Below are 230686 nucleotides of genomic sequence, written 5' to 3' on the forward strand. Positions count from 1 at the left end.
ATTCGCTTGCAGGCGCGTCGCCACGGCGAGCGAGTGATCATCAGCGTCGAAGACAACGGCGAAGGCATTGCCTACGGCCAGCAAGGGCGAATTTTCGAGCCGTTCGTCCAGGTTGGACGCAAGAAGGGTGGCGCCGGGCTTGGGCTGGCGCTATGCAAGGAAATCGTCCAGCTGCATGGCGGACGGATGGGGGTTTATTCGCGGCCGGGGCAGGGGACTCAGTTCTATATGGCGTTGGCCGTTTAAGCTTCGTCATCCATTCGGCGACCGGCGAGCCGTCGCCCACGGGTGATCAGTTCAATGAACTGTACCGCGCTCAGGGCGTGCGCAAACAGCCAGCCCTGACCGAACTTCACGCCCTCGCTGCTGAGCAATTGGGCTTGTGATTCGAGTTCGATCCCTTCGGCAATCACCTTCAAATCCAGCGCCTGCGCCATATGAATGATGTGTGGCGCGACGCCGCTGCTGGCAGCGTCATGGCCGAGTGCGTCGATGAACGCCTTGTCGATTTTCAGGCAGTCCACCGGCAGTGTTTGCAGGTAGGCGAGGCTGCAATATCCCGTGCCGAAGTCGTCGATCAATACCTGATGGCCGACATCTCGCAATGCTTGCAGGTTTTCCTTCGCCACCACCACATCAATCAGGCCACGTTCGGTGACCTCGAACGCAATCTGCTTGGCCGCCACTCTGTGCAGGGTCAGCAGACGCGCCATGACCTGGCCGATGCGCGGCACCATCACGTCACAGGCAGCGAGGTTGACCGAGATATACAACTGCGGGTTGGCACGCAGCACCGGCCCCAATTGCTCCAGCAAGCGTTGGAGAACGAAGTCGGTCATCTGCCGGATCTGCCCGGTATTTTCTGCCAGTGGAATGAACAGGTCGGGGCTGGTCAGCGTGCCGTCCGGACGGCGCCAGCGCAGCAGGGCCTCGGCACCTACGCAGTTGCGAGTGTCGAGGTCGAAGATCGGTTGATAGAGCACCTGCAATTCGCCACGGCGGATGGCGCCGTGCAGCTCGGCGTCCAATGACTGACGCTGGCGCACCAGTAAAAACACGAAGAAGCCGACGAACGCGCCGAGCAACAGACAGGCCGGAATCATCCACCACCAGATAGCGGGAATGTGCATGCCGGTGCGCGGCGTGATCAGTACCAGTTGGTATTCCGGGGTGGCGGTGGGCATGCGATAGATCAGCCGCGTCTGGGTGACTTGCAAGGCGTCCTGGCTTTTCGGCGGCCAGTGTTCGGTCGGTGGCCATGCCTGCGCCTTGCCCAGCACCGGAATCGCGCGGGTGCCATGATCCAGCACCACTAACAGGCTGCTGCCGGGTGACAGGTCGACCATGTCGGTCAAATGCCCGCGCGAGGTGGCCACGCGAAAATTGCCGCGGCCGAGCATCAGCGCGGCGCGGTTTTCATCGGGTTCGGTGGTGGTGTTCAGCCAATAGCTGTAGGTCGGGCCTCTGATGTCCGGTGCGCGGACCACTGACAAGCCTTCCTGGCGAGGGCGGTTGGAACAGATCCGCGAGGCGTCCATGTAGGCCGCTTCATAGACAAAGCGATAGTTAAAGGTGACCTGCTGCAGCGTGGCGATCATTTCGTCATCGCAACTGCGCAAAGGCTGGGCTTCGAGATCATCAAGACTTTCGCGCAATTGGCCGAACAGCTGCTCGAGACGGGCGAGGAAACGCTCGCCCTGGGCGTTCATTTCCTGGCTTTCACTTTGCTCGACCTGACGCATCGCCAAGAACATCCCGCCGGCGATCAACAGGCTGGTACTGAGGACAGCCGCGATCATCGCCAAAAACCAGGGGCGATAAAACCAGCTACGCAGCGTCTCTCGGGTAGCAACCATCATGGAATATCCGAAGAATTACCAATGAGTTATAGCTGCTGATTGCAATTTCGCCCTGACCGTCGGGCGGGCGTCATTATTTTGTCTGATTGAGTACCAGCAGCAGCGCTGCCGTTTGCGCGTCCGGCGTGCCGTCGAAGCGCGAAGGGCGGAAGTGCATCTGGAAGGCCGCGAGGACGTGGCGCGTTGCGACGTCCAGTTCGCCGGTCTGCGGCGTGTCGTAACCAAGACGCGCCAATTGCCCTTGGAACCAACTGATACTCGGCAGTTCGCTGTTGTTGAACAGCGTTTGCTGGCGTGCCACGGCTTGCTCGTTGGGCCATATGCCCAAGCCTTCGGCGGCGAGACGCTTCCACGGGAACAGCGGGCCCGGATCAAGCTTGCGCAATGGAGCGATGTCGCTGTGACCAATGATGTGCCGTGGGCTGATGCCGTTGCGCTTGCTGATGTCCTTGAGCAGGACGATCAGCGATTGAATCTGCGCCTCGCTGTACGGATACCAAAGGCGCCCGGTCGGGGTGTCCTTGAAGCCGGGGTTGACGATTTCGATGCCGATCGAGCTTGAGTTCAGCCACGTGCGGCCCTGCCACTGGCTTTCACCGGCATGCCAGGCGCGCTGGTTTTCGTACATCAACTTGTAGACGGTAGCGCTCTTGTCGTCGCCGATCAGGTAATGGCTGCTGACTTCACCATGGGTCAACAGTTGCAGCGAACGCTCCAGCGAAGTCGAGGTGTAATGCACGACCACGAACTGGATGCGGCTGTCGTAATTGACTGAAGGATGGCTGGTGTCATAACGCGGACCGCTGGCGCAACCGGCCAGAACAAGAAGAGACGCGAGGAGGGCAAAGAATTTCATGGCAGAAGGCTGTACGCACAAGACAGTAATGCAACAGTGTAACGTACTGCCTTGCGTGAAGACGGTCAGCGGGCGGATTTAAACAAAATGGAACAATTTGCTCAGCCCAGCTCGACGCGATTGCGCCCTGCATTTTTTGCGCGATAAAGCGCCTGATCGGCTCTTTTCAACACCAGATCACTGTGTTCTCCCGATCTGAACGTCGCCAGTCCCATGGAAATCGTGATCGTCACCCGTTCGCCTTTGAAGTGGAACGGGCAGGCTTCGATCGCTGCACGCAGGGTTTCCAGCAGTTTCGCTCCGACCGCTGGCGGGGTCGCCGGTAGCAGCAGGACGAACTCTTCGCCGCCGAAACGGGCAATGAAATCTGACCCGCGCAGGCGTTTGCGCAGCACGGTTGCGATGATCTTCAGCACTTTGTCGCCAGCCAGGTGGCCATAGTTGTCATTGATCCGCTTGAAGTGATCAAGGTCGAGCATCGCCAGGCTCAGGGTGTTGCCGTGTTGCTGCCACTGCTTGATCTCATGCTCAAGCCGTTCGCTCCAGGCCGCGCGGTTTGGCAGGCCGGTGAGCGGGTCGATGAGGGCTTTCTGGCGCTGTTCTTCAAGGTGCTCGCGGAAGCCCTGTGCCTCTTGCTCCATGTGCGCCACGCGTTCGGACAGACCTTTGAGCCGCGCCGCCACTTCCTGCTCACGGGCGTCGCGCTGTTTCTGGTGTTGATCCATGGTGCCGAGCAAGCCTTCCAGATGGTTCTCCAGCACCTGCTTGAGGTCATCCAGATCCGCTGCTTCCTGCACGCTGGTCTGCAAACCGTCGACTTGCTCGCGGATCTGCGTGTCCATCGCCCGCGCTGCCGAGCTGTTGTCGGCATGGCCTTCGCTGGCGGCTTGCAGGTTGCTCTGAAACGCTTCGAGGCGTTCGTTGAGTTGCTGCAAGTAGGCTTCGAATTCGTGCTGGCCGCTGTCGGTGATGGCCAGCATCAATGTTGCGAGATCGTCGAGGATCGGGATCAGTTCGTACCAGTTCAAGCCGTGTTTCAGCCGTTCGCGCATGGCCTCGGCTTGCGGACGGTGGCGTTCTGGCAGCGTCAGGTCGTCGAGCAGACCGATCAGCGTGTCCTCGATGTGTTTGGCCACGGAGCTATAGGACGGCTCCGGGGAATCCGGCAAGGCGAAAAGAATGTCGTGCTCGGCTTGCTCCGGGTCGATGGCAGCCAGTGCCTGAGCAATAGGTTCGGGCAGGGGCAGGCTGTCGAGAATCAGCGGTGCTGGATCGCCAGGATGAATCAACTCGTCGGGGTTGAAGGCGGCGGGTGGTGCTGGAGCCGGAGCCGGAACGGGGGCTGGCGCTTTAACCGCTGGCTCGATGGCTTCTGCTTCCGTCGGAGCGACGACCGATTCGGAGAAGACCTTGGGCGGAACGAAAGCGACCACGTCGGGTTCGGCTTGAAGCGGAGCCGCAGCGGTTGTCGCCTCGATGGCTGCAACGGGCGCAGCTTCCTTGATCGCCGGAGCGACCACTGTTGGCGCAGCGATGGGGGCTGGGGCGGCTTGCACCGGTTCGGATTCAGGTTCAGGCGCGGCGTGCGGTTGCTCGACGGGTGCGGCCTGCTCAGGCGCAGGAGCAACCGGAGTCGTTGCCTCCTCACTTTCACGAGTGCCAAACAGCCGCTGCAACAACCCCGGGCGTCCTGGCTCTGCCGGCGTCTCCAACTGACTCAACGCCTTGCCCTGCAAACCGCTCAGTTCACTCAGCAGTAGCGGCATTTCCCGCGCTTGTCCGACGCGACCATCCAGTTGCTTGGCAAACTTCTTCAGTGGCTGGGCGACCTCCCGCGGCAGTGGCAACGCCTGCAATTGTGCCACCAGCGAAGTCAGCGCAGTGCTGACCTGATCAATGCGGGTCTCGCGGCGCTGCTCGGAATCGAGCACGGCTTTTTCCAGGCGTGGCAACAGGGCGGCGAGGCCGGCGTCCATGTCGTCGGTGCGCACTACGTCGCGCATCTCTTTCATGCATTGATCAACCACTCGGTCGGTGCCTTCGGCCGCCAGCGTGCTGCGCACCAGGCCTCGGCGCAGCAAGTCGAGCCGTGCGGCCCAGCGACGTTCGAGCTTGTCTTGTTGTTCGATGCTTTTGAGGTACTTCTCTTTCCAGCGCTGGGCGTCGTCGCTCATTCAGGGGTTCCGCGAGGGGCAGGGCTCAACGCGGGCAATGCATCGGCCGTGAGCGAACCCGGCAGACGAATCTCTACCGCGACCGGCAGGTGATCGGAAATGGGTTGGGCCAGCACTTCGACCTTTTCCAGGGTCAGGGTCGGGCTGAGCAAAATATGATCAAGGCAGCGCTGAGGGCGCCAGCTGGGGAATGTCGCTTCCACTTGCGGAGCCAGCAAGCCGAGATCGCGTAACGGAGAATGTTGTAGCAGATCGCTGGCATGGGTGTTCATGTCGCCCATCAACACTTGATGTTTATAGCCACTGATCAGGTCACGAATGTAAGCCAGTTGCAGGCTGCGCACGCGTGCGCCGAGGGCCAGGTGCATCATCACCACCACCAGTGCTTCCGGTCCTTCGCCGAAGCGCAGCAGAATTGCCCCGCGACCTTTCGGGCCGGGCAGCGGGTGATCTTCAATCGCCCACGGGCGCAGACGACTGAGCACGCCGTTGCTGTGCTGGGCCAGTCGACCGAGGTTGCGATTGAGTTGTTGATACCAGTAGGGGAAGGCTCCGAGATGAGCCAGGTGTTCGACTTGATTGACATAGCCTGAGCGCAGGCTGCCGCCGTCGGCTTCCTGCAGGGCGACCAGATCGAAGTCGCCGAGCAGGTCGCCAATCTTCTGCAAATTGCCTGAGCGCCCGGTGTGCGGCAGCAAATGCTGCCAGCTACGGGTCAGGTAATGCCGATAACGCTCGGTGCTGATACCGACCTGGATGTTGAAACTGAGCAAGCGCAGACGCTGGTCTGCTGGCAGGCCCGTAGATGCCAAGTGATGCTCGTTGACCTGCGGATCATGCAGGCCAACGGTGCGTTCGGTCTTCCAGCGGCGCATGGCGGTTGCCGCGCTTAGTTGGCAGCAGCCTTGTTGGTCGCGCGCTCTTTGGCGACCAGTTGGTCGGCCAGTTTCAGAGCCTGTTCGGCACCGCCGGCGGAGCCGATATCGAAGCGGTACTTGCCGTTGACGATCATGGTTGGAACGCCAGTGATTTCATACTTCTTGGCCAGTTCTTTGGCTTTTGCGATCTTGCCTTTGATGGCGAAAGAGTTGAACGTGGCCAGGAACTTGTCCTTGTCGACGCCTTGGGTGGCGAGGAAGTCAGCCATCTCTTCTGGAGTAATCAGCTTTTTGTGTTGTTTCTGGATGGCTTCGAACACAGCAGCGTGAACCTTGTGCTCCACACCCATCGCTTCCAGCGTCAGGAACATCTGGCCGTGAGCGTCCCAAGGGCCGCCGAACATGGCAGGAATGCGCACGAAATTCACATCTTTAGGCAGTTTTTCGACCCATGGGTTGATCACCGGCTCAAAGGCGTAGCAGTGCGGGCAGCCGTACCAGAACAGCTCGACCACTTCGATTTTGCCAGGCTCTGCCACTGGCACCGGGTTAGCCAGTTCAACATAAGGTGCGGCAGGGGCTTCAGCGGCCTGGGCGGTCACGCCGAACAGGCTGGCAGCGACGAGGGCGGCGCTGATGATCAGATTACGCATGCTTTACTCCTGGACAATTTTGGTCGCCTCGCGCGACCTGTTTTCAGACAGGTCCTGGCGGGCATGAGTTCTGTAGTGTAACGGCAGCGGCCACAAAAAAGGGCAGCCAAAGCCACCCTTTTTATACTTGCTGCGACGGATTAATCGAGCGTTAACGTTGCAGGAGATGTCCATCGCCTGAAACGCTTGATCCGGGGCCCTTAGTGCAGACCTTGAATGTAGCTGGAGACCGCTGCAATGTCTTCGTCGCTCAGGCGTTTGGCGATGGTCTGCATGGTCATGGTGTCGCCGTCGTTGGTGCGGCCGCCTTCTTCCTTGCGGAAATCGGTCAGCTGTTTGGCGATGTATTGAGCGTGTTGGCCACCCAGATGCGGGAAACCGGCGGCGGCGTTGCCGGTACCGTTCGGCGAATGGCAACCGGTACAGGCTGGCAGGCCCTTGGTCAGGTTGCCGCCCCGGAACAGCGCTTCACCGCGCGCGACCAGCTTCGGATCGGCGGCGCCGACGCTGCCTTTCTGGCTGGCGAAGTACGCGGCCATGTCGGCCAGATCCTGATCGCTCAGGTTGGTCAACAACCCGGTCATTTCCAGAACGACGCGTTTGCCCGACTTGATATCGTGCAGTTGCTTGGTCAGGTAGCGTTCACCCTGGCCGGCCAGTTTTGGAAAATTTGGCGCCATGCTGTTCCCGTCCGGGCCATGACAGGCTCCGCATACGGCAACTTTTGCCTGGCCGGCTGCTGCATCACCTGCAGCATGGGCGAAACCTGAGATTCCCACGGTCAACAGCAGACTCACGATCAATTTGTTCATCAGCTAATCCAACTACGGCTAAGGGTTAAGAGTTATGGACCGGGCTTACTCGCGCTCATCCAAAGGATGATGGCCTGGTAATCCTCGGCACTGCAGTCCATGCACAAACCACGCGGCGGCATCGCCTTGAAACCCTGGGTCACGTGTCGTACCAGCGTCCCCATACCCTTCGCCAACCTCGGCGTCCAGGCTGCCTCATCGCCTCTTTCGGGCGCCATGGGCAGTTGGCCGGAATGACAGGCACTACAAACACGGTTGTACATGGCTTCCGGATCCTGTGTAGCCTGTGCGCTGTAAAGCGGCATCAAGACTCCGGTAGCCAGCAGCCATTGAAACGACCTTTTCAGGGTTGAGAGCGTTTTGCGTTCTAATGCGCAATCAAGGTCTGTCGCTCTCGTGTACTTCATCCTTCGCTGGGACAAAGCACACACAAAATCTGCGGCATTATATACTGGCGTCACTGAAACGGAAGCGACACCGCGTTCCGCGCCCATTCCCGGCGCCGCCCACATCGGAAATCCCATGCAGCTCAAAAATCCCATCCTCGGCCTGTGCCAACAGTCCACGTTTATGCTCAGTGCGGCCAAAGTCGATCAGTGTCCCGACGACGAAGGCTTTGAAGTGGCCTTCGCCGGTCGTTCCAACGCCGGCAAATCCAGCGCCCTGAACACCCTGACTCACGCCAGCCTGGCGCGGACCTCGAAAACCCCGGGTCGCACACAGCTGTTGAACTTCTTCAAGCTAGACGATGATCGTCGTCTGGTCGACCTGCCGGGCTACGGTTATGCAAAAGTACCGATCCCGCTGAAGATGCACTGGCAGCGTCACCTTGAGGCTTACCTCGGTGGCCGCGAGAGTTTGAAGGGGTTGATTCTGATGATGGACATCCGTCATCCAATGACCGACTTCGACCTGCTGATGCTCGACTGGGCCGTTGCGGCCGGCATGCCGATGCACATCCTGCTGACCAAAGCGGACAAGCTGACTTATGGCGCAGCCAAGAACACGCTGCTCAAAGTGCAGTCGGAAATTCGCAAGGGGTGGGGTGATCTGGTGACGATCCAGCTGTTCTCCGCGCCGAAACGCATGGGGCTGGAAGACGCCTACACTGTATTGGCAGGCTGGATGGAACTGGCTGACAAGGGCTCAGAATTGCCTGGAGAGCTGCCTGCTGAGTAAATCGCAGGCAAAAAAAGCCCCGGACTTCATATGGGGAGGGAGAAGTTCCGGGGTTCAAGTTCCGAACCGCTAGGGCGGGGTTCAGATATCTGCCAACACTTAACACAACATAGGAGCATCGAAGGGCTTCACCAGCCATTCAGTAACTCTGAGTAGTGGTCTGCAAGATTAGTTCAGATTTTTTTCAAAAAGCTTTGGAATAACCCCAAGAGCTTTTCTGACTAAGCGCTTTTCGAGGTTTTTGCCGCGACGCCACGCCGCGGCAAAACCGCCTTCAAATGGCTCAGTGAGCCTCATCCCAGTTGTTGCCCACGCCGACTTCCACCAGCAGCGGCACATCCAGCTTGGCTGCTTCGCTCATGTGCTGACGAATCTCGACGCTGACCTGCTCGACCAGATCCTCGCGAACCTCCAGCACCAGTTCATCGTGCACCTGCAGGATGACTTTGGCGTCCAGCCCGGACGTCGCCAGCCAGTTATCCACCGCCACCATGGCTTTCTTGATGATGTCTGCTGCGGTGCCCTGCATCGGCGCGTTGATCGCCGTGCGTTCGGCGGCGGCGCGTTCCTGCGGCTTGTTGGAGTTGATCTCCGGCAGGTACAGGCGACGACCGAAGAACGTTTCTACGTAGCCCTGATCCGCCGCCTGGGCGCGGGTGCGATCCATGTACTCGCGCACGCCCGGGTAACGAGCGAAGTAGGTATCGATGTAGGCCTTGGCCGTTTTGGTGTCGACGCCGATGTCCTTGCCGAGCTTCTGCGCGCCCATGCCATAGATCAGGCCGAAGTTGATCGCCTTGGCGCCACGGCGCTGGTCGGAGGTCACCTCGTTGAGTTCGACCTTGAACACTTCAGCGGCGGTCGCGGTGTGTACATCCAGATTGTTGCGGAAGGCATTCATCAGGCCTTCGTCCTTGGACAGGTGCGCCATGATCCGCAGTTCGATCTGCGAATAGTCCGCCGCCAGCAGTTTGTAACCCTTTGGCGCGACGAAGGCCTGACGGATGCGCCGACCTTCAGCGGTACGCACCGGAATGTTCTGCAGGTTTGGATCGCTGGAGGACAAGCGACCAGTCGATGCCACGGCCTGATGGTACGAGGTGTGAATGCGCCCGGTACGCGGGTTGATCTGCTCCGGCAGGCGATCGGTGTAAGTGCTTTTCAGCTTGCTCATCGACCGGTGCTCCATCAGCACTTTCGGCAAGCGATGATCGTCTTCGGCCAGTTTCGCCAGCACTTCTTCGGCGGTGGACGGCTGGCCCTTGGCAGTTTTTTTCAAAACCGGCAGGCCGAGTTTCTCGTAGAGAATCACGCCCAGTTGCTTGGGCGAGCCAAGGTTGAATTCTTCGCCGGCGATCTCGAACGCTTCGCGCTCCAGTGCCACCATCTTGTTGCCCAGTTCGATGCTCTGGATGCCCAGCAGCTCGGCGTCGACGAACGCGCCCTGACGCTCTATCCGCGCCAGCACTGGCACCAGCGGGATTTCGATGTCGGTGAGCACGCTGGCCAGGCTCGGGATCGCGCTGAGTTTTTCGAACAGGGTTTGATGCAGACGCAAAGTGATGTCGGCATCTTCAGCGGCATATGGCCCGGCCTGTTCCAGAGCGATCTGGTCGAAAGTCAGCTGCTTGGCGCCTTTGCCGGCAATGTCCTGGAAACTCACGGTGGTGTGATCCAGGTACTTCTGCGCGAGGCTGTCCATGTCGTGGCGGGTGGCGGTGGAGTTGAGCACGTAGGACTCAAGCATGGTGTCGAAAGCGATGCCGCGCACGGTGATGCCTTCGTTCTGATCGCCGCCGATGGCGCAGTTGGCCAGAATGTTCATGTCGAACTTGGCGTGCTGGCCGACCTTGAGCTTGGTCGGGTCTTCCAGAATCGGCTTGAGCGCGCGCAGCACGGTGTCGCGATCCAGTTGCTCCGGCACGCCGATGTAGGAGTGAGTCAGCGGAATGTAGGCTGCTTCGTTGGCCTGCACGGCGAACGACAGACCGACCAGTTGCGCCTGCTGCGCGTCGATGCCGGTGGTTTCGGTGTCGAAGGCGAACAACTTGGCGTTCTTGAGCTTTTCCAGCCAGACGTCGAAGCGGGCCTGATCGAGGATGGTTTCATAGGCGGCTTCAGCGGGGGCGGCTGGCGCTTCGGCTTCTGGCGCGCTGAACAGGTCGCCTGCTGGTGCAGGCGCGGCGGCAGCGCTCAGTTCCAGGCGCTTGGCATCGCGATCCAGATCATTGATCCAGCTTTTGAATTCCAGCAGGGTGTACAACTCGTAGAGCTTGGCCGGGTCTTCCGCGCCCATTTGCAGATCGTCGAGTTCTACGTCGAGCGGCACGTCGACCTTGATGGTCGCCAATTGGTAGGAGAGGAACGCCATCTCCTTGTGCTCTTCGAGCTTGGCCGGCAGGGTCTTGGCGCCGCGAATCGGCAGGGTCGGGACGATGTCGAGATTCGCGTACAGCTCGGTCAGGCCGCCGTTGACGCCGACCAACAGGCCGGACGCGGTCTTCGGGCCGATGCCGGGAACGCCCGGGATGTTGTCGGAAGAGTCGCCCATCAGGGCCAGATAATCGATGATCTGCTCGGGTGCGACGCCGAATTTCTCCTTCACGCCCTCCACGTCCATCGAGCTACCGGACATGGTGTTGACCAAGGTAATGTGGCCGTCGACCAGTTGCGCCATGTCCTTGTCGCCGGTGGAGATGATCACCGGGCGATCAGCCGCCGCGCTGCTGCGCGCCAGTGTGCCGATCACATCGTCGGCCTCGACGCCTTCCACGCACAGCAGCGGGAAGCCGAGGGCGATCACGCTCTGGTGCAGCGGCTCGATCTGCACGCGCATGTCGTCGGGCATGCTGGGGCGGTTGGCCTTGTATTCGGCGTACATCTCATCGCGAAATGTCCCGCCCTTGGCGTCGAAAACCACGGCGAACGGGCTGTCCGGGTACTGCTTGCGCAGACTCTTGAGCATGTTCAGCACGCCCTTGACCGCGCCGGTCGGCAGGCCTTTGGAGGTGGTCAAAGGAGGCAGGGCGTGGAAAGCGCGGTACAGGTAAGACGAACCGTCCACCAGGACGAGGGGGGCTTGGCTCATGAGCAGAATCAACCTTTTCGGCGGGCCCGGCGCTAGAATAGCGGGACCGTTGACGACAAAGGGACAAGGTTATCATGCGTACGTTAAATCGCTTGCTGCTGGTCAGTTTGATTGCTGCCTCACCATTGGCCGCGATGGCGGCGGATGATGCGCCAACGGGGGATCCGGAAGTCACCATTCGCACGGAAGGCGACAAGACGATTCAGGAGTACCGGCAAAACGGTTTCCTGTATGCGATCAAGGTCACGGTAAAGGGCGCGCCGCCTTATTTTCTGGTGCGTGCCGACGGGACGGATGCCAATTTCATCCGTTCGGATCAGCCAGATATGCTGATTCCGTCGTGGAAGATTTTCGAATGGAAGTAGTCTCTTAATTTTAATCGGCGCCGCTTTTATAGCGGCGCCCGAACTGAGCAGTTTTTAACCATGTCTGTGTTCACTCCCCTGGCTCGGCCCGAGCTGGAAACCTTTCTCGCCCCTTATGGGCTTGGCCGTCTGCTTGATTTCCAGGGGATCGCCGCCGGCAGCGAAAACACCAATTTCTTTATCAGTCTGGAGCAGGGCGAGTTTGTCCTGACCCTGGTCGAACGCGGCCCGGTGCAGGAAATGCCGTTCTTCATCGATCTGCTCGACGTCTTGCACGAGGCTGATCTGCCGGTGCCCTACGCGCTTCGCACCACCGACGGCGTGGCGTTGCGTGAACTGAAAGGCAAACCGGCGCTGCTGCAGCCGCGTCTGGCCGGCAAGCACATCAAGGTCGCTAACGCCCAGCATTGCGCGCAGGTTGGCGAGTTGCAGGCGCATTTGCATCTGGCGACCCAGGGCGAGCACATGATCAAGCGCAAGACCGATCGTGGCCTGGACTGGATGCTGGAGGAGGGCACGGAGTTTCTCTCGCACCTGAGCGATGAGCCGCGCGGGTTGCTGCAAAAAGCGCTGGATGAAATCACCCGGCAGAAAGAGAAAATTCTCGCGCTGCCACGGGCCAACATCCACGCCGACCTGTTCCGCGACAACGCGATGTTCGAAGGTACGCACCTGACCGGGCTGATCGACTTCTACAACGCCTGCTCGGGGCCGATGCTGTATGACGTGGCGATTGCCTTGAACGACTGGTGCTCGGACGATGACGGCTTGATCGACGGCCCGCGTGCCCGGGCATTCCTCGGTGCCTATGCGGCGCTGCGTCCGTTCACGGCGGTAGAAGCAGAGTTGTGGCCGACCATGCTGCGCGTGGCTTGTGTGCGGTTCTGGCTGTCGCGGTTGATCGCGGCTGAGCAGTTTGCCGGGCAGGACGTGCTGATTCACGAACCGAAGGAGTTTGAGCAGCGGTTGGCGCAGCGGCAGAGCGTTAGCATCCATCTACCGTTCGCCCTTTAAGAGCAAAAGATCGCAGCCTTCGGCAGCTCCTACACAGTGATCCCCCGTAGGAGCTGCCGAAGGCTGCGATCTTTTTTTGGGGGCTACAACGACTCCAGGCACCCCGCCAGATCGTTACCCAGCTTTTCCAGCACTTGTTCATAACCCTGAGCGGTCGCCGGGGTGTAGCCGCCCAGCGCATCCAGCTCTGCCAATTTCACTGGCAACCCGGCCACCAGGGTTTCCGCCAGACGCGGGCGCAGCGGCGGTTCGCTGAACACGCAGGTCTTGCCCACTTCCTGCAAACGCTTACGCATCGCCGCCACATGCTGCGCGCCCGGTTGCACTTCTGCGGCCACGCTGAACACTCCGGTGTGGTTCAGGCCGTAAGCCTCTTCGAAGTAATCGAAAGCCTCGTGAAACACGAAGTACGGTTTGCCTTCGACACTGGTCAGTCGTTTCTTCAGGCGCAGATCCAACGCATCCAGGCGTTCGTCGAAAGCCTTGGCGTTGCTCTGGTAGCGCTCGGCATTCGCTGGGTCGGCGGCGCTCAGGTCAGCGGCCATTTTGTCGGCAATTACCCGCGCGTTGACCGGCGATAGCCACAGATGTGCGTCCAGCGTGCCCGGACGGTGATCGTGGTCATGATCGTCGGTCTCTTCCGCATGGGAATGGCTGTCTTCTGCGAAGTGGCGCAACTTCAGGCCCGGCAGATCCTGCACGGCGACGCTCGGCAGCGTACGACCCTTCAGCACGCGCGGCAGGAAACCTTCCATGTCCGGACCGATCCAGTAGAGCAGATCAACCGATTGCACCTTCCGTACGTCGGATGGGCGCAGCGCGTAGTTATGCGGTGAGGCACCCGGCGGCAGCAGCACTTCGGGAATCGCTACGCCGTCCTGCACGGCAGCAGCAATAAGCTGTAGCGGTTTGATGCTGGTGAGGACTTTGACCTCGGCCTGGACTGAACCGATCAGCAGAAAACTGGCGACAAAAGCCACAAAAACAGAAAAAAGTCGGGACACGATGACCACTCAAGGAGGCGAGAACGGGTAACATAATAACGTCTCTATCAAAACTCGTCGCCGCCCATGCCTATTACACCGATTGCCAGCCGTCCCCACGACCACTCTCATTGCGTACACAGCGCTTTGTCCGAGGCCGATACCTTGTGCGCCCAGAAAGGTTTGCGCCTGACCGCGTTGCGCCGCCGGGTGCTGGAACTGGTGTGGCAGAGCCACAAGCCGCTGGGTGCCTACGACATCCTCGCCGTACTCAGCGAGCAGGACGGTCGCCGCGCCGCGCCGCCTACCGTGTACCGCGCGCTGGATTTCCTCCTGGAAAACGGCCTGGTGCATCGCATCTCCTCGCTCAACGCCTTCGTCGGCTGTGTTCATCCGGAACACGCACATCAAGGCCAGTTCCTGATCTGCCGCGATTGCCATGCTGCCATTGAGCTTGAACAAAAAGTGATCAGTGACGCGATCATCAACAGCGCCAAAGACGTGGGTTTCATCGTTGAGGCGCAGACCGTCGAAGTGGTCGGCCTCTGCTCTGGTTGCCAGGGGGCTTGATGAGCAACGCGCTGATCCGTCTGGAGCAGGTCGCCGTCACGTTTGCCGGACAGACCGTGCTGGACAACATCGAGCTGAGCGTCGAGCCGGGGCAGATCGTCACCCTGATCGGCCCCAACGGCGCGGGCAAGACCACGCTGGTGCGCGCCGTACTTGGGCTGTTGAAACCGGACAGCGGCAGCGTCTGGCGCAAACCGAAACTGCGCGTCGGCTACATGCCGCAAAAACTTCATGTTGATCCGACCTTGCCGCTCTCGGTGCTGCGCTTTCTGCGGCTGGTGCCGGGCGTTGATCGTCCGCGTGCCTTGGCTGCGCTAAGGGAAGTCGGTGCCGAGCACGTCATCGACAGCCCGGTGCAGAGCGTTTCCGGTGGGGAAATGCAGCGCGTGCTGCTGGCCCGGGCGCTGCTGCGCGAACCGGAATTGCTGGTGCTCGATGAGCCGGTACAGGGTGTCGACGTGGCCGGCCAAGCCGAGTTGTACAGCCTGATCACCCGTCTGCGCGACCGCCACGGTTGCGGCGTGTTGATGGTCTCTCACGATCTGCATCTGGTGATGAGCACTACCGATCAGGTGGTCTGTCTCAATCGCCACGTTTGCTGCTCCGGGCATCCCGAGCAAGTCAGCGGAGACCCGGCGTTCGTCGAACTGTTCGGCAAGAACGCCCAGAGTCTGGCGATTTATCACCACCATCATGACCACGCCCACGACCTGCACGGTTCGGTGGTCAAAGGCCCTGTTGCGGGCCAACACCATGTTCATGGAGACAACTGCAAGCATGGCTGATTTTCTGTTGTATGCCCTGCTTGCAGGTTTGGCGCTGGCGGTGGTTGCAGGGCCGCTCGGCTCGTTTGTGGTCTGGCGGCGCATGGCCTATTTCGGCGATACCTTGTCTCACGCCGCATTGCTCGGTGTGGCGCTGGGTTTTCTGCTGGATGTCAGTCCTACGGTCGCGGTCACGGTCGGCTGTCTGCTGCTGGCGGTGCTGCTGGTGACCTTGCAACAGCGTCAGCCGCTAGCGTCTGACACGCTTTTGGGAATTCTCGCACCGAGCACCCTCTCTCTCGGACTTGTAGTACTAAGCTTCATGCATGAAGTGCGGATAGACCTGATGGCCTATCTGTTCGGCGACCTGCTGGCGATCAGCCCGACTGATCTGGCGTGGATCCTCGGCGGCAGCTCGGCGGTGCTGGTGTTGCTGGTGACGCTGTGGCGGCCATTGCTGGCGATCACCGTGCATGAAGAGCTGGCCAAGGTCGAAGGCCTGCCGGTCGCCGGTCTGCGCATGGCGCTGATGCTGTTGATTGCAGTGGTGATCGCCGTGGCGATGAAAATCGTCGGTGTGTTGCTGATTACGTCGCTGTTGATCATCCCGGCGGCTGCGGCACAGCGTCACGCCCGGTCGCCGGAGCAGATGGCACTGGGCGCGAGCCTGCTGGGCATGCTCGCCGTGTGTGGCGGACTGGCGTTGTCGTGGTTCAAGGACACCCCGGCCGGGCCGTCAATCGTTGTGACGGCGGCCGCACTGTTTCTGCTGAGTTTTGTTCTGCCCCGTCGAGGGGTGTAGACTTGCTCGCTTTTTGCGCAATTAGAGAGTCGCAGGAATGAAGCCGTTCGCCTCCCGTTATCTGCTCCTTGTCGCATTTTCAGTGCTGCTGGGCGCCTGCCAAAGCACGCCGCCGGTGGCCGAAGTCCCCGATGCGCGGGCTACGGCCATCGCACAGCTGGAGCAAAGCCTGGCCAGCAGCGAACTGGCCACGGCCGAAGATCAATTGGCCGCCTTGCAGGCCGAAACCCCCAACGATCAATCCCTTGAGCAATATCAGCGGCAATTGGCTGAGGCGTATTTGCGCCGCAGCCAGATCGTCCTGCAGAAGGGTGATGTAAACGCTGCTGCCACCGCGTTGAGCCGTGCGCGCGTGTTGATGCCAAAGGCCCCGGCGCTGACCGGTGGTGTGAATGGTGCCATTACCGAAGCGCGCAAGGCTGAGCTTGAGAAGGCCGAAGCCGCACTGCTGGCGGCAGAAGCCAAGCCAAAAGCCAAGGTGATCGATCCGACCGCCGAAAGCACCACCGTTGCGTTGAACATCACCGATAGCCATAAACTTCGTCGGCAACTGGATGCGATCGCCGCTGATGTAGTGAATTACGAGTGTGCGGTGAGCATCCAGGCACCCCGCACCGATGATTACCCATGGCTGGCCAATTTGCTGACCAAGCGGGTGAAGAAATTGAATCCGGATTTTGATCTGAAGATCGAGAAGCAGATTTTGCGCACTGTGCCGGCGCAGATGGTTTTGAGTCCGCGTAAACCCTAAAATATTCGCGAGCAGGCTCACTCCCACAGGTACAGCGTGAACTTGTGGGAGTCAGCCTGCTCGCGAAAGCGTCCTTTAGGCCGGAACGGCTTTCGCCTTAGGCTCTCGCGCCCAAACCCGATGCTGCCCGATCGCGGCAAAGAACGGCTTGGTCAGCGCCGTGACATCCTTGCCCTCCAGCAACCCGGCATCCGCCTCCAGCTTCAACACATCCAGCATTTGCTTCGCTTCACCCTGCAAGGCAATCGCCTTCAGATGCTTGTACGCCTCCAGCAGGTAATGCAACGCCACGCCGTCACCGCTCAACGCCTTGATCGACGCCGTGCCACCCGGCACGAACACCGCATCGAAGATCACCGAAGGCATGCCTTCCATCGACGCATCTACCGGCAGACTTTTGCCATCGGCGGTCTTCACTGGTGCCGACGTCGGGCCGAGCAATTTGGCGTGCGCCCCTTCAGCGGCCAAAGCTTTCTTCATCGCGTCAATCGCCGCACCATCGACGCCGTTGGCAGCAAGAATCGCGACTTTTCGCGTCTTGATGTTTTCCGGCAACAGATTGGCCTGACTCAGCGACGGCGAATGATCAAAGGACGTTTTGCGTACCTCGACCGTGCCTTTGGTGGGCGCCGGCAGGCCCAGGTTGTCCGCCACGCGTTTGGCCAGTTCCAGATCGATATTGGCCAGAATCTCGTTCACTTCCCGCGCGCGGATGAACTCTCGTTCTACCTTGCCCAGCTCAAAGCTGTAGGCGGCGATGATGTGTTCTTTCTCGTGCGCGCTCATGCTGTTGAAGAACAGCCGTGCCTGGGAGAAGTGGTCACTGAACGACTCGCTGCGCTGGCGAATCTTGGCGGCGTCGATGCGTTCCGGGTACGTCTCGAAACCGCCGTCCTGCGCGGCCGGCGGGGTTTCTTTCGGCCAGCCGCCATCAATCGAGTTCGGCTCGTAGGACGCACGGCCCTTGTTGATCACCGTACGGTGCTGAGCATCGCGCTGGCCGTTATGGAACGGCGCGACCGGGCGGTTGATTGGCAACTCATGGAAGTTCGGCCCGCCGAGTCGGCTGATTTGCGTATCGGTGTAGGAAAACAGTCGACCTTGCAGCAATGGGTCATTGGAGAAGTCGATCCCCGGGACGATATGGCCCGGGCAGAACGCAACCTGTTCAGTCTCGGCAAAGTAATTGTCGGGATTGCGGTTCAGGGTCATTTTGCCCAGCGGCGTGATCGGCACGATTTCTTCGGGGATCAGCTTGGTCGGGTCGAGGATATCGAAATCGAAGTCGTGCTCGTTTTCTTCTTCGATGATTTGCACACCCAACTCCCATTCCGGGTAGTCGCCCATCTCGATGGCTTCCCAGAGATCGCGACGGTGGTAATCCGTGTCTTTACCAGCGAGTTTCTGTGCCTCGTCCCACACCAGCGAGCAAGTGCCGGCGGTAGGGCGCCAGTGGAATTTGACGAAGCGCGATTTACCCTCGGCGTTGACCAGGCGGAAGGTGTGCACACCGAAGCCTTGCATGCTGCGCAGGCTTTTCGGGATCGCCCGGTCGGACATCGCCCAGATGACCATATGCGCCGATTCCGGCACCAGCGAAACGAAGTCCCAGAACGTGTCGTGGGCCGATCCGCCGGTAGGGATTTCATTGTGCGGCTCGGGTTTTACCGCATGGACGAAATCGGGAAACTTGATCGCGTCCTGAATGAAGAACACTGGCATGTTGTTGCCGACCAGATCGAAGTTGCCTTCGTCGGTGAAGAACTTTACGGCGAAGCCGCGCACGTCACGCACCGTGTCGCCGGAGCCGCGTGGCCCCTGCACGGTGGAAAAACGCACGAACACCGGGGTCTTTTTCCCCGGATCCTGAAGGAATCCGGCCTTGGTCAGCGCCGCATGATTCTCGTAAGCCTGGAAGAAACCATGGGCGCCGGTGCCACGGGCGTGGACGATGCGCTCCGGGATTCGCTCATGGTCAAAGTGCGTGATCTTTTCACGCATGATGAAGTCTTCCAGCAGCGAAGGCCCGCGGGGGCCGGCCTTGAGGGTGTTCTGGTTGTCGGCGATTTTCACGCCCTGGTTGGTGCGCAGGGCCTGGCCGGTGGCGTCGGAGCGAAATTTCTCCAGACTGTCGAGTTTGCTATTGGTGTTGGCGCGATCCGGGGTGTCGGTTCCAGCCAGTTCACTTTTGCCGGAGGCAGGTTTCTTGGTACTCATCAGACGTAAACTCCTCGTTTGACCCCTTTCAACGGGGACTCTTGAGCGTTTCCGGGCACGGTTACCCAGGGTTTCAAGTCGCTTAACTAGTGACTGACGAGAAGGAACCGGCGTTCCTTTTTTATGACCTTTGATCTTGTTATTGCCAAATCGAAGGTTAATTGAGAAATAAATGCTAAGAACCTCTATACGGACAGGCTAAAATGCGCGCCCGGCTAACCGCTGATCCTTTTCTAACGCGCCCCACAAGGTTCGCTACGTGATCGAGTTTCAAAACGTCCACAAGACTTACCGCGTCGCCGGTAAGGACATCCCCGCCCTGCACCCGACCAACCTCTCGATCGAGAACGGTCAGGTTTTCGGCCTGATCGGCCATTCCGGTGCGGGAAAAAGTACCCTGCTGCGTCTGATCAATCGCCTGGAAGAATCCAGTGGCGGCAAAATCATCGTCGACGGCGAAGAAGTCACCGCGCTGGATGCCAACGGCCTGCGCCGTTTCCGCCAGCAAGTCGGGATGATCTTCCAGCACTTCAACCTGCTCGCGTCCAAGACTGTGGCTGACAACGTTGCGTTGCCGCTGACCCTGGCCGGCGAGCTGTCGAGCAGCGAAATCGACAAGCGCGTCGCCGAGTTGCTGGCGCGCGTCGGTCTGTCCGACCACGCCAAGAAATACCCGGCGCAACTGTCCGGCGGCCAGAAACAGCGCGTCGGCATCGCCCGCGCCCTGGCGACCAAGCCAAAGATTCTGCTGTGTGACGAAGCCACCAGCGCCCTCGACCCGCAGACCACCGCTTCGGTCCTGCAACTGCTGGCCGAGATCAACCGCGAGCTGAAACTGACCATCGTCCTGATCACCCACGAGATGGATGTGATCCGCCGTGTGTGCGATCAGGTGGGCGTGATGGATGCCGGCGTGATCGTCGAGCAAGGTTCGGTGGCCGATGTGTTCCTGCATCCGAAGCACCCGACCACCAAGCGTTTCGTCCAGGAAAGCGAGCAGATCGACGACAGTGAGCAGCGTGATGACTTTGCTCATGTGCCGGGGCGTATCGTGCGTCTGACCTTTCAGGGCGAAGCGACCTACGCGCCGTTGCTCGGTACCGTCGCCCGGGAAACCGGTGTCGACTACAGCATCCTTGCTGGTCGCATCGACCGCATCAAAGACATTCCGTACGGGCAATTGACCCTCGCCGTCACCGGTGGCGACATGGAAGCGGCGTTCGCCCGCTTCACCGCCGCTGACGTTCACATGGAGGTGCTCCGTTAATGGAACTGCTCAAGACGTTCTTCGAAAACATCGACTGGTTTGAAATCTGGCTGGCGACTGGCGACACCATGCTGATGCTCGGTGGCTCGCTGTTGTTCACCGTTTTGCTCGGCCTGCCGCTGGGCGTGCTGCTGTTTCTCTGCAGTCCGCGCCAGTTGCTGGAAAACCGTGCCCTCTACGCGTTCATGTCGCTGGCGGTGAACATCCTGCGGTCGCTGCCGTTCATTATTCTGTTGATCGTGATGATCCCGTTCACCGTGCTGATCACCGGCACATCGCTGGGCGTGGCCGGTGCGATTCCGCCGCTGGTGGTGGGTGCCACGCCGTTCTTCGCGCGTCTGGTCGAGACTGCGCTGCGTGAAGTCGATCGCGGCATCATCGAAGCGACCCAGTCGATGGGCGCGACCACCCGGCAAATCATCATGAAGGGGTTGCTGCCGGAAGCCCGTCCGGGCATCTTCGCGGCGATTACGGTGACGGCGATTACACTGGTGTCCTACACGGCGATGGCCGGAGTGGTCGGCGCCGGTGGTCTGGGTGACCTGGCGATCCGCTTCGGCTACCAGCGTTTCCAGACTGACGTGATGATCGTCACCGTGGTGCTGCTGTTGATTCTGGTGCAAGTGCTGCAAATGGTAGGTGACAGACTGGTCGTGCATTTCTCGCGTAAATAAACCGGTTTGATATTCAAGAATGAGCCGGCCATTCGCTGGCAGGCGCCTGACGGGCGCCCAAAAAGGAGTTAGCTGAATGAAAAAACTGATCGCTGCTTTCGCTGCTGTTGCTGCGTTTTCGGCCCACGCCGAAACCCTGACCGTTGCCGCCACCCCGGTGCCGCACGCGGAAATCCTCGAGTTCGTGAAGCCGGCACTGGCCAAAGAAGGCGTGGATCTGAAGGTCAAGGTCTTCACCGACTACATTCAGCCGAACGTACAGGTTGCCGAAAAGCGTCTGGATGCCAACTTCTTCCAGCATCAGCCGTACCTCGATGAGTTCAACAAGGCCAAGGGCACCAGCCTGGTGGCCGTGACCGGCGTGCACCTGGAGCCACTGGGCGCCTATTCCAGCAAGATCAAGGATCTGAAAGACCTGCCAAGCGGTGCCAACGTGGTGATCCCGAACGACGCCACCAACGGCGGCCGTGCGCTGTTGCTGCTGGCCAAGGCTGGCGTGATCACCCTGAAGGAGCCGAACAACATTCTGTCGACCGTCAAAGACATCGCGCAGAACCCGAAAGACCTGAAAATCCGTGAACTGGAAGCCGCGACCATCCCGCGCGTGCTGACCCAGGTCGATCTGGCGCTGATCAACACCAACTACGCGCTGGAAGCCAAGCTCGATCCGTCCAAGGATGCGCTGGTGATTGAAGGTAACGACTCGCCATACGTGAACATCCTGGTGTCCCGTGCGGACAACAAGGACAGCGACGCGATGAAGAAACTGGCCGCTGCCCTGCACAGCCCGGAAGTGAAGCAATTCATCACCGAGAAGTACAAAGGTGCGGTATTGCCGGCGTTCTGATTCTGGTTGCTTTAACGAAGAAGGGGACGCCATGTGCGTCCCCTTTTTTTGCCTGAAATACCGCTCTCGTAGCACCGCATTTGTGGCGAGGGGATTTATCCCCGATGGACGGCGCAGCCGTCCCAGTACCCCTGAATACAGTGCATCAGTTAGTGCGCGAATGCCGTGTTTGGGGCCGCTGCGCAGCCCATCGGGGATAAATCCCCTCGCCACAAAGGTTTCCCGGTGCTTGCTGTGGTGACTTACTTGCGGTTAAGCATTACCGGGAGTTGCGCCACCAGTTTGGCGTTATTCAACGGCGCCCGGATAAACCCACGCTGCGTCCCGTCCGGCCCGATCACCGCAAGATTCCCACTGTGATCAACCGTGTAATTCGGCTTGCTGGTATCCGCCGGAATAAACGGAATACTCACTGCATTGGCCACCTTCTGCAGCTCTTCAATCGAGGTCGGCGTCAGGCCGATGAACTGCGGATCGAAGTAACCCAGATACTGCTTCAACTGTTTCGGGTTGTCCCGGTTCGGGTCGACGCTGACCAGCACGATCTGCAACTTATCCGCAGCATCCTTCGGCAACTCGCTCTTGATCTGGCGCAGTTGCGCGAGTGTGGTCGGGCAGATGTCCGGGCAGAACGTGTAGCCGAAGAACAGCAGGCTCCACTTGCCTTTCAACTCGTCGATGGCGACCGGTTTGCCATCCTGATCAGTCATCTTCACGCTTGGCAGCGTGCGGCTCTGCGGCAGCAGGATGATGCCGGCGTCGATCAGCGCGGTGGGGTCGCCCTGGCCCTTGCCGCTCAGCACTTTGTTGACGGTCAGGCCGAGGATCAGCGCGATCACGGCGACGAGGATGAAGACGGTTTTCTGGGTTCGAGTCATAGGTTCAACAGTAAGTAGTGGTCTACGAGCAGGGCGATGAACAACAGGAACAAGTACCAAATAGAGTACTTGAAGGTGTTGATCGCCGCGTGCGGCCGAGTGCCACGGTACAGCACCACGGCCCATTGCAGAAACCTTGCGCCCAGAGCCAGCGCGCAAACCAGATACAGCACGCCGCTCATGTGGATCACGTACGGCAGCAGGCTCACCGCCAGCAGCGCGAAGGTGTACAGCAGAATGTGCACTTTGGTGTAGTGCTCGCCGTGGGTGACCGGCAACATCGGGATGTCGGCCTTGGCATATTCCTCCTTGCGATGGATCGCCAGCGCCCAGAAGTGCGGCGGGGTCCAGGCGAAGATGATCAGCACCAGCAGCAACGGTTCGGCGCTGACATGGCCGGTGGCGGCGGTCCAGCCGAGCAGCGGCGGCGCGGCGCCGGCAAGACCGCCGATGACGATGTTCTGCGGCGTCGCGCGTTTGAGGAAGCCGGTGTAGATCACTGCGTAGCCGAGCAGGGAGGCTAGGGTCAGCCACGCGGTCAGCGGATTGGTGAAGGTCAGCAGCAAGGCCTGACCGAGCAACGCCAGCGCGAGCGCAAAGGTCAACGCCGCAGCAGGCGAAACCCGGCCCTCTGCCAGCGGCCGCTTATGGGTGCGCGCCATGACTGCATCGATGCGCCGATCCACCACATGGTTGACCGCCGCCGCGCCACCGGCACACAGCGCGATGCCCAGATTGCCGAACACCAGCACCGTCCACGGCACCCCGGCGCGGGTCGCGAGGAACATGCCGCCCAGCGAGGTGATGAGCATCAGCACCACGACTTTCGGTTTGGTCAGCTCCAGATAGTCACGCCAGATCGCCTGAGTGGGGCGTTCGCCGATCAGAATCGCCATGGCGTTTCTCCTTTTATTGTTATGGGCGCGGCGGAGTGTTTACGCGGGCTGAAGCGCCAGCGCGCGAGTACTGGTTGTCTGACCCGGACCAGGCTGGTGCGCGCGTGATAATTGACCAGCACCAGGGTCAGCAGCAGCGCCGCGCCGCCAGCGTTGTGCGCCACGGCAACCGGCAGCGGCAGATGGAAAATCACGTTGCTGATGCCGAGAGTGATTTGTGCGCCGAGGGCAATCAGCACCAAACCGGCCAGCCGGGTCATGCCGACCACTTTCAGTTGCCAGGCCAGACCGAGCAGCACCAGCGTCACCAGCAATGCGCCGATGCGGTGGGTCAGGTGAATCGCTGTGCGGGCATCGCTGTCGAGTTGTCCGCCGAGGTAATTGGGGCCGATGTGTTGGGTCAGGTGAAAGCCGTTGGCAAAGTCGGCGGGCGGCAGCCATTGGCCGTGGCAGGTGGGGAAATCGATGCAGGCCACTGCGGCGTAGTTGGAACTGACCCAGCCACCTAGAGCGATCTGGCCGATCACCAGCAGCAGTCCTGCCGTCGCCCAGTACTGCAAGCGTTTGGGCACGGTCAGCGCCGGCAGCACGCCGGACAATCTCAATGTCAGCAGAAACAACAGGCTTAACGTCGCAAAGCCGCCAAGCAAATGCCCGGTGACCACTTGCGGCCAGAGCTTGAGCGTCACCGTCCACATGCCGAACGCCGCTTGGGCGAACACCACCGCCAGCAGAAACAGCGGCAGCTTCAATGGCTGCCCGGGATGGCGACGATTGACCCACGCGCGCCCGGCCAACACCGAAATGAGCAGGCCGAGGGCGCCGGCGAAGTAGCGGTGGATCATCTCGTTCCAGCCCTTGTGCGTCTCCACCGGCGCGTCGGGGAAATGCAGCTCGGCATGGGCCAGTTGGGCTTCGCTTTTCGGCACGCTGATAAACCCGTAGCAGCCCGGCCAGTCCGGGCAACCTAGGCCGGCGTGGGTCAGGCGGGTGTAGGCGCCGAGCAGCACCACAATCAGTGCCAGCAAGGTGGCAAACAGCGCGAGGCGAAATCCAGGTTTGGCCATGACGATGCCCTTATCCGATGTTCGACAGTTTCAGCAGGTGGCGCAGGTCGTTGAGCAGATCCTTGCCCTTCACATTCGGGTCGTAACGCAGCACGAGGTTGCCGTGGGGGTCGATGATCCACAGTTGCGGCGTGGTCTGGTCGCCCGTTGTCTTGCTGAACGTGGCGGCGTCCAGCGGATAGCGTTGCAACTGCGGATATTCGCGGGTGAGTTTGGCTTGGTAGTCGGCGCTCAAAGGTTGCGCAGCGGCGAGGGCGTGGCTGGCGCGCCCGGCTTCACGGCCGAGGCCGATCTGGATCTGCCGCGCCAGATACACCAACTGCTGGCAATCCACCGCGCAATCCTTCGGCGCGGTCACCAGCATCTGCCAGCGCTCCTCATCCGCCTGCACACCCAGCTCGGCGCGTGTCTGCCCGTTGCCGATCAGTTCGCCGTGATAACTGCGGCCTTCCGGCACCCAGAACTGCAATTTGTACATGCCGGTGGCGAGGATCATCGGGCCGACCACGCCGAGCACGATCAGCAGCAACTGAAGACGTCCGCGACGCCGACTTGCCGGGGCTTTGGCTTCAGACATGCTGGGTGGATTCATGGCCGTTCCCATGGTGTTTCTCCTTTGCGTTGTGCAAGCCTAAGTAGACGTAGAGACCGAGCAGGGCGGTGGCCATGGCGAACCACTGCACGGCGTAACCGAGGTGTTTTTCCGGCCCCATCGCCACCACCGGCCAGTCGGCCTGATAGCTCGCCGGGCCGGGTTCGGCGCGTACTTCGTAGGCGAAGCCGTCGCGCTCAAGGGATTTCCACAACTTGGCCGGATCGACGGCGGTGATGGTTTGCGGCCATGTGCTGCTGGCCGGGTCGGCGTGAAGCTGGAAGGTCGCGCCGGGGGCGACGTAGACCCAGGCATCGATATTCAGCGCCTCGGAAGGCGTGGTGAATTGCGGCGGCACGCGTCGATCCGGCCACGGCAGCCAGCCGCGATTGACCAGCAACCAAAGGCCGGTGCGTTGATCCTGAAACGGTTGCAGTAACTCGACGCCGACCTTGCCGTTGCGCTGGCTGTTGTCGAGCAGCAGGCTGTGAGCGGCGTCGAATTGGCCGGAAAGACGCACGCGGCGATAGGCCGGCTCAGCACTATTGAGCAACTCGCTGCTGGCCATTGGTTCAGCGGCGCGGCGCTCGGCGTAACTGGCGAGCAGGGCGGTTTTCTCCGCCCCCCGGCTCAACTGCCAGAAGCCCAGTGACACCAACAGCGGCAGCAACAATGCCACGACAACCGTCGGTATGACGCCCGGGCGAAAGCGCTTCATGGCATCACCATAAAGTCAGGCATCGCGATCGCTATACTCAAGTGCATCGCCTGTCCCCCGGAGTCTTCCCATGCTCAAAGCAGCCATCGTCCTGCTGCTGATTGCCACGGTGATCAGCCTGTTCAGCGGCCTGTTTTTCCTGGTCAAGGACGACAGCAGTTCCAATCGTCTGGTCATCGCCTTGAGTGTTCGGGTGGCATTGGCCGCTGCCACCGTCGGCTTGATCGCCTGGGGCTTTTACAGCGGCCAACTGGTGTCGCACGCGCCTTGGTGATCCAGGTTCATAGCACGTAAACGAAGATGAACAAGCCGATCCACACCACGTCGACGAAGTGCCAATACCAGCTCGCCGCTTCGAAGCCGAACTGGTGCTCGTTGTCGAAGTGGCCCTTCATGATCCGCATCAGCATCACAAACAGAATGATCGTGCCGATGGTCACGTGGGCGCCGTGGAAACCGGTGAGCATGAAGAACGTCGCACCGTAGATGCCCGAACCCAGGGTCAGGCCCAGCTCCTTATAAGCGTGAATGTATTCTTCGGCCTGGAAGCCGAGAAACGCGCAGCCCAGCAGCACGGTGATCGCCAGCCAGATTTTCAGCGCGCCGCGATGGCCCTTCTTCAAAGCATGGTGGGCAATGGTGATGGTCACGCTGGAGCTGACCAGCAGAATCGTGTTGATCAGCGGCAGGCCCCACGGGCTGATAACGTCTTTGGCCGGCGGGAACAGTTTCGGATCCGGCGTGTTCAGCAGCGGCCAGGTGAACTGAAAATTTGGCCAAAGCATGTGCGCGACCCCTTTTGGGCCTTCACCTCCGAGTGCCGGGCCGGAAATGTGCCGCACGTAGAACAGCGCACCGAAGAAAGCGACGAAGAACATCACCTCGGAAAAGATGAACCAGCTCATGCCCCAGCGAAACGAGCGATCAAGCTGCGCGCTGTAGAGTCCCGCGCGACTTTCCTTGATCACCGTGCCGAACCAGCCGAACAGCATGTACGCCACCAGCAGGCCGCCGATGAAAAAGATCAGCGGGCCGTGGGATTCCGGGCGCGCTGCCTTCAGATCGTTGAACCAGACGGCCAGGCCGTACACGGTGACGAGCATGCCGATCGTGGCGATGATCGGCCATTTGCTCTGGGCCGGAACGTAATAGTGCTCATGAGTTGCCATTTATTGTTCTCCTTATCGGGCACGCTCAACCGCCAGTGTTTACAGCCACCGGTGGATGTCGGGCGGTGATATCGAACAGCGTGTAGGACAGCGTCAGGTGCTTCACATCCTTGGGCATGTCGCGGTCAACAATGAAACGCACCGGCATCTCGATCTGCTGACCGGGCTGCAGCACCTGCTGGGTAAAGCAAAAGCATTCGGTCTTGTGGAAATACGCCGCCGCGTTGCTTGGCGCGATGCTCGGCACGGCTTGCGCACTCATCGGTTTGTCGGTGGGGTTGCGGGCGATGAAGATCATCTCGTTCACCGCGCCGGGGTTGGCCGTCAGCTGGTCGTGCTTTGGGTAGAAGTCCCACGGCATGTCAGCGGTGTTGGTGGACAAAAACTGCACGCGCACCTGGCGGGAGGTGTCGACCACCTGCTCGCCCTCGTACTGCCCACCGGTCTTGCCATTGATGCCGAAGGCTTTGCACATCACGTCGTAGATCGGCACCAGGGCAAACCCGAAGACAAACATCGCCACTACCACCGCGAGCAGGCGGGTAACGAGTTTTTTCAGCGAGATCGAGTCAGCCATGATTTTCAGCCTCTCCCACAGTCATTTGTGCAGGGCGGAAATTGTTCATTTCACTTCCGGCGGCGTAGTAAAGGTGTGATACGGCGCCGGTGACGGCACGCTCCATTCCAGACCTTCGGCGCCATCCCACGGTTTGGCCGGTGCCGGCTCGCCGCCTCGGATGGTCTTGATCACGATGAACAGGAAGAAGATCTGCGTGGCGCCGAACATGAACGCGCCGATCGAGGAGACCATATTGAAGTCGGCGAACTGCAGGTTGTAGTCCGGAATCCGCCGCGGCATCCCCGCAAGGCCCACGAAGTGCATCGGGAAGAAGGCCATGTTCATGCCGATGAACGACAGCCAGAAATGCAGCTTGCCGAGGGTTTCGTCGTACATGTGGCCGGTCCACTTCGGCAGCCAGTAATAGGCCGAGGCGAAGATCCCGAAGATGGCCCCCGGCACCAGCACATAGTGGAAGTGCGCGACCACGAAATAGGTATCCTGATACTGGAAGTCCGCCGGGGCGATGGCCAGCATCAGCCCGGAGAACCCGCCAATAGAGAACAGGATCACGAACGCTACGGCAAACAGCATCGGCGTCTCGAAGGTCAGCGAGCCTTGCCACATGGTGCTCGCCCAGTTGAACACCTTGACCCCGGTAGGCACGGCGATCAGTAGCGTGGCGTACATGAAGAACAGCTCGCCCACCAACGGAATGCCGACCACGAACATGTGGTGCGCCCAGACAATGAACGACAGGAACGCAATGCTCGCCGTGGCGTAGACCATCGAGGTGTAGCCGAACAGCGGTTTGCGCGAGAAGGTCGGGATGATCGAGCTGACGGCGCCGAACGCCGGCAGGATCATGATGTACACCTCGGGGTGGCCGAAGAACCAGAACACATGCTGGAACAACACCGGGTCACCGCCACCGGCGGCACTGAAGAAACTGGTGCCGAAGTGGATGTCCATCAGCATCATCGTCACGCACCCGGCCAGCACCGGCATCACCGCTATCAGCAGGAAAGCAGTGATCAGCCAGGTCCAGACGAACAGCGGCATTTTCATCAACGTCATGCCGGGGGCGCGCAGGTTGAGGATGGTCGCGACCACGTTGATCGCGCCCATGATCGAGCTGATCCCCATCAAGTGGATGGCGAAGATGAAGAACGTCACGCTTTCCGGCGCATAAGTCGTCGACAACGGCGCGTAGAACGTCCAGCCGAAATTCGGCCCGCCACCGGGGCTGAACAGGGTCGAGACCAACAGCAGGAACGCCGCCGGCAGCAGCCAGAAGCTGAAGTTGTTCATGCGCGGCAGGGCCATGTCCGGCGCGCCGATCATCAACGGGATCATCCAGTTGGCGAGGCCGACGAACGCCGGCATCACCGCACCGAACACCATCACCAGACCGTGCATGGTGGTCATCTGGTTGAAGAACGCCGGCTCGACGATCTGCAAACCGGGCTGGAACAACTCGGCGCGGATCACCATGGCGAACGAGCCGCCGAGCAGGAACATGCAGAATGCAAACCACAGGTACAGCGTGCCGATGTCCTTGTGGTTGGTGGTCAGCACCCAGCGCATCAGGCCTTTGGCGGGACCGTGGGCGTGGTCGGCATGACCGTGGTCATCGATGACAGCGCTCATGGCCGGTCTCCTTCAAGTGAGTGGGCTGGGCAGGCCGGGGTACGGAGCCCCGACTGGTTCACGAAGTACGCAATAGACCGGCTCATTTGCTTTCCGCCTGTTTCAGCTCCAGCACTTCTTTTGGCGTGACCATGTCGCCCTTGTTGTTGCCCCAGGCGTTACGTTCATAGGTCACGACCGCTGCGATATCGACTTCCGACAACTGTTTGCCGAACGCCGCCATGGCGGTGCCGGGCTTGCCGTGGAGGACAATGTTCAGGTGATCCTTGATCGGTCCGGTGGCGATTTTCGAGCCCTTGAGCGCCGGGAACATCGGCGGCAGGCCTTGGCCTTCGGCTTGGTGACAGGCGACGCAAGCGGTGTGATAGACCTTGTCGCCGCGCTCTTTGAGCTCGTCGAGAGTCCATTCCTTGCTGGTCAGTTCTTTGAGCTGCGCAGCTTCGGCCTTGCGTTCGGCCAGCCATGCTTCGTAGTCGGCCTTTTCCTTGACCTCGACCACAATCGGCATGAAGCCGTGATCCTTGCCGCACAGTTCGGCGCACTGGCCACGGTAGATGCCGGGTTTGTCGACACGGGTCCAGGCTTCGTTGACGAACCCCGGAATCGCATCGCGTTTGACCGCGAAGGCCGGCACCCACCAGGAATGGATCACGTCAGCGGAGGTCACGAGGAAGCGCACCTTGGCGCCGGTCGGCAGCACCAGCGGCTTGTCGACCTCAAGCAGGTAGTGCTCGCCCTTGGCTTCCTTGTTGTGGATCTGCTCGGCGGGCGTGGCCAGGTTGCTGAAGAACTCGACGTCCTGGCCCAGGTATTTGTAGTGCCACTTCCACTGATAGCCGGTGACCTGGATATCGATATCCGGCTCACTGGCGTCGTACATCTTGATCAGGGTTGCGGTCGCCGGAACGGCCATCGCCACCAGAATCAGCAGCGGGACGACGGTCCAGAGAATTTCGACGGTGGTGCTTTCGTGGAATTTTGCGGCGACCTGCCCGGTTGAACGGCGGTGCACCATCATCGACCAGAACATGGCGCCGAAGACGATGATCCCGATCACCACACAGATCCAGAAAATGGTCATGTGCAGGTCGAATACTGCGTGACTGATTTCAGTCGCTCCAGGCGCCATATTCACAGTCCAGGCCGCATTGGCCTGGCTGAAAATCGACCACAACAGGAGGCCCATCCAGACGTGTGGATGTCGCATCATTGCGGGTTCCCCTTATCGTTCTTGTTATCCCGCCGGCTTTCGCCTGCGGCAAGGGAGCGGCTGCATCAGACTACGAACTTGAATCGCCGGGCCTTGCTGCGGGTGCAGTCGGGCGTCATCAGCTAACTCCATTCAATGGCGAGTATAGACAGCGACTGGAAATTGCAATGTGAGGACGTAAATGAACTGAAACAGCCGAGACTTGCGTTCAAGGGCACGAATGGAGAAGGATGCAGACGAGAGGTGGTAAATCGATATAACGCAGGCGCATCAAGGATGAAATAATTATGACAAATGCGTCTTAGCATTTTTCGTAAGCCAGCTAACTTATGTCTTCCCTATTTCATTGCCTTGTTCCCTGGAGTTTTCATGAACACCGCCGCATTGCGCGAGCAGATCCAAACCGCCCAACAGCACGAGAAAGACACCGGCCTGCTGACCCGTCAGCTGGAAAGCAAGCTGCCTCATTTACACCCGGCGATCCAATTGCCGGAAGCCGACGCCAAAGGCGTGCTGACGCGTTTTGTCGCCGCCTACATCGATGAAGTGCCAGACCTGCTGGATGCAGCCAATGAAGTCGCCAGGGAAGCGGGAATCGAATCGCAGATCAAACCGGTGCTGAAAATCGCCGAGCAGTATTTCCTCCAGCCGCCGGTAATCATGGCCGGGCACGTTGGCCTGGACAGCCTGCTGGACGAAGCCTACCTGGCGCACCGTTTTGTCGAAGAGGTCAACGACCTGTACATCAAGCATTTCGGCCAGCCACTGATCCCCTTGGACATGACGGTCGCCAATCTGATTGCTCACCAATTGATCGGTGAGGAGTTTGCCAACCAACTGGACGAAGCGGTGCATCACGCCATCGACGAGATGCTCAACGAAGAGAGTTTTGCGCTGGAGTCGGTAGAGGCCTACCGCGAAAAACTCAGCAGCCCCGACACCGGTGCGGCGTGGAAACGCTGGCCGTGCATGGGCCGTCGATTGGGTGTGGGTCTGGAGCTGGATCAACCGGCTGCTTAACCCAGAAACACCTCAACACCTGTGGGAGCTGGCAAGCCAGCTCCCACAGGTGTTGTGTTCAGGCGGGAAAATTTAGCCGGCCGCGCCGATCCCGGTGGTAGTCCGAATCCGCCCTTCAAGCCTGCGCTTCAACCCTCGCGACTCAATCAACAGCTTCGACCCCTTCGCCGCATTCGCCCGGCTCCACTCTTCCAGCAACTCCAGACACGAATGGTCGATGTAGCTCAGGTTATTGAGCGGCACATGCACCGTGGTGCCCATAGGAATCGTGTTCAGCACCTGCGTCAGCGCCGGCACCTTGAGGAACGTCGCCGCCCCCACCAGACGCAACTCCATCTCGCCGTCCTGCGGCAGATCGATCAAGCTGATCTTCAAGCGCGAAGCCTTGAACGCCAGTTTCAGCAAGGTCAGGCCGAAGCCGATCAGCACGCCGGTCAACAGGTCGGTGAAGATGATCGCCAGCGCCGTCGCGGCGTAAGTGAACATCGGCATCCGGCCATAACGACCCAGCCCGCGAAACGCCTTGAGATCCACCAGTTTGAAACCGGTATACACCAGCACACCCGCCAAACTCGCCACCGGAATGCTTTGCAGCACGCTCGACAGCAACAGCACGAACGCCAGCAGCCACAGGCCATGGAAGATTGTCGAATAGCGCGTGGTCGCACCGGCCTGGACGTTGGCCGAACTGCGCACGATTACCCCGGTCATCGGCAACGCGCCGACCAGGCCGCAAAGCATGTTGCCGACGCCTTGTGCCGACAGTTCACGGTCGAAGTCCGAACGAACACCGCTGTGCATGCGATCCACCGCCGCCGCCGACAACAGGGTTTCGGCGCTGGCGATAAACGCCACGGCAAACGCAGCGATCAGCAGCGTCGGGTCCGCCAGACTGAGCAGATCCGCCGGTTTCAGCCAATCGATGGCTTCTGCCAGATTGGCCGGCACCTCGACGCGTTTAACCTGCAACGCCAGCATCAGACTGGCACCCGTCGCCAGACCCACACCCAGCAATGCGCCGGGAATAAAGCGCAGGGAATGCGGACGGAGTTTCTCCCACAGCCACATCACCGCAATAGTCGCCAGCCCGAGCAGACCGGCCTGCCAGCCAAACGACGGCAAGGCTTGCGCCACCGCAGCGGGGAACGCTGTGAGGTTATCCAGCCCAGAGGGCTTTGGTGAGGCGTCGAGCATCACATGGATTTGTGAGAGCACAATCAACACGCCGATCCCGGCCAGCATGCCGTAGACCACCGCTGGCGCTGTGACCCGAAACCAGCAACCGAGCTTCAGTCGCCCGGCCACCAGTTGCAGGAAACCGGCCAGCAGCAGAATCGGCCCGAGCATCTCGATGCCGTGCTGGCGCACCAGTTCAAACACCAACACTGCCAGACCCGCTGCCGGCCCGCTGACCTGCAACGGCGAACCCGCCAGCCAACCGACTACCAGACCGCCGATGATCCCGGTGATCAGACCTTTGGCTGGCGGCAACCCTGACGCAATCGCAATGCCCATGCACAGCGGCAGGGCGACCAGAAATACAACCACCGAAGCGAGCAGCTCCCGTGGCAACACCGCTTTTAATTGAGCAGCACGCATGATGACTCTCCCGAAGCTTTCTTCAGGCGTGGCGAGGCCGGGCCGCTGAAACAGCGGCCGGCGTCAAACCACACAGATTGTTAGGAAGATTTAGAAGCGCGCTTTGGGCGTCGCCACCGGAATCGGATGGCTGCCGTCGAGCGGCAGGAAGCAGCCCTGATCCGCGTCGTAAGCTTTGATTTCGCTGGTTTCGATGTTGTAGACCCAGCCATGGATGAACAGATGACCGTTCGCCATGCGCGAGGCTACCGAAGGATGGGTACGCAAGTGCTGCAATTGGGCGATGACGTTTTCCTCAGTGAGGATCGGCATGCTTTCTTTTTCGTCGGCGCAGTTACAGTTTTCATGCACCATGGTTTTGGCCACTTCGGCGTGGCGCAACCAGGCTTTGACCGTCGGCATTTTTTCCAGGCTGTCGGGGTTGAGCACCGCGCGCATGGCGCCGCAATCCGAGTGGCCGCAGATGATGATGTGCTGCACGCCGAGCGCCAGCACCGCGTATTCGATCGCAGTGGAAACGCCGCCGTTCATCTGGCCGTAGGGCGGTACAACGTTGCCGACGTTACGGGTCACGAACAGATCGCCGGGCGAACTCTGGGTGATCAGTTCGGGCACGATGCGCGAGTCGGCGCAGGTGATGAACATCGCTTTTGGCGACTGGGCCGTGGCGAGTTTCTTGAAGAGTTCTTCCTGCTGCGGGAAGACCTCATGATGAAAATGCAAAAAGCCGTCTACGATCTGACGCAGCGCTGCATCGGCGGATTCCGCCACAGGGGCTTGCGCCGACGCAGCCAACGGCTGTTTATCCTTGTCACTCATGATTCATCCTCTTAGGCGGATTCAGGGAGTCATGCCCCGGTATTCCGGTATGAAGCCAGTGGCTGTTTAAAACATCCGAGTCATCCCGACCCGTCAGTCACTCGATGAACAAGGTAGCCGTCGAAACTTAACTCAAACTGAATCAAGCGCTCTAGAACGTGTGTTCCAGGTCACAAAAAACGTGACTGGCAGTTTCGACGGAAGGGTTCCGACCACTCAACCATAGGTCAATTGTCGCTAAATCAACGACATCTGGCGACCCGGCGGACAGAAGGCTGTGCAATCGAGGTTGTAGCTCTCGCGATGATTGAGGCCCAGACGCTTGATGGCTTTGGCAAACCTCTGCGCCAGCAGATCTGCAAACGGCCCTTCACCTCGCATCCTCGCGCCGAAACGGCTGTCGTAGAGCTCGCCGCCACGGCTTTGTCGAACCAGGCTCAACACATGCGCTGCGCGTTGCGGATAATGCGCTTGCAGCCATTCCTCGAACAGCGGCGCCACTTCCAGCGGCAGGCGCAGCATCATGTAGGCCGCACTTTGCGCGCCGGCGGCTTGGGCCTCGGTCAGCAGGCTTTCGATCTCGCTGTCGTTGATCATCGGAATCATCGGTGAACACAGCACTCCCACCGGAACTCCCGCTTCACGCATCACCCGGATTGCCCGCAAGCGCGCCTTGGGCGCAGCGGCGCGGGGTTCGAGGATTCGCTTCAGTTCATCGTCCAGTGTGGTCAGGCTGATCATCACCGCCACCAGCCGCTGTTGCGCCAGTTCGGTGAGCAAGTCGAGGTCGCGCAGGATCAACGAGCCCTTGGTGACAATGGTCACCGGGTGCCGATAACGCAGCAGCACTTCGAGGATCTGGCGGGTGATCTTGTGTTCGCGTTCGATCGGCTGATACGGATCGGTGTTGGAACCGAGATTGATCGGCGCGCATTGATAGCCTTTTTTCCCGAGCTGTTCTTCCAGCACTTGGGCAGCGTTGGTCTTGGCGATCAGCTTCGTTTCGAAATCGAGCCCCGGCGACATGTCCCAATAGGCGTGGCTGGGCCGCGCGTAACAATAGATGCAGCCATGTTCGCAGCCACGATAGGGGTTGATAGAGCGGTCGAACGGCAGATCCGGCGAGGTGTTGCGGGTGATGATCGTCTTCGCCGTTTCGATCATCACCTCGGTGCCCTGGGTCTCGGGCACTTCCTGATACCAGCCGTCGTCTTCGGCAACCGAGCGGCTCGGTGCGAAGCGGTTGTGCGGGTTGCTGGCGGTGCCGCGACCACGGTCAGGGATGGCCATAATGAAATTCCACGATGCTGTATGTCCGTACAGTATCGTGGAAATGGGTAACCCGCCAGTGCCGTCGGGCGATGAGCAAGATAATAGAGTTGTCAGTCAGTTCAGGCTTTGAACCCTTTCATTGAGGCAAAAGAATTTGCGATCCTCTTGAATGCAAGTTGATCGTTAAGATCAATGCGGTTATCGCCGTTGGCATCTACAGTATTTGAAACCTTGTTATACAGGCCGTTTCTATAATCTGTCGCTGTGACGGTAAAGTCAGGCTGGCTCAAACCGCTATTTGAAACATTGAACAGTCCAATTTTGACATCGGGCGGTGCAGCCGGGCTGCCGTTATTATCGAAAGACACCAGCATGCTCTTATAGCGACGGCCCTCATCCTGCTTGCTTAAACCTGCAATAGCAGAGGCAATATCAGCGGCGAGGGTGTAATAAGACTGGTCATCTTCATCAAGGTCGCCATCTCCCTCGACATCGTCATACCCTTCGACGGTTTCATATTTTTTACTGACCGTGTTGTATTCAACTGTGACAACTACGTTGGGTTTACGGCCCGGCGCATATCCATCGTTGTATCGGGAGATGATCGCTTCGGCGTGATGATCTCCCTTGATATCCTTGAACTCATATAACACTGCGTAATTCATAATGTCCGCTCCCTGCCATAGTCAATATTAAAAGTGTAGTAGTCACGCCTTTGAAATTAGAACTGCAGTCAATAAATGTCTACTGTCATAGTTGACAGGGTGTATATATCGACAGCAAGACAGTCAGCACTGTCTGCTTATACACCCTGTGAGGTATGACAGTAGATGTGTTCATGCTTTGGATTTAGCCTGAGGAGCGCGCGGCAACTTTGCCGGTGATCCTGGCTTAATCAACGGACAGAGATTTTATTTATGACGATCAGGATATTGCTCGAAATCGCGGATATGGACCGAGATGGAAATCCGGAGGTCGCGTTCTATCACTACGATGAAGACGCCACCGAAATGATGGATTACGACTACTCGTTGTTCGCTTCTTCGTCGGAAGGTAACGGTCGTTATGACTTGATTTCCGAAGACGTCGTCGATGCTGACGGCGATGGCGACATCGATAAACACGACAAGAAGCTTTACTTGCAGTTGGCGGATGCCTTTGCGCAATTCAAGGGCTTTCAGTCCAAGCGTTGATTGGCCCGCTGACACAGCACAAGCCTTCGTGCCATGTCAGCGGTATTCAAGCGTCAGTTATGCGAAGTGACTTGCCCCAGGTCATCGCCGGAAGTGGTCTGCATATCGTTCTTGCGCAGGCTGGCAACATCGGCTGCTTTCACTGGAGCGCCCTTGTTACCCCAACTGCCGCGAATAAAACTCACCACATCTGCGACTTCCTGATCCGACAGGCGCCATGCATACGCGGGCATGGTGAAGGTCGAAGGCGCCGTGTGCGTCGCTGGCAAAGTCCCGCCCTTGAGCACAATGTGAATCAACGAAGTCGGGTCATCTGATTGCAGCACCGGATTGCCTGCCAGCGCCGGGAATACCCGCGTATAGCCGTGGCCGTCCGTGCGGTGGCACGCCGCGCAGTTGTCGATGTACACCGCTGCGCCGCGCTGACTGTCGTCACCGTTCCACAGGGCCTTGGCGATTTTTTCGTCGTACTGGTGCGGCTGATCGTTCGGATCAGTCGCTGGCAACGACTTGAGATAGCGGGCAATCGCGGTCAGGTCGGCGTCGGTCATGTATTGCATGCTGTGGGTGACCACATCGCTCATGCCGCCGAACACTGCGCTACGGTCGCTGCGACCGGTCTTGAGGAATTGCACCAGTTGCTCTTCACTCCAGCTACCCAGGCCGTCCTTGTGGTCACCGCGCAGACTCTTGGCGATCCAGCCTTCCAGCGGCGCGCTGCCGGCCAGGAAGTTTTTACCATCCGCTGCACTCAAGGATTTTTCCTGCATGGTCAGGGCACGTGGCGTATGACAGGCGCCGCAATGTCCGAGGCCTTCCACCAGATAAGCCCCACGATCAATGACCGGATCTTCTGACGTGGCCTTGTAGTCCTCGACCTTCGGCGCAAACATCCAGCGCCAGCCCATCAACGGCCAGCGCATGCTCAACGGCCACGGGATGTCGCTGGCCTTGTTCTCCTGCGCCACCGGTTCAACGCCTCGCATGAAGTACGCGTACAACGCTTTCATGTCGCCTTCGCTGACACGGGCGTAGGACGGATACGGCATTGCCGGGTACAACGTACTACCGTTTTTGGCGACGCCGTGACGCACGGCCTGATCGAAGTCCTCGAAGCTGTAATCACCGACGCCGGTTTTATCCGGGGTGATGTTGGTCGAGTAGATCGTGCCAATCGGGGTTTCCATCGGCAGTCCACCGGCGAAAGGCTTGCCGTCCTTCGCGGTGTGACAAGCCACACAGTCGCCGGCGCGGGCGAGGTATTCGCCCTGTTTGATCAAGGACTGATCAACTTCGGCCGCTTGCAAAGTAGCGCTGCCGAGCAGGGCCAGGGTCGCGATAACAAAACTCTTCATGGTCATCGCTCCTTAAGCCTGAACCAGCGGGCCGGGGTTTTTCAGGTATTGCTCGCGGATCGCTTTCGCCGACCAGTAAGTCAGCGCAGCCACCAGCCCTGTCGGGTTGTAGCCCAGGCCCTGCGGGAACGCCGATGCCCCCGGCACGAACACGTTGTGCACGTCCCAGCTCTGCAAGTAGCGGTTCAGAACGCTGGTTTTCGGGTCGGTGCCCATGATCGCGCCACCGTTGAGGTGGGTGGTCTGGTACGACGCGGTGTTGAAGTGGTCGCCGACTTTCTTGCCGATCACCGCAATGGCTTTCGGGCCCATTGCTTCGGCGACTTTGCCCATTTTCTCGACCATGAAGCGGTTCATCTTGATGTCGTTTTCCTGCCAGTCGAATGTCATCCGCAGCAGCGGCAAGCCGTAGGCATCGCGGTACACCGGATCGAGATCGAGGTAGTTGCCTCTGTAGGATTGATGCGCGCCGTGAGCGTCCATCGATACCTGATGGGTGTAGTAATCGGCGGTCGCGCGTTTCCACGCACTGCCCCAGGCCGGAGTGCCCGGTGGGTTGGAGGTGCCAGCAATCGGTCGGCTGCCAGCCTGGTTGACCCACATCGGCGAGCCACCGACGAAGCCGTGCGGGCCGTGGTCGAAGTTGTCGGCGTTGAAGTCATCCAGCGCCACACCGTTGCCACCGGCACCGATGAAGTTGTTGGTGTGGGTGTCCTTGTCGAAGAACGCTTTTATGGTCGCCATGTTCTGGTAGGCGAAGTTACGCCCGACCACACCTTCGCCGCTGATCGGGTCGTAGGGCTTGCCGATCCCGGAGAGCAGCATCAGCCGCACGTTGTGCAACTGGAAGGCGCCGAGAATCACCAGATCCGCTGGTTGCTCGATCTCGCGGCCCTGACCGTCGATGTAAGTCACGCCGGTGGCTTTGGTTTTGCTGCTGTCGAGGTTGACCTGCAATACATGCGAGTTGGGCCGCAGCTCGAAATTCGGCAAAGGCTTGAGCGCCGGCAGAATGTTCACGTTTGGCGAAGCCTTGGAATACATGTAGCAAACGTAACCGCTGCAAAATCCGCAGAAGTTGCACGGGCCCATCTGTGCGCCGTAGGGATTGGTGTACGGCCCTGAAGTATTCGCCGAAGGCAGGTTGTAGGGTTTGTAACCAACCTCTGTGGCCGCTTTACCGAACAGCTGTGCGGAAACGGTGTTTTTCTGCGCTTCCAACGGGAAGTGGTTCGAGCGATCCGGTGCGTAGGGGTTGCCGCCCTTGCCCTGACCTACGAGTTGCCCCTTCACCGTCCATGCCTGACCCGAGGTGCCGAAGACTTTTTCGGCGTAATCGAAGAACGGCTCCAGTTCTTCATAGCTGACACCGAAGTCCTGGATGGTCATGTCCTTGGGGATGAAGCTTTTGCCGTAGCGTTCTTCGTAGTGGCTGCGCATACGCAACTCGATCGGGTCGACGCGAAAGTGCACGCCCGACCAGTGCAGCCCTGCACCGCCGACGCCGTTGCCCGGCAGGAACGCGCCCAATTGGCGGTTCGGCAAAGCGATATCGTTAACGCTGTGGCGAATGGTGACGGTCTCTTTGGAAATGTCCTGGAAAAGTTTTTTGCGCACGCTGTAGGTGAGTTCGTCGATCACCTGCGGATAGTTGCCGTCGGGGTAGGTGTCCTGCATCGGCCCGCGCTCCAGCGCCAGCACGTTAAGACCCGCTTCGGTCAGCTCCTTGGCCATGATCGCGCCGGTCCAGCCGAACCCGACGATAACTGCGTCGACCTTCTTCATTACCGTTGCCATGCCTTAAGCCCTCTCGCCGCGAATCGAAACTGCCGGGAAGGGGTATTGCTCGTTGCGTTCCACCCAATCCATGAAATCGGCGCGGGCGCCGGGGAAGCCGATCATGGTCCAGCCGACCATGCCTTTATTGCCGCCGTGGATCGGATCGCAGAAGAACCCTTCCTTGGTGTTTTGCAGCAGCAGATTGAAGAAAATCTTCGCCGGGACGCTATCGAACGGCGGTTTTCCGGCTTCGAGTTGCTTGAGCAAATCGTCTCGGGTAGCGCTGTCTTGCTCGGCAAATGTTTTACCGTTGAGGGATTTGGTCCACTGATCCGTGGCGGCGATGCCGAGGCGATAGATCTCTTTTGGCACCAGTTTGCTCTGCCAGCCCATCTCCGGTGCTGCGTCGGCATTGAACGGACCCTGCATGTACCAAAGGGCACCGGCGGCATACGGGGTGTTCATCTGACGGTCGATGTATTCCGGCACGCCGGCTTCAAGCGCACCCGGGCCTTGGGCATCGTTGGGAATCAATTGCGCCACGGCAGCATTGATGAATGCCCATTCTTCTGCGGTGAAATAGCTCGGCTGATAAACGCCTGCGTCGCCGCGAGCCGGTTGCGCGGCAGGTTTGGCCGGTGCGGCTTCAGGCGCTGCTTGCAGCACGCTGCTGCCCAGACCGGTACCCGCCAGGGTCACCACTGGAATCAGGGTCAGGGATTTGCGCAAAAACTCACGCCGCGGGTTGTCTCGATCTGCATCAGACATGGGGGGCACCTCATCAGGCATTGATGGTTGTCAGCCGTTTCTGAGAACGGTTTCAGGATTTGTCGTCGCGACGTGGCCGGTTGACCCGGAAAAGGGGGGCGCATCTGCAACATGATGTGACAAATGGTAGCAGGCTAAGCATCCGGTTGAATCGATTCAGCGTAAAAAGACTGAAATTTTGCTTGCCGGTCCGCTGTAACAGCGCGGGTTCACGATTCTTTGACAGCCGGCTCACGGGGCTTTGACCGGCAGGCTGCGAAGCTGCGTGCTATCACTGAACCATCTCGATACGGTCAACCCAGCATGCCCCGAATGCGCCTTTTCCCTGCTTTGTGTTTATCGCTTGTTGCCCTGCTGCACTTGATCCCCGCCCAGGCGGCTGACAGTCCGACCCCCCGTCCGCCTGAGTGGGCGCAACCGGTTGAAGTGCAATACAACCTGTTCCAGATGTCGCCAACCCTCTACCGCAGCGCATTGCCTGATGGCGGTGTGGTGCCGTTGCTGAAGAATCTCAAGGTGGCCACTGTGATCAACTTCCTGCCGGAAGCCGATACCAATTGGCTGTCCGAGCCGGGCATCAATCAGGTGCAGTTGCCGTATCGCACCAACCACGTCGACGACAGCGACGTGCTCAAGACCTTGCGCGCCATCGAGAGCGCCGAAGCCAATGGCCCGGTGTTGATGCATTGCAAACACGGCTCCGATCGCACCGGCCTGATGGCCGCGATGTACCGGGTGGTGGTGCAGGGCTGGAGCAAAGAGGACGCCTTGAGCGAGATGACCCAAGGCGGGTTTGGTGAGAGCGGGCACTTTCGCGACAGCGTGCGTTACGTGATGCAGGCCGATGTCGACAAGTTGCGCACCGCGCTGGCTAACGGCGATTGCAGTACCAGCGCGTTCGCAACTTGTTCGATGAAGAGCTGGTTCCAGACGGTCAATTTGAAATGATCGACCCACTCAATCGGTCGTGGCCGCAAATAGCGCTGCGTTGATCGGCCGGTCTAGAAAGGTTTCCAGCGCTTTCAGTAACGAGCGTGAGTCGCCGGGGGCGAAGAACGCATCGCGAAAATCCCGACCCGTTTGCGGGTCGAACACCCCATCACGCTGAAACCGTTCGAACACTTCGGTGGCCAATACGCCAGACCACTTGTAGGCATAGACCGATGCCTCATAACCGGTCACCAGGTAGTCAAAACCATTGGCGAAACGGTGATATCCCGACAGTTGCAGGTGAGGAACTTCACGCTGCACATCCTTGAACACTTGTTCGATGCTGCGGCTATCGCCTTGACTGCAATGTAATTGCAGATCGAACAGTGCCGTCATCAGCAACATTGCGGTTGTGCGACTTGTGTGGGCACCAATGGCCGCCAGCGCGGTGTTGACCCGAGCCTCAGTCAGCTGTTCGCCACTCTGGTAATGAGCCGCCAGCCACAACAGAAACGAGGGCGACAGGCAAAAGTGTTCGAACAACTGCCCGGCGAATTCGGCGGTATCGCGTCCCAGTTGGGAAATACCCGCCAGGTTGCGATGGGGCGATCGCGTCAGAACATGCTGCAGACAGTGGCCGAATTCGTGGAACAGCACCCGCAGATTTTCGTGAGAGAGCAGGCAGGGATGCTCGTCAGTGGCAGCCGTGAAGTTGCTATAAAGACGGGCGATCGGTAGCGATGGCCGCCCCTCGGCATTGATTCGGCGAATGCGCAGGACAGTGGTGAACGCGTAGTCGGCGTCCTCTTCACGGTGATAGGGATCAAAGTAGATATACCCGATCACCTGCCCGTGCTCGCTGACCTCAAAGAGCCTTACATCGTCGTGCCAGTGGCTGAACGTCGTCTGTTCGACGATGCGGATCCCGAACAGGCGCTCGCTGAACTGACAGAGCCGACGCAAGGTGCCATCAAGCGGGAAGTATTGCCGCAAGCCTTTCAGCGCACCGTTCAATTGCTGAACGCGCAGTTGCTCGGCAAGAAAGTCTTCATCCCACGCCTGTACGTGCGCAATCCCCAGCGTGTGTGCGAACGCTTTCAGGGCCTGGGTATCGCGCAGCAATGCCGGTTTATTCAAAGCCACTTGCTGACGCAAAAAGGCAGCGACCTGCTCAGGAGACGATGCCATGCGATTTTCGAGGCGTAACTGGACGTAATTCTCGAAACCCAATACCCGGGCTTTCTCGTGACGCAAGGCGACCAGTACGGTCAGCACCGGATCGTTATCGAGTTTGTCCGCCCGGGGGCCCTGGTCGGACGCCCGGGAAAGCCAGGCAGTGAAATACGCCTCCCGCAGCGCCCGGTCCTGTGCATGGGTCAGGATTTGCCGGTAGGTGTTTTGATCCAGCGTGAGCAGCCAGCCGTCGTGTCCTGCCTGTTTGGCATTGAGGGCCAGACGCGCCTTTGCCGCGGCAGACAAGCCTTCAAGCTGCGTGACGTCGTCGATGCGCTTGCTCCATGCGGCGTTTGCCAGCTCCAGATTGCTTTTAAACAGTTGCTCCATACTTTTGATGTCGCGGTTCAGGCGGGTGAGTTTCTGCTGCTGTGCAGGCGGTAGTTCGATACCGGACAAGCGGAATTTGCGCAGAACCTTCGCCAACGAGGCTTTGCGCTGACCATCGAAACTCGCCGCCACCGAACTCTTCGCCAGACGTTGATAAACACGGTAGAGCGCCAGGTTAGCGGCCTTGTCGGCCGTGTACTGGGCCGCGACAAGGCTGCACAACGCGCTGTCCCTGAGCCAGTCGATATCGTCGGGTTTTACGGTCGAGAGGGTTTCAATGACGCCTATGGCTTCATCCAGACGAGCATCGGCCTCATCAATGGCAACCACCAGATCGTCCCAGCCAGGATGTTCGGTCTGGCTGGCGATCACCTGCGCAATGATCTGGCGGTTTTCGGCAACGATCACGTTGATGGCCGGAAGCAGATGCTCGGCGCGAATCGCCGACCACGGGGGCAGAGTCCAGTTTTGTAACAGCGGATTGGTGTCAGGCATGGCGTCTTCCTTGAGGCGTGGCTGAATGGGCCAGCCTAAACAGGAAGAGCGGGAGATGGGCGGTAGATAGTTACCACCTTCCACCGCTTAGCGACGGAAGGTGGCAGTGACTCATTGTTGCGGGTCAGGCTTTTTCGCAAGCTTGGGGTTGGGGAAGAACTGCACTGCCTGAACCTTCTTGTCCGGCGGTGGCTTGAGCGCGCTGGTGTTGACCCGCGTGCCCAGCTCTTTCGGTACCGACAGCCCTTGCTCGTTCAGCGTGTCGGAGTAACCGCAGGCCACGCATTCGCGGTGCGGCACGGTGTCCTCGTTCCACATCATCAGCTTGTCCGGCTCGCTGCACGCCGGGCAGACCGCCCCGGCGATAAAACGTCTTTTGGTAATCACAGGCCCCTCGCTCATGCTGCCGCGTCCTCACTGAGGCCGCTGTGGCGCAAGAGTGCGTCAATCGACGGCTCGCGACCACGGAAGTCGACGAACAACACCATCGGCGCCTGCGAACCGCCGCGAGCCAGAATCGCTTCGCGGAACGCGCGACCGGTTTCAGCGTTGAGCACGCCGTCCTCTTCGAACTTCGAAAACGCATCGGCCGACAGCACTTCCGCCCACTTGTAGCTGTAGTAACCCGCAGCGTAACCGCCGGCAAAGATGTGCGCGAAGCTGTTCGGGAAGCGGTTGTAGGCCGGTGGACGCATCACCGAAACCTCGTCACGTACGCCTTCGAGCACCTGCAACACGCTGCGGCCATCGCCGTGTGTGGCATGCAGTTCGAAGTCGAACAGCGAGAATTCCAGCTGACGCACCATCATCAGGCCGGACTGGAAGTTCTTCGCCGCGAGCATTTTTTCCAGCAGATCCTGGGGCAGCGGCTCGCCGGTTTCGTAGTGGCCGGAAATCAACGCCAGGCCTTCCGGCTCCCAGCACCAGTTTTCCATGAACTGGCTCGGCAGCTCGACCGCGTCCCACGCCACGCCGTTGATGCCCGAAACACCGACGTGATCAACGCGGGTCAGCAGGTGATGCAGGCCATGACCGAATTCGTGGAACAGGGTGGTGACTTCGTCGTGGGTCAGCAGCGCAGGCTTGCCACTGTCGGCCGGGGTGAAGTTGCACACCAGATTGGCCACCGGACTTTGCAGCACGCCTTCGGCAGTGCGGCGGCGGTCGCGGGCGCCGTCCATCCACGCACCGCCACGCTTGTTGGCGCGGGCATACAGGTCGAAGAAGAAGCGGCCGACGTGCTGGCCGTTTTCCTTGATTTCGAACAGGCGGACATCCGGGTGCCAGGTGTCGAAGCCTTTCTGCTCGGCGATTTCGATGCCGTACAGACGCTGGACGATGGCGAACAAACCGCCCAGCACTTTGTCGATCGGGAAGTAGGCGCGCAGGGTTTCCTGGGCGACGCTGTAGCGTTGTTCGCGGAGTTTTTCACCGTAGAAACCGCTGTCCCAGCTTTGCAGATCGGCGCAGCCCTGTTCGGCGGCGTAAGCGCGCAGCTGTTGCAGGTCCTGCGCGGCGAACGGTTTACTGCGCTTGGCCAGATCACGCAGGAAGCTCAGCACCTGATCGCTGGACTCGGCCATTTTGGTCGCCAGGCTCAGCTCGGAGAAACTGGTGAAGCCCAACAGTTTGGCCAGTTCCTGACGCAGGTCGAGGATCTCTTCCATCACCGGGCTGTTGTCGTTCTGACCGGCATTCGGGCCTTGATCCGAGGCGCGGGTGCAGTAGGCGGCGTAGACTTCTTCGCGCAGCGTACGGTCCTGGGCGTAGGTCATCACCGCGTAGTAGCTCGGGAATTCCAGGCTGATCAGCCAACCATCAAGGCCTTTGGCCTGTGCAGCGGCGGCCATTTGCGCCTTGGCCGAATCGGTCAGGCCGGCGAGGGCGGCTTCGTCGGTGACGTGCTTGGTCCAGGCCTGGGTGGCGTCGAGCAGTTGGTTAGAGAAACGGCTGCCCAGTTCGGACAGCTTGCTTTGCACTTCGGCGTAGCGCTTCTGATCGGCTTCAGGCAGGTCGATACCCGACAGGCGGAAATCGCGCAGGGCGTGTTCCAGAATGGTTTTTTGCGCCACGTCGAAACCGGCGGCTTCCGGGCTGTTGGCCAAGGCTTCATAAGCCTGGAACAGTTCGCGGTTCTGGCCCATCTCGGTGGAGTAGGCGCTCAGGGCCGGCAGGCACGACTCGTAGGCTTCACGCAGTTCGGCACTGTTGCACACGGCGTTGAGGTGGCTGACTGGGCTCCATGCGGCACCGAGACGGTCATTGAGTTCGTCCATCGCCAGCACCAGGCCGGCCCAGGTAGGGTTCTGGCGTTGGGTTTTGAGGATATCGGCGATGGCGGCGCGGTTGTCGGCGAGGATGGTTTCGATCGCTGGCAGCACGTGCTCGGCACGGATCGTGGAGAACGGCGGCAGGTCGTAGGACTGCAGAAGAGGGTTGTTCACGCTCACGGTTGGCACCTTGGCTGGAAGAAACATGCGCCCATCTTAATTACAATCGACACTCACCGCAGCTATCGGCGACAGAGAGAGAACTAATCGTGCCCCTTCGCAAGTACCAGAATCATACCCCGCAGTTGCGCAAAGGCGCGTTTGTCGACGCCTCGGCGGTGGTGATCGGCGACGTCGAAATCGGCGAAGACAGCTCCGTCTGGCCGCTGACAGTCATTCGTGGCGACATGCACCGCATCCGCATCGGTGCGCGTACCAGCGTGCAGGACGGCTGCGTGTTGCACATCACCCACGCCGGCCCGTTCAACCCGGACGGCTTCCCGCTGTTGATCGGCGACGACGTGACCATCGCCCATAAAGTCATGCTCCATGGCTGCACGGTTGGCAGTCGCGTGCTGATCGGCATGGGCAGCATCGTCATGGATGGCGCGGTGGTCGAGGACGATGTGATCATCGGCGCCGGCAGCCTGGTGCCGCCGGGCAAACGCCTGGAAAGCGGTTTTCTGTACGTGGGCAGCCCGGTGAAACAGGTCCGTGCGCTGACCGAAAAGGAAAACGCCTTCTTCACCTACAGCGCGGCGAACTACGTGAAGCTAAAGGACCTGCACCTGGCCGAAGGCTACGACCAGCTCTGAATCGACTTACACCTGCTCAGGATTTCTCATGCATTACCAGACCGTACTGTTCGACCTCGATGGCACCCTGACTGACCCGCGTGAGGGCATCACCCGTTCCATCCAGTTCGCCTTGGGCAAACTCGGCATCGACGAGCCGGATCTGACCAAACTGGAACACTTCATCGGCCCACCGCTGTTGCAGGCGTTCATGCAGTTTTATGGGTTTGACGAGGCCAAAGCGTGGGAGGCGGTGAATTTCTATCGTGAGCGCTTCAGGGTCACCGGTCTGTATGAGAACCAAGTGTTCGAGGGTGTTACGCCGTTGCTGGAAACCCTCAGCGGGCAAGGGCGGCAGTTGTATATCGCGACGTCCAAGCCGTGGGTGTTTGCCCGTGAGATTGCCCGGCACTTCGATTTTGCCCGTCACTTTAAGGTGATTTACGGCAGTGAGCTGGATGGCACGCGGACCAACAAGGTTGAACTGATTGCTCATCTGGTGGCCGAGGAAGGGCTGGATCCGGCGAATACGCTGATGATTGGCGATCGCAAGCATGACCTGATCGGCGCGCGCAGCAACGGGCTGGATGCGGCGGCGGTGGGTTATGGGTTTGGCAGTTTTGAAGAGTTGAATGCCGAAGCGCCTACCTTCCACTTTGAAACGCTGGCCGAGTTGCATCAGGCATTTATGCGGCGCTAATCAGTACGCCATCGCTGGCTTGCCAGCGATGAGGCCAGTTCGGTCACTGACGGACTTAGCGCTCTGCGAGCGCTTTCAATGCCGCTTTGCGCTCCGCGACAGGGAGCCCCCCTAACCGCTCGACCTCGGCATAAAACCTCACCCAATCCCCCCCGACCTGCCTGAACAAAGCAGCAAACGCCGGCACCCATTGGTCATACAGCCCAAACGGCAACAGCCGCGCATTGTTCAGCGGCGCATTGACCCAAGCGTCATAACGCTTGTCCCCGGCCCACTGGCCGTCTCGCATCAGCCGATAATCCCGGCGAAACTGCTCGAACTCTGCCGCTTTGCGCTCACGCATCTGCTCGACGGGCAGCGGCTGGGCATAAAGTTTTTCCAGGCGTGAGCGCGTATTCAGCACCAAATCGATGAACTGATCACGCTGCTTGAGCTTGGAATCGGTATCCGGAGGCAACCCACGAAACGCGCGCCACTGCCGCGTGCCTTCCTGCTCGACAAACGTGGCGAAGGACTCGTTGAACTCAGTGTCGTCCTTCACATAGACGCGTTGATGGGCCAATTCATGAAAGATCAGCGTGGCCAGGCGTTCGTCGCCCCAGCCCATCATCGAGTTGAGGATCGGATCGTTGAACCAGCCCAGCGTCGAATAGGCCTCGACGCCACCCATCGACACGTCCATCCCTTGCAGGCGCTGAATCGCCGCTTCGCCCCGCGCCGCGCTTTGGCTGTAGTAGCCGCGATAAGCCACGCACCCGGCAATCGGGAAGCAATGGTTTTGCGGGGTCAGGGAAAATTCCTGGGTGGCGAATACGTTCCACACTACAAACGGCCGGCCAATGTCGGCGTACAAGCGATAGCTCTGGTTATCCGGTAGATGCAGGTGCTCGCTGGCGAAGGCCCGAGCCTTTTGCGACTGGGCCAGGCGCGTGCGCAGTTTTGCATCGCGATTCGGGTCGGCAATCACCTCGGCCACGGGTTCCCGCGCCCCCAGTAATTGCAACTGACCACCGGCCAACTGGCTGTAATAGCTGACGCTGGAACAACCGTTGAGCAACAAAAGCATCACACCCGGAAACAAAATCCGAAAAACGCGATCAAGTAACCGATGGCTTGGAAGCGGCCTGATCAAAATAAGAAATCCCTGGAAAGTCTGCCCGCAAGACTATCCCGCCCATTGGAGCTTCGCTATGCGCATGTTGATGCTGACAGGAGGCCTGCTGACGCTGGCCGGTTGTGCCGGATTCGGAATGCCCGATCCAGACCCTTCGCAAGCCTGGATTGATCTGAATGCCAGGCAACAGGACACGGCGCTGCAAGCGCTGCAGGTCGACAGCAAGGCTGCTGTCGACAAACGTTACTTCGAGGTGCAGCCGGGCAGCCATGAACTGAAGGTGCGCTATCAGTTTCCGGTTGACGCGACCAATATCGGCCCCGATGCCGAGCCGCTATGGCGCGATTGCCAGTTGAGCGTCAAATTCAAGGATTTCAACGCTGGCCAGCGTTATCAGTTGCAGGCCGGCAGTATCGGATTCCGCCCATGGGCCAAGCTGTATGACGAGCAGCGCAAGGTCGTGGGGCAGGGCACGCCGGCAGGCTGTCAGAAGACCTGATCGGCGTTATGCTGGTTGTCCAATCCAAAGGACATTGATCATGCGCAGGTTGACGCTGTTGCTCGCTGCAAGTGTGGTTGCCGGTTGCCAGAGCCCGATGCCGGCGGCGGACCCCGGCAAAGCCTGGGTCGACTTCGCCATGCCCACGCCGGGCGGCAAGGTGCTGATGGCCGAACGGCTGGACAATGTGCGCTTGCAGGATGGCCGCTTCTTTCAAGTCGCGCCGGGTAGTCATGAGCTGACGGTGCGTTTTGATTTCGAGATATTCGGCGGTGGTCAGGGCATGGACACTGATCCGCAGGAGCGCCTTTGCTACATGACCCTGCGCTACGATCATTTCCAGGCAGGGCAACGTTATCGGCTCGAAGCCCGGTCATTGGCCTTTACGCCAAGCGCCCGGTTGCTAAACCGCCAGGGGCAGATCGTTGCCGAGGAACGGCAGGTCAACTGCGTGCCCTGAGCGATATCAGCGATCGTTTTTCTGATAGATGATCGCTTTTGTGCCGTTGTCGCAGGTACCCACGACCATAGCTACGTCGTGCTTGTCCGCTTCTACTTTGGAAACTATTTCCAAGGTGTAGGAGGGTACGGCATTCGCTTGAATCTTGACTTCGATTTCGTTCTTGAGTTCTTCGCAGTGTTTGATGGCACCCGGCGCGTCGGGCGCGGCAAAAACCGATGTGGCCAGTGCACTGCAGAGGATCGCCAAGCCAATACGTTTCATCAATGTAGCTCCTTGAGGCAGCGCGCACGGGCGTGCGCTGAAGCTGCTGTCACTTATTCGACCACACTTTGCCAGAGCGGGTTCTGACTTCGCTCACAACTCGTGTTTTCGGTTTCAGATTTTTGGTGACGCTTAGATGGCTATCGCGAGCATGCTCACTCCTACAGTGAATCTCGGTTGTTCACAATCAATGTGCCCGCTGGAGATCAAATGTAGGAGTGAGCCTGCTCGCGATAGCGTCAGACCCGGTCAGCGATGACTCAGCCGACCAGCGAAGCCTCAAGGGTGATCTTGGCATTCAAAACCTTGGACACCGGGCACCCTTCCTTGGCCTTGTTGCTCAGTTCTTCAAACTGCGCCTGAGTCGCCCCCGGGATTTTTGCCTTGAGGATGAGTTTCACCGCCGTGATGGCGAAACCACCGTCAACCTGATCAAGCGTGACTTCGGCGTTGGTGTCGATGCTGTCGGCTGTCAGGCCTGCATCGCCGAGAATCATCGAAAACGCCATGGAGAAACAGCCGGCATGCGCAGCGCCGATCAGTTCTTCGGGGTTGGTGCCTTTGCCGCCCTCGAAGCGGGCCTTGAAGCCGTAGGGGGCTTCTCTGAGGACGCCGGTCTCGGTGGAGATCGAGCCGATGCCGGTTTTCAGATCACCTGCCCAATGTGCGGATGCTTTCTTAACAATAGCCATGTCTGCCTCCTCAAGATCTGGTGCGGAACGCCGCGCCGTCGTGGTTTTTGCTTACAAGGCTTCTGAGGATAGACGCCGGAACAAAGTTCAGCTCATCTGAATGGTTGACTTTTTTAGTAGGAAATTTCGCCTGTGCTATTGAAATTCGGGTATATGCCCACATTGCACAAAACACGCTTATGGATTCGGCAGGTTTTCGTTCGCAAGAAAAACCTGCCTCCTCACTCGGAGAAGCAGGTTTATGAAGCAACTCTCAGACGTAAAATTTTCCACCCTCGATCTGGTGCCAGTGCGCGAAAACGGCAGCCCGGCGCAGTCACTGCGCAACTCGCTGGACCTGGCGCAGCATGTCGAGAAATTCGGCTACACGCGGTTCTGGGTAGCTGAGCATCACAACATGGATGGCATCGCCAGTTCCGCGACTTCGGTGCTGCTGGGTTATCTGGCCGGTGGTACGTCGACGATTCGTGTCGGCTCCGGCGGAGTCATGCTGCCCAACCACGCGCCGCTGGTGATCGCCGAGCAGTTCGGCACCCTTGAAAGCCTGTATCCGGGGCGGATCGACCTCGGTCTGGGCCGTGCGCCGGGTTCCGATCAGATGACCGCCCGCGCCCTGCGCCGTGAGCGTTCCGGCAGTGCCGATGATTTCCCCGAGGACGTTGCCGAGCTGGCGTGCTTTCTCGGCCCGCGCACCCCGGATCAGCGGGTAATCGCGATGCCCGGCACCGGCACCAATGTGCCGATCTGGCTGCTCGGTTCCAGCCTGTTCAGTGCGCAACTGGCCGGTGAACGCGGTTTGCCCTACGCCTTTGCCTCGCATTTCGCCCCGCGCTTCATGCACGAGGCGATTCGCGTCTACCGCAATCATTTCAAGCCGTCGGCGGTGTTGGACAAGCCATATGTGATGCTCGGTGTGCCGCTGGTGGCGGCGGATACCGATGAAAAAGCGGATTACTTGGCGACCTCGGTGTACCAGCGCATTCTCGCGTTGATGCGTGGGCAAAGCCTGGTGCAACGTCCGCCCGTGAAAACCATGGACGGCCTGTGGCTGCCCCATGAGCGTGAGGCGGTAGGTGACTTCCTCGGTCTGGCGATGGTCGGCAGTCCGCAGAAGATCCGCGCCAAGCTGGAGGTGCTGGTTGAACAGACTCAGGCGGATGAGCTGATATTCACCAGCGATTTGTATGAACACGCTGATCGCGTGCATTCCTACGAGTTGCTGGCGCAGGTGATGAAGGGCTGACTCAACCCCTGAATTGGAAAAATCATCAGCCACAAAAAAGCCGACGCATTCACGTCGGCTTTTGCATTTCAGGCACTATCAACCGCGCTTGTAGACGATTTCCTTGGTGCCGCCCTCGCAGGTGCCAACAACCTTGTCGCCAGCCGCTGCGCCCTTATCAACAATCTCCAGCGAATACCCGGAAACGCTCTTGGCATCCAGCTTCGCCGCAATCTCGCTTTTCAGCTCTTCACAAGGCTTGCCGGCAGCAAACGCACCACCCGCAAGGCTCAACAAACCTACTGCCAATATGAACTTCTTCATCGGTTGCACTCCCTGGTCGGATTAAAGGAGGCGGGCATCGGGTCATCCACCCGATGCGCCCACCCTGTAGCGCTTTGCCATTCCTATGGCACTCGGCCAGCGCGCAAGTTCAGAAGCGTAGACCAAACTCAGCTACTGGCGATGCGGAACCCGACTTTCAAAGTCACTTGAAAGTGCGCTGCCTTGCCGTCCTTGATGTGGCCGCGGGTCTCGGTCACTTCAAACCATTCAAGGTGCTTGATGCTCTTGTTGGCTTCAGCCAACGCGTTGTTGATGGCGTCTTCGATGCTGGTGGCAGACGAACCGACCAGCTCGACTTTCTTGTACGTGTGATGGTCACTCATGGCGATCTCCTTGGGGTGTGGAATTGAGACTAGCAGTGAATTGCACTGTTGATTTCGGCGCTGCCGCGCAGGCGAAGTTCAGATTTTCTGCACTTTCTCAAACCGCTGAAGTCCCAATCAACACACGCCACTCATCACCAATGCAGGAGAGCCACCATGGCCAACACCTCTTTACGTAAAGCCTCATTGCAAAGCATGGAAGCGGAGATCGAGAGTCTGCTCAAGTCGTTGGAAGGCCTCAAAGACGATGCTTCCGACGAGTCGCGCAAAACCCTCAAGGCGCTGAAAAGCAATGCTGAAAGTGCGCTGAAACATTCGCGTCACCTGCTCAGCGATGCCTATGAAGAAGTCAAAGTGAAAACCCGTGAGACCGGGATCGCCACCCGCGATTACGCTCAGGAACATCCATGGACGACTGCCGGTGTGGCGGTCGGTGCACTGGGTCTGCTCGCGGCTTACTTGCTGTTCAAGCGCGGCGAGTGATCGCTCTGGCGCAGCTCATTCTTGAGCCATTGCGCCAGTTGCCGGGCGCGCCCATCTGCGGCGCGCTTGGGTAGCCACAACGCCAGTTGCGCCGGGGTTTCACAGAAGCCCCACGGCGCAACCAGGCGACCCGCCTTCAAATCCTCGGTAACCAGCGGCTCCGGCGCGATTGCCACGCCAAGTCCCGCAACTGCTGCCTCCAACAGATAATACAAATGCTCAAAACCTTGCCCGAGCTTCAACGCTTTTGCGTCGAGGTGGTTTTGCTGTGCCCAGCTTGGCCAGGCTTGCGGACGGGATGTCGTGTGCAGTAGCGGCTCATCGAGCAACGCCTCGGCAGATGCCGTTTGCAGGCGTTGATAGCCGCTGAACAGCGGGCTCAGCACTGGGCCGATGCGTTCGGCAGCCAGTTCATACACCTGCATATCCGCCGGCCATGGCGGTTCAGCGAACAGCAGCAGCGCATCCAGCCCCGGACGCCTCGGATCAAGATCGCCTTCACCGGCCGAGAGGTGCAGGCGCAAGTCCGGCAGATCGGCATTCAAACGCCCCAATCGCGGAATAAACCAGCGCGCCAGCAAGCTTCCAGAGCAGCCAAGCACGAACGGTGCATCGGCCGTGCTTTGCGCCAGCTCCGCACAAACACTGCGCAACCGGTCGAACGCTTCGCCGCTGGCATCGCGTAAGCGCACACCTGCATCTGTGAGTTTCAAGCCGCGCCCATCCTTGATGAACAGGCTGACGCCAAGGTGTTCTTCCAGCACTTTTAGCTGGCGACTCACTGCACCGTGGGTAACGTGCAGCTGCTCGGCAGCCTGACTGACGCTGTTCAGCCGCGCGGTGGCTTCAAAGGCGCGCAAAGCGTTCAACGGGGGAAGGTCGTGGCTCATGGTATCTGTGAGTTTTCCTGACAGGTTGCGGCGATCTTATCGGTTTTCAGTCTAGAAGGTCAGGGGTAGAGTAGGCGTCATTGTCTTTTGACCGAATTCACCTGGAGCAAATCATGACCCAGACTTCGCACAACTCCGATCTGCGTAACGGCCCTGACGCCAACGGCCTGTTCGGTTCGTTCGGTGGCCGCTACGTGGCTGAAACCCTGATGCCGTTGATCCTCGATCTGGCCCGCGAATACGAAACGGCCCAGGAAGATCCGGCATTCAAAGAAGAATTGGCCTACTTCCAGCGTGACTATGTCGGACGTCCGAGCCCGCTGTACTTCGCCGAGCGCCTGACCGAATTCTGCGGTGGCGCCAAGATCTACCTCAAGCGCGAAGAGCTCAACCATACCGGCGCGCACAAGATCAACAACTGCATCGGCCAGATTCTGCTGGCACGGCGCATGGGCAAAAAACGCATCATCGCCGAAACCGGCGCCGGCATGCACGGCGTGGCGACCGCCACCGTGGCTGCGCGTTTCGGTCTCGATTGCGTGATCTACATGGGCACTACCGACATCGAGCGTCAGCAGGCCAACGTGTTCCGCATGAAGCTGCTGGGCGCCGAAGTGATCCCGGTGGTTGCCGGCACCGGCACCCTGAAAGATGCGATGAACGAAGCGCTGCGTGACTGGGTAACCAACGTCGACAGCACTTTCTACCTGATCGGCACCGTAGCTGGCCCGCACCCGTATCCGGCAATGGTTCGCGACTTCCAGGCCGTGATCGGCAAGGAAACCCGTGACCAGTTGCAAGCTCAGGAAGGTCGTCTGCCGGACAGCCTGGTGGCGTGCATCGGCGGTGGTTCCAACGCCATGGGCCTGTTCCACCCGTTCCTCGACGACAAGAGCGTTGAAATCATCGGCGTTGAAGCCGCCGGTTACGGTATCGAAACCGGTAAGCACGCGGCCAGCCTCAACGGCGGTGTGCCGGGTGTGTTGCACGGCAACCGCACCTTCCTCTTGCAGGACGACGATGGCCAGATCATCGACGCCCACTCGATTTCCGCTGGTCTTGACTACCCGGGCATCGGCCCTGAACACGCCTGGTTGCATGACATCGGCCGCGTCCAGTACACCTCAGTGACTGACGACGAAGCCCTCGAAGCGTTCCACAAATGCTGCCGCCTGGAAGGGATCATTCCGGCACTGGAAAGCGCCCACGCCCTGGCTGAGGTTTTCAAACGCGCACCGAAACTGCCGAAGGATCACCTGATGGTGGTCAACCTCTCCGGCCGTGGCGACAAAGACATGCAGACCGTGATGCACCACATGGAACAGTCGAAGCAGGAGAAACACTGATGAGCCGCCTGCAAACCCGTTTTGCCGAACTCAAAGAGCAGAATCGTGCCGCGCTGGTGACCTTCGTCACTGCCGGTGATCCGGACTACGACACTTCGCTGGCGATCCTCAAGGGCTTGCCGAAAGCCGGTGCCGACGTGATCGAACTGGGCATGCCGTTCACCGACCCGATGGCCGACGGCCCGGCGATTCAACTGGCGAACATCCGTGCGCTGGGTGCCAAGCAGAATCTGGCGAAAACCCTGCAAATGGTTCGCGAATTCCGTGAAGACAACAGCGATACCCCGCTGGTGCTGATGGGCTACTTCAACCCGATCCACATGTATGGCGTGCCGAGCTTTATTGCCGACGCGAAAGAGGCCGGCGTTGATGGCCTGATCGTGGTCGACATGCCGCCAGAGCACAACGAAGAACTGTGCGACCCGGCCCAGGCTGCCGGTCTGGATTTCATTCGCCTGACCACGCCGACCACCGACGACGCACGTCTGCCGAAGGTGCTCAACGGCAGTTCCGGTTTTGTTTACTACGTATCAGTGGCCGGTGTGACCGGTGCAGGTGCTGCGACCCTGGAGCACGTCGAAGAAGCGGTTACTCGCCTGCGCCGTCATACCGATCTGCCGATCAGCATCGGTTTTGGTATCCGCACACCGGAGCAAGCGGCGTCCATCGCACGCTTGGCCGACGGTGTGGTGGTGGGTTCGGCTCTGATCGATCACATCGCCAACGCGACCACGCCGGATCAGGCCATCGACGGTGTGTTGAGCCTTTGCTCGGCCTTGTCCGAAGGCGTGCGTAAGGCCCGCGTCAGCTGAAGGTAAAGTTCCTGATACAGAGGAATTAGCACCTCGCGGCACAGACTAAATGAGCAAGATCGAGGGCTTCAGTACTGCGTTCTGAAGCCCTTTTTGCTGTCAGTGCAGTGAGGAAAGACCGAATGAAAATGCCGAAACGTCTGGTTGCCGGATTGGGGGTGCTGATGATCAGCGCGACTCCGCTGCTGGCCAGTGCCGATCAGCGCGATGATCATGACCGCGGCGGCTCGCAACAGGGTCACTACGATAACCGCGGGGACAATCGCGGTGACGATCACCGTGGCCCGCAGAACGACCACCGTGGTGGTCCGCCACCGCGCGACTTCGGCCCGGTGCGCCAGACCATCCGCGACAATCACGGCTACTTCGTGCGCGGAGCACCGCCACCGCCGGGCATCCATCTGGAGCGTGGCCGGCCGTTGCCGCACGGCTATTACGGCGAGCGTCTGGATGGTCGTGCGTTAGGTCGTTTGCCGGTCTATCCGGGCTATGAATGGCGCCGGGCTGGCGGTGATATCGTGCTGATCGCGGTGGGCACCGGGATCGTTTATGAAATCCTGGATGGGGTTTTGTATTGATCTGAAGAGATCACCTGTGGCGAGGGGATTTATCCCCGATGGGCTGCGTAGCAGTCCCAAACCCTGCAAGCGCGGTTATTCAGACATAACCCGCTCGCCGGGATAGCTACTGCTGCGCAGCCGGTCGGGGATAAATCCCCTCACCACAAGGACTTGGGGCCCACCCTTGTATCAGGGCAGTTCCAGTCCACCGGAGGCTTTGTGCAGTTTGCGCAGATGCTCGCCAATCTGTTTCACGTTGGTCTCACTGGCGGCAATCTCGGCAGCGCGCTTGGGCTCCAGCAGCTTGCGCACCTCCGTGTCCAGATCGCCGGATAGTGCCAACAGCTTTTTCTGCCGTTGGCTGCTTTCCGCTTCCAGTCGGCTGAATTCGCTCGGTTGCGGCAGACCGTAACCCTTGGAATCAAGCAGTTCAGCTGGACGACTGAGGAAGCCGCTGTTGGCGAGGATTTCCTGCAAGGTCGCGTTGGCCTTGTCCATCCCGCCGTTTTCCAGCTCGCGTGCACCGAGGTAACGCTGCTTGACCTCATCCTGTGCCAGTAGCAACTGTCGGCGATAACTCGCTTGCTCGAGCAGCAACAGTGCAGCGCTAGTGCGCAGGTCGGCACGGTCGAACCATTCACGGCGTTGTTCGGCGGTCAACGAAAGCCATTCTTCAACAGTGTTCTGTTTGATCGGCAATTGCTTCTTCAATACGTCGAACATCGCCCGATAGCGATCGCGGAACGAATCGAAGCGATAACCCAGACGCAGCGCTTCTTTCGGATCATCCAGCACGCTGGTATCGGCCAGCCCCCGGCCTTTGAGCACTTCCAGCAATCCGTTGGGCATGATGCTGTCCAGACCGGTGAGCTGCGCGTTGTTGCTGCCGCTGCGCAACAGTTTCAGGCCTTCCACCGCGCAGTTGTTGGACAGGAAGAAGTAGTTGCCGTCGTAGCTCCAATGCATCTCGGCGGCGTGTTCGACCACGCCTTCGATCTCGCTGCGTGACAGGTTCAGCGGTACCGAGGCGAGGCTGCGCAGTTCGGTCTTGGTGTATTCGTCGATGACCTGCGCCAGTGGCAGGACGAACAGCCGGGACGGGTATTTGCCGACCAGTCCGTCCCAGCTCGATAACTGCACATCGCCAACGAAGGCGCGATACGACAGCACCAGATGTTGATCCAGATCGAGCCGGCAATCCGGGCCACGTGGCCGACCGGGCGCGCAGATCACCAGACGTAACATGCTGTGGCCCCAACGGCTGACCCAGTTCTGATTGGCCTCGGCGAGCAGGTAATCCACTGCATAGACACGTTCCGGGTCGACTTGCCCCAATGGTTGCTTGGCGAAGTCGTTGCCGGCGTTCAGAAACGCAAAGGTCTTGGCGCAGGAATTCGGCGCCGGTGGTGCCCAGCCGAAGTGTTCCTGGTAATAGCGATACAACGCCGGGCGGCGGCAGGCGTAGCTCGGGTCGAGGAGGAAATACTCCATGTTGACCGCGACAAACTCTTTCGGGCTGGAGATCTCGTAAAGATCCGGGCTGCGAGCGATCTGCCGATTATGTTGCTCGCGTTCGCCGCGACGGCCGACGTATTGCTGCCAACCGGCAAGGTCGAGCAGGCGCGGGTCGTCGCTAAGAGTGAAGCGGCGACCGTTCTGGCCACGGCACTCATCGGGAATGCCGATCAGCCCGGCGCTGTTGAAGCGCCGGGTGCAACGCTGGATCAGCGTGCGTTCGGCACTCGGCCACAAACGCGCGCGGTCATAAATGTGGGTGATTTCGTGCAGCACCGTGGCGAGCAGTTCCTGACGCACAGTGCCGTGGGGGCGATTGGTTTTTTCTTTGGCCGCGCTGCCATCGGTGAGACTGGCGAGCAGTTTGCGGTTCAGATCAAGTTCGGCGACCAGCGTGGCCTGGCCATAGGCATTGCCGGGCATGTCGTCGGTCCAGCCGACATCGATGCGCCGATCCAGCCGCTCGATGAAGCTCGGCGGCAGTGCCTGCATGGCTTCATCGATCAGCGCCTGACTGGCCTGTTGTTGGGCGGGCGTCAGACCGTCGGTCTTGAGCCGTAATTGCAGGCCGGCGTAGGCGTTGTTGCCAAGCAGCAACAACGCCCCGGCCAGTAGCCAGGCGCCGAGTGACTTCACAGTGCGAGGATGGCTTCGGCGAGTACCTGATCACTGGCGTCACGCGCTTCTGGCACGCGTGTACGCAAGGTGTTGAGCGCGGCTTCCAGGTGCGCACCACGGATATCACCGTTGCTGGCAACGAAACTGGCGGCGTCGTCGTGGGCTTCGCGGATGATTTTCGAGTCGCGAATCGATGTGGTGGTATCGGATGTGAAATCGATAGTGCGCTGGGAGGCACGAACGATGATGTTACTGGTGGCTACCAGGGTGTGCGCCTGGGCCACGTCGGCCAACAAAAACAGGCCAAGGGCGGCAGCAATCAGCGGGCTACGCATGGAACGACTCCGGAAGGACAAAGATAGCTATTGGACGAGAATTGCTTGCGCCAGTTCAAGGTCGCTTACATGAAGTTTCGGCCGGGTTTTGCGCAGGTAGTGCAGTGCGGATTCCAGTCGAGCGCCTCGCAGTTCTCCGTCACTGGCAACAAACACTGCCGCATCATCGTGAGCGGCGAGCAGCAGTTTACGGTCGAAAGGCGCGGAAGACACCATGCCGGTCGCCCAAACGCTGACGACGGTGTTCTGTGTCGACATATCGAAGGCATCGACCGACGTCGTCCAGCAGGCTGTTAACAATACAGATGGGAAAAGCAGATTTTGAAGAAAACGCATGGGACTCGGTAACGGTTGGCGAGCCGCAAGGCTAGCGCAATGCCTGTTCTAGAGCCAGCGCCGAAACATCGGGACACGACCGGCGTGTCCCGCGATACCGCAATCGCTTAGATCGTCAGAATGGCTTGAGCCAACTGTGCGTCGGTTGCTTGCAGTTGTGGCGCCTGATGACGGATGTGATCCAGCGCGCTTTCCAGCTTCACGCCACGGATGTCGCCTTCGCTGGCCACGAAGCTGGCAGCGTCGTCACGGGCAGCAAGCACGATTTTGTCGTCACGGAAGGACGAAGTGACGTCGGAAGTGGCATCGGACGAGGACTTCAGGGCACCGACGACAGCATCGGTAGTCACGATGAAACTGGTGGCGCTGGCGTTGGCAGCCGCGGCCAGCAGGGCGGCAGCGCTGAGCAGACGAAGACGGGACATGGTGTAACTCCTGTGGATAAACCGTATAGAGAGGTGGCTCGGTATCTGGGAGTCAGACGCCAGTTGCACAGCATTCGCCACGTTCTACGTTGATATTAGGCTTGGTGGTGCGAGCGAGGAAAGCGTTGTGACGAATGACGTGTTCACGGACAGCCTTGAGTGGCGCCTTTAAATTGTGCTGGTGTATTTTAGTTTTTATCTAACTGTACTTGTTTGGGTTTTCACGGCGCTGAAACGACAAAACCCGTCGCGGTTTCCCGCGACGGGTTCTGTTTGTTCAATTCGGGTTGCTGGCGGTGGGTCTAACGACCAGAGCCAGCGACGCTACTTAGCGCCAGAACGGCTTGCTCAGCTCTTCGTAGCGTTGTGCTTCGCTGATACCGGCGTCAGCCAGCAGACGCGAATCCAGACGAGCCAGTTGGTGGCGGCTGGAGATGCGGCGCTGCCACAACATCAGGTTGGCGATAACGCGCAGAGGCAGGGAAGCCTGGGTGTTTACAGCTTTGTCTTCGAAGAACAGTTCGGAACTGAGTGTACGTTCCATGGTTGACATCCTTCCGCTTGTGGCGGGATCAGGTAGTGGTTTGACTGGTGCCCATGATCCTCTCGTTTGGCCAGTCTCTCTAGATACAGTTCAACTGTATTGTGAGTGACCAGTTAACTGTTTATAGGGGGTGTATGGGTCAAAATCGAGCAAACTGTACCTGTCCGCACTTAAGTGGTGCGTTTTAACCTGATTTCGAAGAATTTGTAGGGAATAGCCGTAGGAATAGACCGGTACAGCAGTACAGTTTTTGGCAGGTCTGGGGTTTTTAGAATCCCACTGACGCAAGCTGTGTTTGCGCCAGTGGAATATCTGTGCGAATTACACCTTCAGCATGCGCCCGGTTTCTTCCAGGTTGATATGCCAGCTCAACGCTTCGCGCAGGATGTGCGGGGTGTGACCGCCGATTGCACAGGCCGCAGTGAAGTAATCATTCAACGCCTGGCGATAATCAGGGTGCACACAATTGTCGATGATCACCCGCGCACGCTCCCGAGGTGCCAGGCCGCGCAGATCTGCCAGACCCACTTCGGTCACCAAAATGTCGACGTCATGCTCGGTGTGGTCAACGTGGCTGACCATCGGCACCACGCTGGAAATCGCGCCGCCCTTGGCAATCGACTTGGTCACGAACACCGCCAGATGCGCGTTGCGCGCGAAGTCGCCGGAGCCGCCGATGCCGTTCATCATCCGTGTGCCGCAGACGTGGGTGGAGTTGACGTTGCCGTAGATGTCGAACTCCAGCGCCGTGTTGATCCCGATGATGCCCAGGCGCCGCACCACTTCCGGATGGTTGGAAATCTCCTGTGGGCGTAGAACCAGTTTGTCCTTGTACTTCTCCAGATTGCCGAACACGTCGCTGTTGCGACGTTCCGACAAGGTGATCGAACTGCCCGAGGCGAAGCTCAGCTTGCCGGCATCAATCAGATCGAACGTCGAATCCTGCAGCACTTCGGAGTACATGGTCAGGTCTTCGAACGGCGAGTCGATCAGGCCGCACATCACCGCGTTGGCGATGTTGCCGATCCCGGCCTGCAACGGGCCGAGTTTGTTGGTCATGCGCCCGGCATCGACTTCCTGCTTGAAGAAGGTGATCAAGTGGTCGGCGATGGCGTTGGTGTCGACATCCGGCGACGACACGGTCGAAGGCGAATCCGCTTGCTGGGTGATGACAATGGCGACGATCTTCTCCGGCGGAATCGGGATCGCGGTGCTGCCGATACGGTCGTCGACTTTTACCAGCGGGATCGGCGTGCGCGTCGGACGATAGGTCGGGATATAGATGTCATGCAGGCCTTCGAGGTTGGCGTTGTGCGCCAGGTTGATCTCGACGATCACCTGTTTGGCGAAAATCGCGAAGCTCGCCGAGTTGCCCACGGAGGTGGTCGGCACGATGTGGCCCTGTTCGGTGATGGCCACGGCTTCAATCACGGCGATGTCCGGCAGCTTCAGTTGCTGGTTGCGCAGTTGCTCGACGGTTTCCGAAAGGTGCTGGTCAATGAACATGACTTGGCCGGCGTTGATCGCCTTGCGCAAGGTGCTATCGACCTGGAACGGCATGCGGCGCGACAGGACGCCTGCCTCGGTCAGTTGCTTGTCGAGGTCGTTGCCCAGACTCGCGCCAGTCATCAGGCTGATTTTCAGCGGCGTGACCTTGGCTCGCTCAGCCAGTGCATGAGGGACGGCTTTGGCTTCGCCGGCGCGGGTGAAGCCGCTCATGCCGACGGTCATGCCATCTTCGATCAGTGTGGCGGCGTCGGCGGCGCTCATCACTTTATCCAACAACGAAGGCAGGCGAATACGGTCACGGTACATGGATTATTTTCTCGGGTAGCGAGTAGCAGGATGCGCAGTCTAGTGAATTTGACGGGCGCCTGTCCCGCTACCAAGGTCGCAAAAGAGGCGTCTATTTAGCGGGTTTCAAGTAAAACATCGTTACCGGATCTGCAACAACGCGGCATATTGTCCGACGCTTTGCGCAAACAAAAACGCCCCGACAAGTCGGGGCGTTCGATGTTGCAGTGCAGAGTTACTCGACCGCTTTGACCATGTCTTCGATGACTTTTTTCGCGTCGCCGAAAACCATCATGGTCTTGTCAAGATAGAACAGTTCGTTGTCCAGACCGGCATAGCCGCTGGCCATCGAGCGCTTGTTGACGATGATGGTCTTGGCCTTGAATGCTTCGAGAATCGGCATGCCGGCAATCGGCGACTTCGGATCGTTCTTCGCGGCCGGGTTGACCACGTCGTTCGCGCCGAGCACCAGCACCACGTCTGCCTGACCGAACTCGGAGTTGATGTCTTCCATCTCGAACACTTGGTCGTAAGGCACTTCGGCCTCGGCGAGCAGGACGTTCATGTGCCCAGGCATCCGCCCGGCCACTGGGTGGATCGCGTACTTCACGGTCACGCCACGGTGAGTCAGCTTCTCGGTCAGCTCTTTCAGTGCATGCTGCGCGCGCGCCACCGCCAGACCGTAGCCTGGCACGATGATCACGGTGTCGGCGTTGGTCAGCAGGAAGGTTGCGTCATCAGCCGAACCGGACTTCACCGGACGCGCTTCTTTCGCGCCGGCCGGGCCAGCGTCCACCGTATTGCCGAAACCGCCGAGCAGTACATTAAAGAAGGAGCGGTTCATCGCCTTGCACATGATGTACGAGAGGATCGCACCGCTCGAGCCCACCAGCGAACCGGCGATGATCAGCATCGAGTTGTTCAGCGAGAAGCCGATACCCGCCGCCGCCCAGCCGGAATAGCTGTTGAGCATCGATACCACCACCGGCATGTCGGCGCCGCCGATAGGGATGATGATCAGCACGCCCATCACGAACGCCAGCGCCAGCATCAGCGCGAACGCGGTGAGGTTGCCGGTGAACATAAAGGTCAAGCCGAGAGCCAGCGTGGCCAGGCCCAACACCGCGTTCAGCTTGTGCTGGCCAGCGAACTGTACCGGTGCGCCTTGGAACAGACGGAACTTGTACTTGCCCGACAACTTGCCGAAAGCGATCACCGAACCGGAGAAGGTGATTGCACCAATCGCCGCGCCCAGGAACAGCTCCAGACGGTTGCCCGCTGGAATAGCGTCGCCCAGTTGTTTGACGATGCCCAGCGATTGCGGTTCGACCACCGCCGCAATGGCGATGAACACAGCCGCAAGGCCGATCATGCTGTGCATGAAGGCGACCAGTTCCGGCATCTTGGTCATTTCAACGCGCTTGGCCATGATCGAGCCGGCAGTGCCGCCGATCAGCAGGCCGACGATCACATAACCGATACCTGCAGTCGCCAGCTCAGCGCCGAGCTTATAGATGAGGCCGACGGTGGTGAGGATGGCCAGCGCCATGCCGAGCATGCCGAACAGGTTGCCGCGCCGCGAAGTGGTCGGGTGCGACAGGCCTTTGAGGGCCTGGATAAAGCAGATCGACGCGATCAGGTAGAGCGTCGTGACGAGATTCATGCTCATTACTTCGGCGCCTCTTCTTTTACTTTCGGGGCTTTCTTCTTGAACATCTCAAGCATGCGGCGAGTGACCAGGAAGCCACCGAACACATTGACCGCAGCCAGTGCCACGGCCAGGGTGCCCATGGTTTTGCCCAGCGGCGTAACGGTCAGAGCGGCGGCCAGCATGGCGCCGACGATCACGATCGCGGAAATGGCGTTGGTGACGGCCATCAAAGGCGTGTGCAGCGCAGGTGTAACGTTCCAGACCACGTGGTAACCGACATAAATCGCCAGCACGAAGATGATCAGGTTGTAGATACCGGGGGAGATAAGCTCTTCCATCGTCTGAATCCCTGCTTAGGCGTTTTTGCGGATGACTTGGCCGTCGCGGCACATCAGGCACGCGGCGACGATGTCGTCTTCGAGGTTGACGTCGAACTGACCTTCTTTAGTGAAGACCAGCTTCAGGAAGTCCAGCAGGTTGCGTGCATACAGCGCCGAGGCGTCTGCCGCGACTTCACCGGCCAGATTGGTCGGGCCGGCGATGGTTACGCCGTTCTCGATCACGATCTGGTCGGCCACGGTCAGCGGGCAGTTGCCGCCCTGCGCGGCGGCGAGATCGATGACCACCGAACCCGGTTTCATCTGCGCCACTGTCTCTGCGCTCAACAGCGTCGGCGCCTTGCGGCCCGGAATCAGTGCAGTGGTGATGACAATGTCGGCTTGCTTGGCGCGTTCATGTACGGCCTGGGCCTGACGCTGCATCCAGCTCGCTGGCATCGGCCGCGCATAGCCGCCGACACCGACCGCGCATTCGCGCTCTTCATCGGTCTCGTAAGGCACGTCGACGAACTTGGCGCCGAGAGATTCAATCTGTTCCTTGACCGCCGGACGCACGTCGGACGCTTCGATCACCGCACCCAGACGTTTCGCCGTGGCAATCGCCTGCAACCCGGCCACACCGGCACCGAGAATCAGCACGCGCGCCGCTTTCACGGTGCCCGCAGCAGTCATCAGCATCGGCATGAAGCGTGGATAGTAGTGAGCGGCCAGCAACACAGCTTTGTAACCGGCAATGTTCGCCTGGGACGACAACACATCGAGACTCTGCGCCCGAGAGGTACGCGGCGCCGCTTCCAGGGCGAACGCGGTAATCCCGCACTCGGCCATTTTGGCGATTGTTTCGTTGTTGAACGGGTTGAGCATGCCAACCAGCACCGTGCCGCGCTTGATCAGCGTCAGTTCGGCGTCGCTTGGGGCGACCACTTTGAGAATCAGCTCGGCGCCAAACGCATCGTTGGCACTGCCAATGGTTGCGCCTGCCGCTTCATAGGCACTGTCGACAACACTGGCTTTAACGCCGGCGCCGGTTTGCACAGTGACCTTATGACCTTGGCTGATCAGCTTTTTAAGGGTTTCCGGGGTTGCAGCAACCCTTGTTTCACCGGTCTGGGTTTCGAGAGGAACACCAATGTGCACGTCAAATCTCCTGCGTGATCTTATTGAGTAAACCCAGGCACTGCGGATGGTGCGACTGGGGCGGCCGATCAGCACGATCCCGCCAAATCAGGGCGGGGCGCGGCATTTTGCAGGCGAACTTTATGCCCTTCAAGGGATTATGACGGGTGACGGAAAATTAACTACAAGTCATCCCGTGACCGAATGTCGCAGATAACCGGTTGAATCCCTTGCAGGCCGTGCCTTGTAAGGATTCTGGCTGAATTTGAAAAAATTTCTCATCGGCGACGTGAATAAGCCGTGATGAGTCGCGCGTGAAGGCTCAAAGCCACGTCGGCAGGCGCTTGTGGGACGTCTGTACGGCTTTCGGATACAGTCGCTGAATATGCGACAAATACTTATATCTGTAGGGCTTTTGGTTTTCTGACTACGGGGTTAGGTATGGCTGTGAGCCTTTATCCCTCTAGGCTGTAGCTCTGCGCTTGATTTACCAACCAGTCGCGAAATGCCTTCAGAGACGCCGATTCGACCTTTCGCTCCGGAATCATCAGGTAATACGCCTTGATGCTGGAGAGTGCCTGCGGGTTGGCAATCACCAGGCGGTTCTCGGCCAATTCGCGCTGGATCAGGAACGGTGGGATCAGCGCGATACCCATGTCGTGCATGGCCGCCTGAGCCAGCATGGAGAATAGCTCGTAGCGCGGGCCTGTCATGTCGCGAGGGATATTCAGGTGTTGCGAGTAGAACCACTGGCGCCAAGCGTAAGGGCGAGTGGTCTGCTGTAGAAGTGGTAGTTCGGCAATCTCATCGGCTGTCAGATGTGTCTTGTTGCCGAGTAGGGCGGGGCTGCACACCGGCATCGGATTTTCGCCCATCAGCCTGTGGGATTCGGTACCGGACCAGTCAGCATCGCCAAAGTAGATCGCCGCGTCGAAGTCGGTATCGGCAAACAGGAACGGGCGAGTGCGGTTGGTGAGGTTGACGGTGACTTCCGGATGCTTGAGCTGGAAATCCTTGAGCCTTGGCAGCAGCCATTGCGTGCCGAAGGTCGGCACCACCGCCAACTCGATCACATTGGTGCCCTGCTGGCCCATCACTGACAACGTATCGCGCTCCACCGCATCGAGTTGCGTGGCCACCCGGCGGCTGTAGGAAAGTCCTGCTTCGGTCAGCTTCACACCGCGTCGTGAGCGTCGGAACAGTTCCACGCTGAGGAAATCCTCAAGGCTGGCGATCTGTCGGCAAATGGCGCCCTGCGTGAGTGAAAGTTCTTCGGCGGCCTTGGTGAAGCTCTCGTGGCGAGCGGCGGCTTCGAAGCTGATCAGGGCGGTGGTGCTAGGGATCTTCCTGCGCATATACGTCAATCTCACTAATGCGCCGCGTAAAAGGCATTCAGCGACGTTTCGGAGTGAGAAATTAGCACAACAGAATGCGAAATCCTCGTTTGCTGCGACGGCTAACCGCGCCTAGGATCAATGCCACGTTAATTCACCCGATTTGCGAGGACACACTCATGGGCGGTAAAGCTAGCTTCAACTGGATCGATCCCCTGCTGCTGGATCAACAGCTCACCGAGGAAGAGCGCATGATCCGCGACACCGCCGAGCAGTTCGCTCAACAGAGCCTCGCACCGCGTGTCCTCGAAGCCTTCCGCCATGAGAAGACTGACCCGGCGATCTTCCGTGAGATGGGCGAAGTCGGCCTGTTGGGTGCAACCATCCCTGAGCAATACGGTGGCAGCGGCCTCAACTATGTCAGCTACGGCTTAATTGCCCGTGAAGTGGAGCGTGTCGATTCCGGCTATCGTTCGATGATGAGCGTGCAGTCCTCGCTGGTGATGGTGCCGATCAACGAATTCGGCACCGAAGCCCAGAAACAGAAATACCTGCCTAAACTGGCGTCCGGCGAATGGATCGGTTGCTTCGGACTGACCGAGCCTAACCACGGTTCTGACCCGGGAGCGATGATTACTCGCGCACGCAAGGTCGACGGTGGCTACAGCCTGACCGGCGCGAAAATGTGGATCACCAACAGCCCGATCGCCGATGTGTTCGTGGTGTGGGCCAAGGACGATGCCGGCGACATTCGAGGCTTCGTACTGGAGAAGGGCTGGAAGGGGCTGTGTGCGCCGGCGATTCACGGCAAGGTCGGCCTGCGTGCTTCGATCACCGGTGAGATCGTGATGGACAACGTATTCGTACCGGAAGAAAACATCTTCCCGGACGTGCGCGGTCTGAAAGGACCATTCACTTGCCTCAACTCCGCGCGTTACGGCATTTCCTGGGGCGCACTGGGTGCTGCTGAGTTCTGCTGGCACACCGCCCGCCAATACACCCTGGATCGCCACCAGTTTGGTCGCCCATTGGCCGCCACTCAGTTGATCCAGAAGAAGCTGGCCGACATGCAGACCGAGATCACTCTGGCGCTGCAAGGCTGCCTGCGTCTGGGTCGCATGAAGGATGAAGGCACGGCTGCCGTGGAAATCACTTCGATCATGAAGCGCAACTCGTGCGGCAAGTCGCTCGATATCGCCCGTATGGCGCGCGACATGTTGGGCGGCAACGGTATCTCCGATGAGTTCGGCGTGGCCCGTCATCTGGTTAACCTGGAAGTGGTGAATACCTATGAAGGGACCCACGACGTTCACGCGTTGATCCTGGGGCGTGCGCAAACCGGTCTGCAGGCGTTCTATTAATAGGAGAGCGACCATGGGCGCGCTGTCGCATCTGCGGGTACTGGATTTATCGCGAGTATTGGCCGGGCCGTGGGCCGGGCAGATCCTCGCCGACCTTGGCGCCGAAGTGATCAAGGTCGAGCGCCCGGGCAATGGTGACGACACGCGCGCCTGGGGGCCGCCGTTCCTCAAAGATGCTTATGGCGAGAACACGTCAGAAGCGGCTTACTACCTGTCGGCCAACCGCAACAAGCAATCGGTGACCATCGACTTCACCCGCCCGGAAGGGCAGAAGCTTGTGCGGGAGCTGGCGGCCAAGTCCGACATCCTGATCGAGAACTTCAAGGTGGGTGGACTGGCGGCTTATGGATTGGATTATGAATCGCTGAAGGCGATCAATCCGGATCTGATTTATTGCTCGATCACGGGGTTTGGTCAGACCGGGCCTTACGCCAAGCGCGCGGGCTATGACTTCATGATCCAGGGGCTGGGCGGGCTGATGAGTCTGACCGGCCGGCCTGAGGGTGATGAGGGCGCCGGGCCGGTGAAGGTCGGTGTGGCGCTGACGGATATTCTGACCGGTCTTTATTCAGCGGTGGCGATCCTCGCGGCACTGGCTCATCGCGATCACGATGGCGGTGGCCAGCACATTGATATGGCGTTGCTGGATGTGCAGGTCGCGTGTCTGGCTAACCAGGCGATGAACTACCTGACTACGGGCAATGCGCCCAAGCGTCTTGGTAACGCACATCCCAACATCGTGCCTTATCAGGACTTCCCGACGGCTGATGGTGATTTCATTCTGACCGTGGGTAATGACGGGCAATTCCGCAAGTTCGCTGAAGTGGCGGGGCAGCCACAGTGGGCTGATGATCCGCGTTTCACTACTAATAAGCTGAGGGTGGCGAACCGGGCGGTGTTGATTCCCCTCATCCGGCAGGCGACGGTGTTCAAGACCACGGCTGAATGGGTGGCCCAGTTGGAGCAGGCTGGTGTGCCGTGTGGACCGATCAATGATCTGTCCCAGGTGTTCGAGGATCCGCAAGTGAAGGCGCGTGGGTTGGCGATTGAGTTGCCGCATGCGTTGGCGGGGATGGTGCCTCAGGTGGCCAGCCCTATCCGGCTGTCTGAGACGCCGGTCGAGTATCACCGGGCGCCTCCTTTATTGGGCGAGCACACGCTGGAGGTTTTGCAGCGGGTACTGGGCTTGGGCGCGGGTGCGGTTGCCGCGTTGAAGGAGGGAGGAGTGCTCTGACAATTCCTTCTATATAGAAGGAATACCGTTTGCTTCCTATATAGAGAAGAATTTGGGTGTTTTTTAACCGATCTGCAAGTGATTGAAAGAAAAGCGAAAATAGGTGTTGACGGCAGATTCTGGAAGTCTATAATTCGCCCCACTTCCGGCGCAGTCGAAACGGAAAACTCCTTGAGATTCAATGAGTTACACGGTTTTCGGCAGCGGGTTGCTTCAGTTCATCGAAGCCTGGAAGGAGTTGAAAGAGCGGTGATGTTTGGCTCTTTTGACGGTTCGATCTTCTCGGTCGAAAGCGGAGAAAAAGAGGTGTTGACAACAGCGAGTAACGCTGTAGAATTCGCCTCCCGCTAACGAGAGATCGGAAGCGCAAGTGGTTGAAGTTGTTGAAGAATTCTTCGAAAACTTCTGAAAATAATCACTTGACAGCAAATGAGGCTGCTGTAGAATGCGCGCCTCGGTTGAGACGAAAGATCTTAACCAACCGCTCTTTAACAACTGAATCAAGCAATTCGTGTGGGTGCTTGTGGAGTCAGACTGATAGTCAACAAGATTATCAGCATCACAAGTTACTCCGCGAGAAATCAAAGATGTAACCAACGATTGCTGAGCCAAGTTTAGGGTTTCTTAAAAACCCAAAGATGTTTGAACTGAAGAGTTTGATCATGGCTCAGATTGAACGCTGGCGGCAGGCCTAACACATGCAAGTCGAGCGGATGAGAGGAGCTTGCTCCTGGATTCAGCGGCGGACGGGTGAGTAATGCCTAGGAATCTGCCTGGTAGTGGGGGACAACGTTTCGAAAGGAACGCTAATACCGCATACGTCCTACGGGAGAAAGCAGGGGACCTTCGGGCCTTGCGCTATCAGATGAGCCTAGGTCGGATTAGCTAGTTGGTGAGGTAATGGCTCACCAAGGCGACGATCCGTAACTGGTCTGAGAGGATGATCAGTCACACTGGAACTGAGACACGGTCCAGACTCCTACGGGAGGCAGCAGTGGGGAATATTGGACAATGGGCGAAAGCCTGATCCAGCCATGCCGCGTGTGTGAAGAAGGTCTTCGGATTGTAAAGCACTTTAAGTTGGGAGGAAGGGCATTAACCTAATACGTTAGTGTTTTGACGTTACCGACAGAATAAGCACCGGCTAACTCTGTGCCAGCAGCCGCGGTAATACAGAGGGTGCAAGCGTTAATCGGAATTACTGGGCGTAAAGCGCGCGTAGGTGGTTTGTTAAGTTGGATGTGAAATCCCCGGGCTCAACCTGGGAACTGCATTCAAAACTGACAAGCTAGAGTATGGTAGAGGGTGGTGGAATTTCCTGTGTAGCGGTGAAATGCGTAGATATAGGAAGGAACACCAGTGGCGAAGGCGACCACCTGGACTGATACTGACACTGAGGTGCGAAAGCGTGGGGAGCAAACAGGATTAGATACCCTGGTAGTCCACGCCGTAAACGATGTCAACTAGCCGTTGGGAGCCTTGAGCTCTTAGTGGCGCAGCTAACGCATTAAGTTGACCGCCTGGGGAGTACGGCCGCAAGGTTAAAACTCAAATGAATTGACGGGGGCCCGCACAAGCGGTGGAGCATGTGGTTTAATTCGAAGCAACGCGAAGAACCTTACCAGGCCTTGACATCCAATGAACTTTCCAGAGATGGATTGGTGCCTTCGGGAACATTGAGACAGGTGCTGCATGGCTGTCGTCAGCTCGTGTCGTGAGATGTTGGGTTAAGTCCCGTAACGAGCGCAACCCTTGTCCTTAGTTACCAGCACGTAATGGTGGGCACTCTAAGGAGACTGCCGGTGACAAACCGGAGGAAGGTGGGGATGACGTCAAGTCATCATGGCCCTTACGGCCTGGGCTACACACGTGCTACAATGGTCGGTACAAAGGGTTGCCAAGCCGCGAGGTGGAGCTAATCCCATAAAACCGATCGTAGTCCGGATCGCAGTCTGCAACTCGACTGCGTGAAGTCGGAATCGCTAGTAATCGCGAATCAGAATGTCGCGGTGAATACGTTCCCGGGCCTTGTACACACCGCCCGTCACACCATGGGAGTGGGTTGCACCAGAAGTAGCTAGTCTAACCTTCGGGAGGACGGTTACCACGGTGTGATTCATGACTGGGGTGAAGTCGTAACAAGGTAGCCGTAGGGGAACCTGCGGCTGGATCACCTCCTTAATCGACGACATCAGCTGCTCCATAAGTTCCCACACGAATTGCTTGATTCATTGAAGAAGACGATAAGAAGCAGCCCGAAATTGGGTCTGTAGCTCAGTTGGTTAGAGCGCACCCCTGATAAGGGTGAGGTCGGCAGTTCGAATCTGCCCAGACCCACCAATTTTGTGTGGGAAACGCCTGTAGAGAATACGGGGCCATAGCTCAGCTGGGAGAGCGCCTGCCTTGCACGCAGGAGGTCAGCGGTTCGATCCCGCTTGGCTCCACCACTACTGCTTCTGAAGTTTTGAAAGCTTAGAAATGAGCATTCCATCGATGTGATGATGAATGTTGATTTCTAGTCTTTGATTAGATCGTTCTTTAAAAATTTGGGTATGTGATAGAAAGATAGACTGAACGTTACTTTCACTGGTAACGGATCAGGCTAAGGTAAAATTTGTGAGTTACTCTGAATTGAGTATTATCGAATTTTCGGCGAATGTCGTCTTCACAGTATAACCAGATTGCTTGGGGTTATATGGTCAAGTGAAGAAGCGCATACGGTGGATGCCTTGGCAGTCAGAGGCGATGAAAGACGTGGTAGCCTGCGAAAAGCTTCGGGGAGTCGGCAAACAGACTTTGATCCGGAGATGTCTGAATGGGGGAACCCAGCCATCATAAGATGGTTATCTTGTACTGAATACATAGGTGCAAGAGGCGAACCAGGGGAACTGAAACATCTAAGTACCCTGAGGAAAAGAAATCAACCGAGATTCCCTTAGTAGTGGCGAGCGAACGGGGACTAGCCCTTAAGTGGCTTTGAGATTAGCGGAACGCTCTGGAAAGTGCGGCCATAGTGGGTGATAGCCCTGTACGCGAAAATCTCTTAGTCATGAAATCGAGTAGGACGGAGCACGAGAAACTTTGTCTGAATATGGGGGGACCATCCTCCAAGGCTAAATACTACTGACTGACCGATAGTGAACTAGTACCGTGAGGGAAAGGCGAAAAGAACCCCGGAGAGGGGAGTGAAATAGATCCTGAAACCGTATGCGTACAAGCAGTGGGAGCCCACTTTGTTGGGTGACTGCGTACCTTTTGTATAATGGGTCAGCGACTTATTTTCAGTGGCGAGCTTAACCGAATAGGGGAGGCGTAGCGAAAGCGAGTCTTAATAGGGCGTCTAGTCGCTGGGAATAGACCCGAAACCGGGCGATCTATCCATGGGCAGGTTGAAGGTTGGGTAACACTAACTGGAGGACCGAACCGACTACCGTTGAAAAGTTAGCGGATGACCTGTGGATCGGAGTGAAAGGCTAATCAAGCTCGGAGATAGCTGGTTCTCCTCGAAAGCTATTTAGGTAGCGCCTCATGTATCACTGTAGGGGGTAGAGCACTGTTTCGGCTAGGGGGTCATCCCGACTTACCAAACCGATGCAAACTCCGAATACCTACAAGTGCCGAGCATGGGAGACACACGGCGGGTGCTAACGTCCGTCGTGAAAAGGGAAACAACCCAGACCGTCAGCTAAGGTCCCAAAGTTATGGTTAAGTGGGAAACGATGTGGGAAGGCTTAGACAGCTAGGAGGTTGGCTTAGAAGCAGCCACCCTTTAAAGAAAGCGTAATAGCTCACTAGTCGAGTCGGCCTGCGCGGAAGATGTAACGGGGCTCAAACCATACACCGAAGCTACGGGTATCATCTTAGGATGATGCGGTAGAGGAGCGTTCTGTAAGCCTGTGAAGGTGAGTTGAGAAGCTTGCTGGAGGTATCAGAAGTGCGAATGCTGACATGAGTAACGACAATGGGTGTGAAAAACACCCACGCCGAAAGACCAAGGTTTCCTGCGCAACGTTAATCGACGCAGGGTTAGTCGGTCCCTAAGGCGAGGCTGAAAAGCGTAGTCGATGGAAAACAGGTTAATATTCCTGTACTTCTGGTTATTGCGATGGAGGGACGGAGAAGGCTAGGCCAGCTTGGCGTTGGTTGTCCAAGTTTAAGGTGGTAGGCTGGAATCTTAGGTAAATCCGGGATTCTAAGGCCGAGAGCTGATGACGAGTCATCTTTTAGATGACGAAGTGGTTGATGCCATGCTTCCAAGAAAAGCTTCTAAGCTTCAGGTAACCAGGAACCGTACCCCAAACCGACACAGGTGGTTGGGTAGAGAATACCAAGGCGCTTGAGAGAACTCGGGTGAAGGAACTAGGCAAAATGGCACCGTAACTTCGGGAGAAGGTGCGCCGGTGAGGGTGAAGGACTTGCTCCGTAAGCTCATGCCGGTCGAAGATACCAGGCCGCTGCGACTGTTTATTAAAAACACAGCACTCTGCAAACACGAAAGTGGACGTATAGGGTGTGACGCCTGCCCGGTGCCGGAAGGTTAATTGATGGGGTTAGCTAACGCGAAGCTCTTGATCGAAGCCCCGGTAAACGGCGGCCGTAACTATAACGGTCCTAAGGTAGCGAAATTCCTTGTCGGGTAAGTTCCGACCTGCACGAATGGCGTAACGATGGCGGCGCTGTCTCCACCCGAGACTCAGTGAAATTGAAATCGCTGTGAAGATGCAGTGTATCCGCGGCTAGACGGAAAGACCCCGTGAACCTTTACTATAGCTTTGCACTGGACTTTGAATTTGCTTGTGTAGGATAGGTGGGAGGCTTTGAAGCGTGGACGCCAGTTCGCGTGGAGCCAACCTTGAAATACCACCCTGGCAACTTTGAGGTTCTAACTCAGGTCCGTTATCCGGATCGAGGACAGTGTATGGTGGGTAGTTTGACTGGGGCGGTCTCCTCCTAAAGAGTAACGGAGGAGTACGAAGGTGCGCTCAGACCGGTCGGAAATCGGTCGTAGAGTATAAAGGCAAAAGCGCGCTTGACTGCGAGACAGACACGTCGAGCAGGTACGAAAGTAGGTCTTAGTGATCCGGTGGTTCTGTATGGAAGGGCCATCGCTCAACGGATAAAAGGTACTCCGGGGATAACAGGCTGATACCGCCCAAGAGTTCATATCGACGGCGGTGTTTGGCACCTCGATGTCGGCTCATCACATCCTGGGGCTGAAGCCGGTCCCAAGGGTATGGCTGTTCGCCATTTAAAGTGGTACGCGAGCTGGGTTTAGAACGTCGTGAGACAGTTCGGTCCCTATCTGCCGTGGACGTTTGAGATTTGAGAGGGGCTGCTCCTAGTACGAGAGGACCGGAGTGGACGAACCTCTGGTGTTCCGGTTGTCACGCCAGTGGCATTGCCGGGTAGCTATGTTCGGGAAAGATAACCGCTGAAAGCATCTAAGCGGGAAACTTGCCTCAAGATGAGATCTCACTGGAACCTTGAGTTCCCTGAAGGGCCGTCGAAGACTACGACGTTGATAGGTTGGGTGTGTAAGCGCTGTGAGGCGTTGAGCTAACCAATACTAATTGCCCGTGAGGCTTGACCATATAACACCCAAGCAATTTGCGTCGAAAGGCCAGATTGCGGTGTGTGAAGACGAAACGAACCGAAAGTTCGATGTTCACAAAACACCGACAGCTGTCACATACCCAATTTGCTGAAGCGAGGCCATCAGGTCACGACTCAGTACCCGAATTTCTTGACGACCATAGAGCGTTGGAACCACCTGATCCCATCCCGAACTCAGCAGTGAAACGATGCATCGCCGATGGTAGTGTGGGGTTTCCCCATGTGAGAGTAGGTCATCGTCAAGATTAAATTCCGAAACCCCAATTGCGAAAGCAGTTGGGGTTTTGTTTTAGTAGAAGTACCGATTTTTGCTGGCTCGTTACCGTGTTGACGCGCCAGATACAGAATTTCTTGACGACCATAGAGCGTTGGAACCACCTGATCCCATCCCGAACTCAGCAGTGAAACGATGCATCGCCGATGGTAGTGTGGGGTTTCCCCATGTGAGAGTAGGTCATCGTCAAGATTGAATTCCGAGACCCCTGTCTGCTAACGCAGACAGGGGTTTTCTCGTTTACGGGCTTGCTAAAAGTAGACGATCAAACAGCTTTGCGAGCCTTGCTGATACGGCACACCAGATGTAGACGCCAATCCCTGATAGTCCTCAATCAAAACATCCAAGCTTGCGATCAATACTTGTCCGCTGATACCAATGATCGAATACAAGCATGAAAATCTGCTCCCAGATATGACAAAGCCAGCCCCTGAACTTCAAGGGCTGGCTTTTTTATGCACAACGCATTCGCTTGGAACTGATAGCAGGCTGTTGGGCTGTTGCTGCGACGTTGCGCTTCGCGCATGTAGCAAAAATTCAGACTCGCGTAGGGCGCCACTCAGGACTCGATGGTCAGACTGCCCTTAAAGCTTACAGAATATGCAACTGGCGCCCAGGCATCAGTCAAAAACACCACGCGGCGAACGCTCTAGCACGCCGTTCGGCGGGAATCTTCCGCAAATGCCATCCATTTTCCGCACAGCCCTAAGATTTCTCCGACTCGTGCCGACAGACTGGTGAGACATGCGTGCACCAAATCAGAGCAGCCAGAAGAACGCTGCCTGCGCTGTACATGGAATGTTGCATCCCGGAACGCATCCCCACTTTTGCATAAGAAGTCCCATGAAATGAATCTCAAGTTCAGCCATAAAATCCTGTTGGCCGCCTCGGGCGTCGTGGTCCTGGCTTTCGCTTTATTCACTCTCTACAACGACTATCTGCAGCGAAACACCATTCGCCAGAACCTCCAATCCTCCGTGCAGCAGGCCGGTGATCTGACCGCCAGCAGTGTGCAGAACTGGATGAGCGGGCGGATTCTGGTGCTGGAAAACCTCGCGCAGAACGTTGCCCATCAGGGCAAGGACGCCGATTTCCCGGGCCTGGTTGATCAACCGGCCTTCACCTCGAACTTCCAGTTCACCTACGTCGGCCAGGCCAACGGTGTATTCACCCAGCGCCCTGACGCGAAGATGCCGGACGGCTATGACCCACGTCAGCGTCCTTGGTACAAGCAGGCGGTAATCGCCGACAAAACCATGCTGACGCCGCCGTACATGGCGGCGGTCGGTGGCCTGGTGGTGACCATCGCCATGCCGGTGAAGAAGAACGGCGAACTGCTCGGTGTGGTCGGTGGTGACCTGAGCCTGGAAACCCTGGTAAAGATCATCAACTCGGTGGACTTCGGTGGCCTCGGCCATGCGTTCCTGGTTAGTGCCGATGGTCAGGTGATCGTCAGCCCGGACAAAGATCAGGTGATGAAGAACCTGAAGGACATTTATCCGAACTCCAGCGTACGCATCGAGAAGGGCAACCAGAACGTGCTGCTCAACGGCCAGGAACGCATCCTGTCGTTCACCCCGGTCAGCGATTTGCCGAATGCTCAGTGGTACATCGGTCTGTCGATCGATCGCGATAAAGCCTACGCCGCACTCAGCCAATTCCGTACTTCGGCGCTGATTGCCATGTTCGTTGCGGTGGGCGCAATTGCGCTGTTGTTGAGCCTGTTGATCAACGTGTTGATGCGTCCGCTGACCACCATGGGCCGCGCGATGCAGGACATCGCTCAGGGCGAGGGCGATCTGACTCGTCGTCTGGTCGTAGAAAGCAAAGACGAATTCGGCGAACTGGGCAGCTCGTTCAACCAATTCGTTGAACGGATTCACGCGTCGATTTCTGAAGTGTCTTCGGCAACCCGTCAGGTCCATGACCTGTCGCAACGGGTGATGGCGTCGTCCAACGCTTCCATCGTCGGCTCCGACGAGCAAAGTGCGCGCACCAACAGCGTGGCCGCGGCGATCAACGAACTGGGCGCCGCCACTCAGGAAATCGCCCGCAACGCCGCCGATGCTTCGCAGCACGCCAGCGGCGCGAGCGAGCAGGCCGATGACGGTCGCCAAGTGGTTGAGCAAACCATTCTGGCAATGACCGAGTTGTCGCAGAAGATTAGCCTGTCGTGCACCCAGATCGAAACCCTGAATGCCAGCACCGACAACATCGGACACATCCTCGATGTGATCAAAGGCATCTCGCAGCAGACCAACCTGTTGGCGCTCAACGCCGCCATCGAAGCGGCACGTGCCGGTGAAGCCGGGCGTGGCTTTGCGGTGGTGGCGGACGAGGTGCGTAACCTTGCCCATCGCACCCAGGAGTCGGCGGAAGAGATCCACAAGATGATCACTTCGTTGCAGGTCGGTTCGCGTGAAGCGGTGACCACCATGAACGCCAGTCAGGCGTCCAGTGAGCAGAGCGTTGAAGTGGCCAACCAGGCCGGTTTGCGTCTGGTCAGCGTGACCCAGCGCATCGGCGAAATCGACGGTATGAACCAGTCGGTAGCGGCCGCCACTGAAGAGCAGACCGCGGTGGTGGAAACCCTCAACGTCGACGTTAACCAGATCAACCTGTTGAACCAGCAGAGTGTGGCCAACCTCAACGAAACGTTGAAGGATTGTGATGCGTTGTCGCAGCAGGCCAACCGCCTGAAGCAGTTGGTCGACAGTTTCAAAATCTGACCTTAAGTCAGACCGCGTTATCGTTCATCGCGGGCAAGCCCGCTCCCACAGGATTCTTGGCGAACACGAAATGTGTGAACGACTTGGACTCTGTGGGAGCTGGCTTGCCAGCGATAGCGGTAGCTCAGTCACCGCCAAACCAAAGCATTAAACAAACAGCTTCAAAACATTCCCCATCGCATCATCGGCAAACCCCTGCACAAAATCCTTGAACCCCGGCAGCGCCTCGGCCCCACCGCTGGCAGGCTCGGCAATGATCGTCCAGGTCGCCCGCGACTTCCCCGCACCCAACGGCTCCACATTCATCGCCGCCCACAGATTGGCCACGCCCAAGGTGTTGTAGATCGTTGTCCAGGTCATGCTCCGCGCCTGTTCATCGCGGGAGTTGAGTTGCTCGACCACCACGTTGCCGTCCTTGAAGCATTTCTTGCGCAGCGAGGACACGCCCTCGCCGGTCAATTCAATGTGCGACAGCGCCGGGATGAATTGATCGAAACCGCCGAAGTTGCCGACCACTGCCCAGACTTGCGCGGCGTCTGTCGGCACTTCTACCGAAGACACAACGTGGCAGCCGTGAGGGTTCTTGATCAGGGTGTCGGGTTGCAGAGTGCTCATGGTGTTGCTCCTTTTTGATGAACTAGATGAAGTTGATTTCTTTCAGGTAATCGCAGCCACGACGCAGCAGCGCCGGGGATTTTTCCGGGTAGTGCGCGCCCATCTGCTGGATGCCGGCCTCGGCGTTGGCGTGGCCGATCAGGGAGATGTCGCCGATGTCTTCCTCGAAGCCGTTGAGGTAGAAACCGAGCACGCCGAACAGCGCGTTGTCGGCATCGACTCGCCCCAGTTGCTGCTGCCAGTCGGCGACGCTGACCAGCGAGAACTCGCTGCCGGTATCGCGAAACGAGGCGACGTAGGCGTCCCAGCTCAACGGCTCGGGGTTGTGCAGGTTGAACACTGCGCGTTGCGCCGAATAACGGCTGGCGTGGAAGGCTATGAAGCGGGCGAGAAAGTCCACCGGCATCAGGTCGAAGTTCAGCGCGAAGGCCGGCACCTGCCCGAGCTGGATCGAGCCTTTGAGCATCAGCATCAAGCGGTTTTTATGTGGCTGGCAGACGCCACTGAGGCTGTTGAAACTGATGTTGCCGGGGCGGTACAGATTGACTCGTACCCCAAGCGTTCGCGCCCGTTCAAGGATGCGTTCACCGACCCATTTCGACAGGTTGTAGCCGTTGCGAATGTAGATCGGCGGCGTAGGCGCGGCGGGCAGTTCCAGCACCCGGCCCGCGTCATCGACCGTGCTTGAAGCCGATAGCGTCGAGACGAAATTGAAGACCTTTTTGCTGCGCCCTTCGCAGAGGCGCAGCAGTTCGAAAATCGGCTCGACGTTGTCCGCCGCCAGTGACTCGTAATCGAGCACGTGATTGACGTTGGCAGCGTTGTGCACCAGTGCGCCGAACTGTTGATCCAGCCGCTGATAATCCACGTCGCTCAGGCCCAATTGCGGACGCGCAATATCCGCCGCGTAAACCCGCACCCGACTCAGGTCCAGATGCTCGAGGCGGTTCTCGCGCAGTGCCTGAGCAAAGCGCTGCGCCGCTGTTTGTTCGGCACCGTCGCGCACCAGGCAGGCCACTTCGCTGGCGCCCCAACCGAGCAGCGCCTCGACGATATGCACACCGACAAAACTGTTGGCACCGGTGACGATCACCTTGTGCACATCGCCCATACGGCTTATCGGCAGCGGTTCGATATCCAGCGCCCGCTCAGCATCGGCCATGGCCTGGGCGCTGAGCACGGCGCTGTCATCGGTGCCGCGCACCAGCGTGGCGAGTTTGATGAGAGTCGGCAGTTCGATGAAGCGATTGATCGAGATGCTGCGGCCGAATTCTTCACGCAAGCGCAGCAACATCCGCGACAACAGAATCGAATGGCCACCGAGATTGAAGAAACTCTCGTCGGTGGAAATGTCGCTGGTCGGCAATTCCAGCAACTCGGCCCAGATATCCAGCAGCAGTGCTTCGTCTTCATTGGCCGGCAGGCATTTCGGGCCGCTGTCCTGCACGTTCACCTGCAGTTCCAGCAGCGCTTTGCGGTCGACCTTGCCATTGCTGGCGAACGGCATGTTCGGCAGTTCGGTCCACGCCACCGGCTGCATGTAGTCCGGCAGAAATTGCTGCGCGTGGGCCTTCAGGGCATCGCGAGCGTCGTCTGATTGAGGCAGGGCGAGGAACGCCAGAATCCGCCGCTGACTGTCGATCACCACAGCGATTTGTCGGTACAACTGGCTCTCGCGCAGACAGCGCTCGATCTCTTCCGGCTCGACCCGGAAACCGCGGATCTTCACCTGATTGTCGCGCCGGCCGCACAGCTCGATGCCGTGCTCGCCCCACTTGGCCATGTCGCCGCTGCGGTAAGCGCGCAACTGCTGGCCGTCCGGTAGCTCCAAGGTCAGATAGCGCTCGGCGGTCTGCTGCGGATTGTTCAGGTAACCGAGGCAGACACCGGGGCCGACGATGAAAAGTTCGCCCACGGTCTGCTCGATCACCGGTTGCAGATCATCATCGAGAATCAGCACCTGGCTGTTGGCGATCGGCGCGCCGAGGGTGCGGTTGCTGTCGCCGGGTTTGAGTTGCCGGGCGGTGATCAGCACCGTGGCTTCGGTGGGACCGTAGAGGTTGTGCAGTTTGCCCTGACGCGTGAGTTGCTCGATGACGAATGGCTCGCAGACATCACCGCCGGTCATCACCTGTTGCACGCCTTGCAGTTGCTCCAGCGGCAGGATGCTCAACAGTGCTGGCGGCAGGAAGGCGTGGGTCAATTGTCGGCGGCGGATCAGTGCGACCAGTTGCAGCGGATCGCGCCGTTGCGTGTCATCGGGCACCACCAGTTCGGCGCCCATGAGCAGGGTCGGGAAGATGTCGATCAGCGACGAGTCGAAACTCAGCGAAGAGAACTGCAAAACCCGACTCTCGGCCTGCATTTGCGTGTAGTCGGCGTACCACGCAGTGAAGTGCGCGAGGTTCGCTTGACTGAGCAGCACACCCTTCGGGTGTCCGGTGGTGCCCGAGGTGTAGAGCGCCATGCACGGCGCATCGAGTTCGGGGCGCTGGCGCATCAACGGTTGCGAGAGGTCGGCGTGGAGGCTGTCGATACGGCTGACATTCAGCCCCGGCATCCTCTCGCTCAGCGGATGTTCACCGTCATGCAGCAACAGCAAGGCGCCGGCGTTCTCCAGGATGTATTGCTGGCGCTGCAAGGGATGGCTCGGCTCCAGTGGCAAGTACACCGCGCCGCTGCCGAGAATTGCCAGAATCGAGGCGAACAGCGCCGGGCTTTTCGGCAGGCAGATGCCGACCACCCACGGTTGTGGATGCTGGTCGAGCAGGGGCTGCAAACGCTGTTGAATCGCCCGGCTATGGGCGTGTAACTGGCGATAGCTGATCGTCTGTTCGGCGAGGTGCAGCGCTGGTCGCTCGGGGTGATTGATCAGGCTCTGTTGCAAGCGCTCGATCAGCGGGATTTGTGCCTGTTGCAGCAGCGCCGGATTCGCCGTGGCGTTGAGGCGATGGACGTAGGCCAGGCTGTCGAGGTACAGCAGGTTTTCCATCCGTTCGAAATCCGGCGCAGTCACCGTAGCGGCCTGTTGGAAGTAGTCCGTGTCGCGGGAGTAGCGGCTGACCAGCAATGAAACCTCGTCCACCAGCTGCGTCAGCACCCTTTGTCGCAGTACCTGACCGTTGCCGGACGGCTCATCGCCAATGGGCACTCGGCTGATCAGCGACGAGCCGAGGAAACACAGCAGATCGAGTGTCGGCAAACCTGCAACGCTCTGCGCACCGATACCTAAACGCAGATGCAGGTGTGGGATTGCGCAGAAATCGCCGGCGGCAATGAAGCCATCGTCGATGATCAAATCCATCGTCGATTTCGCCGCGCCACTGCGCGTCAATGTATGCCCGTGTTGTTCAAGTTCCTGCGCCAGGTCGGTCATGGCCTGGCTGGCGCCCATCAGCAAAATGTCGAGACGTTTCATGTCGGCCTCCTCAAACCAGGTAGTCGCGCAGGGCGTGCTGCACGCACGGCGTGTCGAGCAGCGAGCTGTTGTGGAAGAACTTGACGATGTTGCCCACCAACGGGTGATGGCGATTGATCGGGAAGGCCAGGCCGGCGATTTCGTCCCGGAGCGAACGCCGTGTGGCTTCGTTGACCGGGAGGGCATCGATCAGTCGCAGGTCGAAGGCTTTCTGGATGTCGTTGGTCAGGTAATGGCCGATGAACACCGGCAGGATCTGCGCGATGGTGGCGCGATCTGCGTCGCTGGCGGTGTGCCAATAGATGCGCACCATCCGCGCCCAGAAACTGGAGTGGCGGCCCTCGTCGAGCAGGTGGTCGGCCATCAGGCCCTTGATCGATGGCTTGACCGTATCGTCCCGGGCGAACGCTGCGACGTCGCCGGTCACGGTGTTCTCGGCGATGGCCACGCAAATCAGCTCCACAGCGCTGCGCAGGTGTTCCGGCGCCAGTGCCACGGCCGTGGGAATCGCTCGGCTCAGCTCGATTTCGTCGGGTAGCTGAATCGGCGCGATGCCGGTCATGGCCACCGTTTGCTGCATGAAATCCATCGCCACCAGGGCGTGGTAATCCTCATCGACCACGACGGTCATCGCGTCATAACGGCAAGCGAAAGGAAACGCGACGGCGAAGCGGTTCTTGGCGATGCTGCGCGCGGTTTTGTCGACGATTTCGGTCTCGAAAATCACCACATCGTTGATGAACTTGTACAGCGTCTGCACCAGAGCGAAATCACGCTGCTCGGGGCAGTCGCGCAGGAAGGTTTCGCTGAGTACCAGCGGTTGGCGACTGAGCGGATAGATCAGGCGCTCGTCGTTTTCCAGTACACGGCGCGGGCGAGTGCGGATAGTCGCGCGGCTTTCCCAGGCATCGGCGAACGATTGATAGTCGGCGGCGTTCATTGGGCCACCTCCGTCAAGGGTTCGCGCATGCTCACGCGCAGGCCGTCCCACAGGGCGATGCGGCTTTCGACGGCGGCGATGGCGCTGGCGTAGACCTCGGCTTCGCGCTGCGGGTCGCCATCGACCAGACGCTCAAGCAAGTGTTCAGCCGCCGGGCCGTGATCCTCGGAGTCGACCTCGATGTGCCGCTCCAGGTAGTAGCGAAAGGTCGGCGCCTGTTCGATGCCGATGCCCCAGTCGTCCAGAATTCGCTGGAACATGGTCGGGATCACACTTTCGCGGCCATGCAGAAACGCAGCGGCCACGCTGTGCCCCGGTGCATGCAGGGCAATGCGCAGAGTGTCGCGGACAAACTGCGCGGCGGCAGGATCGACCTCGACGCTTTGCAGTGCCACGTCATAGCTCACGCCTTCCTGTTGCAGCGCGACGAAGCGTTCCACGGCCGAGGTGCTCGCACCGACTTCGCGCATCGCATCCAGGTACAGCTCGAAATGGCTGTAATGACCGTGGCTCAAACGGTTGTCGGATTCCTCACCGAGGACAATCTCGTTGATCAGGCGGGCGGCATGCGGATCACGCGGCGGCAACCAGGGCAGACGAGTACAGGTCAGTTCCTGTTGCAAGCGTTTGGTCAGCGACATGAAATCCCAGACGGCAAACACATGGGTTTCCATGAAACGGCGCAAAACCGCCAAGGAATCGATTTCAGCGAAGATCGGGTGAATGCTGAGTTCGGATTTTTTCAGGGCGAGTTGTTCTTTAGTTGGCATCTTGGTTGGCCTCACAGTTGTTGGAATAGTGGGAGTCGCTCATTCAATTGCGCAATAACGGATAACAACGGCGTGTATGTTTTTTGGTCGAGCTAAAGCCTCATTCGAGTCGATGAAAATTTTGCTATTCGTGCCGTTAAAGTGCTGTTGGCTTGATGCCTTGGCCGGTATGGCCTTGATCGAGTGTCTTGATGAACCAGGCGTGGTACGCCGGGTCGGAGAAAAGCTAATACATCGCAAAACAACTTAACAAGTATATTTTCAATTATTTTTAGTTGTGTGTTTTTCAAGTATGAGAGTCACCGATAAAACTATTTGAATAAGTTTTATTGGGGCGAAGTTGCTCCTTTCAGTCAATAAAGACCAAAATCGAATAAACAGAGTGAATGCCTCACTCGAAGCAGCTTTTTAATAAAGAGAATGAAGTTATTTGAGGGGATGAAAGTTGGCCCGGTACGACGCCGATTCTTTCCTTTTCCCGTGACAAGGCTCCTTCCGTAGGTTCCTGTTGCGGGGACTGCGCCGACGGTGCGGTGCGTCGCCCGTTCTTTATTGGTTTGGCCGTTCAAGAGTGAGGGTAAATGGCCGCCACGGCTATTACCGATTCATCACCGAGAAGGGTGCAAATATCGGGCTGATTGGCGCAGGGAGGTTAGAGCGAAGATGTGGATATGCCAGTGGATTCGTGGCCGGGGAACGGGGGATTTGTAAGTGGGTTATTCGCCGGGCGGACGCAGTGGTCTGATCCCGGCGTGGAAGTTTCAGCGCGCGGCTTTGCGGCTTTGGGCGGCAGGGCTGGCGAGATAGCGGGTGATGACCTCAACGCCGCGGTTGAGGTGTTGTTCGAGCAATGTGATCGAGTGTTCGACATCACGCTCGATGACCGCTTGCAGCATCGCGCGGTGGTCCTCTTGGGACAGCTTGCCCAGGCCCATGGCTTCGAGATTGAAGCGCAGGAAACGCTCCTCCTCGTTGAGACCCTCTTCGACCAGCCGCAGCAGACGCTGGTTGGGTGCCTTTTTGTACAGCGCCATGTGGAACAAGCGGTTTAGCCGGCCGATTTCCGTGTAATCGTGTTGGGCCTCGAGCTCTTCGATATAACTCGCTGCCTGTGCGTGATCGGCAGCGGTCAGTCGCGGAATGGACTGACGCATGGCTTCGGACTCTAGCAGGATCCGCAACTCGTAGGTTTCCGTGGCATCGCCCTGGATCAGCGGCGCAACCACGGCGCCTTTGTGCGTGGTGACGCTTAACAATTCCTGCGCTTCGAGCTGGCGCAAGGCTTCGCGCACGGGCATGCGACTGACCCCGAACAGATCGGCCAGATCCTGCTGGCGCAACGCTGTGCCGCATGGCAAACGCCCATCAAGGATGGCGGCGCGCAAGGTTTCTTCGATGACGGACCGAGCCAAGTGTGCGGGAATCGGCCCGTCGACTTTGATGCTGTGCAGCGGTTTGGGCTTCTGTGTCACGACTACGCACCCTGTATGTCGGCTTGATTTGGATCCAAAGGACACTAGTGATTGCTCTACAGGTTGTCAAACCGTGTAACGGTTCAGTGCCTTCATCAGTTTAGCGCGGTCGCGATGATCTCATGGTGCCATTGTTTTTTACCGGGCTAAGCTTCACCATCAAACGCTTTCCTTCCTTCCTGCCTCTGGAAACCTGCTGTGGCGGTATGTTTCGCGATCCCCCGGACTCTGCGCTGGCTAGGCTGCGCACTGTTGCTGGCCGGCGTCATGCTGGGCGGTCTGCATGCCGATTGGGATTTTTCCGCGATCAGTCGCAAAGCTACAGCACTTTATGGACCACTGGGCGCCGGGCAGCAGCGAATCGATGCGTGGCAAAATCTGCTGGCCACGCAGAAACAGGTCGGCGAGATGGAAAAGCTCAAAGTGGTTAACCTGTTTTTCAACAAGCAGGTGCGTTACGTCGAGGATATCGACCTGTGGCACGAGGTCGACTATTGGGAAACCCCTATCGAAGCCTTGTGGAAAGGTGCCGGCGACTGCGAAGACTATGCGATCGCCAAGTATTTCAGCCTGCGCCATCTCGGGGTATCCAGTGACAAGCTGCGCATCACCTACGTCAAGGCCCTGCGCCAGAACCGCGCGCACATGGTGCTGACGTACTATGCCACTCCCGATGCCATGCCATTGGTGCTCGACAGTCTGATCGATCCGATCCAGCCGGCGGCCCAGCGAACCGATTTGCTGCCGGTCTACTCTTTCAATGCAGAAGGTCTTTATCTGCCGGGTGCCAAAGGCAACAAAAAGGTCGGAGACACTAAACGCCTGTCGCGCTGGCAGGATGTGTTGAAAAAAATGCAGGCCGAAGGTTTTCCGGTCGAGTCGATTAACTAGGAGCACGCGCTCAGATGTCTTTGTTCAAACAGCTGTTGATCGCTATCTGTCTGTTCCTGGTGGTCGCCTTCACCGGCAGCTTCATGGTCAGTCTGGAGAGCTCGCGCACCCAGTACGTCAATCAGTTGCGCTCCCACGCCCAGGACGCCGCCACGGCGCTGGCGTTGTCGCTGACGCCGAATATCGACGACCCGGCGATGGTCGAGCTGCTGGTCAGTTCGATTTTTGACAGTGGTTATTACGCGAGCATCCGCGTGGTCGATCTGAAGACCGACCAGACCATCGTCGAGCGCAATGGCATTCCGGCGGTCACTAATGTGCCGGACTGGTTCGTCAACCTGATCGGTCTGGAACCGGCTGGTGGCGATGCGCTGGTCAGCCGTGGCTGGGAACAGGCGGCGCGGGTCGAGGTGGTCAGCCATCCGATGTTTGCCGTGGCCAAGCTGTGGCAGAGCGCGCTGGGCAGCCTTGGCTGGTTGCTGATCTGCGGCGCGCTGAGTGCCGTCCTCGGTGCGTTGCTGCTGCGCCGGCAGTTGAAGCCGCTGGATTACATGGTCAAGCAGTCCCACGCCATCGCCCGTCGCGAATTTCTCAGCCTGCCGGAGCTGCCGCGCACGCCGGAGTTGCGGCGCGTGGTGCTGGCCATGAATCAGATGGTCGAGAAGCTCAAGGCGCTGTTTCAGGAGCAGGCCGAGCGCAGTGAAAAACTGCGCGCCGAATCCTATCAGGACAACCTCACCGGTTTGGCCAACCGGCGCTATTTCGAAATGCAGCTGAACAATCGGGTGAGCAATCCGGAGCAGGCCAGTTCCGGTTACCTGCTGCTGTTGCGGGTCAAGGATCTGGCCGGGCTCAACCAGCGGCTTGGCGGTCAGCGCACCGACGAACTGCTGAAAGCGGTCGGCGAGCAACTGTCCCGCGAGTGCGCGAAGTACCCGGAAACCCAGAACCTCGTCACCCGTATTCGCGGCGGTGAATTCGCCGTGCTGGCGCCGGGGCTGGTGCGCGAGGAAGCGCTGCAACTGGCGCAGAACCTCGACAGTGCGCTGAGCAGTCTGCACGCCACGGGCGCGACAGATGTGCCGGCGGTGGCCTCTATCGGCCTGGCGCCATTTGTTCACGGCGACTCGCCGCAAGCGGTGCTGACGCTCGGCGATCAGGCGCTGGCGCAAGCTGAAGGGCAGGGCGAGCAGAATTGGGCGTGCATTGATCAAAGCCTCACGGCGGATGTCGGCGACGATCACCACGCCTGGCATCGCTTGCTCGATCAGGCGTTGAGTCAGCAGCGTTTTGAACTGTATTTCCAGCCGGTGGTGGCCGCTCAGGACACGCAACTGGTGCTGCATTACAAGGTGTTGTCGCGCTTGCTCGATGATCAGGGCCAGACCATTCCCGCCGGGCGTTTCCTGCCGTGGCTGGAACGCTTTGGCTGGACCGCGCGACTGGATCGCTTGATGCTCGAACGCGTGCTGGAGCAGATGAAAGAACATGAAGATTCGCTGGCGCTGAACCTGTCCTCGGCAACCCTGGCCGATCCGCAGGCGTTGAACAAAGTGTTCGAGATCCTGCGCGCACATTCCAATCTCGGCGAACGCCTGACCCTGGAAATCGGCGAAGAGCAATTGCCGGAACAAGCGGTGCTGGAGCAGTTGACCCGGCGTCTGCGTGAACTTGGTTTCTCGCTGAGCCTGCAGCGCTTCGGCGGGCGCTTCAGCATGATCGGCAACTTGGCGCGGCTGGGGCTGGCGTACTTGAAGATCGATGGCAGCTACATTCGCGCGATTGATCAGGAAAGTGACAAGCGTCTGTTCATCGAGGCGATCCAGCGGGCGGCGCACAGCATTGATCTGCCGTTGATTGCCGAACGGGTCGAAACGGAAGGGGAGTTGTCGGTGATTCGCGAGATGGGCCTGTATGGGGTTCAGGGACAGTTGTTCGGTGAGCCCAAGCCCTGGAAGTAATCTTTTAGTGCGGTGGTGTCAGTGATGCCGCCTTCGCGAGCAGGCTCGCTCCCACATCTGAAATGCATTCCAATGTGGGAGCGAGCCTGCTCGCGAAAGGGTCAGTCCAGTCACCCAAGGTCCCGGGTCAGATCAAGCCGCCTTCATCTTCATCAATGAGCTGGCTCAACCCACCCAACGCTTCCCGCGCCTGGGTCCGATCCATCAATTTGGCCTGCGCCGCTGGCGGCAGGTCGGTGACGCGGATCACGCCTTTCTGGGTCAGCACCTGAATCAGGTCGTCGAGTACCCGAATCATTTCAAAGTCGCTCTGCTTGAGCTGTTTGAGGCTGTTTTCCACGGCTTCGTTGGCGTACCACGCCTGGATTTCATGGTGATCGGCCGGCAGCGTTTCCGTGGCCTCGGCGTACGCTGCGGCTTCCACGCGAATCAACTGGCCTTGCGCATCGCGTTGCACGTAAAACATTGAGCATCCCTCGGAAATGAACCAGCGTCATGCTGTCAGCAGCATAGCCAACTGCGCGCAAGTATGCGGTGCGGCGATGAAATCGTCACCGCTTCGCCGGGCGCAAACGTGACGGCCGCCCCATAAGGGCGGCCGTTGTTCACGGATCAGCTGTTGTTGTGGTCGACCTTGATGGTCGGGTCGCTGCCGGCAATCAGGTTGTGAATGTTGGCGCTCGACCAGTTGTTGCCTTCCAGTTTGATCGTCACGTCCGGTGTTGCAGCAGCGGCGTCGGCCGAGTTGAACTTGCCGCCCGAGCTGACTTGCAGCGACGACACGCCATCGACCGTGGTGATCTTCAGGAAGTTGTCGATGGTGCTGCCGGTTTCGCCCTGCAACAGATCACGCAGGTCGATACGGTCACCTTCGGCAGCCTTGAAGTCCTTGATCACATCAGTGCCGGTGTCGCCCGATTTCCAGACAAAGGTGTCACCACCCGAACCACCGATCAGGATGTCGTTGCCCTGGCCGCCGATCAATGTGTCGTTGCCGGTGCCGCCGAGCAGGATGTCATTGCCTTTGCCGCCGTCGAGCAGGTCGTTGCCGCCCGAGCCGAACAGGATGTCATTGCCCGCGCCGCCCAGCAGGGTGTCGTTGCCGTCATGCGCACCGGACACATCGAACGCCTGATAGTGCTCGGTGACGTACTGGTGCACGTTGCTGGTGGTGACTTTGCTGACGTCGACGCCGGTTTCCTTGGCCACGAACGCCTGCATCGCCTGATAACCCTCACCGGCAATGCCGTTGAAGCTCACCAGATCGCCAAACAGGATGTCGTTGCCGTCGCCACCGCTGACGGTGTCGTTGCCCGGCATCGTCGCTTCGGTGTGGCCGATGATCGAATTGGCCAGATCTTTCGGATCGATGTTGGTCTGCGGCGTCTTGTCCGAATCGTACGGTTTCAGGTCGTTGAGGCTGACGCCGCTGTTGAGGCCGATGGCTTCAACGTTCGACAGACCGCTGAGCAATGCGAAGCTGCTCGTCGAGTTGTCGGTGGTGGCCGTAGTGGTGCTGCTGCCGGTACCCGAGAGGTTGGAGAACTCATAGGTGCCGTCGCCCTGAGCGTGCAGCGTGCCGAAGGTCTGGGACGACCAGTTGCTGCCCGACTTGCTCCAGACCGTCACGGACCCCGTTGCACTGATATCGATCTGGTGCGTGCTGTCTGGATACAGACTGACGGCTGTGCCCAATTTGTAGTTGCTGGTGGTGATCAGGCTGTCGAGGGTTTTGTTGCCGTACAGGTACGGGTTGGTCGACTCGCTGCTCTGGTAGTAGGTCGGCTGACCATCGGTAATGAAGTACGTGAGGTTCTTCGCACCGGTGTTGGCCACCGCTTCAGCGCTCTGGAAGAAGTTGGCCGTGGTCTTGAACACGTCCTCGTAGTTTGTGCCACCGCCGGACGTCATCGAGTCCAGCACTGCCTTGAGTTTGGTCAGGGCGTTAGGGTCGTTGAGGTTCACCGACACCGACTGTTTGACCTGGGTATCGAAGTCCACCAGGAAGATGTTCACCGTGCCCGAGTTGCTGCCGCCCAAGCTTTGCTTGAGGGTGTTGAACACCGAAGTCAGCGAGTCCTTCGCGGCGTTGAGCGACGAAGTGCTCATGCTGCCCGAGCTGTCGACCATGAACGCGATGTTGTAGTTGGTGCCAGGCACCACGGTCAGACCGCCGATGTCAGCCACGACGATGTCGTTGCCGTCAGTCCCGGTGACGGTGTCGTCACCTGAAGTCGCGGTCACGGCGTTGTAGACCGCCGGCACCACGGTGACCGGAATGGTCGCTGTGCTGCTCGCCGAACCGCCCACCGCTTCGGTGGAAGTCGAGGTGACGGTCAGATTGAACTGGCCGTTGTAGTAGGTCGGCGGGGTCACGGTCAGGCTGCCGAGGTTCCAGCCGGTGACGTTGGCTTCGCCATTGCTCGCGGTGACGGTGAAGCTGTGGCCTGCGCCGTCGCTCAGCACCGAACCGACCGGCGCGCCGCTGATCTTCACGCTCAGGGTTTCCGAGCCGTCGGTGTCGGTCAGCGCGGTGGAGACTGCCGACAGTTTCACCGTGGTGCCTTCGGCGCCAGTGTTGAGCTTGTAGCCGTCGTAATAGCCTTCGCCGTTAGTGCCGTGCAGATCGGAGACAGTCACACCGGCATTCACCAGATCCTTCACGCCGGTGTAGATCGGCACGCCGGCGCTGCTCAGGTCGACTGCTGCGCCGCCGTTGATCGACAGGTTGACGTCGTAGCTGCCCGGGCCGCTCTGGTTGTGGTGGTAGATGTCCAGGGTGTAGTAGCCGCTGGTGGTCGGAGTGAACGAACCATTGAGGTTACCGCCCGCGCCCCACGTGATCGAGGCCACGTTCTTGCCGCCGATGGTGACCAGCAAGCTGTCATCGCCGACACCGCTGAAGGTGTAGGTCTTGCCGGCTTCCAGATAGATCAGGCCCGACGTTTTCGAGGCGGTACCGGCGGTCACGCTGCCGTCCGACTGCACGTTGTTCACGGTGCCGCTGGAGTTCGGTGTGCCGGCGCCGTCGATCACGTTTTTCAGCGTGGTCGAATCCGCGCCGTTGCCGTTGGTGCCCAGACCCGACAGACCGGTCCAGACTTCCTTGATCAGCCCGGTGGACTTCACGCTGTTGTCGGCCACGCTCACGGTCGGGGCATCCGCCACTGGCGTGATGTCGATCTTCACGGTGCCGGTGTTGCCCAGCAGTTGGCCGTCGGTTGGCTGGAACTTGATCTGCGCGTAGTCAGCCTGGTTGTTGCCCAGGCCGGTGCCGCCGTAACCGTTCACGCCCGACTCGTTGGCATCCGGCATGAAGCGCAGTTTGCCGGCGTCGATGTCAGCCTTGCTGAAGGTCTGGTTGTTGGCGACGTCTTTCCAGGTCGAACCGTCCAGGTACTGCAGTTTGCCTTCGCCCGGCAGCTGGGTGATTTTCACCCCGAGGCTGCTGGCCGGGCTGTCGACGTCGGTCACACCAAAGGTCGACCAGCCGAGGATCAGCGGGGTGTCTTCGGTGCCGGTGACGTTGACTGGCGCTGCGACTGGCGCGTCGTTGACTGCCACCACGTTGACCGTGGTGGTCGCGGTGTTGGAGTAGTTACCACCGTCAGTCACGGTCACGGTGATGATTCGCGGCACAGTGCTCGGGTCTTCACTGCTGTTGGTGAAGCTGATGTTCTTGATGGCCTGCATGTAGTCGGCCAGTGTCGCGTTGCCCGACAGGGTCAGGGTCACCGTGCCGTTGGTGCTGTTGGCATTGATGGTGATGCCATTGACGCTGTTGCCCAGGTTCAGCGCATCGCCGTCCTGACGATTGGTCAGCACCACAGTCGCGCCAGTCAGCATGGTGCTGTCCGGGTCGGTGATTCTGATATCGGTGTCGGCAATCGACACACCCGCGCCCGGAGTGTTTTCGGTGAAGGTCACCTTGTAGTCGGCACCGGTTGCACCGCTGGAGTTGTTGGCGTCCAGATCGATGACCGGTGGCGCATCGTTGTCGATGATCGAGGTGCTGACGCTGCCATTGGTGCCGCTGACTGCGAGGTTCTCGAAGTTGCCACCGGTGGCTGAGTCGATCTTGACCACGAAGTTCTCGGTACCTTCGGTGATCTTGTCATTGATGGTCGCGACGTTGAACTGCGCACTGCTGGCGCCTGCCGGGATTTTCACGGTGTACACGCCAGTGAAGTCCGAACCGTCGGCAGCGGTACCGCTGTAGACGATTTTCAGGGTCACTTCGGTTTGCGCCGGGTGGTTCAGGCTGACGGTGTAGCTGGCGGTCTGGCCTTCGGTCACCGAAGTGCTGCCGGTGATGCTGACCGTGGTGGTGTCGACGGTGTCGGTGACGCTGGTCACGGCTGGTGTGTTGCTGGTTACCAGGTTTTCAAAGCCGCCGCCGCTGGTGCCGGTGATGCTCGCCTGCACGGAGCCGGCGTCTTTGTAGACGTCGTCAGCCGGAGCCGGGACGGTCACGGTGCCCGTGGTTTTGCCCGCTTCGATGGTGATCACCGAGCCGTTCGACAGCGTCACGGTCACTGGCGAACCAGCAGCGTTGGTCAGGGTCGCGGTGTAGGTGATCTGTCCACCTTCGGCCACGGTGCCCGTGGCGCTCAGCGTCAGGTTGGTGGTGTCGACGGTATCGGTCACGGTGGTGCTGACCGGAGTCTTGTCGGCGACGAGATTCTCGTAGTTACCGCCAGTCACGTTGGTGATCGAGTTGGTCAGCGGCGCGTGGCCGGTCAACGCATCGTTTGGTGCGGTAGTGGTCGCGGTGCCTGTGGTTTTGCCGACTTCGATAGTGATGTTCTGACCGTTGGCCAGGGTCACGGTGACTGGCGAGCCGGTGACTGGAGCGCCCACAGTGGCGGTGTAAGTGACAGTGCCACCCTCGGCCGTTGTACCGGTTGCGGTCAGTCTGACGGTGGTGGTGTCGATGGTATCGGTGACGCTGGTCACGGCTGGCGTCGTGCTCGGGACCAGGTTTTCGAAGTTGCCACCGGTGGCGGTGCTGATCGTGGCCTGCACGGTGCCGGCGTCTTTGTAAACGTCGTCAGTTGGTGCTGGAACGGTCACGGTGCCAGTGGTTTTGCCTGCATCAATCGTGATGACTGCGCCATTGGACAGCGTCACGGTCACTGGCGAACCAGCGGCGTTGGTCAGTGTCGCGGTGTAGACAATCGAGCCACCCTCGGCCACGGAGCCTGTCGCGCTGAGCGACAGGTTGGTGGTGTCGACTGTGTCGGTGACGGTAGTCGAAACCGGAGTCTTGTCGGCAACAAGATTCTCGTAGTTGCCGCCGCTGACATTGGTGATCGAGTTGGTCAGTGGAGTGTGGCCAGTCAACGCATCGTTCGGTGCGGTGGTGGTCACGGTGCCAGTGGTCTTGCCGATGTCGATAGTGATCTGCTGACCATTGGCCAGGGTCACGACGACAGGCGAGCCAGTCACTGGCGCGCCCACGGTCGCGGTGTAGACGACGTTACCGCCTTCTGCCGCAGTGGCGGTTGCGCTCAGTTTCACTGACGTGGTGTCGATGGTGTCGGTGACGCTGGTCACCGCAGGCGTCGTGCTCGGGACCAGGTTTTCGAAGTTGCCACCGGTGGCGGTGCTGATCGTGGCCTGCACGGTGCCGGCGTCTTTGTAAACGTCGTCAGTTGGTGCTGGAACGGTCACGGTGCCAGTGGTTTTACCCGCGTCGATAGTGATCACGGCGCCGTTCGACAGCGTCACCGTCACTGGCGAGCCCGCGGCGTTGGTCAGGGTCGCGGTGTAAACAATCGAACCACCCTCGGCCACAGAACCGGTCGCGCTCAGCGACAGATTGGTGGTGTCGACGGTGTCGGTCACGTTAGTGCTGACCGGGGTTTTGTCGGCCACGAGGTTTTCGTAGTTGCCGCCGGTCACGTTGGTGATCGAATTGGTCAGCGGCGCATGGCCGGTCAACGCATCGTTTGGTGCGGTAGTGGTCGCGGTGCCTGTGGTCTGGCCTACACCGATGGTGATGGTTTGACCATTGGCCAGCGTTACCACAACTGGCGAGCCAGTCACTGGAGCACCGACCGTGGCGGTGTAGACGACGTTGCCGCCCTCTGCCGCAGTAGCCGTTGCCGTTAGTTTCACGGTGGTGGTGTCGATGGTATCGGTAACGCTGGTCACGGCCGGCGTCGTGCTTGGCACGAGGTTTTCGAAGTTGCCGCCGGTGGCGGTGCTGATCGTTGCCTGAACGGTACCGGCGTCTTTGTAGACGTCATCCGATGGAGCAGGAACAGTCACGGTGCCAGTGGTTTTACCGGCGTCGATGGTAATCACAGCGCCGTTCGACAGGGTGACGGTCACTGGCGAGCCAGCAGCGTTGGTCAGCGTCGCTGTATAAACAATCGAGCCACCCTCGGCCACGGAGCCTGTAGCGCTGAGCGACAGATTGGTGGTGTCGACGGTGTCAGTCACGGTGGTGCTGACCGGAGTCTTGTCGGCGACGAGATTCTCGTAATTGCCGCCGGTCACGTTGGTGATCGAGTTGGTCAGTGGCGTGTGACCGGTCAACGCATCGTTCGGTGCAGTCGTGGTGATGGTGCCAGTGGTTTTGCCCACTTCGATGGTGATGTTCTGACCATTGGCCAGAGTCACGACGACAGGCGAACCTGTTACTGGCGCACCGACGGTTGCGGTGTAGACGACGTTGCCGCCCTCTGCCGCAGTAGCCGTTGCCGTCAGTTTCACGGTGGTGGTGTCGATGGTATCGGTAACGCTGGTCACCGCAGGCGTCGTGCTCGGCACCAGGTTTTCGAAGTTGCCACCCGTGGAGGTGGTGATCGTGGCCTGAACGGTGCCAGCGTCTTTGTAGACGTCGTCGGTTGGCGCTGGAACGGTCACGGTGCCGGTGGTTTTACCCGCTTCGATAGTGATCACCGAGCCGTTGCTCAGGGTCACGGTCACTGGCGAGCCAGCGGCGTTGGTCAGAGTCGCGGTGTAGGTGATCTGGCCACCCTCTGCAACCGAATTTGTAGCACTCAGAGACAGGTTGGTGGTGTCGACGGTGTCGGTGACGGTGGTCGAAACCGGCGTTTTGTCGGCCACGAGGTTTTCGTAGTTGCCGCCAGTCACGTTGGTGATCGCGTTGGTCAGTGGAGCATGACCGGTCAACGCATCGTTTGGTGCGGTGGTGGTCGCGGTTCCAGTGGTCTGGCCGACACCAATGGTGATGGTCTGACCGTTGGCCAGCGTTACCACAACTGGCGAGCCAGTCACTGGAGCACCGACCGTGGCGGTGTAGACGACGTTGCCGCCCTCTGCCGCAGTAGCCGTTGCCGTCAGTTTCACGGTGGTGGTGTCGATGGTATCGGTAACGCTGGTCACGGCTGGCGTCGTGCTTGGCACGAGGTTTTCGAAGTTGCCACCGGTGGCGTTGCTGATCGTCGCCTGTACGGTACCGGCGTCTTTGTAGACGTCATCGGCAGGCGCAGGAACGGTCACTGTGCCAGTGGTTTTACCGGCCTCAATGGTGATCACAGCGCCGTTGGACAGGGTCACGGTGACTGGCGAGCCAGCGGCGTTGGTCAAGGTTGCGGTGTAAACAATCGAACCGCCCTCGGCTACGGTACCGGTCGCGCTCAGCGAGAGATTGGTGGTGTCGACAGTGTCGGTGACATTGGTCGAAACCGGGGTCTTGTCGGCCACCAGGTTCTCGAAGTTGCCACCTGTTACGTCAGTGATCGAGTTGGTTAGCGGAGCGTGGCCCGTCAATGCGTCGTTTGGAGCCGTGGTGGTCGCAGTACCGGTGGTCTGGCCAACGCCAATGGTGATCGTCTGACCGTTGGCCAGGGTTACGACGACCGGCGAGCCAGTGACTGGCGCGCCGACAGTCGCGGTGTAGGTGACGTTGCCACCCTCAGCAGTCGACTCTGTCGCTGTCAGTTTGACGGTGGTGGTGTCGATGGTGTCGGTGACGTTGGTCACTGCCGGTACGGTACTCGGCACCAGGTTTTCGAAGTTGCCACCGGTCGCGGTCGAAATGGTTGCTTCGACTTTGCCGGCGTCTTTGTAAACGTCGTCGGCTGGCGCAGGAACAGTCACCGTGCCGGTGGTTTTACCGGCCTCAATGGTGATCACGGCGCCGTTGGACAGGGTCACGGTGACTGGCGAGCCGGCCGCGTTGGTCAGGGTTGCGGTGTAAACAATCGAACCACCCTCGGCCACGGTACCAGTTGCGCTGAGCGACAGGTTGGTGGTTTCGACGGTATCGGTGACCGTGGTCGAAATCGGGGTCTTGTCGGCCACCAGATTCTCGTAATTGCCGCCGGTTACACCGGTGATCGAGTTGGTCAGCGGCGCCTGACCGGTCAGTGCATCGTTCGGTGCAGTGGTGGTCACGGTGCCGGTGGTTTTACCCACTTCGATGGTGATGTTCTGACCATTTGCCAAGGTCACAACAACCGGCGAACCGGTGACTGGCGCGCCAACCGTCGCGGTGTAAGTGACAGTACCGCCTTCAGCCACTGACGTATCGGCCGTCAGTTTGACCGTCGACGTATCGATGGTGTCGGAGACGTTGGTGACGGCTGGAACAGTGCTCGGCACCAGGTTCTCGAAGTTGCCGCCCGTGGCGTTGGTGATAGTTGCCTGTACGGTACCGGCGTCTTTGTAGACGTCATCGGCAGGCGCAGGAACGGTCACTGTGCCAGTGGTTTTACCCGCTTCGATGGTGATCACGGCGCCGTTCGACAGCGTCACGGTCACTGGCGAGCCAGCGGCGTTGGTCAGCGTCGCGGTGTAAACGATCGAACCGCCCTCGGCCACGGAGCCGGTCGCGCTGAGCGACAGGTTGGTGGTGTCGACGGTGTCGGTGACGTTGGTCGAAACCGGTGTTTTGTCGGCAACGAGGTTTTCGTAGTTGCCGCCAGTCACGCCGGTAATCGAGTTGGTGATCGGCGCTTGGCCAGTCAGCGCGTCGTTCGGCGCGGTGAAGGTCACGGTGCCTGTGGTTTTACCCACTTCGATGGTGATGTTCTGACCATTGGCCAGGGTAACGACAACCGGAGAGCCCGTTACCGGCGCGCCAACAGTCGCGGTGTAGGTGACAGCGCCACCCTCAGCCGCCGACTCGGTCGCAGTCAGTTTGACGGTGGTGGTGTCGATGGTGTCGGTGACGTTGGTGACGGCTGGAACAGTGCTCGGCACCAAATTCTCGAAGTTGCCACCGGTTGCCGTGGAAATGGTCGCCTCGACCTTGCCGGCGTCTTTGTAGACGTCATCGGTTGGCGCAGGAACTGTCACGGTGCCAGTGGTTTTACCGGCCTCGATGGTGATCACGGCGCCATTGGAAAGCGTCACGGTTACCGGCGTGCCTGCCGGGTTGGTCAGCGTTGCGGTGTAAACGATCGAACCGCCTTCAGCCACCGAGTCGGTCGCGGTCAGGTTCAGGTTGGTGGTGTCGGTGGTGTCCGACACGGTGGTGTCGGCGGACTTGCCGTCGACCGCCAGTTTTTCGTAGTTGCCGCCAGTGGCGCCGTCGATGGTCACGCTCAGGGAGCTGCCGCCCGCCAGTGGGCTGTTCGGCGCGACGAAGTTCACGGTGCCACTGGTTTCGCCGACCGCGATGGTGATGGTCTGGCCGTTGGACAGCGTCACCACGACTGGCGAGCCGGTCACTGGCGCGGTCACGGTCGCGGTGTAGACCACGGTTTCGCCTTCGGCGACGTTCGTGGTGGCGGTCAGCGATACGGTGGAGGTGTCGATGGTGTCGTTGACGGTGGTCACCGCCGGCACAGTGCTCGGCACCAGATTCTCGAAGTTGCCGCCGGTAGCAGTGGAAATAGTCGCTTCGACTTTACCGGCATCTTTGTAGACGTCATCGGCTGGCGCAGCAACAGTCACGGTGCCGGTAGTTTTACCGGCCTCGATGGTGATCACGGCGCCGTTGCTCAGCGTCACGGTCACTGGCGTGCCGGCAGCGTTGGTGAGGGTCGCGGTGTAGGTGATCTGGCCGCCTTCATTCACCGAACCGGTAGCGCTGAGCGACAGGTTGGTGGTGTCGGTGGTGTCGGTCACGGTGGTGCTGACCGGGGTTTTGTCGGCCACGAGGTTTTCGTAGTTGCCACCAGTCACGCCGGTGATCGCGTTGGTCAGCGGCGCATTGCCGGTCAATGCATCGTTCGGCGCCGTGAAGGTCACGGTGCCGGTGGTTTTGCCGACTTCGATGGTGATGTTCTGACCGTTGGCCAGGGTCACGACAACCGGCGAACCGGTGACTGGCGCGCCGACAGTCGCGGTGTAAGTGACGGTGCCACCTTCCGCCGCAGACTCGGTAGCGGTCAGTTTGACGGTCGAGGTGTCGATGGTGTCAGTGACGTTGGTCACGGCTGGCGTGGTGCTTGGAACCAGATTCTCGAAGTTGCCGCCAGTAGCTTCTTTGATGGTGACTTCGACTTTGCCGGCGTCTTTATAGACGTCATCGGCAGGCGCAGGAACAGTCACGGTGCCAGTGGTTTTACCCGCCTCGATGGTGATCACCGAGCCGTTCGAAAGCGTCACGGTTACCGGCGTGCCGGCCGGGTTGGTCAGTGTCGCGGTGTAAACAATCGAACCGCCCTCGGCCACGGAGCCGGTCGCACTCAGCGACAGGTTAGTGGTGTCGACGGTGTCGGTCACAGAGGTCACGGCCGGCGTCTTGTCGGCAACCAGATTCTCGTAATTGCCGCCGCTGGCGTTGTCGATCTTCACGCTCAGCGTGTTGCCGCCGGCCAATGCATCGTTCGGCGCAGTGAAGTTGACGCTGCCGCTGCTGGCGCCGACCGGGATGGTGATGGTCTGGCCGTTGGACAGGGTCACGACAACCGGCGAACCGGTCACCGGAGCAGTCACGGATGCGGTGTAAACCACCACGCCACCTTCAACGGTGCCGGCGGTGGCGGTCAGCGAGACGGTGCTGTTGTCGATGGTGTCGGTGACGTTGGTCACCGCTGGTGTCTTGTCGACGACCAGGTTTTCGAAGTTGCCACCGGTAGTCTTGGTGATGCTGGCGTCGACTTTGCCGGCGTCCTTGTACACGTCATCGGCCGGGGCCGCGACGGTGGCGGTGCCGGTAGTCGCGCCTTTGGCGATGTTGATCACCGCGCCGTTGCTCAGGGTCACGGTCATGGCCGTGCCGGCTGCATTGGTCAGGGTCGCGGTGTAGATAATCGAACCGCCCTCGGCGACCGAACCGGTGGCGCTCAGGCTGATATTGGTGGTGTCGACCGTGTCGGTGACGGTGGTAACCACCGCCGAGCGGTTGGCATCGACCTGCTCGAAGTTGCCGCCGCTGTGGCTGGCAATCGCGGTCTGCACCTTGCCGCCGTCGATGTACGGGGTGTTCGCCGGCGCTGCGAAGTTCACCGAGCCGCTAGTGGCGCCGGCAGCGATGTTGATCACCGCGCCGTTGGCCAGGGTCACGGTCATGGCGGTGCCGGCCGGATTGCTCAGGGTCGCGGTGTAGGTAATCTGGCCACCTTCGCTGACGGTGTCGCTGGCGCTCAGGGTCAATGTGGTCTTGTCGACGGTGTCATTGACGGTGGTGCTGACCGGGGTCTTGCTGACGTCGAGCTTCTCGAAGTTGCCGCCAGTGGCATCGGTCATGGTCACGGTGAGCTTGCTGACGTCTTTGTAGACGTCATCGCTCGGCGCCGCGATGGTCACCGAACCGCTGGTTTTACCAGCCTCGATGGTGATGGTCTGGCCATTGCTCAGGTTGACGGTCACCGGGGTTTGCGCGGCGTTGGTCAGGGTCGCGGTGTAGGTGATCGACGTGCCTTCGAGCACATAGCTTTCAGCGCTGAGGGTGAGGTGCGTGGTGTTGACGGTGTCGGCGACGTTGGTCACCGCTGGCGTCGGATTGGCCACCAGGTTTTCGAAATTGCCGCCCGTGGTCTCTTTGATCGTCACTTCGACTTTGCCGGCATCTTTGTAGACGTCATCGGCTGGCGCCGGAACGGTTACGGTGCCGGTAGTCTTGCCAGCTTCGATGGTGATGGTCGAGCCGTTGCTCAGGGTCACGGTCACCGGGGTGCCGGCCGGGTTGGTCAGCGTAGCGGTGTAGACGATCTGCCCGCCTTCGTTGACGTTGCCGGTGGCGGTCAGCGAAACGGTGGTGGTGTCGACGGTGTCGGTGACGGTGGTGCTGACCGGGGTTTTGTCGGCCACGAGGTTTTCGTAATTGCCGCCGCTGACGTTGGTGATTGAGTTGGTCAGCGGTGCATGACCGGCCAATACGTCGTTCGGTGCAGTGGTGGTGACGGTGCCGGAGGTCTTGCCGACTTCGATGGTGATGTTCTGGCCGTTGGCCAGGGTCACCACGACGGGCGAACCGGTCACCGGCGCGCCAACAGTCGCGGTGTAGGTGACGGTGCCACCTTCAGCGGCAGTTTCGGTAGCGCTCAGTTTTACCGTCGAGGTGTCGATGGTGTCTGTGACGTCGGTGACGGCCGGAACGGTGCTTGGCACCAGATTCTCGAAGTTGCCGCCCGTGGCGTCCTTGATGGTCACTTCAACTTTGCCGGCGTCTTTGTAGACGTCATCGGCAGGCGCCGGAACGGTCACGGTGCCAGTGGTTTTGCCCGCTTCGATGGTGATGACCGAGCCGTTGCTCAAGGTCACGGTCACCGGCGAGCCAGCGGCGTTGGTCAGCGTCGCGGTGTAGACGATCGAGCCACCCTCGTCCACGGAGCCGGTCGCGCTGAGGGACAGATTGGTGGTGTCGACGGTGTCGGTGACGGTGGTCGAAACCGGCGTCTTGTCGGCCACGAGGTTTTCGTAGTTACCGCCGCTGACGTTGGTGATCGAGTTGGTCAGTGGGGCTTGGCCAGTCAGCGCATCGTTCGGTGCGGTGGTGGTGACGGTGCCTGTGGTTTTGCCGACTTCGATGGTGATGTTCTGACCGTTGGCCAGGGTGACAGTCACTGGCGAACCGGTCACTGGCGCGCCCACAGTGGCAGTATAGGTGACGGTGCCACCTTCAGCGGCCGACTCGGTGGCGGTCAGTTTTACGCTGGTGGTGTCAACGGTGTCGGTGACTTCGGTAACGGCTGGAACGGTGCTTGGCACCAGATTCTCGAAGTTGCCGCCAGTGGCGTCCTTGATGGTCACTTCGACTTTGCCGGCGTCTTTATAGACGTCATCGGCAGGTGCCGGAACGGTCACGGTGCCGGTGGTTTTGCCCGCCTCGATGGTGATGACTGAGCCGTTGCTCAGGGTCACGGTGACTGGCGAACCAGCGGCGTTGGTCAAGGTCGCGGTGTAAGTAATCTGGCCACCTTCAGCCACGGAGCCGGTCGCGCTCAGCGACAGATTGGTGGTGTCGGTGGTGTCAGTCACCGTGGTGCTGACTGGCGTCTTGTCGGCAACGAGATTCTCGTAATTGCCGCCCGTCACGTTGGTGATTGCATTGGTCACTGGAGCCTGGCCAACCAGCGCATCATTCGGCGCAGTGAAGGTCACGGTGCCGGTGGTTTTACCCACTTCGATGATGATGTTCTGGCCGTTGGCCAAGGTCACCACGACCGGCGAACCGGTAACCGGCGCGCCAACGGTGGCGGTGTAGGTGACGGTACCGCCTTCAGCAACCGAGGTGTCTGCAGTCAGTTTGACGGTCGAAGTGTCGATGGTATCGGTCACTTCGGTCACGGCAGGCGTGGTGCTCGGAACCAGGTTCTCGAAGTTGCCGCCAGTGGCCTTGTCGATGGTCACTTCTACTTTGCCGGCGTCTTTATAGACGTCATCGGCCGGCGCCGGAACGGTCACGGTGCCGGTGGTTTTGCCCGCTTCGATGGTGATCACCGAGCCGTTGCTCAGCGTCACGGTAACCGGCGAACCGGCAGCGTTGGTCAACGTCGCGGTGTAAACGATCGAACCGCCTTCAGCCACGGAACCAGTCGCGCTCAGGGACAGATTGGTGGTGTCGACGGTATCGGTGACGGTGGTCGAAACCGGGGTCTTGTCGGCCACGAGATCTTCGTAGTTGCCGCCAGACACGCCAGTGATCGAGTTGCTCAGCGGTGCATTACCGGTCAACGCATCGTTTGGCGCGGTGAAGGTCACGGTGCCGGTGGTTTTACCGACTTCGATGGTGATGCTTTGACCATTGGCCAGGGTCACCACGACCGGCGAACCGGTCACTGGCGCGCCAACGGTGGCGGTGTAAGTGACGGTGCCGCCTTCAGACACCGAGGTATCGGCGCTCAGTTTGACGGTCGAAGTATCGATGGTGTCGGTCACTTCGGTTACGGCTGGGGTGGTGCTCGGAACGAGGTTCTCGAAGTTGCCGCCGGTGGCGTCCTTGATCGTCACTTCAACTTTGCCGGCGTCTTTATAGACGTCATCGGCCGGCGCCGGAACGGTCACGGTGCCAGTGGTTTTGCCCGCTTCAATGGTGATCACCGAGCCGTTGCTCAGGGTCACGGTCACTGGGGTTTGTGCGGCGTTGGTCAGGGTCGCGGTGTAAACGATCGAACCGCCTTCAGCCACAGAACCGGTCGCGCTCAGCGACAGATTAGTGGTGTCGACCGAGTCGGTAATGGTGGTGGTCGCTGGCGTCGGGTTCGGCACCAGATTTTCAAAGTTGCCACCGGTAGCGCCGGTGATGGTGGTGCTGACGGTGCTGCCATTGTTGTAGACGTCGTTGGCCGCCGTCGGCACGTTGACGCTGCCGCTGGTTTTGCCGGCTTCAATGGTGATGGTCGAACCGTTCGACAGGGTAATGGTGACCGGCGTTTGCGCAGCGTTGGTCAGGGTTGCGGTGTAGGTGATCTGGCCACCTTCGACGACGGTGCCGGTCGCGGTGAGGCTGACGCTGGTGGTGTCGATCGAATCGGTAACGGTGGTGGTCGCTGGCGTGGTGTTCGGCACCAGGTTTTCGAAGTTGCCACCTGTGGCGCCGGTAATCGTCGTGCTGACGGTGCCGCCATTGTTGTAGACGTCGTTTGGCGCGGTCGGCACGTTGACGGTGCCGGTAGTCTGGCCCGCGCCAATGGTGATGGTCGAACCGTTCGACAGGGTGACGGTTACCGGGGTTTGCGCCGGGTTGGTCAGGGTCGCGGTGTAGGTGATCTGGCCGCCCTCGACGACGCTGCCGGTGGCGGTCAGGGTCAGGCCGGTGTTATCGATCGAATCGGTGATGGTGGTCACCGCCGGTGTCGGGTTCGGCACCAGGTTTTCGAAGTTACCGCCCGTGGCACCAGTGATGGTGGTGGTGACGGTGCTGCCGTTGTTATAGACGTCGTTGGCCGGGGTCGGCACGTTGACGGTGCCGGTGGTCTGGCCGGCGCCGATGGTAATGGTCGAACCGTTCGACAGGGTGACGGTCACCGGGGTTTGCGCCGGGTTGGTCAGGGTTGCTGTGTAGGTGATCTGCCCGCCTTCAGTGACGCTCGGGCCGGCCGTCAGGGTGACGGTGGTGGTGTCGAGGGTGTCGGTGACCTGAGTCGTGGCCGGGGTGGTTGGCGGGGTCACAGTGATGCCGTTGCCGCCAGTGGTGCCGGTGACGGTCACGTCGATCTGGGTCGGGTCGTTATAAACGGTGTCGTTCGGCGCCAATGGCACGTTGACGGTGCCGGTGGTGGAACCGGCCGGGATCACGATCACCGCGCCGTTGGACAGGGTGATGGTCAGGTCGGTCAGCGGCGCTTGGGTCAGGGTCGCGGTGTAGACCAGCACGCCGCCGGCTTCGGTGATGGTCGGCGTGGCGCTGAGGCTCAGGGTCGACTCACGCAGGGCGTTGGTGGTGGTGTCGGTGGTCTGGCCGCCAGTGATGTCTTGCGCAATTTGGCCCGCAGCGTTGATGCCCGCCGTAGGGAAACCAATGGTCGGATCAACGCGGCCCGCCGTGGCATCGAGCATCACGAAGCTGTGACCGCCACCCGCCGCGCCGCCCGTACCTGCGGCGGTTGCGCCGGCAGCGGTGGCTTCAAGTGCGGTAGTCGGGTCGACGCCCGCAGCGATGGCTTGCTGCAGTTCTTCTACCGACGGCGCCGCCTGCGCGGTGGCTTCGGCCAGGTCAGTGCTGGAGTCGGGCGCGTTGGCGCTCCACTGGGTTTCACGGCCCAGATCCAGGGTGCGGCCATCAGCCAGTTCCAGCGACACGGCGCCCGACAGACCGGTGTCGATCTGATCGCCGACAAACAGTCGGTCGCCTTCAACGAGTACGCGACGTACGCCCTCTGGGGACACCACGAATACCTGACCGACAATGCTTTTGACGATGGCAACAACACTGCTCATTGAAGACTCTCCGGGGTGTCACGTTCAGTTGACTTCCATGGACCTGATGGCATGGATGCCGATTCAGTCTGGACGTACTTTAAAAATTTGCTAAACAAGTTTTGACGCATGCGATCGTCAATAATTTGGCTATATTCTTTCGCGATTAACTTTATGCCAAACTATTGACCTTATGGGTGCCATCCTAAACAATCGCCCCACTAATGTCACATTGATATTTCCGCGGCGACCTGTCCTTTTGCGTGTGATCCAGTTCCTGTTTCGAACTTTCCGACATACGGTCAATCCGGTTGCCAATCATCCGACGCAGCAGCACGTTTAGCTGTGATTCAAGACAAGTAGTTCTGGGAAATCGTTACCATGCGTTCGCATTTGTTCAAGGCTCTACCCTTCGCTCTCGCCGCGTCTTTCGCACAAGCACAATCCTTACCAGAAGCCATGCAACAGGCATTGGATGTCCATCCGGAAATCCAGGCAGGGGTCAACAGTCGTTTAGCTGCGGATTATCAATTAAAGGCAGCAAAGGGGGGATACCTGCCCAAGGTCGATCTGCTGGGCGGTTATGGCCGTGAAGGCACCGACAGCGTAACCACCCGCGCCAACGGTGGCGGCAATCATTGGGAAACCCTGAACCGCAGCGAGTCAAGTTTACGTCTTTCGCAAATGGTCTTTGACGGTTTTGCGACCTCCAGTGAAGTCGGGCGTCAACAAGCCAACGTTAACTCCCGCGCTTACTCGCTGCTGGGCACCTCGGAGCGCACGGCGTTAACCGTGGCCCAGGTTTATCTGGATGTGCTGACCCGCCGCGAATTCGTGCGACTGGCTGAAGAAAACCTCAAGAGCCACCAGCGCATTTATGACCAGATTCAGCTGCGTACCCAGCGTGGCGTGGGCAGTGGCGCCGACCTCGATCAGGCCGAAGCGCGGATGGCTCAGGCCCGCAACAACCTGATCACTGAGCAGACCAACCTCGCCGACTCCGAGACCAACTTCCTCAGCGCCGTCGGCCAGATGCCTGATCAATTGGAGCGTCCGGCGCCGTTCATGGCGATGATGCCGGCCAACCTCAACGAAGCGCGCGCGCAAATGCTGGAAAACAGCCCGATCCTGCGCTCGGCCGAGTCCGACATCGCTGCTGCAGAGAAGCAATACCAAACCGCCAAGTCGACGTTCTACCCACGCTTCGACGCCGAACTGGGCCGCACCGCCGACAACGATCTCGACGGCCAGAACGGCCACAGCAACGAATGGCAGGCCATGTTGCGCATGCGCTTCAACCTGTATTCGGGCGGTAGCAACAAAGCGGATCTGGAATCCAAGTCGTACCTGTCAAACCAGGCGCTGGACATCCGCAACAACGCCCTGCGTCAGTTGAATGAAGAGCTGGGCCTGGCCTGGAACGCCCTGAACAACGCTAACGCCCAGGTGCCAATCGCTCAGCAATACGTCGATCACAGCACCTCGGTGCGTACCGCCTACCAGCGTCAGTTCAGCCTTGGCGAACGCACCTTGCTCGACTTGCTCGACAGCGAAAACGAGTTGTTCACCGCTTCGCGGCGTCTGGCTGAAATCAAAAACATTCAGTTATTTACTCAATACCGAATCAAGGCGACCATGGGCGAGTTGCTCAGAAGCCAGGGAGTGGTCGCACCGTTGGCATCCGTTGTGCAGAACGACGTGAAGCCCAAGGTCCAGTTGCCTGGGATGAATTGAGTTATCCCTTTTCAATTGCCAAAGAGTGTCGAGCGTGGAATCAGAAGTCAGTCGAGTTCATCTCAGTCATGATCCACGCGCGTTGCACGACGATCCGTTACTGGACGGTCTGCTAGCCCTTTGCATGCTGCACCAGAAACCCGCCAGCGCGGCGATGCTGACCACCGGCCTGCCGCTGCCCAAACAACGCTTGAGTGTCGAGTTGCTGCCCCGCGCGGCGGCTCGCGCCGGCCTGCAAGGTCGGGTGCTGCAACGCAAGCTGGAAGAGATTCCGGCGATCGCCATGCCGGCGTTGTTGCTGCTCAAGGACGGCCGCAGTGCCGTACTGCTTGGCTGGCAGGATGAAAATCAGGCCCGGGTGCTGCTCAGCGAAAGCGATGGCGGCGAATCGGTGGTCAGCCGCGAACTGCTTGCCGATGACTACACCGGCAAAGTCTTCTTCGCCCAGCCGCAACACAAATTCGACGTCAACCACGGCACGCTGATTCCGCGCGCCCGCTCGTGGTTCCGCGACACCCTCAAGCGTTCGCGCTGGCTGTACGCCGACGCCATCGCCGCCAGTTTCCTGATCAACATCATTGCCATGGCCGCGCCGCTGTTCGTGATGAACGTCTACGACCGCGTAGTGCCAAACCAGGCCGAGGCGACCCTATGGGTGCTCGCACTGGGCATCACCGGCGCCTACATCTTCGACCTGATCCTCAAAAGCCTGCGCAGCCTGTGCCTGGATCTGGCCGGCAAGAAAACCGACCTGATCATCTCTGCGACGCTGTTCGAACGCATCGTCGGCATGGCCATGAAATACCGCCCGGCGCGGGTCGGCAGCTTCGCCCAGAACATCCACGAGTTTCAGAGCCTGCGCGACTTCCTCGCTTCGCTGACCCTGACCAGCCTGATCGATTTGCCGTTCACCATCCTGATCTTCATCGTCATCGCCATTCTTGGCGGGCATCTGGTGTGGATTCCGGTGCTGGCGTTCCCGATCGCTCTGCTGATCGGCTATGCCTTGCAAAAGCCGCTGGTGGCAACCATGGAACGGACCATGGCCCTCGGCGCCGAGCGTCAATCGAGCCTGATCGAAACCCTCGCCGGCCTCGACGCGGTGAAGGTCAACAACGCCGAAAGCGAACGCCAATACCAGTGGGAACAAACCATCGGCACCCTCAGCCGCTTGGAGCTGCGGGTGAAAATGCTGTCCGGTCTGGCGATGAACATCACCCTGCTGATCCAGCAACTGGCCGGGGTGATCATGATTGTCTTCGGCGTCTACCAGATCATCGACGGTCATCTGAGCATGGGCGGCCTGATTGCCTGCTACATGCTCAGCGGCCGCGCACTGAGCCCGCTGGCCTCGCTATCCGGTCTGCTGACCCGATATCAACAAGCTCGGGTGACCATGACCTCGGTAGACCAGATGATGGAGCTGCCGCAGGAACGCAACTTCGAAGAGCGCCCACTGAGCCGCAAGGTTCTGCAAGGCGCCATCGAATGCCGTCAACTCAACTTCACCTACCCGGAACAACAGAACCCGGCGTTGAAGAACATCAATCTGGTGATTCGTCCCGGCGAGAAGATCGGCATCATCGGCCGAAGCGGTTCGGGCAAGAGCTCGCTGGCGAAACTGCTGGTGGGCCTGTATCAGCCGGACGACGGCGCGTTGCTGGTCGACGGCGTGGATATTCGCCAGATCGACGTCAGCGAACTGCGCTACAACATCGGCTACGTGCCGCAGGACATCCAGTTGCTCGCCGGCACCCTGCGCGACAACCTTGTCTCCGGCGCGCGCTATGTAGAAGACGAGCTGGTACTGCAAGCCGCTGAACTGGCCGGCGTTCACGAATTCGCCCGTCTGCATCCGCAAGGGTATGAACTGCAGGTCGGCGAGCGCGGGCAGAACCTGTCGGGCGGTCAACGCCAGAACGTCGCCCTGGCCCGGGCATTGTTGCTCAATCCGCCGATTCTGTTGATGGACGAGCCGACCAGCGCCATGGACAACACCGGTGAAGAACGCCTCAAGCAACGCCTCGCGGCGGTGATTGAAAACAAGACCGTGGTGCTGGTGACACACCGGGCATCACTGCTGTCGCTGGTGGATCGCCTGCTGGTGATCGACCGTGGACAGATTCTCGCCGATGGCCCGAAAGCCGCCGTGATGGAAGCGTTGAAGAAGGGGCAGATCAGTGTTGCTTAAGTCGGGTGTCAAGGATTCGATCCGTCGTTACTTCAAAGGCTCCGCTTCGCTGCAGGGCCAGCCACTGCCGGAGGTCAACAAGGCGCTGATAGAAGACGCCCCGCGCGTCGTTCGCCTGACCATCTGGGCGATCATCGGCTTCTTCGTCTTTCTGATGCTCTGGGCCAATTTCGCCGTGATCGACGAAGTGACCAAGGGCGACGGCAAGGCCATTCCTTCGTCCAAGATCCAGAAAATCCAGAACCTTGAGGGCGGGATCGTCGCCGAACTGTTCGTCAAGGAAGGCCAGATCGTCGAGGCCGGCGCGCCGCTGATTCGTCTGGACGACACACGATTTGCCTCCAACGTCGGCGAAACCGAAGCGGATCGGCAGTCGATGTTGCTGCGCGTGGAGCGCCTTAGCGCCGAAGTCGATGACCGTCCGTTGAATTTCCCGGAAGACGTAGTCAAAGCGGTGCCGGGTCAGGCCAAGAGCGAAGAATCCCTGTACATCAGCCGCCGCCAGCAATTGCACGACGAGATCGGCGGGTTGCAGGAGCAGTTGATCCAGCGCCAGCAAGAGCTGCGCGAATTCAGCTCCAAGCAGGCGCAATATCGCCAGCAACTCGGCCTGCAACGGCAGGAAATCAACATGTCTGAGCCACTGGTGGCGCAGGGCGCGGTATCCCCAGTAGAAGTGCTGCGTCTCAAGCGTGCCGAAGTGGAAACCCGTGGTCAGCTCGACGCCACGACTCTGGCTATTCCCCGCGCTGAATCGGCGATCAAGGAAGTGCAGCGCAAGATTGACGAGACTCGCGGCAAATTCCGCAGCGAAGCGCTGACCCAGCTCAACGAAGCCCGCACCGACCTGAACAAGGCCCAGGCCACCGGCAAAGCGCTGGAAGACCGAGTCAGCCGTACGCTGGTCACCTCGCCGGTACGCGGCATCGTCAACAAGTTGCTGGTCAATACCATCGGCGGCGTGATCCAGCCGGGCAGCGACATGGTAGAAATCGTGCCGCTGGACGACACCTTGCTGGTCGAAGCCAAGATCCGCCCGCAGGACATCGCGTTCCTGCATCCGGGGCAGGAAGCGATCGTGAAATTCACCGCGTATGACTACACCATCTACGGCGGATTGAAGGCCCAACTGGAGCAGATTGGCGCCGACACCATCACCGACGAAGACAAGAAAACCACCTACTACATCATCAAAGTGCGCACCGAACGCAGCCACTTGGGCACCGATGAGAAGCCGTTGCTGATCATTCCAGGGATGGTGGCGTCGGTGGATATCATCACCGGCAAGAAGTCGGTGTTGAGTTATCTGCTCAAGCCGATCATTCGGGCGCGGGCCGAGGCGTTGCACGAGCGCTAGCCGTTTACGGACCGTGCTGTAGCAAACTCATGAATCCCTGCGTCATGCCCGTGACTGCAGGGATTTTTTATTGATTTAAATCAACGCGATCATGACGCAGTAGCGGCATATTGATATCGGCACAAGACCGATACTTCTACTAATAATGAGACATGTCAGCATGCTGAATCTTCAGGCCTGGTGGATCGACTTTGCCGATCCCGCTTCCCTCACCAATCGTTCGCGATTGCGCTTCTCGATTTCTCGCTGACCATCACCGTTGAACTGGTCCCGCTCGTGCGGCGCGCCGGGTGCATCTTCCGATGCCTGTTGTTTGGGAAGGACCCCAGCCCTTTTGACTCTCCCGAACAGTAGATCTCTGCCATGCCGAACCGTACGGATCTTTCGCAAGTCTTCATTCAGACGCTTGAGCAAAGTGTCGACAGTGTTGTGGTCATCGACAGTCAGAACCGGATCATTTTATTTAACGAAGCCTCGGAAAAGCTTTGGGGGTACCGGCCTGACGAGGTAATGGGGCGAAATGTCGAAGTTTTGGTGCCCAAGTTGCATCGTGCTGCCCATGACGGCTACATCGAAGCGAACCGGCGCACCGGCAACAACAAAATCGTCGGAACCAGCCGTGATGTCCTGATCGAGTGCAAGGACGGTGGGCGACGCTGGGGGGCGATGTCGATTTCCAGGATCGACTCGTAAGGACAGATTCTGTATGCGGCCTTCATCAAGGACATCACTCGCCAGCACGAAGAACAGCGCCGGCTGTATCTGTTGTCACTGGTGGTGGATACCACAGAGAACGCCATCATCATCACTGATGCGAGCTGGTCGATCATTTACGTAAACGACGGTTTTACGCAGATGTTCGGTTACAGCGCACAGGACGTCACTGGCAAAACCCCGGTGCAGGTGCTGGCGCCTCACGTCGGGCGCGCCCAAGTCGTTTCGTTACGTCATCGATTGGGTGAGGGTGAAGCGTTTCACGGTCAGGAGTACTGCTACCACCGTGATAGTCGGCTGATATGGTGCAACATCACCACTTATCCGGTGCGTGACGCGCATGGACACCTGACCAATACCGTGACGGTCATGATCGACGTGACGCATACACGGATGCATGAGGTCCTGCGCCACAAGATGCTCGAGGCCATGGTTCGCGAAGAGTCACTGGAAACCCTGATGAACCTGATGTGCATTGAGGTGCAGCGAATTGCACCGGAGGTGATTGCCACGGTTTTGCGGGTCGATGGGCAGGGCCTGTTGCATACGCTGGCAGCTCCGGGTCTGCCCGTCAGTTACTCTCGGGCGCTGGACGGGACGCCGCTCGGGCCTCAAGCGGGCTCCTGCGGGACCGCAGTGTTCCGTGGCGAGGCGGTCATGGTTAGCGATATTGCTACCCATCCGCTCTGGGACAGATTTCGTGATCTGGCTTTGCCGCTGGGATTGCGGGCTTGTTGGTCAACGCCGATCAAGAGCAGCGACGGACGTGTGCTGGGCACCTTTGCGTTCTATTACCGCGAACCCCGCGAGCCGAGTCCTCTTCACTATTTGCTGGTGGATGCGACTATTCATTTGTGCGCATTGGCACTTGAGCGCGAGGAGTCCCGCCTGCACATTCAGCAGTTGGCGTTCTATGACGACCTGACCGGCCTAGCCAATCGCAACCTGCTGCACGCGCGCGCGGAGCAGGCAATCGCCCACGCTTCGCGGCACCATTCGCACCTGGCGGTCGTGTTCATTGATCTGGATCGGTTCAAACAGGTCAATGATTCCTTGGGGCACCCTGCCGGTGATGAGTTTCTGCGTGTCATCGCGCATCGGTTGTCCGAGCGTCGCCGCGAGAGCGATATCGTCAGCCGGCTGTCCGGTGATGAATTCGTTCTGGTGTTACCTCAATGCACCCTGGAGCATGCGACCGACCTGATCGAGCAACTGCGAAGCATGCTGAGTGCCCCATGCCAGATTTCAGGTGTGACACTCAGGCCGTCGATGAGCATCGGCGTGAGTATGTTTCCCGAGGATGGACGCACGATGGAGCAGCTGTTGCAGCGTGCCGATATGGCGATGTATCAGGCCAAGACCAGTGGTCGCGGCTGTGTTTCCTTTTTCAGTGATGGACTGGACCAATTGGCCCAGGGGCGGTTGCGCCTGGAGGCGGCGTTACGCGAGGCCATCGAATCGGAGGCTTTGCATCTGGTCTATCAGCCTCAGGTTGATTTGGGGAAGTCCCGTTTGTACGGAATGGAAGCGCTCGCACGATGGACGCACCCCAAGTTGGGTGAGGTTTCTCCATCGAGTTTTATTCCGCTGGCTGAAGAGTGCGGCCTGATCGGTGAGTTCGGTTTGTGGGCGTTGCGTGAAGCCTGTCGTCAGTTGGCGAGTTGGCGCAAGCAGGGGCTGTGGGTTCCGGCGGTCTCGGTCAATATGTCGCCGACCAATTTCCACAACCGCAATCTGTCGCAGATTATCGCCCGAACGCTTGAGCAGTACAGATTGGAGGCCGGGGACTTGACGCTGGAGATCACCGAAAGCGTTTTAATGGACGCCAACCCCGATACCCTCACCACCATCGAAGAGGTGCACGCGTTAGGCATATGCCTGGCGATGGATGATTTTGGAACCGGGTATTCCAGCCTGAGTTACTTGCGTCGCATGCCGATTCAGGAACTTAAGCTGGATCGCACCTTCGTGCATGATCTGGAACGCGATGCAACCAGTCAGGCGTTGAGTGAAGCCGTGATCCGCATTGGCGAAAGCCTGCAACTGAGGGTAGTGGCTGAAGGCATCGAGACGGCAGCACAGCAGCGCATCCTGCAAGACCAGGGGTATCGGATCGTTCAAGGGTTTTTCATTTCCCGGCCGATGTTGGCTGATGATCTGGGGCCGTGGCTGCAAATGTATGTGGCGACAGTTGGCAACAACGACAGTCATATCGTTATTCATTAACGGTATTTAATTTCCAATTCTTATAGCTATAAAGTCACTCCCCTGCGTACCTGCCGACCAATCGGCGCGCCGCACGACCTGAACCAACACGCAATCCAGCGTGAGTTTCTGATCGACGCGCGCGCCCATGAGCGCGCCGTGCGTGGGAGATTGAAAGATGTCCGCAGCCACTGCCACCCCAAGCGCCGCGACCGCCGCGCCGCAAACCTTCGAAATTCGCCCGTTCAGCGGTGCCGTCGGCGCCGAGATCATCGGCCTTGACCTGACCCGTCCGGTCAACGACCAGGACTTCTCGCGCATTCACCGCGCGCACCTCGATCACCACGTCGTGGTGTTCCGCGACCAGCGCATCACCCCACAACAGCAGATCGACTTCAGCCGCCGCTTCGGCGTGTTGCAGATCCACGTGCTCAAGCAGTTTCTGCTGGCCAACCACCCGGAAATCCTCATCGTTTCCAACATCGTCGAAAACGGCCAGAACATCGGTCTGGGCGATGCCGGCAAGTTCTGGCACTCCGACCTTTCCTATAAAGAGCTGCCGAGCCTTGGCTCGATGTTGCATGCGCAGGAGCTGCCGTCCGAGGGCGGCGACACTTTGTTTGCCGACATGCACAAAGCCTGGGACAACCTGCCCGAGGCGCTGCGCAAAGCGGTCGAAGGTCGCTGCGCTGCGCACTCCTACACCGCGCGTTACAGCGAGACCAAATTCGAAGGCAATTGGCGCCCGACCCTGACTCCCGAGCAACTCGCCCAAGTCGCCGAAGTGGTGCACCCGATTGCCCGCACCCATCCGGAAAATGGTCGTAAGTCGCTGTTCGTCAGTGAAGGCTTCACCACACGCATCGTTGGCCTGCCGCACGACGAGAGCAAACAACTGCTCGCCGAGCTCTACGCCCACAGCGTGCTGCCGCAAAACATCTACCGCCACCAATGGCAGCCCCACGACATGGTGTTCTGGGACAACCGTTCCCTGATCCATCTCGCCGCCGGTTGCCCTGCGCACCTGCGCCGCAAGCTGTATCGCACGACCATTCAGGGCGACGCGCCTTTCTGATTTGCCGGAGATTCGATCATGTCCAAACGTCTTCCATTTGCGCCGCTGGCCGCGGCCATCGGCCTGGGTTTCAGTCTGATTGCCGGCAGCCTGGTGGCGCCGACCGTGGCTCACGCCGAAGGTGAAATCCGCATCGCCGAGCAGTTCGGCATCGTCTATTTATTGCTCAACGTGGTGCGCGATCAGGGCCTGATCGAGAAGTACGGCAAGCAGGAAGGCCTCGACATCAAGGTCGACTGGACGCAGTTGTCCGGTGGCGCGGCGGTCAACGACGCGCTGCTCTCCGGCTCCATCGACATTGCCGGCGCTGGCGTCGGCCCGCTGCTGACCATCTGGGATCGCACCCACGGCAAGCAGAACGTCAAAGCCGTGGCCTCGCTGGGCAACTTTCCGTACTACTTGGTGAGCAACAATCCCAAGGTCAAAACCATTGCTGATTTCACCGAGAAGGATCGCATTGCGGTACCGGCGGTGGGCGTCTCCGTGCAGTCGCGTTTCCTGCAATACGCGGCAGCCAAGCAGTGGGGCGACAAAGAATTCAATCGTCTCGACAAATACACCATCGCCGTTCCGCACCCGGACGCCACCGCTGCACTGATTGCCGGCGGCACCGAGCTGACCGGGCATTTCTCCAACCCGCCGTTCCAGGATCAGGCGCTGGAAAACCCCAACGTGCATGTCGTGCTCAATTCCTACGACGTGCTCGGCCCGAACTCGCCTACGGTGCTATTCGCCACCGAGAAATTCCGCAACGACAACCCGAAGACTTACAAAGCCTTCGTCGAAGCGCTGACCGAAGCTGCGCAATTCGCCCAGAACGATAAAGGCGCGGCGGCCGACACTTACATCCGCGTGACCAAAGCCAAGATCGACCGCGCCGCCTTGCTGAAAATCATCGACAACCCGCAGTTCGAATTCAGCGTCACGCCGAAAAATACCTACCCACTGGCCGAATTCCTCTACCGCGTCGGCGCGATCAAGAACAAGCCTGAATCGTGGAAGGACTACTTCTTCCAGGACGCCAAACCGCTGCAAGGGAGCTGACCAGGATGAATGCCCCTTTGCAAGGCCACGCGGCCAGCAACCCGGTCGCCACGGCGCAAGCGCTGTTGGCGGTCGACCAGGTCAGCCTGGAATACCGTACGCCGCAACGCGTCGTCCGAGCGACTCACCAGGTCAGTTTTGAAGTCGATCAACAGGATCGCTTCGTGCTGCTTGGCCCGTCCGGCTGCGGTAAATCCACCTTGCTCAAAGCCGTCGCCGGGTTCATCCAGCCTTGCGAAGGCGAGATCCGACTGCAAGGCCAGCGCGTTGATGCGCCGGGGCCTGACCGGATCGTGGTGTTTCAGGAATTCGATCAACTGCCACCGTGGAAAACCGTTAAACAGAACGTGATGTTTCCACTACTGGCCTCGCGCACGCTGAAGAAAAAACAAGCCGAAGAACGTGCACTGCACTATCTGGAAAAGGTCGGCCTGGCGGCGTTCGCCGATGCCTATCCGCATACCTTGTCCGGCGGCATGAAGGCGCGTGTGGCGATTGCCCGGGCGCTGGCGATGCAGCCAAAAATCCTGCTGATGGACGAGCCGTTTGCCGCACTCGATGCGCTGACCCGACGCAAGATGCAGGAAGAATTGCTGCTGCTCTGGGAGGAAGTGCGCTTCACCCTGTTGTTCGTTACGCACTCGATTGAAGAGGCGCTGGTGGTCGGCAATCGCATCCTGTTGCTGTCGCCGCATCCGGGGCGGGTGAGGGCGGAAGTCCATAGCCATCAATACAACCTGCAAAGCCTTGGCGGTGTGGCGTTTCAGGAGTCGGCACGGCGCATTCATCGGCTGTTGTTCGATGAAGGCCAGTCGCCGGAAACCGAGCTCGACCACGACTTCAACGACATTCGCATCGCTTATTGAGCGGCCTGGAGGATTGCCCGATGAGCCAATCATCATCTGTAAGACATGAATTCGAAACCGTGCTGCAGCCGCTGACCAGCGTACCGGTCGAGCGCGAATTACCTATCGGCCAACGCTTGTGGCAACAGGGCTGGCTGCGTAAAAGCCTGATCCTGATTTTGCTCGCGGTGCTGTGGGAAATCGTCGCCCGGGTGCAGGACAACGATCTGCTGCTGCCCAGTTTTGTGCAGACCAGCCATGCGCTTTACGACGGTCTGCTCAGCGGCGAATTGCTCGGCAAGGTGTGGATATCGCTGGTGGTGCTGCTCAAGGGGTATCTGATTGGCATTGTCTTGGCGTTTGCCCTGACCACGTTGGCGGTGTCGACGCAGTTTGGTCGCGATCTGTTGAGCACGCTGACCTCGATGTTCAATCCGCTGCCGGCGATTGCCCTGCTGCCGCTGGCCTTGCTGTGGTTTGGGCTGGGGCAGAACAGCCTGATTTTTGTGCTGGTGCATTCGGTGTTGTGGGCGCTGGCGTTGAATACCTATGCAGGGTTTCTCGGCGTCTCGGAAACCCTGCGCATGGCCGGGCGCAACTATGGCCTGAAGGGCATGCGTTTTGTGCTGTTTATCCTGATCCCGGCGGCGCTGCCGTCGATTCTCGCCGGGCTGAAGATTGGCTGGGCGTTTGCCTGGCGTACGTTGATCGCCGCTGAGTTGGTGTTCGGTGCGACCAGTGGCAAGGGCGGGTTGGGCTGGTACATCTTTCAGAATCGCAATGAGCTGTATACCGACAAAGTGTTTGCCGGGTTGGCGGTGGTGATCCTGATCGGGTTGCTGGTGGAGAATCTGGTGTTTGACACGCTGGAGCGGGTGACGGTGAAGCGTTGGGGGATGCAGCGCTGATTTGTCGCGCTCCGACCGGCCCCTTCGCGAGCAGGCTCGCTCCCACATTTGAAATGCATTCCCATGTGGGAGCGAGGCTGCTCGCGAAAGCGTCGGTCCGGCCACCGCCTCATTAGCTGAATGTTTGCTAGCATTGCGCGCAGATCAATCCATATCATCTACGAGTGCTCAGCATGCAACTCCCGGACATGAACCTTCTGGTCGCCCTCGACGCCTTGCTCGACGAGGGCAGCGTGGTGGGCGCCGCGCGGCGAATGAACCTCAGCCCGGCAGCCATGAGCCGAACCCTGACGCGCATTCGCGAAGCCATCGGCGATCCGATTCTGGTGCGCGCCGGCCGGGGCCTGGTGCCGACACCCAAAGCATTGGAGTTGCGTGAACAGGTGCGTGATGTGGTCGAGCAGGCCGCGCTGTTGTTCCGTTCGGCGGACACTGTGGAACTGGGCAGTTTGCGTCGGCGCTTCAGCATTCGCGCCAATGACTTTTTCATCGGCGTGTACGGCGGCAAACTGTTCGATACCCTCGACCAGCAGGCGCCGCACTGTGAACTGCGCTTCGTCCCGGAAGGCGATGGCGACGATGAAGCGCTGCGAGAAGGCCGGATCGACCTGAGCGTCAGCAACACCCGCCCGGTGACCCCGGAAGTAAAAGTGCAGAACCTGTTTTCCACGCATTTCGTCGGCCTGGTGCGAGAGGATCATCCACTGCTCGACGGCGAAATCACTGCCGAGCGTTATGCCGGTTTCTCCCACATCAGCATGTCGCGGCGTGGCATTGCGCGTGGGCCGATCGATACGGCTCTGAATGCGCTAGGTCTGGAGCGGCGAGTGGCAGTGATTGCGCCGAGTTTTCATGCGGCGATGTTTGCTCTGCCGGATTCCGACCTGATCCTGCCGGTGCCCAAGGAAGCGCTGTTGAGCGTGCGGCGGTTGGGCTTGAAGCTGCGCTCCTTCAACCTGCCGATTCCGTTGCCGACCCTGATGCTGACTCAGGCCTGGCACCCGCGCTTCGACAAGGACCCGGCGCACCGTTGGTTGCGTGAAACCCTCAAGACTTGCTGCGATGAGACCTGGCTCGCCGCGCAACCCTAATCCCACAATCGACACAAACCCCTGTAGGAGTGAGCCTGCTCGCGATAGCGGTGTATCAGTCAACGTAGATATCGACTGAAACGATGCCATCGCCAGCAGGCTCACGCCTACAGGATTAATCGTTGTGTTTGACACACTTATATCCTGCCAATAAGTCAATTTTCGTCAGCACTAAGCCCGACTAAGATGCTCCGGTATTTTTCCCTCCGGAGTTTGCATTCATGACATCCCTGACGGTCCCGGCGCCAATGGCCGCGACCAGCCCGGCGACGGCGGCCGCGCCACCGGCATTCGGGGCGCGGATCATCATCGGCCTGGTCGGCGTGCTGGTCGCGGTGCTGGTGTCGGGCCTCAACGAGATGGTGACCAAGGTCGCCCTGGCCGACATTCGCGGCGCGCTGAACATTGGTTACGACGAAGGCACCTGGCTCGTCGCCAGTTACACCGCCACCTCGGTCGCGGCCATGGCGTTCGCGCCGTGGTGCTCGGTGACGTTCTCGCTGCGCCGCTTCACCCTCTGCGCGATCAGCCTGTTCACCTTGCTCGGCGTGCTGTGCCCCTTTGCCCCGAACTACGAAAGCCTGCTGCTGATGCGCACCCTGCAAGGTCTGGCTGGCGGCGCGTTGCCGCCGATGCTGATGACCGTCGCCCTGCGCTTCCTGCCGCCTAACTTCAAACTTTATGGCCTGGCCGGTTACGCGCTGACGGCCACCTTCGGCCCCGGCCTTGGCACGCCGCTGGCGGGGTTGTGGACCGAATACGTCGGCTGGCAATGGACGTTCTGGCAAATCATCGTGCCGTGCCTGATCGCCATGGTCATGGTCGGTTACGGTATCCCGCAGGACCCGCTGCGGCTGGAGCGCCTCAAGACGTTCAACTGGAAAGGCCTGCTGCTGGGTTTTCCGGCGATCTGCATGCTGGTGATTGGCCTGTTGCAGGGCAATCGGCTGGACTGGTTCGAGTCGGATCTGATCTGCGCACTGCTCGGCTCGGGGTCGCTGCTGCTGGTGGCGTTCCTGATCAACGAGTGGTCGCAGCCGATTCCGTTTTTCAAGTTGCAGATGCTCGGCATCCGTAACCTGGCGTTCGCGCTGATGACCCTGGCCGGTGTGTTGGTGGTGCTGCAAGCGGTGGTGTTGATTCCGTCGAGCTATCTGGCGCAAGTGCAGGGTTATCGCCCGGTGCAGACCGCGCCGATCATGCTGATCGCGGCGTTGCCGCAGTTGATCGCGCTGCCGCTGGTGGCGGCGCTGTGCAACCTGCGCTGGGTCGATTGCCGCTGGGTGCTTGGCATCGGTTTAAGCATGCTGACGGCATCCTGTTTGGGCGGCTCGCTGCTGACCTCGGAATGGATTCGCGACAATTTCTACGTCCTGCAATGGCTGCAGATCTTCGGTCAACCGATGTCGGTACTGCCGCTGTTGATGCTCTCCACCGGCAGCATCCAGCCAACGGACGGGCCGTTTGCCTCGGCTTGGTTCAACACTGTGAAAGGTCTGGCGGCGGTGATCGCCACCGGGGTGCTCGAGGCGCTGACCACGGCGCGTCTGCATTTTCACTCGACCATGCTGGTCGACAGCCTCGGCAACTCACCGTTGGCCGACCGCAGCGATCCGGGCCTTGCCCATCGCCTGCACGAACAGGCCGTGGTGCTGACTTCTTCTGACCTCTATGTGTGCATGGCCGGCGTTGCAGTGGCGCTGATCCTGCTGATTTTCTGGCTGCCGACGCGGATCTTCCCGCCACGCGCACCGACTTGATTGCTGTACTGAAAATGAAGGTTTTTATGACGACTCAAGCAAAGCAAAAACTCGCGGTGGCCGTCGCTGCTGCGCTGGCGGTGGGCGTGCTGTTGTATATGGCGGTGCCCGGCCTTTTTGGCAAACGTACCCAGCAAAATACCAACGACGCTTTCGTCTCCGCTGATTTCACTTTAGTGGTGCCGCGCGTGGCCGGTTTCATCAAGGAAGTGTTGGTAGAAGACAACCAACGGGTACAGGCCGGGCAGTTGCTGGCGTTGATCGATGATCGTGATTTGCGTGCCGCCGCTGAGGCCGCGGATGCGCAAACCCTGGTCGCGCGCGCGCAGTTGCAGAACGCCAAGGCCACGCTCGAACGCCAGACCTCGGTGATCGCTCAGGCGCAGGCCTCGGTGGTCTCGGCCAAGGCTGAAATGGCGTTTGCCCAGCAGGAATTGAATCGCTACAACCACCTCGCCGGCGTGGGTGCCGGTACAGTACAGAACGCGCAACAGGCCCGTACGCGTATCGATCAGGCCTCCGCGCGGCTGGACACGGCGAGCGCGAAACTGGCGGCCGAGCGCAAGCAGGTGGAAATCCTCACCGCCCAGCGTAATGCCTCTGAAGGTACGTTGAAACATGCACAGGCGGCGCTGGAAATCGCCAGTTTCGAACTCTCCTACACGCGCATCACCGCGCCGCAGGACGGCATGGTCGGCGAGCGTGCCGTGCGCGTTGGCGCCTATGTGACGCCGGGCAGCAAGCTGCTGGCGGTGGTGCCGTTGCAGCAGGCCTATGTGGTTGCCAACTTTCAGGAGACGCAATTGACGGACGTGCAACCGGGCCAGCAAGTGCAGGTGCGCGTCGATAGCCTCGGCGGCGAGGCACTGAGCGGCCGCGTCGAAAGTATTGCGCCAGCGACCGGCGTGACCTTCGCGGCGGTGAAACCGGATAACGCCACCGGCAACTTCACCAAAGTGGTGCAGCGGATTCCGGTGAAGATTGTGCTGGAGCCTGGGCAGCCACTGGCCGAGCGGTTGCGGGTGGGGATGTCGGTCGAGGCGAGTATCGATACGCGTAGCTCGGCGAAATCGGTGCGCGAGGTGACTCAGCGATGAGCTTCTTTGAACGAACTGACGCCTTCGCGAGCAGGCTCGCTCCCACAGGAGAAACGCATTCCAAAATGTGGGAGCGAGCCTGCTCGCGAAGAGGCCGCTGGCAGCAACTCGCTTTGGGTGCCCTGCTCGCGATAAGTCTCAGCGCCTGCACCGTCGGCCCTGACTTTCAAAAGCCTGAAGCCACGCAAATCGCCGACTGGGCAAAACCCGCCAAATCCGCCCCCAGCCGAGCCGTCAGCGAACCGCTGAACGAACGCTGGTGGGAAGTCTTCAACGACCCACAACTCTCGGCCCTTACTCAACGTGCCGTGCGCAGCAACCTCGACCTGCAACTGGCCAGCAGCCGCCTGCAACAAAGCCGCGCCGCGCGCCAGGTAATCACCGTTGATCGCTACCCCAACACCGCCGCCACCGGCAGTTACGCACGCAAGCGCAACAGTGGCGAGGGCTTGAACGATCCGTCCGGGCACAACGGCGATTCCGCGTTCAATCTGTGGGACGCCGGTTTCTCGGCCTCGTGGGAGCTGGATTTTTGGGGCCGCGTGCGCCGCGAAACCGAAGCTGCCGATGCCAACCTCGAAGTCGCCGAAAACGACCGTCGCGGTGTGGTGCTCGCCGTCCTCGCCGACACTGCGCAGAACTACATTCAGTTGCGCGGCGTGCAGAACACCCGCGCCGTCACCGAGCAAAATCTCGACGTTGCCCGCCACAGTCTGAAGCTCTCACAACTGCGTCTGAATGATGGCGTGGCGACAGATCTGGACGTCGCCGAAGCCGCCGCGCAAGTTGCGGCCATCGAATCGCGCCTGCCGGCGCTGGAACAGCGTCAATCGCAACTGATCAACGCCATCAGCTTATTGATGGGCGAGCCGCCGCAAGCCCTGGCCAAGGCGTTATCCACAGACGCGGCGGTGCCGCAGTCGCCGCTCACGGTCGCCATCGGCTTGCCGTCGCAACTGGCCGAGCGCCGTCCGGACATCCGTCAGGCCGAAGCGCGGCTGCATGCGGCCACCGCCAACATCGGCGTGGCCAAGGGCGATTTCTATCCGCGCATCACCCTGTCCGGCAATCTCGGCTCGCAAGCGATGCAGTTGAGTGACTTCGGTTCGTGGGGCTCGCGCGCGTTCGGCATCGGCCCGCAATTCAGCCTGCCGCTGTTCGACGGCGGCCGCCTGCGCGGCATGTTGCACCTGCGCGAAGCCCAGCAACAGGAAGCGGCCATCGGCTACCAGCAAACCGTACTGCGCGCCTGGCACGAGATCGACGATCAACTGACCGCCTACAACGCCAGCCAGCGTCGCCGCGACAGCCTCGCCGAAGCCGTGCGCCAGAACCAGATCGCCCTGCGCACCGCGCAACAGCAATACGTCGAAGGCGTGGTCGATTTCGTCAACGTGCTCACCGTGCAGAGCGCGTTGCTCGCGACTCAGGAGCAGTGGGTGGAAAGCTCCACCGGGGTTTCGCTGGCGATGGTCGGGTTGTACCGGGCGTTGGGTGGGGGATGGGAGTCGGTGTATCCGGCAGCAGAAATGGCCGCTGAGTAACTCGATCGGCCTGAAATTTGAGTAATGTGCGCAGGTGTCCAGTGGGCGGATTTCCCTGCGCCAGCGGTGTGCCGAACTAGACTCAAAGACACGGCAACAGCGTTCAGCGCAACACCGAGGTGCATCATGCGTATGGCCAAAAAGGTGCAAAGCAGCCTGACCCGGGCGCATTGCGAATATGACATCGTCGCCCACCGGCACTCGTCCAGCAGCCTCGAAACCGCAAGGGTTTCCGGGGTGCCCGCCGAGCGCGTGGCGAAATCGGTGGTCCTCGACGACCACCACGGGCATTACCTGATGGCGGTGCTGCCGGCCAGCAATCATCTTGATTTGACCAAGGTGCGCAGTGGCGGCGAATGGCAGATCACCCGCGAGAGCAATCTGGCGCACATCTTCGATGACTGCGAGCGCGGCGCGGTGCCGCCGCTGGGGGATTCCTACGGGTTGGACATGGTCATCGACCCGCTGCTGACGCGGCAGAAGGATATTTATCTGGAAGCCGGCAACCACGCCTATCGCTGCACATGAGCATGCCGGAGTTTCTGAAAATGGTGCCGCATGCTGAGGTGCGGGAGTTGAGTCATTAGTTTCGCTGCCGCCTTCGCGAGCAGGCTCGCTCCCACAGGGGGATTGCGTTCAATCTGTGGGAGAGAGCCTGCTCGCGAATCATTTTCCAGGCCCCACGTGTCTGAAGGAGTTCATCCATGGAAAACCCAACCCACAGCCTCCCATCGCTATTCAAACAGCTCGGCCTGGACAACGACCCCACCGGCATCGAGCAATTCATCGCCACTCATTCCCCACTCAAACCCGAACTGCACCTGGCGGATGCGTTTTTCTGGAGCAATAGTCAGGCAGGTTTTTTGCGCGACGAGATTCTGGGTGATGCCGATTGGGCGGAGGTGGTGGATCAGTTGGATGTGTTGTTGCGTAAGGGGCGGGCGGGTTAACCACTACGTTGAAAAGGGCCAGGCCCGCGCTGTATGAACCAGCGCCATTATCCAGATTGCATCTCGATCTGGCTGATAGACAAGACGATAACTGGGATGGGGAATTATTTCGCGAGTGCCGGCAATGATGCCGACCGGGCCGATATTGGGGTTTTGGGATATTCGGGAAGCCGCTTCAGTGAAGCGGCGATCCATTTCGAGGGCCGCTTGTGGATTTGCGGCGTGGAGATAGTCCCAAATATTTTCACGATCCTGCACAGCTTTTTTAGTCCAGATAATCTTCATCCTTGATTTTCTACTAGCCTGCGCCTGGCGGCGAATTGTGCTTCAACTTCCTCGTTGGACAGGCCGTCACCCGCTGCCATTTCGTCTCTCGAGAGGTCGACCTTGCGTTGTAAAAAGGTCTCGTACTCGCGGGCTTCCTGTTGAGACCGAACAAACTGACGCATCATTTCGCGCATGATCTGCGATGCAGGTCTATGCGACGCCTCCGCCTCTGCCATGAACTGGTCGCGCAGCTCGGGCTCGAGCTTCATTGTGAAAACGGCTTGTTTGGACATCTCTGGACTCCATAAGAGGCTTGGTACTAACGAGGTATATACAACGTTGGTATGAATTTAGGAACTTTCAGTCACTACTTGCGACCAACGGGGCAATTTGTTTCAAAACTTGACTGATTTTCCCCTCCAATGCGATATTGATAGTTAGCAAACTAACAGTGTGCATTTTCTCGTGCCCGATACCCTCGACGCTCTCCAGATGAACATCAGCAGTGCCATGGTGGTGGCCGCCAGGCATTGGCGGAAGATCTGCCAGACCACGCTGGTCAATTACGGAATCTCCGAAGCCTGCGCCGTGCCGTTGTTGATGATCGGCCGGTTGGGTGAGGGTGTGCGTCAGGTGCAGGTGGCGCAGGCGGCCGGGATGGAGAGTCCGTCGCTGGTGCGTTTGCTCGATCAGTTGTGCCATGCCGGGTATGTCTGCCGCACTGAAGATGCGCAGGATCGGCGCGCCAAATGTCTGAGCCTGACCGACACCGGCCGTGAACTGGTGCAGGCGGTGGAAATCGAACTGGTGCGCTTGCGTCACGAAGTGCTCGAAGGGATCGATCAGAGCGATCTGGAGGCTACGCTTCGGGTACTCAGAGCTTTTGAGGCGGCCAATCCGCCGTTGGTGGTTAATTCTTGAACGGTTTTTTCACTGGCATTCCGCCGGCCCGGGACTGGTTCTACGGGGTTCGTACTTTTGCAGCGTCGATGATCGCGTTGTACATCGCCATGCTTATGCAAATGCCACGTCCGTATTGGGCGATGGCCACGGTGTACATCGTCTCCAGCCCGTTTCTCGGGCCGACCAGTTCCAAGGCGTTGTACCGCGCCGTCGGCACTTTTCTCGGTGCCGCAGCGGCGGTTTTTTTCGTGCCGATGTTTGTGCAGAGCCCTTATGTGCTGGTGGTGGTGATCGCGTTGTGGACGGGGATTCTGCTGTTCCTGTCCCTGCATCTGCGCACGGCCAACAGTTACGCGTTGATGCTCGCCGGATATACCTTGCCGCTGATCGCCTTACCGGTGGTGGATAACCCGCTGGCGGTGTGGGACGTCGCGGAAGCGCGCACCGAAGAGATTTTCCTCGGCATCGCCGTCGCCGCCGTGGTCGGTGCGATGTTCTGGCCGCGTCGCCTGGCGCCGGTGTTCAACGATGCCGTGAGCAAGTGGTTCACCGATGCTTCGACTTACAGCCTGAAGTTTCTCAGCCGTGACGTGCAGCCCGAAGAAGTCACCGCCCTGCGCATGGCCATGGTCGCCAGTTTCAACAGCCTCGAATTGATGATCGGCCAATTGCCCCACGAAGGCTCTCGGCCGCAAACCGTGCGTAACACCAAGGAGTTGCGCGGACGGATGATTCATCTGCTGCCAGTGATCGATGCGCTGGAAGATTCGCTCTACGCCCTCGAACGGCGCACGCCGGAACTGGTGGCAAAATTCGCGCCGCTGCTGGCCGCGACCCGTGAATGGCTCAGCCATCAGGATGCCGATCTCGACCGCTGGCAAGCGCTGAAAGACCAACTCGAAGCCCTGCAATCGAGCGCGCAAGCGCTGGAAGATCGCAAGCAATTGTTGTTCTCCAACGCCTTGTACCGTCTCGGCGAATTCATCGATTTGTGGCAAGACTGCCGCAGTTTGCAGGACGCGATTCTCTGCGAGCGGCAGGACAGCTGGCGCGCGGTGTATCGCCACTGGCGTCTTGGTCGGCTGACGCCGTTTCTCGACCGTGGGTTGATGATGTACTCGGTGGCCTCGACCATTCTGGCGATCATCGTCGCCTCGGTGCTGTGGATTCTGCTCGGCTGGCCGGACGGCGGCAGTGCGGTGATTCTGGCGGCGGTCGCGTGCAGCTTCTTCGCCTCGATGGACGACCCGGCGCCGCAGATTTACCGGTTCTTTTTCTGGACGGGCATGTCGGTGCTGTTCGCCAGTCTCTATCTGTTTCTGATTCTGCCGAACCTGCATGACTTCCCGATGCTGGTATTGGCGTTTGCCATCCCGTTCATCTGCGTCGGCACGCTGACGGTGCAGCCTCGCTTCTACCTTGGCATGCTCCTGACGCTGGTCAACACCTCGTCGTTCATCAGTATTCAGGGCGCGTATGACGCGGACTTTTTCGCATTCGTGAACTCCAACCTCGCGGGGCCGATGGGCCTGTTGTTCGCGTTTATCTGGACGCTGGTGGCGCGTCCGTTCGGCGCCGAGCTGGCGGCCAAGCGCCTGACCCGGTTCAGTTGGAAAGACATCGTCGACATGACCGAACCGGCGAATCTGGCCGAACACCGGCAATTGGGCGTGCAACTGCTCGATCGCCTGATGCAGCATCTTCCGCGTCTGGCCCTGACCGGCCAGGACACCGGCATCGCCATGCGCGAAGTGCGCGTGGGCCTGAACCTGCTTGATTTGCTCGCCTATACCCCACGCGTGAACGGCGTGCCGAAGACGCTGTTGCAGCAAGTGGTCGCCGAAGTCGGCGAGTATTTTCGCGCCTGCCTCAAGGCTGGCGAACGCCTGCCGGCGCCGAGCGGTTTGTTGATGACTCTGGACCGCACCCGCCGCGCGCTCAATGGCCATGGCGACGAAGAAACCCGACTACATCTGTTGCACGCCTTGAGCGGTTTGCGTCTGGCGTTGCTGCCGGGCGTCGAATTCGTTTCCAGCGCCGAGCCCGAAGAACCGCTGCCCGATGGAGCGCCCCTATGATCGGTGATCTGGACATCAGCGGCATTTTCCTGCCGACCCTGCTGGTGTTGATGGGCATCACTTATGTGCTGTTTCTGCTGGTGCACAGCGTGCTTACGCGGCTGCACTTTTACCGTCTGGTCTGGCACCGGGCATTGTTCAACGTGGCGCTCTACGCCGTACTGCTGTACGGCGTGGACTCACTCAGTCGATACCTGATGACATGAAAAAACCGTTTTTGACTATCGGTCGCGTGGTACTGACCCTGCTGATCGTGACTTTTGCCGTTGTCCTCGTCTGGCGCATGGTGATGTATTACATGTTCGCCCCCTGGACCCGTGACGGCCACATTCGTGCCGACATCATCCAGATCGCGCCGGACGTGTCCGGGCTGATCCAGCAGGTCGAGGTGAAGGACAACCAGTTGATCAAGCGTGGCCAAGTGCTGTTCAGCATCGACCAGGACCGTTTCAAACTGGCCCTGCGTCAGGCCAAAGCCGCCGTTGCCGATCGCGAAGAAACCCTGGCGCAGGCCCAGCGTGAAGCCAAGCGTAACCGTGGCCTGGGCAATCTGGTGCCGGCCGAGCAACTGGAAGAAAGCCAGTCCCGCGTGGCCCGCGCACAATCGGCATTGGCCGAAGCCATGGTCACGGTGGACAGCGCCCAACTCAACCTTGATCGCTCGGTGATCCGCAGCCCGGTGGACGGTTACGTCAACGACCGCGCGCCGCGTACGCAGGAATTCGTCACCGCCGGGCGCCCGGTGTTGTCGGTGGTCGACAGCAACTCGTTCCACATCGACGGCTATTTTGAAGAAACCAAACTCGACGGCATTCATGTCGGGCAATCGGTGGATATCCGCGTGGTCGGCGATCGCGCCAAGCTGCGCGGGCATGTCGAAAGCATCGTCGCCGGCATCGAGGACCGCGACCGCACCAGCGGCAGTAACCTGTTGCCCAACGTCAACCCGGCGTTCAGTTGGGTGCGGCTGGCGCAGCGGATTCCGGTGCGCATTGCCTTTGATGATGTGCCGGCGGACTTCCGCATGATTGCCGGGCGTACCGCCACCGTCTCGATCATCGACGATCAAAAGCAGGAGCCCGCGCAATGAACAGGGCCCTGATGATCGCCGGGTTGGGTGTGATGCTCTCGGCCTGTCAGATGGTCGGGCCGGACTATCAGGTGCCCGATGACGCGGCGATTCAGCGCAAGGACTTTCAGGGCGAACTGGCCGTTGCGGGCAAACCGGTGGTGTCGGCGCCGGTTCCGGCGGACTGGTGGCGGTTGTACAAGGATCCGCGACTGGATCAACTGGTGCAGCAGGCCATGGCCTCCAACACTGATCTGCGCGTGGCGGCAGCGAACCTTGCGCGGGCTCGCGCGCAAGTCGATGAGGCCGAGGCGGCCGGTGGCTGGAGCGCCGGCGTGAAGATGGGTGCCCAGCGTTTGCAGGAATCCGGTCAGGCGTTTTTGCTGCCGGAAAAAGTCCCGGTCGACAACGTCGGCGATATTGGCATCAGCGCTTCTTATCAGTTCGATCTGTGGGGCACTCTGCAACGCGGTATCGAAGGCGCGAAGGCTAACGCCGATGCGACTCAAGCGGCGGCTGACACTGCACGCATTACCTTGGTGGCCGACGTAGTTCGCGCCTACACCCAGGTTTGCGCGGCTAATGAAGAACGGGAAATTGCCCAACATTCCCTCGACCTGCAATCACAAAGCACCACGCTGACTCAGCGCTTGCGTGACGCCGGGCGTGGTGATGAAACCCAGGTCACTCGCTCGCAAACCCAATTCAAATCCCTGCGCGCCGAGCTGCCGCGCTATGAAGCGGCGCGTCAGGCCGGGCTGTTTCGCCTGTCGATGCTGCTGGCCAAACCGGTCGATCAGTTGCCTGCCGGCACGGCGACCTGCGCCGAGTTGCCGAAAATCGCCCAATTGGTGCCGGTCGGTGACGGCGCCGCGTTGCTCAAGCGTCGCCCGGATATTCGCCAGGCCGAACGTCGACTGGCCGCTTCGACTGCGGGCATCGGCGTCGCCACCGGCGAGTTGTATCCAGACATCAGCATCGGCGCGACCATCGGCACCGTCGGTCTTATTGACGACTTGGGTGATCCATCGACCAACCGCTGGGGTTTCGGCCCCTCGCTGAGCTGGAAAGTCCCGACCAACGGCGCCCGCGCGCGAATCCGCGAAGCTGAAGCGTCGACCCAAGGCGCACTGGCGCATTTCGACGGCGTGGTGCTCAACGCCATTCGCGAAACACAGACCGGTCTGGCCCAGTACAGCGCGTTACTGCAACGCCGCGATGCCCTGGCCGACGCCGAGCAGTCGGCGAAACTCGCCGCAGACCAGACGCACCGCTTCTTCCAGGCCGGGCGCGAGTCGTTCCTCGCCGACCTGCAAGCAACCCGCACCTACACCGATGTCACGGCGCAACTGGCCGCCGCCAACACGCAAGTCGCCATGAGCCAGATCGATTTGTTCCTCGCTTTGGGCGGCGGCTGGGAAAGCGGACGAACGCAAGCTTCAAGCCCGAGCAAACCCTGAGGCCATAGCTATGCTTTGAAGTGTTGAAGGGGCGCCCCGTGCAAAGCGCCCCTTCAGCGCACATTGCTAGCGCTGGTCTAGGGGAAACCAATAATGAAAAACCCTTACGCTCTCGGCTTCTGGTGCGCCCTCGTAGCGTTGGTGCTGCTCTCGGCCACCTATTTTTACGGCATCATGCTGGCCCACCAGATCGACAAGGCCATGGTTTTCCTCGACAGCGCCGTCGCGCTGATTGCGGTCATGGCAATCGTGGTGGTGGCTTGGGCATCGCTCCAGGTTCAGCGGGTGAAGAAGCGACAACTTGAACAGGGCAAGACCCTGGTGCTGATCTGGGACACCAAAGTTGCCCTGCGCAAGGTCGAAACCGTGTTCGACCGATATTTCTGGGGCAGCTACTGGCAGCCCGGCCGGACTTTCGCCGAAGTCATGGGCGAACTCACCGGCACGCCGCTGGAAAAAAGCCTCGAGGCGCTGAAGAAACAGTGTCTGGAACTCGACAAGCAGATCGACAGCGAAGGTTGGCACTGGCTGAACAATGCCCGGGAATTGTCCGACGTCGCCACGGCCATGGCCCGCGAACGCTATCAACTGGACTTCTGCGACCCGCGCGCCGATGGGCCGGGCGGGGCAGTGATCGATCGGGATTTCGAGGTGCTGGTGTATACCTGGACGGCGCGGCTGAAGAGCTTTGATCATCAACTCGATGAGATCGAGGTTCAGTATTCCTGATTTTTGGCTGAATCATCTGGCCCCTTCGCGAGCAGGCTCGCTCCCACAGGTACAGTGTTGTCCTTGTGGGAGCGAGCCTGCTCGCGAAGGCGGACTGAAAAACACTGAAACTCTCCCGGCCTGTCGACTGTCCACACTCCCCATAGACACTCTTTCACCTTTAAACATTGAGCCGTCTCCCGCGCCCAGTGCTAATCTCCACCGCTAAATTCAGCGGAGTCGAGCCGCAACCCGGTCACGGGTTCAGGGAAGACGACCACACTTTCAGCCACGGAAATCGATCAGGTCATTCATGAATAAATCAGCAGGCGTGCTACTCGGAATTGTTGTTGCCATCGGCGCGATCAGCGCAGGCGGGGCCTGGTACACCGGGACCAAGATCGAAGGCGTATTGAACAACGCCGTCTCTAACGCCAACAAAGAACTGCAAACCGCCATGGCCGGTTCCAACGGCACCGCGTCGCTGGAACTGGTGTCGCTGGAGCGCCACACCTTCACCAGCACGGCGCACTATCGCCTCAAGGGTGAAGGCGAGATGTTTGGCGATGCGCCGGTCGAGCTGCTGTTCGTCGACCACATCGAGCACGGCCCGCTGCCGTTCTCGCGTCTGGTGTCGCTGAAATGGCTGCCGGTGATGGCCACCAGCAACTACCAGCTGGAAAAGAATCCGGCCACCGAAAAATGGTTCGCCGCCACCAAGGGCGCTGCCCCGCTCAAAGGCGTAACCAACATCGGCTACGACGAGTCCACCACCAGCACCGTCGACCTGCTGCCACTGGAAACCGCGCTGGATGAGCAGTCGAGCCTGAAGTTTTCCGGCCTGACCCTGAACATCTCCGCCAGCGCCCAGGCACAGAAGGTCAAGGCTGACGGCTACATGGACAGCCTGAAACTGGTGACTGTGGCTGAAGATCAGGCGCCGGTGCAGATCGAACTCAACGGTCTGACCTTGGCGAGCAACCTCACCAAGAGCAGCTACGGCTACTACACCGGCAACAACACCCTGGAGCTGTCCAACAGCAAAACCACCTTCGGCACCAAGCAATCGGTGCTCGGCGTGAAGAACTTCGAAATGAAGAACCTCACCGAAGAAAACGGCAGCAATGCGTCCGGCCGTGCTGACTACACGGTGGGTGAAGTAACGCTCAACGACAAGAAAATCGGCTCGGCCAGCATGGCCATGAGCCTGAAAAACCTCGACATCCCGTCGACGATGTCGCTGATGCAGATCTACCAGACCAAACTGCAGCCTTACGAAAAAGCCGCCGCCGAAGCCACGGCAGCCGGCCTGCCGGCACCGGAGCTGAACCTGACCGAAGCCGAGTCGGCGCAGGTCAAGGCTGACCTGCAAAAACTGCTGGCCGCTGGCCCGCAAGTGGCGCTGGAGAATCTGTCGCTGAAAACCGCCAACGGTGAGAGCCGCGCGAATCTGGTGATCGACCTGACCAAGCCGCAATCGATGGATCTGCCGCCTGATCAACTGGGCAAACAGCTGATCGCGTTGCTTGATCTCAATATCACCGTGTCCAAGCCGATGCTGATTGATCTGCTCAGCGTGCAGGCGCAACTCGATGGTCAGACTGATGCCAAAGCCATCGTCGATGGGGCTACCGGCGCGGCCGACATGTTCTCCGGGATGGCCGTCGGCTCGCAGTTGGCGATCGTGGAAGGCACCAACGTCGTGACCAAGCTGCATTACGCCGCCAATCAGGTGGAATTCAACGGCCAGAAGATGACCGTCGAGCAGTTCGTCGGCTTCCTGATGAGCAAGTTCGCGGGCGTCACGCAAGTGCAGTAATACTGCGCTCTTAATAGAAACGCCCGGCCTCTGTACCCACAGGCGCCGGGCGTTTTGCTGTCTGGCGTTCGGCTTTTCGGTGTCGCGGCTGAGCCGCCGGCCGATTCTGAACAATTATTGTGTTCTGAATTTCGGTCCTCGCTTGCATGCAAACTGCCTGACTAAGCTTGGCTGAGCGTTCCTGGCTCGGCCCCGTTACGAATGGGCAAGGAGGGCATTACGACCCGGCTGGCCATGTAAGGATGCTGACGAATGCCGCGTATTGATGGTCCTGTATTACATCGTGGTTTACGCCCTTTGTTTCGAGTCGCGCTGTGCAGCCAATTGCTCTGGCCGGCCTTGGCGTTTGCCGACACACCCTACGATCAGATGGTGCGGGATGCCCGTGCCGGGCAAACCACGCCTGCGCTGAATGTGCTGCGCCAGGTGCCGCCGGGTCAGGCGACCACCGGGCAGATCAGCGATCACCTGCAAATCGCCAGTTGGGCCGGACTCGACGCCGAAGTGGTCAAGGTTTATGAAACCCAGGGCCGTGACCGTGTGCTGCCGGTTCAGGCGCTGACCGCCACCGCTCGTGCCTATCGCAACCTCAAACGTTGGGATCAGGCGACTCAGGTTTACAACAAGGCGCTGGCGCTGGAGCCGGATAACGCAGACCTGCAACTGGGACTGGCTCTGACGCAGGCTGACGCTGGCAAACCCGACGAAGCGGTCACCCGCGCCAAAGCGCTGGTGGCGGCCAAACCCGACGATCCTTCCCGTCGTTTGGCGCTCGGCTACGCGCTGAGCCGTGCCGGCAAGCAGTACGACGCCCTGTTCGAATACGATCAGGCCTTTATCCGCGCCGGCAGCAAACCTGAAGTCGCCCGCGAATACGTGGTCGCGCTGCAAAAGGCGCGTCTGCCGGAGCCAGCCCTGCGTCTGGCCAATCAGCGTCCGGGCCTGATCGATCCGGTCACCCTGCGCCGCCTCGAAGGCGATCTGGCTGCCGAGCGCGTGCGCCTCGCCGAACTGGCTACCCGCAGCGAACAAGAACGCTATGTGATCGCCGACCGCGCGTTGGCCGATTACGACAAATTGCTCGCCACCTGGACCCCGGACGCCACCGCTCACGATGACGTGATCCGCTGGCGCATCGACCGCATGGGTGCGCTCAAGGCCCGGGCGCGCACCGCCGACGTCATCACTGAATATCAAAAGCTGCAGGCCGAAGGCGTGAAGATCCCGACCTACGCCCTGCGTTGGGTGGCGGCGTCTTATCTCGATCAACGTCAGCCGGAACTCGCCACCGACCTCTACCGTCAGGTGCTGGCAGCTCCGGACGCCGATGCCAGCGATCGTCTGGAAGACACAACAGCGCTGTATTACTCGCTGCTGGAAAGCGACCGCGCCGACGAAGCGCGCAAAGTCGCCGAGGATGCAGCCAAGTCCCAGCGCCCGCGCACTGAACTCAAAGGCCTCCCCATCGGCAATCCCAACGATGAGTGGATGGACGCCCAACAACTCGCGGCACAGGCCGGCACCTACGGTTCCGACCTGCCACACGGGGAGGAGCGTTTACAGACGCTGGTCGAACAGGCGCCGGGCAACACCGGCCTGCGTCTGGCACAGGCCGATCTGTACCTGGCTCGCAACTGGCCGCGCCGCGCCGAGAATCAGCTCAAGGAAACCGAGAGCATGGTGCCGCGCGACATGGGCCTGGAAGTCGCTCAAGCGCGCACAGCCATGACGTTGCAGGAATGGCGGCAGATGGATGCACTCACCGACGACGTGGTGGCGCGATATCCGGACAACCGTCAGGTTCAGCGCGCGGCGCGCGAGCGTGAAGTCCACGACATGTCCGAACTGCGCGTCGAAGCCTACGGCGGCAAGGCCAACGGCGGTGGCAGTGGCGACGCCGGAGCGGTCAGCGGGAGTCGCGATTTCGGTATTCAGACCACCCTGTACAGTCCGCCCATAGATGAAGACTGGCGCGTGTTCGCCGGCGCCGGTTATGCCACTGGCGACTTCGCCGAAGGCACCGGCCACCACCGTTTCCAGCGCGTCGGTCTGGAACGTCGCACCCGCGACATGACGCTTGAAGCCGAAGTGTCCAATCACAATTACGGCTTCGGCGACAAACAGGGCGCACGTCTGGCGATCGCCCGCGACATCAATGACCACTGGCAGTACGGCGGCAGTCTCGAATACCTGTCGGCCGAGACGCCGCTGCGCGCGCTCAACAGCGACATCAAGGCCAATGGCGGCAGCGGTTTCATTCGCTGGCGCGCCAACGAAAGCCGCGAGTGGCGGCTGTCGGTGAGCCCGTCGCACTTCAGCGACGGCAACAACCGTGTCGAAGCCTTGCTCACCGGACGCGAGGGCGTCTACAGCGCGCCGAACGTGCAGGTCGATGCGGGACTGGAAGTCGGCACCAGCCACAACTCCAAATCCGATGACGTGCCGTACTTCAATCCGAAGTCGGACTTCAGCGTCATGCCACTGGTCAACGTCAATCACGTGCTCTATCACCGCTACGAAACCACTTGGAGCCAGCAGTTCCAGGCCGGTGCGGGGACGTACAGCCAGCGTGATCACGGCACTGGCGGCATGGCGCTGATCGGTTATGGCCAACGTTATGCCTGGAACGACGTGTTCGAGGTGGGCGGTTTGTTCAGTGTGATCAACCGGCCCTACGACGGTGATCGGGAGACCGATCTGCGTCTGCTCGTCGACCTCACTTTCCGCTTCTAGAAGAGTTTGAAGATGCCTTTGATTTCGCGTTTCATCCTTTTGCTGGGGGTGCTGCTGGCCAGCGCTTGCGCCCAACAAGCCCCTGCATTCACCCCGCCATCCGAGCGTCCGGTGGCGGCCAGTGAAAAACCGTGGCCGAAAAATCATGTGTTAGGCATCGCCTATCACGATGTCGAAGATCGCGACCCCGATCAGGCTGTGGTGGCGGTGCGTACCGAGCGCCTGATCGAGCAGCTCGCGTGGCTGCGGGAAAACGGCTACAAACCGGTGACGGTCGATCAGATCATGGCCGCACGCAAGGGCGGGCCGGAACTGCCAGCGAAGGCGATCCTGCTCAGTTTTGACGACGGTTACTCAAGCTTCTACACCCGCGTGTTGCCGGTGCTGCGTGCCTATAACTGGCACGCGCTGCTGGCGCCGGTCGGCAGCTGGATCGACACGCCGCTGAACCAGCCAGTGGATTTCGCCGGTGCTCCGCGCCCGCGTTCCGACTTCCTGACCTGGGATCAGATTCGCGAAATCTCACGCTCCGGGCTGGTGGAAATCGCTGCCCACACCGACGCCAACCACAAAGGTATTTTGGCCAACCCGCAGGGCAACCTGCAGCCTGCGGCGGCCACCCGGCGTTATGACCCAGTGACCAAACGCTATGAATCCGAGGCCGATTTCCAGGCGCGGATTCGTACCGACGTGAACAACATCTCGGAAAAGATCCGTAAGGTCACCGGTAAGAAACCGCGCGTGTGGGTCTGGCCATACGGCGCGGCGGATGGTACTTCGCTGACCGTGGTGGGCGAGGAAGGCTACGAAATGGCCCTGACCCTCGAAGACGGTCTCGACGCCCTCGACAACCTGATGAGCAGCCCGCGCTTTCTCGTCGCCTCGGATCCTGACGGCGCGCGTTTCGCCAACAGTATCGTCGACGTGCAGTCGGATTTCGTCATGCGCGTGGTGCATGTCGATCTGGACAACGTCTACGACCCGGATCCGGCGCAGCAGGACATCAACCTCGGCAAACTGGTGCAGCGCATCGCTGACTTGGGCGCCAACACAGTGTTCCTGCAAGCCTTCGCCGATCCCAAGGGCGATGGCCTGGTGCATTCGCTGTACTTCCCCAACCGCCACTTGCCGGTGCGTGCGGATATTTTTAACCGTGTCGCCTGGCAACTACGTACCCGCGCTAACGTGAAGGTCTTCGCGTGGATGCCGGTGCTGAGTTTTGGTCTCGACTCTAAACTGCCGCGCGTGACCCGTTGGGACCCGAAAACCGGCATCACCTCGGTGGATCCGGATCAGTACCAACGCTTGTCGCCGTTCGATCCTGAAGTGCGACGGATCATCGGTGAAATCTACGAAGACGTGGCGCGCCTGACCTCGGTCAACGGCATTCTCTACCACGACGACGCGTTGCTCTCGGACTTCGAAGATGCCAGCCCGGCGGCGCTCAAAGCCTATGCGGCCAGCGGCTTGCCGGACTCGATCGCGGCGTTGCGCGATGACCCGGCTGCCATGCAGCGTTGGACCCGATTCAAGAGCCGCTACCTGATCGACTTCACCAACGAGCTGACGGCCAAGGTTCGCGCCATTCGCGGCCCGCAGGTGCTGACCGCGCGCAACATCTTCGCCGAGCCGATGCTCAATCCACACAGCGAAGAATGGTACGCACAGAACCTCGACGACTTCCTCGCGACCTACGACTGGACGGCGCCGATGGCGATGCCGCTGATGGAAAAACAGACCCAGGCAGAGTCCGGCCCGTGGCTGGAGTCGTTGGTGGAAACCGTCAGAAAGCGTCCCGGAGCGCTGAATCGCACCGTGTTCGAATTGCAGGCGCGCGACTGGACCAAAAAAGAACAGGCCGACATCGATGGCAAACAACTGGCCGACTGGATGGGCCGTCTCAAGCGCCAGGGTGCGACCAGTTTCGGTTACTACCCGGACAACTTCCTCGACAATCTGCCGGACCTGAAAACCGTCCGGCCTGCGCTCTCCAATAAATGGAACCCATAACATGCTGGATAGACTGTTAGCCCTGCTTGTTCTGGCGCTCGTCCTCGGCGTGCCGCTGGGACTGATTTTCCTCGTCACCGGCCAGTTCCTGATGGACTTCGTGTTCTTCTACCCGTTGTTCATGTCGGGGTTGTGGATTGCCGGTGGCCTGTATTTCTGGCTGCACTGGGAACGCCACTGGCCGTGGAAGGACGACACCCTGCCGCCGCCGCTGGCGGGCGAACCGCTGATCTCGATCCTGATTCCTTGCTACAACGAAGGCGACAACGCTGCCGACACGATTCACGCGGCGCTGGCCCAGCACTACCCGAACATCGAAGTCATCGCGATCAACGACGGCTCCAAGGACAACACCGCCGAAGTGCTGGACAGGATCGCCAAGGAAGACCCACGGCTGCGGGTGCTGCACCTGGCGGAAAACCAGGGCAAGGCCGTCGCCCTGCGAATGGGAGCCATCGCGGCGCGCAGTGAGTATCTGGTGTGCATCGATGGTGACGCGCTGCTGGCGCCGAACACCGCAGCCTATCTGGTCGCGCCGATGCTCGATAACGCGCGGTTGGGCGCAGTGACCGGCAATCCACGGATTCGCACACGCTCCACGCTGGTCGGGCGGGTGCAGGTCGGGGAGTTCTCGTCGATCATCGGTTTGATCAAACGCACACAACGAGTGTTCGGGCGGATCTTCACGGTGTCGGGCGTGATCGTCGCGTTCCGTCGCACGGCCCTGCACCGGGTCGGCTACTGGAGCCCGGACATGATCACTGAAGACATCGACATCAGTTGGAAGCTGCAACTCGATCACTGGAGCATCTTCTACGAGCCACGCGCGCTGTGCTGGATTCTGATGCCGGAAACCCTTGGCGGTCTGTGGAAGCAGCGCTTGCGTTGGGCTCAGGGCGGCGCCGAAGTGTTGTTCAAGAACATTCGTGGCATCTGGCAGTACCGCCATCGTTACCTGTGGCCGTTGCTGTTCGAATACTGCCTGTCCACCGGTTGGGCGTTCACTTTCCTGTTGTCGGTGATCTTCTGGGGCGTCGGCAAGTTTGTGGTCATGCCCGAAGCCATTGCGGTGGATCACTTGATGCCGCCGGCGTTTACCGGGTTGCTGCTGGCCTTTGTCTGCCTGGTGCAGTTTGCCGTCAGCATCATCATTGACCGGCGCTACGAGCCCGGGTTGGGCAAGACCATGTTCTGGGTGGTCTGGTATCCGATTGCGTTCTGGTTTGTCAGCCTGCTGACCACGCTGGTCAGTTTTCCCAAGGTGCTGTTTGGCCAACATCAGAAGCGTGCGCGCTGGGTCAGCCCTGACCGTGGCATCAAGCCGATCGGGGACGACGAAGAGGAGGTCATCAAATGAAAATCATCCGGACTCGCCAACGGCCGTTTCTGGTCGTGATCGATGTGATCTTCACCGTTATCGCTTGGGTTGGCCTGCTGTATCTATTGGTGCAAGGCCTGTGGCCATTGGTCGAAACCCACGAAGGTGGGCCGCGCATTGATAGCTCGGCGTTTGATGCGCTCGGCACCTTGCAGATTTATCTGTGGGTGGCGGTGGTGAACGCGGTGATCCTCATTACTTGGGCGCGTTATCAGCACCGCAAAAGCCGCAGCTTCGCCCAGCGCCGACTGCCGGCGCCGGTGGTCGACGATGAGGGGCTGAGCAAGAGTTTCAAGCTGTGCGACGACCGCTTGCAAAAGCTGCGCACCCCGGGGGTGATGACCATTCACAACGATCAGGAAGGCGACATCAGCCATGTGGTGACGCATTTCTGGCCGGTGCAGCAGGCCGAATTGCCGCCGCCGCTGGCACCGCTTGAACACCCGAGAGTGATCTTTTTGCATGCCGAAGACGACGACAATCGTGAGCCGGTCAACCGGATGACCTGACTTCGCGAATCAACTGCCAGGCCTCTGTAATCGACAGCGGCTGTTTCATTCGCTCGGCCAGCAGCGCCATGGCGCGCTCCTCTTCGCAAGCCACAGCGGCCACCACAACACCGTTTTGACCGAACAGCCCGAGGAAGGGCGGCTGTTCGGGCTCGCCCATGAACTCGACTTCATCCCAGTGCTCGGCGTGGCCGAGGTAGTCGTAGTTCTTGCCAAAGTGCCACGTCCAGAAAAACGGTACATCCAGATAGTGCTCGTTGCCGCCAAGCATGTTGGCAGCGGCGATTCGTGCGTGTTGCTGGGCCAGGCGCCAATGTTCGATGCGCTGTGGCTGGCCGTTGAGCGGGAACGTAGCGATATCGCCAATCGCCCACAGACCTTCCGATACGCGCATGCCGCCGTCGACCCGCAGTGAATGGTCTTTCTCCCGTGGTAATACCGTGAAAGCCTCGGTGGCCGGGTGCACGCCGACGCCGGCCAGCACCAGATCCGCTGCAATCCGCAAGCCATTGTCGAGCAAAACCGCCTCGACTTTGTCGTGACCGGTGATCTCCACGGCCTCATGCTCGGTGATGAACTTCACCCCGTTTTCTTCGTGCAGCGCACGGATGGCTTTGCCCACGGCTTCGCCAAACTGGGCGGCGAAAGGAATCGCGTGGCGGGCGAGTACCGTGACATCGAGACCCTGCTGGCGCAGCGCCGAGGCGCATTCGAGGGCGATGAAACTGTCCCCGATGATCACCGCGCGTTGATCGGGTTGGGCCGCGAGCATGATCTGTTCGGCATGGGCTTTTGAGCGCAGGAGGAACACCTGCGGCAGATCCGCGCCGGGCAACTCCAACGGATTGGGTTCACCGCCCGTGGCCAGCACTGCGGCGTCGTAATTCACGGTTTGGCCATCGTTCAGGTGAAGGGTTTTCGCTGGGGCGTCGAGCGAAGTGATTTCGCTTTGAATGCGTTCGATACGCTGCTCTTTGTAAAAATCTTCATCGCGCAGCGGCGGGGTTTCTTCCGGCGACATTTCGCCTGCGAGGACAAATTTGCTCAGCACGGTGCGGTCGTAACCGGCGTCTGCTTCGCGGTCGATCATTTTTATGCGCCCGCCAAATCCCTTTTCCCGCAGCGCCGCCGCGCATGCAGTGCCCGCCGCACCGGCGCCGACAATCACGAACGTGCGTGAATCGTCTGCCGGTGGCGTGTGCGGATCGGCGATCGGCTGGTCATCGACCCAAACCTCTTCGCCGCGTAGCTCCAACGGATACCGCTTGAGGCTGTCGAGGGCCGGCGGCTCGCATAAGGCGCCGTCTTCAATACGGAAAGCAGCCTTGTGCCATGGGCAGATCAGCCGACCATGACACAACGCGCCGTCCGCCAATGGCGCGCCGGCATGTGGGCATTCGCCCTGAAACGCACGTAATTGGCCGGCGGCGCGCAGCACAACGATCTTCAAATCGCCGATTTTGACTTCCAGGCCACGGTCTTGCGGGACATCTGCAAAACGGGCGACACGGTGCAGGGACATGTTCGACTTCCTCGCGGGCATTTCTCTTACGAGTTTGCGCAACAGTGCGAGGTTCAGCCATTTGCCACTGCCACGGCACGAACGGTACAGCTATAGTTTGCAGGCCGACGACGGCCCCACTGCACAAGGTGCTCCCGGAATGACCCGATTGACCTCTCTCAACCCTTGGCTGGCGGCCGTTGCCGTCGCCCTTTGCGTGCAGTTTCCGGCGCAGGCCGCCCAGGAGCGCTTCACCCTCAGCATCCCTGGTGTGTCCGATAACCGTCTGTTCACCTCGGCAGCGGCCAGCGATGCAGCCGGTTGCGGCGGCAAGAACCAGTCGCCGGCGCTGAGCTGGAACGCCGGCCCTGCCGGTACACAAAGCTACGCGATCGTCATGCACGACCCGGACGGTCAGAAAGGCCTGGGCGTCGATCACTGGATTCACTACGGCATCAAAGCCACCACTCGCCAGATCGCCGCTGGTGTCGGTGCCAAATCCGCGTTCGAAGGCGTCGGCGGCACCAACAGCAAAGGCAACACTCACTACATGGGCCCGTGCCCACCGGTGGGTGATAGCGCGCACCACTACATCATCCAGATCTACGCCCTCGACCTGGCCCCGGACGCACTGCCGGCCGGTCTGACCCGCGCCGAGCTGATGGAAAAAATCAAAGGCCATGTGCTGCGCAACAGCAGTGCGGTGCGGCGTTATCACCGCTGAAAATTTTTTCAGTCGCGTTTAACCCGAACTGAAAGGGCTGCCCGTCTCAGTGGATGAATGATCAATTTCATCCCGAGGTCAGCCCCCATGTCCCGTTCCCTGCCTTTTCTGCGACCTGTTGCGGTCGGCGTGCTGTTGGCCATCGCCGGTTGTGGTGTTTCGTCCAATCCGGAATCCGTTGCCGCGCCGGCTCAGCCTGAAACGATGGTGCAGCATGAAGCTGTGCTGGCCGACAGTGCGATGGCCAAGCGCAGTGTTCGCCCGGCACCGATCGCCAGTTTCGCTGCGATGCCCGCGCGGGAAAGTTATCCACAAGGCTATCGCGACGAGCAGCGTGAGCAGTATCAGAAGCTGGCCGACAACCCCATCCACAGCGTCACCGAAACCCCGGTCTCGACCTTCAGCGCCGATGTCGACACCGGCGCCTACGCCAACGTCCGTCGCCTGCTCAATCAGGGACGCCTGCCGCCGGAAGGCGCGGTGCGACTTGAGGAAATGGTCAATTACTTTCCCTACGACTACGCATTGCCCAACGATGGCTCGCCGTTTGGCGTGACCACCGAACTGGCCGCGTCACCGTGGAACCCGCACACCCGATTGCTGCGCATCGGTATCAAGGCTTCCGACCGCGCCGTAGCAGAACTGGCCCCGGCCAATCTGGTGTTTCTGGTGGACGTGTCCGGCTCGATGGATCGCCGTGAAGGGCTGCCGATGGTCAAGAGCACGCTGAAACTGCTGGTCGATCAATTGCGCGATCAGGATCGTGTGTCGCTGGTGGTGTATGCCGGTGAATCCCGAGTGGTGCTGGAGCCAACTTCCGGACGGGAAAAAGCGAAGATTCGTACCGCCATCGAGCAATTGACCGCAGGCGGCTCGACCGCTGGTGCGTCGGGCATCGAACTGGCCTATCAAATGGCACAACAAGCGTTCATTCCCAAAGGCATCAACCGTATCCTGCTGGCCACCGACGGCGACTTCAACGTCGGCGCCAGCGACTTTGACAGCCTTAAACAAATGGCTGTGGATAAACGTAAAACCGGTATTTCCCTCACCACCCTGGGATTTGGTGTGGATAACTACAATGAACACTTGATGGAACAACTGGCCGATGCCGGCGATGGCAACTACGCCTACATCGACAACCTGCGCGAGGCGCGCAAAGTGCTGGTCGATCAACTCGGTTCGACCCTTGCCGTGGTGGCGAAAAACGTCAAACTGCAAGTGGAATTCAACCCGGCGCAGGTCAGCGAATACCGCCTGCTCGGCTACGAAAACCGTGCGCTCAAGCGTGAGGACTTCAGCAATGACAAAGTCGATGCCGGCGAAATCGGCGCAGGACACACGGTGACCGCACTGTATGAAATTGTCCCGGCGGGCGAGAAGGGCTGGCTGGAACCACTGCGCTACGGCAAATCGAGTGCGGCTGTTGCCGAGAAGAACGGGGAATTGGCGATGCTGCGTGTGCGATATCAACAGCCCGAAGGTGGGAAAAGTCGGCTGATCGAGCGGCCGATTGCCAATCAGGTCGCACCGGCCAGCGAAGACCTGCGCTTTGCCGCCGCCGTTGCAGCGTTTTCCCAGCAACTCAAGGACGCTCGCTACACTGGCGACTTCAGCTTGAAAGACACCGAAGCGCTGGCGCGCGGCGCGCGGGGCGATGATCGTTTTGGCCTGCGCAACGAGTTCGTGCAACTGGTCGAACTGACGCAGAGCCTGCGCACTTCAACTGCATCGAATACGCTGCCCACTGAGCGACGGATTGAATAGTGAGTCGTCTGAAAGGCTTCATCAGTCAGCTGTTTGCTTCGCCAGACAGCCCGGCCGCCAGCAGCGATGAAACGCTGCTGGCGCGTTATCGCGAGGGCGACGGCGCGGCGTTCGAGATCTTGTATGCCCGTCATCGTCAGGGCCTTTATCGATTTCTGCTCGGTTTGAGCGGCAAACCGGAACTGGCCGACGAAGTCTTTCAGGAAACCTGGCTGAGCCTGATCCGCAGCACCAGTCAGCCACAAGGACGAGCGACCTTTCGTACCTGGTTGTTCCAGATTGCCCGCAATCGCCTGATCGACCACTGGCGCAAGCACGGCGCCCATCAACCGTTGCACGACAGCTACGACGAACAGGCGCACGCGGTCAGCGATGAGGCGAGTGATCCCGAACAACTGCTGAGCCTCAGCCGCGACAGCCAGCGCTTGGAAAACGCACTGCAAACCCTGCCGGCCGACCAGCGCGAAGTGTTCCTGCTGCGCGCCCACGGCGACCTCGACCTGGCGCAAATCGCCAGCCTCACCGAAACACCGCTGGAAACCGTCAAAAGCCGCTTGCGCTACGCCCAGCAAAAACTGCGTCGGCTGCTGGCCGAGGAGGTACTGACATGACTGACGCCCGCCAGACACCCGAAGATCCTGTGATCAAACATGTTCGCGAACAGCACAACGCTGAACCGCCAGCGCACCTCGACGCGTTCATCCTCAAGGCTGCCCACCGAGAAGTCCCGGCACCGAAGCCAGGCCTGTGGCAACGCTGGCTCGACGCCTGCCGCAAACCGCGCTGGCAAGTCGCCTTCGCCAGCCTCGTCGGCGTCGCCCTGATGCTCTCGCTGGTGCAACGCGCCCCCGAACCGCAGCCGTCATTCGACTTCGCCCCGGCCGCCAAACCCGCCGCATCAATGGCGCGTAAACAAGCGCCCGAAGCATTGTCCGCTCCCGCGCCGATGGCAGAAATGGCCGCGCCGATGCAAGGCGAAGCGTTCAGCGCCGACGAAGCCAAAACCAGCAAACGCGCCGCCGCCCCGGCCAACGGCCTCGACGAACAACTGCGCGAAGTCCTGCGCCTGCGCGAATCCGGCGAATCAAAAGCGGCCGACACCCTGTTCAACAACCTGCACAAACGCTACCCCAACGCCGACCTCGACGCCCGACTGGAAAAAATCCAGCAGAACTGACCGCCTGTTCGCCCAGCCATTTGGCATTGCCCCGCAAAAACGCGCACTATCGGGCCATAGCTGAAGCGCTGGAGAACACCGTGGCACCAAAAATCGACCGCATCGCCCAACTCCTCAATTGCCCGCAAAAGGGCGAAGAGATGCGCCGCGCGATTACTGAAGCGCGTAAGGAGTTTCTGCTGAGCCAGCAGGAAGAGGATGTGCTTGAGGAACAGGACGTCTTTGAAGAGGAGGTTGGGGAGGAGGAAGAAGAGGATGAGGATGAGGATTACGATGAGTTTGATTGGACGACGGAGTGAAGCTGTTTGAGGAATTCCCTTTAAAAAATCATTTCCTCCCCCTGAAGTTTCCAGCTGCCATTGTCCATTTATATGTTCGTTGACCCTCCGTGCTGAAAAGGGGCACTATAAGGTACTATTTTTCGTACTTTTGGAGGCGTCATGGAGCACCTGCTGGCTAGTCGTTCAGTAAGCATTACTGAACTGAAACGCAGCCCCAGTACTGTGATCGAGCTTGCCGGTTCGGAGCCCATCGCCGTTCTCAACCATAATCGCCCAGCTGCCTATCTCTTGGCCCATGCCACTTATCAGGAGTTGCTGGATCGCTTGCGAGCGGCTGAATTGCGCGAGGCAATCGCTGCAAGTCGTAACGATCCTCGTCCGGCGGTCGCAGCCGACACCGTTTTTGCTGAGATTGATGCGCTTATAGATGACATCGAAGCTGAGCAAAATCGCTTATGACGCGGTTGTTATTTTCCGCAATGGCTCGAGAGGATCTGCAACAGATCGCCCGCTTTATCGCTCGTGACAACCCTGGACGTGCTCGGACCTTCGTTGGTGAGTTGCGTGTGCGCTGTGATCAGTTGACCAGCCAACCGAATCAAGGAGTTTCCCGAGAGGAGTGTGCCAGGGGGCTGAAAATGATCGCCCACGGTCGCTACCTGATTTTTTACTCACTTGTTGAGAGAGATGTTCAGATAGAGAGGGTTCTGCATAGCGCGCGAGACATCGCTCGAGTACTCGATCCCCACACCCCGGATCGCTAGCCAGATCAGGCTGAAAACCAACGCCCACAAAAAAGCCCCGGACCATCACAGTCCGGGGCTTTTTCGTTTAAATCAGTGGTGCACCAGGCGGGATTCGAACCCACGACCCCTGCCTTCGGAGGGCAGTACTCTATCCAGCTGAGCTACTGGTGCAGCGGGCGACATCATACCTAGGTCGGCTCGGGGCGTCCATGCTGGGTTTTGGGGCGTATTGTCAGTGCGCGTGTCGGGATAAATCCGCTGCATTCCTTAAAGCGGTAACGTCCTGCAAAACCCTCGCTTGGCGCTTTCGCGGGGCTGATCTATGGTTTTGCTGCGGCTGGAGCTTTTTGCTCGTTGATCTGAAAATTTCCACAAACACGCCGTTTTTGTTCTTTTTTTCGAACGCCCTATTGTCCTTTAACCCCTTTGCTCCTACGATCCGTTTGAGATTTCAAACGCTCGTTGATGGGGTGTTGAAGCGCAGGTGTTTCGAGTCGTGCACTATCTTATGCGCCTCACCCGGTCACTGATTTCCCTGACGGCAGCCTTGCGAGGCGCCTTTCTACAATCATAATTTGCTCCGCGCAGGCCGCGGTGCTGTTAAGGAAAGCCGACATGCAGCTTAAAGATACCCTGTTGTTCCGCCAGCAAGCCTTCATTGATGGCGCTTGGGTCGATGCGGACAACGGTCAGACGATCAAGGTCAATAACCCGGCCACTGGCGAAATCCTCGGCACCGTGCCGAAGATGGGCGCTGCCGAAACCCGTCGTGCCATCGAAGCCGCTGATAAAGCGCTGCCGGCCTGGCGTGCACTGACCGCCAAAGAGCGTGCCGGCAAGCTGCGTCGCTGGTTTGAACTGATGATCGAGAACCAGGACGACCTCGCTCGCCTGATGACGCTCGAACAGGGCAAGCCGCTGGCCGAAGCCAAGGGCGAAATCGTTTACGCCGCTTCGTTCATCGAGTGGTTCGCCGAAGAAGCCAAGCGCATCTACGGTGACGTGATTCCGGGCCACCAGCCGGACAAGCGCCTGATCGTGATCAAGCAACCGATCGGCGTGACCGCGGCGATTACCCCGTGGAACTTCCCGGCAGCGATGATCACCCGTAAGGCCGGCCCGGCGCTGGCTGCCGGTTGCACCATGGTGCTCAAGCCTGCTTCGCAAACTCCATTCTCCGCATTCGCGTTGGCTGAACTGGCCCAGCGTGCCGGCATTCCTGCGGGCGTGTTCAGCGTTGTTTCCGGCAGCGCCGGCGACATCGGCAGCGAGCTGACCAGCAACCCGATCGTGCGCAAGCTGTCCTTCACCGGTTCGACCGAAATCGGTCGTCAACTGATGGCCGAATGCGCCAAGGACATCAAGAAAGTCTCGCTAGAACTGGGCGGCAACGCGCCGTTCATCGTGTTCGACGACGCAGATCTGGATAAGGCCGTCGAAGGCGCGATCATTTCCAAGTACCGCAACAACGGCCAGACCTGTGTCTGCGCCAACCGTCTGTACATTCAGGATTCGGTCTACGACGCGTTCGCCGAGAAGCTGAAAGTGGCAGTGGCCAAACTGAAGATCGGCAACGGTCTGGAAGACGGCACCACCACTGGCCCGCTGATCGACGAGAAAGCCGTGGCCAAGGTGCAAGAACACATCGCTGACGCCGTGGCCAAAGGTGCCACCGTGCTGGCCGGTGGCAAGCCGATGGAAGGCAACTTCTTCGAGCCGACCATCCTGACCAACGTGCCGAAAAACGCAGCCGTGGCCAAGGAAGAAACCTTCGGCCCGCTGGCGCCGCTGTTCCGTTTCAAAGACGAAGCCGAAGTGATCGCGATGTCCAACGACACCGAGTTCGGTCTGGCCTCGTACTTCTACGCTCGTGACCTGGGCCGTGTGTTCCGTGTGGCGGAAGCCCTGGAATACGGCATGGTTGGCGTCAACACTGGTCTGATCTCCAACGAAGTCGCGCCATTCGGCGGCATCAAGGCTTCGGGCCTGGGCCGTGAAGGCTCCAAGTACGGCATCGAAGATTACCTGGAAATCAAATACCTCTGCCTGGGCATCTAAGCCGAGAAAGGGATCGCTGCAAACGCAAAGGGCACGAGAGCGCTGTCCCTTTGCGTCGTTTCAAACCGGAATTTTCTCTGCGGCCGGGAACGCCGTGGCAGTCGATCATCGCATGCTGCCACCGTCGCTTCCTCCCGCTTAATCCTTGAACCACGCCGCCCGATGAGCGGCGAATGAGGACTGTAATGAGCAAGACTAACGCTGAACTGATGGCCCGCCGTACCGCTGCTGTACCCCGTGGTGTTGGCCAGATTCACCCGATCTTCGCCGAATCCGCGAAGAACGCGACCGTAACAGACGTTGAAGGTCGTGAATTCATCGACTTCGCCGGCGGTATCGCTGTACTGAACACCGGCCATGTGCACCCGAAAATCATCGCTGCCGTGACCGAACAGCTGAACAAGCTGACCCACACCTGCTTCCAGGTGCTGGCTTACGAGCCTTACGTTGAGCTGTGCGAAAAAATCAACGCCAAGGTGCCAGGTGATTTCGCCAAGAAAACCCTGCTGGTCACCACCGGTTCCGAAGCCGTGGAAAACGCCGTGAAAATCGCCCGTGCCGCCACTGGCCGTGCCGGCGTGATCGCGTTCACTGGCGCTTACCACGGTCGCACCATGATGACCCTGGGTCTGACCGGTAAAGTCGTGCCTTACTCGGCCGGCATGGGCCTGATGCCAGGCGGCATCTTCCGCGCGCTGTACCCGAACGAACTGCACGGCGTGAGCATCGACGATTCGATCGCTTCCATCGAACGCATCTTCAAGAACGACGCCGAGCCGAAAGACATCGCTGCGATCATCATCGAGCCTGTACAGGGTGAAGGTGGTTTCTACGTCGCGCCGAAGGAGTTCATGAAGCGTCTGCGTGCCCTGTGCGACCAGCACGGCATCCTGCTGATCGCTGACGAAGTACAGACCGGCGCTGGCCGTACCGGTACGTTCTTCGCCATGGAACAGATGGGCGTTGCTGCCGACCTGACCACTTTCGCCAAATCCATCGCTGGCGGCTTCCCGCTGGCCGGTGTTTGCGGCAAGGCCGAGTACATGGACGCCATCGCTCCAGGCGGCCTGGGCGGCACCTACGCCGGTAGCCCTATCGCTTGCGCCGCGGCCCTAGCCGTGATGGAAGTGTTCGAAGAAGAACAATTGCTGGACCGCTGCAAGGCTGTTGGCGAGCGTCTGGTCACTGGCCTCAAAGCCATCCAGGCCAAGTACCCGGTGATCGGCGAAGTCCGTGCCCTGGGCGCGATGATTGCCGTCGAGCTGTTCGAAAACGGCGACAGCCACAAACCGAACGCTGCCGCTGTGGCGTCCGTTGTGGCCAAGGCTCGTGACAAGGGCCTGATCCTGCTGTCCTGCGGCACCTACGGCAACGTTTTGCGCGTACTCGTACCGCTGACCTCGCCGGACGAGCAACTGGACAAAGGTCTGGCGATCATCGAAGAGTGCTTCTCGGAGCTGTAAGGCCCGGCACTGTGTGATCGGATAGACAAAAACCCGCTTCGGCGGGTTTTTTTTTATGCCTCTTGAAATACATCCTTGGTTTAGTGCTGTATCGAATCGCCAGCATTGGCTAAGGTTCAAGCATTGCAAGGGAGAGCGCGCATGACTGCCGTTGTTTTACCCGCCGTACCCCGAGTGCTGATTGCCGAGGCCGACCCATGGTCTCGTGACCTGCTCAAACAAGTGTTGCTGAACGTGCGTTGCGATGCTCGTGTGGATCTGTGTGCCGACGGCCAGCAGGCCCTCGACATGCTGCGTGACGTGCCCTATGACCTGGCCATTGTTGATTGGGAGCTGCCCGGCACCGATGGGCTGAACGTGCTGCGCAGCGTGCGTCAGCGCAAACGCAATCCGCCGCTGCCGTTCATTCTGATGAGCAGCCGTACCGATAGCGCCAGCGTGCGCGAAGCCCTGCCGCTGGCGCCCACCGCCTACCTCGCCAAGCCGTTGAACATGGAGAGCCTGACCGAGCGTTTGCAGGGTTTGCTGCTCAATGCCGGTGAAGAGGTGTTCTGTGAAGTGCCGACATTGGCGCCAGGCATGACCTTGTCGGTGTTCCTTGAGCGTCGCCGCGAGTTGGCTGACGGCGCGCCATTGATGACCGATGTGCAGGTGGCGGTCAAACGCAGCCTGAATCCCAACGGCCTTGATCTGAAGCTGCTGGAAGATGAGATAAAAACCGATCCGCAGATCACCGCCGTGTTGATCGCCGCCGCCAACAGTGCCGCGCAACACCATGGCACGGCGGTGCAGACGCTCGCGCAGGCGCTGCATCGGCTTGGCACTGGGCAGAGCATGAATCTGATTCTCGGTCTGGCGCTCAAGCGCAGCGCCAAGCTCAGTGATCCGTGTCTGGCGGATTACGCCGAGCGCTATTGGGGGTTGTCGCTGCACACCGCCGAGTACGCGCGCACCTTGGCGCGTCTGCTCGATCTGGATCAGGAGCGCTGCTATTGCGCAGGCATGCTGCATTGCTTGGGCGATCTCGCGCTGCTGCGCTGTTTGCAGGAGTGGAAGCAGGCGGGCGGTGAGTTGGATGAGTGGGAGGAAGTCGGCGACGCGTTAGCCGAATTCGGCGCGGCTTACGGTTCGGCGCTACGCACTCGCTGGCGGCTGCCGCTGGAGCTGCGCGAGTTGATTGCCTCGGTCTACCAGCTCGGTGGCGGAGTGTATTCCCGTGAGGCGCTGGTGATGAACATGGCGGCGCAAATGGCTCGCCTGACTGAGCATGAGGGCGTTGAGGAACTGGCGAAGAGTCGCACGGCGCGGTTGCTCAAGATCGGGTTGCCGGAGTTGATGCGGATGCGTAAGTAACGTGCCTCGACAAACTCCAATCCTGTAGGAGCTGCGGCACGCTGCGATCTTTTGATCCTGTTTTTTAGAAGCAAGATCAAAAGATCGCAGCGTGCCGCAGCTCCTACATGGGTTATGTGTGGGGGGGCAGGCTGAGATGATCCGGTTCTTGCCCTGGCGCTTGGCTTCATACATCGCCGCATCCGCGCGGGCGAACAGGCTGTCGAGGCTCTCGTCCTCTACCGTGAGACTGGTCAGGCCCTGGCTCACGGTGATGCCAAAGGTCTGGCCTTCATGGCTGAAGTTCAAACGCTGAATCTGCTGTTGTAGCCGCTCGGCTACCTGCATGGCCATGTCTGGCGCGCAACCGGGAAACACCGCCGCAAACTCTTCGCCACCAATGCGCCCGAAAAGATCTCCCCGGCGTAGCGAGCCACGGCCGCACTCGGCGATCTGTTGCAACACGTTGTCGCCCTGCGGATGACCGTAACTGTCGTTGATCACTTTGAAGTCATCGATATCCAGCAGCAGAAAGGCCAGCTGCGCGCCTTGCAGGCGTGCCTGTTCGAATTCGTGATGGGCGCATTCGAAGAAGTGTCGGCGGTTGCTGCTTTGAGTCAGCACGTCGGTGGTGGCCAGGCGTTGCAGTTCGGTTTCCATCTGCTTCTTGTCGGTGATGTCCTCGGCAATGCCGACGATAATCACCGGTTGCCCGGGTTCGTCCTGACGATTGATAAAGCATTTGTCGCTGAGCCAGCGCACCTGGCCGTCGGCGGCGATGATGCGGTACTCGCGATCTTCCACGGCGCCTTGGTGCAGCACTTCGGCGAGGCTGCGTTCGGCGTAGTCCAGATCATCAGGGTAGATGCTGTCGCGCCACTGGTTGTAGTCGGCGAGCAAGAGCCCTGCTGAGCGGCCGAAAATCCGCTCATAGGCCGGGCTGACGTACAGCACCTGACGGGTTTCCCAGTTGAAGGCCCATAGCACGGCGTTGACGCTGACCAGAAGCGAGCTGAACAGTTGTTCGCGCTCACTGAGGCGGGCGACTTCGCCTTGGGCGTGCATCAGCGCCATCAAGGTTTGCGCGGCCTCGGGCCACTGCGGGAGGGATGAGTCTTTTTGGTTGTTATTGACCATCGGCACAGATCTCAGAGAGCGTGCCGTGTCGACAACAACGGCCACGCCTAAACCCGCCGGAATGGCGAAGTCTTTGAGATAGGGGATTTAGGGTGAAGTTCCGAAGGGTGCGCCCGGGAGTTCGGGCGCACCGATCAACGGTCTCAGACTGCCGCAGGACGCAGCGAGTAGGTTTTCAACTGGTCGGCAAATTCGCGCAGGGACTGGATGCCACTGGCTTCGGCCTCGTGAATCCATTCCTTTATGGCGGCGAGCATGTCGTGGCCATTTGCGCTGGTCTTGACCCAGATCTGCTGCAGGGCCAGGCGTTTTTCGTAAATTACCTTCAACGACTGGCTGTGCTCGAGCATGTTCTGGATGCGTGCGTGATGACGATCTTCCAACAGGCTGGTTTCCCGCGACAACAGGCGTTTGGCCCGGTGGAACTGGTGACGCACCGAATGATCGACCTTGGCCAGTTCCTGCTTGACCAGCGGGCCGATAACCAATTTGCGGTATTGGGCCATGATCTGGAAGCGGTTGTTGAGGATCGCCATGGCGGTGTCCATATCCAGATTGCCCTTGCCTTCGACGCGATGGGCAATCGGCGCTACACGTTGCACCTTGGCCAGACGCAGGAAGCTGAAGACTTTGATCCACGCCCAACCGAGGTCGAACTCCCACTTCTTCACCGACAGCTTGGCCGAGTTAGGGTAGGTGTGATGGTTGTTATGCAGTTCTTCGCCGCCGATCAGGATGCCCCACGGCACCAGATTGGTCGCCGCGTCACGGCATTCGAAATTGCGGTAACCGATGGCATGGCCCAGACCATTGACCACGCCGGCAGCCCATACCGGGATCCACATCATCTGGATCGCCCAGATGGTGATGCCGATGGTGCCGAACAGCAGCAGGTCGATAACGCCCATGATCGCCACGCCCAGCAGCGGATAGCGGCTGTAGACGTTGCGCTCGATCCAGTCTTCCGGGCAATTCTTGCCGTAGATGCGCAGGGTTTCCGGGTTTTCGGCCTCGGCGCGATACAGTTCGGCGCCTTTGCGCAGAACGGTGGACAAACCCTTGACGACCGGACTGTGCGGGTCATCTTCGGTTTCGCATTTGGCATGGTGTTTACGGTGGATGGCGGTCCACTCGCGGGTGTTCTGCGCCGTGGTCAACCACAGCCAGAAGCGGAAAAAGTGTTTCAGGCCAGCATTCAGCTCCAGTGAGCGATGGGCCGAGTAACGGTGCAGATAGACCGTGACGGCGACAATTGTCACATGGGTCATCAGCAGGGTGACTGCGACCAGTGACCAGGCCGACAAGCCAAGAAAACCTTCGTACCACATAGGCTATAGGGCCCTCGATAAAGATAAAAACAGCCGTTGCATTATCACCAAGCACACAGATAAAACCAGTCGCCCTTTCAGATAAGAGTCGCTGGATGTTTCTTGACCTATAATTCCAACCTTTTTGTAGGGACATGGACGGCCGAATGTATGCCACTTATCGCGATGCCTTGCGTGCATCGCTGCTCTATCTCGTACTTGCGGTGGTCTGGCTGCAAGGTACTGGTTATTTATTAAACAGTTTCTTCGATAACTCCGTTGATCTGGCGCGATGGCAACTGATCAACGGTTATGTCTTTGCGGCGTTCAGCGCCGGGCTGATCTTCCTGGCGCGGGCGCGGTTATGCGAATTTCTCGGCATTGGTGCGCGTCTGCGTGAGCGTCACGCTGATCGCGAACGCTTGCGTCAAGCGGCTGCGGTGTTCGACTGCACCCGCGAAGGCGTGCTGGTCACTGACCGCCGGGGCCTGATCGTGCACGTCAACCGCGCGTTCATCGAGATCACCGGTTATCAGCGCGATGAAGTCCTCGGCCAGCAACCCAGTCTGTTGAAGTCAGGCCACCATCCGCCGGGTTTCTATCAGGCGATGTTCGCGACGCTGGAAAGCCAGGGCGAGTGGAGTGGCGAGATCTGGAACCGTCGCAAAAGCGGCGAAATCTATCCGCAGTGGCAAACCATCCGCGTCATCCACGATGATCAAAAGAGCCAGGTCAGTCATTACGTCGCGGTGTTTTCCGACATCAGTGCGATCAAGCATTCCGAGCACGAACTCAAGCACCTTGCCCACCACGATCCGCTGACCGACCTGCCCAATCGCCTGCTGTTCGGCGACCGCGCCGAGCAGGCACTGGCTTCGGCGCAGACCCACAAGCGTGGCTGTGCGTTGCTGTTGCTCGATCTGGATCACTTCAAGATGATCAACGACAGCCTCGGGCATAACGTCGGCGACCGCTTGCTCAAAGCTGTGGCGGCGCGTTTGCAGGTGCTGTTCGGCACCGGCATCACGCTGGCGCGACTCGGCGGCGACGAGTTCGCGGTGCTGGCGGAAAGTTGTCCACAGCCCGGTCAGGCAGCGGCGCTGGGCCAGCGCATTCTCGACGCGCTCAAGGAGTCGTTTTGCATCGACGGCCACGAACTGTTTATCAACGCCAGCATCGGCATCAGCCTGTTTCCCAGCGATGCACTGAGCGCCGATCAATTGTTGCGCAATGCCGATGCGGCGTTGTTCAAGGCCAAGGGCAGCGGGCGTAACGGTTACGCGTTGTACACCGAAGAACTCACCGCCCATGCCCAACAGCGGGTTGAGATTGCCTTCGAATTGCGCCGAGCGCTGGAGCAGCAGGAACTGCGGGTTTTCTACCAACCGGTGCATGACCTCAACACCGGTCGCCTGATCGGTGTTGAAGCTTTGGTGCGCTGGGAGCATCCGCAGCGCGGTCTGGTGTCGCCGGCGGAGTTCATTCCAATTGCCGAACGCACCGGGTTGATCGCCGAAATCGACGCTTGGGTGATGCAGCAGGCGTGTCGGCAGATGTGCCAATGGCAGCAGGCCGGGGTGGTACTGGCGTTTGTCGCGGTGAATGTGTCGTCGCGGCTTTTCGCCCGGCGCGAGCTGTATCAGCAGGTGGCACAGGTGCTGCGCGATACCGGGCTGGATCCGGCGTATCTCGAACTGGAAGTGACCGAAAGCGCGGTGATGGACGATCCGGAAGTGGCGCTTGAGCAGATGCATCGCTTGCGCGAATTGGGCATTCGTCTGGCCATCGATGATTTCGGCACCGGCTATTCTTCGCTGTTGCGACTCAAGCGCTTGCCCGTGCAGAAGCTCAAAATCGATCAGGGTTTCGTCGCTGGATTGCCGTGGGACGAGGATGACGCTGCAATTGTCCGGGTGATCATCGCGCTGGCCCGCAGCATGGGCATGCAGGTGCATGCCGAGGGGATCGAGCAGGCTGAGCAGGCGGCATTTCTGTTGGCGCAGGAGTGCGATCTGGGGCAGGGCTACTGGTTTGGGCGGCCGGTGCCGGCGTTGGATATAGATTGGGCACGCGCCCCGGTGATTGGCTGAACCCCTCTGTGGCTGAAGGAAATTATTGTGGCGAGGGGATTTATCCCCGATGGGTCGCGCAGCGATCCCAAAAAATGGGACTGCTGCGCAGTCCATCGGGGATAAATCCCCTCACCACTAGGTTTCATGCAGGTTTCAAACGCGATGAACACCGTGCAGACCCTTGCCCTCTCTCATAATGTTTTCTAGTTATATAAACATTCTTAAATAGTCTTTTTAAGAATATCTATCCCTCTCTTATATTGCTCCCACGCCGAACGCAGTGCCGCCCACTGCCAGGCAAATCCCATTCAAAGGAGCAGCACCATGAGCGCATCCCTTCGCAGCGTTGACGGTCAGGACGAAGCCACCATCTTGCGTGAAATCCAGAGTGCCCTGCGCGATCTGCGGTTCGGCGCGGTGGAGATCACTGTGCACAACGCTCAAGTCGTCCAGATCGAACGCAAAGAGAAATTCCGTTTGCAGCAGCCGGGCAACAAGCCGAGCTAAAAAGATCGTCCGATCGCGGCCCGAGCCTTCGGCAGCTCCTACAGGGGGCTGTGTACACGAGCTGGCGAAGGCGGCGATCTTTCAGCGGAACCCGATTTCAGCAGTACATAAGAAAAAGCCATCACCCAGAATTCCAGGAGCTTTCACCATGTCGTCGATTCGCCGTTACGCTTTGGCCGCGCTGGCCAGCGCTGTGTTTGCCGGTTCCGCGGTTGCCAAGGATTACGAGCTGCTCAACGTGTCGTATGACCCGACGCGCGAGCTGTATCAGGACTACAACGCCGAATTCATCAAGTTCTGGCAGAAGGACCATGCCGGCGACACCGTGAAAATCCAGCAGTCCCATGGCGGCTCGGGCAAGCAGGGCCGTGCGGTGATCGACGGCCTGCGTGCCGACGTGGTGACCCTGGCTCTGGCCGGTGACATCGACGAAATCGCCAAACTCGGCAAGACCCTGCCGGCCGACTGGCAGAAGCGTCTGCCGGAAGCGAGCACGCCGTACACCTCGACCATTGTGTTCCTGGTGCGCAAGGGCAACCCGAAAGGCATCAAGGACTGGGGCGATCTGGTCAAGAACGACGTCTCGGTGATCACGCCGAACCCGAAAACCTCCGGCGGTGCGCGCTGGAACTTCCTCGCCGCGTGGGCCTACGGCCTGAAAGCCAATGGCGGCAGCGAAGAAAAAGCCAAAGAATACGTGCAGACGCTGTTCAAGCACGTGCCGATTCTCGACACCGGCGCTCGCGGCTCGACCATCACCTTCGTCAACAACGGTCAGGGTGACGTGTTGCTGGCTTGGGAGAACGAAGCATTCCTGGCGCTGAAAGAAGATGGCGGCGCGGACAAGTTCGACATCGTCGTGCCTTCACTGTCGATCCTCGCCGAACCACCGGTGGCCGTGGTCGACAAGAACGCAGCGAAGAAGGGTAACGAGCAGATCGCCGAAGCCTATCTAAAGCATCTCTACAGCCCGGCCGGTCAGGAAATCGCGGCGAAGAATTTCTACCGTCCGCGTGACAAGGACGTGGCCGCCAAATACGCCCAGCAGTTCCCGAAACTGGAACTGGTGACCATCGACAAGGACTTCGGCGGCTGGAAAACCGCGCAACCGAAATTCTTCAATGACGGTGGCGTGTTCGACCAGATTTATCAGGCGCAGTAAGTTTTCATAGCCATAAACAAGCCCCGGATTTACCTTCGGGGCTTCGCGCATTTTTTAACCAGGGACTTTTATGTCGCGTCGTATCTCCCCCGTCATACCCGGCTTCGGGCTGACGCTGGGTTACACCTTGGTGTACCTCAGCCTGATTGTGCTAATCCCGCTGGCGGCGATGTTCATTCACGCCTCGCAGCTCACCTGGGATCAGTTCTGGACGATCATCTCTGCGCCGCGCGTACTGGCTGCACTGAAGCTGAGCTTCGGCACCGCGCTGTGTGCCGCGATCATCAACGGCATCATCGGCACACTGCTGGCCTGGGTGCTGGTGCGCTACACCTTCCCGGGGCGCAAGGTCATCGACGCGATGATCGATCTGCCGTTCGCCCTGCCGACGGCCGTGGCCGGTATCGCGCTGACCGCGCTGTACGCGCCGGCCGGCCTGGTCGGCCAGTTTGCCGCCGACCTCGGCTTCAAGATCGCCTACACCCCGTTGGGTATCACCCTCGCACTGACCTTCGTGACCCTGCCGTTCGTGGTACGCACGGTGCAACCGGTGCTGGCCGATATCCCCCGTGAAGTCGAAGAAGCCGCCGCCTGCCTCGGTGCCAAACCGTGGCAAGTGTTCCGCCATATTCTGGTGCCGGCGCTGCTGCCCGCGTGGCTGACCGGTTTTGCCCTGGCGTTTGCCCGTGGTGTTGGCGAGTACGGTTCGGTGATTTTCATCGCCGGCAACATGCCGATGAAAACCGAGATTCTGCCGCTGCTGATCATGGTCAAACTCGACCAATACGATTACACCGGCGCCACTGCCATCGGCGTGCTGATGCTGGTGGTTTCCTTCGTCCTGTTGCTGCTGATCAACTTGCTGCAGCGGCGCATCGAAACCCCATAAGGAGGCGCGAACATGTCCCAATCGTCTATTGCGGCCGCTTCCTCGGCCAACGCTGCGCGCCGCGGCAGTGCCACGTCGCGGCGCATTCTGATCGGTCTCGGCTGGCTGATCTTTTTCCTGTTTTTGCTGCTGCCGCTGTTCATCGTGGTGTCGCAGGGCTTGAAGAACGGTCTCGGCGCGTTCTTTACCGCGATCTTTGAACCGGATGCGCTGTCGGCACTGAAGCTCACCGTGTTCGCCGTGCTGATTTCGGTGCCGCTGAACCTGGTGTTCGGCGTCAGCGCCGCGTGGTGCGTGAGCAAATACTCGTTCCGCGGCAAGAGCATGCTGGTGACGCTGATCGACTTGCCGTTTTCGGTGTCGCCGGTGATCGCAGGTCTGGTCTACGTGCTGATGTTCGGCGCTCAGGGTCTGTTCGGGCCGTGGTTGCAGGATCACGACATTCAGATCGTCTTTGCGCTGCCGGGCATCGTGCTGGCGACGATTTTCGTCACCGTGCCGTTCGTGGCCCGTGAACTGATCCCGCTGATGCAGGAGCAAGGCACTCAGGAAGAGGAAGCCGCGCGTCTGCTCGGCGCCAATGGCTGGCAGATGTTCTGGTACGTCACCGTCCCCAACATCAAGTGGGGCCTGATCTATGGCGTGGTGCTGTGTACCGCGCGGGCCATGGGTGAGTTCGGTGCGGTGTCGGTGGTTTCCGGGCACATTCGCGGGGTGACCAACACCTTGCCGCTGCACGTCGAGATCCTCTACAACGAATACAACCACGTGGCCGCGTTCGCCGTGGCGAGCCTGTTGCTGATCCTGGCGCTCTTTATCCTGCTGGCCAAGCAGTGGAGCGAAAACCGTATCAACCGCCTGCGCGCCAGCGCCGCGGAGGAATAATTCATGTCGATCGAAGTGCGTAACGTCAGCAAGAATTTCAATGCGTTCAAGGCGCTGGACAACATCAGCCTGGACATTCACAGCGGTGAACTGGTCGCGCTGCTCGGCCCGTCGGGCTGCGGCAAGACTACCTTGCTGCGCATTATTGCCGGTCTGGAAACTCCGGATCAGGGCAACATCGTGTTTCACGGTGAAGACGTTTCCGGCCACGACGTACGTGATCGCAACGTCGGCTTCGTGTTCCAGCACTACGCCTTGTTCCGGCACATGACGGTGTTTGACAACGTCGCGTTCGGCCTGCGCATGAAGCCGAAAAATCAGCGCCCGACTGAAAGCCAGATCGCAACCAAGGTTCATGAACTGCTGAACATGGTGCAACTGGACTGGCTGTCGGATCGTTACCCGGAGCAACTGTCCGGTGGTCAGCGTCAGCGGATCGCGCTGGCCCGTGCCTTGGCGGTGGAGCCGAAAGTGCTGTTGCTCGACGAACCCTTCGGCGCCCTCGACGCCAAGGTGCGTAAAGAACTGCGCCGCTGGCTCGCGCGTTTGCACGAAGACATCAACTTGACCTCGGTTTTCGTGACCCACGACCAGGAAGAAGCGATGGAAGTTGCCGACCGTATCGTGGTGATGAACAAAGGTGTGATCGAGCAGATCGGCTCACCGGGCGACGTCTACGAAAACCCGGCCAGTGATTTCGTTTATCACTTCCTCGGTGATTCGAACCGTCTGCACCTGGGCGATGACAATCACGTGCTGTTCCGTCCGCATGAAGTGTCGCTGTCGCGGCATGAGCTGGAGGATCACCACGCCGCCGAAGTCCGCGATATCCGGCCGCTGGGCGCGACCACGCGGGTGACGTTGAAGGTGGAAGGGCAGACAGATCTGATCGAGGCCGAAGTGGTGAAGGATCACGACAGCCTGACGGGCCTGGCCAAGGGTGAGACCCTGTTCTTCAAGCCGAAGGTCTGGCAGAAAGTCGCCAGCATTTAAAATCAAAAGCTTCGCGAGCAGGCTCGCTCCCACATTTGGAATGCATTTCCCTGTGGGAGCGAGCCTGCTCGCGAAAGCTATCTAGACAGCCGCCCGATTCGGATTGACCCGCACCGCCCCCGCCCGAGACTCGATCTGCTCTTTCAACTGCTGGCGCATCCCGAGCAGGAACGCCAACTCGGCCACGACAAACAGCGGCCCGACAATCAGCCCGCTCACATCATCGACAAACGCCGGTTTGCGCCCTTCATAGTGGTGCCCGACAAACTGAATCACCCAGCCAATCACAAACATTGCCAGACCACTGCTCAGCCAGACCATGGTGCTCTGCTGCGCCAGTACATGCCCGGCCCACACCGAAAGCCCCATCAGCACTGTCATCAGCACACCGAGCTTCACTTCCAGGCGCAGGTAAAACCACGCCGAAGCGAGCGCCACGATCACGGCCGGTGAAATCCACAACCCGCCCAACGACCATTCCGGACGCGACAGCAAAACCGCCACCGCCACCACAATCAGCGGAATGCCGATAAAGTGGCTGGCAATGTTGCGCGGGTCACGGTGGTAGGCGGCGTATTGACTCAAGTGATCGACGAGGCTTTTCATTGTTGTTCCTCCTGTAGGGTGATTGCAGCATGCCCCGGGTTGAGCGTTCGTTCTGTCAGGCAGCCGACAATCAGGAGTTTTCATGGATATGCGTTCACGGCTGCTGACCGGGCAGTGGTTCAGTCATTTGCCTGCGTCCTTTCAGGATAGTCTGCTGGCGGCGGCCCGGGAGCGGCGGCTGACGGCAGGGCAGCGCCTGTTTCAGCGTGGCGATCCACCATGCGGTTTGTACGCCGTGCTCGATGGCGCCGTGCGTATCAGCGCGGTGAGCGAGCAGGGCAAGGAAGCGTTGTTGAGTCTGGTCGAGGCGCCGCACTGGTTCGGCGAAATTTGTCTGTTCGACGGTCAGCCACGCACCCATGACGCCTTTGCCGTCGGGCCGTGCACGTTGCTGAATATTCCGCAGAATACAATGCTGAAATTGCTCGACGAGCAACCGGTGTACTGGCGGCACCTGGCGCTGTTGATGAGCCATAAGCTGCGCCTGACGTTTATCAATCTCGAACAGTTGAGTCTGCTGCCAGCGCCGGCGCGGCTGGCGCATCGCTTGCTGATGATCGCCGAGGGCTATGGCGAGATTGATGCGCCCCGTCGAGTGCTGCAACTGCCGCAGGAGCAGTTGGCGTCGATGCTCTCGCTGTCACGGCAAACCACCAATCAGATTCTCAAGGAGTTGCAGGGGCAGGGGATTATTGGCTTGGCTTACGGTGAGATCGAAATTCTTGATGCGGTGCGATTACGTGCGCTGGCCACAATCTAATAATTCACATCGATCAATGTAGGAGTGAGCCTTTGTGGTGAGGGGATTTATCCCCGATGGGTGGCGCAGCCGCCCCAAACCTGCAATGAAAAGTTCGGCGACTGCTACGCAGTCGGTCGGGGATAAATCCCCTCACCACAGAGCTCACTCTTACACGGACAAGGTGTGTGGCTCAGGAACCGCGATAGGTCGAGAAGCCATATGGGCTCAGCAGCAACGGGATGTGATAGTGCTGATCCGTCTGTTTCACTTCGAAAATCACCGGAATCTCCGGAAAGAACGTTTCGTGTTGGGTCTTTTTGAAGTACTCACCGGTCTTGAACACCACCCGGTATTCACCTGCTTCGAACGGCTGTTTGGCCGGGAACAGTTCGGCGATGCGCCCTTGTTCGTTGGTGGTGCCTTCGGCCAACGGCTGCCAGTTCTGGCCGACGTGTTTTTCCAGCGTCACGTTGACGCCCGGCGAAGGCAGGCCATTTTCCAGGTTGAGCACGTGGACGCTCAGCGGGTTGCCGGCGGCCAGGGCCAGGCTTGAGAAAGCACTCAGGCCGAGTGCGGCGAAGGTCATGCGCAGGGTCGTCATGATGAAACTCCTTATTGGGAACGGGTGATGGACAGGCCGGCCTTGTCGGCGGCGCGGGTGGCACAGGTTTCGTCTTGCTCGCCGCCACCGGAACCGGCCACGCCCATGGCGCCGACCAATTCATTGCCAGCGAACAGCGGAATGCCGCCGCCAAGCAGCAGCAATTCGTCGAGGGTGTTGAGGTTGGCGGTTTCCGGGTTGCTGCGAGCGCGCTCGGCGAACAAGCGGGTTGGGGTTTTCGTCGACAGCGCCGTGTAGGCCTTGCGCTGGCTGGCAGCGGTGTTGTGCGGGCCGACACCGTCGCCACGCATCGTCACCAGCAAGTTGCCGCCACGGTCGAGCACCGACACCGTGCCAGTGCAATTGCCCATTGCGGTATAGGCCAGCAGGCGTGCGGTTTTCAGGTCGAGATCAGCGTGGCGCGGCAGTTCAGGGGCGGCGAAAACACTGGCGCTGAGGCCGATGGCCAGGCTGGCAACAAGGTATTTGACGGTCATGAGCAGGCTCCGAAAGCGAAGGTCGCCACCTTAGCCGCCGGACTTCGTCAGAACCTCGTCAGTCGGATTACAAGTTTGTAATGGGCAACGCCGCCGAAGGCGCCTAGCCTGTGTGCCTGATCAATCGAGGTGTGCCATGCGTTTGCTGGTCGTAGAAGATGAAGCCAAAACCGCCAATTTCCTTGCCAAAGGGCTGGGCGAGTCCGGATTCGCCGTGGATGTGGCGCTCAATGGCCTCGACGGGCGCTATTTCATCGAGCAGCAGGAATACGACCTGATCATCCTCGACGTGATGTTGCCGGGCCTCAACGGCTGGCAATTGCTGCAACTGATCCGCCAGCGCGGCGCCACGCCGGTGCTGTTCCTGACCGCCAAGGACGCCATCGAAGACCGCGTGCGCGGCCTCGAACTGGGCGCCGACGATTACTTGCTCAAACCCTTCGCCTTCGCCGAATTGCTCGCGCGCGTGCGCACATTGCTGCGGCGCGGGCCGATGCGCGAGGCCGAGTCGTACAGCATCGCCGATCTGGAAATCGACGTGCTGCGCCGCCGCGTCAGTCGTGGCGGCCAGCGCATTTCCTTGACCAACAAGGAATTCGCGCTGCTGCATTTGCTCGCCAGTCGTCAGGGCGAAGTGTTGTCGCGCACGCTGATTGCCTCGCAAGTGTGGAACCTGAATTTCGACAGCGACACCAACATGGTCGAAGTCGCGGTGCGTCGTTTGCGCTCCAAGGTTGACGATCCGTACATGCCGAAACTTATCCACACCGTGCGCGGCGTCGGTTATCAGCTGGAAGCGCCTGACGATGCGCTCTAGGTCGATCGCCTGGCGCCTGGCACTGGCGTTCGCCGTCGTCTGCGCCTTGGTACTGAGCGCGATCGGCGTGTTCCTTTACCGCTCGCTCGCTGCGGAAATCGCATGGCGCGACGATCTGGCCTTGCTCGGTCGACTGGAGCAGGTACGCGCCTTGCTCGCCGACAGCGACAGCCTCGACGCCTTGCAGGCGCGGCCACGGCTGTACCAGAACATGCTGGGTAATCTCGACAGCCTGTTGCTGGTGCGACGCGCCGACGGCTCCAGCGTGATCAGCATCAACCCGCGCCAGCGCGAATTACCGGCGCTCAACGCCATCCCTCGCGATCAAGCGCCGCAGCGCCGTGACGTGCTGACCTGGCAGGCGCCGGACGGTGCAGAGGTGGCCTTGTTGTCCGGCGAAGCCCAAGGGCCGAGCGGCGAGTGGCTGACCGTGATCGCCGGCAAGGTGTTGAGCGAACGCGAGCAGATGCTCGCCAGTTATCGCATGCGGCTGTACCTGGCGATCGGGCTCGGCGCGCTGCTCGCTTTTGCATTGGGGTTGCTGTTGCTGCGCCGTGGTCTGCAACCGTTGCGCCAGTTAAGCGAAGCGGTGCGCGGCATCGATCTGCGCAGTCTCGATCAGCGTTTGCCCGCCACTAATACACCCGCCGAATTGCTCGAACCGGTGCAAGCCTTGAACGGCATGCTGGCGCGTCTGGAGGACAGCGTGCAGCGCCTGTCGCAGTTCTCTGCCGACCTCGCTCACGAGATCCGCACGCCGCTGCACACCTTGCTCGCCAGCAACGGCCAGGCACTCAATCACCCGCGCAGCACGGCGGAATATCAGGAAGTGCTGGCGTCGAACATGGAAGAGTTCGAGCGACTCAAGCGCATGGCGGAAAATCTGATGTTCCTCGCCCGCGCCGAACAGGCCGAGCGTGCGCTCGACCTGCGCAGCCTGGATCTGCAGGAAGTGGGTGGCGAACTCTGTGATTACTTCGAAGCGCTGGCCGACGACCGCGACCTGCGTCTGCAAAACCAGTTGCACGGCGAGCTCCGCGCCGACCAGCAACTGCTGCAACGTGCCCTCGGCAATCTGCTCGCCAACGCGGTGCGGCATGCCGATCCAGGCACCTCGATCTGCCTGCGTCGCTGCGATGAGCCGGGCGTTTGCTGGTTGCAGGTACACAACCACGGCCCGGCCATTGGCGCCGAGCATCTGGGCAAACTGTTCGACCGCTTCTACCGCGTCGACCCGGCCCGCGCCGAGCCGGGTGATTCGGGCGGATTAGGGTTGGCAATTGTGCAATCGATCATGCAACTGCATGGCGGGCAGGTGCGGGTGAGCAGTGATGCGGCGGGCACTGTTTTTGAGCTGGGGTTTGTGGTGAGCCAGTGATTACTTCTTGATCACTCGGAATTAGGCTAACCTTGTTCAATGAGTGCATCAAATACGATGCAAAGTTAATTAAATAATTCTATTTGCATCGTAAGTAATGCAGGAAATGGCAATGGAACAGCTTGGTGAATTGATTAGAGCCCTGCGCAAGGCGAACAACATGTCTCAACAGGCGTTGGCTCAGCAATACGGTATGAGTCGCGCGACGATCTCGGGAATCGAAAACAACACGGTCTCCGAAATCGGATTGCGCAAAGTAGAAGCGATCCTGAACGGGTTCGGCTATGAGTTGATGGCGGTTCCGCGTCAGTCCCGGCGCCCGACACTCGATACGCTGCAAAAGGTAAATTTCCATGACTGAGTCGACGGATCGATTGAACGTCTGTGTCGGCGGGCAAGCGGCAGGCACTCTGGGGCGCGGGCAAGCGCGAGTTGATAGCGTGTTCAGTTACCGCGAAGAAACCAGTGCCGAAAACGCCGTGTCACTGACAATGCCGTCCCGGCTGGAAAGTTATGGTTGGGAGCATGGCATCCATCCGGTTTTCGAGATGAATCTGCCGGAAGGTGCGCTACGTGACGAACTGGTTCGGCGCTTCAGTAAAGCGGTTCGCGGATTCGATGATTTTGCATTGCTGGCCATTGTCGGCCCCTATCAGCTCGGTCGGTTATCCATTGCCAGCGCATCGACGACGGATCGCCCACCCGAAACGTCGCTGGCTGATCTGCTGGTGCACGATGGTGCGCAAGACCTGTTCGAGGATTTGTTGCAAACCTATGGTCATTATTCCGGAGTATCAGGTGTGCAGCCCAAAGTGCTGGTACGTGACAGTGCGGCCGCCATTGATCGCCTGACTCATCGAGGGTCTACCCACTTGGTCAAAGCTTTTCGTGCCGATGAATATCCGCAGTTGGCAACCAACGAATACTTTTGCATGCGTGCCGCGCAACACAGCGGGCTTGAAGTGCCGAAGTTCGAGCTCAGCGAGCATGGCAAGTTTCTGGTTATCGAGCGCTTTGACTTGAGCGCTACGGGCTACCTCGGTTTTGAAGACTTCTGCGTGCTCAACGGCTGGCCGTCGAAAGCCAAATACGACGGCTCTTACGAAGGTGCGGCCCGGCAGATCAAAGCGTTTGTTTCACCTGCATTGCTCAATCAGGCACTGGAAGCGTTTTTCAAAATTGTAGCTTTGTCTGCAGGGCTGAAAAATGGCGACGCGCATCTGAAAAATTTCGGTGTGTTGTACGAAAATTGTGGCGAGGAGTCTGCAGTCAGGCTTGCGCCGGCTTACGACATCATCACCACCTCGGTTTACATTAATAATGACAGTATGGCGTTGCTGTTAGGCGGCTCGAAAGCTTGGCCAAAGCACAAAATGCTGATGCGATTTGGTCGTACGGCCTGCAATTTGACTGAGGCTCGTTGCAATGAATTACTGCAGCAAGTTGCTGACGGCATGCGAGTGGCAATGGATGAAATGTCTGAGTACAGCGTCACTCATCCTGCATTCGCCAATGTGGGTACTGCAATGGTCGAACAATGGTCATCCGGTATGGAGCGCAGCCTGATTAAAGGCTGACGTTCAGCGCAACTGATCGCGAAACTGCCCCGGTGTCATCCCCGTCCAGCGCTTGAACGCGCGGCTGAAGCTGCTGGTGTCGGCAAATCCCAGCAGATAGCTCACCTCACTCAACGAACACTGCGGATCGCGCAGGTGCAGCAGCGCGAGGTTCTCGCGGCTTTCGTTGAGCAGCGTATCGAAACGACAACCTTCATCGGCCAGATGCCGTTGCAGGCTGCGCAGGCTCAGGTGCAAGGCCTGGGCTATGCGTTCGGCGCTGGGTTCGCCTTCGGGCAGTTGTTCTTCGATGGCGTCGCGCACCTTGCGCTCCCAGGTCAGCGGTTTGAGCTGTGCCATGGTGCGTTCGAGCACAGCCTCATTGTGTTCGGCCAGTTCCGGGTTGGCGTCGTCGAGGTGGCTGTCGAAGTCCTCGATGGCGAATTCCAGGCGATCTTCGCTGGAGGCGAAATGCACCGGTGCACGAAAGACTTTGTGCCACTGATGCGCATCGACAGGTTCTGTGCGGCGCAGGTATACCGCCAGCGGCGCGTAATCACGGCCGAGGCGATTGCGGCAGGTGCGCACGTAGATCGCGGCAAAGGCATCGATCGCTTCGAAGGCTGGCGCAGGATTGCCTGACGGTATCTTCAGACGGAACAGATAGCGGTCGTCGCTGCGGCTCAGATCCAGTTCCAGCGCATCGCTGACCACCGGGTGATAGCGCACGATGCGCTCGAACACCTCACGCAAACTGCCGCTGGCCACCAGCGCATAACCGAGCGCGTGGAACGTAGTCGGGCTGACGAATCGTGACACGCGCAAACCGATTGCCGGATCGCCGCTGACCTGCACGGCAATCTCCCACAGGCGCGTGGTGCCGGACAGCGGATAGCGGGCGTTGGGATCGTCCATCAGCTGTGGATCAAGCCCGGCCTTTTGGCACAGGTCAATACTGTCCAGCCCCAGCGCATCGAGTTGCTTGCGCAAGGCACGGGTCCAACTGGCGAGGGAGGTCGGTTCCTTCATGCTGATTGGCGCTTCCGGTCAACAGGTTGGCGTTCTCGGCTACCGCGTTTCGCACCCATGCAAGGCAGGATGCGAACATCAATACCCAGAGGATGGAAGCATGGACGGTACTTCTGCAAGTCCCCCGCGACACAATGCTGCCCAGCGATCAGCGCATATTCGCGAAGTGGTGCTGGCCAAGGGCATCGAACTGCGTCAGCGTTACCCGATTCTCAAGCATCAGGATGCGCTAGGCGCGGGGATTCTGGCCTTCGCGTTGGCCGGGATGATCGGTTCCGCAGCGCTGTACATCACCGGCCACATGGCTTGGTGGGTATGCCTGCTGCTCAACGCGTTTTTCGCGTCGTTGACCCATGAACTTGAGCACGACCTGATTCACAGCATGTATTTCCGCAAACAGCGGGTGCCGCACAACCTGATGATGGGCCTGGTCTGGCTGGCGCGACCGAGCACGATCAACCCGTGGATTCGCCGTCATCTGCACCTTAATCACCACAAGGTCTCCGGCACTGAAGCCGATATGGAAGAGCGCGCGATCACCAACGGTGAACCATGGGGCTTTGCGCGTCTGCTGATGGTCGGCGACAACATGATGTCGGCCTTCATCCGTTTGCTGCGGGCGCCAACCTGGGCGCACAAGTGGAGCATTCTCAAGCGAGTGTTCAAGGTCTACGCGCCGCTGGCGCTGGTGCATTGGGGCGCGTGGTATGTGTTTTTGGGCTTTCATGCGGCCAATGGCATCGCCTATCTGCTGGGTTCGCCGATTGAATGGTCGGCCACCACGCTGGCGGTGATGCAGGTGATCGATATCGCCGCTGTGGTGATCATCGGCCCGAATGTTCTGCGCACGTTTTGCCTGCACTTCATCAGTTCGAACATGCATTACTACGGTGATGTCGAGCCGGGCAATGTGCTGCAGCAATGTCAGGTATTGAACCCGTGGTGGCTGTGGCCGTTGCAGGCGTTCTGCTTCAACTTTGGCAGCAGTCACGGAATTCATCATTTTGTGGTGAAGGAGCCGTTTTACATCCGCCAGATGACCGTGCCGGTGGCGCACAGGGTGATGCGGGAGATGGGGGTTCGATTTAATGATTTCGGGACGTTCGGGCGGGCGAACCGGTTTGTTCGGCGGGATGAGGTTACGAATGAAGGGGTACGTACAGTCCGGGCTTGATGGGTGATTTTCAACGTCCTCTTCGCGAGCAGGCTCGCTCCCACATTGGATCGGGTTAACAAATCCACATGTGGGAGTGAGCCTGCTCGCGAATGCAATCTGTCAGGCAACATCTAATCCGGCTGAAACGGCGAAGCACTCAAAATCACCCCGGTTTCTTCCACATACTGCTGCCAATGCCCGATCAACGTGCTGAGCTTGTCAGGCTGCTTCAGCGCCAGATCATGAATCTCCCCCGGATCACTGGCCAGATCATAAAGCTGCCACGTCGCCGGCCCCACCGGCCCCGGGATCCACACCGCTTTCCACGACCCTTGGCGAATCGCCCGGCGCCCGAACAATTCCCACCCTGTCACCGTGTGCTCGTCATGCACCTGCGCCGTTTCGCCGGACAAAAAGCCCAGCCACGATTTACCGCGCAACGGCGCGACCGGTTTGCCGCGCCAGTGTTTGCCCGGATGACGCACGCCAGCCAGATCAAGAATGGTCGGGGTGATGTCCATCACCGTGCCGAAGCCATGGCTGATCTGCCCTTTCAAAGGCAATTGCGGATAGTGCAGCAGCGCCGGGACGCGAATCCCGCCCTCAGTGGTGAATGCCTTGAACAACCGCGACGGCGCGGTGGCGACTTGCGCCCAGCTCGGCCCGTACCAGACGTAGGAATTGGCCCGGCCAATGTTGTCGAGGCTGTTGTCGTAATGCTGATTCAGATACGTCATCAACTCCGGGCCGAATTTCGGAAACGCTTCAAGCAGCGCGCCTTCGGCACCGTTGTCGGACATGAACAGGATGAACGTGTTGTCGAGTTGCCCTTGCTGGCGCAGGTAATCGACGACTCGGCCGATGTTCCAGTCCATGCGCTCAACCATCGCCGCGTAGACCTCCATTGCCCGCGCGGAAATCTGCTTTTGCTCGACGCTTAGGGCGTCCCACTGCGCGGTCAACTCGATCAGTGGATGCGGCTCGACGTCTGGCTCGATCAGCCCCAGTGCCTTGAGTTTTTCCAGGCGTTCGAGGCGCAAGACTTCCGGGCCGGCGTCGTAGCGGCCACGGTATTTCTCGACAATGTCGGCTGGCGCCTGCAACGGCCAGTGCGGTGCGGAAAACGGCAAGTACGCGAAGAACGGGCGGGTCTGATCGCGCTCCTTGAGGTATTGCAGCAACTTGTCCCCGAAGGCATCGGACGAGTAGAAATCCTTGGGCAGTTTGTCGACGAACGTGTCGTCCTCGATGTACAGCGCCGGGGTAGATTTCAGCAGGCCGGGCGTGTGTTCATCGTAGGTCGGTTCGAAACCGTAATGGTTGGCCGCGCCCGGCAACAGCGAGAACGAACGCTCGAAACCGCGTGCGTGTGGCGCCAGTTCAGCGGTCAGGCCCAGGTGCCATTTGCCGCTCATCAATGTCTGGTAACCGGCCTCGCGCAGCAGTTCGGGCAGCGCGACGACGCGGTCGTTGAGGTAGCCCTCATGACCCGGTTTGCCGATCAGTTCCGGCGTCAGCGCTTCGGCCATGGTGCCGATGCCGGCGATGTGGTGATCGGTGCCGGTCAGCAGCATCGAACGGGTCGGCGAGCAGGTTGGCGCGGTGTGGAAATCGGTCAGGCGCAGGCCGTTGTTGGCCAGGGCATCAAGGTGCGGCGTGGCGATTTCGCCGCCGAACGCACCGAGGTCGGAGAAGCCGAGATCATCGGCCAGAATCACCAGAAAATTGGGACGTTGCGGCATCGAAAACTCCTGTTCAGCAGGCAATGAACGACAGCGGCAGATCGCGGATCTGTGCTGGCGGGGTCGGTTGGTAATGATCGTCGCTGGTCAGCTCGTGGAGCAGCTCTTCGCGCAACTGATGGAAGTCGAAACTGCTGCGCTGACGCGGATGGGGCAGGGCAATGTCGACCACTTGCTTGATCCGCCCCGGACGCGGCTCCATCACCACCACACGATTGGCCAGGAAGATCGCTTCTTCGACGTCGTGGGTGACGAGGATCGTGGTGATTTTTGCCCGGTTACGGATCGCCAACAGTTCGTCCTGCATCTGTTGACGGGTCAGTGCGTCGAGGGCTCCGAAAGGCTCGTCGAGCAACAGAATGCGTGGGCTGGCGACCAAACCGCGAGCGATCGCCACGCGCTGCGCCATGCCGCCGGAGAGCTGGTGCGGATAGGCGCGAGTGAAGTCGCGCAGGCCGACCAGATCGATGAAATCGTTGATACGTTGCTGCTTTTGCGCAGCGCTCAGCGGTTCGTTGACCAAGCCGAGGCCGATGTTGTCGGCCACCGTCAGCCACGGGAACAAACGGTGTTCCTGAAAGACAATGCCGCGCTCGCCACCGATGCCGCTGACGGCTTTGCCATCGACGGTGATCTGCCCGCGAAATTGCGTATCGAGGCCCACCAGCAAGCGCAGCAACGTGGATTTGCCACAGCCGCTGGAGCCGACGATGGCGACGAATTCGCCCTCGGCGATGTCCAGGTTGAATTCGCGAATCGCCTCCAGTTCGAAACCGTCGACGTCGAAGGATTTGCCTACATGGTTGAAGCTGACAATCGGTGCGTTCATGCGTGTCTCCAGCGGGTCGCGCGAATTTCCAGGCGTTGGCCAATGAGGTTGAGCAGGGCGCCGGTCAGGCCGACGAGGAGCATGCCGGCCATGATCAGGTCCATGCGCAGCAGTTGTTGCGCGCCGATCATCTGGCTGCCGATGCCGCCGTTGGATGGCATGAAATATTCGGCGCCGATGGTGCCGAGCCAGGCGTAGATCAGGCTCAGGCGAAGCCCGGCGAAGATCCCCGGTGCGGCGCCCGGAAGCACCAGTCGACGCAAACGCTGGCCAAGGTTCAGGCGCAGTACTTGCGCCGCTTCATTGAGTTGCGGCGAGAGGTTGGTGACGCTGCGTTGGGTGGCGATAAACAGCGGAAAGAATGCGGCGAGGGCGACGAACACCCACTTGGCCAATTCGCCCAGACCGAACCACGCGGTGAGCAGCGGCACCCAGGCGAAAATCGCGATCTGGCGGATCGATGCGAGCGTCGGGCCGAGCAGGCGTTCGCTGATGTGCGACAGGCCCAACAGCAAGCCCAGGGCAAAACCGAGCCCACCGCCCAACAGCAAACCACCGAGGGTGCGGCCCAGGCTGAGTCCCATGCCGCTGATCAGCGTGCCATCGAGCAAGCCGTCCCATGTTGTACTCAATACGGCCAGCGGGCTCACCAGAATGTTCGCGTCGACCCACTGCTGATCGCTCGCCAATTGCCACAGCGCGAACAAGCCCAGCGGCAGCAACCACGGTTGCACCCGCTGCCAGCCTTCATAGCGTGGGCCGCGACGAATTTCGGCGGTGGCCGGGTGTGGCCAGTGCAGCAGTTTTTTGTCCAGCAGACCGATGCCGCGATCCATCGCCATGCCGATTAAGCCGATGACCACGATGCACACGAAAACGATGTCGAGCATGAACAGCTGGCGCGCCCAGACCATCAGGTACCCGATGCCTTCACTGGAGGCCAGCAGTTCAACCGCCAGCAACGATGTCCAACCGGCGGCCAGCGCCAGGCGCACACCGGCCATGAACGCGGGAAGGGCGGCGGGCAGGACCAGACGGCGGATCAGCAAATGCGCCGGCAGGCGCAGCACGGCAGCGGCTTCGCGCAGTTTCGGTTGCGCATCGCGTACGCCGACCAAGGTGTGCAGCGTCACCGGGACCACAATGGCTTTGATCAGCACCACCAGTTTCAGTACTTCGCCGATGCCGAAAAACACCATGAACAGCGGAATCCACGCCAGCGTCGGCACTTGGGCGAGGCCGGCGAAGGTCGGGAAGATCAAACGTTCGAGGCGGCGGCTGAAGCCCAGCGCTGCACCGAGCACGGCGCCTGCCGAAATCCCGGCGAGCAGTCCCCAGAACAGCCGTTGCAGACTGATCCACAGATGACCCCACAACTCGCCCTGAGACAGCTCGACCGCGCTGTTCCACACCAATGACGGCGCCGGCAGAATCTGTTCGCTCATCCATTGGTTGCGCGCGGCCAGCCACCACAGCGCGAACAGACTGAGCGGCAGCAGCCACGGCAACAGGCGTTGATTGAGGCTTGGCCCCGTGCGGCGCGTTTTGAGCGGTGGCGCCGGCAGCGGCAGGCTGAGCAAGGAATCACGGGCCATGGGGTGACCTCCGTTGTCGGGTTGCAGACAGACCTGTATGCAAAATTGATCTAACAAAATTCAAATCAATGCTATTGGGAGATAAGCCAGACCATTTAAGGCTTCTGGCCCACACGCATCCAATGCATTCGAAGAATATTTTCGATGCTGTCAATGCATACGCCGCTGCAGGCCTTATCGCTGCTTGCTTAGCGCAAAAAGCTATAAAAATGTGAATTTATAGTATTTATGCGAAGGTGCTCCTTCAGCCTACTTTCGGCTCCTCAACGCCCGTCGTGATCAAGGAGCCGCATCCATGAACCTTCCCTTCAAACGTGTCATCAGTCTGTTTACCGCTCCGGCGCTGGCGGGTTTTCTGGCGTTTACCGCCCACGCCGACGACCTTAAGGAAATCAGGATCGCTGTGCCCGATCTGAGTGCGGGCACCCAGCACAGTGGCGGCGGTGTGGTCGATGTGCTGCGCGATCAGCAAATCTTCGAAAAGGCCTTCGCCGAGCAGGGCATCAAGATTCAGTGGAGCTTTTTCAAGGGGGCGGGGCCGGTGATCAACGAGGCGTTCGCCAATGGTCAGGTCGATCTGGCGTATCTGGGCGATCTGGCGGCAATCATCGGCAAGTCCAATGGCCTCGATACGCGGTTGCTCAGCGCCAGCGCCCGTGGCGTGAAGCAGTATCTGGGCGTGGTGCCGGGTTCGGGGATCAAGACCCTGCAGGATCTCAAGGGCAAGCGCGTGGCGATCTTTCGTGGTACAGCGACGCAGTTGTCATTCGATGCGGCGTTGGCCAGCCAAGGCCTGAGCGAAAAAGACCTGAAGGTCATCAACCTTGATTTCAGTGCGGCGGTCGCGGCGCTGGCAGCGAAGCAGATTGATGCGTCGTGGGGCAGTTCAGGCTTGGCCGCTCTGCAAGCCAAAGGCTTGGCCGAACTGCCGCTGAACACCAAGGATCTCGGTGGCGCGGGGAGTGTGCAGTCGGTGCTGGTCGGGACAGGCAAATTCGTCGATGCCCACCCGGAGGCCGTGGCGAAACTGCTCAAGGCTCAGCAGCAAGCGGTGGAGTGGCTGACTCAGGACAGCAACAAGGACGCTTACGTGCAGTTGGTCTCGGGGCTGGCGAGTTATCCGCCGGTGATCCTGACCCAGGATCTACAGGATCAGAAGTTGAGCGATATATTCCCGTCGACGCTGGACCCTGTGTTCCTTGGCAGCTTGCAGGACAAGGTGGATCTGGCAGCGCAGCAACGGCTGATTCGCAAGCCGTTCAAAGTGACCGATTGGGTGGCGCCTGAACTCGCTGCAGCCAAGCTCTAAAACTCTGGTGTCTGGTCAGGCCTCTTCGCGAGCAGGCTCGCTTCCACAGGGATCTTGGGTGAATACCAATTCTGCATTCGCCACCGAATCACTGTGGGAGCGAGCCTGCTCGCGAAAGGGCCCTAAACAGCGACGCTGACTTTCTGCTTGTCCACCGCCACCAACGTTTCGATCATCGCCCGCGCCGCCGGCGACAGCCGAAACCCGGTACGACTGACAATCCCGCACCGCGCATTCATGCTCTCCAGGTTCTGCGGCAGATTGCGCCAGTGCAGCAGCACCAGCGAACCCTGGGCAATGTCCTCGCAAAACGCCTCTTCCGTGCCGATGCCGATCGCATTCGATTGCAGCACCACTTTCACCAGCGCCGGGAAATGCTCGGTCTCGATGGTCGGTGAAAAATCGATCCGGCCGCTGAGGTTCGCCAGCAGTTTGCGAATGCCCGGAGGGATCAGCGTGGCCGCCAGCGGATAGTCGAACATGTCGTTGGTCGACAGGCTTTCTTTGGCCAAAAGCGGGTGCCCCGGCCGGCAGAAAAATACCCCGCGCTTGGGCGTCAGTGGCTGGGTCTGGAAGTTCGGGTCGGCCTCGAAATGGCGGATGTCGGCAATGAAGAATTCGATCTCCTCGCGGCTCAGGGCGCGGCTGAGTTTTTCCCAGTTATCCACCTGAAAGCAGGTGCGTACTTTCGGGTGCGCGTTGATGAACTGCGCCACCGCGTCTGGCACCAGTTTCACCGCGGGCGCCGGCCCGCAGCCGAAGTGAACTTCGCCGGCATCGAGCTTGGTCATCTGCGTCACTTCGGCGCTCAGCAACGCCGCGCCCTGCACCAGCGTCAGGGCGTGTTGCAGCACCACCTGGCCCTCGGGCGTGGGGCGCAAATCCTTGTTGCCGCGATCCACCAGCACGCAGCCGAACTCTTGCTCCAGCCCTTGAATGCTGCGACTGAACGCCGGTTGGGTGATGCCCATCGCGTCCGCCGCGCGGACAAAACTGCGATGTTCATTGAGGGCGATGAAGTAGCGCAACTGGCGAAGATCCATATGCTTTTCCGGCATCCTAAAAATAGCTCGAAGGCATTTGCGACGAGGGTTGCTAGAGGTTTTAAATGCAAGCTCTTATTCCGTCAAAGAAGCATATGAATATCTATTAGATGTAAAAGGAATATAGATAGAGCGATGTTTCGCTGCCGTCCAACCGCAAGCAGTCGATGAGGGTCTACCCATGAGCAATGCCGCACTCGCTGTAAAACCCGCTGTCCATGCGCTGGAAATTCATCCGGTGGCCGGTCGTATCGGCGCCGAGATTCGTGGCGTGCACTTGTCTGGTGAGCTGGACGCCGCCACCGTCGAAGCCATTCAACAGGCACTGATTGACTACAAGGTCGTGTTCTTCCGCGAGCAGACCCAACTCGACGATCAGCGTCAGGAAGCCTTCGCCCATTTGCTCGGTGAGCCGGTGGCGCATCCGACCGTGCCGTCGCGTGAGGGCACTCGTTATCTGCTGGAACTGGACGGTGCCGAGGGTCAGCGCGCCAACTCGTGGCACACCGACGTGACTTTCGTCGATGCCTACCCGAAAGCCTCGATCCTGCGCTCGGTAGTCGCTCCGGCGTTCGGCGGCGACACCCTGTGGGCGAACACCGCCACCGCGTACAACGAACTGCCGTCCGAACTGCGTGAATTGGCCGACAAACTGGTCGCCGTGCACAGCAACGAATACGACTACGCCAGCGCCAAGCCGGACGTCTCGGCGGAGAAGCTTGAGCGCTATCGCAAAATCTTCACGTCTACCGTTTACGAGACTGAGCACCCCGTGGTGCGCGTCCACCCGATCAGCGGCGAGAAGAGCTTGCTGCTGGGGCATTTCGTCAAACGCATCAAGGGTTATTCGCAAGCGGATTCGGCGCATCTGTTCGGGCTGTTGCAGAGTCATGTAATCCGTCAGGAAAACACCGTGCGCTGGCGCTGGAAGGCTGGTGATGTGGCGATCTGGGATAACCGCTCGACCCAGCATTACGCGATTGATGATTACGGCACCCAGGATCGGGTGGTGCGTCGGGTGACGTTGAAGGGGGAAGTGCCTGTGGGGGCTTCGGGGCAGCGTAGTCAGACGATCAAAGGTCGTGACTGAAGATCAAAAGCCCCTCACCCCAGCCCTCTCCCAGAGGGAGAGGGAGCCGACCGAGTTGTCTCGCGTTATGCATCGACCTGAAAGACCTTATCGATTATGGATTCGGTGAAGCACGATCAGGTCGGTGTACCTCTGAAATATCCCCCATTCAGTCCCCTCTCCCTCCGGGAGAGGGTTAGGGTGAGGGGTTCTTCCCGCTACCAGACACCAATCTGAACAACCTTCTCGGTTTCCGGCTCTCCGTAGCGAAACCGCTGCCCGCGCAAATCGATCTCCTGATGGCTGATGGTGGTACGCCGCTTCAACCCCCGCACCCACTCAAACAGATACCCCGCATGCTCCTCGCGCACCGCCGCGTAAGCCGGGTCTTCACCCAAATCACGCAATTCCTGCGGATCATTCAGCAGATCAAACAGCTGTGGCCTGAAGCCGTCGTACGCCAGGTATTTCCAACGCTCGCTACGCACCATGGTCATGCGGCAACGGTCAATCGGTTGACCCAGTCGCTCCCGCGCCGGCGCTTGAAACGCGTAGTCATATTCGCTGATTGCATAGCGGCGCCAATCCGGATTCTCGCCGTGTAAAAGCGGTATCAGCGAGCGGCCCTCCAGTCGATGTTCCGCCTGCGGCAGTCCCAACGCCTGAAGAAACGTCGGCAACGCGTCGATGGTTTCCGCCAGTCGATCATCGACTGTTCCACGAGTGACATCCGCCGCCGCCCGAGGATCACGCACGATCAGCGGCACGCCCACCGCTTGCTCAAGCAAAAACTCCTTCTCGCCCAGCCAGTGATCGCCCAGAAAGTCGCCGTGATCACTGGTGAACACGATCAGCGTGTCATCCCAGCGGCCATTACTTTGCAGAAAATCGAACAGCCGTCCGAGCTGATCATCCACTTGCTTGATCAGGCCCATGTAGGTCGGGATTACATTCAATCGTACTGAATCGCGGGAGAAGTTGAGGCTTTCTTCATGCTGGCGAAAGGCAGCGTATACGGGGTGTTTACTGGCTTCGGAGGGCGTCGCGCGGACCGGTTCGAGAATCGATTTCGTACTGTACAAGGCGTGGTACGGCGCAGGTACGATATAGGGCCAGTGCGGTTTGATGTACGAGAGGTGCAAACACCATGGTTTCTCACCTTGCTCGGTGATGAAGTCGATGGCTCGATTTGTAGTGTAGACAGTCTCTGAGTGTTGCTCGGGAATTCGTGCTGGCAAATGTGCATTACGCATTTTCCAGCCGCTGAGGATTTCGCCGTTCTCGCCTTCGGCAGCGTTGGCCCAGTCGTGCCAGGGATTTCGCCCGTCGAAACCTTGTTCGCGCAGGTAATGGGTGTAGGGCGCGGATTCGCGTTTGTCGTCGAACAGCGGGTCATCGGGGAAGATCCCGTCGTGGCGAAAGTACGGTTCGAAGCCGACCTCGTTGAGCACTTCGGCCTGTGCGCTTGCGGGGTTGATCGCCAGTCGCTGCAGGGCGTCGACATTAGCTGTGGCGTGGGTCTTGCCGACCAGCGCAGTACGAATGCCGTGGGGGCGCAGGTAATCGCCGATGGTCAGCTCTTCCAGCGGCAGCGGCACGGCGTTCCACGCCACTTGATGGCTGCTGACATAGCGGCCGGTGTAGGCCGACATCCGCGACGGGCCGCAGATCGTGCCTTGGGTGTAAGCGCGGCTGAAACGCACCCCGGCTTCGGCCAGGCGATCGATGTTCGGCGTGTGCAAATGCGGGTGGCCGTAGCAGGACAGGTAATCGCGGCGTAGTTGGTCGCACATGATGTACAGCACGTTGCGCACGGGTTTTTCAGGCAGGGACATGGGTTCACCGGTCAGAGAGACAGGCGAGGGTTTTCGCTTTGGATGGGGGTGTTCGGCAAGTGCATTTGGGGAATGGGTTTTATGCAGTGGATGCATCGGCGACCGATCAGACAGCGAGCCCATCCAGTGAACACACCTCTTCATCCACCGCATCAATCGCCTTGATCTGCTCAATCATCGCCTCAGCCAGCGGCGACAGCCGATACCCCGCCCGACTGACAATCCCATAGCGGGTGTACAACTCTTCCAGATCATCGGCCAGACCTTCGATCTTCAAACACACCAGATCTCCCTTGGCCTGATGCAGCGCATCGGAATACGCGCCGACAATCCCGATCGCGTCCGAACGCAGCACCACACTCAACAGGCTGGAACTGTTTTCACACTCCACATTCGGCGTGAAATCCGGCCGGCCGCTGAGGTCGACGATGACCTTGCGCAGGTTCGGCGGACGGATGCTCACCGCCAGCGGGTAGCTCATCAATTGCTCGGCCGAGACCCGATCAAAACCGCTCAGCGGATGCCCGGCGCGGCAGCAGAAATGCCATTTGCGCGGGCGCAGCCGATGCGTCAGGTAATCCGGATCAGCCTCGAAGTGCCGCGTGTCAGCGACAAAGAATTCGAACTCCTCACTGAGCAGGCGCTTGCTCAAGCTCTGCCAGTCATCGACCTGAAACTGCACCCGCGCTTTCGGGTAACGCCCGATGAAACTGCCGATCGCCCGCGGGACCAATCCCGCCGCTGGCGCAGGGCCACAACCGAAACGTAACTCCCCCGCCTCGAGGCCATTGAACTGGCTGATCTCGTTGGCCATCTGCTGCGCACCGCTGACCAGCCGCCGCGCATGTTCGAGCAGTACCTGGCCTTGTTTGGTCGGTGGCAATTCCTTGCGCCCGCGATCAACCAACTGACAGCCAACGCTGTGCTCCAGCGCCTGAATGCTGCGACTGAACGCCGACTGCGACAGGTTCACCGCCTGCGCGCCGGCGACGAAGCTGCGTTGTTCAGCCAGGGCGATGAAGTGACGAAGTTGACGCAAATCGATATGCATTTTTCACATAAAAAATATCCGGGAAATGCATTGGATATGCATTAGGTCGACTCCTTATAAAGGCAATCTCTTATGCAGTAAATCTTTGTAAATACATAAATAAATAACTTTAAAGAATATGCAGAGCTGAAGATGTCTGTGTGTTTTTTGACCAGGAGCCGCGCCATGAGTCCGTTGAACCTTGCGTCACCCCTCACACCACGACGGCTCAAACGCCTGCCTCTGGCCCTGTTACTGGCGGGGAGCGCCAGTTGGACTCACAGCTACGCCGCCGATACCGAAACCCCGGCGCCGGTTCCAGCAGGCAAACCTGTGGCTAACAGCTCACAACTGGAAACGGTGACTGTCACCACCCGCCGCCGCGAAGAAAGTTCGCAGGATGTGCCGACGCCGATGAGCGTGGTCAGCGGGCAGAATCTGGAGACGCAGCGGGTCTACCGGATTCAGGATTTGCAGCAACTGGTGCCCAGCGTCAACGTCGCCTACATGCATGCGCGCCAGTCCAGCGTGTCGATTCGCGGATTGGGCAACAACCCGGCCAGCGATGGCCTGGAAGGCAGCGTCGGTCTGTACATCGACAACGTCTATCTGGGCCGCCCGGGGATGGCGGTTTTCGATCTGATGGACATCGAACAGCTTGAGGTTTTGCGAGGGCCGCAAGGCACGCTGTTCGGCAAAAACACCACGGCCGGGGTGATCAACATCAGTACCCGCGCACCAACCTTCACCCCTGAGCGCAGCATTGAAACCTCGGTCGGCGAGGACGGCTACTTCCAGACCAAGGGCACGATTTCCGGGCCGCTCAACGATCAGCTCGCCGGGCGCTTTTCGGCTTATCGCACGCGCAGCGATGGCGACATCAAGAACGAATACGACGGCCATGACCTCAACGGCGGTTCACGCGAAGGCTTCCGTGCGCAACTGCTGTTCAAGCCCAACGAAGACTTCAATTTACGCTGGATTGGCGACTACAACGAAGAGGACTCCAGCGCCGGCACTCGCGTGCTGTACAACACCGGGCCGACCATCAACGGCGTTAATCTCTACGAGTCACGAGCCAATGCGGCCGGCGCGACGCTGGTCAATGGCTCGCACCGCAAGGTCAATCTGGACAACGACCAGCACGTCACCGTGCATCAGGGCGGCACGTCGGTTGAGGCCAATTGGACGCTGCCGAGCGACTTCACCCTGACCTCGGTCAGTTCCTATCGTTTCTGGAATTTCACCCCGAAAAACGACGATGGTCTGAACGTTCCGGCGAGCTACAACGCCGGGGTGTCGGTGGAAGACAAACAGTATTCGCAGGAATTTCGTCTGGCCTCGCCCAAGGGCGAGTTCTTTGATTACGTCGTCGGTGCGTACTATTTCGGCAACAATCTGGACAACAAGTCCTTCGCTTATTACGGCCCGCAAGCGGATATCTGGAACGGCACGCCGGCCGGTGCTTTGGCCAATGTGACCAGCGTCGGTAACGGCCACATCAAGACCGACAGTTTTGCCCTGTTCGCCCAAGGCACATGGCACCTCACCGAGCGCCTGGATTTCACCGCCGGGGTGCGCGGCACCTATGAAGAAAAAAGCGCCTGGGTCACGCGCAATGCCCCGGTCGGTGGCGCGACGGTCACCGGTGCTGCCGCAACGGCGCGACGCGGGCGGGCGGGCGCCTACGATTCCGGCGACTTGAACCAGTACAGCTCCAGCCCGTCCGGGCTGCTCAACCTTAGCTACCGCATCACCGATGACGTACTCACCTATGCCACGCTGTCCCACGGCGAGAAGTCCGGCGGGGTCAACCTTGCGGTGGGTTCGGCTCCGGTGGCCGGCGCCGACTCGTTGCTGATCGGCACCGAGCGCGCCAACAACGCCGAACTCGGTTTCAAAAGCACGCTGTGGGATCACCGGCTGCAATTCAACGCCAATGTGTTCTGGACGCAGGTCAACGCCTACCAGACCAACGCTTACGACGCCGAAAACCGCGTGCAATACCTGACCAACGCCGGTTCTGTGCGTTCGCGCGGCGTCGAGTTCGAAAGCACGGTGATCCCGCTACGTGGACTGACCCTGAACATCAACGGCTCCTATAACGACGTCAGCTACCTCTCGTACAAAGATGCCCCGTGCCCTCCGGAAGTCAGCCAGGCGCCTGGCGCGCCGGCCTCTTGCGACCTCAGCGGCCATCAAGTGGTCGGCGCCTCGAAATGGATCGGCAACGCCAACGGCGAATACAAATGGAATCTGGATAACGGCTTCGAACCCTACGTCACCGCCAGCTATGCGTTCCGCTCAAAAGCGGTGGGCACGGTCGAGGATTCCGACTACGGCCAGATCCCGAGTTACGCGGTGGTCAACTTCTCCACCGGCCTTCGCGGCGATTTCAATCAGGGTCAGTGGGACGTCTCGCTGTGGCTGAAAAATGCCTTCGACAAAACCTACTACACGACCCTGTGGACCGGCGGCAACGGCGGTTATGAAGGCCTGCTCGGCACCCCGCGCACCCTTGGCGTCACCGGTCGCTACGACTTCTGATTGATCCTTCAAGGGGCTGCGTGATGCTGCCCCGACAGGCGAAATCAATGCGCTGTGTGAATACTTTCAATGCCTGAAAAGCATGTGTTTTTCAGTCCATCCCTACAGCCCTTGTGGCGCGTGGCTTTGGCGTAATTTATCAAAACTCATATTCCATAAACGCCTATCCATAACGTTAAAGATTACTTTCAGAGATAAGCGTCTAGCCCCAATGATTCACCAGCGATTCGCCGTGGGGGATTCAACAAACGGTGAATCGGCAGTTTTTGCAGAGAACGTAAAAAAGACCGCAGGGAGTGTATCAATGGGCAATGTCCAGACCGCCGCCAGCGCACAGGAATTGCTGTGGCGCCAGACGCCGAGTGGCGAATTGGTCGATCTAGGCCGGCTCCATCGCGTGCCGTTGGGGCAGCTGCGTTTGCAGCGTGCGCCCAAAGGCATTCTGAGCCGGCGCGAAACGATCCTGCTCGGTGTGCTGGCCTTGGTGGTGCACGGCGCGGTGATCTACTGGATCAATCAGCATCCAACCCCGGCGCTGCCGATTGTGCCGCCGGAAATTCCACCGATGACCATCGAGTTTTCGCGCCCGGCACCGCCAGCGCCACCGGTGGTCAAGCCGCCACCTCCCGCGCCTGTGGTCGAGCCGCCGCCGGTGGAGGACGAACTGGCGGTAAAACCCCCGCCACCGAAACTGATCCCGAAACCCAAACCGAAACCCGTGGTGAAACCAGTCGAGCAACCGGCCCCCAAAGCCGTTCAACAGCCACCCGCACCGCCACAACCGACAGCTCCAGCCGCTGCCCCGGCGCCACCTGCACCACCCGCGCCGGCGCCGGTAACGCCGGCCTCGGCCAACGCCGCATACCTGAAGAACCCGGCGCCGGAATATCCGTCGCTGGCTCAGCGACGCGGTTGGGAAGGCACGGTGTTGCTGCGCGTGCATGTGCTGGCGAGCGGTAAACCGGGTGAGATCCAGATTCAGAAAAACAGTGGCCGGCAGCAACTCGACGACGCCGCATTAAACGCGGTCAAGCGTTGGAGTTTTGTTCCGGCCAAGCAGGGTGATGTCGCCCAGGACGGCTGGGTCAGCGTGCCCATTGATTTCAAGATTCATTAAACCGAAACCTAATTCGCGCGAAATGTTTACACGAGGGAACACATCATGACGTTACTGGCATCTCCACTGGAATCCATCGAAAGCGCGGTGATCTGGCTGCTGGTGGTTTTTTCCGTCGCGACTTGGGGGCTGGCGCTGCTAAAGGCTGTGCAGTTCGGCCGTCTGAAAGCGCAGGATCGCAAATTTCACAAACGCTTCTGGGCGGCGTCGAGTCTGGATGCCGCCGCCGAGTTGAGCGAAACCCAACCCGGCGCCGCCGCGCGGGTGGCACAGGCCGGTTACGCGGCGATTCAGGTGGGCGAGGCGCCGCAGGCCAATGATTTGAGCCATGCGATCAACCATCAGGATCGTCTGGAGCGTGCCTTGCGTCAGCAGATCGTCCGCGAACGACGTTCGCTGGAGACCGGTCTGGCGGTGATCGCGAGTATTGGTAGTACGTCGCCGTTCATTGGTTTGTTCGGCACGGTGTGGGGAATCATGGAAGCGTTGAAGGGCATCAGCGCGGCTGGTTCGGCGAGCCTGGAAACGGTGGCGGGTCCGATCGGTGCGGCACTGGTCGCGACGGGTGTGGGGATTGCCGTCGCAGTACCAGCGGTGCTGGTTTACAACTACTTTTTGCGGCGTTTGAAACTGACCGCCGCCGATCTGGATGACTTTGCCCACGACTTCTACAGCCTGGCGCAGAAGAGTGCGTTCCGCGTGTTGATCCACCCGACGGCGCACAAGGTTGCCACGCACGGGGATACAGCAAAAGTGAAGGAGGCGTCCTGATATGGCCTTCTCCACGCAAGACAGTGATGAGGTACTCAGCGAGATCAACGTGACGCCGCTGGTGGACGTAATGCTGGTACTGCTGGTGGTGTTTATCGTCACCGCGCCACTGCTGACCAACGCGATACCGATCAACCTGCCGAAGACCGAAGCGGTCGCGCCGGTTGAACAGAAAGACCCGCTGGTGGTGAGCATCGACGGCGCCGGCAAACTGTTTATCAACAAGGACGAAATTCAGCCGGACTTGCTGGAGTTCAACCTCAAGTCGGCCAAGGCCAAAGACCCGGAAGTGCGCGTGCAGTTGCAGGCGGATGACGGAGTGAATTACGGGGAAGTGGCGCGGGCCATGGCCTCGATTGAGCGGGCGGGGATTACCAGGTTGTCGGTGATCACGGCGCGGTAGAAGAATTTTCGATTTTCCGGGGCCGTCTCCTTGGCAGGGTGCGGCCCTTTTTTTATCTCCGATTTATCTCCCACCCTTCCTCTGTAGGAGCTGCCGAAGGCTGCGATCCTTTGATCTTGCCTCTAAACATCAAGATCAAAAGATCGCAGCCTTCGGCAGCTCCTACACAAAACAGAGATATGCTTTTCAGGTCTTAATAAATAGCTTCTTATTCCTTAACGAATATAAATCCCCTCCCTATACTCGACCAGGAACAGACACGCAGGAGAGCTCCCCCATGCGCAACGAATCAATTCGCTACCTGATTGTGCCGGGCTGGCAAGGATCGCCAGAAGATCATTGGCAAACCCACTGGCAGAACAGCCTGCCGAACAGTGCGCGGGTGGAACAGGCCGACTGGCTGACCCCGCGCCGTGAAGACTGGGTCGCCGCGCTGGCCGAGGCGATTGCCGCCGACAGCACGCCGGTCATCCTCATCGCGCACAGCCTGGGCTGCGTCACCGTTGCCCATTGGGCGGCGACCGCGCCGCTGCAATACCTGCGTCAGGTACGCGGTGCCTTGCTGGTCGCGCCAGCGGATGTCGAGCGCCCGACCTGCGCGCCGGCGCTGCGCAATTTCGCGCCGATCCCGAGCGATCTTTTGCCGTTCCCCAGCCAGGTCGTCAGCTCCGACAACGACGCCGCCGTCAGCGCGCCGCGTGCTCTGGAGCTGGCGCGTAACTGGGGCGCAGAGGCGGGGATTCTGGCCGGTGCCGGACACATCAATGTGAAGTCCGGGCATCAGCGTTGGGAGCAGGGTTTTGCCTATCTCTATCGCCTGCAAAACCGCATGGAACATAACGCTCGACGTCGCGCCTGATTTTCCTGTTTCTTTAAGCGCCCCCGTCTGCCGGCGGTTGTGGGCGGGAGTCTGCCATGAGTTTCGATACTTTCGGTCAGCCGTTGCTGACCTTTCCCGATGCGGAAAAAAGCCCCCTGAGCATTCGCGCCAAAGCGCTGGTGTTCGTCGATCCGCGTTCGCGCCAGTTGCGCGAAGAGCTTGAGCAACTGGCGCCACGCTCGATTTCGGTGTTGATTCGCGGCGAGACCGGCACCGGTAAGGAACTGCTCGCCCGGCACATACACCGCGCCAGTGATCGCAGTGGTCTGTTCGTTTCCGTCAATTGCGGCGCGATCAGCCCGACCTACGCCGATGCCGAGCTGTTCGGTTATGCCGCCGGCAGTTACAGCGGTTCGGCCAGCAGTCGTGCGGGCTGGTTCGGCTCGGCCAATGGCGGCACCTTATACCTTGATGAAATCGGCGACCTGCCGCTGCCGATCCAGATCAAATTGCTCGCGGCGCTGGAAAACCACGAAGTCACCCGCGTCGGTGCGCCTCAGCCGAGCCCGGTGGATGTGCGGCTGGTGGCGGCGACCAGCATTGATCTGGCGCAAGCGGTGGACGCCGGGAAATTCCACGAGCGGCTCTACCATTACCTCAGTGAAGGGCAACTGGAGTTGCCGGCGCTGCGCGCGCGAATCGGCGACATCCTCTCGCTGGCCGAGTATTTCCTCGGCATCTACAGCCAACGTCTGGACCTGCCAGTGCCGCTGATCAGTGAGGCGGCGCAGCATCTGTTGGAGCAACATAGCTGGCCGGGCAACACCCGTGAGCTGGAAAACGTCATTCACTTTGCCTTGCTGGTGAGCACCGGCGACGAGATCTTGCCGGAGCACCTGAACCTGCCCGACGCGTCTGGCCCGCAGGTTCAAATCGAACGGCTGGTGACGCAAATCAACATCGGTGGCAGCGTTGGCGAACGTAAGGCGTTGAAAGAGTTGCTGATTAGTTTGAGCGAGCGTTTGTAACCATTTCGTTCAACATGAACAAAATGGAATATGAAGCTGAATAAACGTTATTGTCCGGGAATAAAAAATCCCGGTATTGTCCGCCTCACGCCAGCGATATCACTTCACTGGCACACGTATTAGATGCCGTCGCCATCAGCGACCGTGATTTTCGATAAGGACACTGCATGAAAAAGGTTCTGTTGTTTACCGCATTGGCGGCTGCTCTGACGGCTTCCCTGGCCCAGGCCGGCGAGAAACTGGTCGTCGCGGCGACCCCGGTGCCGCACGCTGAAATTCTTGAGCTGATCAAGCCGACCCTCGCCAAAGAAGGCGTGGATCTGCAAATCAAAGTCTTCACCGACTACGTGCAGCCGAACGTACAGGTGGGCGAAAAGCGTCTGGATGCCAACTACTTCCAGACCCTGCCGTACCTGAACAGCTTCAACCAGGGCAAATACAAGGATGACAAGTCCAAGTACCTGGTGACTGTGCAAGGCGTGCACGTTGAACCGTTCGGTGGCTACTCGAGCAAGTACAAGACGCTGGCTGAACTGCCGGACGGCGCAACCATCGCCATCCCGAACGAAGGCAGCAACAGCGGCCGCGCTCTGATCCTGCTGCAGAAGGCTGGTCTGATCGAGTTGAAAGACCCGAAAAACGCCTTGGCAACCCCGAAAGACATCGCCAAGAACCCGCACAACTTCAAGTTCAAGGAACTGGAATCGGCTCTGCTGCCACGCGTTCTGAAGGAAGTTGATCTGGACATGATCAACACCAACTACGCGCTGGAAGCCGGTTTGAACCCGAACAAGGATGCGCTGGTGATCGAAGGTGCTGATTCGCCTTACGTGAACTTCCTCGTTGCCCGTGAGGACAACAAGAACAGCGACGCCATCCAGAAACTGGCCAAAGCCCTGACCAGCCCGGAAGTCAAAGCGTTCATCGAGAAGAAGTACAACGGCGCGGTACTGCCGGCGTTCTGATCTGACGCTTGAGTGAACCCTTCAAGATGTAAAAACGCCGATGGCTAGTGATAGTCATCGGCGTTTTTGTGTGTGCTCGATTCATGATCGTTCCCACGCAGAGCGTGGGAATGAGCAGGTTAACGGCTCAGGCCGTTTGCGCTTTCAACGCGCGGCGCAACGCCATAAGCAATTTCACGATGTCCTGCGGATCCAGTCGCTGCGGCACTTTTACGTCCATGTTCTCTTCCTTGTAATGGTTCGGCCGGGGGAGTCTGGCCAAAAGCTGTTCGTCCTTGGAGGGCTTTCATGAAAAAAAGATCCTTCCTACAGCGAAAGGAAAAATAGCCTTCTTATTCCTTCCCGGCAAACCCACAGGATAGTTTTTTGGGTGATATCAATATGCTTTAACGGTATTTAAATTCTCGTTTTTATACCTTTAAAGTCGCTTCCTGCAGGGCAGTTATCCGCTGTCCATGGACTGCACCACCGTCGCTTACCGAGCGGCGTACAGGACGTTTCATGACCTTCGATTACGCTTTTATGCTCAGCACCCTGCCGGCGTTTCTCAAAGCCGTGGGCGTGACGCTGCAGGTCGGTTTGATCGCCATTGGCACCTCGCTGCTGGTGGCGCTGCTCAATGCGACGATTCTGGTGTTCCGCACGCCTTACTTGCAGCGCGCCGTCGGCCTGTATGTGGAGCTGGCGCGCAACACGCCGTTGCTGATCCAGTTGTTCTTCGTTTATTTCGCCTTGCCGGCGCTGGGGATCAAAGTCTCCGGCTTCACCGCCGCGATCATCACCATGACCTTCCTCGGTGGCGCCTATCTCACCGAAGTGCTGCGTGCGGGCGTCGATGCGGTGCCGCAGGCGCAACTGGAATCGGGCCGCTCCATCGGCCTGTCCCACGGCCAGTTGTTGCGCTACGTGATCCTGCCGCAAGCGGGGATCCTCAGCCTGCCGTCGCTGTTCGCCAATTTCATTTTCCTGCTGAAGGAAACCACGATCGTCTCGGCGGTGGCGGTGCCGGAAATCCTCTACACCACCAAGAGCTATATCGCGCTCTACTACAAAACCTACGAAATGCTCGCCGTGCTGACGCTGATTTGCGTGCTGCTGTTTTTGCCGCTGTCGCTGTTGCTCAGCCGCCTGGAAAGGAGGCTCCAGCATGGCCAGTTCGGGTCTTGAATTGCTCTGGGTGTCGTTGCCGCAACTGGCAAAAGGCGCCGGGCAAACCTTGTCGATCTCCTTCCTGAGCATCGCCATCAGCACCGTTGGCGGTGTGCTCTACGGCGTATTGCGCACACTCAATGTGACGTGGCTGAACGCGATTCTGCGGGTGTATCTGGAGCTGTTCCGGGCGATTCCGGTGCTGGTCTGGCTGTACTTGCTGTTTTTTGGTCTGCCGATTTTCTTTGGCGTCAGCCTGCCGAGCTTCTGGTGCGCGGTGCTGGTGTTGTCGCTGTGGGGCGCCAGCGAAGTGGGTGAAGTGGCGCGCGGCGCATTGCATTCGTTGCCGCGCGGGCAGCGTGAGGCGGGGTTGTCGATTGGCTTGAGCGCCCCGCAGCTCTTCGGTTACGTGCTGCTGCCGCAAGCGCTGAAACGCATGACGCCGCCGACCATCAACGTCTACACGCGAATCATCAAGACCAGTTCGCTGGCGGTGCTGATCGGCGTGGTCGACGTGATCAAGGTCGGCCAGCAGATCATCGAGCGCACCTACGAATCGGTGCTGATCTACGGCGCGCTGTTCCTGTTTTTCTTTTTCATCTGCTACCCGCTCTCGGCCGCCTCGCGCGTGCTGGAGCGGCGCTGGACGCAAGCATGAGTGCATTGATCGAGTTTCACGGTTTCAACAAATTCTACGGCGAGCAACAGGTGCTCAGCGGCGTCGACCTGCACGTGCAGTCAGGCGAAGTGATCGTCATCCTCGGCCCCAGCGGTTGCGGCAAAAGCACTTTGCTGCGTTGCCTCAACGGTCTGGAAAGCGCTCACAGCGGCAGCCTGAAATTTGCCGGGCGCGAACTGCTGGACAAGACCACCGACTGGCGCGAAGTGCGTCAGCAGATCGGCATGGTGTTCCAGAGTTATCACCTGTTCCCGCACATGAGCGTGCTCGACAACGTGCTGCTCGGCCCGCTTAAAGTGCAGAAGCGTCAGCGCCGTGAAGCGCAGCAACAAGCCGAAGCCTTGCTTGATCGCGTCGGTCTGGCGGACAAGCGTGATGCTTATCCAAGACAGCTCTCCGGTGGCCAGCAACAACGCATCGCCATCATCCGTTCGCTGTGCATGAACCCACGGGTGATGCTCTTCGACGAGGTCACCGCCGCCCTCGATCCAGAGATGGTCAAGGAAGTGCTGCAAGTGATTCAGGGCCTGGCCCGCGAGGGCATGACCCTGTTGATCGTCACCCATGAAATGGCCTTCGCCCGCGCGGTGGCCGATCGCATCGTGTTCATGGATGCCGGACGCATCCTCGAACAGACCCCGCCCGAGATTTTCTTTACGAACCCGCAAACCGCACGCGCGCAGCAGTTCCTGGAGAAGTTCTCCTTCGTTGCAACACTGCCCAAAACGAATCCGACAAAGGAACTTGAACTGCTATGAAAACTGCCGCTTTTTTACTGCCACTCCTCAGCCTCGCATTGCTCGCCGGCTGCAATAAAACCGAAGAACCGCCAAAGCCCAAAGTCGCCAGCGAAAGCACCGCGCCGGCCGGTTATCTGGACAAGATCAAAGCCCGCGACAAACTGATCGTCGGCGTCTTTACCGACAAGCCGCCGTTCGGCTTCGTCGATGAGGCAGGGCGCTATGTCGGTTTCGATACCGACATCGGCCGCCAATTCGCCAAGGATCTGCTCGGCGACGAGAACAAGGTCGAGTTCGTCGCGGTGGAACCGGCGAGCCGCATTCCCTTCCTGCAAAGCGACAAGGTCGACCTGATCCTCGCCAACATGACTGTCACTCCGGAGCGCAAGGAAGCGGTGGAATTCACCAATCCGAACCTCAAGGTGGCGGTGCAGGCACTGGTGCCGCAGAACAGCTCAGTGAAAAACCTCGATGACCTGGCGACTCGCACCACCATCGTTACCACGGGTACGACGGCGGATATCTGGCTGACCAAGAATCACCCGGACTGGAAGCTACTGAAGTTCGAGAAAAACTCCGAGTCGCTGCAAGCCTTGGCCAATGGCCGTGGCGACGCCTATGCGCAGGACAATCTTGTGCTGTTCAGCTGGGCCAAGCAGAACCCGGGCTATCGCGTGCTGGATGAAAAGCTCGGGGCTGAAGCGCCGATTGCGCCGGCGGTGAAGAAGGGCAACATCGAGTTGCGTGACTGGGTGAATACCGAATTGGCCAAACTGGGTGAAGAGAAATATCTGCTCAAGCTGTACGACCAATATGTGCGTAAAGAATTGAGTGATGACACCAATCCTGAGAGCGTGATTGTTGAGGGTGGCAAGTGGCAGGGGTGAGTGCCTGGTAGATCGGCGGTGAGACTTTCCCCTCACCCCAGCCCTCTCCCGGAGGGAGAGGGGGCCGACCGAGTTGTCTTGCGTCGAACATCGACCTGAAATACCGAGTCGATTATGGATCCGGTACAGCATGATCAGGTCGGCGTATCTCTGAAGCATCCCCCAATCAGTCCCCTCTCCCCCCGGGAGAGGGTTAGGGTGAGGGGCTTTTGGCCGGACGCCTCACTCAGTCAGGCCAATTCCACGCCGGCTCATCCAGCACCCGCTGGCCGACAATCCCGGTCTGCCCCAGCGTTTTCTCCAGCACAATGCAATTGCACTCCGGGTCTTCCTGCAACGCCGAAATCAAGCGACGAGCATGGGACACCACCCACACCTGACACTCCTCCGAGGCGCGAATGATCAACCGCGCCAATGCCGGCAACAGATCCGGGTGCAGACTGGTTTCCGGTTCGTTCAGCACCATCAGCGACGGCGGTCGTGGCGTCAGCAGTGCGGCGATCAGCAGCAGATAGCGCAACGTGCCATCCGACAGCTCTGCCGCCGAAAGCGGTCGCAGCAACCCTTCCTGATAAAACTCGATGGCAAAGCGTCCGCCGGATTGCGGTTCGATGCGCAGTCGTGCGCCCGGGAACGCATCGCTGATCGCCGTATGCAACGCTTCGGGGTCACCGATTTCAATGATGGTTTGCAACGCTGCCGCCAGATCCCGCCCATCGTGATGCAACACTGGTGTGCGCGTGCCCAGTTGCGGCTGGCGCACCGGGGCGTCGGCGTCGCTGCGAAAATGATCGTAGAAGCGCCAGCGGCGGATGAATTCGCGCATCTGGAACACTTCCGGTGAGCTGCGCAAGCTGCCGACCTGATCGAACAGGCTGTCGAAGTTCGGCGTGTGTTGCGCCAGCACATCCCATTTGCGCTCGGCGCGAGCGCGGATCATCGGCCCGTCGCGATCCACCAGCAGGCTGGCCGGGCGATAGAGCGGCCCGGCCCAGATGCATTCGCGTTTGACTTGCGGATCAAGGCTGAAAAGCGAGGGCATCGGCTGTGCGTGCTCGGGCAACATGAAATGGCCGTTGGAGTCGGGCAACCCCAGGCTGATCGAATAACTGAAATCCTCCCCGGCAAACCCCAGGCGCAAACGCTTCACACCCTGGCGCACCGTCGGCTCGATCGCCACCTCACCGTTGCGCATGCGTCGACTGATGGTTTCCGGCCCGGCCCAGAAGGTCGAGTCCAGCCCGCCCTCACGGGCCAGCGCATTGACCACGCCGCCCTGTGCGGTCTCCGCCAGCAGACGCAGTGCCCGATAGAGGTTGGACTTGCCGCTGCCGTTGGGGCCGGTGATCAGGTTCAGCCGGCCCAACGGGATTACCAATTTATTGATCGAGCGGTAATTGGCCACCGCGAGGGTCTTGAGCATGAAAATCCTTCTCTTTAATGTCGAGTTCCCCAAGGCGAACGTTGAACCCTGTTCTAAGCTCACAGTCGTATCGTCACTTGCACGTTCGTACAAAGGAAGGAGTCTGCATGGCGAGTCCCGGATTGAAAACAGTGGTCATGCTGGGCCTGTTCACTTTGCTCGCCGCCTGTGGCGAGGAAAAAGCCCCGCAGGAGTACCTGCCACGGGTCTTTGTGCAAGAGGTCAAGCCCGCGGATTACGCGGCTGCCGTGACTCTCACCGGTGACGTGCAGGCCCGCGTGCAGACTGAATTGTCGTTCCGCGTTGGCGGCAAGATCATTCAGCGCATGGTCGATGTCGGTGACCGTGTCACGGCCAGGCAAGTGCTGGCCAAACTCGATCCCAAGGATTTGCAGACCAACGTCGACTCGGCTCAAGCTCAAGTCGTCGCCGAACAGGCGCGGGTCAAGCAGACTGCGGCGGCATTCGTGCGCCAGCAAAAACTGTTGCCTAAGGGTTACACCAGCCAGAGCGAATACGATTCCGCCCAGGCGGCGTTGCGCAGTAGCCAAAGCGCATTGAGCGCCGCTCAGGCGCAACTGGCCAATGCCAAGGATCAGCTCAGCTACACCTCGCTGATTGCCGATGCCCCAGGGATCATCACCGAGCGTCAGGCCGAGGTCGGCCAAGTGGTGCAGGCCACCGCACCGATTTTCAGTCTGGCCCGTGACGGCGACCGTGATGCGGTGTTCAACGTGTACGAATCGCTGCTGGCCGAGCGGCCGTCAGATCGCTCGATTGTGGTCAGCCTGCTCGACAACCCCAACATCAAAACCACCGGCACCGTGCGCGAAATCACCCCAGCGGTGTCTGCGCAGTCCGGTACCGTGCAAGTCAAAGTCACCCTCGACAAACTGCCGCCGGGCATGCAGCTCGGTTCGGTAGTCAGCGCCACCGCCAAAGGCACCGGAAAATCAGCGGTCGAGCTGCCATGGTCGGCCCTGACCAAAAACGTCAGCGACCCCGCCGTGTGGATGGTCGACGATCAGGGCCTGGCGCAATTGCACACGGTCACGGTCGGGCGCTATCTGACCGGCAAAGTCATCATCAGCGAAGGCCTCAAGGGCGGCGAGAAAGTCGTCGTCGCCGGCGGGCAGTTGTTGCACCCGGGCATTAAAGTCGAGATCGCCGAAAACACTTATAAAGATCTGCAACCGGGAGCACAGCCATGAGGCGTCTGTGGCTGTTGTCCGTGGCTGTGTTGTTGGCCGCCTGCTCGAAAAACGAACCGCCGCCGGAGCCGGTGCGGCCGGTGCTGTCGATCAAGGTCCAGGCGCTGAACGAGGAAACCCTCGGCCGTTTCGCCGGCAGCATTCAGGCGCGCTACGAGAGCAACACCGGTTTCCGTGTCGGCGGGCGCATCGCCAGCCGCAACGTCGACGTCGGTGCCGAAGTCGAGAAGGGCACGCTGCTCGCCACGCTCGACCCCTCCGACCAACAGAACCAGTTGCGCTCTGCCCAAGGCGATCTGGCCAGGGTTCAGGCGCAACTAATCAATGCACAGGCCAACGCCCGGCGTCAGCAAGCGCTGTTTGATCGCGGAGTCGGCGCGCAAGCGCAACTGGACATCGCCACCACTGATTTGAAAACCACCCAGGCCTCGCTGGAGCAGGCGCGGGCGGCGGTCAACCAGAGCAAGGATCAACTCGACTACACCCAGTTGCGCTCTGACCACAAAGCCGTGGTCACCGCGTGGAACGCCGAAGCCGGGCAAGTGGTCACTGCCGGCCAGCAAGTGGTGACGCTGGCGCAACCGGACATCAAGGAAGCCGTGATCGATCTGCCGGACACACTGGTCGATCAGATCCCCAGCGACGTGGTGTTTCTGGTGGCCGCGCAACTCGATCCGAGCATTAACACCACAGCGACCATCCGCGAAATCGAACCGCAGGCGCAAAGTGCGACGCGTACCCGTCGCGCCCGTTTGACCCTGGCCGACACGCCGCCCGGGTTCCGTCTCGGCACGGCGATCAGCGTGACCCTCAGTTCGGCGATCAAGCCGCGTATCGAATTGCCCGCCACGGCGATACAGGAGGTCGACGGTAAAACGCGGATCTGGGTAGTCGATACCCAAAACAAAACCGTCAACCCGCGCGACGTCAGCGTGATCAGCCGCACCGATGGCACTGTGGTGCTGGCCGGCGGTGTGAAGAACGGCGAGCAGGTGGTCAGCGCCGGCGTGAACAGCCTCAAACCCGGACAATCCGTGAAACTTGACGAGGACAGTCAATGAAAGGCTCTTTCAACCTCTCCGAATGGGCCCTCAAGCATCAGTCGTTCGTCTGGTATCTGATGTTCGTTGCACTGCTGATGGGGGTGTTTTCTTACTTCAATCTGGGCCGTGAAGAAGATCCGTCATTCACCATCAAGACCATGGTGATCCAGACCAAGTGGCCGGGCGCGACCCAAGAGGAGACCCTCAAGCAAGTCACTGACCGCATCGAGAAAAAACTCGAAGAACTGGATTCGCTCGACTACGTGAAAAGCTACACCCGCCCCGGCGAATCGACGGTGTATGTGTACCTGCGCGACACCACCAGCGCCAAGGACATCCCGCAAATCTGGTATCAGGTGCGCAAGAAGATCGACGATATTCGCGGGCAGTTTCCCAAGGGCATTCAAGGGCCGGGATTCAATGACGAGTTCGGTGACGTCTACGGCTCGGTGTACGCGTTTACCGCCGACGGCCTGACCATGCGCCAGTTGCGCGACTACGTGGAGCAGGCGCGCGCCGAGATCCGCAATGTGCCGGGGCTGGGCAAGATCGAGATGGTCGGCCAGCAGGACGAAGTGATTTACCTGAACTTCTCCACGCGCAAACTGGCGGCGCTGGGCATCGATCAGCGCCAAGTGGTGCAGAGCCTGCAATCGCAGAACGCGGTGACACCCGCCGGGGTGATCGAGGCCGGGCCGGAGCGGATTTCCGTGCGCACGTCGGGGCAGTTCGCCTCGGAGAAGGATCTGGCCGAGGTCAATCTCAAGCTCAATGACCGCTTCTATCGTCTGGCCGACATTGCCGATATCAGTCGCGGTTACGTCGATCCGGCGACTCCGGAGTTCCGCTTCGATGGCAAACCGGCGATCGGTCTGGCGATTGCCATGCAGAAGGGCGGCAACGTTCAGGAATTCGGTAAAGCGCTGCACGCGCGCATCGATCAACTCACCGCCGACTTGCCGATAGGCGTTGGTGTACACACGGTTTCCGATCAGGCCGTGGTGGTGGAAGAGGCCGTCGGCGGCTTCACCAGCGCCTTGTTCGAGGCGGTGATTATCGTCTTGGTGGTGAGCTTCATCAGCCTCGGCGTACGTGCCGGGCTGGTGGTGGCGTGCTCGATTCCGCTGGTGCTGGCGATGGTGTTTGTGTTCATGGAATACAGCGGCATTACCATGCAGCGGATTTCCCTTGGCGCATTGATCATCGCCCTCGGCCTGTTGGTCGATGACGCGATGATCACCGTGGAGATGATGGTCACACGCCTGGAAATGGGCGAGACCCGGGAGCAGGCGGCGACGTTCGCCTACACCTCGACGGCGTTCCCGATGCTCACCGGTACGCTGGTGACGGTCGCCGGTTTTGTGCCCATCGGCCTCAACGCCAGTTCGGCGGGTGAATACACCTTCACGCTGTTTGCGGTCATCGCCGTGGCGATGTTGGTGTCGTGGGTGGTGGCGGTGTTCTTTGCGCCGGTGATCGGCGTGCACATCCTCAGCGCCAACGTGAAACCCCATGCGGCCGAGCCCGGGCGCGTCGGTCGTGCGTTCAACCATGGTCTGTTGTGGTCGATGCGCAACCGCTGGTGGGCGATTGGCATTACGGTCGTGTGCTTTGTGCTGGCGGTGTTTTGCATGCGCTTTGTGCAGAACCAGTTTTTCCCGTCCTCGGATCGCCCGGAAATTCTGGTCGACCTGAACCTGCCGCAAAACGCTTCCATCGACGAAACCCGCAAGGCCGTCGACAAGCTGGAGGAAACCCTCAAGGGTGATCCGGACATCGTGCGCTGGAGCACTTACATCGGCCAGGGTGCGATCCGTTTCTACCTGCCGCTCGATCAACAATTACAGAACCCGTACTACGCGCAACTGGTCATCGTCAGCAAAGACTTCGAGGCCCGCGAAGCCCTGAGCCAGCGTCTGCGTGAGCGTTTGCACAAGGACTTCGTCGGTATCGGCAGTTACGTGCAGGCGTTGGAAATGGGGCCGCCCGTGGGTCGCCCGATCCAGTACCGGGTCAGCGGCAAGGACATCGATCAGGTGCGTAAACACGCCATCGATCTGGCCACCGAACTGGACAAGAACCCGCACATCGGCGAGATCATTTACGACTGGAACGAGCCGGGCAAAGTCCTGCGCATCGACATCGCCCAGGACAAGGCGCGCCAGCTCGGGCTGTCGTCCGAAGACGTGGCGAACCTGATGAACAGCATCGTCAGCGGCTCGCCGTTGACCCAGGTCGATGACGATATCTACCTGATCAACGTGGTCGGTCGCGCCGTGGATTCCGAGCGCGGTACGCCGGAAACCCTGCAGAACCTGCAAATCGTCACGCCGGGCGGCACGTCGATTCCGCTGCTGGCGTTCGCCACCGTGCGTTATGAACTGGAGCAGCCGCTGGTGTGGCGTCGCGACCGTTTGCCGACCATCACCATCAAGGCGTCGGTGCGCGACGAGATTCAGCCGACCGACCTGGTGAAACTGCTCAAACCGGCGATCGATGCCTTCGCCGAAAAACTGCCGGTCGGCTACAAAGTCGCCACTGGCGGTACGGTCGAGGAGAGCGGCAAGGCTCAGGGGCCGATTGCCAAGGTGCTGCCATTGATGCTGTTTTTGATGGCGACCTTCCTGATGATCCAGTTGCACAGCGTGCAGAAGATGTTTCTGGTGGCGAGTGTCGCGCCGCTGGGGCTGATCGGCGTGGTGCTGGCGCTGGTGCCGACCGGCACGCCCATGGGCTTCGTGGCGATCCTCGGGATTCTGGCGCTGATCGGCATCATCATCCGCAACTCGGTGATCCTCGTGACGCAGATCGATGAGTTCGAGAAGAAGGGGCTGGCGCCGTGGGACGCGGTGGTGGAAGCCACTGAACATCGACGCCGGCCGATTCTGCTGACGGCAGCGGCGGCCAGCATGGGCATGATCCCGATTGCCCGGGAAGTGTTCTGGGGGCCGATGGCTTACGCGATGATTGGCGGGATCGTGATTGCGACGCTGCTGACGCTGCTGTTTCTGCCGGCGCTGTACGTGGCCTGGTACAAGATTCGCGAGCCGAAGAAGGACTCAACCTCATCGAACCATTGATTGCTCCCGTTACACTTTGGGAACGGTCTGACTTACAACCCCGGTCGATTGCGTTACCGTCCTTCCTCCATTTGGAGGAGGGACGCCCGATGTCGACTGTCGCTTGCTGGCTGCGCCAACTGCTGCTGATGGTCGGCCTGTGCCTGTCGCCCTCATCGGTGGCCGAAACGCTGCTGGAAAATTCGTTATGGCGGGTGCAGATCGATCCGGCGACCCTCGCGGTGCGTGTGACCCCGGCCGACAGCGCGGCCGTGCAGGCATCGACGGGTGTTGATGCGCACAAGGTCAGCCAGTTGCTCAGGCGCGGCAATCGCCTCGACTGGCAATGGGACGATGGCGCCTGGTCGCTCAGCGTTGAACTCGATCAGCGTGACCTGAGTTTCTCGATCACCGCCCGTGATCCCGCTGAACTGGAGTTCCTGCGCCAACCCGGCAGTGCGATGGGTAAAGGACTGATCTGGCCGCTCGCCGAAGGGCATTACGTGCCCCGAGGCGATCCGCTGTGGCAGGCGTTTCTGGTGGATCAGGACCAGTTCGACAGCACTCAGGATCTGAGCCTGCCGCTGTGGGGTGTCGAGCACGAGGGCTTCAGCCTTAGCTGGTTGCTGAGCAATCCCTACAACAACCAACTGCAGTTCAGCGCTGACGGCGACACGCTGGCGTTGGCGGCGCGGCATCAATTCACTTCACTCGCACCGTCGACGCCGCTGACCTTCAGCCTGTTTCTGGGCGACGCCGATCCGTTGGCCGGCGCCAAGCGCTATCGGCAATGGCTGATCGATAACGGCCGTTTCGAAACCCTGAGCAGCAAGCTCAAGAAAACCCCGCAGGCGCGCAAGTTGCTGGGCGCCAGTCATGTCTATCTGTGGGGCAATGATCTGCTGGGGCAAAAAGATGTGCGCAACTGGCCGGCGCTGCTCGGCAAATTACGTGGCCAAACCAGACTTGCCAGTGCGCTACGGGCCGGGATGGATCGTGAAGCGTTGCAGATGCTCGCCAGCGAAACCATGCTCAACAGCTATCAGCAGACCGTACTGTTGCGCGGGATCAACCGCGCGCTGGCCGCTCAGGCGCGCAAAACCTGGCAGGCTCGAGCGGTGCCGGACATGCAGGCATTGGTCAGCGGCTACGCAGCACTGCGCAGCCAATTGGCCACCGATTTTGCGGGTGTCTTGACTGTCGACTCCGAGCGTTGGGGCAGCAGCCTTTCGCTCGATACCATCGAACGCTTGCAGAACGCAGGACTGCCGCGCTTGTGGCTGGGACTCGGCGATGGATGGGAGGGCGGGCTGTGGCATCCGGAGGCGGTTCGCGCGGGCGTGGCGGCAGGGTATCTGATCGCGCCGTATGACTCTTACGAAACGGCACTGAGCCGTGCCGAGAACCCGGACTGGACCACCGCGCACCTGGGCGACAAGGCCAATGTGGACTGCGCCATCGTGCTGGAAAGCGGCGTGGCGAAAACCGGCTTTCAGCAGTCCGGTCACTACACCGATCCGCGTTGCGTGCGTCCCTTACTTGAGAAACGCATCAAAGCCATCAGCGCCGCCACCGGTTTCAACAGCTGGTTCCTCGATGCCTATGCGGCGGGCATGGTGTTCGACAGCTACCGGCCCGGCGCGACCATGACCCAGGCTCAAAACGCCGAGGGTAACGTTCAGGCCTCACGCTGGATCAACGAAACGCTGCAACTGCCCAGCGGTTCCGAAGACGGTAACGCGACTACGGCTCAAGGCGTGCTGTTCGCCCATGGCATGCAGACACCGGTGATCGGTTGGGGTGACGCCGATATGAGCAAGAACCCCGACTCCGAATACTTCACGGGCAAGTGGTATCCACCCGAGCAACCGGCGGTGTTCTTCAAACCCGTGTCGATCAAAGAATCGTACCGGCGTATTCACTTTGATCCAGCCAGCCGATTGCCGCTGTACCAGGCGGTGTTTCACGGTTCGGTCATCACCAGTCATCACTGGCTGTTCGACAGCCTGAAGCTGAGCAACGTGCGGGTGGAAAACGAACTCACGCAATTGCTCTACAACGTACCGCCGCTGTATCACCTGAGCGCGGCGACGCTGGCGCAACGCTTGCCACTGATTGCGCGTCAGGATGCGTTCTTCCGCCCGCTGCATGAGCGCCTGGCAACGCAGGCACTCACCGGTTTCCAATGGCTGAGCGAGGATCGACGGGTTCAGCAGACGTCCTTTGAGGACGGCACTCGACTGTTGGCCAACTTCGATAAAGCCGCGCGTGACGTGGATGGCCTAACCTTGCCGGGCGAAAGCATCACCGTGCTAACGCCGGACGATGCGGTCAGCCACTATCGGGTGCAGACCTTGCCCTGACTCAGACCTTGCGCCAGACGCTGGCCAGCCAGGGCTGCTGTTCGCGTGGCAGCCCTGCCGGACGGAAGTAATGTTCCAGTTCGACAAACCCGGCAGCGGTCAACAGGCCGCGCCACGCTTGCAGGTCGTGATACGCGCCAAAACGCGATCCGTTCCAGCCCTCCTGGTTATCCCCGCGCGGGTTGGAGCTGAACAGCACACCACCCGGTTTCAGCGTGCTTCGCAGTTGCCTTAAAACCCGTGGCAGTTCCTGCAACGGCACATGAAACAGCACGGCGTTGGCGAAGATCCCGTCGAAGCGCTCTTCGGGCAGATCCAGCTTGAGGAAATCCTGGCACCACACTTCGCAGCCACTGTCCTCGCGGGCCATCTGCGCAAACTTCTCCGAGCCGTCGAGGCCGACCGCGACGTGGCCCATACGCTTGAACGCCTGCAAATCCCGCCCCGGCCCACAGCCGAAATCAAGAATGCTGAACGGCGCCACACCCTGAATATGCCGCAACAGTGCGTCGATGTTCTGGCTGACATCGTGATCGCGGGTGCCCTCACGGAAGTCTTCGGCCACCGAGTTGTAGTGGCCGAGCGTGGTGGCGGTGATCTGTTCGAGGTCGGTGGGGGGCTGTTTCATGGTTGGACTGCGTGGGCGATTGAGATTGGCCGAATATACGCCATGAAAGGAAATGATTGGGTGGCGGCTGCACGCAGGTAGTAGGCCGGTCAATAGGAAAACCGGTACACCCGAAGGTGCCCCACGCACAGCCGCCAAATTTTCAGCTCTTCTTCATCCCCAGACAATCAATCGAGCGATCCACCATTGCCTTGGCAATCTCCAGCAAATGCCAGACTGAAAACACCATGGCCCGGTCCGCGCCTTTCAAATGATCGCCACATTGATAGGCCGAGACAGAAGCACAGCGCAGAAGATCAGCGAGATAGAGCTGGGCGTCTTCGAAACTGACGTCTTCGCTGACGTTGTAGAAACGCAGTTCATCAGGCGGGGAGGGTTGCTTGCCGGTGAGGTAGAAATCGATGGCGCGGTACAGCGCGGAGCGGTCTTTGAACTGCTCGTTGGAGGGTTCATTTTCGGTGGTTTTTTCTGAAGGTGGATCGGGGACGATCTTTTTCATGGGTAAAACTCCTAGTGATGATTGGAGCCAACCAAGATCGCGACTAAACGAGCAGGGGTGGCGGCTGCACGCAGGTTAGTCGACCGGTCACCAGGCTACCCGGCGCACCCGAAGGTGCCCTGCGCACAGCCACCATTACGATCAGGCAGGAGAAATCACCTGAGATAAGGTGGCGCTGTGCGCCCGGTAGGACCCGGGCGACTAAACCCGATCACTGATGAGCAGTGACGGGCCGAGACTAGCCACCGGATCCGGCAGGCGCAAGCGCTCGGAATGATCTAGGAAATGTCCTGCAAAGGAAAGAGAACAGGCCTGTAGGCTCTCTGATTTTCCTGTACGAAATTTTCCCTTTTCGGTGTGAATCGCTCCTCACGGCAAAGCATAAAACCCCACCGACTGTGCAATACATATGTACCGCACTCTGCGGTTCGCTCCGGGATGTAATGACGCCTGCGCGATAGACGACTATCGCGATGTCTGCCCTGTTTTTTATTCAGGGGGACTCACTCAAAAAAAGGATTTTTCATGGGCATTGTTCGCAACCCCGGCTCCACCTCGTCGACCCGCCGTCACTCGACGGATGCAACGCCAACCCGTAAAAGAGCCGGCAGTACGCCATCCGGCGACGGGACGCCGGTGAAGATTCACCGCCCTGACGCGGACCTATCAGGCATGGAGGCGGTTTCGCCTGCTGACCCGTCGCCCTCCGTCATCACGATTACTCCGTTGCATTCTGCCCAGGTCACGCCCCTGCATCCGACGATCAAAACACTTGAGCGCTACAGCTTGAGAGCACCGGCCAACTTGCCCGCAGCCAATGCTCAGGGCCTCAGGGTGTTCAAGAACCGAAACTATGTCGATATCGCTCCCGGCGAGATCGTACTGGTCCGGGAAACCGGCATCGCCGGTGAATATCGGGCAGCGCTGGCCTCTGAATCGGCAGCGCTGGGGCCGGCGCTGTTTTTTGATCCGCGCAGCAAGATCTGGTCACTCGAACGGTCTCGGCCTTTGCCCGATCCGGGCAAAGTGATTGATATCGACATTGATCAGCTCATACGTGAGGTCAGAACCGACTATGCCCAAAAAAACCGGGTTCATACCGGTAACGATGACTCGTTCGAGTACACGGCGGCGCAGGAGGGCACGCTGGTCGCACGCGGGTTGAAGCAGTTCCCGATGGAGCAGGCGGTAATGATTCGCTCGGAGTTGCAAGCGGTCGAAAGCATTTTCTCTGAGGCCAGTCACGCCATCGGCCTGCAATATCCCGACGCCGATGGGGTGTACGAAAGCTTCTTTGGCAGCGCTCACCGCGCCGTTACCCAACAATTCGCCGATTCAGTTGCGCGAGGCCTGGCGCTTTCCAGGGAGTACCAAGGGGCTTGGGGGGATGAGAAATTTCTCGGGGTCGATGCGGACACCAATAGCGGGGCATGGATGTACAAGAATGATTTTCACGGTCGGTTCTTTCTTAATCGCAAGTACATGCAGCGCGGGACTTTGAGTATTTCCCTGGGCCATGAAATGTTGCACACCAACAGAATCGACCGGTTCCAGAGCATTTGGCCCAATGCAGCGGATTATTTCTATCTGGACAGCCGTCTGGGCCGTTTGCTGGATGGGGATTCGTTGACCGTTTACGACGTTCCTGAGCGCGGTGTCTCCGAGGCGATCATGCGCGGCGGATTGACGGTCGATTATTTGAAGTCTTTTTCGGATGACCACGATGCCTTTTTGTTCGGTGTCGGTGATTACCTGGGAATCGGCGACGACCTGGACCTTCAGGCGGCGGTTGACCTGTTCAATGCAAACCCGCAGATGCGAGCGCACCTGGCGGTGAACAATGCTGACAGTTTGATTTGTGCGGCGAAAAGCATGCAGGTGCTGCATCAAAGCAAAGCCCAATATGCCTGGCTCGACAGCCTGATCGAGGATTGATGAGGTGAGTTCCGCGTCGCCGGGATTGCACCTGTTACTTCTTACAGTATCGGCACAACTCAAAAGCGCTCAGTCTTGACCCAAAGGTGCAAAAGGACGCACGTTGCCATGAATGCCTCCCGTGATTTCGCCACGCCGACGCTGTCGGTCATCGACCCTCGCTCGCAAGTGATCCGCAGCATTGGCTATTGCCGACATCCGGACCAGCCCGACATCGACCCGCGCATCACTCGGCAGGTGTTCGATGCAGCGGGACGTCAAGTGGCATCGTGGGATCCGCGGTTGTGGGGAGCGGCGCCGAAACCGAACCTGACCACGGCTTACGGGTTGAGCGGTCAGGCTTTGCTGACGGACAGTGTCGATGCCGGGTGGCAGTTGAGTTTGCTGGATCAGGCGGGGTTGACCTGTTCGTTCTGGGATGCGCGGGGCAGTCAACGTCATACCGAATTCGACCGGCAGAAGCGTCCCATTGCACTGACTGAACAAGCCCGTGGCGAGCAATCGCGGGTGGTCGAACGACTGACCTATGCGGCTGCTGCCGAGGCTTTTGCGCTGCACAACCAGTGCGGTCGCTTGATCCGCCATGACGATCCTGCAGGGACTCGCCTCATCAGCGATTACGGTCTTATCGGTGCCGAGCTGATCGACTCCCGGCGCTTCCTGACGGCGCTCGACTTGCCTGACTGGCCAGCCGACGCCGACCTTCGTGATGATCCTCTTGAGGAGCAATCGTATGTAACCCGCCGCGCCTTCTACCCTACAGGCGAGTTGGAGCGCCAGACCGATGCCATGGGCAATACCCAAACCTTCCAATACAACGTGGCAGGAAAACCCTCCGCGACCTGGCTTCTACCGGCCGGTGAAGGCAAGCCGTCGCAGTGCCTGGTCAGCGATATTCGTTACAACGCTCACGAGCAGATCGAACGTGAAACCGCCGGTAACGGCGTCATCAGCCGCGCTGAATACGCACTTGAGGATGGCCGGCTGCTCCGGCTGATCGCGGGTGTCGGCGAGCAAACGCCGTTGCAGCATTTGCACTACGCCTACGACCCGGTGGGCAATCTCGTCACTCAGGAAGATAAAACCCAGGCGGTGACGTACTTCAATCACCAGCGCATCGACCCCATCAGCCGTTATCGCTACGACAGCCTGTATCAACTGGTGGAAGCCAAGGGCTGGGAAGTCAGCCAGCCGAGCCATGGTCCGGCATTACCGGATCTGCTGCCCACACCGCTGGACCCGAATCAGCGGCGCAACTACACCCAGACATTCGACTACGACGCGGGAGGCAATCTGATCACCCGGCACCACAGCGGTGCGCCGGGGTTTTCGATGTTCACCTCCGCGCACAGCAATCGAAGTCTGGCGCAACGGGGCGACGGCACCTTGCCGGGGGAACCCGAAATCGCCTCGGGCTTCGATGCCTGCGGCAACCAACTGGAACTGCAACGCGGCCAAGCCATGAGCTGGGACATCCGCAATCAGTTGAGGCGGGTGACGTTGGTTCATCGTGAAGACGAACCGGATGATTGCGAATGTTATGCCTACGATCGTCCCGGCCATCGGATACGCAAGGCATTTTTCAGTCAAACCGGTCACCGGACTTTGCACTCTGAAGTCCGTTATCTCCCCGGCCTGGAAATCGATCGACAGGCCGGCGGCGAAGTGCGCCATGTCATCAATGTCGAAGCCGGACGTTGCAGCGTTCGAGTCTTGCACTGGCCCGAAGGTGATCAAGTCGATCAGCAGCGCTACAGCTTGCGCGAGCATCTCGGTTCCAGCACGTTGGAACTGGATGACGAAGCGGGTGTGCTAACGCAGGAACACTATTACCCCTTCGGTGGAACGGCGTGCTGGGCGGGTAAAAGTGCGGTGGTGGCGAAGTACAAAACCATTCGTTATTCGGGCAAGGAGCTTGATGCAACTGGGCTGTATTACTTTGGATATCGGTATTACGCACCATGGTTGCAGCGGTGGACAGGCGCGGATCCATTGGGGGCTGTAGATGGTTTGAATCAATACCAAATGGTCGGAAACCGCCCGCTCAGTTTCTACGATTGGCAGGGCACAATAAAAATCCCTGTGGATATTTTGATCAGCGATGTCGTCAACCCCATGGCCAAAAGCATTGGAACAGGATGGTTCGAGGAGCTGATCTGGAATCAAGAGAAAAGCGCCCTCGAAAGCACGGGACCGGTTTACGGGCGAGGGATGGAGGTTTACCAAGGCGAGTCCTCTCAATGGAGCATGTCTTCGATCGGTCAAGCGATCGCCATGTTCCGTGATCAAGACAACAAACTTCGTCTCTTTGCCAATACGTACTTTCAGCATATGGGCATGCAGCCCGGGATGGGATTGCCAGTTTTCGCCGGCATATTGCGAAGTGATGAAACGGACCCCACGAGATTGATCATCAGCAATCATTCCGGGCACTACAAGCCAGAATCCAGCATTGATATCGAGCCGTTGATTCGTGAAATAGCGCCGCAGCAGCAATCGATCAGTTATGAAGCGGTTGCTGAAAGTTCGTCTTTTAACTCAGCGATTCGACTGGATGCCGTTGACTCGCCTGAGGCCTATTCGGACCTTGTGAATAGTTTTAGAAATAACGTCAAAGGTCTGATCGGGTATTTGAAAGAACAAGGAGTCTGGGATGTCGCCAAGCAACGCTGGGGGCATGACGAAGCAATGAATATTATTTTCAGAATGGAAGCGACTGGCCTGACAGCTCAGCAGGTACGTACCCAAGAGTTCAACGCTCAGTACGCCAAACCTGCGGAAAAACCTGCGCCAGTCAAAAGTCCCGAGGTCAGGGTGATGCGCGCACTCCCGAGCGTGAAAAACAACAAGCCTTCGTTTTTCAAATCCCTTTTTGCCCGGAATTGAAGGGCGCGATCATTCACTGGCAGCAAGAAATACCACGGCCCGGTCTGTTTCGCTGAAATTGCACCTGTAGCGGCGCCGGGCGCAAGGACTCCAAAAGATCGTAGCCTTCGGCTGCTCAGGTAATCTCATGTGGAGCTGTCGAAGGGAGCGATCTTTTGTCTTGCCTCAGCGTTTATTTAATCCCCGCGCCAACCGATCCCCGCCCAACTGAATCACCGCCACCAACGCCACCAGCAACACAATCACCGTCAGCATGATCTGGCTATCGAACCGCTGATAACCGTAGCGGTAAGCGATGTCGCCCAAGCCACCGGCGCCGATTGCGCCGGCCATGGCCGAGGAGTTGATCATCGTCACCAGCGTGATGGTGAAACCGCCGACAATCCCCGGCAGCGCTTCCGGCAACAGCACATGCCAGACGATGTGCCAGCGCCGGCAACCCATGGCTTGCGCGGCTTCGATCAGACCGTGATCGACCTCGCGCAGACTCACTTCGGCGATCCGCGCAAAGAACGGCGTCGCGGCGATGGTCAGCGGCACCACAGCAGCCCACACTCCGTAGGTGGTGCCGACGATCAGGCGGGTGAACGGAATCAGCGCGACCATCAGGATCAGAAACGGGATCGAGCGGAACAGGTTCACGAATGCGCCCAATGCGCGATTCAGCACCGGCGCCTGGTAGATCCCGCCCCTGTCACTGGTGACCAGAATCACCGCCATGGGAATCCCCACCAGCAGCGCGATCAACGACGACACGCCGACCATCAAAAACGTGTCGATAAAACCTTGCAGCAAGCGATCAAACCACATAACCCAGCACCTCCACCCGTTGCGCCCATTGCCCGGCGCGTTCACGCAGTTGCTCGGCGCTCCACGGCGAACCGCTCACGGCAAGCAGCAGTTGCCCGAGCGCGTGCCCCTGAATTCGCTCGACGCCACCCTGAAGCAATTTCACCCGCCCACCGAGGGCTGCAAACAATGCCGCCAGATCCGGCTCATCACTGGCACTGCCGGTGAACTGCAAACGCAGCACCACCGCCGCCCCGGAGGATGATGACTGCACCTGTAAACGGCTCTGCAATTCTTCTGGCAACGCATGTTGCAGCGGCGCGAGCAGCGTCTGGGTGACCTCGTGCTGCGGATTGCCGAACACTTCCCACACCGGGCCTTGCTCGACGACATGGCCGTGTTCCAGCACCACTACGCGGTCACAGATGTCGCGGATCACCGCCATCTCGTGAGTGATCAGGACGATGGTCAGGCCCAGACGTTTGTTGATCTCGCGCAGCAGGCCGAGGATCGACTGAGTCGTCTCCGGATCGAGCGCGGAAGTGGCCTCGTCGCAGAGCAAAATATCCGGGTCATGCACCAAGGCGCGGGCGATGCCGACACGCTGTTTCTGGCCGCCGGAAAGCTGCGCCGGATAGGCCTTGTGCTTGGCTTGCAGGCCGACCAGTTCGAGCAGTTCGCGAACCTTTTTTTCGCGTTGTTCTTTTGGCACACCCGCGACTTTCAGCGGCAGTTCGACGTTCTGCCAAACCGTTTTCGCCGACATCAGATTGAAGTGCTGGAAGATCATGCCGATCCGTCGGCGCAGGGCGACCAAGCGGTCTTCATCGAACTCGCCGATGTCCACCTGATCGATCAGCACCCTTCCTGAGGTCGGTTGTTCCAAACGATTGATCGTGCGGATCAGCGACGACTTGCCCGCACCGCTGCGGCCGATGATGCCGAACACTTCGCCGCGCTGGATCGCCAGGTCGATGCCTTGCAGGGCAGCGACCGGGCCTTGCCGGCCTTCGTAGGTTTTGCCTAGGCCGATGAAGCGCACGTGGGCGCGGTTCAGCTTGGGATGCAATTCTGTACGTTCAGCATTCTTTAGCTCTGTAATATCCAGTCGCCGTTGGGTCGCGGCTGTCATGCTCAACTTTCCCACCCGGCCTGATACAGCTTGCCGTGGGCCTTATCCAGTGCCGCGCGGACGGCTGGCGAATGCTGGTAGATGTCGACGAATTTGATCAGGCGCGGATCGGTTTTGCTCTTCGGCTGGATCACGAACTGGATCACGTATTCCTTGTGATCGAGGCCGTCGAACAGCAACGCGGAACCGGCATCGAAGGTTTTCGCCAAGCGAATGTAGGCCGGGTAGCCCTGCACCAGATCGGCGTCGTCGTAGGCGCGCACCAGCTGCACGGCTTCGACCTGGAGGATTTTGATTTTCTTTGGATTGGCGACGATGTCGTCTTCAGTGGCCTTGTAGCCGACGCCCGGCTTCAGGGTGATCAGCCCGGCCTTGGCCAGCAGTTGCAGGCCGCGACCGCTGTTGATCGGGTCGTTGGCGATGGCGACGCTGGCGCCTTCAGGCAACTCGTCGAAGCTTTTGTATTTCTTCGAGTAGAGGCCGACGTTGTTGATGATCCCCGGGGCGAATGGCACCAGATCAAAACCAGCGGCAGCCTTGGCGTTCTCCAGGAACGGGATGTGCTGGAAGTAGTTCACGTCGATGTCGCCAGCGGCGAGGCTGACGTTCGGCGCGATCCAGTCGGTGAACTCCACCAGTTCGACGTTCAGGCCTTGTTTGGAGGCTTCTTCGACGGCGGCTTCCAGCGGAATGGCGAAGGCGGCGGTGGTGCCGATTTTCAGCGCAGCGTCGGCGGCGAAGACGGCCGAGCTGAACAGGCCGAGGGCCAGGGCCAGTGCTTTGACTGGGTGGGACAGGCGTTTCTTGGTCATAGTGGTTTTTCCAGTCAGTGCATGAAATGTGTGGTGTCTGGTCGGGCCTCTTCGCGAGCAGGCTCGCTCCCACATTTGGAATGCTTTCCCCTGTGGGAGCGAGCCTGCTCGCGAAGCTTTTAGCGGCGGTACGAAGATCCGATGTGCTGCTCCGGCAACTGTGCCTCGCCGTGAAACAGCTTCTCGCGCAAGCTGCCGCTGTCATACGCGGTCTTGTACGACCCACGCCGCTGCAACTCCGGAATCACCAGCTCAATGAAATCGACATAGCTTTCCGGGGTGACGATGCGGGTCAGGTTGAAGCCGTCCAGACCGGTTTCGGCGATCCAGGATTCCAGTTCGTCCGCCACTTGCTCAGGCGAACCGACGACGGTGATATAGCGGCCACCGAGGGCATGCTGGTCGAGCAATTTGCGCCGGGTCCAGTCGTTGTTTTGCAGGTTCTTGGTCGCGGACTGAATGGCGTTGCTCTTCACGTACTGGATCGGTTCGTCGATTTCATACTGCGAAAAGTCGATGCCAGTGGACGCGGAAAAATGCGCCACGCCGGCCTCGGCGCTGGCGTAGCTCGAGTACTCGGCATGCTTGGCCCATGCGGCTTCTTCAGTCTCGCCGACGATGACGTTAAGGCCCATGAACACCTTGATGTCCTCGGGATTGCGCCCGGCCTCGACGGCACTGGCGCGCACCTTGTCCACCTGAACCTTGGTCGACGGTTTGTTCTGGCCGCTGATGAACACGCACTCGGCGTGACGCCCGGCGAACAGCAAACCACGATCAGAACTACCGGCCTGAAACAGCACCGGTGTGCGCTGCGGCGACTGCTCGCAGAGGTGATAACCCTCGACCTGATAGAACTCGCCCTTGTGTTCGACCTTGTGCACTTTTTCCGGTTGGGCGTAGATACGCTGTTCGCGATCATTGAGCACCGCGCCGTTTTCCCAACTGCCTTCCCAGAGTTTGTAGAGCACCTCCAAATACTCGTCGGCCTGATCGTAGCGACGGTCATGCTCGACTTGCTCGCGCAGGCCCATGGCTTTGGCGGCGCTGTCCAGATAGCCGGTAACGATGTTCCAGCCGACGCGACCACGGCTCAAATGATCGAGGGTCGACAGGCGTCGGGCGAACAGATACGGCGGCTCGTAAGTGAGGTTGGCGGTCAGGCCGAAACCGAGGTTTTTGGTGACAGCGGCCATCGCCGAAACCAGCAGCAACGGATCGTTGACCGGCAGCTGGATCGACTCTTTCAGGGTGACATCCACCGAGTTCTGATAGACGTCGTACACGCCAACGATGTCGGCGATGAACAAGCCGTCGAACAGCCCGCGCTCCAGCAACTGCGCCAGCTCGGTCCAGTATTCGATAGTGTTGTAGCGAGTCGAGGTGTCGCGCGGATGCGTCCACAAGCCATGGTTGATGTGGCCGATGCAGTTCATGTTGAACGCATTGAGCAGGATTTTTTTCTTCGCCATCAGATGGTCCCCCGCAGCGGCGGGTTTTCATCGTTGAGGTAGTAATTGCCCACCGCGTGATATTTCCAGCGCACCGGGTCGTGCAGGGTGTGCACCCGGGCGTTGCGCCAGTGGCGGTCGAGACCGTGCTCGATCAGGGTGGCCTGACTGCCAGCCAGTTCGAACAAGGTGCTGCCGGCGGCGAGGGAGATTTCCGTGCTGATCGCGCGTGCTTCGGCCACCGCAATCGAGGCGGCGGCGACCGTTTCGGCGTTGGTCTCGGCCTGAGCCTTGTCGAGGAACTCGCCGGAGCGCTCCAGCAGCGCCTCTGTGGCGTGCAGGCGAATGCTCAAGTGGCCAAAGCTTTTCAGCGTCAGCGGGTCTTCGGTGGCTTTGTCGTTGCCGGAGTCGATCCATGGCCGCGTCTTGCTTCGCACAAAGTGCAATGCATCTTCGTAAGCGGCGCGGGCAATGCCGGTATCGATGGCGGCATGAAGAATCTGCGCCAGCGGGCCGACGGTGGTCGGACGTTCGAAAGCGCTCTGGAACGGGATCACGTCTTCGGCGGCGACGTACACGTCCTCGAACACCACCGAACCGCTGCCGGTGGTGCGCTGGCCGAAGCCACTCCAGTCGTCGATCACCGTCAGGCCTTTGCTCTCGCGCGGCACGAACGCCAGTTGCTGCACGCCGTTTTCATCGACCACGGATGTTGGAATGCGCTGCGCGTAAATCGCGCCGGTCGCATAAAACTTGCGACCGTTGATGCGGTAGCCGTCGCCTTCTCGCTTGAGGCTGGTGACACGGTCGTGGGCAGTTTTGGTGCCCAGCTCTGCCAGTGCATTGCCGAAGCGCTGGCCGGCCAATACCTCGGCGTACAACCTTTGTTTCTGCGCGTGGCTGCCGTTCACGCGCAGCACTTCGAGGGCGTAGAAATGGTTCTGCGGAATCTGCCCGAGAGAGCCGTCAGCCTGAGCGATCAGGGCGATGACTTTGGCCAGGGTCACGTTCGACACGCCAGCGCCGCCGTATTCTTTCGGCACGCTGATGCCCCACAGGCCTGAGCGGGAAAACACGTCGAGTTCCGGCAGCGGCAGGCGTCGTTCACGGTCGCGCAGGGCGCTGTCGCGTTTGAAATCTTCGGCCAGGTCGCTGGCGACGATCAGGGCTTGCTCATCGCTGGTGATGACCGCGACGGGATGGAAAAGAGTCATGTGTTTCTCCAGAGGTCTGGTCAAATCCAGGAATGGCGAGCCGGCAAAGTGCCGTTGAGGCGATAGGCGCCGACCGCGTGATATTTCCAGCGCACCGGATCGTGCAGGGTGTGCACGCGGGCGTTGCGCCAGTGACGGTCGAGGTTGAATTCGGCGAGGGTCGCGCGGCTGCCGGCCAGTTCGAAGAGCTTTTCGCTGGCCAGCAGCGAGATCTCGGTGGTCAGCACTTTGGCTTCGGCCACGGCAATCGAGGCGCGGGCGGCGGATTCGGCGGTCAGCGGCGCGGCGTGTACCTGATCGAGCACTTGCCCGGCCTTGCGCAGCAGCGCTTCGGCGGCGTGCAGTTCGATTTTCAGTTTGCCGATGTCGGCGATCACGTAGAGGTCATCGCTGGCGCGTTCAACTTTGGCGTCGATCCATGGCCGCGCGCGGGTTTTGACGAATTCGATGGCGTCGTCAATGGCGCCACGGGCGATCCCGGCGTCGATGGCAGCCTGGATCAGCTGGGACACGGCGCCTTGGGTGTTTGGGGTTGCGTTGATCTTCCAGTTATCGACGACGAGGCTCGACTCGACGCGCACGTTGTTCAGCAGAATCGTGCCACTGGCGGTGGTGCGCTGACCGAAGCCCGACCAGTCATCAACGATGCGCAGCCCTGGCGTACCGCGACGGACGAAGGCCAGCACTTGCTTGCCATCATCGTTGAGCGCCTTGACTGCGACCCAGTGCGCAAACAGCGCGCCGGTGGAGTAGAACTTCTGGCCATTGATCACGTAGTCATCGCCGTCGGCGGTGATGCGCGCTTTCAGTTCCAGCGTGTTTTTGGTGCCGCGCTCAGGGCCGGCATTGCCGATGCGCCAGCCTTCCAGCACGCTCTGGAACAGCTGTTGTTTCTGCTCTTCGGTCGCGCTGCCGAGCACCAGATTGATGATGCCGAACTGGTTCTGCGGGATCTGTCCCAGCGCCGGATCGGCGGCGGAAATGATCGCGAAGACCTCGGCCAATGTGACGAAGGAAACCTGCGGGCCACCGTATTCGCGCGGGATGGCAATGCTGCCCAGACCGCTGCGGGTGAACTGTTCGATTTCCGACCAGGGCAACTTGCGCTGGCGGTCGCGTCTGGCGGCCTGCACGCGGGCGACTTGCGCCAGCTCATGGGCGGCCTTGATGGCTTGGGCGTCGTTGCGCAAGACCTGCGCGGGCAACAACAACGGGGCGATGTCCAGATCAGACTGGACGTTTGCATCTGCCAGACTGGACATCAGTGCCGCTCCTTGGCTGCACGCAATGCCCTGGCGATCTGCACTGGGGTGATTGTGTTCCGGACCATACTACCTACCTCACATCTCATGAAAAACGCCGCGAAAGTGCGGCGAACGAAAGAATGTCCGGTGGTCCGGTGCATATACCCTAAGCGTGTATAAATATTAAATAAACTAACTTTTAGGAATATGTATAGAAGGGGTCATGGTCTGGAGGGTTAAGTGTTTCGTTGTGAGGAGCCCAGGCTCCTCACCTCGTTGAGCGTTTCACTCTTCGTGCGATTCGGCTGCCTTGCACACTGGCTTCAACGGCACCTTCAGATAAGGATTCACACACCCGATCTTCAACGTTCGCGGCGGCGCCCAGCGCGAGTTATTGCCGACCCGGTCGAGGATGCAATAGGTCACGTCCAGCCTCAGATCCTCGCCGGCTTCGACGATGACCGCTGGCGGCACCCAGACCTGAATGGGCAGCCCGATATCCGCTGCCGTGATCGGCGCCAGATCCATGCGCACGTCGCCCCAGCGCAAAGTAATGGCGTCGTCCTCGGCCATGTTCAGGTATGGCTCGATGGTCAGCGGCACACCGCGTTTGATCTGGTTGGGATTTACGCCCTGACGGCGGATGGTGTCGGGGATCGTCACTGGCGCCAGTTGTTGGTTTTCGTCTGCGCACACTGCCGAAGGTTGGCCACCGGGGCAATCGAGCTTGACCTGCACGCGGGTCGCCGCCGACAGCGCCGGACCCTGGCCGACCTGCATCACCCGATAGTGGATACGCGCGGTGCCGTCGGCAATAAAACTCTCCGGCACCCGCAGGCTTACCGTTGTGCCTACGTCCTCGGCTGTCAGCACCTTTGATGCGACATAGCATTTGTTCCAGAACAGTTCGATAAGGTCGCCGCAGTCCATGTCGGTGTAGGGCGACACATCGACCAACAGGTGGGCGGCGGCAGCGAGGTTGATGCCGGTTTTTTGCGCGGGTGCCAGGGTCGGCGCTGCGAGTTCGGGGGTGTGCGAAGTGCGGGTCATCGATTTCTCTCCTTGGAGCCTTGCAGCGAAGTCCGTTTCTGGAAGAATAAAGTTGTGAATCAACTGGCAATAAAGCAATGAACATTTGTTCAAGTTATATGCGCGTCGATTTAACTAAGTAGTGCCGGTTGGCGACTAGATAAGAGTGTGCGGGGAGGGGTGTCAATAGACGCTGTTAGTTAATTCGTGAATTACGGGTTAATCAGAATTTTCCTACATTGCCGAAGCCGTATGCCTAGGTGCTATGGTGAATAAGGCCACGGAACTCAGGCTTTTTTGAAGGTTTGTGTACGGACTTATTTAAAGGCAGGCATTCAGCGTTCGGTAGGTAATAGACGAGTTTCATCTGTTGCAGAACATATATATGTAATGCATTGATTATGTTTTGTTTGTATATATTGAGCGGGTTGGTGAGGGCGGGGTAAAGGTAACTTCCATCCGTGGAAGTCAGTGTGTCTACTTCTTGAAGTTCTCAGGCGTGATTCAGGAACTTGCTGAGAAATTGTTGAGTGCGTTCTTCTTTCGGGTTGGCAAACAGCGCTTTGGCTTCGCCTTGCTCGACGATCACGCCCTTGTCGAAAAACACCACACGGTTGGCCACGTCGCGGGCGAAGCCCATTTCGTGAGTGACGATGACCATGGTGCGTTTCTCTTCGGCGAGACCACGGATGGTCGCCAGCACTTCGCCCACCAGTTCCGGATCGAGGGCCGAGGTCGGCTCGTCGAACAGGATCACTTCCGGCTCCATCGCCAGCGCCCGGGCAATCGCCACGCGCTGTTGCTGACCACCGGACAGACGACGCGGATAGGCGTCCTCTTTACCGGCGAGGCCGACCTTGGCCAGCAGCTTCATGCCTAGGGCAATGGCTTGCTCGCGCGGCATCTTCTTGACCACGATCGGGCCTTCGATGATGTTTTCCAGGGCGGTGCGGTGGGGGAAAAGGTTGAAGTTCTGGAACACGAAGCCCACGTGCTGGCGCAGGTTGCGCACCAGGCTTTGCTGCTGGTTCAGCGGGCGGCTGGTATCGATCTCGATATCGCCGACCTTGATCCGGCCGCTGGTGGGTTCCTCAAGGAAGTTCAGGCAGCGCAGGAACGTCGTTTTCCCCGAGCCGCTGGGGCCGATGATCGCGACCACTTCGCCTTCCTTCACCTCGAGGTCGATGCCGTTAAGCACGACCTGACCCTTGAATTGCTTGGTCAGTTTTTCCACGACAATCATGGGGTCAGGACTCCTGGTCGTGCCGATTGACCCGCTCTTCCAACTTGTTCTGGAAGTGCGAAAGCACCGTGGCCAGAATCCAGTAGATCAGCGCGGCGGCAAGATACATGGTGAAGACTTCAAAAGTCCGGGCGGTAATCAGCTGCGCCTGACGGAACAGTTCCGGCACCTGAATGGTGGCGGCCAGTGCCGTGTCCTTGACCAGCGAAATGAAGCTGTTGCCCAGCGGCGGCAATGCCGTGCGCATGGCCTGCGGCAGGATGGCCCGGCGCAGGGTCTGCGCACGGGTCATGCCGATGCTCGCAGCGGCTTCCCACTGACCGCGTTCGATCGAACCGATCGCGGCGCGGAGGATTTCACAGGCGTAAGCGGCCATGTTCAGCGAGAAGCCGATGAGCGCAGCTGGCAGCGGATCAAGCTCGATTCCTAGTTGCGGGAAGCCGTAATAGATCACGAACAGCTGTACCAGTAACGGTGTCCCGCGAAAGAACGACACGTAGACGCGCGCCAGCCAGCTCACTGATTTGAAGCGCGACAGGCGCATCAGCGCCAGGCCGAAGCCCAGGAGCAAGCCGAAGAACATCCCGCCGAGACTGAGGATCACCGTGAAATACGCGCCCTTGAGCAGGAAGGGCGCGGAGTTCAGCAACAGTTGAGTGGTTTCGGCGATTTGCTGACTCAACTGCGGGAAGTGCGCTTCGAATTGAAATCCAACTTCCATTATTTAGTGACGTCAGCGTTGAAGTACTTCGTGGACAGCTTCTCAAGGGTGCCGTCGGCACGCAGTTCGTCGAGGGCTTTATTCAGGGCTGCCAGCAATTCAGGCTCGCCTTTACGCAGGGCAATACCGGATTCCTGACGGGAGAATGCTTCACCGGCGGCTACGGTTTTCGGGGCTTTCTTGGCGTACTCAAGTGCGGCCAGACGGTCGATCAGGATGGCATCGGTACGGCCGTTGTTCAGGTCGGCGAACTTGGTCGGATCATCATCATAGGTACGCACGTCAGCACCCGGTACATTGGCGCGGACCCACTGCTCGTAGTTGGTGCCCAGACCTACACCGACTTTCTTGCCGGACAGGTCAGCAGCGGTCTTGATGTTCAGTGCCGCTTCCTTGTTCTTCAGCACCAATGCCTGGATACCGGAGACGGTGTACGGTTCGGAGAAGTCGTACTTCTTCTTGCGCTCGTCGGAGATGGTCACCTGGTTGACCACGACGTCCAGACGCTTGGATTCCAGCGCAGCGAGAATGCCATCCCATTTGGTTGGCTGGATCTTGGCTTTGACCCCGAGTTTTTTCGCCAGCGCTTCGGAAAGCTCGACTTCGAAACCGGACAGCTTGCCGTTCTCGTCGACAAAGCTGAACGGTGGATAAGTGCCTTCCAGGCCGACGTTGATAACGCCTTTGTCCTTGATCTGTTGCAGTTGCTCACCAGCCACTGCCTGGCCAATCAGACCGGCGCTCAGCGCAAGACCTAGCGAACCGACCAGCAGATTGCGACGTAGTGCGGAAAAATTCATGACAAGCCCCTGTGTTTTCTTATGGAAGACGCTTAAGGAATGTAGGCAAATTCGTGATTTGAACGACAGCGCTATCCTGCCTTAAAGCAGCTTATGCGTCTCGCCCGAAATTCGCCTGCGGCGAGACTATAAGATGTCTGCGTTAGACGTGAAAATACTTAATATTTGAAATGTTATTCCTTGTTGGAATATTGATCGTTCCCACGCAGAGCGTGGGAACGATCTCGTCTTCCGCTTACAGGAAATCCTTATAGGCGAACAACGCCGGCGCCCCGCCGGTATGCAGGAAAATGATCGGGCCTTCATCGAAGCGTTGACGACCAATCCCGTCGAGCAACCCGGCCATGGCCTTACCGGTGTACACCGGATCAAGCAACACCGCGTCCTGACTCGCCAACAGCTTCACTGCGGACAGCGTCCCGGCATTCGGTTCGCCATAACGCGGGCCGAAGTATTCGTCCCACAATTCGACCTTGAAGCTTGCCGGCAACGCCACGCCGAGCAGATCGGCCGTGCGTTCGGCGAGGCCCTGCACTTTCGGACGCTGGGCTTCTTCACTGCGCGACACGGTCACGCCGATTACCGGCAATTGCGGCAACGCCTCACTCAACGCCAGCGCCAGACCACTGTGGGTGCCGGCGCTGCCGGAGGCCAATACAACGGCGGCGAATTCCAGGCCGGTGTCCTTGATCTGCTCGGCCAGTTCCAGACCAGCACGCACATAACCCAACGCACCAAGGGCATTGGAGCCGCCAATTGGCACCAGATACGGCTTCTTGCCGTTGCTGCGCAGACGCACGGCGAGTGCGGCGAGTTGTTCGTCGGCGTTGTCGAGGTTGTCGACCAGTTCAACCTTGGTATCGAACAGATCCAGCAGCAGGCGATTGCCGTTGCCGGTGTAATTGCTGTCGTCGGTGCCCAGCGGATTTTCCAGCAGGGCCACGCAGCCCAGCCCCAGTTTGGCTGCCAGTGCGGCGGTCTGGCGCACGTGGTTCGATTGCAGCGCACCGGCAGTGATCAGCGTGTCGGCGCCTTGCGCCAGCGCGTCGGCGGCGAGGTATTCGAGTTTGCGCAGCTTGTTGCCGCCCATGGCCAGTGGCGTCAGATCGTCGCGTTTGATGTACACGTCGCGGCCCAGCCAAGTGGACAGACGCTCGAGTTTTTCCAGTGGAGTCGGTTGGCCGAGAAGGTCGAGACGGTTAAAGCGGTCAAGCTGTTGTTTGATCATGAGTCCGTACTGGCGGAGAAAGATGAAGGGACTATAGGCACGCGCTTTTGCAGGGGCAACCGCGAATCGCTTATAGCCAAATGGACTGAGTCCAGCACTATCGGTTCTTAATTCGCGCTTGGGGGCATGCCGTAAAGTAGTCGCCGTTGACGCGGCCAGACAGTCCGGCCGCCCGTGAGGAGTCTTTACCGTGAGCGAGCGTTCCAGCCATTGGCAATTGCAGACCATCGTCAGCCAACTGCGCACCGCGAGGGATCAGTGGCGTGCCCAGAATGGCCGGGCCTCCGGCGAGCAGGGTGGTCGAGAGCTGCCGTCCCGCGCCGCGATGGCGGAGATTCTCGAAGCGCTGTGTGGGGCGTTGTTTCCGATGCGCCTGGGGCCGGTGGATCTGCGCGAAGAGAGTGAAGATTTTTACGTCGGCCACACCCTCGATGTGGCGTTGAACGCCCTGTTGGCGCAGACGCGGCTGGAGCTGCGCTACGTCGCCCGCCACAGCGCGCAGGACGACAGCGAAGTCGAGACGCGCGCGATCCAGATCGTGCAGGATTTTGCCTTGGCATTGCCGGGGCTGCGCACGCTGCTCGACACCGACGTGCTGGCGGCCTACCACGGCGATCCGGCGGCGCGCAGCGTCGATGAAGTGTTGCTGTGCTATCCGGGAATTCTGGCGGTGATTCACCATCGTCTGGCCCACCATTTGTATCGCGCGGGTCTGCCGTTACTGGCACGCATCAGTGCGGAAATCGCCCACTCGGCCACCGGGATTGATATCCACCCGGGCGCGCAGATCGGCCGTAGTTTCTTTATCGATCACGGCACGGGTGTGGTAATCGGCGAGACGGCGATCATTGGCGAGCGCGTGCGGATTTACCAGGCGGTGACCTTGGGTGCCAAGCGCTTCCCGGCGGATGAAGACGGGCAGTTGCAGAAGGGCCATCCACGCCATCCGATTGTCGAGGACGATGTGGTGATTTATGCCGGGGCGACCATTCTGGGGCGGATCACCATCGGCAAGGGTTCGACCATTGGCGGCAATGTCTGGCTGACTCGAATTGTGCCGGCGGGGTGCAATTTGACTCAGGCCAATTTGCAGCATGATGACGGGACGCAGAAGTAGGGCTTTAGAGGCTTAACCCTCACCCCAGCCCTCTCCCAGAGGGAGAGGGGGCCGATCAAGGTGTCTTGAGTCAAACATCGACCTGAAGCACCAAGTCGATTATGGATTCGGTACAGCAGGATCACGTCGGCGTATCTCCCCAATATCCCCCAATCAGTCCCCTCTCCCTTTGGGAGAGGGCTAGGGTGAGGGGCTATTGAACGAATCCACTCAAACCCACGTCATACCCCTCCTTGAGCTAGCGTAGGAAAGCTACCGCTTAGCCGTGCGATTAGTCCTTGGCGCCCTATCCATGTTTAACTTGAACGTTCATTCAAGTTAAACCGGTGGTTCGCTGCCCGCTCACAACAGGAGGCTTGCCTTTGCTGAGTCCGATCATTTCAGCCACGTTTCAAACCCTCGAGGTGCATGTTTCATGAGTGCATCGTCTACCCCCGCCAGCGGCCTGGTACGCATGAATCCGCCGGTGTTCTACTTCGCCGCGACGGTCATTCTGCTGTTTGGTCTCGTGGTCATCGCCATGCCGGAACAGGCTGGTGCCTGGCTGCTGGAAGCGCAAAACTGGGCGGCCAACACGGTCGGCTGGTACTACATGCTCGCGATGACGCTGTATCTGGTCTTCGTGGTGGTCACCGCGTTATCCGGCTACGGCAAGATAAAACTCGGTGCCGACCACGACGAGCCCGAATTCAGTTATCTGTCCTGGGCCGGCATGCTCTTCGCCGCCGGGATCAGCATCACGCTGTTCTTCTTCTGCGTGTCCGAACCGCTGACCCACATGCTCCAGCCGCCGCAAGGCGAGGCCGGCACGGCGGACGCGGCGCGTCAGGCGATGCAGGTGCTGTTTCTGCACTGGGGCCTGCACGGCTGGGGCGTATTCGCTTTCGTCGGCATGGCCCTGGCGTACTTCGCCTACCGGCATAACCTGCCACTGGCCCTGCGTTCGGCGCTGTATCCGCTGATCGGCAAACGCATCAACGGCCCCATCGGCTACGCGGTGGACGGCTTCGGCATCATCGCCACGGTGTTTGGTCTTGGCGCTGACATGGGCTTCGGTGTGCTGCACCTGAACTCGGGTCTGGACTACCTGTTCGGCATCGCTCACACCCAGTGGATTCAGGTCGGCCTGATCACGCTGATGATGGGCGCGGCGATCATCGTTGCCGTATCCGGCGTCGATAAAGGCGTGCGGGTGATGTCCGACATCAACATGCTGCTGGCCTGTGCGCTGCTGCTGTTTGTGTTGTTCGCCGGCCCGACCCAGCACCTGCTCAACACCCTGATCCAGAACGTCGGCGACTACCTCGGCGCCTTGCCGATGAAGAGCTTCGACCTCTATGCCTACGACAAACCGAGCGACTGGCTTGGCGGCTGGACAGTGTTCTATTGGGCCTGGTGGATCGCATGGTCGCCGTTCGTGGGCCTGTTCATCGCACGGATTTCCCGTGGCCGAACCATCCGTGAATTCGTCTTCGGCGTGCTGCTGATCCCGCTCGGTTTCACCCTGGCGTGGATGTCGATCTTCGGCAACAGCGCTCTCGATCAAGTGCTCAATCACGGCATGAGCGCGCTCGGCATGTCGGCCATCGAAAACCCGTCGATGAGCATTTACCTGTTGCTGGAAACCTACCCGTGGAGCAAAACCGTCATCGCCGTGACGGTGTTCATCAGCTTCGTGTTCTTCGTCACCTCCGCCGACTCCGGCACGGTGGTGCTTTCGACACTGTCGGCCAAAGGCGGCAACCCGGATGAAGACGGGCCGAAATGGCTGCGGGTGTTCTGGGGCGCAATGACCGCGCTGATCACCAGTGCGTTGCTGTTCTCCGGCAGCATCGATGCGCTGAAGTCGGCGGTTGTGCTGACCTCGTTACCGTTCTCGCTGATTCTGCTGTTGATGATGTGGGGCCTGCACAAGGCGTTCTATCTCGAGTCGCAGAAACAGATCGCGCAACTGCATTCGCTGGCACCGGTGTCCGGTGCGCGGCGTGGCACGGGTGGTTGGCGACAGCGCCTGAGTCAGGCTGTGCACTTCCCGTCGCGTGATGAGGTGTACCGGTTCATGGACACCACCGTGCGCCCGGCGATCGAAGAAGTGACGGCGGTGTTCGTCGAGAAAGGCTTGAGCGTCGTCACCCAGCCGGATCCGGCGCATGACAACGTCAGCCTGGAAATCGGTCACGGCGAGCAGCATCCGTTCATCTATCAGGTGCAGATGCGCGGCTACTTCACGCCGTCATTCGCCCGTGGTGGCATGGGCTCCAAGCAGCTCAACAACCGTCGCTATTACCGCGCCGAAGTGCATTTGAGCGAGGGCAGTCAGGACTACGATCTGGTCGGCTACACCAAGGAACAGATCATCAACGACATCCTCGACCAGTACGAACGGCACATGCAGTTCCTGCACTTGGTTCGTTGATCATGAGCTGGGCGCCGCGTCTGTTCAGGACTCGGCGCTCAGCACCATGTACAACACCATCGCCGCCAGCGGCACGCCAAATACCGCACTGCCGATTACCAGTTCCGACCCCACGGACTGGCCGGCATGCACCACGCCCACCGCGCCGTTAATCACCGTCAGCGCCAGCCATAGCGCGGCGAAGCTGTACGCCATCGTCTGGCGACTGAAGCCGATGCGCTCGCCGATGTAGAGCATCAGGGTCAGCAGAACCAGGCCGAAGAAGATGATGATGGTGGTGTGCATGGCGACGTCCTCGCGACTGCAACTTTCAGAGTTCTCGACCTAGAGTGTGGTCGAGTGAGTAGCGTCCTGCTCCGCGAAACACGATGTACAACGACAGAAACGCCATCAGCACCGGGTATTCGATGCCACGGTCGATCCAGGGCCACGTTGGTCCGAGAATACTGGCGATCGTCAGCATCTGGATACCCATCAGCGCCGCCAGCAGGCGCGTGCCCAGTCCCAGGGCCAGCAGCAATCCGCCGACACCTTCCAGCAGCGCCACCAGCAGGCCAATCAGGCCCGGCACAGGCAGGTGCAGGACGTTCTGGATCAGGTTGATCGACGCGGCCATCGGATCGGCCATCGAACCGTGCGATTGACCCAGCAGTTTGGGCAAGCCATGGGTCACCATGATCACACCGTACGTGGCGCGTAACAGGGCGTAGGAAACGGGTTCACCGAGGCGATAGAACGGCGCAAGGGCCGGAATAAGCAAGGTCGGATTCTGGCGCATGGGGAGCTCCGAGGCACGGGTCATCAATGATCGTTCCCACGCAGAGCATGGGAACGATCGGTGGCAGGGCTGGCATTAGCGCAGCGTCGGTTTCAGCAGGTCTTCCAGACCGATGCGGCGGAACATCTCGGCGCGTACCCGATCGGCGGGCGAGCGGGCGGTCAGTGCACCAAAACCGCTGGAGGCACCGGTAATCAGAATGACGGATTTCATGGCGTTGATCTCTGCACAGTGAGGTTGGTTTCAGGCGCGACGAGGAAGGCGTTGTTGCGCGACGTGGGACAACCAGCCGGCGAAGGAACCGAGGGCGCCGGCGCCGCCCAGTTCAACGAAGCTTTCCAGAGAGGGTTCCAGGTGCGAGGCGAAGTAGGCGATCAGGCCGAGAAAGTAAGCGACGAGGTTGTTCATCGTCCGGGTGGCACGCAGCGACACCACGACCATTGCCACGACAAACACCACGACCGGCAGGGCAAACAGGCCCAACGTGGGCGTCAGGGCGCCGATGCTCAGCGCCGCAGCCATGCCGAAGGCGATGCCCATCAGCACACAGCCGAGGTTCACCAGGCCGTCGCGCAAGGTCAGGCCACGACTGAAGAACGCGACCCAACCGACAAACATCGCCCAGACTGGCAGGGTCAGCAACAGGCTGGAACCGGCCGCCAGTGCGGCAGTGGCGGCAGCCGCCGCGGTGAACAGCGTAAACATCAGTTTCGATTGCCCGGTGCGGGCGGTATTGGCTGGATGACTCATGATTTTCTTCTCCTTTGCCCGGGTGAGGCCGCTCAGACGAGGCCGCCGTTGACGCGCAGGACTTGCCCGTTGACCCAAGCCGAATCCGGGCCGACCAGGAAGGACACGACGCGGGAAATGTCTTCTGGCTGAGCCAGGCGTTCCAGCGGAGGCATCTTGGCGAAGGTCTGAATCTGCTCTTCACTCTTGCCGTGCAGAAACAACTCAGTAGCGACCGGGCCCGGTGCCACGGCATTGACGGTGATGTTGCGTCCGCGCATTTCCTTGGCGAACACCTGGGTCAGCGACTCCACCGCTGCTTTGCTGGCGATGTACACCGCGTAACCCGGCAGGTTCATGCCGACGGTGCTGCTGGAGAAATTGATGATCCGCCCGCCACTGTTCAAGCGTGTCGCTGCTTCGCGCAGGGTATTGAAAGTGCCGCGAGCGTGGATGTTGAAGTTCTGCTCGAACAGTTCGTCGCTGTGTTGCGCCAAGGGCAACACCTTGAGGATGCCGGCGTTGTTCACCAGTACATCGATCTTGCCCAGTTGCGCCTCGGTCTCATCGAACATGCGCTGCACGTCGCCGGCATTGGCGACATCGGCCTTGACCGCCATGGCCTGATGCCCGGCCTGGCGCAACTCCACCACCAGTTTCGAGGCTTCACTGGCGCTGCTCGCATAGTTGATGGCGACAGCGAATCCTTCGCTGGCCAGTTGCTTGGCAATCACGGCGCCGATGCCGCGAGAAGCACCGGTTACGAGGGCGACTTTCGAAGTTTGCTGAGTCATGGCGATGATCCTTGTGCAGGTGTTGATTGGGTTTGGAGCCAATTTCACATGTTTACTCACGCCGATAAATGCACGAGAGTTGCCTTGACTGTTCAAAAATCGCCAACAATCAAAAGCCGGGGAAAGCGCCGTGGATCAAGTCAAAGCAATGAAGGTGTTCGTGCGGATCTACGAGCGCAGCAGCTTCACCCTGGCGGCCGATGACCTGAACCTGCCACGGGCGACACTGACTCATACCCTCAATCAATTTGAAGCCTGGCTCGGCACTCGCTTGCTGGAGCGCAGCACGCGCAAAGTGCGGCCGACACTGGACGGCGAGGCTTACTACCAACGCTGTGTGCAATTGCTCGCGGAACTGGAGGAGGCCGAATTGGCGTTTCGCGGCGTGGCGCCAAAAGGACGGCTGCGGGTGGATCTGCACGGGACGCTGGCCAAGCATTTTGTAATCCCGGCGCTGCCGCAATTCATGGAGCGTTACCCCGACATCGAACTGTCGATCAGCGAGGCCGACCGCTTCGTCGATCTGATCGCCGAAGGCGTCGATTGCGTGCTGCGCGCCGGGACGCTTGGCGACTCCAACCTGATCGGCAAGCGAGTCGCCAACCTGCGCCAGATCACCTGCGCCAGCCCGGCTTACCTGCGTCAATACGGCGAGCCGAAGAACCTCTCCGAATTGAAAAACCATCGCGCGGTGAACTACGTCTCGCGCACCACGGCCAAGTTGTTTCCCTTCGAATTCATGGTCGACGGCGAACTGCAGGAAGTCGCCATCGATGGCGCGCTGTCGGTGTTCGGCGCCGAAATCTACGCCGCCTCAGCCATCGCCGGGCTAGGTCTGATCCAGTGCCCGCATTACCGGATGGAAACGCTGATTGCTCAGGGAGTGGTGCAGGAAATCCTCATCGACACGCCACCCCCTCCGATGCCGGTATCTGTGCTGTACCCGCACAACCGACACATGTCGCCACGAGTCCGGGTGTTTGTGGATTGGTTGGGGGAAGTGTTTGCTGACGCGGGCTAGCCGCTGATCGGTGAAAAAGTGCACGACTGCACAATGCACTAATATTTTCTTAGTGTGTATGGTGTGTATTGAAAATTCTTTGCCAGTCGTAAACTCAGCAGTCATTGCTGGCGAACAGGGCGAAGGATATGCGTAGTCGGGAAATGATCAGGATGATCGAAGAGGATGGTTGGTATCTGGTTGCGGTGAAAGGCAGCCACCATCAATACAAGCATCCGCACAAGCCAGGGAGGGTGACGATCAAGCATCCGGATTCGGATCTTCCGAAGGGTACGATCAATAGCATATTGAAACAGGCGGGCCTGAAATGAAGCCCGTGACTGGAAACGAAAGTCCTTTTGAGGACCTGTCAGAGGAAGGATTCAGCCACATGAAATTCCCGGTCGTTCTGCACAAGGATGCCGACTCGGACTACGGAGTGATTGTCCCGGATGTACCGGGGTGCTTCTCCGCAGGCGTTACGGTAGCCGAAGCGTTTGAAAACACCCAGGAGGCACTGGCCCTGCATTACGAGGGATTGGTTGCTGATGGCGCGCCTTTGCCGCAAGTGCGGGAAATCGATGTTCATCTCGATAACCCGGATTACGCTGGCGGCATCTGGGGTGTGGTCGACTTTGATATCACGCCTTATTTCGGCAAGTCGGTGCGCTTCAACGCCACGCTGCCTGAGCAACTGCTGGAGCGTATTGACCAGACGGTACGGCGCGATCAGCGCTACAGCTCCCGCTCCGGATTTCTGGCTGCGGCTGCCTTGCGCGAATTGTCGACCTGACGGCGCTCCCACCGATCAGGTGCTTTCGCGTTCGATAACTGTGCATTGCAGCAGATTCAGGCGTTGCACATCGTCGCTCGGCAACACTCCAAGGCTTTCCAATACCCGCGTCGCGGCAAGCACACCGATCTCCAGCGCCGGCGGTTTGATGGTGCTCAGACTCGGCAATAGCATCTCGGCAAATGGGTAATTACCGAAGCCGAGAATGGCGCAGTCTTCGGGGATTCTGATGCCGGCACGTTGGCCCGCTAGCAGGCCGCCGGCGGCGAGGTTGTCGTTGGCGAAGATGATTGCGTCGGGGCGGGAATGGGCGTTCATCAAGACTTCCATTGCCTGTTTGCCGGCTTCGAACGGCGCGCGATCAGCGTCCGGAGCGAACACCCATGGTTGCAGTCCGAACTCGCGCACAGTCGCGGCATAACCGTCGCGGCGTTCCAGTGCACTGAGGTCGCCGGGCGCGCTGTTCTGTACGAAAGCGATACGTCGATAACCTTTGTCGTACAGATATCGAGCGGCGCTGACACCCACTTCAAAATGCGAAAAACCGATCTGCATCGGCTGGCGTTCCGGCTGGTAATCCCAGGTTTCAATCACCGGAATCTCCGCCTCGGCAATCATCTTTTCCGTGCCAGCGCTGTGGAAATGACTGGTCAGCACCAGTGCTCCCGGCGACCAGCCAAGAAACGCTCGCACGGCGTTTTCTTCCAGTTCGGTGCTGAAGTAACTCGACGCCAGCAGCAGCTGATAACCGTGACGGCTAAGCGTATCGCTGAAGCCCTGAATGGTGTTGGCGAAGATCGGTCCGGAGATGTTCGGAATCACCATGCCAACGATTTTCCCTCGCGCCGAAGCCAAACCACCGGCCACCAGATTCGGCACATAACCCAACTCGGCCACCACCGCAGCAATCCGCTCGCGGCGCTCCGGCGAGACTTGCTCCGGCAGATTGAAGTAACGCGACACGGTGATCGCTGAAACGCCAGCCTCTCGCGCAACCGCACTCAGGGTCACGCGCCCGGCGCCACGGCGTTTGCGGGGCTTTTCTTCGTTCATGGCGCGATCCTTCTTAAAAACCAAAACGCATATAAAAGTAATTTTTCAGTATTGGACGCTCTATGTCGGGCTTGCCAATACTGGCGATGTTAGCGCTAACAAAGCGCAATGTCTGCTACTCGCTCGAGCGAATGCCCAAGACACCGATACAGGCGCTGTCGTCGCAGAACGGCAGCGGTTCAGGGCCATTTTCGAGCGGGCAAACATGCACAACATTCCTGGGGCGACACACAAACTGGCGCAATCGATTCGCGCTGCGGGCTGGCTGTTCACGGGGCTGGCGGCGTTGCCGCTGGCCGATGCTTTCGCGGCTGAGAGCACTGGTCAGGAGCCGACACTCAAGTCCGTGACGGTCACCGCCACCCGCCGCGAAGAATCGCTGCAAAAGGTGCCGGTGGCGGTGTCGGTGATCGACGGCGAACAGCTTGAACGCGACAACCGCAACGGCGTGGCGAGCATCGTCCAGCAAGTGCCGTCGCTGAATTTCCGTACCGGTGCATCGAACAAGGACACCTCACTGTTCGTGCGGGGCGTCGGCACGATTTCCACCTCGCCCGGCGTCGAGCCGACCGTGGCCACGGTGATCGACGGCGTGGTGTATGCACGTCCCGGCCAGTCCACGCTCGACCTGCTGGATCTGGAGCGCGTCGAAGTCTTGCGCGGCCCGCAAGGCACGCTGTTCGGCAAGAACGCCTCGGCCGGTGTGCTCAATATCACCAGCAAGGCGCCGACCGCCGAGACCCACGGCTACATCGATCAGTCGTACTACAGCGGCAATGAGAGCCGCACCCGCTTCGGCATTGGCGGCAGCCTGATTCCGGACACGCTCAAGGGCTCGATCAGCACCTTGTTCGGCAGCTACGACGGCAACGTCGACAACCAATACAACGGTCAGGAGGTTAACGGCTACAACCATCGCGGCGTGCGCGGCAAACTCGAATTCACCCCTAACGATGACGTCACCTTCACCCTGATCGCCGATTACATGCAGTCCCACGATGACGGTCCGAATGGCGTGGTGGGCAAATCCCTGACCCCGGCCTTCGCTAATGCGTTGAGCCCGGTCAATGCCACCAGCCACAACCGCGACATCAATACCGACACCCGCAGCCACGTCGAGGACATCAACAAAGGTTTGTCCGGCCAGCTCGACTGGCAACTGGGCGATTACACCCTGACGTCGATTACCGCATGGCGTGGCTGGAACAACACCCAGTATCAGGATGGCGACCGACTCGGCACGGTGACTGCGGCGTTCCCCGGCACAGCGGACAAGGGCGATCTGGCCTTCGACCAATACTCCCAGGAGCTGCGCCTGGCCTCGCCGAAAGGCGAATTCCTCGAATACGTCGGCGGCCTGTTTTACATGCACGGCAAAGACGACGAAACCTATCAGCGCACACTGACCACCACCACGCGCACCGACCGAGGCGTTGCCGACTACAGCACCACCAGCGACAGCTACGCGGCATTCGGTGAAGCGACGTTGAACTTCACCCCGGACTTTCGCGGTATCGCCGGCCTGCGCTACACCCACGATGATCTGGAATACGATCACCGACGCGTCTCCACCTCGGCGACCACCGTCAGCGGCATTCAACCGGCGACCAGCAGTTCCGGCTCGGTGGACGAGGACGGCTGGTCCGGTCGACTCGGCGTGCAGTACGACTTGAGCGACGCGGTCACCACGTATCTGACCTACTCGCGCGGCTACAAAGGCCCGGCCTACAACGTGTTCTTCAACATGCAGCCGCGCGACACCGAAGCGCTGAAACCGGAAACCTCCAACACTTGGGAGGCGGGGATCAAAGCCACGTCGTGGAACAATCGCCTGACCACCAACCTCGCGGTTTTCCACAGCGACTACGACAACTACCAGGCCAATTTTTTCGACACCGTCGCCGGGCAAGTGGTGACGCGCCTGATCAACGCTGGCAGCGTCAGCACAGAAGGCGTCGAACTCGATTACGCCTTGCAGGCGAGCCAGCAATTGAAATTCTCCGGCGCACTCGCCTACACCCGCGCACGCATCGACGAATTCGCCTGCCCGGCCGGCGCGGCGGCATCGTGCAACGTCAACGGCAAACCGCTGCCGTTCAGCCCGGACTGGAAAAGCTACGTGCGCGCCGACTACACCATCCCGCTCGACAACGGCCTGGATATCGAACTCGGCACTGACTACAGCTGGCAGAGCGAAGTGCAGTACGACATCAGCCAGAACGCCGACACCAAGCAAGGCGCCTACGGCCTGTGGAACGCCAGCGTGGCTTTAGCGGATTACAGCAACGGCTGGCGCGTGGCGTTGCTGGGCAAGAACCTCACCGACAAGTCCTATTCGCCACTGCTGGCCAGCGGCGGCAACTACATCTATCGCGCCGTGCCACGGGATGACGAACGCTACTTCGGCGTGCAACTGCGCAAGGATTTTTAAGATGAGCAGACAGCTGAAACTCGGCGCATTTCTTATGGCCACCGGGCACCACGTCGCCGCGTGGCGTCATCCGGAAGTACCGGCCAACGCCGGGCTGGATTTCGCCCATTACAAACGCCTTGCGCAGATTGCCGAGGCGGCGAAGTTCGATACGCTGTTCGTTGCCGACAGCGTGGCCGCGCCGACCCAGGACATCGCCAGCCGCATGGCCCGTTCGGATCACTTCGAACCGCTGACACTGCTTTCGGCGCTAAGTGCGGTGACCGAGCACATCGGCCTGATCGCTACGGCCACCACCAGTTATAACGAGCCGTATCACGTCGCGCGTAAATTCGCTTCGCTGGATCACCTGTCCGGTGGGCGCGCGGGGTGGAATCTGGTGACCTCGGACAACGCCGCCGAAGCGCTGAATTTTGGCCGAGATCAACACATCGGCCATGCCGAGCGTTATAGCCGCGCCCGCGAGTTTCATCAGGTGGTCACCGGGCTCTGGGACAGTTGGGAGGACGATGCCTTTCACCGCGACAAGGCCAGCGGTGAGTATTACGACCCGAGCAAACTGCATGTGCTGGATCATGTCGGTGAACACTTTCGGGTCAAAGGTCCGCTGAATGTCGCGCGTTCGCCGCAGGGACAACCGGTGATTGTCCAGGCCGGCTCCTCTGAAACCGGTCGCGAACTGGCGGCGCAAACGGCTGAGGTGGTATTCACCGCGCAAACTTCACTGGCCAGCGCTCAGGCGTTTTACAGCGATCTCAAGGGACGCTTGAGCAAGCACGGACGCAGCACGGATTCGCTGAAAATCATGCCCGGGGTTTTCGTGGTTGTCGGGCAGACGGAAGCCGAAGCGCAGGAAAAATGTGAAACGTTTCAGCAATTAGTCGAACCCGCAGTTGGCGTCGCCTTGCTTGGGCGTATGCTGGGCAACTTCGATTTGTCGAAGTACCCGCTGGACGGGCCGCTGCCGGAGCTGCCGCTGACCGACAGTGGTCAGCAGAGTCGGCAAAAACTGCTGACCGAACTGGCAGGCCGGGAGAACCTGACGCTCGTTGAACTGGGCCGCAAGATTGCCGGTGGGCGAGGGCATTACAGTGTGGTGGGCACGCCTGAACAGATTGCCGACCGTTTGCAGGAATGGTTCGAACAGGGCGCGGCGGACGGTTTCAATGTGCTGGTACCGCATCTGCCTGGCGGGCTCGAAGACTTCGCCAATGGCGTGGTGCCGGAACTGCAACGGCGTGGGTTGTTCAGAACACAGTATGAAGGTCGGACGCTGCGCCAGAATCTTGGCCTGGCTCGACCAGAAAACAGATTTGTATAAACACTTTGTGGTGAGGGGATTTATCCCCGATGGGTGGCGGAGCCGCCCCAAAACCTGAAATCGCGGTCTGTCAGGTATATGGGGTTTACTGAATTTGCGACTGCTTCGCAGCCGATCGGGGCGGTGCGACGGTTCGCTAAATCCCCTCGCCACAAAGGGTGTCCGGTTTCAGATGACTAAAAGACAAACAAGAGAGGATTCGATGACTTACACCGCTGCCGAAAACCGCTACGACTCCATCCCATACTGTAGTGGTCTAATGAAACCGGACACCCATTTAGGCGAGAATGCTCGCCAGATCGAGGTGTCAGATGACTAAACAACGCCGCTCCTTTACTCCTGAATTCAAGCGCGAGGCTGCTGACCTTGTGCTCAAACAAAACTACAGCTACATCGAAGCCAGCCGTTCGCTCGGCATTGGTGAGTCGGCATTGCGCCGCTGGGTTGACCAGATTCAGAAAGAACATAAAGGCGTCACTCCGCAGAGCAAGGCACTGACTCCGGAACAGCAAAAAATTCAGGAGCTGGAAGCCCGGATTGCTCGGCTTGAGCGAGAGAAATCAATACTAAAAAAGGCTACCGCGCTCTTGATGTCGGAAGATCACGAGCGTTCGCGCTGATTGACCAGTTGAGGGCACATGAGCCGGTTGATTGGCTGTGCAAGGTGTTTGACGTCACTCGCTCGTGTTACTACGCCCAGCGCCTGCGGCGCCGCACGCCGGATGTCGAACGGCTTCGATTGCGTAGTCGCGTAAGTGAGCTGTTCTCGCAAAGTCGCAGCTCTGCGGGCAGTCGCAGCATCCTGTCACTGATGCGTGAAGACGGTGAGCAACTCGGTCGATTCAAAGTGCGTAGCTTGATGCGCGAGCTTGATTTAGTCAGCAAACAACCCGGCTCCCATGCCTACAAACGAGCAACAGTAGAAAGACTGGATATCCCGAACACATTGAATCGCGAGTTCGACGTGCCTGCGCCCAATCAAGTCTGGTGCGGCGATATCACCTACATTTGGGCACAAGGAAAGTGGCATTACCTGGCTGTCGTCCTGGATCTTTGTACGCGTCGGATCGTGGGCTGGGCGCTGTCGGAAAAGCCAGACGCTGAGTTGGTGATCAAAGCGCTGGATATGGCTTACGAGCAGCGTGGCAGGCCTTCGGATCTGCTATTCCACTCGGACCAGGGATCGCAATATGCAAGCCGACTCTTTCGCCAGCGGTTGTGGCGATACCGCATGCGTCAGAGCATGAGTCGACGAGGAAACTGCTGGGATAACGCACCGATGGAGCGCGTATTTCGTAGCTTGAAAACAGAATGGATACCGACCGTGGGCTATCGAACTGCGCAGGAAGCACAGCGCGATATCAGCCACTTTTTGATGCATCGCTACAACTGGATTCGGCCTCACCAGTTCAACGAGGGGTTGGCACCAGCGCGGGCCGAGGAAGAACTTAACGTCGTGTCCGGGATTGGTTGACCACTACATACCGCCGCGTCGGCCGCAGCGGTCTGGTGCTGCCGTCGCTGTCGTTGGGGCTGTGGCATAACTTCGGCGACAGCACGCCGATCGAGACCCAGCGCGCCTTGCTGCGCACCGCGTTCGACCTGGGGATCAACCACTTCGACCTGGCCAACAACTACGGCCCTCCGTACGGCAGTGCCGAAATCAACTTCGGTCGCCTGCTGCGCGAGGACTTCAAGCAATATCGCGACGAACTGATCATCTCCAGCAAGGCCGGTTGGGACATGTGGCCCGGCCCTTACGGCCAGGGCGGCGGCTCGCGCAAATACGTGCTGGCCAGCCTCGACCAGAGCCTGCAACGCCTCGGTCTGGACTATGTGGATATCTTCTATTCGCACCGCTTCGACCCGGACACTCCGCTGGAAGAAACCGCCAGCGCCCTCGCCACGGCGGTGCAGCAGGGCAAGGCGTTGTACATCGGCATCTCCTCGTATTCCGGGGTGAAAACCCGCGAGATCGCCGCGCTGCTCAAAGAATGGAAAGTGCCGCTGCTTATTCACCAACCGGCGTACAACCTGCTCAATCGTTGGGTGGAAAAGGATCTGCTCGATACCACCGATGAACTCGGCACCGGCGTCATCGCCTTCACGCCATTGGCGCAAGGGCTGCTGACCGACAAATACCTCAACGGCGTGCCGGCGGATGCGCGGGTCAATCGTCCGGGCGGTGGTTCGTTGCAGGCTTCGCACTTGTCCGATGCCAACATCGCCCACGTGCGCGCGTTGAACGAGATCGCCAAGCGTCGCGGCCAGAGCCTGGCGCAACTGGCGCTGGCGTGGACGCTGCGTGATCCGCGCGTGACCTCGGCCCTGATCGGCGCGAGCCGGCCGGAGCAGATTATCGAGAACGTCGGGGCGTTGAAGAATTTGAGCTTCAGTGCTGAGGAATTGGCGGAGATTGACGGGTTTGCCCAAGAGGGTGGGATCAATCTTTGGGAGAAGCCTTCGACGGCGGAGTGATCACGAGCGGGGTGTGTCATTCGGATCCTACCCCCTCACCCCAGCCCTCTCCCCCAGGGGGGGCGAGGGGGAAAGGGAGCCGATCTTAATGCTTTTTAAGCCTGAGTTCGACTCGGTATATCAGGTCGATGTATAGCGACAAAACTACTCGGTCAGTCCCCTCTCCCTCTGGGAGAGGGTTAGGGTGAGGGGCTTTTGCTGTTTAGGGCTCAGCGAAAAAACGGCACATCCCCCAACACCGTAGCCCGCTGCATCACCCGCCGCGCCGGGCGGTAATCATCCACCGCGTAATGCTGCGTCACGCGGTTGTCCCAGAACGCAATATCGTCCTTCTGCCAGCGCCAGCGAATGGTGAACTCCGGCCGCGTCGCATGGGCAAACAGGAACTTCAAAATCGCCTCGCTCTCGGTCTCCGACAGCTCATTGATCTTCGACGTAAAGCCTTCGTTGACGAACAATGAACGCCGCCCGCTCATCGGGTGCGTGCGAATCACCGGGTGCGACAACGGCGGATTCTTGCGCCGTGCCTCTTCCCACTGTGCCAGCGCTTCAGGTGTGTTGCCGTAACGCTCCAGCGGAAACGAGCGAGTGAAATCGTGGGTGGCGGTCAGGCCTTCAAGCAAAGCCTTCAACGGCGCCGACAACGCCTCATACGCGGCAATCCCACTGGCCCACAATGTGTCGCCGCCAAACTCCGGCAGCAACTTGGCGCTGAGCACCGCGCCCATCGCCGGCGTCGGCAGGAAAGTCACGTCGGTGTGCCAGATCGCGTTGTCGCGCACGTCGGTGACGGCGGTATCCAGTATTAGCACTTCCGGTTGTTCCGGCACGTTCGGGTAGATCGGGTGAATGTGCAGATCGCCGAAATAATGAGCGAAGCGTGCCTGTTGCGACGGCTTGATCGGCTGATTGCGGAAGAACAGCACCTGGTACTTGAGCAGCGCCTGCTCGATGTCGTCGCGGTGTTCCAGGCTCAACGGCTGGCTGATGTCGACGCCGCTGATCTGTGCGCCGAGGGCCGAGCTTAACGGGGTGATATTCAGGCTGCTCATGGTGGTTCTCTTCAATTTCGGGGCCCCGATGTGTCGGGGTAGTCAATACTGAACAATCAGTGCGCCTGGCCGTGCCATGGCACCAGTTTGCGTTGCAGGGCGCGCAGGCCCATTTCCATGGCGAAGGCGATCAGGGCGATGACCAGAATCCCCAGCACAACCACATCGGTGACCAGAAATTGCGCGGCCGATTGCACCATGAAGCCCAAGCCACTGGTGGCCGCGATCAGTTCGGCAGCCACCAGCGTTGACCAACCGACGCCCAGACCAATGCGCACACCGGTAAGAATGTCCGGCAGTGCGCTCGGCAAAATCACATGACGAATCAGCTGCGCGCGGGTGGCGCCGAGCGACTGCGCGGCGCGCAATTTCGCCGGGTCGACGGTGCGTACGCCGGTCGCGGTGGCAATCGCAATCGGGGCGAAAATCGCCAGGTAGATCAGCAGCACTTTCGACAACTCACCGATGCCGCACCAGATCACGATCAGCGGCAGATAGGCGAGCGGTGGGATAGGGCGGTAGAACTCGATCAGCGGATCGAGCACGCCACGGGCGATGCGATTAGCGCCGATGGCGATGCCCACCGGCACGGCGGTGAGAATCGCGAAACCAAGGCCCAGGCCGATACGACTCAGGCTCGCGCCCAAGTGCTGCCACAGGGTCGAGTCCATATAACCCTTGGTCGCCAGCAACCAGCCTTTTTGCAGCACGGCGGATGGCGGCGGCAGGAACAGCGGCTCAATCAATCCAGTGGCGGTCACCGCCCACCAGATCACCAACAACGCAAACAAGGTCAGCAGGCTGATCCAGCGCGTGCTGAGGCTGCGGCGCACCGGAACAACCACCGAAGGGGTTTTCACTGCTGGGGCGGAAACGTCGTAACTGCTCATGCGCGCTCCTGCCGTTGTACGGCGCTGCGTTGCGAAAACACTTTGCTGAGCACGTGTTCGCGGGTTTCGATAAAACGCGGGTCGGACTTGATCGCGCGAGCAGACTCACCGGCGGCGTAACGCTGGCCGAAATCCAGGTGCAGACGCTCGACGATCTGCCCCGG

The 230686-nt window shown here is 59.7% G+C and carries 193 protein-coding genes, 3 tRNA genes, 4 rRNA genes and 2 pseudogenes (2 of these 202 only partly in view); 111 read left to right on the forward strand and 91 right to left on the reverse strand.

Annotated features, from left to right (window positions below; translation table 11 throughout):
- Positions 1-246, forward strand: partial view of a KinB sensor domain-containing domain gene (locus tag ACA074_RS00260; protein ID WP_187677283.1) — the 3' end only. 1545 nt of this gene lie to the left of the window's left edge; the window shows 246 of its 1791 coding nt (coding positions 1546-1791); its start codon lies beyond the left edge, outside the window; the stop codon is at positions 244-246.
- Here the strand turns inward: ACA074_RS00260 and ACA074_RS00265 are convergent.
- The 7 genes from ACA074_RS00265 to ACA074_RS00295 form a co-directional block, all read right to left on the reverse strand.
- Positions 243-1859: an EAL domain-containing protein gene (locus tag ACA074_RS00265; RefSeq protein WP_187677284.1), complete on the reverse strand. Its 1617-nt coding sequence runs from the start codon at positions 1857-1859 to the stop codon at positions 243-245. The two genes, ACA074_RS00260 and ACA074_RS00265, sit on opposite strands and share 4 nt — an antisense overlap.
- 73 nt (positions 1860-1932) lie before the next feature.
- Positions 1933-2715, reverse strand: a complete 783-nt coding sequence (locus tag ACA074_RS00270; RefSeq protein ID WP_497678219.1) for an N-acetylmuramoyl-L-alanine amidase — start codon at positions 2713-2715, stop codon at positions 1933-1935.
- Positions 2716-2816: 101 nt separating this feature from the next.
- On the reverse strand, positions 2817-4889 hold the full coding sequence (locus ACA074_RS00275; protein ID WP_497678220.1) for a GGDEF domain-containing protein: 2073 nt from the start codon (positions 4887-4889) through the stop codon (positions 2817-2819).
- Positions 4886-5764, reverse strand: a complete 879-nt coding sequence (locus ACA074_RS00280) for an endonuclease/exonuclease/phosphatase family protein (RefSeq protein WP_497615796.1) — start codon at positions 5762-5764, stop codon at positions 4886-4888. The genes ACA074_RS00275 and ACA074_RS00280 overlap by 4 nt, the downstream gene beginning before the upstream one ends.
- Before the next feature lie 14 nt (positions 5765-5778).
- Positions 5779-6420, reverse strand: coding sequence for a thiol:disulfide interchange protein DsbA/DsbL (locus ACA074_RS00285; protein WP_497678221.1), 642 nt, complete (start codon positions 6418-6420; stop codon positions 5779-5781).
- Between the two features lie 200 nt (positions 6421-6620).
- A complete protein-coding gene (locus tag ACA074_RS00290) occupies positions 6621-7232 on the reverse strand; it encodes a c-type cytochrome (protein ID WP_187677289.1) in 612 nt (203 codons plus the stop codon).
- 32 nt (positions 7233-7264) lie between these two features.
- Positions 7265-7537, reverse strand: coding sequence for a c-type cytochrome (locus ACA074_RS00295; protein ID WP_497678222.1), 273 nt, complete (start codon positions 7535-7537; stop codon positions 7265-7267).
- A gap of 217 nt (positions 7538-7754) precedes the next feature.
- Between ACA074_RS00295 and yihA the strand changes: the two genes are divergently transcribed.
- Entirely contained in the window at positions 7755-8411 is a 657-nt protein-coding gene (yihA, locus tag ACA074_RS00300) for a ribosome biogenesis GTP-binding protein YihA/YsxC (protein WP_401268283.1), read from the forward strand.
- A 283-nt stretch (positions 8412-8694) separates the two neighbouring features.
- Here yihA and polA read toward each other — a convergent pair whose 3' ends face one another.
- Entirely contained in the window at positions 8695-11499 is a 2805-nt protein-coding gene (polA, locus tag ACA074_RS00305) for a DNA polymerase I (RefSeq protein WP_497615801.1), read from the reverse strand.
- A gap of 74 nt (positions 11500-11573) precedes the next feature.
- On the opposite strand from polA, the gene ACA074_RS00310 reads away from it, so the two are divergent.
- Positions 11574-11864 (forward strand): DUF2782 domain-containing protein, encoded by a 291-nt coding sequence (locus tag ACA074_RS00310; RefSeq protein ID WP_187677293.1) that lies wholly within the window; start codon positions 11574-11576, stop codon positions 11862-11864.
- A gap of 60 nt (positions 11865-11924) precedes the next feature.
- A complete protein-coding gene (locus ACA074_RS00315) occupies positions 11925-12878 on the forward strand; it encodes a homoserine kinase (protein WP_401268287.1) in 954 nt (317 codons plus the stop codon).
- Between the two features lie 83 nt (positions 12879-12961).
- On the opposite strand, the gene ACA074_RS00320 is transcribed toward ACA074_RS00315, so the two are convergent.
- Positions 12962-13882 carry a zinc ABC transporter substrate-binding protein gene (locus tag ACA074_RS00320; protein ID WP_497678223.1) on the reverse strand — a complete coding sequence of 307 codons (921 nt, stop codon included), beginning with the start codon at positions 13880-13882 and terminating at the stop codon, positions 12962-12964.
- Between the two features lie 66 nt (positions 13883-13948).
- On the opposite strand from ACA074_RS00320, the gene ACA074_RS00325 reads away from it, so the two are divergent.
- Genes ACA074_RS00325 through ACA074_RS00340 form a run of 4 tightly spaced genes read left to right on the forward strand, consistent with a single transcriptional unit; the run spans position 13949 to position 16748 of the window.
- Entirely contained in the window at positions 13949-14431 is a 483-nt protein-coding gene (locus ACA074_RS00325; RefSeq protein ID WP_007911760.1) for a Fur family transcriptional regulator, read from the forward strand.
- The gene (znuC, locus tag ACA074_RS00330; RefSeq protein ID WP_497678224.1) at positions 14431-15216 is read left to right on the forward strand and encodes a zinc ABC transporter ATP-binding protein ZnuC; all 786 of its coding nucleotides are present in this window, start codon (positions 14431-14433) and stop codon (positions 15214-15216) included. Before ACA074_RS00325 ends, znuC begins: the two co-directional genes overlap by 1 nt.
- Positions 15209-15997, forward strand: a complete 789-nt coding sequence (gene znuB / locus ACA074_RS00335) for a zinc ABC transporter permease subunit ZnuB (protein WP_497678225.1) — start codon at positions 15209-15211, stop codon at positions 15995-15997. The genes znuC and znuB overlap by 8 nt, the downstream gene beginning before the upstream one ends.
- A 37-nt stretch (positions 15998-16034) precedes the next feature.
- On the forward strand, positions 16035-16748 hold the full coding sequence (locus tag ACA074_RS00340; protein WP_187677297.1) for a PA5502 family lipoprotein: 714 nt from the start codon (positions 16035-16037) through the stop codon (positions 16746-16748).
- 75 nt (positions 16749-16823) lie between these two features.
- On the opposite strand, the gene katE is transcribed toward ACA074_RS00340, so the two are convergent.
- A complete protein-coding gene (gene katE / locus ACA074_RS00345; RefSeq protein WP_497678226.1) occupies positions 16824-18965 on the reverse strand; it encodes a catalase HPII in 2142 nt (713 codons plus the stop codon).
- Positions 18966-19224: 259 nt separating this feature from the next.
- Between katE and ACA074_RS00350 the strand changes: the two genes are divergently transcribed.
- The 3 genes from ACA074_RS00350 (at position 19225) to ACA074_RS00360 (ending at position 21753) form a co-directional block, all read left to right on the forward strand.
- Positions 19225-20232 (forward strand): methionine ABC transporter ATP-binding protein, encoded by a 1008-nt coding sequence (locus ACA074_RS00350; RefSeq protein ID WP_497678227.1) that lies wholly within the window; start codon positions 19225-19227, stop codon positions 20230-20232.
- Positions 20232-20906, forward strand: a complete 675-nt coding sequence (locus tag ACA074_RS00355; protein WP_497678228.1) for a methionine ABC transporter permease — start codon at positions 20232-20234, stop codon at positions 20904-20906. The genes ACA074_RS00350 and ACA074_RS00355 overlap by 1 nt, the downstream gene beginning before the upstream one ends.
- 76 nt (positions 20907-20982) lie before the next feature.
- Positions 20983-21753, forward strand: a complete 771-nt coding sequence (locus ACA074_RS00360) for a MetQ/NlpA family ABC transporter substrate-binding protein (protein WP_489880131.1) — start codon at positions 20983-20985, stop codon at positions 21751-21753.
- A gap of 242 nt (positions 21754-21995) precedes the next feature.
- On the opposite strand, the gene ACA074_RS00365 is transcribed toward ACA074_RS00360, so the two are convergent.
- From ACA074_RS00365 to ACA074_RS00385, 5 genes are read right to left on the reverse strand one after another with little or no spacing between them, the layout of a single operon-like run.
- Complete coding sequence (locus ACA074_RS00365; protein ID WP_497658409.1) at positions 21996-22631, reverse strand: SCO family protein; 636 nt, start codon at positions 22629-22631, stop codon at positions 21996-21998.
- A complete protein-coding gene (gene cyoE / locus ACA074_RS00370; protein ID WP_497678229.1) occupies positions 22628-23527 on the reverse strand; it encodes a heme o synthase in 900 nt (299 codons plus the stop codon). The genes ACA074_RS00365 and cyoE overlap by 4 nt, the downstream gene beginning before the upstream one ends.
- Positions 23515-24594: a COX15/CtaA family protein gene (locus tag ACA074_RS00375; RefSeq protein WP_401268306.1), complete on the reverse strand. Its 1080-nt coding sequence runs from the start codon at positions 24592-24594 to the stop codon at positions 23515-23517. Before ACA074_RS00375 ends, cyoE begins: the two co-directional genes overlap by 13 nt.
- Before the next feature lie 10 nt (positions 24595-24604).
- Entirely contained in the window at positions 24605-25198 is a 594-nt protein-coding gene (locus tag ACA074_RS00380; RefSeq protein WP_401268309.1) for a PA_0111/PP_0108 family redox-active disulfide protein, read from the reverse strand.
- Positions 25164-25904, reverse strand: coding sequence for an SURF1 family protein (locus tag ACA074_RS00385; RefSeq protein WP_497678230.1), 741 nt, complete (start codon positions 25902-25904; stop codon positions 25164-25166). The genes ACA074_RS00380 and ACA074_RS00385 overlap by 35 nt, the downstream gene beginning before the upstream one ends.
- Positions 25905-25974: 70 nt before the next feature.
- Between ACA074_RS00385 and ACA074_RS00390 the strand changes: the two genes are divergently transcribed.
- Positions 25975-26178 (forward strand): twin transmembrane helix small protein, encoded by a 204-nt coding sequence (locus ACA074_RS00390; RefSeq protein ID WP_003220344.1) that lies wholly within the window; start codon positions 25975-25977, stop codon positions 26176-26178.
- 7 nt (positions 26179-26185) lie between these two features.
- Here ACA074_RS00390 and ACA074_RS00395 read toward each other — a convergent pair whose 3' ends face one another.
- From ACA074_RS00395 to coxB, 4 genes are all read right to left on the reverse strand, one after another.
- A complete protein-coding gene (locus tag ACA074_RS00395; protein WP_187680726.1) occupies positions 26186-27073 on the reverse strand; it encodes a cytochrome c oxidase subunit 3 in 888 nt (295 codons plus the stop codon).
- Between the two features lie 25 nt (positions 27074-27098).
- The gene (locus tag ACA074_RS00400) at positions 27099-27650 is read right to left on the reverse strand and encodes a cytochrome c oxidase assembly protein (RefSeq protein ID WP_497678231.1); all 552 of its coding nucleotides are present in this window, start codon (positions 27648-27650) and stop codon (positions 27099-27101) included.
- 45 nt (positions 27651-27695) lie between these two features.
- On the reverse strand, positions 27696-29282 hold the full coding sequence (gene ctaD, locus ACA074_RS00405) for a cytochrome c oxidase subunit I (protein ID WP_042556974.1): 1587 nt from the start codon (positions 29280-29282) through the stop codon (positions 27696-27698).
- Positions 29283-29364: 82 nt separating this feature from the next.
- Complete coding sequence (gene coxB, locus ACA074_RS00410; RefSeq protein ID WP_497678232.1) at positions 29365-30492, reverse strand: cytochrome c oxidase subunit II; 1128 nt, start codon at positions 30490-30492, stop codon at positions 29365-29367.
- Positions 30493-30861: 369 nt separating this feature from the next.
- Here coxB and ACA074_RS00415 point away from each other — a divergent pair, with 369 nt between their 5' ends.
- A complete protein-coding gene (locus tag ACA074_RS00415; protein WP_401270804.1) occupies positions 30862-31512 on the forward strand; it encodes a hypothetical protein in 651 nt (216 codons plus the stop codon).
- A gap of 72 nt (positions 31513-31584) precedes the next feature.
- Here the strand turns inward: ACA074_RS00415 and ACA074_RS00420 are convergent, their stop codons facing one another.
- The 4 genes from ACA074_RS00420 to ACA074_RS00435 all read right to left on the reverse strand — a co-directional run bounded on the left by ACA074_RS00420 (position 31585) and on the right by ACA074_RS00435 (position 35867).
- Positions 31585-33111 (reverse strand): SulP family inorganic anion transporter, encoded by a 1527-nt coding sequence (locus ACA074_RS00420; RefSeq protein ID WP_497678233.1) that lies wholly within the window; start codon positions 33109-33111, stop codon positions 31585-31587.
- A gap of 90 nt (positions 33112-33201) precedes the next feature.
- Positions 33202-33930, reverse strand: a complete 729-nt coding sequence (locus tag ACA074_RS00425; protein ID WP_187680730.1) for a carbonic anhydrase — start codon at positions 33928-33930, stop codon at positions 33202-33204.
- Between the two features lie 237 nt (positions 33931-34167).
- On the reverse strand, positions 34168-35220 hold the full coding sequence (locus ACA074_RS00430) for a PA0069 family radical SAM protein (protein ID WP_401270799.1): 1053 nt from the start codon (positions 35218-35220) through the stop codon (positions 34168-34170).
- Positions 35221-35321: 101 nt separating this feature from the next.
- Positions 35322-35867: a hypothetical protein gene (locus tag ACA074_RS00435; protein ID WP_497615819.1), complete on the reverse strand. Its 546-nt coding sequence runs from the start codon at positions 35865-35867 to the stop codon at positions 35322-35324.
- A 252-nt stretch (positions 35868-36119) separates the two neighbouring features.
- Between ACA074_RS00435 and ACA074_RS00440 the strand changes: the two genes are divergently transcribed.
- Positions 36120-36395, forward strand: a complete 276-nt coding sequence (locus ACA074_RS00440) for a hypothetical protein (RefSeq protein WP_489881416.1) — start codon at positions 36120-36122, stop codon at positions 36393-36395.
- A 53-nt stretch (positions 36396-36448) separates the two neighbouring features.
- Here the strand turns inward: ACA074_RS00440 and ACA074_RS00445 are convergent, their stop codons facing one another.
- The 3 genes from ACA074_RS00445 to ACA074_RS00455 are packed head-to-tail and all read right to left on the reverse strand — an operon-like array spanning position 36449 to position 40297.
- Positions 36449-37750: a c-type cytochrome gene (locus tag ACA074_RS00445; protein ID WP_497678234.1), complete on the reverse strand. Its 1302-nt coding sequence runs from the start codon at positions 37748-37750 to the stop codon at positions 36449-36451.
- A 12-nt stretch (positions 37751-37762) separates the two neighbouring features.
- Complete coding sequence (locus ACA074_RS00450) at positions 37763-39547, reverse strand: GMC family oxidoreductase (RefSeq protein WP_497678235.1); 1785 nt, start codon at positions 39545-39547, stop codon at positions 37763-37765.
- Between the two features lie 3 nt (positions 39548-39550).
- Complete coding sequence (locus tag ACA074_RS00455) at positions 39551-40297, reverse strand: gluconate 2-dehydrogenase subunit 3 family protein (RefSeq protein ID WP_187680736.1); 747 nt, start codon at positions 40295-40297, stop codon at positions 39551-39553.
- A gap of 303 nt (positions 40298-40600) precedes the next feature.
- On the opposite strand from ACA074_RS00455, the gene ACA074_RS00460 reads away from it, so the two are divergent.
- Positions 40601-41245, forward strand: a complete 645-nt coding sequence (locus ACA074_RS00460; RefSeq protein ID WP_497678236.1) for a dual specificity protein phosphatase family protein — start codon at positions 40601-40603, stop codon at positions 41243-41245.
- Between the two features lie 9 nt (positions 41246-41254).
- On the opposite strand, the gene ACA074_RS00465 is transcribed toward ACA074_RS00460, so the two are convergent.
- From ACA074_RS00465 to prlC, 3 genes are all read right to left on the reverse strand, one after another.
- Positions 41255-43285 (reverse strand): M3 family metallopeptidase, encoded by a 2031-nt coding sequence (locus tag ACA074_RS00465; protein ID WP_497678237.1) that lies wholly within the window; start codon positions 43283-43285, stop codon positions 41255-41257.
- Between the two features lie 111 nt (positions 43286-43396).
- Positions 43397-43687 (reverse strand): YheV family putative zinc ribbon protein, encoded by a 291-nt coding sequence (locus tag ACA074_RS00470; protein WP_489881412.1) that lies wholly within the window; start codon positions 43685-43687, stop codon positions 43397-43399.
- The gene (prlC, locus tag ACA074_RS00475; RefSeq protein ID WP_497678238.1) at positions 43684-45735 is read right to left on the reverse strand and encodes an oligopeptidase A; all 2052 of its coding nucleotides are present in this window, start codon (positions 45733-45735) and stop codon (positions 43684-43686) included. The genes ACA074_RS00470 and prlC overlap by 4 nt, the downstream gene beginning before the upstream one ends.
- An 89-nt stretch (positions 45736-45824) precedes the next feature.
- Between prlC and ACA074_RS00480 the strand changes: the two genes are divergently transcribed.
- A complete protein-coding gene (locus tag ACA074_RS00480) occupies positions 45825-46370 on the forward strand; it encodes a gamma carbonic anhydrase family protein (RefSeq protein ID WP_187680741.1) in 546 nt (181 codons plus the stop codon).
- 28 nt (positions 46371-46398) lie between these two features.
- Positions 46399-47049 (forward strand): HAD family hydrolase, encoded by a 651-nt coding sequence (locus ACA074_RS00485; protein ID WP_401270776.1) that lies wholly within the window; start codon positions 46399-46401, stop codon positions 47047-47049.
- A gap of 55 nt (positions 47050-47104) precedes the next feature.
- Here ACA074_RS00485 and ACA074_RS00490 read toward each other — a convergent pair whose 3' ends face one another.
- Positions 47105-48181: an aminopeptidase gene (locus ACA074_RS00490; RefSeq protein ID WP_497678239.1), complete on the reverse strand. Its 1077-nt coding sequence runs from the start codon at positions 48179-48181 to the stop codon at positions 47105-47107.
- Positions 48182-48239: 58 nt separating this feature from the next.
- Here ACA074_RS00490 and ACA074_RS00495 point away from each other — a divergent pair, with 58 nt between their 5' ends.
- Together ACA074_RS00495 and ACA074_RS00500 are read left to right on the forward strand one after the other, a co-directional pair.
- The gene (locus tag ACA074_RS00495) at positions 48240-48662 is read left to right on the forward strand and encodes a PA0061/PA0062 family lipoprotein (RefSeq protein ID WP_497615836.1); all 423 of its coding nucleotides are present in this window, start codon (positions 48240-48242) and stop codon (positions 48660-48662) included.
- 40 nt (positions 48663-48702) lie between these two features.
- Positions 48703-49122: a PA0061/PA0062 family lipoprotein gene (locus ACA074_RS00500; protein ID WP_489881408.1), complete on the forward strand. Its 420-nt coding sequence runs from the start codon at positions 48703-48705 to the stop codon at positions 49120-49122.
- Between the two features lie 6 nt (positions 49123-49128).
- On the opposite strand, the gene ACA074_RS00505 is transcribed toward ACA074_RS00500, so the two are convergent.
- A complete protein-coding gene (locus ACA074_RS00505) occupies positions 49129-49386 on the reverse strand; it encodes a DUF1161 domain-containing protein (RefSeq protein ID WP_497678240.1) in 258 nt (85 codons plus the stop codon).
- 260 nt (positions 49387-49646) lie between these two features.
- Positions 49647-50078, reverse strand: coding sequence for an OsmC family protein (locus ACA074_RS00510; RefSeq protein ID WP_401270766.1), 432 nt, complete (start codon positions 50076-50078; stop codon positions 49647-49649).
- 241 nt (positions 50079-50319) lie between these two features.
- On the opposite strand from ACA074_RS00510, the gene ACA074_RS00515 reads away from it, so the two are divergent.
- Positions 50320-51321 carry an LLM class flavin-dependent oxidoreductase gene (locus ACA074_RS00515; protein ID WP_497678241.1) on the forward strand — a complete coding sequence of 334 codons (1002 nt, stop codon included), beginning with the start codon at positions 50320-50322 and terminating at the stop codon, positions 51319-51321.
- A gap of 78 nt (positions 51322-51399) precedes the next feature.
- Here the strand turns inward: ACA074_RS00515 and ACA074_RS00520 are convergent, their stop codons facing one another.
- Positions 51400-51624 carry a DUF1161 domain-containing protein gene (locus ACA074_RS00520; protein WP_401270763.1) on the reverse strand — a complete coding sequence of 75 codons (225 nt, stop codon included), beginning with the start codon at positions 51622-51624 and terminating at the stop codon, positions 51400-51402.
- A 128-nt stretch (positions 51625-51752) separates the two neighbouring features.
- Positions 51753-51968, reverse strand: coding sequence for a dodecin (locus ACA074_RS00525; protein WP_003187305.1), 216 nt, complete (start codon positions 51966-51968; stop codon positions 51753-51755).
- 156 nt (positions 51969-52124) lie between these two features.
- Here ACA074_RS00525 and ACA074_RS00530 point away from each other — a divergent pair, with 156 nt between their 5' ends.
- Positions 52125-52451, forward strand: coding sequence for an ElaB/YgaM/YqjD family protein (locus ACA074_RS00530; protein ID WP_042556998.1), 327 nt, complete (start codon positions 52125-52127; stop codon positions 52449-52451).
- Here ACA074_RS00530 and ACA074_RS00535 read toward each other — a convergent pair.
- Positions 52424-53341, reverse strand: coding sequence for a LysR family transcriptional regulator (locus ACA074_RS00535; protein ID WP_497678242.1), 918 nt, complete (start codon positions 53339-53341; stop codon positions 52424-52426). The two genes, ACA074_RS00530 and ACA074_RS00535, sit on opposite strands and share 28 nt — an antisense overlap.
- A gap of 113 nt (positions 53342-53454) precedes the next feature.
- Between ACA074_RS00535 and trpB the strand changes: the two genes are divergently transcribed.
- The 3 genes from trpB (at position 53455) to ACA074_RS00550 (ending at position 56077) form a co-directional block, all read left to right on the forward strand.
- A complete protein-coding gene (gene trpB, locus ACA074_RS00540; RefSeq protein WP_187680751.1) occupies positions 53455-54687 on the forward strand; it encodes a tryptophan synthase subunit beta in 1233 nt (410 codons plus the stop codon).
- Positions 54687-55499 carry a tryptophan synthase subunit alpha gene (gene trpA, locus ACA074_RS00545; protein ID WP_187680752.1) on the forward strand — a complete coding sequence of 271 codons (813 nt, stop codon included), beginning with the start codon at positions 54687-54689 and terminating at the stop codon, positions 55497-55499. The genes trpB and trpA overlap by 1 nt, the downstream gene beginning before the upstream one ends.
- A 122-nt stretch (positions 55500-55621) precedes the next feature.
- A complete protein-coding gene (locus ACA074_RS00550; RefSeq protein WP_497658419.1) occupies positions 55622-56077 on the forward strand; it encodes an anti-virulence regulator CigR family protein in 456 nt (151 codons plus the stop codon).
- A 171-nt stretch (positions 56078-56248) separates the two neighbouring features.
- Here ACA074_RS00550 and ACA074_RS00555 read toward each other — a convergent pair whose 3' ends face one another.
- From ACA074_RS00555 to ACA074_RS00600, 10 genes are all read right to left on the reverse strand, one after another.
- Entirely contained in the window at positions 56249-58210 is a 1962-nt protein-coding gene (locus ACA074_RS00555) for a DUF7844 domain-containing protein (RefSeq protein WP_497678243.1), read from the reverse strand.
- Positions 58207-58527, reverse strand: a complete 321-nt coding sequence (locus ACA074_RS00560; RefSeq protein ID WP_034152281.1) for a DUF2388 domain-containing protein — start codon at positions 58525-58527, stop codon at positions 58207-58209. Before ACA074_RS00560 ends, ACA074_RS00555 begins: the two co-directional genes overlap by 4 nt.
- 27 nt (positions 58528-58554) lie before the next feature.
- The gene (locus ACA074_RS00565; RefSeq protein ID WP_187680755.1) at positions 58555-58863 is read right to left on the reverse strand and encodes a DUF2388 domain-containing protein; all 309 of its coding nucleotides are present in this window, start codon (positions 58861-58863) and stop codon (positions 58555-58557) included.
- Positions 58864-58970: 107 nt separating this feature from the next.
- A complete protein-coding gene (locus ACA074_RS00570; protein WP_489881400.1) occupies positions 58971-59288 on the reverse strand; it encodes a DUF2388 domain-containing protein in 318 nt (105 codons plus the stop codon).
- Positions 59289-59616: 328 nt separating this feature from the next.
- Positions 59617-59832 (reverse strand): DUF1127 domain-containing protein, encoded by a 216-nt coding sequence (locus ACA074_RS00575; RefSeq protein WP_007911656.1) that lies wholly within the window; start codon positions 59830-59832, stop codon positions 59617-59619.
- Positions 59833-60153: 321 nt separating this feature from the next.
- A complete protein-coding gene (scpC, locus tag ACA074_RS00580; RefSeq protein WP_489881399.1) occupies positions 60154-61647 on the reverse strand; it encodes a succinyl-CoA:acetate CoA-transferase ScpC in 1494 nt (497 codons plus the stop codon).
- Between the two features lie 214 nt (positions 61648-61861).
- Complete coding sequence (locus tag ACA074_RS00585; RefSeq protein ID WP_187680757.1) at positions 61862-63295, reverse strand: NAD(P)(+) transhydrogenase (Re/Si-specific) subunit beta; 1434 nt, start codon at positions 63293-63295, stop codon at positions 61862-61864.
- Positions 63295-63615, reverse strand: a complete 321-nt coding sequence (locus tag ACA074_RS00590) for an NAD(P) transhydrogenase subunit alpha part 2 (RefSeq protein WP_003187417.1) — start codon at positions 63613-63615, stop codon at positions 63295-63297. The genes ACA074_RS00585 and ACA074_RS00590 overlap by 1 nt, the downstream gene beginning before the upstream one ends.
- A 15-nt stretch (positions 63616-63630) precedes the next feature.
- The gene (locus tag ACA074_RS00595) at positions 63631-64752 is read right to left on the reverse strand and encodes a Re/Si-specific NAD(P)(+) transhydrogenase subunit alpha (protein ID WP_497678244.1); all 1122 of its coding nucleotides are present in this window, start codon (positions 64750-64752) and stop codon (positions 63631-63633) included.
- Between the two features lie 434 nt (positions 64753-65186).
- Complete coding sequence (locus ACA074_RS00600; protein WP_401270745.1) at positions 65187-66086, reverse strand: LysR family transcriptional regulator; 900 nt, start codon at positions 66084-66086, stop codon at positions 65187-65189.
- Positions 66087-66244: 158 nt separating this feature from the next.
- Between ACA074_RS00600 and ACA074_RS00605 the strand changes: the two genes are divergently transcribed.
- From ACA074_RS00605 to ACA074_RS00645, 9 genes are all read left to right on the forward strand, one after another.
- A complete protein-coding gene (locus ACA074_RS00605) occupies positions 66245-67426 on the forward strand; it encodes an acyl-CoA dehydrogenase (RefSeq protein ID WP_497678245.1) in 1182 nt (393 codons plus the stop codon).
- Between the two features lie 13 nt (positions 67427-67439).
- A complete protein-coding gene (locus tag ACA074_RS00610) occupies positions 67440-68660 on the forward strand; it encodes a CaiB/BaiF CoA transferase family protein (protein ID WP_497678246.1) in 1221 nt (406 codons plus the stop codon).
- A gap of 644 nt (positions 68661-69304) precedes the next feature.
- Positions 69305-70841, forward strand: a 16S ribosomal RNA gene (locus ACA074_RS00615).
- Between the two features lie 82 nt (positions 70842-70923).
- Positions 70924-71000: transfer RNA gene (locus tag ACA074_RS00620), tRNA-Ile, on the forward strand.
- A 31-nt stretch (positions 71001-71031) separates the two neighbouring features.
- Positions 71032-71107: transfer RNA gene (locus tag ACA074_RS00625), tRNA-Ala, on the forward strand.
- 250 nt (positions 71108-71357) lie between these two features.
- Positions 71358-74251 (forward strand): 23S ribosomal RNA (locus ACA074_RS00630).
- 151 nt (positions 74252-74402) lie between these two features.
- Positions 74403-74518, forward strand: a 5S ribosomal RNA gene (rrf, locus tag ACA074_RS00635).
- Positions 74519-74623: 105 nt separating this feature from the next.
- Positions 74624-74739 (forward strand): 5S ribosomal RNA (gene rrf / locus ACA074_RS00640).
- The 16S, 23S and 5S rRNA genes sit together here with 2 tRNA genes alongside, the layout of an rRNA operon.
- 656 nt (positions 74740-75395) lie before the next feature.
- Positions 75396-77276: a methyl-accepting chemotaxis protein gene (locus ACA074_RS00645; RefSeq protein ID WP_401264635.1), complete on the forward strand. Its 1881-nt coding sequence runs from the start codon at positions 75396-75398 to the stop codon at positions 77274-77276.
- Between the two features lie 147 nt (positions 77277-77423).
- Here the strand turns inward: ACA074_RS00645 and ACA074_RS00650 are convergent, their stop codons facing one another.
- The 5 genes from ACA074_RS00650 to ACA074_RS00670 all read right to left on the reverse strand — a co-directional run bounded on the left by ACA074_RS00650 (position 77424) and on the right by ACA074_RS00670 (position 84491).
- Positions 77424-77891 carry an SRPBCC family protein gene (locus tag ACA074_RS00650; protein WP_497615856.1) on the reverse strand — a complete coding sequence of 156 codons (468 nt, stop codon included), beginning with the start codon at positions 77889-77891 and terminating at the stop codon, positions 77424-77426.
- 22 nt (positions 77892-77913) lie between these two features.
- On the reverse strand, positions 77914-81309 hold the full coding sequence (locus ACA074_RS00655; protein WP_497678247.1) for an amino acid adenylation domain-containing protein: 3396 nt from the start codon (positions 81307-81309) through the stop codon (positions 77914-77916).
- Between the two features lie 10 nt (positions 81310-81319).
- Entirely contained in the window at positions 81320-82249 is a 930-nt protein-coding gene (locus ACA074_RS00660) for a diiron oxygenase (RefSeq protein WP_497678248.1), read from the reverse strand.
- On the reverse strand, positions 82246-83019 hold the full coding sequence (locus ACA074_RS00665; RefSeq protein WP_401264646.1) for a DUF3050 domain-containing protein: 774 nt from the start codon (positions 83017-83019) through the stop codon (positions 82246-82248). The genes ACA074_RS00660 and ACA074_RS00665 overlap by 4 nt, the downstream gene beginning before the upstream one ends.
- 761 nt (positions 83020-83780) lie before the next feature.
- A complete protein-coding gene (locus tag ACA074_RS00670; protein WP_401264649.1) occupies positions 83781-84491 on the reverse strand; it encodes a GntR family transcriptional regulator in 711 nt (236 codons plus the stop codon).
- 198 nt (positions 84492-84689) lie between these two features.
- Here ACA074_RS00670 and lapG point away from each other — a divergent pair, with 198 nt between their 5' ends.
- Together lapG and lapD are read left to right on the forward strand one after the other, a co-directional pair.
- On the forward strand, positions 84690-85382 hold the full coding sequence (gene lapG / locus ACA074_RS00675) for a cysteine protease LapG (protein WP_187680324.1): 693 nt from the start codon (positions 84690-84692) through the stop codon (positions 85380-85382).
- Positions 85383-85396: 14 nt separating this feature from the next.
- The gene (gene lapD, locus ACA074_RS00680) at positions 85397-87343 is read left to right on the forward strand and encodes a cyclic di-GMP receptor LapD (protein ID WP_187680323.1); all 1947 of its coding nucleotides are present in this window, start codon (positions 85397-85399) and stop codon (positions 87341-87343) included.
- 127 nt (positions 87344-87470) lie between these two features.
- On the opposite strand, the gene ACA074_RS00685 is transcribed toward lapD, so the two are convergent.
- A complete protein-coding gene (locus ACA074_RS00685; RefSeq protein WP_038369138.1) occupies positions 87471-87809 on the reverse strand; it encodes a hypothetical protein in 339 nt (112 codons plus the stop codon).
- A 146-nt stretch (positions 87810-87955) separates the two neighbouring features.
- Positions 87956-103591, reverse strand: coding sequence for a LapA family giant adhesin (locus ACA074_RS00690; protein WP_497678249.1), 15636 nt, complete (start codon positions 103589-103591; stop codon positions 87956-87958).
- A gap of 360 nt (positions 103592-103951) precedes the next feature.
- Between ACA074_RS00690 and ACA074_RS00695 the strand changes: the two genes are divergently transcribed.
- From ACA074_RS00695 to ACA074_RS00765, 15 genes and pseudogenes are all read left to right on the forward strand, one after another.
- Complete coding sequence (locus ACA074_RS00695) at positions 103952-105304, forward strand: TolC family outer membrane protein (RefSeq protein WP_187680321.1); 1353 nt, start codon at positions 103952-103954, stop codon at positions 105302-105304.
- Between the two features lie 34 nt (positions 105305-105338).
- A complete protein-coding gene (locus ACA074_RS00700) occupies positions 105339-107495 on the forward strand; it encodes a type I secretion system permease/ATPase (RefSeq protein WP_187680320.1) in 2157 nt (718 codons plus the stop codon).
- A complete protein-coding gene (locus ACA074_RS00705) occupies positions 107485-108852 on the forward strand; it encodes an HlyD family type I secretion periplasmic adaptor subunit (RefSeq protein ID WP_187680319.1) in 1368 nt (455 codons plus the stop codon). Before ACA074_RS00700 ends, ACA074_RS00705 begins: the two co-directional genes overlap by 11 nt.
- 363 nt (positions 108853-109215) lie before the next feature.
- Positions 109216-109545 (forward strand): PAS domain S-box protein, encoded by a 330-nt coding sequence (locus ACA074_RS00710; RefSeq protein ID WP_497678250.1) that lies wholly within the window; start codon positions 109216-109218, stop codon positions 109543-109545.
- Between the two features lie 72 nt (positions 109546-109617).
- Positions 109618-111792 (forward strand): sensor domain-containing protein, encoded by a 2175-nt coding sequence (locus ACA074_RS00715; protein WP_497678251.1) that lies wholly within the window; start codon positions 109618-109620, stop codon positions 111790-111792.
- Between the two features lie 157 nt (positions 111793-111949).
- On the forward strand, positions 111950-112846 hold the full coding sequence (locus ACA074_RS00720; protein WP_497678252.1) for a TauD/TfdA dioxygenase family protein: 897 nt from the start codon (positions 111950-111952) through the stop codon (positions 112844-112846).
- 18 nt (positions 112847-112864) lie between these two features.
- Positions 112865-113890, forward strand: coding sequence for an ABC transporter substrate-binding protein (locus tag ACA074_RS00725; protein ID WP_262147089.1), 1026 nt, complete (start codon positions 112865-112867; stop codon positions 113888-113890).
- 5 nt (positions 113891-113895) lie between these two features.
- Positions 113896-114756, forward strand: coding sequence for an ABC transporter ATP-binding protein (locus ACA074_RS00730; protein ID WP_187680316.1), 861 nt, complete (start codon positions 113896-113898; stop codon positions 114754-114756).
- 20 nt (positions 114757-114776) lie between these two features.
- Positions 114777-115643 carry an ABC transporter permease gene (locus tag ACA074_RS00735; protein ID WP_401264663.1) on the forward strand — a complete coding sequence of 289 codons (867 nt, stop codon included), beginning with the start codon at positions 114777-114779 and terminating at the stop codon, positions 115641-115643.
- A gap of 173 nt (positions 115644-115816) precedes the next feature.
- Complete coding sequence (locus ACA074_RS00740) at positions 115817-116734, forward strand: LysR family transcriptional regulator (protein ID WP_187680314.1); 918 nt, start codon at positions 115817-115819, stop codon at positions 116732-116734.
- Between the two features lie 221 nt (positions 116735-116955).
- The gene (locus ACA074_RS00745) at positions 116956-118494 is read left to right on the forward strand and encodes an MFS transporter (RefSeq protein ID WP_497678253.1); all 1539 of its coding nucleotides are present in this window, start codon (positions 116956-116958) and stop codon (positions 118492-118494) included.
- A gap of 26 nt (positions 118495-118520) precedes the next feature.
- Positions 118521-119591, forward strand: coding sequence for an HlyD family secretion protein (locus tag ACA074_RS00750; RefSeq protein ID WP_497678254.1), 1071 nt, complete (start codon positions 118521-118523; stop codon positions 119589-119591).
- On the forward strand, positions 119588-121135 hold the full coding sequence (locus tag ACA074_RS00755) for an efflux transporter outer membrane subunit (protein ID WP_497678255.1): 1548 nt from the start codon (positions 119588-119590) through the stop codon (positions 121133-121135). The genes ACA074_RS00750 and ACA074_RS00755 overlap by 4 nt, the downstream gene beginning before the upstream one ends.
- A gap of 126 nt (positions 121136-121261) precedes the next feature.
- A pseudogene (locus tag ACA074_RS00760) lies at positions 121262-121722 on the forward strand (aminoacyl-tRNA deacylase).
- 117 nt (positions 121723-121839) lie between these two features.
- Entirely contained in the window at positions 121840-122085 is a 246-nt protein-coding gene (locus ACA074_RS00765) for a DUF2789 domain-containing protein (RefSeq protein ID WP_497678256.1), read from the forward strand.
- A 3-nt stretch (positions 122086-122088) separates the two neighbouring features.
- Here the strand turns inward: ACA074_RS00765 and ACA074_RS00770 are convergent, their stop codons facing one another.
- Positions 122089-122370 (reverse strand): type II toxin-antitoxin system RelE/ParE family toxin, encoded by a 282-nt coding sequence (locus ACA074_RS00770; protein ID WP_497678257.1) that lies wholly within the window; start codon positions 122368-122370, stop codon positions 122089-122091.
- Complete coding sequence (locus ACA074_RS00775) at positions 122367-122645, reverse strand: antitoxin of toxin-antitoxin stability system (protein WP_497658432.1); 279 nt, start codon at positions 122643-122645, stop codon at positions 122367-122369. The genes ACA074_RS00770 and ACA074_RS00775 overlap by 4 nt, the downstream gene beginning before the upstream one ends.
- A 199-nt stretch (positions 122646-122844) precedes the next feature.
- Between ACA074_RS00775 and ACA074_RS00780 the strand changes: the two genes are divergently transcribed.
- The 11 genes from ACA074_RS00780 (at position 122845) to pgaD (ending at position 137019) form a co-directional block, all read left to right on the forward strand.
- Positions 122845-123273: a MarR family winged helix-turn-helix transcriptional regulator gene (locus ACA074_RS00780; RefSeq protein ID WP_187680307.1), complete on the forward strand. Its 429-nt coding sequence runs from the start codon at positions 122845-122847 to the stop codon at positions 123271-123273.
- A complete protein-coding gene (locus ACA074_RS00785; protein ID WP_497678258.1) occupies positions 123270-125333 on the forward strand; it encodes an FUSC family protein in 2064 nt (687 codons plus the stop codon). Before ACA074_RS00780 ends, ACA074_RS00785 begins: the two co-directional genes overlap by 4 nt.
- Complete coding sequence (locus tag ACA074_RS00790) at positions 125330-125539, forward strand: DUF1656 domain-containing protein (RefSeq protein WP_187680305.1); 210 nt, start codon at positions 125330-125332, stop codon at positions 125537-125539. The genes ACA074_RS00785 and ACA074_RS00790 overlap by 4 nt, the downstream gene beginning before the upstream one ends.
- Positions 125536-126423 carry an efflux RND transporter periplasmic adaptor subunit gene (locus ACA074_RS00795; protein ID WP_187680304.1) on the forward strand — a complete coding sequence of 296 codons (888 nt, stop codon included), beginning with the start codon at positions 125536-125538 and terminating at the stop codon, positions 126421-126423. The genes ACA074_RS00790 and ACA074_RS00795 overlap by 4 nt, the downstream gene beginning before the upstream one ends.
- Entirely contained in the window at positions 126420-127862 is a 1443-nt protein-coding gene (locus tag ACA074_RS00800; protein WP_497678259.1) for an efflux transporter outer membrane subunit, read from the forward strand. Before ACA074_RS00795 ends, ACA074_RS00800 begins: the two co-directional genes overlap by 4 nt.
- A gap of 93 nt (positions 127863-127955) precedes the next feature.
- On the forward strand, positions 127956-128591 hold the full coding sequence (locus tag ACA074_RS00805) for an NADH:ubiquinone oxidoreductase subunit N (RefSeq protein ID WP_187680302.1): 636 nt from the start codon (positions 127956-127958) through the stop codon (positions 128589-128591).
- A 292-nt stretch (positions 128592-128883) separates the two neighbouring features.
- Complete coding sequence (locus ACA074_RS00810; RefSeq protein WP_187680301.1) at positions 128884-130389, forward strand: YdgA family protein; 1506 nt, start codon at positions 128884-128886, stop codon at positions 130387-130389.
- 252 nt (positions 130390-130641) lie between these two features.
- A complete protein-coding gene (gene pgaA / locus ACA074_RS00815) occupies positions 130642-133122 on the forward strand; it encodes a poly-beta-1,6 N-acetyl-D-glucosamine export porin PgaA (RefSeq protein WP_497678260.1) in 2481 nt (826 codons plus the stop codon).
- Between the two features lie 12 nt (positions 133123-133134).
- Positions 133135-135132, forward strand: a complete 1998-nt coding sequence (gene pgaB, locus ACA074_RS00820; protein WP_401264690.1) for a poly-beta-1,6-N-acetyl-D-glucosamine N-deacetylase PgaB — start codon at positions 133135-133137, stop codon at positions 135130-135132.
- Between the two features lies 1 nt (position 135133).
- Complete coding sequence (pgaC, locus tag ACA074_RS00825) at positions 135134-136489, forward strand: poly-beta-1,6-N-acetyl-D-glucosamine synthase (RefSeq protein ID WP_187680298.1); 1356 nt, start codon at positions 135134-135136, stop codon at positions 136487-136489.
- A complete protein-coding gene (gene pgaD, locus ACA074_RS00830; RefSeq protein ID WP_187680297.1) occupies positions 136486-137019 on the forward strand; it encodes a poly-beta-1,6-N-acetyl-D-glucosamine biosynthesis protein PgaD in 534 nt (177 codons plus the stop codon). Before pgaC ends, pgaD begins: the two co-directional genes overlap by 4 nt.
- Here the strand turns inward: pgaD and ACA074_RS00835 are convergent.
- A complete protein-coding gene (locus tag ACA074_RS00835; protein ID WP_497678261.1) occupies positions 137003-138541 on the reverse strand; it encodes an FAD-dependent oxidoreductase in 1539 nt (512 codons plus the stop codon). The two genes, pgaD and ACA074_RS00835, sit on opposite strands and share 17 nt — an antisense overlap.
- 139 nt (positions 138542-138680) lie before the next feature.
- On the opposite strand from ACA074_RS00835, the gene ACA074_RS00840 reads away from it, so the two are divergent.
- The 7 genes from ACA074_RS00840 (at position 138681) to ACA074_RS00870 (ending at position 143233) form a co-directional block, all read left to right on the forward strand.
- Positions 138681-139244 (forward strand): YbhB/YbcL family Raf kinase inhibitor-like protein, encoded by a 564-nt coding sequence (locus tag ACA074_RS00840; RefSeq protein WP_187680295.1) that lies wholly within the window; start codon positions 138681-138683, stop codon positions 139242-139244.
- Between the two features lie 87 nt (positions 139245-139331).
- Entirely contained in the window at positions 139332-141011 is a 1680-nt protein-coding gene (locus ACA074_RS00845) for a vWA domain-containing protein (RefSeq protein WP_497678262.1), read from the forward strand.
- A gap of 29 nt (positions 141012-141040) precedes the next feature.
- Positions 141041-141622 (forward strand): RNA polymerase sigma factor, encoded by a 582-nt coding sequence (locus ACA074_RS00850; protein ID WP_401264845.1) that lies wholly within the window; start codon positions 141041-141043, stop codon positions 141620-141622.
- The gene (locus ACA074_RS00855; RefSeq protein WP_489879618.1) at positions 141619-142188 is read left to right on the forward strand and encodes a hypothetical protein; all 570 of its coding nucleotides are present in this window, start codon (positions 141619-141621) and stop codon (positions 142186-142188) included. Before ACA074_RS00850 ends, ACA074_RS00855 begins: the two co-directional genes overlap by 4 nt.
- 20 nt (positions 142189-142208) lie before the next feature.
- The gene (locus tag ACA074_RS00860) at positions 142209-142487 is read left to right on the forward strand and encodes a hypothetical protein (RefSeq protein WP_497618174.1); all 279 of its coding nucleotides are present in this window, start codon (positions 142209-142211) and stop codon (positions 142485-142487) included.
- 141 nt (positions 142488-142628) lie between these two features.
- The gene (locus tag ACA074_RS00865; protein ID WP_187680290.1) at positions 142629-142928 is read left to right on the forward strand and encodes a type II toxin-antitoxin system Phd/YefM family antitoxin; all 300 of its coding nucleotides are present in this window, start codon (positions 142629-142631) and stop codon (positions 142926-142928) included.
- Positions 142929-142948: 20 nt separating this feature from the next.
- Positions 142949-143233, forward strand: a complete 285-nt coding sequence (locus ACA074_RS00870) for a type II toxin-antitoxin system RelE/ParE family toxin (protein WP_489879728.1) — start codon at positions 142949-142951, stop codon at positions 143231-143233.
- A gap of 76 nt (positions 143234-143309) precedes the next feature.
- Here the strand turns inward: ACA074_RS00870 and ACA074_RS00875 are convergent.
- A tRNA-Arg gene (locus ACA074_RS00875) sits at positions 143310-143386 on the reverse strand.
- Between the two features lie 444 nt (positions 143387-143830).
- Between ACA074_RS00875 and gabD the strand changes: the two genes are divergently transcribed.
- From gabD to ACA074_RS00890, 3 genes are all read left to right on the forward strand, one after another.
- A complete protein-coding gene (gene gabD, locus ACA074_RS00880) occupies positions 143831-145273 on the forward strand; it encodes an NADP-dependent succinate-semialdehyde dehydrogenase (RefSeq protein ID WP_401264704.1) in 1443 nt (480 codons plus the stop codon).
- Between the two features lie 185 nt (positions 145274-145458).
- Positions 145459-146736 carry a 4-aminobutyrate--2-oxoglutarate transaminase gene (gabT, locus tag ACA074_RS00885; RefSeq protein WP_007917687.1) on the forward strand — a complete coding sequence of 426 codons (1278 nt, stop codon included), beginning with the start codon at positions 145459-145461 and terminating at the stop codon, positions 146734-146736.
- Positions 146737-146877: 141 nt separating this feature from the next.
- The gene (locus tag ACA074_RS00890; protein ID WP_489879619.1) at positions 146878-148089 is read left to right on the forward strand and encodes an HDOD domain-containing protein; all 1212 of its coding nucleotides are present in this window, start codon (positions 146878-146880) and stop codon (positions 148087-148089) included.
- Positions 148090-148218: 129 nt separating this feature from the next.
- Here the strand turns inward: ACA074_RS00890 and ACA074_RS00895 are convergent.
- A pseudogene (locus ACA074_RS00895) lies at positions 148219-149205 on the reverse strand (GGDEF domain-containing protein); the annotation flags it as partial.
- Between the two features lie 143 nt (positions 149206-149348).
- Complete coding sequence (desA, locus tag ACA074_RS00900) at positions 149349-150533, reverse strand: delta-9 fatty acid desaturase DesA (RefSeq protein ID WP_401264713.1); 1185 nt, start codon at positions 150531-150533, stop codon at positions 149349-149351.
- A 146-nt stretch (positions 150534-150679) separates the two neighbouring features.
- On the opposite strand from desA, the gene dibA reads away from it, so the two are divergent.
- The 6 genes from dibA (at position 150680) to ACA074_RS00930 (ending at position 157020) form a co-directional block, all read left to right on the forward strand.
- Complete coding sequence (gene dibA / locus ACA074_RS00905) at positions 150680-152602, forward strand: phosphodiesterase DibA (RefSeq protein ID WP_497678263.1); 1923 nt, start codon at positions 150680-150682, stop codon at positions 152600-152602.
- 306 nt (positions 152603-152908) lie between these two features.
- Positions 152909-153091, forward strand: a complete 183-nt coding sequence (gene oscA / locus ACA074_RS00910) for a sulfur starvation response protein OscA (protein WP_022643503.1) — start codon at positions 152909-152911, stop codon at positions 153089-153091.
- 148 nt (positions 153092-153239) lie between these two features.
- Positions 153240-154253: a sulfate ABC transporter substrate-binding protein gene (locus ACA074_RS00915; RefSeq protein WP_401264719.1), complete on the forward strand. Its 1014-nt coding sequence runs from the start codon at positions 153240-153242 to the stop codon at positions 154251-154253.
- A 70-nt stretch (positions 154254-154323) separates the two neighbouring features.
- Positions 154324-155142, forward strand: a complete 819-nt coding sequence (cysT, locus tag ACA074_RS00920; RefSeq protein ID WP_095191636.1) for a sulfate ABC transporter permease subunit CysT — start codon at positions 154324-154326, stop codon at positions 155140-155142.
- 12 nt (positions 155143-155154) lie between these two features.
- Entirely contained in the window at positions 155155-156027 is an 873-nt protein-coding gene (gene cysW / locus ACA074_RS00925; protein WP_305440789.1) for a sulfate ABC transporter permease subunit CysW, read from the forward strand.
- Positions 156028-156030: 3 nt separating this feature from the next.
- Positions 156031-157020, forward strand: a complete 990-nt coding sequence (locus tag ACA074_RS00930) for a sulfate/molybdate ABC transporter ATP-binding protein (protein ID WP_401264721.1) — start codon at positions 156031-156033, stop codon at positions 157018-157020.
- 81 nt (positions 157021-157101) lie between these two features.
- Here ACA074_RS00930 and ACA074_RS00935 read toward each other — a convergent pair whose 3' ends face one another.
- Positions 157102-157626 carry an Mpo1 family 2-hydroxy fatty acid dioxygenase gene (locus ACA074_RS00935; RefSeq protein ID WP_497615908.1) on the reverse strand — a complete coding sequence of 175 codons (525 nt, stop codon included), beginning with the start codon at positions 157624-157626 and terminating at the stop codon, positions 157102-157104.
- A gap of 82 nt (positions 157627-157708) precedes the next feature.
- Between ACA074_RS00935 and ACA074_RS00940 the strand changes: the two genes are divergently transcribed.
- Entirely contained in the window at positions 157709-158386 is a 678-nt protein-coding gene (locus tag ACA074_RS00940; RefSeq protein ID WP_187681339.1) for a Crp/Fnr family transcriptional regulator, read from the forward strand.
- A gap of 172 nt (positions 158387-158558) precedes the next feature.
- On the opposite strand, the gene uraH is transcribed toward ACA074_RS00940, so the two are convergent.
- Entirely contained in the window at positions 158559-158969 is a 411-nt protein-coding gene (gene uraH / locus ACA074_RS00945) for a hydroxyisourate hydrolase (protein ID WP_401264726.1), read from the reverse strand.
- Between the two features lie 11 nt (positions 158970-158980).
- Complete coding sequence (locus tag ACA074_RS00950; protein WP_497678264.1) at positions 158981-159466, reverse strand: GlcG/HbpS family heme-binding protein; 486 nt, start codon at positions 159464-159466, stop codon at positions 158981-158983.
- Positions 159467-159602: 136 nt separating this feature from the next.
- Between ACA074_RS00950 and ACA074_RS00955 the strand changes: the two genes are divergently transcribed.
- The 4 genes from ACA074_RS00955 (at position 159603) to ACA074_RS00970 (ending at position 163238) form a co-directional block, all read left to right on the forward strand.
- A complete protein-coding gene (locus ACA074_RS00955; RefSeq protein ID WP_095191643.1) occupies positions 159603-160283 on the forward strand; it encodes a heavy metal response regulator transcription factor in 681 nt (226 codons plus the stop codon).
- Entirely contained in the window at positions 160273-161661 is a 1389-nt protein-coding gene (locus ACA074_RS00960) for a heavy metal sensor histidine kinase (protein WP_497678265.1), read from the forward strand. Before ACA074_RS00955 ends, ACA074_RS00960 begins: the two co-directional genes overlap by 11 nt.
- 112 nt (positions 161662-161773) lie before the next feature.
- Positions 161774-162022 (forward strand): helix-turn-helix domain-containing protein, encoded by a 249-nt coding sequence (locus tag ACA074_RS00965; protein ID WP_187679347.1) that lies wholly within the window; start codon positions 161774-161776, stop codon positions 162020-162022.
- On the forward strand, positions 162015-163238 hold the full coding sequence (locus tag ACA074_RS00970) for a type II toxin-antitoxin system HipA family toxin (protein ID WP_489879625.1): 1224 nt from the start codon (positions 162015-162017) through the stop codon (positions 163236-163238). The genes ACA074_RS00965 and ACA074_RS00970 overlap by 8 nt, the downstream gene beginning before the upstream one ends.
- A gap of 3 nt (positions 163239-163241) precedes the next feature.
- Here the strand turns inward: ACA074_RS00970 and ACA074_RS00975 are convergent, their stop codons facing one another.
- Positions 163242-164246: an AraC family transcriptional regulator gene (locus ACA074_RS00975; protein ID WP_187679349.1), complete on the reverse strand. Its 1005-nt coding sequence runs from the start codon at positions 164244-164246 to the stop codon at positions 163242-163244.
- 100 nt (positions 164247-164346) lie between these two features.
- Between ACA074_RS00975 and ACA074_RS00980 the strand changes: the two genes are divergently transcribed.
- Complete coding sequence (locus tag ACA074_RS00980) at positions 164347-165420, forward strand: fatty acid desaturase (protein WP_497678266.1); 1074 nt, start codon at positions 164347-164349, stop codon at positions 165418-165420.
- A gap of 113 nt (positions 165421-165533) precedes the next feature.
- On the opposite strand, the gene ACA074_RS00985 is transcribed toward ACA074_RS00980, so the two are convergent.
- Genes ACA074_RS00985 through ACA074_RS00995 form a run of 3 tightly spaced genes read right to left on the reverse strand, consistent with a single transcriptional unit; the run spans position 165534 to position 169568 of the window.
- Positions 165534-167144: an arylsulfatase gene (locus ACA074_RS00985; protein ID WP_497678267.1), complete on the reverse strand. Its 1611-nt coding sequence runs from the start codon at positions 167142-167144 to the stop codon at positions 165534-165536.
- Between the two features lie 13 nt (positions 167145-167157).
- A complete protein-coding gene (locus ACA074_RS00990; protein WP_497678268.1) occupies positions 167158-167973 on the reverse strand; it encodes an ABC transporter ATP-binding protein in 816 nt (271 codons plus the stop codon).
- Positions 167970-169568, reverse strand: coding sequence for an ABC transporter permease (locus ACA074_RS00995; RefSeq protein ID WP_497678269.1), 1599 nt, complete (start codon positions 169566-169568; stop codon positions 167970-167972). Before ACA074_RS00995 ends, ACA074_RS00990 begins: the two co-directional genes overlap by 4 nt.
- Positions 169569-169863: 295 nt before the next feature.
- Between ACA074_RS00995 and ACA074_RS01000 the strand changes: the two genes are divergently transcribed.
- Positions 169864-170877, forward strand: a complete 1014-nt coding sequence (locus tag ACA074_RS01000) for an ABC transporter substrate-binding protein (RefSeq protein WP_497678270.1) — start codon at positions 169864-169866, stop codon at positions 170875-170877.
- 122 nt (positions 170878-170999) lie between these two features.
- Here the strand turns inward: ACA074_RS01000 and ACA074_RS01005 are convergent, their stop codons facing one another.
- Positions 171000-171920: a LysR family transcriptional regulator gene (locus ACA074_RS01005; protein ID WP_187679355.1), complete on the reverse strand. Its 921-nt coding sequence runs from the start codon at positions 171918-171920 to the stop codon at positions 171000-171002.
- A gap of 181 nt (positions 171921-172101) precedes the next feature.
- Between ACA074_RS01005 and ACA074_RS01010 the strand changes: the two genes are divergently transcribed.
- Positions 172102-173010, forward strand: coding sequence for a TauD/TfdA dioxygenase family protein (locus ACA074_RS01010; RefSeq protein WP_187679356.1), 909 nt, complete (start codon positions 172102-172104; stop codon positions 173008-173010).
- 197 nt (positions 173011-173207) lie between these two features.
- Here ACA074_RS01010 and ACA074_RS01015 read toward each other — a convergent pair whose 3' ends face one another.
- Together ACA074_RS01015 and ACA074_RS01020 are read right to left on the reverse strand one after the other, a co-directional pair.
- Positions 173208-174824 (reverse strand): alkaline phosphatase family protein, encoded by a 1617-nt coding sequence (locus ACA074_RS01015; RefSeq protein ID WP_497678271.1) that lies wholly within the window; start codon positions 174822-174824, stop codon positions 173208-173210.
- Between the two features lie 106 nt (positions 174825-174930).
- Positions 174931-175875, reverse strand: a complete 945-nt coding sequence (locus ACA074_RS01020) for a LysR family transcriptional regulator (RefSeq protein WP_489879632.1) — start codon at positions 175873-175875, stop codon at positions 174931-174933.
- Positions 175876-176040: 165 nt separating this feature from the next.
- On the opposite strand from ACA074_RS01020, the gene ACA074_RS01025 reads away from it, so the two are divergent.
- From ACA074_RS01025 to ACA074_RS01075, 11 genes are all read left to right on the forward strand, one after another.
- Positions 176041-178401, forward strand: a complete 2361-nt coding sequence (locus tag ACA074_RS01025) for a TonB-dependent receptor (protein ID WP_497678272.1) — start codon at positions 176041-176043, stop codon at positions 178399-178401.
- A gap of 304 nt (positions 178402-178705) precedes the next feature.
- On the forward strand, positions 178706-179518 hold the full coding sequence (locus ACA074_RS01030; RefSeq protein WP_497678273.1) for an energy transducer TonB: 813 nt from the start codon (positions 178706-178708) through the stop codon (positions 179516-179518).
- A 45-nt stretch (positions 179519-179563) separates the two neighbouring features.
- Entirely contained in the window at positions 179564-180289 is a 726-nt protein-coding gene (locus ACA074_RS01035; RefSeq protein ID WP_497678274.1) for a MotA/TolQ/ExbB proton channel family protein, read from the forward strand.
- A 1-nt stretch (position 180290) separates the two neighbouring features.
- The gene (locus ACA074_RS01040) at positions 180291-180692 is read left to right on the forward strand and encodes an ExbD/TolR family protein (protein ID WP_085702758.1); all 402 of its coding nucleotides are present in this window, start codon (positions 180291-180293) and stop codon (positions 180690-180692) included.
- A 277-nt stretch (positions 180693-180969) separates the two neighbouring features.
- Positions 180970-181551: an alpha/beta hydrolase gene (locus ACA074_RS01045; protein ID WP_187679362.1), complete on the forward strand. Its 582-nt coding sequence runs from the start codon at positions 180970-180972 to the stop codon at positions 181549-181551.
- A gap of 56 nt (positions 181552-181607) precedes the next feature.
- Positions 181608-182540: a sigma 54-interacting transcriptional regulator gene (locus ACA074_RS01050; RefSeq protein ID WP_187679363.1), complete on the forward strand. Its 933-nt coding sequence runs from the start codon at positions 181608-181610 to the stop codon at positions 182538-182540.
- 167 nt (positions 182541-182707) lie between these two features.
- Complete coding sequence (locus ACA074_RS01055; protein WP_497615933.1) at positions 182708-183505, forward strand: MetQ/NlpA family ABC transporter substrate-binding protein; 798 nt, start codon at positions 182708-182710, stop codon at positions 183503-183505.
- A gap of 501 nt (positions 183506-184006) precedes the next feature.
- Positions 184007-184672: an amino acid ABC transporter permease gene (locus tag ACA074_RS01060; RefSeq protein ID WP_497658455.1), complete on the forward strand. Its 666-nt coding sequence runs from the start codon at positions 184007-184009 to the stop codon at positions 184670-184672.
- Entirely contained in the window at positions 184653-185312 is a 660-nt protein-coding gene (locus ACA074_RS01065; RefSeq protein ID WP_187679366.1) for an amino acid ABC transporter permease, read from the forward strand. The genes ACA074_RS01060 and ACA074_RS01065 overlap by 20 nt, the downstream gene beginning before the upstream one ends.
- A complete protein-coding gene (locus tag ACA074_RS01070) occupies positions 185309-186091 on the forward strand; it encodes an amino acid ABC transporter ATP-binding protein (protein WP_401264774.1) in 783 nt (260 codons plus the stop codon). Before ACA074_RS01065 ends, ACA074_RS01070 begins: the two co-directional genes overlap by 4 nt.
- Positions 186088-186960: a transporter substrate-binding domain-containing protein gene (locus tag ACA074_RS01075; protein WP_497678275.1), complete on the forward strand. Its 873-nt coding sequence runs from the start codon at positions 186088-186090 to the stop codon at positions 186958-186960. The genes ACA074_RS01070 and ACA074_RS01075 overlap by 4 nt, the downstream gene beginning before the upstream one ends.
- Before the next feature lie 226 nt (positions 186961-187186).
- On the opposite strand, the gene ACA074_RS01080 is transcribed toward ACA074_RS01075, so the two are convergent.
- Entirely contained in the window at positions 187187-188383 is a 1197-nt protein-coding gene (locus tag ACA074_RS01080; RefSeq protein WP_497678276.1) for an AAA family ATPase, read from the reverse strand.
- Between the two features lie 107 nt (positions 188384-188490).
- Here ACA074_RS01080 and ACA074_RS01085 point away from each other — a divergent pair, with 107 nt between their 5' ends.
- The 4 genes from ACA074_RS01085 (at position 188491) to ACA074_RS01100 (ending at position 196059) form a co-directional block, all read left to right on the forward strand.
- Positions 188491-189594: an efflux RND transporter periplasmic adaptor subunit gene (locus ACA074_RS01085; protein WP_497658458.1), complete on the forward strand. Its 1104-nt coding sequence runs from the start codon at positions 188491-188493 to the stop codon at positions 189592-189594.
- Complete coding sequence (locus tag ACA074_RS01090) at positions 189591-190655, forward strand: efflux RND transporter periplasmic adaptor subunit (protein WP_497678277.1); 1065 nt, start codon at positions 189591-189593, stop codon at positions 190653-190655. The genes ACA074_RS01085 and ACA074_RS01090 overlap by 4 nt, the downstream gene beginning before the upstream one ends.
- Complete coding sequence (locus tag ACA074_RS01095) at positions 190652-193717, forward strand: efflux RND transporter permease subunit (protein ID WP_497678278.1); 3066 nt, start codon at positions 190652-190654, stop codon at positions 193715-193717. The genes ACA074_RS01090 and ACA074_RS01095 overlap by 4 nt, the downstream gene beginning before the upstream one ends.
- Before the next feature lie 89 nt (positions 193718-193806).
- Positions 193807-196059, forward strand: a complete 2253-nt coding sequence (locus ACA074_RS01100) for a glycoside hydrolase (protein ID WP_497678279.1) — start codon at positions 193807-193809, stop codon at positions 196057-196059.
- A gap of 1 nt (position 196060) precedes the next feature.
- Here ACA074_RS01100 and ACA074_RS01105 read toward each other — a convergent pair whose 3' ends face one another.
- Entirely contained in the window at positions 196061-196687 is a 627-nt protein-coding gene (locus ACA074_RS01105) for a class I SAM-dependent methyltransferase (RefSeq protein ID WP_497678280.1), read from the reverse strand.
- 142 nt (positions 196688-196829) lie between these two features.
- Entirely contained in the window at positions 196830-197186 is a 357-nt protein-coding gene (locus tag ACA074_RS01110) for a DUF6124 family protein (protein WP_489879645.1), read from the reverse strand.
- A 525-nt stretch (positions 197187-197711) separates the two neighbouring features.
- Here ACA074_RS01110 and ACA074_RS01115 point away from each other — a divergent pair.
- Together ACA074_RS01115 and ACA074_RS01120 are read left to right on the forward strand one after the other, a co-directional pair.
- On the forward strand, positions 197712-199121 hold the full coding sequence (locus ACA074_RS01115; RefSeq protein WP_497678281.1) for a hypothetical protein: 1410 nt from the start codon (positions 197712-197714) through the stop codon (positions 199119-199121).
- A gap of 108 nt (positions 199122-199229) precedes the next feature.
- Complete coding sequence (locus ACA074_RS01120; RefSeq protein ID WP_497678282.1) at positions 199230-202007, forward strand: RHS repeat domain-containing protein; 2778 nt, start codon at positions 199230-199232, stop codon at positions 202005-202007.
- 165 nt (positions 202008-202172) lie between these two features.
- On the opposite strand, the gene ACA074_RS01125 is transcribed toward ACA074_RS01120, so the two are convergent.
- The 11 genes from ACA074_RS01125 to ACA074_RS01175 all read right to left on the reverse strand — a co-directional run bounded on the left by ACA074_RS01125 (position 202173) and on the right by ACA074_RS01175 (position 213670).
- A complete protein-coding gene (locus tag ACA074_RS01125; protein ID WP_186534439.1) occupies positions 202173-202817 on the reverse strand; it encodes a methionine ABC transporter permease in 645 nt (214 codons plus the stop codon).
- Complete coding sequence (locus tag ACA074_RS01130; protein WP_497678283.1) at positions 202807-203928, reverse strand: methionine ABC transporter ATP-binding protein; 1122 nt, start codon at positions 203926-203928, stop codon at positions 202807-202809. Before ACA074_RS01130 ends, ACA074_RS01125 begins: the two co-directional genes overlap by 11 nt.
- 2 nt (positions 203929-203930) lie before the next feature.
- The gene (locus ACA074_RS01135) at positions 203931-204740 is read right to left on the reverse strand and encodes a MetQ/NlpA family ABC transporter substrate-binding protein (protein WP_497678284.1); all 810 of its coding nucleotides are present in this window, start codon (positions 204738-204740) and stop codon (positions 203931-203933) included.
- 119 nt (positions 204741-204859) lie between these two features.
- Positions 204860-206212, reverse strand: coding sequence for an LLM class flavin-dependent oxidoreductase (locus ACA074_RS01140; RefSeq protein ID WP_497678285.1), 1353 nt, complete (start codon positions 206210-206212; stop codon positions 204860-204862).
- Positions 206212-207405 (reverse strand): SfnB family sulfur acquisition oxidoreductase, encoded by a 1194-nt coding sequence (locus tag ACA074_RS01145; protein ID WP_497678286.1) that lies wholly within the window; start codon positions 207403-207405, stop codon positions 206212-206214. The genes ACA074_RS01140 and ACA074_RS01145 overlap by 1 nt, the downstream gene beginning before the upstream one ends.
- Before the next feature lie 20 nt (positions 207406-207425).
- Positions 207426-208667, reverse strand: coding sequence for an SfnB family sulfur acquisition oxidoreductase (locus ACA074_RS01150; protein WP_497658467.1), 1242 nt, complete (start codon positions 208665-208667; stop codon positions 207426-207428).
- A 267-nt stretch (positions 208668-208934) separates the two neighbouring features.
- Entirely contained in the window at positions 208935-209699 is a 765-nt protein-coding gene (locus ACA074_RS01155; RefSeq protein ID WP_497678287.1) for a hypothetical protein, read from the reverse strand.
- 472 nt (positions 209700-210171) lie between these two features.
- Positions 210172-210921, reverse strand: a complete 750-nt coding sequence (tcyN, locus tag ACA074_RS01160) for an L-cystine ABC transporter ATP-binding protein TcyN (protein ID WP_187679382.1) — start codon at positions 210919-210921, stop codon at positions 210172-210174.
- 4 nt (positions 210922-210925) lie between these two features.
- Complete coding sequence (gene tcyL / locus ACA074_RS01165) at positions 210926-211591, reverse strand: cystine ABC transporter permease (RefSeq protein ID WP_187679423.1); 666 nt, start codon at positions 211589-211591, stop codon at positions 210926-210928.
- 50 nt (positions 211592-211641) lie between these two features.
- A complete protein-coding gene (gene tcyJ, locus ACA074_RS01170) occupies positions 211642-212442 on the reverse strand; it encodes a cystine ABC transporter substrate-binding protein (RefSeq protein WP_187679383.1) in 801 nt (266 codons plus the stop codon).
- A 235-nt stretch (positions 212443-212677) separates the two neighbouring features.
- A complete protein-coding gene (locus ACA074_RS01175; protein WP_497678288.1) occupies positions 212678-213670 on the reverse strand; it encodes a D-cysteine desulfhydrase in 993 nt (330 codons plus the stop codon).
- 190 nt (positions 213671-213860) lie between these two features.
- Here ACA074_RS01175 and epsC point away from each other — a divergent pair, with 190 nt between their 5' ends.
- Both epsC and betT read left to right on the forward strand, forming a co-directional pair.
- Positions 213861-214787: a serine O-acetyltransferase EpsC gene (gene epsC / locus ACA074_RS01180; protein WP_497678289.1), complete on the forward strand. Its 927-nt coding sequence runs from the start codon at positions 213861-213863 to the stop codon at positions 214785-214787.
- Between the two features lie 454 nt (positions 214788-215241).
- A complete protein-coding gene (betT, locus tag ACA074_RS01185) occupies positions 215242-217203 on the forward strand; it encodes a choline transporter BetT (RefSeq protein ID WP_497659614.1) in 1962 nt (653 codons plus the stop codon).
- 24 nt (positions 217204-217227) lie between these two features.
- On the opposite strand, the gene ACA074_RS01190 is transcribed toward betT, so the two are convergent.
- From ACA074_RS01190 to ACA074_RS01210, 5 genes are all read right to left on the reverse strand, one after another.
- On the reverse strand, positions 217228-217488 hold the full coding sequence (locus tag ACA074_RS01190) for a hypothetical protein (RefSeq protein WP_187679386.1): 261 nt from the start codon (positions 217486-217488) through the stop codon (positions 217228-217230).
- A gap of 25 nt (positions 217489-217513) precedes the next feature.
- Entirely contained in the window at positions 217514-217981 is a 468-nt protein-coding gene (locus tag ACA074_RS01195) for a DoxX family protein (RefSeq protein WP_497678290.1), read from the reverse strand.
- A 75-nt stretch (positions 217982-218056) separates the two neighbouring features.
- Positions 218057-218194: a hypothetical protein gene (locus ACA074_RS01200; RefSeq protein ID WP_401264813.1), complete on the reverse strand. Its 138-nt coding sequence runs from the start codon at positions 218192-218194 to the stop codon at positions 218057-218059.
- Between the two features lie 30 nt (positions 218195-218224).
- Positions 218225-218731 (reverse strand): DUF1097 domain-containing protein, encoded by a 507-nt coding sequence (locus ACA074_RS01205; RefSeq protein ID WP_497678291.1) that lies wholly within the window; start codon positions 218729-218731, stop codon positions 218225-218227.
- A 32-nt stretch (positions 218732-218763) separates the two neighbouring features.
- The gene (locus ACA074_RS01210) at positions 218764-219504 is read right to left on the reverse strand and encodes an SDR family oxidoreductase (RefSeq protein ID WP_497678292.1); all 741 of its coding nucleotides are present in this window, start codon (positions 219502-219504) and stop codon (positions 218764-218766) included.
- Positions 219505-219634: 130 nt separating this feature from the next.
- Here ACA074_RS01210 and ACA074_RS01215 point away from each other — a divergent pair, with 130 nt between their 5' ends.
- The 3 genes from ACA074_RS01215 (at position 219635) to ACA074_RS01225 (ending at position 221297) form a co-directional block, all read left to right on the forward strand.
- Positions 219635-220525, forward strand: coding sequence for a LysR family transcriptional regulator (locus ACA074_RS01215; protein WP_401264819.1), 891 nt, complete (start codon positions 219635-219637; stop codon positions 220523-220525).
- Between the two features lie 128 nt (positions 220526-220653).
- On the forward strand, positions 220654-220836 hold the full coding sequence (locus ACA074_RS01220; RefSeq protein ID WP_187679391.1) for a type II toxin-antitoxin system HicA family toxin: 183 nt from the start codon (positions 220654-220656) through the stop codon (positions 220834-220836).
- Positions 220833-221297 (forward strand): type II toxin-antitoxin system HicB family antitoxin, encoded by a 465-nt coding sequence (locus ACA074_RS01225; RefSeq protein ID WP_497678293.1) that lies wholly within the window; start codon positions 220833-220835, stop codon positions 221295-221297. The genes ACA074_RS01220 and ACA074_RS01225 overlap by 4 nt, the downstream gene beginning before the upstream one ends.
- Before the next feature lie 15 nt (positions 221298-221312).
- Here the strand turns inward: ACA074_RS01225 and ACA074_RS01230 are convergent, their stop codons facing one another.
- A complete protein-coding gene (locus tag ACA074_RS01230) occupies positions 221313-222350 on the reverse strand; it encodes a LacI family DNA-binding transcriptional regulator (RefSeq protein ID WP_497678294.1) in 1038 nt (345 codons plus the stop codon).
- 205 nt (positions 222351-222555) lie between these two features.
- On the opposite strand from ACA074_RS01230, the gene ACA074_RS01235 reads away from it, so the two are divergent.
- From ACA074_RS01235 to mgrA, 4 genes are all read left to right on the forward strand, one after another.
- Entirely contained in the window at positions 222556-224781 is a 2226-nt protein-coding gene (locus ACA074_RS01235; protein ID WP_497678295.1) for a TonB-dependent receptor, read from the forward strand.
- Position 224782: 1 nt separating this feature from the next.
- Entirely contained in the window at positions 224783-226102 is a 1320-nt protein-coding gene (locus ACA074_RS01240; protein ID WP_497678296.1) for an LLM class flavin-dependent oxidoreductase, read from the forward strand.
- A gap of 311 nt (positions 226103-226413) precedes the next feature.
- Positions 226414-227576, forward strand: a protein-coding gene (locus tag ACA074_RS01245) for an IS3 family transposase (RefSeq protein ID WP_497677316.1) whose coding sequence is annotated in 2 segments (ribosomal slippage) — positions 226414-226669 and positions 226669-227576 — 1164 coding nt in all. Because the reading frame shifts where the segments join, the coding sequence is not laid out codon by codon here.
- Complete coding sequence (gene mgrA / locus ACA074_RS01250) at positions 227573-228580, forward strand: L-glyceraldehyde 3-phosphate reductase (RefSeq protein WP_497678297.1); 1008 nt, start codon at positions 227573-227575, stop codon at positions 228578-228580. The genes ACA074_RS01245 and mgrA overlap by 4 nt, the downstream gene beginning before the upstream one ends.
- Before the next feature lie 209 nt (positions 228581-228789).
- Here mgrA and tauD read toward each other — a convergent pair whose 3' ends face one another.
- The 3 genes in view from tauD to tauB are tightly spaced (at most 56 nt apart) and all read right to left on the reverse strand, a layout consistent with a single transcriptional unit that may run on beyond the window.
- On the reverse strand, positions 228790-229632 hold the full coding sequence (gene tauD / locus ACA074_RS01255) for a taurine dioxygenase (protein WP_497678298.1): 843 nt from the start codon (positions 229630-229632) through the stop codon (positions 228790-228792).
- A 56-nt stretch (positions 229633-229688) separates the two neighbouring features.
- On the reverse strand, positions 229689-230522 hold the full coding sequence (gene tauC / locus ACA074_RS01260) for a taurine ABC transporter permease TauC (RefSeq protein ID WP_497678299.1): 834 nt from the start codon (positions 230520-230522) through the stop codon (positions 229689-229691).
- Positions 230519-230686, reverse strand: partial view of a taurine ABC transporter ATP-binding subunit gene (gene tauB, locus ACA074_RS01265; RefSeq protein ID WP_187679399.1) — the 3' portion only. The gene runs 627 nt beyond the window's last position; only the last 168 of its 795 coding nucleotides appear in the window; its start codon lies beyond the right edge, outside the window; its stop codon occupies positions 230519-230521. Before tauB ends, tauC begins: the two co-directional genes overlap by 4 nt.

This window comes from Pseudomonas sp. LBUM1655 (assembly GCF_059716085.1).

Coding starts and splice junctions, on each gene's coding strand:
- ACA074_RS00265 (WP_187677284.1), bottom strand. CDS start 1,859: ATGATGGTTGCTACCCGAGAGACGCTGCGTAGCTGGTTTTATCGCCCC.
- ACA074_RS00270 (WP_497678219.1), bottom strand. CDS start 2,715: ATGAAATTCTTTGCCCTCCTCGCGTCTCTTCTTGTTCTGGCCGGTTGC.
- ACA074_RS00275 (WP_497678220.1), bottom strand. CDS start 4,889: ATGAGCGACGACGCCCAGCGCTGGAAAGAGAAGTACCTCAAAAGCATC.
- ACA074_RS00280 (WP_497615796.1), bottom strand. CDS start 5,764: ATGCGCCGCTGGAAGACCGAACGCACCGTTGGCCTGCATGATCCGCAG.
- ACA074_RS00285 (WP_497678221.1), bottom strand. CDS start 6,420: ATGCGTAATCTGATCATCAGCGCCGCCCTCGTCGCTGCCAGCCTGTTC.
- ACA074_RS00290 (WP_187677289.1), bottom strand. CDS start 7,232: ATGAACAAATTGATCGTGAGTCTGCTGTTGACCGTGGGAATCTCAGGT.
- ACA074_RS00295 (WP_497678222.1), bottom strand. CDS start 7,537: ATGCCGCTTTACAGCGCACAGGCTACACAGGATCCGGAAGCCATGTAC.
- yihA (WP_401268283.1), top strand. CDS start 7,755: ATGCAGCTCAAAAATCCCATCCTCGGCCTGTGCCAACAGTCCACGTTT.
- polA (WP_497615801.1), bottom strand. CDS start 11,499: ATGAGCCAAGCCCCCCTCGTCCTGGTGGACGGTTCGTCTTACCTGTAC.
- ACA074_RS00310 (WP_187677293.1), top strand. CDS start 11,574: ATGCGTACGTTAAATCGCTTGCTGCTGGTCAGTTTGATTGCTGCCTCA.
- ACA074_RS00315 (WP_401268287.1), top strand. CDS start 11,925: ATGTCTGTGTTCACTCCCCTGGCTCGGCCCGAGCTGGAAACCTTTCTC.
- ACA074_RS00325 (WP_007911760.1), top strand. CDS start 13,949: ATGCCTATTACACCGATTGCCAGCCGTCCCCACGACCACTCTCATTGC.
- znuC (WP_497678224.1), top strand. CDS start 14,431: ATGAGCAACGCGCTGATCCGTCTGGAGCAGGTCGCCGTCACGTTTGCC.
- znuB (WP_497678225.1), top strand. CDS start 15,209: ATGGCTGATTTTCTGTTGTATGCCCTGCTTGCAGGTTTGGCGCTGGCG.
- ACA074_RS00340 (WP_187677297.1), top strand. CDS start 16,035: ATGAAGCCGTTCGCCTCCCGTTATCTGCTCCTTGTCGCATTTTCAGTG.
- katE (WP_497678226.1), bottom strand. CDS start 18,965: ATGAGTACCAAGAAACCTGCCTCCGGCAAAAGTGAACTGGCTGGAACC.
- ACA074_RS00355 (WP_497678228.1), top strand. CDS start 20,232: ATGGAACTGCTCAAGACGTTCTTCGAAAACATCGACTGGTTTGAAATC.
- ACA074_RS00360 (WP_489880131.1), top strand. CDS start 20,983: ATGAAAAAACTGATCGCTGCTTTCGCTGCTGTTGCTGCGTTTTCGGCC.
- ACA074_RS00365 (WP_497658409.1), bottom strand. CDS start 22,631: ATGACTCGAACCCAGAAAACCGTCTTCATCCTCGTCGCCGTGATCGCG.
- cyoE (WP_497678229.1), bottom strand. CDS start 23,527: ATGGCGATTCTGATCGGCGAACGCCCCACTCAGGCGATCTGGCGTGAC.
- ACA074_RS00375 (WP_401268306.1), bottom strand. CDS start 24,594: ATGGCCAAACCTGGATTTCGCCTCGCGCTGTTTGCCACCTTGCTGGCA.
- ACA074_RS00380 (WP_401268309.1), bottom strand. CDS start 25,198: ATGGGAACGGCCATGAATCCACCCAGCATGTCTGAAGCCAAAGCCCCG.
- ACA074_RS00385 (WP_497678230.1), bottom strand. CDS start 25,904: ATGAAGCGCTTTCGCCCGGGCGTCATACCGACGGTTGTCGTGGCATTG.
- ACA074_RS00390 (WP_003220344.1), top strand. CDS start 25,975: ATGCTCAAAGCAGCCATCGTCCTGCTGCTGATTGCCACGGTGATCAGC.
- ACA074_RS00395 (WP_187680726.1), bottom strand. CDS start 27,073: ATGGCAACTCATGAGCACTATTACGTTCCGGCCCAGAGCAAATGGCCG.
- ACA074_RS00400 (WP_497678231.1), bottom strand. CDS start 27,650: ATGGCTGACTCGATCTCGCTGAAAAAACTCGTTACCCGCCTGCTCGCG.
- ctaD (WP_042556974.1), bottom strand. CDS start 29,282: ATGAGCGCTGTCATCGATGACCACGGTCATGCCGACCACGCCCACGGT.
- coxB (WP_497678232.1), bottom strand. CDS start 30,492: ATGATGCGACATCCACACGTCTGGATGGGCCTCCTGTTGTGGTCGATT.
- ACA074_RS00415 (WP_401270804.1), top strand. CDS start 30,862: ATGAACACCGCCGCATTGCGCGAGCAGATCCAAACCGCCCAACAGCAC.
- ACA074_RS00420 (WP_497678233.1), bottom strand. CDS start 33,111: ATGCGTGCTGCTCAATTAAAAGCGGTGTTGCCACGGGAGCTGCTCGCT.
- ACA074_RS00425 (WP_187680730.1), bottom strand. CDS start 33,930: ATGAGTGACAAGGATAAACAGCCGTTGGCTGCGTCGGCGCAAGCCCCT.
- ACA074_RS00430 (WP_401270799.1), bottom strand. CDS start 35,220: ATGGCCATCCCTGACCGTGGTCGCGGCACCGCCAGCAACCCGCACAAC.
- ACA074_RS00435 (WP_497615819.1), bottom strand. CDS start 35,867: ATGAATTACGCAGTGTTATATGAGTTCAAGGATATCAAGGGAGATCAT.
- ACA074_RS00440 (WP_489881416.1), top strand. CDS start 36,120: ATGACGATCAGGATATTGCTCGAAATCGCGGATATGGACCGAGATGGA.
- ACA074_RS00445 (WP_497678234.1), bottom strand. CDS start 37,750: ATGAAGAGTTTTGTTATCGCGACCCTGGCCCTGCTCGGCAGCGCTACT.
- ACA074_RS00450 (WP_497678235.1), bottom strand. CDS start 39,547: ATGGCAACGGTAATGAAGAAGGTCGACGCAGTTATCGTCGGGTTCGGC.
- ACA074_RS00455 (WP_187680736.1), bottom strand. CDS start 40,297: ATGTCTGATGCAGATCGAGACAACCCGCGGCGTGAGTTTTTGCGCAAA.
- ACA074_RS00460 (WP_497678236.1), top strand. CDS start 40,601: ATGCCCCGAATGCGCCTTTTCCCTGCTTTGTGTTTATCGCTTGTTGCC.
- ACA074_RS00465 (WP_497678237.1), bottom strand. CDS start 43,285: ATGCCTGACACCAATCCGCTGTTACAAAACTGGACTCTGCCCCCGTGG.
- ACA074_RS00470 (WP_489881412.1), bottom strand. CDS start 43,687: ATGAGCGAGGGGCCTGTGATTACCAAAAGACGTTTTATCGCCGGGGCG.
- ACA074_RS00485 (WP_401270776.1), top strand. CDS start 46,399: ATGCATTACCAGACCGTACTGTTCGACCTCGATGGCACCCTGACTGAC.
- ACA074_RS00495 (WP_497615836.1), top strand. CDS start 48,240: ATGCGCATGTTGATGCTGACAGGAGGCCTGCTGACGCTGGCCGGTTGT.
- ACA074_RS00500 (WP_489881408.1), top strand. CDS start 48,703: ATGCGCAGGTTGACGCTGTTGCTCGCTGCAAGTGTGGTTGCCGGTTGC.
- ACA074_RS00505 (WP_497678240.1), bottom strand. CDS start 49,386: ATGAAACGTATTGGCTTGGCGATCCTCTGCAGTGCACTGGCCACATCG.
- ACA074_RS00510 (WP_401270766.1), bottom strand. CDS start 50,078: ATGGCTATTGTTAAGAAAGCATCCGCACATTGGGCAGGTGATCTGAAA.
- ACA074_RS00515 (WP_497678241.1), top strand. CDS start 50,320: ATGAAGCAACTCTCAGACGTAAAATTTTCCACCCTCGATCTGGTGCCA.
- ACA074_RS00520 (WP_401270763.1), bottom strand. CDS start 51,624: ATGAAGAAGTTCATATTGGCAGTAGGTTTGTTGAGCCTTGCGGGTGGT.
- ACA074_RS00525 (WP_003187305.1), bottom strand. CDS start 51,968: ATGAGTGACCATCACACGTACAAGAAAGTCGAGCTGGTCGGTTCGTCT.
- ACA074_RS00530 (WP_042556998.1), top strand. CDS start 52,125: ATGGCCAACACCTCTTTACGTAAAGCCTCATTGCAAAGCATGGAAGCG.
- ACA074_RS00535 (WP_497678242.1), bottom strand. CDS start 53,341: ATGAGCCACGACCTTCCCCCGTTGAACGCTTTGCGCGCCTTTGAAGCC.
- trpB (WP_187680751.1), top strand. CDS start 53,455: ATGACCCAGACTTCGCACAACTCCGATCTGCGTAACGGCCCTGACGCC.
- trpA (WP_187680752.1), top strand. CDS start 54,687: ATGAGCCGCCTGCAAACCCGTTTTGCCGAACTCAAAGAGCAGAATCGT.
- ACA074_RS00550 (WP_497658419.1), top strand. CDS start 55,622: ATGAAAATGCCGAAACGTCTGGTTGCCGGATTGGGGGTGCTGATGATC.
- ACA074_RS00560 (WP_034152281.1), bottom strand. CDS start 58,527: ATGCGTAGCCCGCTGATTGCTGCCGCCCTTGGCCTGTTTTTGTTGGCC.
- ACA074_RS00565 (WP_187680755.1), bottom strand. CDS start 58,863: ATGCGTTTTCTTCAAAATCTGCTTTTCCCATCTGTATTGTTAACAGCC.
- ACA074_RS00570 (WP_489881400.1), bottom strand. CDS start 59,288: ATGTCCCGTCTTCGTCTGCTCAGCGCTGCCGCCCTGCTGGCCGCGGCT.
- ACA074_RS00575 (WP_007911656.1), bottom strand. CDS start 59,832: ATGGAACGTACACTCAGTTCCGAACTGTTCTTCGAAGACAAAGCTGTA.
- scpC (WP_489881399.1), bottom strand. CDS start 61,647: ATGTACCGTGACCGTATTCGCCTGCCTTCGTTGTTGGATAAAGTGATG.
- ACA074_RS00585 (WP_187680757.1), bottom strand. CDS start 63,295: ATGAGCATGAATCTCGTCACGACGCTCTACCTGATCGCGTCGATCTGC.
- ACA074_RS00590 (WP_003187417.1), bottom strand. CDS start 63,615: ATGGAAGAGCTTATCTCCCCCGGTATCTACAACCTGATCATCTTCGTG.
- ACA074_RS00600 (WP_401270745.1), bottom strand. CDS start 66,086: ATGCGCAGGAAGATCCCTAGCACCACCGCCCTGATCAGCTTCGAAGCC.
- ACA074_RS00605 (WP_497678245.1), top strand. CDS start 66,245: ATGGGCGGTAAAGCTAGCTTCAACTGGATCGATCCCCTGCTGCTGGAT.
- ACA074_RS00610 (WP_497678246.1), top strand. CDS start 67,440: ATGGGCGCGCTGTCGCATCTGCGGGTACTGGATTTATCGCGAGTATTG.
- ACA074_RS00645 (WP_401264635.1), top strand. CDS start 75,396: ATGAATCTCAAGTTCAGCCATAAAATCCTGTTGGCCGCCTCGGGCGTC.
- ACA074_RS00650 (WP_497615856.1), bottom strand. CDS start 77,891: ATGAGCACTCTGCAACCCGACACCCTGATCAAGAACCCTCACGGCTGC.
- ACA074_RS00655 (WP_497678247.1), bottom strand. CDS start 81,309: ATGAAACGTCTCGACATTTTGCTGATGGGCGCCAGCCAGGCCATGACC.
- ACA074_RS00660 (WP_497678248.1), bottom strand. CDS start 82,249: ATGAACGCCGCCGACTATCAATCGTTCGCCGATGCCTGGGAAAGCCGC.
- ACA074_RS00665 (WP_401264646.1), bottom strand. CDS start 83,019: ATGCCAACTAAAGAACAACTCGCCCTGAAAAAATCCGAACTCAGCATT.
- lapD (WP_187680323.1), top strand. CDS start 85,397: ATGTCTTTGTTCAAACAGCTGTTGATCGCTATCTGTCTGTTCCTGGTG.
- ACA074_RS00685 (WP_038369138.1), bottom strand. CDS start 87,809: ATGTTTTACGTGCAACGCGATGCGCAAGGCCAGTTGATTCGCGTGGAA.
- ACA074_RS00690 (WP_497678249.1), bottom strand. CDS start 103,591: ATGAGCAGTGTTGTTGCCATCGTCAAAAGCATTGTCGGTCAGGTATTC.
- ACA074_RS00695 (WP_187680321.1), top strand. CDS start 103,952: ATGCGTTCGCATTTGTTCAAGGCTCTACCCTTCGCTCTCGCCGCGTCT.
- ACA074_RS00710 (WP_497678250.1), top strand. CDS start 109,216: ATGCCGAACCGTACGGATCTTTCGCAAGTCTTCATTCAGACGCTTGAG.
- ACA074_RS00720 (WP_497678252.1), top strand. CDS start 111,950: ATGTCCGCAGCCACTGCCACCCCAAGCGCCGCGACCGCCGCGCCGCAA.
- ACA074_RS00725 (WP_262147089.1), top strand. CDS start 112,865: ATGTCCAAACGTCTTCCATTTGCGCCGCTGGCCGCGGCCATCGGCCTG.
- ACA074_RS00730 (WP_187680316.1), top strand. CDS start 113,896: ATGAATGCCCCTTTGCAAGGCCACGCGGCCAGCAACCCGGTCGCCACG.
- ACA074_RS00735 (WP_401264663.1), top strand. CDS start 114,777: ATGAGCCAATCATCATCTGTAAGACATGAATTCGAAACCGTGCTGCAG.
- ACA074_RS00740 (WP_187680314.1), top strand. CDS start 115,817: ATGCAACTCCCGGACATGAACCTTCTGGTCGCCCTCGACGCCTTGCTC.
- ACA074_RS00745 (WP_497678253.1), top strand. CDS start 116,956: ATGACATCCCTGACGGTCCCGGCGCCAATGGCCGCGACCAGCCCGGCG.
- ACA074_RS00750 (WP_497678254.1), top strand. CDS start 118,521: ATGACGACTCAAGCAAAGCAAAAACTCGCGGTGGCCGTCGCTGCTGCG.
- ACA074_RS00755 (WP_497678255.1), top strand. CDS start 119,588: ATGAGCTTCTTTGAACGAACTGACGCCTTCGCGAGCAGGCTCGCTCCC.
- ACA074_RS00765 (WP_497678256.1), top strand. CDS start 121,840: ATGGAAAACCCAACCCACAGCCTCCCATCGCTATTCAAACAGCTCGGC.
- ACA074_RS00770 (WP_497678257.1), bottom strand. CDS start 122,370: ATGAAGATTATCTGGACTAAAAAAGCTGTGCAGGATCGTGAAAATATT.
- ACA074_RS00775 (WP_497658432.1), bottom strand. CDS start 122,645: ATGTCCAAACAAGCCGTTTTCACAATGAAGCTCGAGCCCGAGCTGCGC.
- ACA074_RS00780 (WP_187680307.1), top strand. CDS start 122,845: ATGAACATCAGCAGTGCCATGGTGGTGGCCGCCAGGCATTGGCGGAAG.
- ACA074_RS00790 (WP_187680305.1), top strand. CDS start 125,330: ATGATCGGTGATCTGGACATCAGCGGCATTTTCCTGCCGACCCTGCTG.
- ACA074_RS00795 (WP_187680304.1), top strand. CDS start 125,536: ATGAAAAAACCGTTTTTGACTATCGGTCGCGTGGTACTGACCCTGCTG.
- ACA074_RS00800 (WP_497678259.1), top strand. CDS start 126,420: ATGAACAGGGCCCTGATGATCGCCGGGTTGGGTGTGATGCTCTCGGCC.
- ACA074_RS00805 (WP_187680302.1), top strand. CDS start 127,956: ATGAAAAACCCTTACGCTCTCGGCTTCTGGTGCGCCCTCGTAGCGTTG.
- ACA074_RS00810 (WP_187680301.1), top strand. CDS start 128,884: ATGAATAAATCAGCAGGCGTGCTACTCGGAATTGTTGTTGCCATCGGC.
- pgaA (WP_497678260.1), top strand. CDS start 130,642: ATGCCGCGTATTGATGGTCCTGTATTACATCGTGGTTTACGCCCTTTG.
- pgaB (WP_401264690.1), top strand. CDS start 133,135: ATGCCTTTGATTTCGCGTTTCATCCTTTTGCTGGGGGTGCTGCTGGCC.
- pgaC (WP_187680298.1), top strand. CDS start 135,134: ATGCTGGATAGACTGTTAGCCCTGCTTGTTCTGGCGCTCGTCCTCGGC.
- pgaD (WP_187680297.1), top strand. CDS start 136,486: ATGAAAATCATCCGGACTCGCCAACGGCCGTTTCTGGTCGTGATCGAT.
- ACA074_RS00835 (WP_497678261.1), bottom strand. CDS start 138,541: ATGTCCCTGCACCGTGTCGCCCGTTTTGCAGATGTCCCGCAAGACCGT.
- ACA074_RS00840 (WP_187680295.1), top strand. CDS start 138,681: ATGACCCGATTGACCTCTCTCAACCCTTGGCTGGCGGCCGTTGCCGTC.
- ACA074_RS00845 (WP_497678262.1), top strand. CDS start 139,332: ATGTCCCGTTCCCTGCCTTTTCTGCGACCTGTTGCGGTCGGCGTGCTG.
- ACA074_RS00855 (WP_489879618.1), top strand. CDS start 141,619: ATGACTGACGCCCGCCAGACACCCGAAGATCCTGTGATCAAACATGTT.
- ACA074_RS00865 (WP_187680290.1), top strand. CDS start 142,629: ATGGAGCACCTGCTGGCTAGTCGTTCAGTAAGCATTACTGAACTGAAA.
- ACA074_RS00870 (WP_489879728.1), top strand. CDS start 142,949: ATGGCTCGAGAGGATCTGCAACAGATCGCCCGCTTTATCGCTCGTGAC.
- gabD (WP_401264704.1), top strand. CDS start 143,831: ATGCAGCTTAAAGATACCCTGTTGTTCCGCCAGCAAGCCTTCATTGAT.
- gabT (WP_007917687.1), top strand. CDS start 145,459: ATGAGCAAGACTAACGCTGAACTGATGGCCCGCCGTACCGCTGCTGTA.
- ACA074_RS00890 (WP_489879619.1), top strand. CDS start 146,878: ATGACTGCCGTTGTTTTACCCGCCGTACCCCGAGTGCTGATTGCCGAG.
- desA (WP_401264713.1), bottom strand. CDS start 150,533: ATGTGGTACGAAGGTTTTCTTGGCTTGTCGGCCTGGTCACTGGTCGCA.
- dibA (WP_497678263.1), top strand. CDS start 150,680: ATGTATGCCACTTATCGCGATGCCTTGCGTGCATCGCTGCTCTATCTC.
- oscA (WP_022643503.1), top strand. CDS start 152,909: ATGAGCGCATCCCTTCGCAGCGTTGACGGTCAGGACGAAGCCACCATC.
- ACA074_RS00915 (WP_401264719.1), top strand. CDS start 153,240: ATGTCGTCGATTCGCCGTTACGCTTTGGCCGCGCTGGCCAGCGCTGTG.
- cysT (WP_095191636.1), top strand. CDS start 154,324: ATGTCGCGTCGTATCTCCCCCGTCATACCCGGCTTCGGGCTGACGCTG.
- cysW (WP_305440789.1), top strand. CDS start 155,155: ATGTCCCAATCGTCTATTGCGGCCGCTTCCTCGGCCAACGCTGCGCGC.
- ACA074_RS00930 (WP_401264721.1), top strand. CDS start 156,031: ATGTCGATCGAAGTGCGTAACGTCAGCAAGAATTTCAATGCGTTCAAG.
- ACA074_RS00935 (WP_497615908.1), bottom strand. CDS start 157,626: ATGAAAAGCCTCGTCGATCACTTGAGTCAATACGCCGCCTACCACCGT.
- ACA074_RS00940 (WP_187681339.1), top strand. CDS start 157,709: ATGGATATGCGTTCACGGCTGCTGACCGGGCAGTGGTTCAGTCATTTG.
- uraH (WP_401264726.1), bottom strand. CDS start 158,969: ATGACGACCCTGCGCATGACCTTCGCCGCACTCGGCCTGAGTGCTTTC.
- ACA074_RS00950 (WP_497678264.1), bottom strand. CDS start 159,466: ATGACCGTCAAATACCTTGTTGCCAGCCTGGCCATCGGCCTCAGCGCC.
- ACA074_RS00955 (WP_095191643.1), top strand. CDS start 159,603: ATGCGTTTGCTGGTCGTAGAAGATGAAGCCAAAACCGCCAATTTCCTT.
- ACA074_RS00960 (WP_497678265.1), top strand. CDS start 160,273: ATGCGCTCTAGGTCGATCGCCTGGCGCCTGGCACTGGCGTTCGCCGTC.
- ACA074_RS00965 (WP_187679347.1), top strand. CDS start 161,774: ATGGAACAGCTTGGTGAATTGATTAGAGCCCTGCGCAAGGCGAACAAC.
- ACA074_RS00970 (WP_489879625.1), top strand. CDS start 162,015: ATGACTGAGTCGACGGATCGATTGAACGTCTGTGTCGGCGGGCAAGCG.
- ACA074_RS00975 (WP_187679349.1), bottom strand. CDS start 164,246: ATGAAGGAACCGACCTCCCTCGCCAGTTGGACCCGTGCCTTGCGCAAG.
- ACA074_RS00980 (WP_497678266.1), top strand. CDS start 164,347: ATGGACGGTACTTCTGCAAGTCCCCCGCGACACAATGCTGCCCAGCGA.
- ACA074_RS00985 (WP_497678267.1), bottom strand. CDS start 167,144: ATGCCGCAACGTCCCAATTTTCTGGTGATTCTGGCCGATGATCTCGGC.
- ACA074_RS00990 (WP_497678268.1), bottom strand. CDS start 167,973: ATGAACGCACCGATTGTCAGCTTCAACCATGTAGGCAAATCCTTCGAC.
- ACA074_RS00995 (WP_497678269.1), bottom strand. CDS start 169,568: ATGGCCCGTGATTCCTTGCTCAGCCTGCCGCTGCCGGCGCCACCGCTC.
- ACA074_RS01000 (WP_497678270.1), top strand. CDS start 169,864: ATGAACCTTCCCTTCAAACGTGTCATCAGTCTGTTTACCGCTCCGGCG.
- ACA074_RS01005 (WP_187679355.1), bottom strand. CDS start 171,920: ATGGATCTTCGCCAGTTGCGCTACTTCATCGCCCTCAATGAACATCGC.
- ACA074_RS01010 (WP_187679356.1), top strand. CDS start 172,102: ATGAGCAATGCCGCACTCGCTGTAAAACCCGCTGTCCATGCGCTGGAA.
- ACA074_RS01015 (WP_497678271.1), bottom strand. CDS start 174,824: ATGTCCCTGCCTGAAAAACCCGTGCGCAACGTGCTGTACATCATGTGC.
- ACA074_RS01020 (WP_489879632.1), bottom strand. CDS start 175,875: ATGCATATCGATTTGCGTCAACTTCGTCACTTCATCGCCCTGGCTGAA.
- ACA074_RS01025 (WP_497678272.1), top strand. CDS start 176,041: ATGAGTCCGTTGAACCTTGCGTCACCCCTCACACCACGACGGCTCAAA.
- ACA074_RS01030 (WP_497678273.1), top strand. CDS start 178,706: ATGGGCAATGTCCAGACCGCCGCCAGCGCACAGGAATTGCTGTGGCGC.
- ACA074_RS01035 (WP_497678274.1), top strand. CDS start 179,564: ATGACGTTACTGGCATCTCCACTGGAATCCATCGAAAGCGCGGTGATC.
- ACA074_RS01040 (WP_085702758.1), top strand. CDS start 180,291: ATGGCCTTCTCCACGCAAGACAGTGATGAGGTACTCAGCGAGATCAAC.
- ACA074_RS01045 (WP_187679362.1), top strand. CDS start 180,970: ATGCGCAACGAATCAATTCGCTACCTGATTGTGCCGGGCTGGCAAGGA.
- ACA074_RS01050 (WP_187679363.1), top strand. CDS start 181,608: ATGAGTTTCGATACTTTCGGTCAGCCGTTGCTGACCTTTCCCGATGCG.
- ACA074_RS01055 (WP_497615933.1), top strand. CDS start 182,708: ATGAAAAAGGTTCTGTTGTTTACCGCATTGGCGGCTGCTCTGACGGCT.
- ACA074_RS01060 (WP_497658455.1), top strand. CDS start 184,007: ATGACCTTCGATTACGCTTTTATGCTCAGCACCCTGCCGGCGTTTCTC.
- ACA074_RS01065 (WP_187679366.1), top strand. CDS start 184,653: ATGGCCAGTTCGGGTCTTGAATTGCTCTGGGTGTCGTTGCCGCAACTG.
- ACA074_RS01070 (WP_401264774.1), top strand. CDS start 185,309: ATGAGTGCATTGATCGAGTTTCACGGTTTCAACAAATTCTACGGCGAG.
- ACA074_RS01075 (WP_497678275.1), top strand. CDS start 186,088: ATGAAAACTGCCGCTTTTTTACTGCCACTCCTCAGCCTCGCATTGCTC.
- ACA074_RS01080 (WP_497678276.1), bottom strand. CDS start 188,383: ATGCTCAAGACCCTCGCGGTGGCCAATTACCGCTCGATCAATAAATTG.
- ACA074_RS01085 (WP_497658458.1), top strand. CDS start 188,491: ATGGCGAGTCCCGGATTGAAAACAGTGGTCATGCTGGGCCTGTTCACT.
- ACA074_RS01090 (WP_497678277.1), top strand. CDS start 189,591: ATGAGGCGTCTGTGGCTGTTGTCCGTGGCTGTGTTGTTGGCCGCCTGC.
- ACA074_RS01095 (WP_497678278.1), top strand. CDS start 190,652: ATGAAAGGCTCTTTCAACCTCTCCGAATGGGCCCTCAAGCATCAGTCG.
- ACA074_RS01100 (WP_497678279.1), top strand. CDS start 193,807: ATGTCGACTGTCGCTTGCTGGCTGCGCCAACTGCTGCTGATGGTCGGC.
- ACA074_RS01105 (WP_497678280.1), bottom strand. CDS start 196,687: ATGAAACAGCCCCCCACCGACCTCGAACAGATCACCGCCACCACGCTC.
- ACA074_RS01110 (WP_489879645.1), bottom strand. CDS start 197,186: ATGAAAAAGATCGTCCCCGATCCACCTTCAGAAAAAACCACCGAAAAT.
- ACA074_RS01115 (WP_497678281.1), top strand. CDS start 197,712: ATGGGCATTGTTCGCAACCCCGGCTCCACCTCGTCGACCCGCCGTCAC.
- ACA074_RS01120 (WP_497678282.1), top strand. CDS start 199,230: ATGAATGCCTCCCGTGATTTCGCCACGCCGACGCTGTCGGTCATCGAC.
- ACA074_RS01125 (WP_186534439.1), bottom strand. CDS start 202,817: ATGTGGTTTGATCGCTTGCTGCAAGGTTTTATCGACACGTTTTTGATG.
- ACA074_RS01130 (WP_497678283.1), bottom strand. CDS start 203,928: ATGACAGCCGCGACCCAACGGCGACTGGATATTACAGAGCTAAAGAAT.
- ACA074_RS01135 (WP_497678284.1), bottom strand. CDS start 204,740: ATGACCAAGAAACGCCTGTCCCACCCAGTCAAAGCACTGGCCCTGGCC.
- ACA074_RS01140 (WP_497678285.1), bottom strand. CDS start 206,212: ATGGCGAAGAAAAAAATCCTGCTCAATGCGTTCAACATGAACTGCATC.
- ACA074_RS01145 (WP_497678286.1), bottom strand. CDS start 207,405: ATGACTCTTTTCCATCCCGTCGCGGTCATCACCAGCGATGAGCAAGCC.
- ACA074_RS01150 (WP_497658467.1), bottom strand. CDS start 208,667: ATGTCCAGTCTGGCAGATGCAAACGTCCAGTCTGATCTGGACATCGCC.
- ACA074_RS01155 (WP_497678287.1), bottom strand. CDS start 209,699: ATGACCCGCACTTCGCACACCCCCGAACTCGCAGCGCCGACCCTGGCA.
- tcyN (WP_187679382.1), bottom strand. CDS start 210,921: ATGATTGTCGTGGAAAAACTGACCAAGCAATTCAAGGGTCAGGTCGTG.
- tcyJ (WP_187679383.1), bottom strand. CDS start 212,442: ATGAATTTTTCCGCACTACGTCGCAATCTGCTGGTCGGTTCGCTAGGT.
- ACA074_RS01175 (WP_497678288.1), bottom strand. CDS start 213,670: ATGATCAAACAACAGCTTGACCGCTTTAACCGTCTCGACCTTCTCGGC.
- betT (WP_497659614.1), top strand. CDS start 215,242: ATGAATCCGCCGGTGTTCTACTTCGCCGCGACGGTCATTCTGCTGTTT.
- ACA074_RS01190 (WP_187679386.1), bottom strand. CDS start 217,488: ATGCACACCACCATCATCATCTTCTTCGGCCTGGTTCTGCTGACCCTG.
- ACA074_RS01195 (WP_497678290.1), bottom strand. CDS start 217,981: ATGCGCCAGAATCCGACCTTGCTTATTCCGGCCCTTGCGCCGTTCTAT.
- ACA074_RS01200 (WP_401264813.1), bottom strand. CDS start 218,194: ATGAAATCCGTCATTCTGATTACCGGTGCCTCCAGCGGTTTTGGTGCA.
- ACA074_RS01205 (WP_497678291.1), bottom strand. CDS start 218,731: ATGAGTCATCCAGCCAATACCGCCCGCACCGGGCAATCGAAACTGATG.
- ACA074_RS01210 (WP_497678292.1), bottom strand. CDS start 219,504: ATGACTCAGCAAACTTCGAAAGTCGCCCTCGTAACCGGTGCTTCTCGC.
- ACA074_RS01220 (WP_187679391.1), top strand. CDS start 220,654: ATGCGTAGTCGGGAAATGATCAGGATGATCGAAGAGGATGGTTGGTAT.
- ACA074_RS01225 (WP_497678293.1), top strand. CDS start 220,833: ATGAAGCCCGTGACTGGAAACGAAAGTCCTTTTGAGGACCTGTCAGAG.
- ACA074_RS01230 (WP_497678294.1), bottom strand. CDS start 222,350: ATGAACGAAGAAAAGCCCCGCAAACGCCGTGGCGCCGGGCGCGTGACC.
- ACA074_RS01235 (WP_497678295.1), top strand. CDS start 222,556: ATGCACAACATTCCTGGGGCGACACACAAACTGGCGCAATCGATTCGC.
- ACA074_RS01240 (WP_497678296.1), top strand. CDS start 224,783: ATGAGCAGACAGCTGAAACTCGGCGCATTTCTTATGGCCACCGGGCAC.
- tauD (WP_497678298.1), bottom strand. CDS start 229,632: ATGAGCAGCCTGAATATCACCCCGTTAAGCTCGGCCCTCGGCGCACAG.
- tauC (WP_497678299.1), bottom strand. CDS start 230,522: ATGAGCAGTTACGACGTTTCCGCCCCAGCAGTGAAAACCCCTTCGGTG.